This window comes from Pantoea sp. GM_Pan_3 (assembly GCF_026541045.1).
GTDB lineage: Bacteria > Pseudomonadota > Gammaproteobacteria > Enterobacterales > Enterobacteriaceae > Pantoea > Pantoea anthophila.
The window spans coordinates 55,538-282,528 of record NZ_JALNVA010000005.1 but is presented as its reverse complement, the minus strand read 5'-3'; the positions used below and the strand labels follow the sequence as shown (position 1 = coordinate 282,528).

General features: G+C 57.2%; 218 protein-coding genes, 8 tRNA genes, 1 other RNA gene, 3 pseudogenes and 1 other annotated feature (2 of these 231 running past the window's edge). Of the genes and pseudogenes, 118 read left to right on the top strand and 112 right to left on the bottom strand.

The annotated features are described in order from the left end of the window. The 10 genes from OXR04_RS16220 to OXR04_RS16175 all read left to right on the top strand — a co-directional run. Positions 1–631: the 3' portion of an N-acetylglucosamine repressor gene (locus OXR04_RS16220; RefSeq protein WP_267371965.1), read on the top strand. The gene continues 590 nt to the left of window position 1, outside the view; the window shows 631 of its 1,221 coding nt (coding positions 591–1,221); the start codon falls outside the window, past its left edge; it ends in the stop codon at positions 629–631. Between the two features lie 39 nt (positions 632–670). Continuing rightward, complete coding sequence (locus OXR04_RS16215) at positions 671–1,423, top strand: HAD-IIA family hydrolase (protein ID WP_009091467.1); 753 nt, start codon at positions 671–673, stop codon at positions 1,421–1,423. A 308-nt stretch (positions 1,424–1,731) separates the two neighbouring features. Further along, complete coding sequence (gene asnB, locus OXR04_RS16210; protein WP_046101416.1) at positions 1,732–3,399, top strand: asparagine synthase B; 1,668 nt, start codon at positions 1,732–1,734, stop codon at positions 3,397–3,399. A 218-nt stretch (positions 3,400–3,617) separates the two neighbouring features. Further along, positions 3,618–3,694, top strand: a tRNA-Met gene (locus tag OXR04_RS16205). A 9-nt stretch (positions 3,695–3,703) separates the two neighbouring features. Then, positions 3,704–3,788 (top strand) — tRNA-Leu (locus tag OXR04_RS16200). A gap of 22 nt (positions 3,789–3,810) precedes the next feature. Continuing rightward, a tRNA-Gln gene (locus tag OXR04_RS16195) sits at positions 3,811–3,885 on the top strand. A 34-nt stretch (positions 3,886–3,919) separates the two neighbouring features. Further along, a tRNA-Gln gene (locus OXR04_RS16190) sits at positions 3,920–3,994 on the top strand. Between the two features lie 22 nt (positions 3,995–4,016). Continuing rightward, positions 4,017–4,093: transfer RNA gene (locus OXR04_RS16185), tRNA-Met, on the top strand. 6 nt (positions 4,094–4,099) lie between these two features. Then, a tRNA-Gln gene (locus OXR04_RS16180) sits at positions 4,100–4,174 on the top strand. A gap of 29 nt (positions 4,175–4,203) precedes the next feature. After that, a tRNA-Gln gene (locus OXR04_RS16175) sits at positions 4,204–4,278 on the top strand. 97 nt (positions 4,279–4,375) lie between these two features. On the opposite strand, the gene ubiF is transcribed toward OXR04_RS16175, so the two are convergent. After that, positions 4,376–5,548, bottom strand: coding sequence for a 3-demethoxyubiquinol 3-hydroxylase (gene ubiF, locus OXR04_RS16170; RefSeq protein WP_267371969.1), 1,173 nt, complete (start codon positions 5,546–5,548; stop codon positions 4,376–4,378). Between the two features lie 172 nt (positions 5,549–5,720). Between ubiF and miaB the strand changes: the two genes are divergently transcribed. From miaB to OXR04_RS16125, 9 genes are all read left to right on the top strand, one after another. After that, on the top strand, positions 5,721–7,145 hold the full coding sequence (gene miaB, locus OXR04_RS16165) for a tRNA (N6-isopentenyl adenosine(37)-C2)-methylthiotransferase MiaB (protein ID WP_009091472.1): 1,425 nt from the start codon (positions 5,721–5,723) through the stop codon (positions 7,143–7,145). Between the two features lie 209 nt (positions 7,146–7,354). Further along, on the top strand, positions 7,355–8,416 hold the full coding sequence (locus tag OXR04_RS16160) for a PhoH family protein (RefSeq protein ID WP_009091474.1): 1,062 nt from the start codon (positions 7,355–7,357) through the stop codon (positions 8,414–8,416). Next, on the top strand, positions 8,413–8,886 hold the full coding sequence (ybeY, locus tag OXR04_RS16155; RefSeq protein WP_058956316.1) for an rRNA maturation RNase YbeY: 474 nt from the start codon (positions 8,413–8,415) through the stop codon (positions 8,884–8,886). The genes OXR04_RS16160 and ybeY overlap by 4 nt, the downstream gene beginning before the upstream one ends. An 82-nt stretch (positions 8,887–8,968) precedes the next feature. Next, the gene (gene corC, locus OXR04_RS16150) at positions 8,969–9,850 is read left to right on the top strand and encodes a CNNM family magnesium/cobalt transport protein CorC (RefSeq protein ID WP_009091478.1); all 882 of its coding nucleotides are present in this window, start codon (positions 8,969–8,971) and stop codon (positions 9,848–9,850) included. A 4-nt stretch (positions 9,851–9,854) separates the two neighbouring features. Beyond that, the gene (gene lnt, locus OXR04_RS16145; RefSeq protein WP_267371971.1) at positions 9,855–11,378 is read left to right on the top strand and encodes an apolipoprotein N-acyltransferase; all 1,524 of its coding nucleotides are present in this window, start codon (positions 9,855–9,857) and stop codon (positions 11,376–11,378) included. 603 nt (positions 11,379–11,981) lie between these two features. After that, positions 11,982–12,878 carry an amino acid ABC transporter substrate-binding protein gene (locus tag OXR04_RS16140; protein ID WP_009091482.1) on the top strand — a complete coding sequence of 299 codons (897 nt, stop codon included), beginning with the start codon at positions 11,982–11,984 and terminating at the stop codon, positions 12,876–12,878. A gap of 278 nt (positions 12,879–13,156) precedes the next feature. Then, positions 13,157–13,897, top strand: coding sequence for an amino acid ABC transporter permease (locus OXR04_RS16135; protein WP_009091484.1), 741 nt, complete (start codon positions 13,157–13,159; stop codon positions 13,895–13,897). Further along, positions 13,897–14,574 carry a glutamate/aspartate ABC transporter permease GltK gene (gene gltK, locus OXR04_RS16130; protein ID WP_009091486.1) on the top strand — a complete coding sequence of 226 codons (678 nt, stop codon included), beginning with the start codon at positions 13,897–13,899 and terminating at the stop codon, positions 14,572–14,574. The genes OXR04_RS16135 and gltK overlap by 1 nt, the downstream gene beginning before the upstream one ends. Further along, a complete protein-coding gene (locus OXR04_RS16125; RefSeq protein ID WP_009091487.1) occupies positions 14,575–15,300 on the top strand; it encodes an amino acid ABC transporter ATP-binding protein in 726 nt (241 codons plus the stop codon). Positions 15,301–15,357: 57 nt separating this feature from the next. Here OXR04_RS16125 and OXR04_RS16120 read toward each other — a convergent pair whose 3' ends face one another. Beyond that, positions 15,358–15,840: a zinc ribbon-containing protein gene (locus OXR04_RS16120; RefSeq protein ID WP_046101412.1), complete on the bottom strand. Its 483-nt coding sequence runs from the start codon at positions 15,838–15,840 to the stop codon at positions 15,358–15,360. A gap of 223 nt (positions 15,841–16,063) precedes the next feature. Here OXR04_RS16120 and leuS point away from each other — a divergent pair, with 223 nt between their 5' ends. From leuS to lipA, 13 genes are all read left to right on the top strand, one after another. Continuing rightward, positions 16,064–18,646: a leucine--tRNA ligase gene (gene leuS, locus OXR04_RS16115; RefSeq protein ID WP_150029405.1), complete on the top strand. Its 2,583-nt coding sequence runs from the start codon at positions 16,064–16,066 to the stop codon at positions 18,644–18,646. 14 nt (positions 18,647–18,660) lie between these two features. Then, positions 18,661–19,260, top strand: a complete 600-nt coding sequence (gene lptE, locus OXR04_RS16110) for an LPS assembly lipoprotein LptE (RefSeq protein ID WP_009091493.1) — start codon at positions 18,661–18,663, stop codon at positions 19,258–19,260. Beyond that, positions 19,257–20,288, top strand: a complete 1,032-nt coding sequence (gene holA / locus OXR04_RS16105; protein ID WP_267371973.1) for a DNA polymerase III subunit delta — start codon at positions 19,257–19,259, stop codon at positions 20,286–20,288. Before lptE ends, holA begins: the two co-directional genes overlap by 4 nt. Then, positions 20,281–20,925 (top strand): nicotinate-nucleotide adenylyltransferase, encoded by a 645-nt coding sequence (gene nadD, locus OXR04_RS16100; protein ID WP_267371974.1) that lies wholly within the window; start codon positions 20,281–20,283, stop codon positions 20,923–20,925. The genes holA and nadD overlap by 8 nt, the downstream gene beginning before the upstream one ends. A gap of 92 nt (positions 20,926–21,017) precedes the next feature. Then, a complete protein-coding gene (gene rsfS / locus OXR04_RS16095; RefSeq protein WP_009091499.1) occupies positions 21,018–21,335 on the top strand; it encodes a ribosome silencing factor in 318 nt (105 codons plus the stop codon). Positions 21,336–21,338: 3 nt separating this feature from the next. Beyond that, positions 21,339–21,809, top strand: a complete 471-nt coding sequence (gene rlmH / locus OXR04_RS16090; protein WP_009091501.1) for a 23S rRNA (pseudouridine(1915)-N(3))-methyltransferase RlmH — start codon at positions 21,339–21,341, stop codon at positions 21,807–21,809. A 34-nt stretch (positions 21,810–21,843) separates the two neighbouring features. Then, positions 21,844–23,748 (top strand): peptidoglycan DD-transpeptidase MrdA, encoded by a 1,905-nt coding sequence (gene mrdA, locus OXR04_RS16085; RefSeq protein ID WP_009091503.1) that lies wholly within the window; start codon positions 21,844–21,846, stop codon positions 23,746–23,748. A gap of 8 nt (positions 23,749–23,756) precedes the next feature. Then, positions 23,757–24,869, top strand: a complete 1,113-nt coding sequence (gene mrdB, locus OXR04_RS16080; protein ID WP_033736585.1) for a peptidoglycan glycosyltransferase MrdB — start codon at positions 23,757–23,759, stop codon at positions 24,867–24,869. A gap of 10 nt (positions 24,870–24,879) precedes the next feature. Then, entirely contained in the window at positions 24,880–25,968 is a 1,089-nt protein-coding gene (rlpA, locus tag OXR04_RS16075; RefSeq protein WP_046101408.1) for an endolytic peptidoglycan transglycosylase RlpA, read from the top strand. Positions 25,969–26,100: 132 nt separating this feature from the next. After that, positions 26,101–27,312: a D-alanyl-D-alanine carboxypeptidase DacA gene (gene dacA / locus OXR04_RS16070; RefSeq protein WP_009091510.1), complete on the top strand. Its 1,212-nt coding sequence runs from the start codon at positions 26,101–26,103 to the stop codon at positions 27,310–27,312. 100 nt (positions 27,313–27,412) lie between these two features. Next, positions 27,413–27,676 carry a DUF493 family protein YbeD gene (gene ybeD, locus OXR04_RS16065; RefSeq protein WP_009091513.1) on the top strand — a complete coding sequence of 88 codons (264 nt, stop codon included), beginning with the start codon at positions 27,413–27,415 and terminating at the stop codon, positions 27,674–27,676. A 77-nt stretch (positions 27,677–27,753) separates the two neighbouring features. Next, entirely contained in the window at positions 27,754–28,413 is a 660-nt protein-coding gene (gene lipB, locus OXR04_RS16060; RefSeq protein WP_058956321.1) for a lipoyl(octanoyl) transferase LipB, read from the top strand. 169 nt (positions 28,414–28,582) lie between these two features. Continuing rightward, positions 28,583–29,548: a lipoyl synthase gene (gene lipA, locus OXR04_RS16055; protein WP_009091517.1), complete on the top strand. Its 966-nt coding sequence runs from the start codon at positions 28,583–28,585 to the stop codon at positions 29,546–29,548. Between the two features lie 107 nt (positions 29,549–29,655). Here lipA and tatE read toward each other — a convergent pair whose 3' ends face one another. From tatE to cspE, 4 genes are all read right to left on the bottom strand, one after another. Beyond that, on the bottom strand, positions 29,656–29,859 hold the full coding sequence (gene tatE / locus OXR04_RS16050; RefSeq protein ID WP_009091518.1) for a twin-arginine translocase subunit TatE: 204 nt from the start codon (positions 29,857–29,859) through the stop codon (positions 29,656–29,658). A gap of 136 nt (positions 29,860–29,995) precedes the next feature. Next, positions 29,996–30,790, bottom strand: a complete 795-nt coding sequence (locus OXR04_RS16045) for a deaminated glutathione amidase (RefSeq protein ID WP_154928066.1) — start codon at positions 30,788–30,790, stop codon at positions 29,996–29,998. 307 nt (positions 30,791–31,097) lie between these two features. Then, positions 31,098–31,526, bottom strand: a complete 429-nt coding sequence (locus OXR04_RS16040; protein WP_009091522.1) for a GNAT family N-acetyltransferase — start codon at positions 31,524–31,526, stop codon at positions 31,098–31,100. A gap of 228 nt (positions 31,527–31,754) precedes the next feature. Beyond that, the gene (gene cspE, locus OXR04_RS16035) at positions 31,755–31,964 is read right to left on the bottom strand and encodes a transcription antiterminator/RNA stability regulator CspE (protein WP_006118399.1); all 210 of its coding nucleotides are present in this window, start codon (positions 31,962–31,964) and stop codon (positions 31,755–31,757) included. A 1,303-nt stretch (positions 31,965–33,267) separates the two neighbouring features. On the opposite strand from cspE, the gene OXR04_RS16030 reads away from it, so the two are divergent. Further along, positions 33,268–33,513 (top strand): hypothetical protein, encoded by a 246-nt coding sequence (locus OXR04_RS16030; RefSeq protein WP_009091526.1) that lies wholly within the window; start codon positions 33,268–33,270, stop codon positions 33,511–33,513. Between the two features lie 119 nt (positions 33,514–33,632). On the opposite strand, the gene gntT is transcribed toward OXR04_RS16030, so the two are convergent. After that, a complete protein-coding gene (gene gntT / locus OXR04_RS16025; RefSeq protein WP_009091528.1) occupies positions 33,633–34,949 on the bottom strand; it encodes a gluconate transporter in 1,317 nt (438 codons plus the stop codon). Between the two features lie 290 nt (positions 34,950–35,239). Between gntT and OXR04_RS16020 the strand changes: the two genes are divergently transcribed. Next, on the top strand, positions 35,240–36,388 hold the full coding sequence (locus OXR04_RS16020) for an iron-containing alcohol dehydrogenase (protein WP_267371983.1): 1,149 nt from the start codon (positions 35,240–35,242) through the stop codon (positions 36,386–36,388). Between the two features lie 54 nt (positions 36,389–36,442). On the opposite strand, the gene OXR04_RS16015 is transcribed toward OXR04_RS16020, so the two are convergent. The 4 genes from OXR04_RS16015 to OXR04_RS16000 form a co-directional block, all read right to left on the bottom strand. Then, positions 36,443–37,279: a Cof-type HAD-IIB family hydrolase gene (locus OXR04_RS16015; protein ID WP_267372091.1), complete on the bottom strand. Its 837-nt coding sequence runs from the start codon at positions 37,277–37,279 to the stop codon at positions 36,443–36,445. A gap of 102 nt (positions 37,280–37,381) precedes the next feature. Then, on the bottom strand, positions 37,382–37,873 hold the full coding sequence (locus OXR04_RS16010) for an RcnB family protein (protein ID WP_267371985.1): 492 nt from the start codon (positions 37,871–37,873) through the stop codon (positions 37,382–37,384). Positions 37,874–38,120: 247 nt separating this feature from the next. Continuing rightward, positions 38,121–39,218, bottom strand: coding sequence for an ABC transporter substrate-binding protein (locus OXR04_RS16005; protein WP_267372092.1), 1,098 nt, complete (start codon positions 39,216–39,218; stop codon positions 38,121–38,123). A 199-nt stretch (positions 39,219–39,417) separates the two neighbouring features. Next, on the bottom strand, positions 39,418–40,704 hold the full coding sequence (locus OXR04_RS16000) for an HAAAP family serine/threonine permease (RefSeq protein WP_267371986.1): 1,287 nt from the start codon (positions 40,702–40,704) through the stop codon (positions 39,418–39,420). A gap of 364 nt (positions 40,705–41,068) precedes the next feature. Between OXR04_RS16000 and OXR04_RS15995 the strand changes: the two genes are divergently transcribed. Both OXR04_RS15995 and OXR04_RS15990 read left to right on the top strand, forming a co-directional pair. After that, positions 41,069–41,659: a hypothetical protein gene (locus OXR04_RS15995; protein ID WP_267371987.1), complete on the top strand. Its 591-nt coding sequence runs from the start codon at positions 41,069–41,071 to the stop codon at positions 41,657–41,659. A gap of 149 nt (positions 41,660–41,808) precedes the next feature. After that, positions 41,809–43,002, top strand: a complete 1,194-nt coding sequence (locus OXR04_RS15990; RefSeq protein ID WP_046101401.1) for a zinc-dependent alcohol dehydrogenase — start codon at positions 41,809–41,811, stop codon at positions 43,000–43,002. A 69-nt stretch (positions 43,003–43,071) separates the two neighbouring features. On the opposite strand, the gene OXR04_RS15985 is transcribed toward OXR04_RS15990, so the two are convergent. Together OXR04_RS15985 and OXR04_RS15980 are read right to left on the bottom strand one after the other, a co-directional pair. After that, a complete protein-coding gene (locus OXR04_RS15985) occupies positions 43,072–43,278 on the bottom strand; it encodes a hypothetical protein (protein WP_072052702.1) in 207 nt (68 codons plus the stop codon). 139 nt (positions 43,279–43,417) lie between these two features. Next, positions 43,418–44,110 carry a YetF domain-containing protein gene (locus OXR04_RS15980; RefSeq protein ID WP_046101399.1) on the bottom strand — a complete coding sequence of 231 codons (693 nt, stop codon included), beginning with the start codon at positions 44,108–44,110 and terminating at the stop codon, positions 43,418–43,420. Positions 44,111–44,713: 603 nt separating this feature from the next. Between OXR04_RS15980 and OXR04_RS15975 the strand changes: the two genes are divergently transcribed. Next, positions 44,714–48,475 carry an NAD(P)-binding protein gene (locus OXR04_RS15975; RefSeq protein ID WP_267371989.1) on the top strand — a complete coding sequence of 1,254 codons (3,762 nt, stop codon included), beginning with the start codon at positions 44,714–44,716 and terminating at the stop codon, positions 48,473–48,475. A gap of 14 nt (positions 48,476–48,489) precedes the next feature. Here OXR04_RS15975 and OXR04_RS15970 read toward each other — a convergent pair whose 3' ends face one another. Beyond that, positions 48,490–48,819 carry a hypothetical protein gene (locus tag OXR04_RS15970; protein ID WP_009091543.1) on the bottom strand — a complete coding sequence of 110 codons (330 nt, stop codon included), beginning with the start codon at positions 48,817–48,819 and terminating at the stop codon, positions 48,490–48,492. A gap of 352 nt (positions 48,820–49,171) precedes the next feature. On the opposite strand from OXR04_RS15970, the gene OXR04_RS15965 reads away from it, so the two are divergent. Next, positions 49,172–50,398 (top strand): AI-2E family transporter, encoded by a 1,227-nt coding sequence (locus OXR04_RS15965; RefSeq protein ID WP_009091545.1) that lies wholly within the window; start codon positions 49,172–49,174, stop codon positions 50,396–50,398. A gap of 296 nt (positions 50,399–50,694) precedes the next feature. On the opposite strand, the gene OXR04_RS15960 is transcribed toward OXR04_RS15965, so the two are convergent. The 3 genes from OXR04_RS15960 to OXR04_RS15950 form a co-directional block, all read right to left on the bottom strand. Then, complete coding sequence (locus OXR04_RS15960) at positions 50,695–51,012, bottom strand: hypothetical protein (RefSeq protein ID WP_033736382.1); 318 nt, start codon at positions 51,010–51,012, stop codon at positions 50,695–50,697. A 138-nt stretch (positions 51,013–51,150) separates the two neighbouring features. Continuing rightward, positions 51,151–51,576, bottom strand: a complete 426-nt coding sequence (locus OXR04_RS15955; RefSeq protein ID WP_046101396.1) for a DUF4186 domain-containing protein — start codon at positions 51,574–51,576, stop codon at positions 51,151–51,153. A gap of 12 nt (positions 51,577–51,588) precedes the next feature. Beyond that, a complete protein-coding gene (locus OXR04_RS15950) occupies positions 51,589–51,861 on the bottom strand; it encodes a cupin domain-containing protein (RefSeq protein ID WP_009091548.1) in 273 nt (90 codons plus the stop codon). A 169-nt stretch (positions 51,862–52,030) separates the two neighbouring features. Here OXR04_RS15950 and OXR04_RS15945 point away from each other — a divergent pair, with 169 nt between their 5' ends. Next, on the top strand, positions 52,031–52,927 hold the full coding sequence (locus OXR04_RS15945; RefSeq protein ID WP_267371990.1) for a lipid kinase: 897 nt from the start codon (positions 52,031–52,033) through the stop codon (positions 52,925–52,927). 19 nt (positions 52,928–52,946) lie between these two features. Here the strand turns inward: OXR04_RS15945 and OXR04_RS15940 are convergent, their stop codons facing one another. From OXR04_RS15940 to OXR04_RS15905, 8 genes are all read right to left on the bottom strand, one after another. After that, entirely contained in the window at positions 52,947–53,180 is a 234-nt protein-coding gene (locus OXR04_RS15940; RefSeq protein WP_150029393.1) for a hypothetical protein, read from the bottom strand. Positions 53,181–53,355: 175 nt separating this feature from the next. Next, positions 53,356–53,805, bottom strand: a complete 450-nt coding sequence (locus tag OXR04_RS15935; RefSeq protein WP_009091550.1) for a YetF domain-containing protein — start codon at positions 53,803–53,805, stop codon at positions 53,356–53,358. A 12-nt stretch (positions 53,806–53,817) separates the two neighbouring features. Next, positions 53,818–54,333, bottom strand: a complete 516-nt coding sequence (locus OXR04_RS15930; RefSeq protein ID WP_111207362.1) for a hypothetical protein — start codon at positions 54,331–54,333, stop codon at positions 53,818–53,820. A gap of 59 nt (positions 54,334–54,392) precedes the next feature. Continuing rightward, positions 54,393–55,328 carry a cytochrome d ubiquinol oxidase subunit II gene (locus OXR04_RS15925; protein WP_267371993.1) on the bottom strand — a complete coding sequence of 312 codons (936 nt, stop codon included), beginning with the start codon at positions 55,326–55,328 and terminating at the stop codon, positions 54,393–54,395. 9 nt (positions 55,329–55,337) lie between these two features. Continuing rightward, on the bottom strand, positions 55,338–56,702 hold the full coding sequence (locus tag OXR04_RS15920; RefSeq protein WP_267371995.1) for a cytochrome ubiquinol oxidase subunit I: 1,365 nt from the start codon (positions 56,700–56,702) through the stop codon (positions 55,338–55,340). 360 nt (positions 56,703–57,062) lie between these two features. Next, positions 57,063–58,028, bottom strand: a complete 966-nt coding sequence (locus OXR04_RS15915; RefSeq protein ID WP_009091558.1) for a magnesium and cobalt transport protein CorA — start codon at positions 58,026–58,028, stop codon at positions 57,063–57,065. Between the two features lie 103 nt (positions 58,029–58,131). After that, positions 58,132–59,151 (bottom strand): DUF481 domain-containing protein, encoded by a 1,020-nt coding sequence (locus OXR04_RS15910; RefSeq protein ID WP_046101391.1) that lies wholly within the window; start codon positions 59,149–59,151, stop codon positions 58,132–58,134. Between the two features lie 104 nt (positions 59,152–59,255). Beyond that, the gene (locus tag OXR04_RS15905; RefSeq protein WP_009091561.1) at positions 59,256–59,852 is read right to left on the bottom strand and encodes a DUF1349 domain-containing protein; all 597 of its coding nucleotides are present in this window, start codon (positions 59,850–59,852) and stop codon (positions 59,256–59,258) included. Between the two features lie 195 nt (positions 59,853–60,047). On the opposite strand from OXR04_RS15905, the gene OXR04_RS15900 reads away from it, so the two are divergent. Beyond that, positions 60,048–60,284: a DUF2171 domain-containing protein gene (locus OXR04_RS15900; RefSeq protein WP_003854080.1), complete on the top strand. Its 237-nt coding sequence runs from the start codon at positions 60,048–60,050 to the stop codon at positions 60,282–60,284. A gap of 133 nt (positions 60,285–60,417) precedes the next feature. Here OXR04_RS15900 and ddpX read toward each other — a convergent pair whose 3' ends face one another. Further along, positions 60,418–61,005 carry a D-alanyl-D-alanine dipeptidase gene (ddpX, locus tag OXR04_RS15895; protein WP_140028201.1) on the bottom strand — a complete coding sequence of 196 codons (588 nt, stop codon included), beginning with the start codon at positions 61,003–61,005 and terminating at the stop codon, positions 60,418–60,420. 640 nt (positions 61,006–61,645) lie between these two features. On the opposite strand from ddpX, the gene OXR04_RS15890 reads away from it, so the two are divergent. After that, positions 61,646–61,879, top strand: coding sequence for a SymE family type I addiction module toxin (locus tag OXR04_RS15890; RefSeq protein ID WP_058956340.1), 234 nt, complete (start codon positions 61,646–61,648; stop codon positions 61,877–61,879). A gap of 52 nt (positions 61,880–61,931) precedes the next feature. Here the strand turns inward: OXR04_RS15890 and OXR04_RS15885 are convergent, their stop codons facing one another. After that, positions 61,932–62,180, bottom strand: coding sequence for a hypothetical protein (locus tag OXR04_RS15885; protein ID WP_140028199.1), 249 nt, complete (start codon positions 62,178–62,180; stop codon positions 61,932–61,934). A gap of 450 nt (positions 62,181–62,630) precedes the next feature. Here OXR04_RS15885 and OXR04_RS21570 point away from each other — a divergent pair. The 5 genes and pseudogenes from OXR04_RS21570 to OXR04_RS15860 all read left to right on the top strand — a co-directional run. Further along, positions 62,631–62,873: pseudogene (locus OXR04_RS21570) on the top strand (tyrosine-type recombinase/integrase); the annotation flags it as partial. A 253-nt stretch (positions 62,874–63,126) separates the two neighbouring features. Further along, positions 63,127–63,930: a DUF3289 family protein gene (locus OXR04_RS15875; RefSeq protein ID WP_140028198.1), complete on the top strand. Its 804-nt coding sequence runs from the start codon at positions 63,127–63,129 to the stop codon at positions 63,928–63,930. Next, entirely contained in the window at positions 63,923–64,375 is a 453-nt protein-coding gene (locus tag OXR04_RS15870; RefSeq protein ID WP_140028197.1) for a DUF943 family protein, read from the top strand. The genes OXR04_RS15875 and OXR04_RS15870 overlap by 8 nt, the downstream gene beginning before the upstream one ends. A gap of 85 nt (positions 64,376–64,460) precedes the next feature. Next, entirely contained in the window at positions 64,461–64,838 is a 378-nt protein-coding gene (locus OXR04_RS15865; RefSeq protein ID WP_258195930.1) for a glycoside hydrolase family 19 protein, read from the top strand. 257 nt (positions 64,839–65,095) lie between these two features. Further along, positions 65,096–65,356 (top strand): annotated as a pseudogene (locus OXR04_RS15860) (tyrosine-type recombinase/integrase); the annotation flags it as partial. Between the two features lie 15 nt (positions 65,357–65,371). Here OXR04_RS15860 and OXR04_RS15855 read toward each other — a convergent pair. Both OXR04_RS15855 and OXR04_RS15850 read right to left on the bottom strand, forming a co-directional pair. Beyond that, positions 65,372–65,448: transfer RNA gene (locus OXR04_RS15855), tRNA-Arg, on the bottom strand. A 94-nt stretch (positions 65,449–65,542) separates the two neighbouring features. Then, positions 65,543–66,046 (bottom strand): DUF1198 family protein, encoded by a 504-nt coding sequence (locus OXR04_RS15850; RefSeq protein ID WP_140028196.1) that lies wholly within the window; start codon positions 66,044–66,046, stop codon positions 65,543–65,545. Between the two features lie 173 nt (positions 66,047–66,219). On the opposite strand from OXR04_RS15850, the gene folD reads away from it, so the two are divergent. Together folD and ybcJ are read left to right on the top strand one after the other, a co-directional pair. After that, positions 66,220–67,086, top strand: coding sequence for a bifunctional methylenetetrahydrofolate dehydrogenase/methenyltetrahydrofolate cyclohydrolase FolD (gene folD, locus OXR04_RS15845; protein WP_009091578.1), 867 nt, complete (start codon positions 66,220–66,222; stop codon positions 67,084–67,086). Beyond that, positions 67,087–67,299: a ribosome-associated protein YbcJ gene (ybcJ, locus tag OXR04_RS15840; protein WP_046101383.1), complete on the top strand. Its 213-nt coding sequence runs from the start codon at positions 67,087–67,089 to the stop codon at positions 67,297–67,299. It abuts the gene before it with no gap. A gap of 185 nt (positions 67,300–67,484) precedes the next feature. Here the strand turns inward: ybcJ and cysS are convergent, their stop codons facing one another. Beyond that, the gene (gene cysS, locus OXR04_RS15835; RefSeq protein WP_046101382.1) at positions 67,485–68,870 is read right to left on the bottom strand and encodes a cysteine--tRNA ligase; all 1,386 of its coding nucleotides are present in this window, start codon (positions 68,868–68,870) and stop codon (positions 67,485–67,487) included. A 212-nt stretch (positions 68,871–69,082) separates the two neighbouring features. On the opposite strand from cysS, the gene ppiB reads away from it, so the two are divergent. The 4 genes from ppiB (at position 69,083) to purK (ending at position 71,991) form a co-directional block, all read left to right on the top strand. Then, complete coding sequence (gene ppiB, locus OXR04_RS15830) at positions 69,083–69,577, top strand: peptidylprolyl isomerase B (protein ID WP_009091583.1); 495 nt, start codon at positions 69,083–69,085, stop codon at positions 69,575–69,577. Then, positions 69,577–70,293, top strand: a complete 717-nt coding sequence (gene lpxH, locus OXR04_RS15825) for a UDP-2,3-diacylglucosamine diphosphatase (protein ID WP_267372001.1) — start codon at positions 69,577–69,579, stop codon at positions 70,291–70,293. Before ppiB ends, lpxH begins: the two co-directional genes overlap by 1 nt. Before the next feature lie 130 nt (positions 70,294–70,423). Continuing rightward, a complete protein-coding gene (gene purE, locus OXR04_RS15820; RefSeq protein WP_009091589.1) occupies positions 70,424–70,930 on the top strand; it encodes a 5-(carboxyamino)imidazole ribonucleotide mutase in 507 nt (168 codons plus the stop codon). Beyond that, positions 70,927–71,991, top strand: coding sequence for a 5-(carboxyamino)imidazole ribonucleotide synthase (gene purK, locus OXR04_RS15815; RefSeq protein ID WP_267372003.1), 1,065 nt, complete (start codon positions 70,927–70,929; stop codon positions 71,989–71,991). Before purE ends, purK begins: the two co-directional genes overlap by 4 nt. A gap of 78 nt (positions 71,992–72,069) precedes the next feature. Here purK and ybbP read toward each other — a convergent pair whose 3' ends face one another. After that, the gene (gene ybbP / locus OXR04_RS15810) at positions 72,070–74,487 is read right to left on the bottom strand and encodes a putative ABC transporter permease subunit YbbP (protein WP_267372005.1); all 2,418 of its coding nucleotides are present in this window, start codon (positions 74,485–74,487) and stop codon (positions 72,070–72,072) included. After that, positions 74,484–75,170: a putative ABC transporter ATP-binding protein YbbA gene (ybbA, locus tag OXR04_RS15805; protein WP_058956347.1), complete on the bottom strand. Its 687-nt coding sequence runs from the start codon at positions 75,168–75,170 to the stop codon at positions 74,484–74,486. Before ybbA ends, ybbP begins: the two co-directional genes overlap by 4 nt. Between ybbA and tesA the strand changes: the two genes are divergently transcribed. The 5 genes from tesA (at position 75,138) to OXR04_RS15780 (ending at position 78,923) form a co-directional block, all read left to right on the top strand. Continuing rightward, positions 75,138–75,764 (top strand): multifunctional acyl-CoA thioesterase I/protease I/lysophospholipase L1, encoded by a 627-nt coding sequence (tesA, locus tag OXR04_RS15800; protein ID WP_140028190.1) that lies wholly within the window; start codon positions 75,138–75,140, stop codon positions 75,762–75,764. The genes ybbA and tesA overlap by 33 nt on opposite strands. Positions 75,765–75,794: 30 nt before the next feature. Continuing rightward, positions 75,795–76,568 carry an SDR family oxidoreductase gene (locus OXR04_RS15795; protein ID WP_046101375.1) on the top strand — a complete coding sequence of 258 codons (774 nt, stop codon included), beginning with the start codon at positions 75,795–75,797 and terminating at the stop codon, positions 76,566–76,568. 79 nt (positions 76,569–76,647) lie between these two features. Continuing rightward, positions 76,648–77,505, top strand: coding sequence for a co-chaperone YbbN (locus OXR04_RS15790; RefSeq protein ID WP_267372007.1), 858 nt, complete (start codon positions 76,648–76,650; stop codon positions 77,503–77,505). A 57-nt stretch (positions 77,506–77,562) separates the two neighbouring features. After that, positions 77,563–78,477 carry an SPFH domain-containing protein gene (locus tag OXR04_RS15785; RefSeq protein WP_009091604.1) on the top strand — a complete coding sequence of 305 codons (915 nt, stop codon included), beginning with the start codon at positions 77,563–77,565 and terminating at the stop codon, positions 78,475–78,477. Beyond that, the gene (locus OXR04_RS15780) at positions 78,477–78,923 is read left to right on the top strand and encodes an NfeD family protein (protein WP_058956351.1); all 447 of its coding nucleotides are present in this window, start codon (positions 78,477–78,479) and stop codon (positions 78,921–78,923) included. Before OXR04_RS15785 ends, OXR04_RS15780 begins: the two co-directional genes overlap by 1 nt. Here OXR04_RS15780 and cueR read toward each other — a convergent pair. Further along, positions 78,911–79,315 (bottom strand): Cu(I)-responsive transcriptional regulator, encoded by a 405-nt coding sequence (gene cueR / locus OXR04_RS15775; protein WP_009091609.1) that lies wholly within the window; start codon positions 79,313–79,315, stop codon positions 78,911–78,913. The two genes, OXR04_RS15780 and cueR, sit on opposite strands and share 13 nt — an antisense overlap. A gap of 97 nt (positions 79,316–79,412) precedes the next feature. On the opposite strand from cueR, the gene copA reads away from it, so the two are divergent. From copA to ybaK, 3 genes are all read left to right on the top strand, one after another. Then, positions 79,413–81,926 carry a copper-exporting P-type ATPase CopA gene (copA, locus tag OXR04_RS15770; protein ID WP_267372008.1) on the top strand — a complete coding sequence of 838 codons (2,514 nt, stop codon included), beginning with the start codon at positions 79,413–79,415 and terminating at the stop codon, positions 81,924–81,926. Between the two features lie 71 nt (positions 81,927–81,997). Further along, positions 81,998–82,801 (top strand): TraB/GumN family protein, encoded by an 804-nt coding sequence (locus tag OXR04_RS15765; RefSeq protein ID WP_009091613.1) that lies wholly within the window; start codon positions 81,998–82,000, stop codon positions 82,799–82,801. Positions 82,802–82,976: 175 nt separating this feature from the next. Further along, complete coding sequence (gene ybaK, locus OXR04_RS15760; RefSeq protein WP_111207342.1) at positions 82,977–83,456, top strand: Cys-tRNA(Pro)/Cys-tRNA(Cys) deacylase YbaK; 480 nt, start codon at positions 82,977–82,979, stop codon at positions 83,454–83,456. Here ybaK and OXR04_RS15755 read toward each other — a convergent pair. Then, positions 83,453–84,322, bottom strand: coding sequence for a LysR family transcriptional regulator (locus tag OXR04_RS15755; protein WP_009091617.1), 870 nt, complete (start codon positions 84,320–84,322; stop codon positions 83,453–83,455). The two genes, ybaK and OXR04_RS15755, sit on opposite strands and share 4 nt — an antisense overlap. A gap of 89 nt (positions 84,323–84,411) precedes the next feature. Here OXR04_RS15755 and OXR04_RS15750 point away from each other — a divergent pair, with 89 nt between their 5' ends. After that, a complete protein-coding gene (locus tag OXR04_RS15750) occupies positions 84,412–84,843 on the top strand; it encodes a multidrug/biocide efflux PACE transporter (RefSeq protein WP_009091619.1) in 432 nt (143 codons plus the stop codon). Between the two features lie 34 nt (positions 84,844–84,877). On the opposite strand, the gene ushA is transcribed toward OXR04_RS15750, so the two are convergent. After that, on the bottom strand, positions 84,878–86,650 hold the full coding sequence (gene ushA, locus OXR04_RS15745) for a bifunctional UDP-sugar hydrolase/5'-nucleotidase UshA (protein ID WP_267372010.1): 1,773 nt from the start codon (positions 86,648–86,650) through the stop codon (positions 84,878–84,880). 505 nt (positions 86,651–87,155) lie between these two features. Here ushA and ybaL point away from each other — a divergent pair. Beyond that, complete coding sequence (ybaL, locus tag OXR04_RS15740) at positions 87,156–88,850, top strand: YbaL family putative K(+) efflux transporter (RefSeq protein ID WP_009091623.1); 1,695 nt, start codon at positions 87,156–87,158, stop codon at positions 88,848–88,850. 282 nt (positions 88,851–89,132) lie between these two features. Here the strand turns inward: ybaL and OXR04_RS15735 are convergent, their stop codons facing one another. The 4 genes from OXR04_RS15735 to OXR04_RS15720 form a co-directional block, all read right to left on the bottom strand. Continuing rightward, a complete protein-coding gene (locus tag OXR04_RS15735; protein ID WP_267372012.1) occupies positions 89,133–90,434 on the bottom strand; it encodes an inosine/guanosine kinase in 1,302 nt (433 codons plus the stop codon). Positions 90,435–90,491: 57 nt separating this feature from the next. Then, positions 90,492–91,451, bottom strand: coding sequence for a ferrochelatase (gene hemH, locus OXR04_RS15730; protein ID WP_267372014.1), 960 nt, complete (start codon positions 91,449–91,451; stop codon positions 90,492–90,494). A 113-nt stretch (positions 91,452–91,564) separates the two neighbouring features. Further along, complete coding sequence (gene adk, locus OXR04_RS15725; protein WP_009091630.1) at positions 91,565–92,209, bottom strand: adenylate kinase; 645 nt, start codon at positions 92,207–92,209, stop codon at positions 91,565–91,567. A gap of 113 nt (positions 92,210–92,322) precedes the next feature. Beyond that, positions 92,323–93,198 (bottom strand): DUF6024 family protein, encoded by an 876-nt coding sequence (locus OXR04_RS15720; RefSeq protein WP_267372016.1) that lies wholly within the window; start codon positions 93,196–93,198, stop codon positions 92,323–92,325. Between the two features lie 187 nt (positions 93,199–93,385). Here OXR04_RS15720 and OXR04_RS15715 point away from each other — a divergent pair, with 187 nt between their 5' ends. Continuing rightward, the gene (locus OXR04_RS15715; protein ID WP_267372018.1) at positions 93,386–94,255 is read left to right on the top strand and encodes a LysR substrate-binding domain-containing protein; all 870 of its coding nucleotides are present in this window, start codon (positions 93,386–93,388) and stop codon (positions 94,253–94,255) included. A 290-nt stretch (positions 94,256–94,545) separates the two neighbouring features. Here the strand turns inward: OXR04_RS15715 and htpG are convergent, their stop codons facing one another. From htpG to OXR04_RS15685, 6 genes are all read right to left on the bottom strand, one after another. After that, positions 94,546–96,420 (bottom strand): molecular chaperone HtpG, encoded by a 1,875-nt coding sequence (htpG, locus tag OXR04_RS15710; protein ID WP_033736390.1) that lies wholly within the window; start codon positions 96,418–96,420, stop codon positions 94,546–94,548. 97 nt (positions 96,421–96,517) lie between these two features. Then, entirely contained in the window at positions 96,518–97,123 is a 606-nt protein-coding gene (recR, locus tag OXR04_RS15705) for a recombination mediator RecR (RefSeq protein WP_046101370.1), read from the bottom strand. Continuing rightward, the gene (locus OXR04_RS15700; protein WP_009091641.1) at positions 97,123–97,455 is read right to left on the bottom strand and encodes a YbaB/EbfC family nucleoid-associated protein; all 333 of its coding nucleotides are present in this window, start codon (positions 97,453–97,455) and stop codon (positions 97,123–97,125) included. Before OXR04_RS15700 ends, recR begins: the two co-directional genes overlap by 1 nt. Positions 97,456–97,510: 55 nt before the next feature. Then, positions 97,511–99,613 carry a DNA polymerase III subunit gamma/tau gene (dnaX, locus tag OXR04_RS15695; RefSeq protein ID WP_267372023.1) on the bottom strand — a complete coding sequence of 701 codons (2,103 nt, stop codon included), beginning with the start codon at positions 99,611–99,613 and terminating at the stop codon, positions 97,511–97,513. Then, positions 98,108–98,169 (bottom strand) — a sequence feature (DnaX frameshifting element). It overlaps the preceding gene by 62 nt. A 157-nt stretch (positions 99,614–99,770) precedes the next feature. Further along, complete coding sequence (gene apt / locus OXR04_RS15690) at positions 99,771–100,322, bottom strand: adenine phosphoribosyltransferase (RefSeq protein ID WP_009091646.1); 552 nt, start codon at positions 100,320–100,322, stop codon at positions 99,771–99,773. Positions 100,323–100,466: 144 nt separating this feature from the next. Then, positions 100,467–100,856, bottom strand: a complete 390-nt coding sequence (locus tag OXR04_RS15685) for a DUF454 family protein (RefSeq protein ID WP_009091649.1) — start codon at positions 100,854–100,856, stop codon at positions 100,467–100,469. 57 nt (positions 100,857–100,913) lie between these two features. Between OXR04_RS15685 and OXR04_RS15680 the strand changes: the two genes are divergently transcribed. Genes OXR04_RS15680 through rsmS form a run of 3 tightly spaced genes read left to right on the top strand, consistent with a single transcriptional unit; the run spans position 100,914 to position 101,899 of the window. After that, positions 100,914–101,435 carry a primosomal replication protein gene (locus tag OXR04_RS15680; protein ID WP_058956358.1) on the top strand — a complete coding sequence of 174 codons (522 nt, stop codon included), beginning with the start codon at positions 100,914–100,916 and terminating at the stop codon, positions 101,433–101,435. 57 nt (positions 101,436–101,492) lie between these two features. Next, on the top strand, positions 101,493–101,738 hold the full coding sequence (locus OXR04_RS15675; protein ID WP_046101367.1) for a membrane protein: 246 nt from the start codon (positions 101,493–101,495) through the stop codon (positions 101,736–101,738). 8 nt (positions 101,739–101,746) lie between these two features. Beyond that, the gene (gene rsmS, locus OXR04_RS15670) at positions 101,747–101,899 is read left to right on the top strand and encodes a pleiotropic regulatory protein RsmS (protein ID WP_009091656.1); all 153 of its coding nucleotides are present in this window, start codon (positions 101,747–101,749) and stop codon (positions 101,897–101,899) included. On the opposite strand, the gene acrR is transcribed toward rsmS, so the two are convergent. Further along, a complete protein-coding gene (gene acrR, locus OXR04_RS15665; RefSeq protein WP_009091658.1) occupies positions 101,896–102,534 on the bottom strand; it encodes a multidrug efflux transporter transcriptional repressor AcrR in 639 nt (212 codons plus the stop codon). The genes rsmS and acrR overlap by 4 nt on opposite strands. Positions 102,535–102,676: 142 nt before the next feature. Here acrR and OXR04_RS15660 point away from each other — a divergent pair, with 142 nt between their 5' ends. The 4 genes from OXR04_RS15660 to ykgO all read left to right on the top strand — a co-directional run bounded on the left by OXR04_RS15660 (position 102,677) and on the right by ykgO (position 107,604). Next, complete coding sequence (locus OXR04_RS15660) at positions 102,677–103,870, top strand: efflux RND transporter periplasmic adaptor subunit (protein WP_009091659.1); 1,194 nt, start codon at positions 102,677–102,679, stop codon at positions 103,868–103,870. A 16-nt stretch (positions 103,871–103,886) separates the two neighbouring features. Further along, positions 103,887–107,042 (top strand): multidrug efflux RND transporter permease subunit AcrB, encoded by a 3,156-nt coding sequence (locus OXR04_RS15655; RefSeq protein ID WP_009091661.1) that lies wholly within the window; start codon positions 103,887–103,889, stop codon positions 107,040–107,042. 155 nt (positions 107,043–107,197) lie between these two features. Next, the gene (locus tag OXR04_RS15650; protein WP_009091662.1) at positions 107,198–107,452 is read left to right on the top strand and encodes a type B 50S ribosomal protein L31; all 255 of its coding nucleotides are present in this window, start codon (positions 107,198–107,200) and stop codon (positions 107,450–107,452) included. An 11-nt stretch (positions 107,453–107,463) separates the two neighbouring features. After that, a complete protein-coding gene (gene ykgO, locus OXR04_RS15645; protein WP_267372029.1) occupies positions 107,464–107,604 on the top strand; it encodes a type B 50S ribosomal protein L36 in 141 nt (46 codons plus the stop codon). 45 nt (positions 107,605–107,649) lie between these two features. Here ykgO and OXR04_RS15640 read toward each other — a convergent pair whose 3' ends face one another. From OXR04_RS15640 to OXR04_RS15630, 3 genes are read right to left on the bottom strand one after another with little or no spacing between them, the layout of a single operon-like run. Then, positions 107,650–108,528 carry a metal ABC transporter substrate-binding protein gene (locus OXR04_RS15640; RefSeq protein ID WP_009091665.1) on the bottom strand — a complete coding sequence of 293 codons (879 nt, stop codon included), beginning with the start codon at positions 108,526–108,528 and terminating at the stop codon, positions 107,650–107,652. 15 nt (positions 108,529–108,543) lie between these two features. After that, positions 108,544–109,383 (bottom strand): metal ABC transporter permease, encoded by an 840-nt coding sequence (locus OXR04_RS15635; protein WP_267372031.1) that lies wholly within the window; start codon positions 109,381–109,383, stop codon positions 108,544–108,546. After that, positions 109,380–110,048, bottom strand: coding sequence for an ABC transporter ATP-binding protein (locus OXR04_RS15630; protein ID WP_167431160.1), 669 nt, complete (start codon positions 110,046–110,048; stop codon positions 109,380–109,382). The genes OXR04_RS15635 and OXR04_RS15630 overlap by 4 nt, the downstream gene beginning before the upstream one ends. Before the next feature lie 339 nt (positions 110,049–110,387). Here OXR04_RS15630 and OXR04_RS15625 point away from each other — a divergent pair, with 339 nt between their 5' ends. The 3 genes from OXR04_RS15625 to OXR04_RS15615 all read left to right on the top strand — a co-directional run bounded on the left by OXR04_RS15625 (position 110,388) and on the right by OXR04_RS15615 (position 111,506). Beyond that, the gene (locus OXR04_RS15625; RefSeq protein ID WP_009091670.1) at positions 110,388–110,741 is read left to right on the top strand and encodes a hypothetical protein; all 354 of its coding nucleotides are present in this window, start codon (positions 110,388–110,390) and stop codon (positions 110,739–110,741) included. Between the two features lie 147 nt (positions 110,742–110,888). Continuing rightward, positions 110,889–111,266 (top strand): Hha toxicity modulator TomB, encoded by a 378-nt coding sequence (gene tomB / locus OXR04_RS15620; RefSeq protein WP_046101364.1) that lies wholly within the window; start codon positions 110,889–110,891, stop codon positions 111,264–111,266. A 24-nt stretch (positions 111,267–111,290) separates the two neighbouring features. Further along, complete coding sequence (locus tag OXR04_RS15615; RefSeq protein ID WP_003850458.1) at positions 111,291–111,506, top strand: HHA domain-containing protein; 216 nt, start codon at positions 111,291–111,293, stop codon at positions 111,504–111,506. Between the two features lie 137 nt (positions 111,507–111,643). Here the strand turns inward: OXR04_RS15615 and ffs are convergent. Then, positions 111,644–111,740, bottom strand: an RNA gene (ffs, locus tag OXR04_RS15610) — signal recognition particle sRNA small type. Positions 111,741–111,915: 175 nt separating this feature from the next. Between ffs and OXR04_RS15605 the strand changes: the two genes are divergently transcribed. Further along, positions 111,916–112,233, top strand: a complete 318-nt coding sequence (locus tag OXR04_RS15605) for an MGMT family protein (protein ID WP_111207332.1) — start codon at positions 111,916–111,918, stop codon at positions 112,231–112,233. Positions 112,234–112,266: 33 nt separating this feature from the next. On the opposite strand, the gene OXR04_RS15600 is transcribed toward OXR04_RS15605, so the two are convergent. After that, entirely contained in the window at positions 112,267–112,824 is a 558-nt protein-coding gene (locus OXR04_RS15600; RefSeq protein ID WP_058956361.1) for a YbaY family lipoprotein, read from the bottom strand. 190 nt (positions 112,825–113,014) lie between these two features. On the opposite strand from OXR04_RS15600, the gene tesB reads away from it, so the two are divergent. After that, complete coding sequence (tesB, locus tag OXR04_RS15595) at positions 113,015–113,878, top strand: acyl-CoA thioesterase II (protein ID WP_140923306.1); 864 nt, start codon at positions 113,015–113,017, stop codon at positions 113,876–113,878. Between the two features lie 49 nt (positions 113,879–113,927). Here the strand turns inward: tesB and amtB are convergent, their stop codons facing one another. The 5 genes from amtB to OXR04_RS15570 form a co-directional block, all read right to left on the bottom strand. After that, positions 113,928–115,214: an ammonium transporter AmtB gene (gene amtB, locus OXR04_RS15590; RefSeq protein ID WP_009091680.1), complete on the bottom strand. Its 1,287-nt coding sequence runs from the start codon at positions 115,212–115,214 to the stop codon at positions 113,928–113,930. A 34-nt stretch (positions 115,215–115,248) separates the two neighbouring features. After that, positions 115,249–115,587, bottom strand: coding sequence for a P-II family nitrogen regulator (gene glnK / locus OXR04_RS15585; protein ID WP_003850469.1), 339 nt, complete (start codon positions 115,585–115,587; stop codon positions 115,249–115,251). 259 nt (positions 115,588–115,846) lie between these two features. After that, positions 115,847–117,622, bottom strand: a complete 1,776-nt coding sequence (locus OXR04_RS15580; protein WP_267372038.1) for a SmdB family multidrug efflux ABC transporter permease/ATP-binding protein — start codon at positions 117,620–117,622, stop codon at positions 115,847–115,849. Then, positions 117,615–119,384, bottom strand: a complete 1,770-nt coding sequence (locus tag OXR04_RS15575; protein WP_267372039.1) for a SmdA family multidrug ABC transporter permease/ATP-binding protein — start codon at positions 119,382–119,384, stop codon at positions 117,615–117,617. Before OXR04_RS15575 ends, OXR04_RS15580 begins: the two co-directional genes overlap by 8 nt. 16 nt (positions 119,385–119,400) lie before the next feature. After that, the gene (locus OXR04_RS15570) at positions 119,401–119,871 is read right to left on the bottom strand and encodes an Lrp/AsnC family transcriptional regulator (protein ID WP_046101361.1); all 471 of its coding nucleotides are present in this window, start codon (positions 119,869–119,871) and stop codon (positions 119,401–119,403) included. 116 nt (positions 119,872–119,987) lie between these two features. Here OXR04_RS15570 and OXR04_RS15565 point away from each other — a divergent pair, with 116 nt between their 5' ends. Then, on the top strand, positions 119,988–121,022 hold the full coding sequence (locus tag OXR04_RS15565) for a PLP-dependent cysteine synthase family protein (protein ID WP_167428978.1): 1,035 nt from the start codon (positions 119,988–119,990) through the stop codon (positions 121,020–121,022). A gap of 34 nt (positions 121,023–121,056) precedes the next feature. On the opposite strand, the gene cof is transcribed toward OXR04_RS15565, so the two are convergent. Next, positions 121,057–121,878 carry an HMP-PP phosphatase gene (gene cof / locus OXR04_RS15560; RefSeq protein ID WP_058956364.1) on the bottom strand — a complete coding sequence of 274 codons (822 nt, stop codon included), beginning with the start codon at positions 121,876–121,878 and terminating at the stop codon, positions 121,057–121,059. Positions 121,879–121,971: 93 nt separating this feature from the next. Here cof and OXR04_RS15555 point away from each other — a divergent pair, with 93 nt between their 5' ends. Then, complete coding sequence (locus OXR04_RS15555) at positions 121,972–123,690, top strand: SgrR family transcriptional regulator (RefSeq protein WP_267372094.1); 1,719 nt, start codon at positions 121,972–121,974, stop codon at positions 123,688–123,690. Positions 123,691–123,731: 41 nt separating this feature from the next. Then, positions 123,732–124,427 (top strand): 7-cyano-7-deazaguanine synthase QueC, encoded by a 696-nt coding sequence (gene queC / locus OXR04_RS15550; RefSeq protein ID WP_267372041.1) that lies wholly within the window; start codon positions 123,732–123,734, stop codon positions 124,425–124,427. 47 nt (positions 124,428–124,474) lie between these two features. Here the strand turns inward: queC and OXR04_RS15545 are convergent, their stop codons facing one another. The 9 genes from OXR04_RS15545 to bolA all read right to left on the bottom strand — a co-directional run bounded on the left by OXR04_RS15545 (position 124,475) and on the right by bolA (position 134,887). Next, complete coding sequence (locus OXR04_RS15545; protein ID WP_009091695.1) at positions 124,475–124,873, bottom strand: YbgC/FadM family acyl-CoA thioesterase; 399 nt, start codon at positions 124,871–124,873, stop codon at positions 124,475–124,477. Positions 124,874–124,970: 97 nt separating this feature from the next. Then, positions 124,971–125,324, bottom strand: coding sequence for a helix-hairpin-helix domain-containing protein (locus OXR04_RS15540; protein ID WP_033736593.1), 354 nt, complete (start codon positions 125,322–125,324; stop codon positions 124,971–124,973). A 140-nt stretch (positions 125,325–125,464) separates the two neighbouring features. Next, positions 125,465–127,333 carry a peptidylprolyl isomerase gene (ppiD, locus tag OXR04_RS15535; RefSeq protein WP_140923311.1) on the bottom strand — a complete coding sequence of 623 codons (1,869 nt, stop codon included), beginning with the start codon at positions 127,331–127,333 and terminating at the stop codon, positions 125,465–125,467. A 247-nt stretch (positions 127,334–127,580) separates the two neighbouring features. Further along, on the bottom strand, positions 127,581–127,853 hold the full coding sequence (gene hupB / locus OXR04_RS15530; RefSeq protein ID WP_009091701.1) for a nucleoid-associated protein HU-beta: 273 nt from the start codon (positions 127,851–127,853) through the stop codon (positions 127,581–127,583). Between the two features lie 215 nt (positions 127,854–128,068). Next, entirely contained in the window at positions 128,069–130,423 is a 2,355-nt protein-coding gene (lon, locus tag OXR04_RS15525; RefSeq protein ID WP_046101355.1) for an endopeptidase La, read from the bottom strand. A gap of 186 nt (positions 130,424–130,609) precedes the next feature. Next, positions 130,610–131,881, bottom strand: a complete 1,272-nt coding sequence (gene clpX / locus OXR04_RS15520; protein WP_009091705.1) for an ATP-dependent protease ATP-binding subunit ClpX — start codon at positions 131,879–131,881, stop codon at positions 130,610–130,612. Positions 131,882–132,015: 134 nt separating this feature from the next. Next, complete coding sequence (gene clpP, locus OXR04_RS15515; protein WP_009091707.1) at positions 132,016–132,639, bottom strand: ATP-dependent Clp endopeptidase proteolytic subunit ClpP; 624 nt, start codon at positions 132,637–132,639, stop codon at positions 132,016–132,018. Between the two features lie 335 nt (positions 132,640–132,974). Next, the gene (tig, locus tag OXR04_RS15510; protein ID WP_009091709.1) at positions 132,975–134,279 is read right to left on the bottom strand and encodes a trigger factor; all 1,305 of its coding nucleotides are present in this window, start codon (positions 134,277–134,279) and stop codon (positions 132,975–132,977) included. Positions 134,280–134,572: 293 nt separating this feature from the next. After that, a complete protein-coding gene (gene bolA, locus OXR04_RS15505) occupies positions 134,573–134,887 on the bottom strand; it encodes a transcriptional regulator BolA (protein ID WP_008924895.1) in 315 nt (104 codons plus the stop codon). A 286-nt stretch (positions 134,888–135,173) separates the two neighbouring features. Between bolA and OXR04_RS15500 the strand changes: the two genes are divergently transcribed. From OXR04_RS15500 to OXR04_RS15465, 8 genes are all read left to right on the top strand, one after another. Beyond that, positions 135,174–135,752: a lipoprotein gene (locus tag OXR04_RS15500; protein ID WP_009091711.1), complete on the top strand. Its 579-nt coding sequence runs from the start codon at positions 135,174–135,176 to the stop codon at positions 135,750–135,752. A gap of 61 nt (positions 135,753–135,813) precedes the next feature. Continuing rightward, positions 135,814–137,304: a muropeptide MFS transporter AmpG gene (ampG, locus tag OXR04_RS15495; protein WP_267372044.1), complete on the top strand. Its 1,491-nt coding sequence runs from the start codon at positions 135,814–135,816 to the stop codon at positions 137,302–137,304. A gap of 444 nt (positions 137,305–137,748) precedes the next feature. After that, a complete protein-coding gene (gene cyoA, locus OXR04_RS15490) occupies positions 137,749–138,675 on the top strand; it encodes a cytochrome o ubiquinol oxidase subunit II (protein WP_046101354.1) in 927 nt (308 codons plus the stop codon). Between the two features lie 4 nt (positions 138,676–138,679). Next, on the top strand, positions 138,680–140,662 hold the full coding sequence (cyoB, locus tag OXR04_RS15485; protein WP_009091717.1) for a cytochrome o ubiquinol oxidase subunit I: 1,983 nt from the start codon (positions 138,680–138,682) through the stop codon (positions 140,660–140,662). Continuing rightward, positions 140,662–141,279: a cytochrome o ubiquinol oxidase subunit III gene (locus tag OXR04_RS15480; protein ID WP_009091720.1), complete on the top strand. Its 618-nt coding sequence runs from the start codon at positions 140,662–140,664 to the stop codon at positions 141,277–141,279. Before cyoB ends, OXR04_RS15480 begins: the two co-directional genes overlap by 1 nt. Then, complete coding sequence (locus OXR04_RS15475; protein ID WP_008924889.1) at positions 141,279–141,608, top strand: cytochrome o ubiquinol oxidase subunit IV; 330 nt, start codon at positions 141,279–141,281, stop codon at positions 141,606–141,608. The genes OXR04_RS15480 and OXR04_RS15475 overlap by 1 nt, the downstream gene beginning before the upstream one ends. Positions 141,609–141,621: 13 nt before the next feature. Next, on the top strand, positions 141,622–142,509 hold the full coding sequence (cyoE, locus tag OXR04_RS15470; RefSeq protein WP_009091722.1) for a heme o synthase: 888 nt from the start codon (positions 141,622–141,624) through the stop codon (positions 142,507–142,509). Positions 142,510–142,641: 132 nt separating this feature from the next. Continuing rightward, positions 142,642–144,006: an MFS transporter gene (locus tag OXR04_RS15465; protein WP_009091724.1), complete on the top strand. Its 1,365-nt coding sequence runs from the start codon at positions 142,642–142,644 to the stop codon at positions 144,004–144,006. Between the two features lie 357 nt (positions 144,007–144,363). On the opposite strand, the gene OXR04_RS15460 is transcribed toward OXR04_RS15465, so the two are convergent. Continuing rightward, on the bottom strand, positions 144,364–144,855 hold the full coding sequence (locus OXR04_RS15460; protein ID WP_009091726.1) for a YajQ family cyclic di-GMP-binding protein: 492 nt from the start codon (positions 144,853–144,855) through the stop codon (positions 144,364–144,366). Positions 144,856–144,990: 135 nt separating this feature from the next. On the opposite strand from OXR04_RS15460, the gene panE reads away from it, so the two are divergent. Continuing rightward, complete coding sequence (gene panE, locus OXR04_RS15455; protein ID WP_009091728.1) at positions 144,991–145,911, top strand: 2-dehydropantoate 2-reductase; 921 nt, start codon at positions 144,991–144,993, stop codon at positions 145,909–145,911. Continuing rightward, positions 145,865–146,461, top strand: coding sequence for a protein deglycase YajL (gene yajL, locus OXR04_RS15450; RefSeq protein ID WP_267372051.1), 597 nt, complete (start codon positions 145,865–145,867; stop codon positions 146,459–146,461). Before panE ends, yajL begins: the two co-directional genes overlap by 47 nt. A 51-nt stretch (positions 146,462–146,512) precedes the next feature. Here the strand turns inward: yajL and thiI are convergent, their stop codons facing one another. Further along, entirely contained in the window at positions 146,513–147,961 is a 1,449-nt protein-coding gene (gene thiI / locus OXR04_RS15445) for a tRNA uracil 4-sulfurtransferase ThiI (RefSeq protein WP_009091733.1), read from the bottom strand. Between the two features lie 232 nt (positions 147,962–148,193). On the opposite strand from thiI, the gene xseB reads away from it, so the two are divergent. From xseB to OXR04_RS15425, 4 genes are all read left to right on the top strand, one after another. Continuing rightward, on the top strand, positions 148,194–148,436 hold the full coding sequence (gene xseB / locus OXR04_RS15440) for an exodeoxyribonuclease VII small subunit (RefSeq protein ID WP_009091735.1): 243 nt from the start codon (positions 148,194–148,196) through the stop codon (positions 148,434–148,436). Further along, entirely contained in the window at positions 148,436–149,335 is a 900-nt protein-coding gene (ispA, locus tag OXR04_RS15435) for a (2E,6E)-farnesyl diphosphate synthase (protein ID WP_009091736.1), read from the top strand. Before xseB ends, ispA begins: the two co-directional genes overlap by 1 nt. A gap of 19 nt (positions 149,336–149,354) precedes the next feature. Continuing rightward, a complete protein-coding gene (dxs, locus tag OXR04_RS15430; RefSeq protein WP_046101353.1) occupies positions 149,355–151,220 on the top strand; it encodes a 1-deoxy-D-xylulose-5-phosphate synthase in 1,866 nt (621 codons plus the stop codon). 80 nt (positions 151,221–151,300) lie between these two features. Further along, positions 151,301–152,275, top strand: coding sequence for an aldo/keto reductase (locus tag OXR04_RS15425; protein ID WP_140028169.1), 975 nt, complete (start codon positions 151,301–151,303; stop codon positions 152,273–152,275). 51 nt (positions 152,276–152,326) lie between these two features. Here the strand turns inward: OXR04_RS15425 and pgpA are convergent, their stop codons facing one another. From pgpA to nrdR, 6 genes are all read right to left on the bottom strand, one after another. After that, positions 152,327–152,866, bottom strand: coding sequence for a phosphatidylglycerophosphatase A (gene pgpA / locus OXR04_RS15420; RefSeq protein ID WP_267372055.1), 540 nt, complete (start codon positions 152,864–152,866; stop codon positions 152,327–152,329). Continuing rightward, a complete protein-coding gene (gene thiL, locus OXR04_RS15415; protein WP_046101351.1) occupies positions 152,811–153,788 on the bottom strand; it encodes a thiamine-phosphate kinase in 978 nt (325 codons plus the stop codon). Before thiL ends, pgpA begins: the two co-directional genes overlap by 56 nt. 55 nt (positions 153,789–153,843) lie before the next feature. Then, positions 153,844–154,263, bottom strand: a complete 420-nt coding sequence (gene nusB / locus OXR04_RS15410; protein ID WP_009091744.1) for a transcription antitermination factor NusB — start codon at positions 154,261–154,263, stop codon at positions 153,844–153,846. Between the two features lie 19 nt (positions 154,264–154,282). Beyond that, positions 154,283–154,753 (bottom strand): 6,7-dimethyl-8-ribityllumazine synthase, encoded by a 471-nt coding sequence (gene ribE, locus OXR04_RS15405; protein WP_009091746.1) that lies wholly within the window; start codon positions 154,751–154,753, stop codon positions 154,283–154,285. A 90-nt stretch (positions 154,754–154,843) separates the two neighbouring features. After that, positions 154,844–155,944: a bifunctional diaminohydroxyphosphoribosylaminopyrimidine deaminase/5-amino-6-(5-phosphoribosylamino)uracil reductase RibD gene (gene ribD / locus OXR04_RS15400; protein WP_058956372.1), complete on the bottom strand. Its 1,101-nt coding sequence runs from the start codon at positions 155,942–155,944 to the stop codon at positions 154,844–154,846. Between the two features lie 3 nt (positions 155,945–155,947). Beyond that, positions 155,948–156,397: a transcriptional regulator NrdR gene (nrdR, locus tag OXR04_RS15395; RefSeq protein ID WP_009091750.1), complete on the bottom strand. Its 450-nt coding sequence runs from the start codon at positions 156,395–156,397 to the stop codon at positions 155,948–155,950. A 185-nt stretch (positions 156,398–156,582) separates the two neighbouring features. Here nrdR and lysM point away from each other — a divergent pair, with 185 nt between their 5' ends. Continuing rightward, on the top strand, positions 156,583–157,020 hold the full coding sequence (gene lysM / locus OXR04_RS15390) for a peptidoglycan-binding protein LysM (protein ID WP_009091752.1): 438 nt from the start codon (positions 156,583–156,585) through the stop codon (positions 157,018–157,020). A 16-nt stretch (positions 157,021–157,036) separates the two neighbouring features. Further along, on the top strand, positions 157,037–157,615 hold the full coding sequence (locus OXR04_RS15385; protein ID WP_267372058.1) for a DUF3251 domain-containing protein: 579 nt from the start codon (positions 157,037–157,039) through the stop codon (positions 157,613–157,615). A 60-nt stretch (positions 157,616–157,675) separates the two neighbouring features. Here OXR04_RS15385 and secF read toward each other — a convergent pair whose 3' ends face one another. From secF to tgt, 4 genes are read right to left on the bottom strand one after another with little or no spacing between them, the layout of a single operon-like run. Next, positions 157,676–158,644: a protein translocase subunit SecF gene (secF, locus tag OXR04_RS15380; protein ID WP_009091756.1), complete on the bottom strand. Its 969-nt coding sequence runs from the start codon at positions 158,642–158,644 to the stop codon at positions 157,676–157,678. A 10-nt stretch (positions 158,645–158,654) separates the two neighbouring features. Next, positions 158,655–160,502 (bottom strand): protein translocase subunit SecD, encoded by a 1,848-nt coding sequence (secD, locus tag OXR04_RS15375; RefSeq protein WP_009091758.1) that lies wholly within the window; start codon positions 160,500–160,502, stop codon positions 158,655–158,657. 25 nt (positions 160,503–160,527) lie between these two features. Then, positions 160,528–160,860, bottom strand: a complete 333-nt coding sequence (yajC, locus tag OXR04_RS15370; protein ID WP_009091760.1) for a preprotein translocase subunit YajC — start codon at positions 160,858–160,860, stop codon at positions 160,528–160,530. Further along, complete coding sequence (tgt, locus tag OXR04_RS15365) at positions 160,860–162,008, bottom strand: tRNA guanosine(34) transglycosylase Tgt (protein ID WP_267372060.1); 1,149 nt, start codon at positions 162,006–162,008, stop codon at positions 160,860–160,862. The genes yajC and tgt overlap by 1 nt, the downstream gene beginning before the upstream one ends. Positions 162,009–162,573: 565 nt before the next feature. On the opposite strand from tgt, the gene OXR04_RS15360 reads away from it, so the two are divergent. Then, entirely contained in the window at positions 162,574–163,659 is a 1,086-nt protein-coding gene (locus tag OXR04_RS15360; protein ID WP_140028165.1) for an acyltransferase, read from the top strand. A 301-nt stretch (positions 163,660–163,960) separates the two neighbouring features. Here the strand turns inward: OXR04_RS15360 and queA are convergent, their stop codons facing one another. Further along, positions 163,961–165,031 (bottom strand): tRNA preQ1(34) S-adenosylmethionine ribosyltransferase-isomerase QueA, encoded by a 1,071-nt coding sequence (gene queA / locus OXR04_RS15355; RefSeq protein ID WP_009091763.1) that lies wholly within the window; start codon positions 165,029–165,031, stop codon positions 163,961–163,963. 103 nt (positions 165,032–165,134) lie between these two features. Between queA and OXR04_RS15350 the strand changes: the two genes are divergently transcribed. The 3 genes from OXR04_RS15350 (at position 165,135) to OXR04_RS15340 (ending at position 167,993) form a co-directional block, all read left to right on the top strand. Beyond that, on the top strand, positions 165,135–165,716 hold the full coding sequence (locus OXR04_RS15350) for an ACP phosphodiesterase (protein ID WP_111208103.1): 582 nt from the start codon (positions 165,135–165,137) through the stop codon (positions 165,714–165,716). Between the two features lie 207 nt (positions 165,717–165,923). Further along, positions 165,924–166,736, top strand: a complete 813-nt coding sequence (locus OXR04_RS15345) for an inositol monophosphatase (protein WP_058956374.1) — start codon at positions 165,924–165,926, stop codon at positions 166,734–166,736. Further along, positions 166,737–167,993 (top strand): histidine-type phosphatase, encoded by a 1,257-nt coding sequence (locus OXR04_RS15340; protein WP_267372062.1) that lies wholly within the window; start codon positions 166,737–166,739, stop codon positions 167,991–167,993. A 393-nt stretch (positions 167,994–168,386) separates the two neighbouring features. Here the strand turns inward: OXR04_RS15340 and proY are convergent, their stop codons facing one another. The 6 genes from proY to phoB form a co-directional block, all read right to left on the bottom strand. Next, positions 168,387–169,739: a proline-specific permease ProY gene (gene proY, locus OXR04_RS15335; protein ID WP_009091770.1), complete on the bottom strand. Its 1,353-nt coding sequence runs from the start codon at positions 169,737–169,739 to the stop codon at positions 168,387–168,389. A 70-nt stretch (positions 169,740–169,809) separates the two neighbouring features. Continuing rightward, entirely contained in the window at positions 169,810–171,129 is a 1,320-nt protein-coding gene (brnQ, locus tag OXR04_RS15330; RefSeq protein WP_009091772.1) for a branched-chain amino acid transporter carrier protein BrnQ, read from the bottom strand. Between the two features lie 392 nt (positions 171,130–171,521). Beyond that, on the bottom strand, positions 171,522–172,628 hold the full coding sequence (locus tag OXR04_RS15325) for a cobalamin-independent methionine synthase II family protein (protein ID WP_267372065.1): 1,107 nt from the start codon (positions 172,626–172,628) through the stop codon (positions 171,522–171,524). Positions 172,629–172,792: 164 nt separating this feature from the next. Continuing rightward, positions 172,793–173,713 carry a PstS family phosphate ABC transporter substrate-binding protein gene (locus OXR04_RS15320; RefSeq protein WP_267372066.1) on the bottom strand — a complete coding sequence of 307 codons (921 nt, stop codon included), beginning with the start codon at positions 173,711–173,713 and terminating at the stop codon, positions 172,793–172,795. A gap of 19 nt (positions 173,714–173,732) precedes the next feature. Then, positions 173,733–175,046 carry a phosphate regulon sensor histidine kinase PhoR gene (gene phoR, locus OXR04_RS15315; protein ID WP_046101344.1) on the bottom strand — a complete coding sequence of 438 codons (1,314 nt, stop codon included), beginning with the start codon at positions 175,044–175,046 and terminating at the stop codon, positions 173,733–173,735. A gap of 14 nt (positions 175,047–175,060) precedes the next feature. Beyond that, positions 175,061–175,750, bottom strand: a complete 690-nt coding sequence (gene phoB / locus OXR04_RS15310; RefSeq protein WP_009091780.1) for a phosphate response regulator transcription factor PhoB — start codon at positions 175,748–175,750, stop codon at positions 175,061–175,063. Between the two features lie 197 nt (positions 175,751–175,947). Here phoB and sbcD point away from each other — a divergent pair, with 197 nt between their 5' ends. The 5 genes from sbcD (at position 175,948) to OXR04_RS15285 (ending at position 184,997) form a co-directional block, all read left to right on the top strand. Continuing rightward, positions 175,948–177,144, top strand: coding sequence for an exonuclease subunit SbcD (gene sbcD / locus OXR04_RS15305; protein WP_046101343.1), 1,197 nt, complete (start codon positions 175,948–175,950; stop codon positions 177,142–177,144). Then, complete coding sequence (locus tag OXR04_RS15300) at positions 177,141–180,815, top strand: SbcC/MukB-like Walker B domain-containing protein (protein ID WP_267372067.1); 3,675 nt, start codon at positions 177,141–177,143, stop codon at positions 180,813–180,815. Before sbcD ends, OXR04_RS15300 begins: the two co-directional genes overlap by 4 nt. A 322-nt stretch (positions 180,816–181,137) precedes the next feature. Further along, positions 181,138–182,673 (top strand): alpha/beta hydrolase family protein, encoded by a 1,536-nt coding sequence (locus OXR04_RS15295; protein ID WP_267372069.1) that lies wholly within the window; start codon positions 181,138–181,140, stop codon positions 182,671–182,673. Then, a complete protein-coding gene (locus tag OXR04_RS15290) occupies positions 182,670–183,776 on the top strand; it encodes a T6SS immunity protein Tli4 family protein (RefSeq protein ID WP_267372071.1) in 1,107 nt (368 codons plus the stop codon). The genes OXR04_RS15295 and OXR04_RS15290 overlap by 4 nt, the downstream gene beginning before the upstream one ends. A gap of 114 nt (positions 183,777–183,890) precedes the next feature. Then, the gene (locus tag OXR04_RS15285) at positions 183,891–184,997 is read left to right on the top strand and encodes a T6SS immunity protein Tli4 family protein (RefSeq protein ID WP_267372074.1); all 1,107 of its coding nucleotides are present in this window, start codon (positions 183,891–183,893) and stop codon (positions 184,995–184,997) included. Positions 184,998–185,022: 25 nt separating this feature from the next. Here OXR04_RS15285 and OXR04_RS15280 read toward each other — a convergent pair. Next, a pseudogene (locus tag OXR04_RS15280) lies at positions 185,023–185,644 on the bottom strand (GNA1162 family protein). A gap of 28 nt (positions 185,645–185,672) precedes the next feature. Beyond that, on the bottom strand, positions 185,673–186,011 hold the full coding sequence (locus OXR04_RS15275) for a DUF4810 domain-containing protein (protein WP_258195928.1): 339 nt from the start codon (positions 186,009–186,011) through the stop codon (positions 185,673–185,675). An 86-nt stretch (positions 186,012–186,097) separates the two neighbouring features. Between OXR04_RS15275 and OXR04_RS15270 the strand changes: the two genes are divergently transcribed. Continuing rightward, positions 186,098–186,469 (top strand): cell envelope integrity TolA C-terminal domain-containing protein, encoded by a 372-nt coding sequence (locus OXR04_RS15270; protein WP_267372075.1) that lies wholly within the window; start codon positions 186,098–186,100, stop codon positions 186,467–186,469. Here the strand turns inward: OXR04_RS15270 and OXR04_RS15265 are convergent. Further along, complete coding sequence (locus OXR04_RS15265; RefSeq protein ID WP_267372077.1) at positions 186,466–187,533, bottom strand: AraC family transcriptional regulator; 1,068 nt, start codon at positions 187,531–187,533, stop codon at positions 186,466–186,468. The genes OXR04_RS15270 and OXR04_RS15265 overlap by 4 nt on opposite strands. A gap of 183 nt (positions 187,534–187,716) precedes the next feature. Beyond that, positions 187,717–188,721: a phosphotransferase gene (locus tag OXR04_RS15260; RefSeq protein WP_009091791.1), complete on the bottom strand. Its 1,005-nt coding sequence runs from the start codon at positions 188,719–188,721 to the stop codon at positions 187,717–187,719. 250 nt (positions 188,722–188,971) lie between these two features. Between OXR04_RS15260 and eat the strand changes: the two genes are divergently transcribed. Next, a complete protein-coding gene (eat, locus tag OXR04_RS15255; protein WP_140923324.1) occupies positions 188,972–190,336 on the top strand; it encodes an ethanolamine permease in 1,365 nt (454 codons plus the stop codon). Between the two features lie 111 nt (positions 190,337–190,447). Here eat and mak read toward each other — a convergent pair whose 3' ends face one another. Next, a complete protein-coding gene (gene mak, locus OXR04_RS15250; RefSeq protein WP_267372079.1) occupies positions 190,448–191,359 on the bottom strand; it encodes a fructokinase in 912 nt (303 codons plus the stop codon). A 146-nt stretch (positions 191,360–191,505) separates the two neighbouring features. Here mak and rdgC point away from each other — a divergent pair, with 146 nt between their 5' ends. Further along, positions 191,506–192,417, top strand: a complete 912-nt coding sequence (rdgC, locus tag OXR04_RS15245) for a recombination-associated protein RdgC (protein ID WP_150013087.1) — start codon at positions 191,506–191,508, stop codon at positions 192,415–192,417. Positions 192,418–192,674: 257 nt separating this feature from the next. Next, positions 192,675–193,913: a hypothetical protein gene (locus OXR04_RS15240; protein WP_235334483.1), complete on the top strand. Its 1,239-nt coding sequence runs from the start codon at positions 192,675–192,677 to the stop codon at positions 193,911–193,913. Positions 193,914–193,940: 27 nt separating this feature from the next. On the opposite strand, the gene ppnP is transcribed toward OXR04_RS15240, so the two are convergent. The 7 genes from ppnP to aroL all read right to left on the bottom strand — a co-directional run bounded on the left by ppnP (position 193,941) and on the right by aroL (position 199,709). After that, the gene (gene ppnP / locus OXR04_RS15235) at positions 193,941–194,237 is read right to left on the bottom strand and encodes a pyrimidine/purine nucleoside phosphorylase (protein ID WP_013356948.1); all 297 of its coding nucleotides are present in this window, start codon (positions 194,235–194,237) and stop codon (positions 193,941–193,943) included. 94 nt (positions 194,238–194,331) lie between these two features. Next, positions 194,332–195,009 carry an AroM family protein gene (locus tag OXR04_RS15230; protein WP_267372081.1) on the bottom strand — a complete coding sequence of 226 codons (678 nt, stop codon included), beginning with the start codon at positions 195,007–195,009 and terminating at the stop codon, positions 194,332–194,334. 1 nt (position 195,010) lies between these two features. After that, positions 195,011–195,943 carry a DUF1177 domain-containing protein gene (locus OXR04_RS15225; RefSeq protein ID WP_009091804.1) on the bottom strand — a complete coding sequence of 311 codons (933 nt, stop codon included), beginning with the start codon at positions 195,941–195,943 and terminating at the stop codon, positions 195,011–195,013. Between the two features lie 11 nt (positions 195,944–195,954). Beyond that, complete coding sequence (locus OXR04_RS15220; RefSeq protein WP_058956379.1) at positions 195,955–197,514, bottom strand: OPT/YSL family transporter; 1,560 nt, start codon at positions 197,512–197,514, stop codon at positions 195,955–195,957. Between the two features lie 271 nt (positions 197,515–197,785). Beyond that, entirely contained in the window at positions 197,786–198,538 is a 753-nt protein-coding gene (locus OXR04_RS15215) for an IclR family transcriptional regulator (protein ID WP_009091808.1), read from the bottom strand. Positions 198,539–198,881: 343 nt separating this feature from the next. Further along, complete coding sequence (locus OXR04_RS15210) at positions 198,882–199,073, bottom strand: YaiA family protein (RefSeq protein ID WP_009091809.1); 192 nt, start codon at positions 199,071–199,073, stop codon at positions 198,882–198,884. A 111-nt stretch (positions 199,074–199,184) separates the two neighbouring features. Then, a complete protein-coding gene (aroL, locus tag OXR04_RS15205; RefSeq protein ID WP_046101332.1) occupies positions 199,185–199,709 on the bottom strand; it encodes a shikimate kinase AroL in 525 nt (174 codons plus the stop codon). A 315-nt stretch (positions 199,710–200,024) separates the two neighbouring features. On the opposite strand from aroL, the gene OXR04_RS15200 reads away from it, so the two are divergent. Continuing rightward, positions 200,025–200,735 (top strand): DUF2076 domain-containing protein, encoded by a 711-nt coding sequence (locus OXR04_RS15200; protein ID WP_009091814.1) that lies wholly within the window; start codon positions 200,025–200,027, stop codon positions 200,733–200,735. A 2-nt stretch (positions 200,736–200,737) separates the two neighbouring features. Here OXR04_RS15200 and OXR04_RS15195 read toward each other — a convergent pair whose 3' ends face one another. Continuing rightward, positions 200,738–201,187 (bottom strand): YaiI/YqxD family protein, encoded by a 450-nt coding sequence (locus tag OXR04_RS15195; RefSeq protein ID WP_009091816.1) that lies wholly within the window; start codon positions 201,185–201,187, stop codon positions 200,738–200,740. Positions 201,188–201,352: 165 nt separating this feature from the next. Here OXR04_RS15195 and proC point away from each other — a divergent pair, with 165 nt between their 5' ends. Further along, positions 201,353–202,165, top strand: a complete 813-nt coding sequence (gene proC / locus OXR04_RS15190) for a pyrroline-5-carboxylate reductase (protein ID WP_140923328.1) — start codon at positions 201,353–201,355, stop codon at positions 202,163–202,165. Positions 202,166–202,212: 47 nt separating this feature from the next. On the opposite strand, the gene OXR04_RS15185 is transcribed toward proC, so the two are convergent. The 3 genes from OXR04_RS15185 to OXR04_RS15175 form a co-directional block, all read right to left on the bottom strand. Continuing rightward, a complete protein-coding gene (locus OXR04_RS15185) occupies positions 202,213–203,739 on the bottom strand; it encodes an FAD-dependent oxidoreductase (RefSeq protein WP_267372085.1) in 1,527 nt (508 codons plus the stop codon). A 200-nt stretch (positions 203,740–203,939) separates the two neighbouring features. Beyond that, positions 203,940–204,242 carry a PsiF family protein gene (locus OXR04_RS15180; RefSeq protein WP_033736600.1) on the bottom strand — a complete coding sequence of 101 codons (303 nt, stop codon included), beginning with the start codon at positions 204,240–204,242 and terminating at the stop codon, positions 203,940–203,942. A 120-nt stretch (positions 204,243–204,362) separates the two neighbouring features. Then, positions 204,363–204,509 (bottom strand): hypothetical protein, encoded by a 147-nt coding sequence (locus OXR04_RS15175; protein WP_162836530.1) that lies wholly within the window; start codon positions 204,507–204,509, stop codon positions 204,363–204,365. Between the two features lie 254 nt (positions 204,510–204,763). Between OXR04_RS15175 and OXR04_RS15170 the strand changes: the two genes are divergently transcribed. Then, on the top strand, positions 204,764–207,901 hold the full coding sequence (locus OXR04_RS15170) for a beta-galactosidase (RefSeq protein WP_267372773.1): 3,138 nt from the start codon (positions 204,764–204,766) through the stop codon (positions 207,899–207,901). Here OXR04_RS15170 and OXR04_RS15165 read toward each other — a convergent pair. After that, a complete protein-coding gene (locus tag OXR04_RS15165) occupies positions 207,783–209,057 on the bottom strand; it encodes a multidrug efflux MFS transporter (RefSeq protein ID WP_071987815.1) in 1,275 nt (424 codons plus the stop codon). The genes OXR04_RS15170 and OXR04_RS15165 overlap by 119 nt on opposite strands. Before the next feature lie 388 nt (positions 209,058–209,445). Here OXR04_RS15165 and OXR04_RS15160 point away from each other — a divergent pair, with 388 nt between their 5' ends. Continuing rightward, a complete protein-coding gene (locus OXR04_RS15160) occupies positions 209,446–209,697 on the top strand; it encodes a biofilm development regulator YmgB/AriR family protein (protein WP_009091829.1) in 252 nt (83 codons plus the stop codon). Between the two features lie 9 nt (positions 209,698–209,706). Here the strand turns inward: OXR04_RS15160 and OXR04_RS15155 are convergent, their stop codons facing one another. The 3 genes from OXR04_RS15155 to OXR04_RS15145 form a co-directional block, all read right to left on the bottom strand. Beyond that, entirely contained in the window at positions 209,707–210,027 is a 321-nt protein-coding gene (locus tag OXR04_RS15155; protein ID WP_267372774.1) for a hypothetical protein, read from the bottom strand. Between the two features lie 152 nt (positions 210,028–210,179). After that, positions 210,180–210,476 carry an I78 family peptidase inhibitor gene (locus OXR04_RS15150; RefSeq protein WP_009091832.1) on the bottom strand — a complete coding sequence of 99 codons (297 nt, stop codon included), beginning with the start codon at positions 210,474–210,476 and terminating at the stop codon, positions 210,180–210,182. Positions 210,477–210,750: 274 nt separating this feature from the next. Continuing rightward, complete coding sequence (locus OXR04_RS15145) at positions 210,751–213,354, bottom strand: EAL domain-containing protein (protein ID WP_267372775.1); 2,604 nt, start codon at positions 213,352–213,354, stop codon at positions 210,751–210,753. A 208-nt stretch (positions 213,355–213,562) separates the two neighbouring features. Here OXR04_RS15145 and OXR04_RS15140 point away from each other — a divergent pair, with 208 nt between their 5' ends. From OXR04_RS15140 to OXR04_RS15130, 3 genes are all read left to right on the top strand, one after another. Further along, positions 213,563–214,213, top strand: a complete 651-nt coding sequence (locus OXR04_RS15140) for a type II CAAX endopeptidase family protein (RefSeq protein WP_009091835.1) — start codon at positions 213,563–213,565, stop codon at positions 214,211–214,213. A 160-nt stretch (positions 214,214–214,373) separates the two neighbouring features. Next, positions 214,374–214,544, top strand: coding sequence for a hypothetical protein (locus tag OXR04_RS15135; RefSeq protein WP_009091837.1), 171 nt, complete (start codon positions 214,374–214,376; stop codon positions 214,542–214,544). Between the two features lie 99 nt (positions 214,545–214,643). After that, positions 214,644–214,874 carry a hypothetical protein gene (locus tag OXR04_RS15130; RefSeq protein ID WP_046102016.1) on the top strand — a complete coding sequence of 77 codons (231 nt, stop codon included), beginning with the start codon at positions 214,644–214,646 and terminating at the stop codon, positions 214,872–214,874. A 116-nt stretch (positions 214,875–214,990) separates the two neighbouring features. Here OXR04_RS15130 and yniD read toward each other — a convergent pair whose 3' ends face one another. The 6 genes from yniD to OXR04_RS15100 form a co-directional block, all read right to left on the bottom strand. After that, positions 214,991–215,098 carry a small membrane protein YniD gene (yniD, locus tag OXR04_RS15125; RefSeq protein ID WP_258317018.1) on the bottom strand — a complete coding sequence of 36 codons (108 nt, stop codon included), beginning with the start codon at positions 215,096–215,098 and terminating at the stop codon, positions 214,991–214,993. A gap of 122 nt (positions 215,099–215,220) precedes the next feature. Then, positions 215,221–215,649 (bottom strand): OsmC family protein, encoded by a 429-nt coding sequence (locus OXR04_RS15120; RefSeq protein WP_009091842.1) that lies wholly within the window; start codon positions 215,647–215,649, stop codon positions 215,221–215,223. 58 nt (positions 215,650–215,707) lie between these two features. Next, a complete protein-coding gene (gene lldD, locus OXR04_RS15115; protein ID WP_009091844.1) occupies positions 215,708–216,895 on the bottom strand; it encodes an FMN-dependent L-lactate dehydrogenase LldD in 1,188 nt (395 codons plus the stop codon). After that, positions 216,895–217,668, bottom strand: a complete 774-nt coding sequence (gene lldR, locus OXR04_RS15110) for a transcriptional regulator LldR (protein WP_267372776.1) — start codon at positions 217,666–217,668, stop codon at positions 216,895–216,897. Before lldR ends, lldD begins: the two co-directional genes overlap by 1 nt. Further along, entirely contained in the window at positions 217,665–219,320 is a 1,656-nt protein-coding gene (gene lldP / locus OXR04_RS15105) for an L-lactate permease (RefSeq protein WP_267372777.1), read from the bottom strand. The genes lldR and lldP overlap by 4 nt, the downstream gene beginning before the upstream one ends. Positions 219,321–219,528: 208 nt before the next feature. Beyond that, positions 219,529–220,698 (bottom strand): cyanate transporter, encoded by a 1,170-nt coding sequence (locus OXR04_RS15100; RefSeq protein ID WP_267372778.1) that lies wholly within the window; start codon positions 220,696–220,698, stop codon positions 219,529–219,531. An 87-nt stretch (positions 220,699–220,785) separates the two neighbouring features. Here OXR04_RS15100 and OXR04_RS15095 point away from each other — a divergent pair, with 87 nt between their 5' ends. From OXR04_RS15095 to dbpA, 3 genes are all read left to right on the top strand, one after another. After that, on the top strand, positions 220,786–221,646 hold the full coding sequence (locus OXR04_RS15095) for a LysR family transcriptional regulator (protein ID WP_267372779.1): 861 nt from the start codon (positions 220,786–220,788) through the stop codon (positions 221,644–221,646). An 89-nt stretch (positions 221,647–221,735) separates the two neighbouring features. After that, complete coding sequence (locus tag OXR04_RS15090) at positions 221,736–223,124, top strand: amidohydrolase (RefSeq protein ID WP_267372780.1); 1,389 nt, start codon at positions 221,736–221,738, stop codon at positions 223,122–223,124. A 1,403-nt stretch (positions 223,125–224,527) separates the two neighbouring features. Further along, positions 224,528–225,910 carry an ATP-dependent RNA helicase DbpA gene (gene dbpA, locus OXR04_RS15085; protein WP_046101317.1) on the top strand — a complete coding sequence of 461 codons (1,383 nt, stop codon included), beginning with the start codon at positions 224,528–224,530 and terminating at the stop codon, positions 225,908–225,910. Between the two features lie 33 nt (positions 225,911–225,943). Here dbpA and OXR04_RS15080 read toward each other — a convergent pair whose 3' ends face one another. Next, positions 225,944–226,336 (bottom strand): NirD/YgiW/YdeI family stress tolerance protein, encoded by a 393-nt coding sequence (locus tag OXR04_RS15080; protein WP_009091859.1) that lies wholly within the window; start codon positions 226,334–226,336, stop codon positions 225,944–225,946. A gap of 167 nt (positions 226,337–226,503) precedes the next feature. On the opposite strand from OXR04_RS15080, the gene OXR04_RS15075 reads away from it, so the two are divergent. Further along, a protein-coding gene (locus OXR04_RS15075; RefSeq protein WP_111208035.1) for a chemotaxis protein crosses the window boundary here: on the top strand, positions 226,504–226,991 show its 5' portion. It continues 475 nt past the right edge of the window; 488 of the gene's 963 nt are visible here — the first part of the coding sequence; its start codon is at positions 226,504–226,506; its stop codon lies beyond the right edge, outside the window.

The window sequence follows — 226,991 nt, the reverse complement described above, 5'->3', positions numbered from 1 at the left end:
CAGTCTGGCGCTGGCCGAGCACTACTTCGGTGCAAGCCGCGACTGTGCTGACTCAATTCTGGTGCGGTTACACCGGGGGACCGGTGCAGGCATTATCGCCAACGGCCATATTTTTCTCGGCAGTAACGGTAACGTCGGCGAGATCGGCCACATTCAGGTCGATCCGTTAGGCGAACGCTGCCACTGCGGTAACTTTGGCTGCCTGGAAACCATTGCTGCCAATGGCGCCATTGAAAACCGTGTGCGTCACCTGCTGAATCAGGGCTACCCCAGTGTGCTGAAGCTGGAGGCATGCCTGATGCCCCACATCTGCAAAGCGGCGAATCAGGGTGATGCCCTGGCCTGTGAAGTGATCGAGCATGTGGGGCGCTATCTCGGCAAAGCGATTGCCATCGCCATCAACCTGTTTAATCCACAAAAAGTGGTGCTGGCAGGAGAGATTACCGAAGCAGAAAAAGTGCTGCTGCCCGCGATTGAGGGCTGCATCAATACCCAGGCATTAGAGGCCTTCCGTAAGCATCTGCCGGTTGTTCGTTCGACACTGGATCATCGTTCTGCGATTGGTGCCTTTGCGCTGGCTAAACGTGCCATGCTTAACGGCATTCTGCTGCAACACCTTCTGGAAGATTAAGCTCACCCGCTGCTGTGGCGGGCCACACCGGATCTGACTATGACCATAAAAAGCGTAATTTGTGATATCGATGGCGTGCTGATGCACGACAACACGGCCGTTCCCGGCGCACAGGAATTTCTGCAGCGCATTCTGGCCAAAGAGATGCCGCTGGTGGTGCTGACCAACTACCCTTCGCAGACTGAGCAGGATCTGGCTAACCGTTTTGCCTCAGCAGGCGTTGAGGTGCCCGATTCCGTCTTCTACACCTCGGCAATGGCCACCGCGGACTTCCTGCGCCGTCAGGAGGGCAAAAAGGCGTATGTGATTGGTGAGGGCGCGCTGATTCATGAACTCTACAAAGCGGGCTTTACCATTACCGATGTGAATCCCGACTTTGTGATTGTCGGAGAGACCCGCTCCTTTAACTGGGACATGATGCATAAAGCGGCCTTCTTTGTTGCCAACGGCGCTCGCTTTATTGCCACCAATCCCGATACCCATGCACGTGGGTTTATTCCCGCCTGTGGCGCACTCTGTGCGGGGATTGAGAAGATATCCGGCCGCAGCCCCTTTGTTGTGGGCAAACCAAGCCCTTACATCATGCGTGCCGCGCTGAACAAAATGCAGGCTCACTCCGAAGAGACGGTCATCGTCGGCGATAACCTGCGCACCGATATTCTGGCCGGTTTCCAGGCGGGTCTGGAGACGGTGCTGGTGCTCTCTGGCGTTTCCACCCTGAGCGATATCGACGCGATGCCGTTCCGCCCGGACTGGATCTACCCCTCTGTTGCCGATATTGACCTGTTCTGATTCAGTTTGCTTATGACGCATCGGGCTGAATTGTGATGCGTCTCCCCTTTTTCTCCGCTTTTACCCCCTGTTTGCCGCCTGATTTTTGCTCAAAAAATGCATTTCATTGCATATCCAACAACAAATAAGCTCTTAAATTATCGTTTATTCAATTTTATCGTCATGTGATCAATATTTTTATCAGTAAATCACGATTCCTCTTGCATTGACGGCACCAAATAGCGCATTTTCTTATCTATCACGCAGCGTCAGGCTGCCGGACAAACCTAAAAGATAACATCGCCGTAAGGTGAGCTCAGGAGTCAGTTATGTGTTCAATTTTTGGTGTGCTGGATCTGAAAAGCGATCCTGTTGAGCTGCGCAAAAAGGCGCTGGAATGTTCACGCTTAATGCGTCATCGCGGCCCGGACTGGTCAGGCGTCTACGCTGATGACCATGCCATCCTGGCGCATGAACGTCTCTCAATTGTTGACGTTAACAACGGCGCACAGCCGCTGTACAACGCCGACCACACCCATGTCCTGGCAGTCAACGGCGAAATTTATAACCATCAGGCGCTGCGCGCGGAACTCAGCGATCGCTATGCGTTTCAGACCGGTTCTGACTGTGAAGTGATTCTGGCGCTCTATCAGGAGAAAGGGGTCGACTTCCTTGATGACCTGGAAGGCATGTTCGCCTTTATCCTCTATGACAGCGTAAAAAACACCTGGCTGATTGGCCGTGACCATATCGGGATTATCCCGCTCTATATGGGTAACGATGAGCATGGCAACCTCTATGTCGCGTCAGAAATGAAAGCGCTGGTACCGGTCTGCCGTTCGATTAAAGAGTTTCCGCCGGGAAGCTACCTCTCCAGCACCGATGGCGAAATCCGTCGTTACTGGCAGCGTGACTGGATGGAGTACAAAAACGTTGAGCACAACACCACCGATGCGGCCGGCCTGAAGCATGCGCTGGAAGAGTCTGTGAAAAGTCACCTGATGTCAGATGTGCCTTATGGTGTGCTGCTGTCGGGCGGCCTGGACTCCTCCATCATTTCCGCCGTGACCAAACGTTTTGCGGCAAAGCGTGTTGAAGACCAGGATAAAAGTGATGCGTGGTGGCCACAGCTTCACTCCTTTGCTGTCGGGCTGGAAGGCTCACCCGATCTGAAAGCGGCGAAAGCCGTGGCGGAACATCTGGGCACCGTGCACCATGAGATTCATTTCACCGTGCAGGAAGGTCTGGATGCAATTCGCGATGTGATTTATCACATTGAAACCTATGACGTCACCACCATCCGTGCCTCCACGCCGATGTACTTAATGTCGCGTAAAATCAAGGCAATGGGCATCAAGATGGTGCTGTCAGGCGAAGGCGCAGATGAAGTGTTCGGCGGCTACCTTTACTTCCATAAAGCCCCCAACGCTAAAGAGTTCCACGAAGAAAACGTGCGTAAACTGCAGGCCCTGCATATGTTCGACTGTGCCCGCGCCAACAAAGCGATGTCCGCCTGGGGCGTTGAGGCCCGCGTGCCGTTCCTGGATAAAAAATTCCTGGATGTGGCGATGCGTATCAACCCGGAAGATAAAATGTGTGGCAGCAACGGCAAAATGGAGAAGCACATTCTGCGTGAATGTTTCTCCTCCTACCTGCCGGAAAGCGTGGCGTGGCGTCAGAAAGAGCAGTTCTCAGATGGCGTCGGTTACAGCTGGATTGACTCGCTGAAAGAGGTGGCTGCGAAGCAAATCAGCGACCAGCAGCTGGCAACCGCTCACTTCCGCTTCCCGCACAACACGCCGGGGTCGAAGGAAGCCTATCTCTACCGTGAGATCTTTGAAGAGCTGTTCCCGCTGGCCAGCGCCGCGGAGTGTGTGCCAGGTGGTCCATCAGTAGCCTGTTCGTCAGCCAAAGCGATCGAGTGGGACGAGGCGTTTAAAAACATGAATGATCCATCAGGTCGTGCCGTTGGTGTGCATCAGTCAGCCTATCAATAAGCCGACTGAGCACGGTCAGAATGGGCCCGCTGCGGCCCATTTTTTTGACGATTAGCGTTGTATTCACTGAAAAATTGCCGAATAAACCGCCATGCTGGTTATAAGCCACGCAAACAGCCATAACCAGGCAAAAATCGGTAAAAAAATTGTTGACGCTGTCAGGTCAACTCCGCATAATGCGCCCCGCAACGCCGATGAAGGTAACGCGAAAAAAAGATGGCTACGTAGCTCAGCTGGTTAGAGCACAGCACTCATAATGCTGGGGTCACAGGTTCGATTCCCGTCGTAGCCACCATCTTTTTTTGCGGGAGTGGCGAAATTGGTAGACGCACCAGATTTAGGTTCTGGCGCCGCAAGGTGTGCGAGTTCAAGTCTCGCCTCCCGCACCATTTCATTATTCGGCAGCGTGGATGGGATATCGCCAAGCGGTAAGGCACCGGTTTTTGATACCGGCATTCCCTGGTTCGAATCCAGGTATCCCAGCCAATTTTGATGATTCTCGATGCTGAGAACGGACGAATGGGATATCGCCAAGCGGTAAGGCACCGGTTTTTGATACCGGCATTCCCTGGTTCGAATCCAGGTATCCCAGCCATCATTAAAATGCAGTACAATTTGGCTACGTAGCTCAGCTGGTTAGAGCACAGCACTCATAATGCTGGGGTCACAGGTTCGATTCCCGTCGTAGCCACCATATAATTGGGGTGTCGCCAAGCGGTAAGGCACTGGTTTCTGATACCAGCATTCCGGGGTTCGAATCCCTGCACCCCAGCCATACAAAGACAATTTGAAAAACACCATTATTGGGGTGTCGCCAAGCGGTAAGGCACTGGTTTCTGATACCAGCATTCCGGGGTTCGAATCCCTGCACCCCAGCCAAATTGCACAACAGGCCCGCTTTTGCGGGCTTTGTTGTTTTTGTCCTCTGCCTTTCTGACGGCTGACCCACCCTGCGGTGAGCCAGACCGCCTCTCTGTTACAATCCCAGCGCGTAGCGCAGCACCTGCCGCTTCAGTACCCCGGAATGTTCGGCGGCGATCAGGCCAAGATTTCGTGCAAACCGCAGCGGAGCCAGCTGATTGCTGAAGGCGAAGTAAAAGAGATCCATCCCCCCCTGCATCAGCATGTTGTCGCGGCGGCGCTTGCGGTGATAACGCTGCAGCACCCGCTCAGAGGCCCACTCTTCCGCCGCATCGCGCGCGCTGACCAGCACATCAATCAACGCATCAATATCGCGATAGCCCAGATTGACGCCCTGCCCGGCCAGCGGATTGATGGTGTGCGCCGCATCGCCAACCAGCGCCAGCCCCGGCAGCACATACTGCGAAGCGTGACGGCGCACCAGCGGGAAACTGCCCGCCGCGTGGGCTTTAAAACGTCCCAGCCGCGCCGGGAAGTGACTGGCAATCTCTTTTTCCAGCTGGGCCATCGGCATCGCCTGAAGCTGACGGACTCTTGCCGGTGCGTCATACCAGACCAGCGAGGCCCGGTTGTCATACAGCGGCAAAAAGGCGCGTGGCCCCTGCGGAGTGAAGTGCTGCCAGGTGGCATCGCCTGCCGGATGTTCACAGGTCACGCTGATCAGTAAACAGGACTGCGCATAGCTCCAGCCATGAATCCCGATGCCGGCCATCTGCCGCACCTGCGAATTGGCCCCATCGGCGCCGATCACCAGCCGGGTATGCAGGGTCACGCCATCGCTCAGGTCGACGCGCCAGCCGCCGTTTTCCGGCTGCAGATTTTCCAGCGTGGCCGGGCAGTAGCAGGTCACATCCCGCGACTGCATCTCTTCCCACAACGCGCGCTGAAGAACGCTGTTCTCGACCATGAAGCCCAGCTCCGGCAATCCCAGCGAGGCGGCATCGAAACTCACCTGCGCCGTCTGCCACTCCCAGGTTTCCAGCCTGCGATAAGGGGCGCTTCGCATCGCTTCCACCCGCGGCCAGACGCTGAGCTGCTTCAGTAACGCCACCGAGGAGGAACCGATCGCTGAAATGCGCAGATCGGGATCGCTGTCGACATCAAAGGGGGCGGGTTCGGCGCGTTCAATGACCGCCACGCGGAAACGCTGCTGCGTCAGTCCGCAGGCCAGCGCAGCACCCACCATGCCTCCCCCGACAATCACCACATCAAACTGATTATCCTGCATTGCTTCTATCCTTCTCTTATTGCCGTCCGCCTGCGCAACACGGGTCTGAATACAGCAAAGTGTACCGGAAAACCGGATAGCTGACAGAAAAGCCCGCAGGCTGGTCACAACCGCATCAAAGCATTACAATACGCGCCCCGCACTTCACTGCACTGAATCAATGGCTAGCGCGATGACAAAAAAACTGCATATCAAAACCTGGGGATGTCAGATGAATGAGTATGATTCATCTAAGATGTCTGATCTGCTGAACAGTACGCACGGCTATACGCTGACCGAGGTCGCTGAAGAAGCGGATGTTCTGCTGCTTAACACCTGCTCTATCCGCGAAAAAGCGCAGGAGAAGGTTTTCCACCAGCTGGGGCGCTGGAGAAAGCTGAAAGAGCGTAACCCGGATGTGATCATTGGCGTGGGCGGCTGTGTGGCGTCACAGGAAGGAGATCATATTCGTCAGCGAGCGCCCTGCGTGGACATCGTATTTGGCCCGCAGACCCTGCACCGCCTGCCGGAGATGATCAACACCGTGCGCGGCAGTAAAAGCCCGGTGGTAGACATCAGCTTCCCGGAAATCGAAAAGTTTGACCGCCTGCCGGAACCCCGCGCAGAAGGTCCGACAGCCTTTGTCTCCATCATGGAAGGCTGCAACAAATATTGTACGTTCTGCGTGGTGCCTTACACCCGTGGTGAGGAAGTGAGCCGTCCGTGTGACGACATTCTGCTGGAGATTGCTCAGCTGGCGGCGCAGGGCGTGCGCGAAGTGAACCTGCTGGGTCAGAACGTCAACGCCTGGCGCGGTGCTTCCTTTGATGGCGATACCTGTACCTTCGCTGAGCTGCTGCGCCTGGTCGCCGCCATCGACGGTATTGACCGCATCCGCTTCACCACCAGCCACCCGATTGAGTTCACGGATGACATCATTGATGTCTACCGTGATACGCCGGAGCTGGTGAGCTTCCTCCATCTGCCGGTGCAGAGCGGCGCAGACCGCATTCTCACGCTGATGAAACGTGCTCACACGGCACTGGAATATAAAGCGATTATCCGCAAGCTGCGCGCGGCGCGTCCCGATATTGAGATCAGCTCTGACTTCATCATCGGTTTCCCGGGTGAAACCCAGCAGGATTTCGAGCAGACCATGAAGCTCATCGCCGACGTGAATTTCGATGTCAGCTTCAGCTTTGTCTACTCAGCCCGTCCCGGCACGCCCGCCGCTGACCTGCCGGATGATGTCAGCGAGGAGGAGAAGAAGCAGCGCCTGTGGATCCTGCAGGACCGCATCAACCAGCAGGCGCAGGCGATCAGTCGCCGCATGCTGGGCACCGTGCAGCGTATTCTGGTTGAAGGCATCTCCCGCAAGAACGTCATGGAAGTCTCTGGCCGCACCGAAAATAACCGCGTGGTCAACTTTGAAGGCTCACCTGAGATGATCGGCCGGTTTGTGGATGTTGAAATTGTCGATGTCTACACCAACTCCCTGCGCGGCAGGCTGGTGCGCACCGAAGATGAGATGGGCCTGCGCATGGCCCAGAGCCCGGCGTCTGTGATTGCCCGCACCCGCAAAGAGAATGACATCGGCGTGGGTCTCTTCCAGCCGTGATACCGGCTTTATTGTGCGGCAGCGCGCTTCGCGCTGCCGCCCGTTTCACATTGCGACACTTGCTTTCTGAAGCTGTTGCCCAAATATCTCTCCTTAAGCTTGCGCCCAGGCGTTACGGCATAAATAATTTCGTTATGGTGCATCCGGTTAAGTTCAACGGTGCGTCAGACACACCCCATAACTGGCCCTGAGTGACCCAAAGGATTCGTTTGAATATCGAAACTCGTGAAATCGCCCTTGAACCGGCTGATAACCGTCGTCTGATGAGCCTGTGCGGGCCGTTCGATGACAATGTGAAACAGCTTGAGCGCCGACTGGGTATTGAGATCAATCGTCGCGACAATGTCTTTAAGCTGGTTGGACGCCCTCTGTGCGTCAATGCCGCCGCCGATATCCTGAAAACGCTCTATGTGGATACGGCGCCTGTGCGCGGCGACATTCCGGATATCGAGCCGGACCAGATTCATCTCGCCATCAAAGAGAGCCGGGTGCTGGAACAAACCGCCGACAGCGTGCCGGAGTATGGTAAAGCGGTCAACATCAAGACCAAACGTGGCGTTATCAAACCGCGCACGCCGAACCAGGCGCAGTACATCGCAAATGTCCTCGACCACGATATCACCTTTGGTATCGGCCCGGCCGGTACCGGTAAAACCTATCTGGCCGTGGCCGCCGCGGTGGACGCGCTGGAGCGTCAGGAGATCCGTCGCATCATGCTGACCCGTCCGGCGGTAGAAGCGGGTGAAAAACTGGGCTTCCTGCCCGGCGATCTGAGCCAGAAAGTCGACCCCTATCTGCGTCCGCTCTACGATGCGCTGTTTGAAATGCTCGGTTTCGAGCGGGTTGAAAAGCTGATGGAGCGTAACGTCATTGAAGTGGCCCCGCTGGCCTACATGCGTGGTCGTACCCTGAACGATGCGTTTATCATTCTTGATGAGAGCCAGAACACCACCATCGAACAAATGAAGATGTTCCTGACGCGTATCGGCTTTAACTCCAAAGCGGTCATTACCGGCGACGTGACCCAGATTGACCTACCGCGCCACGTTAAGTCCGGCCTGCGTCACGCCATTGAGGTGCTCTCTGATGTGGAGGAGATTAGCTTCAACTTCTTCCATAGCGAGGATGTGGTTCGCCATCCTGTCGTGGCCCGCATTGTCACCGCCTATGAAGCCTGGGAGGCGGCCGATCAGACCCGTCGTGACCAGCAGGCTGAAGAGCGCAAACGTGAAGCGCTGGCGGCGCAGAGCGCAACCCAGGAGAGCAAATGAGCGAAGTGATTCTCGACCTGCAGGTCGCCTGTGAAAACAGCGCAGGGTTGCCGGATGAAAGCCAGTTTCATCGCTGGCTCTCGGCGGCGGTTGCCCCTTTTCAGCCCGACAGCGAAGTCACCGTCCGTCTGGTTGATGAAGCAGAAAGTCATGAGCTTAATCTGACCTATCGCGGTAAAGACAAGCCGACTAACGTGCTCTCCTTCCCGTTTGAAGCCCCGCCGGGTATTGAGCTGCCGCTGCTGGGCGATCTCATCATCTGCCGTCAGGTGGTTGAGCAGGAAGCGGCTGAACAGGGTAAAAGCGTGGAGGCGCACTGGGCCCACATGGTCGTGCACGGCACGCTGCATCTGCTGGGATATGACCATATTGATGACGACGAAGCCGATGAAATGGAAGGGCTGGAGACCGAGATAATGCTTGCTCTTGGGTATCCTGATCCGTACATTTCGGAGAAAGAAGACGCCTGAATCCCGCATTCAGGCTATCCGGCTGTCAGTGCATGTGGCTGACAGCCCCCATTCCTCACCAGAGAGATCTTTAAAAACCGCCATGAGCGACGACCATTCTCAAAACAGCGATGCACCCAGTAGTAAAAAGGGATTTTTCTCCCTGTTGATCAACCAGCTTTTTCACGGCGAACCCAAAAACCGTGATGAGCTACTGGAGCTGATCCGCGACTCGAACAACAAAGAGCTGATTGACCAGGACACCCGCGACATGCTCGAAGGGGTACTGGATATTGCGGAGCAGCGCGTGCGTGACATCATGATCCCGCGCTCGCAGATGATCACCCTGAAACGGAATCAGAGCCTTGAAGAGTGTCTGGATGTCATCATCGACTCCGCGCACTCCCGCTTCCCGGTGATCAGCGAAGATAAAGATCATGTGGAAGGTATCCTGATGGCGAAAGATTTACTGCCGTTTATGAGCAGCGAATCTGAACCTTTCAGCATTGAAAAAGTGCTGCGTCCTGCGGTGGTGGTGCCGGAAAGTAAGCGTGTGGATCGGATGCTGAAAGAGTTTCGCTCCCAGCGTTACCACATGGCGATCGTGATTGATGAGTTTGGCGGCGTCTCCGGCCTGGTGACCATTGAAGATATCCTGGAACTGATCGTCGGTGAGATTGAAGATGAGTATGACGACGAAGAAGATCGTGATATCCGTCAGCTCAACCGCCACACCTTCACGGTGCGAGCGCTGACCGCCATTGAAGATTTCAATGAGGTGTTTGGCACGCAGTTCAGTGATGATGAAGTCGACACCATCGGTGGCCTGGTGATGCAGGGCTTCGGTCATCTGCCTGCACGCGGTGAAAGCATCGAGATTGAAGGTTACCAGTTCAAGGTGGCGATGGCGGACAGCCGACGCATCATCCAGGTTCATGTGACTATTCCGGAAAACGCGCCACAACCTCAACTGGAAGACGAATAAGTCTATGGCTTTCGCCTCACTTTACCCGCGTCAGCGGGTTCGCCTGCTGCTGGCTTTAATTACGGGTGCGTCTGGCACCCTCGCCTTCTCCCCCTACGATTTCTGGCCCGCCGCACTGCTCTCACTGTGCGGTTTACAGCTGCTGACCCTTAATCGTTCCACTCCGCAGGCCAGCGCCATCGGCTTTGTCTGGGGGCTGGGCCTGTTTGGCAGCGGCGTCAACTGGGTTTACGTCAGCATCGCCACCTTTGGCGGTATGCCCGGCCCGGTAAACGTGTTTATTGTGGCGCTGCTCGCCGCCTATCTGGCGCTCTATCCGGCCCTGTTTGCCGGTGTGCTGAACCGCCTGTGGCCTCGCACTTCGCTGTGGCGACTGGCGCTGGCCGCCCCGGCGCTGTGGCAGATCACCGAGTTCCTGCGCGGCTGGGTGCTGACCGGCTTTCCGTGGCTGCAGTTTGGTTACAGCCAGATCGACGGACCGCTGAAGGGTCTGGCACCGCTGGCGGGCGTTGAAACCCTGACCTTCCTGCTGATGGTTATCGCCGGGCTGCTGGCTTATGCCCTGCAGCAGCGCAATGTCAGAAGTCTGATCGCCGCGCTGCTGCTGCTGGCGCTGCCATGGCCGTTGCGCTACCTCCAGTGGGTTGAGCCGATGCCCGAACGCACCGTCGAGGTGGCGCTGGTTCAGGGCAACATTCCGCAATCCATGAAGTGGGACCCGCAGCAGCTGCTCAACACGCTGCGCATTTACACCGGTCTCAGTCAGCCGCTGATGGGCAAAGCGCCGATCATTATCTGGCCGGAGTCAGCGATAACCGATCTGGAAAGCAACCAGCAGCCCTTCCTGCGTTCGCTGGATGATGAGCTGCGTCAGCGCGGCAGTTCGCTGGTCACCGGCATTGTTGACTCCCGGCTGGAGCAGAACCGCTATCACGACTACAACACGGTCATCGTGCTGGGCGGCAAAGCGCCGTACAACTACTTCAGTGGCAACCGCTACCAGAAAAATCATCTGGTGCCGTTTGGTGAATTTGTGCCGCTGGCCGATCTGCTGCGTCCGCTGGCTCCGTTCTTCGATTTACCGATGTCCGCGTTCAGCCGGGGCAACTATCTCCAGCCGCAGCTCAGCGTGGCGGGATATCACCTTACCACGGCGATCTGTTATGAGATCGTGCTGGGTGAACAGGTGCGGGCCAACTTCCATCCCGATACGAACTTCCTGCTGACCGTTTCTAATGATGCCTGGTTTGGTCACTCGATCGGCCCGTGGCAGCATTTCCAGATGGCGCGGATGCGGGCGCTGGAACTGGGTCGTCCGCTGTTGCGCAGCACTAACAATGGCGTCACGGCCGTGGTGGATGCGAAAGGTGACGTGGCGTCCATTCTGCCGCAGTTCACCCGCGATGTCCTGACCAGCAAAGTCACCCCGACCAAAGGGGAAACGCCCTACGCGAAGGCAGGCGTCTGGCCGGTGTGGTCTCTGACGCTGCTGGCTGCGGTGATTGCCCTGCTGCGTCGCCGTCGATAACCGCCTGGATGCCGCAAGGCCAGCTGTGAGATCCAGCCAGCGCAGGAAACACGGTCAGGCAAAAACCGCCCTCTCTGACACACCCGACCCGCGTCGTCCATGGCGCGGGTCGCTTTCCGCCTCTGCCCCTGTTCCCTGCGCTTTCATCTGACGCTTTACTGCCAGATTCATCCGGCTTCGGGTGTGTCAGCCTTCTGAGGCTTCGTTTTTTATTTTTTTATCCCCGATATAACTCACTCTTCTGACCGCATACTCTGCTGCCTTTCTCGCTCTGAACCGCTTTCTGGCACGATGATTGCTAAATATTTCAGTGTTTTTCACAAACAGGCTGATTGCAGGCGCTGACAGCGAGCCGGTTGCACCAAAACCATCCGCACCGCTGCACCGTTACCGCGCAGCGCGGGATATTTGCCTTTTTTTGGTGCGTATCACCTCGCAAAACAGAAACTTTTTTGTTTCATTGCGTTAACAATCCGCTATGTTAGTGACTCTTCTGCGCCCGTTTTCAGCGCAGAAAGAGCCCGGACGCAGCAAAAAACAGACACAACATCATAATCAGCGCAGGTTATAGCCTGTGCCTTTTTCATACGAAGGAGTTGGAACATGCAACTACGCAAAGTGGCATTATCTCTTCTGCTGATCAGCGCAGCGGCGGGAGCGGCCCAGGCGGAAGATCTCAGCGGCACCCTGAAAAAGATCAATGACAATGGCGTTATTGTGGTCGGGCATCGCGAATCATCAGTTCCCTTTTCTTATTATGACAACCAGCAAAAAGTGGTGGGCTATTCACAGGCCTATTCCAACGCCATCGTGGACGCCATCAAAGCAAAACTGAACAAGCCGGATCTGCAGGTCAAGATGATCCCTATCACCTCTCAGAACCGTATTCCGCTGTTGCAGAACGGCACCTACGATTATGAGTGTGGCTCGACCACCAATAACCTTGAGCGCCAGAAACAGGCAGCCTTCTCTGACACCATTTTTGTCATCGGCACCCGTCTGCTGGTGAAGAAAGGTGGCCCAATCAAAGATTTCGCTGACCTGAAAGGCAAAACCGTCGTTGTGACCTCCGGCACCACCTCTGAAGTGCTGCTGCATAAACTCAATGACGAGCAGAAAATGGATATGCGCATCATCAGCGCAAAAGATCACGGCGACTCTTTCCGCACCCTGGAAACCGGTCGTGCCGTAGCCTTTATGATGGATGACGCGCTGCTGGCTGGCGAACGCGCAAAAGCGAAAAAACCGGACAACTGGGAAATCTTAGGCACGCCGCAGTCCAAAGAGGCCTATGGCTGCATGCTGCGTAAAGATGATCCACAGTTCAAAGCCCTGGTGGATGAAACCATCGCTAAAGCCCAGACCTCCGGTCAGGCTGAAAAATGGTTCGACACCTGGTTTAAACAGCCGATTCCGCCTAAGAACCTGAACATGAACTTTGAACTGTCTGAAGACATGAAAGCTCTGTTCAAGACGCCGAACGATAAAGCACTGAATTAACAACAAAATACCCAATGGATTTCAGGTTGCATTACGGTGGCCAGAGTGAATCCCGATGCGCTTACGCAGGTAAGTGATTCGCGTGAATCAAAATAGCCAGCAACATTGCAGCCTGAAAGACGGCGGGTATAACAAGGGCGGCCCGGCTGCCCTCTCGATTGCTGAAACCGCGGCATGGACAGACAGACTGACACGGGTCGTTCCCCTGCGTCAGAAGATAAAACGCCGTTCATCAATCTTCAGGGTAGCTTCGCTACCCTTTTTTTCCGGAGCTCGTTATGGGTATCGATTGGAACTGGGGCATCTTTCTCGAACAGGCCCCGTTCGGTAACACGACCTACCTTGGCTGGCTGTGGTCCGGTTTTCAGGTGACGATTGCCGTCTCCTGCTGTGCCTGGATTATTGCCTTCTTCGTGGGTTCATTTTTCGGCATTCTGCGCACCGTGCCTAATCGCCTGCTGGCCACCATTGGCACCTGCTATGTCGAACTGTTTCGTAACATCCCGCTGATCGTCCAGTTCTTCTTCTGGTATCTGGTCGCGCCTGAACTGGTGGGCGAGAAGCTCGGCATGTGGTTTAAGTCGGAGTTGGATCCCAACATTCAGTTTTTCCTCTCCTCCATGATCTGTCTTGGCCTCTTTACCGCGGCCCGCGTCTGCGAGCAGGTCCGTGCTGCCATTCAGTCACTGCCGACCGGGCAGAAGAATGCAGGTCTGGCGATGGGATTAACCCTGCCGCAGACCTACCGCTATGTGCTCCTGCCGAATGCGTATCGCGTGATTGTCCCGCCGATGACGTCGGAAATGCTGAACCTGGTTAAGAACTCAGCTATCGCCTCCACCATTGGTCTGGTCGATATGGCCGCACAGGCGGGCAAACTGCTCGACTATTCGGCCCACGCCTATGAGTCCTTTACCGCCATTACGCTCGCCTACGTCGCGATTAACCTGGTGATTATGTTGTTGATGAGTCTGGTCGAGCGCAAGGTCCGGCTGCCAGGCAATGCGGGAGGCAAGTAATGTACGAGTTTGACTGGAGTTCCATTGCTCCCAGCCTGCCCTATCTGCTCAATGGCCTGGTGATTACGTTTAAAATCACCCTGACCGCCGTGGTCTTCGGCATTCTGTGGGGCACGCTGCTGGCGGTAATGCGTCTGTCGAGCTTTAAGCCGATCAGCTGGTTCGCCAAAATTTATGTCAATCTGTTCCGCTCCGTGCCGCTGGTGATGGTGCTGCTCTGGTTCTATCTGGTGGTACCGAGTTTTCTGCAACAGGTGCTGGGGCTATCGCCTAAAACCGATATCCGGCTGATTTCAGCCATGGTCGCTTTCTCGCTGTTTGAAGCGGCTTACTACTCTGAAATTATTCGTGCCGGCATCATCAGTATCTCACGCGGCCAGGGTAACGCCGCGCTGGCGCTCGGCATGACGCCGTGGCAGTCGATGAGACTGATCATCCTGCCGCAGGCGTTTCGCGCCATGGTTCCGCTGTTACTGACCCAGGGTATCGTGCTGTTCCAGGATACCTCACTGGTCTATGTCTTAAGCCTGGCGGACTTCTTCCGCACCGCGTCCACCATTGGTGAGCGCGACGGGACCCAGGTGGAGATGGTTCTGTTTGCCGGTCTGGTCTACTTCGTGATCAGCCTGAGTGCATCGCTGTTGGTCAGCTATCTGAAAAGAAAAAGGACGGTTTAAATGATTAGCCTGAAAAATGTTTCTAAGTGGTATGGTCACTTTCAGGTGCTGACCGACTGCTCAACCGAGGTCAAAACCGGTGAAGTGGTGGTGGTGTGCGGGCCGTCCGGCTCCGGTAAATCGACGCTGATCAAAACGGTTAACGGACTTGAGCCGATCCAGCAGGGTGTGATTGCGGTGAATGGCACCGAGGTGAACAACAAAAAAACCAACCTGGCGCAGCTTCGCAGTCAGGTTGGCATGGTATTTCAGCACTTCGAACTCTTCCCTCACCTGAGCATTATCAACAATCTGGTGCTGGCGCAGGTGAAAGTGCTGAAGCGCGACAAAGCGGCAGCGCGGGAGAAGGGGCTGAAACTGCTGAAGCGAGTGGGTCTGGCCGCGCATGCTGAGAAGTTTCCCGGTCAGCTTTCCGGGGGCCAGCAGCAGCGTGTGGCGATTGCGCGGGCACTCTGCATGGACCCCATCGCGATGCTGTTTGATGAGCCGACCTCCGCACTGGACCCGGAAATGATCAATGAGGTGCTGGATGTCATGGTCGAGCTGGCCCAGGAGGGGATGACAATGATGGTGGTAACCCATGAGATGGGCTTCGCCCGCAAGGTAGCCAATCGCGTCATCTTTATGGATGAAGGGAAAATTATCGAAGACACCAATAAAGATGACTTCTTTAATAATCCGCAGTCTGACCGCGCCAAAGATTTCCTCGCCAAAATCCTGCACTAATCCCGGCCATTATGCGGGTCACCACCGGTGGCCCGCCTCACGCATGCGATGACGCTATCAGGGTTCAAAAGGCTGACGCTGAAACTGATCGTGGCCGCACTCCGGACAACGTGACAGCGTTTCAGGCGTGTAGATTGCCCGGGTAAACTGGCACTTTTCACACACCAGATTCCCCAGCCCCACCACTTCCCCGCTCTGATAGACCCCATGATGATGCAGATCCTGGAAGACCTCGCGCCACTCCAGCTGACTCTTATCGGTAATATCTGCCAGCTCTTTCCAGACGCTCTCACGGATGATGCGCATAAAGAGCGAGTCTGCGACCGGTTCTTCGACGTCGCTATAGCTGCGCGCAAACTCTTCCAGATCGCGTCGGACCGCGCGCAGTACCTGATCAATCTCCTCTTCCGTCATATCGTTGCGCGCCAGCAGCTGGCTTCGCCGTCCGTCAATCAGCGCATCCGGGTTACGATCGCCCTGACGCAGACGGTCGGTCAGGACGGCCAACGACTCGCGATATTCCTGAGCCACTTTATTCATTTTATTCTCCTTTTATGCAGACTCTCGCTGAATTAAGTTTAGTCGCAATGTTGCTTTTGCCGTGTCGTCTGTACAGGGAATTACAAAAGGGTGAAGGTTCTGACGCTTTCGGCAGAAATCGCGCCAGCAAAAGTGGGAAGTGTTGTTGATATGCGGCCTTATGGGTATGCTATGCGGATCTTAAAGCCAGAAAAATGTTATTCACAAAGGACCACAGGCAGCCATGCAAGAGCAATACCGCCCGGAAGAGATTGAATCCCGTGTGCAGCAACACTGGGATGAAAACGAAACGTTTAAAGTGACTGAGCAGGAAGGTAAAGAGAAATATTACTGCCTTTCAATGTTGCCCTATCCTTCTGGGCGCCTGCACATGGGCCACGTTCGTAACTACACCATCGGCGACGTAATCGCGCGTTATCAGCGTATGCTCGGCAAAAACGTACTCCAGCCGATTGGCTGGGATGCTTTTGGCCTGCCTGCAGAAGGCGCGGCGGTGAAGAATAACACCGCGCCGGCCCCGTGGACCTACGACAACATCGCCTACATGAAGAACCAGCTTAAACTGCTGGGCTTTGGCTATGACTGGAGCCGTGAACTGGCGACCTGCCAGCCTGAGTATTACCGCTGGGAACAGTGGTTCTTCACCAAACTCTATGAAAAAGGCCTGGTCTATAAAAAAACCTCGGCGGTGAACTGGTGCCCGAACGATCAGACCGTACTGGCTAACGAGCAGGTGATCGACGGTTGCTGCTGGCGCTGCGACACCAGAGTTGAGCGCAAAGAGATCCCGCAGTGGTTCATTAAAATTACCGATTATGCGGAAGAGCTGCTGAACGACCTGGATACGCTGGACGAGTGGCCTGAGCAGGTCAAAACCATGCAGCGTAACTGGATTGGTCGCTCAGAAGGCGTTGAAATCACCTTCGACGTGGCTGACAGCGAAGAGAAAGTCACTGTCTACACCACCCGCCCGGATACCTTTATCGGCGCCACCTATGTGGCCGTGGCCGCAGGCCATCCGCTGGCGACTCAGGCGTCGGTGAACAATCCGGCGCTGGCCGACTTTATCGCTGAATGCCGCAACACCAAAGTGGCTGAAGCCGATATGGCGACCATGGAGAAGAAAGGCATGGCGACCGGCCTCTCGGTTGTCCACCCGCTGACCGGCGAACACCTGCCGGTCTGGGTCGCTAACTTCGTCCTGATGGAATATGGCACGGGTGCCGTGATGGCGGTTCCGGCGCACGACCAGCGCGACTGGGAGTTTGCCACCAAATATGACCTGCCCATTAAGCCGGTTGTCCTTAACCTGGATGGCAGCATTCCTGACGTCAGCGCGGCGGCGATGACCGACAAAGGCGCCCTGTTCAACTCTGGCGAATTTAACAGCCTGGATCATGCGGCCGGTTTTAACGCCATCGCAGATACCCTGGCGGCCAAAGGCGTGGGCGTGCGTAAAGTGAACTACCGTCTGCGCGACTGGGGCGTTTCCCGTCAGCGCTACTGGGGTGCGCCTATCCCGATGGTCACGCTGGAAGATGGCACCGTAATGCCTGCACCAGAAGATCAGCTGCCGGTGATCCTGCCGGAAGATGTGGTGATGGATGGCATTACCAGCCCGATCAAAGCGGATCCGGAGTGGGCAAAAACTACGGTAAATGGCCAGCCTGCGCTGCGCGAAACCGATACCTTTGACACCTTCATGGAGTCCTCCTGGTACTACGCACGTTACACCTGTGCCGACTACAAAGAGGGTATGCTGGACCCGGCTGCAGCGAACTACTGGCTGCCGGTCGATCAGTATGTCGGCGGTATCGAGCACGCTATTATGCACCTGATGTATTTCCGCTTCTTCCACAAGCTGCTGCGTGATGCGGGCCTGGTGAACTCCAGCGAGCCGGCCAAACGCCTGCTGTGCCAGGGTATGGTGCTGGCTGACGCCTTCTACTACCTCGGCGACAACGGCGAACGCAACTGGGTTTCACCGGTTGACGTTGAAGTTGAGCGTGACGAGAAAGGCCGCATCGTGAAGGCCGTGGATAAGCAGGGTCGCGAGGTGATCTACGCGGGCATGAGCAAAATGTCGAAGTCGAAAAACAACGGCATCGACCCACAGCTGATGGTTGAGCGTTACGGCGCGGATACCGTGCGTCTGTTTATGATGTTTGCCTCACCGGCGGATATGACGCTGGAGTGGCAGGAGTCAGGCGTTGAAGGCGCAAACCGCTTCCTGAAGCGTGTCTGGAAACTGGTCTACGAGCACACCCAGCTGGGTGCGACCGTGGCACTGGATGTGGAGAGCCTGAACGATGAGCAGAAATCGCTGCGTCGCGACCTGCACAAAACCATCGCCAAAGTAGCCGATGATATCGGCCGTCGTCAGACCTTCAACACCGCTATCGCGGCGATTATGGAGCTGATGAATAAACTGGCCCGCGCGCCGCAGGAAAGCGAGCAGGATCGCGCCCTGATGCAGGAAGCGCTGCTGGCGGTCGTTCGTCTGCTCTATCCGTTTACCCCGCACGCCAGCTACGTTCTGTGGCAGACGCTGGGTGGCGAAGGCTCCATTGATGAAGCGACCTGGCCGGTTGCGGATGAAGCCGCTATGGTTGAAGATTCACTGCTGGTTGTGGTGCAGGTCAACGGCAAAGTGCGTGGCAAAATCACCGTCGCCGCCGATGCAACACAGGAACAGGTTCAGGCACGCGCTGCCCAGGAGCATCTGGTGGCGAAATACCTGGACGGTGTGACTATCCGTAAAGTCATTTATGTACCGGGCAAACTGCTTAACCTGGTCGTAGGTTAAGTTCAGGAGGAACTGTGCGACATCCGATTATCAGGCTGTTTGTCATGCTGGCGGTGGTCATCACCGCCGGCTGTGGTTTTCATCCGCGTGGCACCACACAGGTGCCCAGCGAACTGAAAACCCTGATTGTTTCAACCGGCGATCCTTATGGACCCCTTGCGCGTACTGTGCGTCAGCAGCTGCGTATCAACGATGTCACTATTGTTGAAGACACTAAACAGAACCGCACCGATATTCCGACGCTGCGTCTGGGTCCTGAGGTGTCGGGACGTAACACCGCCTCGGTCTTTATCAGCGGCACCTCTGCGGAGTATCAGCTGGTCATGACGCTAACGGCGCAGGTCCTGTTGCCGGGCAAAGGCATCTATCCTATCAGCACCACGGTCTATCGTTCATTCTTCGATAACCCGAACGCGGCGCTGGCAAAAGATGCCGAGCAGGATCTGATTACGCAGGAGATGCGTCAGCGTGCGGCCGAACAGCTGATACGTAAGCTGCTGACCGTGCATGCCGCACAGATCAACAACAAAGAGACCTTACCGGCGTCCGTGATTCCGGTACCGGGCCAGGTTTCAAAGGAAGCGCCCACTTCCTCTGCCACCAGTCTGCAATGATCAGGATTTATCCTGAGCAACTCAGCGCGCAGCTCCGTGAGGGGCTGCGCGCCTGTTATTTATTAACCGGAAACGAACCGCTGCTGTTGCAGGAGAGTGCCGACGCCATTCGCGCCGCCGCAACCGCGCAGGGATTCCAGGAACATTTCAGTTTTACGCTGGATGCGCAGACCGACTGGGAAAGCCTGTTTGTCAGCTGCCAGTCACTGAGTCTGTTTGCCCAGCGTCAGACCCTCACGCTGCAATTCCCCGACAATGGCCCTAACGCCGCAATGGCTGAGCAGCTGGTTAAGCTGTCACAGCTGCTGTACGCCGATATCCTGCTGGTCTGCCGGATGGCAAAACTGACCCGCGCGCAGGAAAACAGCGCCTGGTTTAAAGCGCTGTCCGCCTCTGCGGTCATGGTGCCCTGCCAGACGCCAGAGCAGGCGCAACTGCCCCGCTGGGTGGTAAATCGGGCCAGAGCGCTGAAGCTGTCTGTGGATGACGCCGCCGTGCAGCTGCTCTGTTACTGCTACGAAGGCAATCTGCTGGCGCTTGCTCAGGCGCTGGAGCGGCTCTCACTGCAGTGGCCTGACGGCAAACTGACGCTGCCGCGGGTGGAAGAGGCGGTCAGCGATGCAGCGCACTTCACCCCTTTCCACTGGGTGGATGCGTTACTGGCAGGCAAAAGCCGCCGCGCCCTGCATATCCTCCATCAGCTGGAGAAAGAGGAGAGCGAGGTGGTGATTCTGCTGCGTACGCTGCAGCGCGATATGCTGACGCTGCTGCATCTGCAACGTCATCAGGCACAGCAGCCGTTGCGCACGCTGATGGATCAGCAGCGGATCTGGCAGAATCGCCGCGCGCTGTTCACCGAGGCGCTGCAGCGACTCGACGCTGCCCGTCTGCAACGCGCGATCCATCTGCTGAGTCAGATTGAGGTGACGCTGAAGCAGGATTATGGACAGCCGGTGTGGCCTCAGTTGCAGACCCTGACGCTGCTGCTCAGCAGCCGGGCTTTTCCGACGAGTTTTGCGCATGTCTGAGTTGCAGGCGCTGTTTGGCGGCACGTTCGATCCGATTCATTTCGGCCATCTGCGCCCGGTCGAAGCGCTCGCGCAGCAGACTGGTCTGCAGCGCGTGACGCTGCTGCCCAATAATGTCCCTCCCCATCGTCCGCAGCCGGAAGCCAGTGCGGCCCAGCGGGTCGACATGCTGCGCTGTGCCATCGCCGGTTTGCCGCTGTTTGATATTGATACCCGTGAGCTGGCGCGCGATACGCCCTCCTGGACCGTGACAACCCTGGAGGCCTGGCGCGCCGAACGCGGTGCCGCCCAGCCGCTGGGATTTATCATTGGTCAGGACTCCTTACTGAGCTTAGCCAGCTGGCATCGCTGGCAGGATCTGCTGTCACTCTGTCATCTGCTGGTGTGCCAGCGGCCGGGCTACGCCACGCGCTTTGAGGCGCCGGAGATGCAGCAGTGGCTCAATGAACACCTCGCCGGCGAAATCCGGCAGCTGCATCAGCAGCCTGCGGGCCATATCTGGCTGGCAGACACGCCGCTGTATAACATTTCGGCAACCGAAATCCGCCGCCGCCGCCATCAGAACCTGCCCTGCGACGACCTGTTGCCCCCGGCGGTGATCGACTATATCGACCGCGAAGGCTTATATCGCGACTGATCCGGGCATGCTATACTGCGCCGCTTAATTTTCTGGCTGCACTTTCCGGGCTCGCAGCCGGCCCGTTACCATCAGATTCAGAGGGGAACCTTTTGCAAGGTAAAGCACTCCAAGAGTTCGTTATTGATAAGATTGATGATCTCAAAGGCCAGGACATCGTGACCATCGACGTTCAGGGCAAATCCAGCATCACCGATTTCATGATCATCTGCACCGGCACCTCTACACGTCATGTGACCTCGATCGCAGAACACGTTGAGCAGGAGTCCCGTTTAGCTGGCCTGATGCCGTTGGGCATCGAAGGTAAAAGCGCGGCGGACTGGATCGTGGTTGATCTCGGTGATGTCATCGTGCACGTGATGCAGGAAGAGAGTCGCCAGCTGTATGAGCTGGAAAAACTCTGGGGCTAATCGGTGAAACTGCAACTTGTTGCCGTCGGCACGAAAATGCCCGACTGGGTGCAGACCGGTTTCATGGAGTATCTGCGCCGCTTCCCGAAAGATATGCCACTTGAGCTGACCGAAGTCACCGCGGGGAAACGCGGCAAAAATGCTGATATCAAACGCATTCTTGAAAAAGAGGGTGAAGCGATGTTAGCGGCGGTCGGCAAAGGAAATCGCATCGTCACGCTGGATATTCCCGGTCATCCGTGGGAAACCCCGCAGCTGGCGCAGCAGCTTGAACGCTGGAAACTGGATGGCCGCGATGTCAGCCTGCTGATTGGCGGGCCTGAAGGCCTGGCCCCCGCCTGCAAAGCGGCGGCAGAGCAGAGCTGGTCCCTGTCAGCATTGACGTTGCCCCATCCGCTGGTGCGCGTGCTGGTTGCGGAAAGTCTGTATCGAGCCTGGAGCATTACGGCAAATCATCCTTATCATCGTGAATGACCGATCAGCCCACACCAGACATGACAAGTAGCGGATGAAATTACAAAGCAACGCCTTTCGCGATTACAGCGCCGAACAGAAACTCTTTGTCCGTCGGGCGTTTTTCGCCTTCGTCGGTATTTTGCTGCTCTCTTCAATCCTGGTGGTGAACCTTTACCATCTGCAGATCCTTCGCTTTGATGATTACAGTACCCGCTCCAACCAGAACCGCATAAAACTGGTGCCTGTCGCGCCCAGCCGCGGCATTATCTACGATCGTACCGGCACGCCGCTGGCGCTGAACCGCACCATCTATCAGGCTGAACTGGTGCCGGAAAAAGTCGATAACCTGCAACAGACGCTGGAGAATCTGCGCCCGATCCTGGAGCTGACGGATGAAGATCTGGAAAACTTCCAGAAAGAGCGTAAACGCTCGCGTCGTTTTACCTCCATTCCGGTGAAAACAGCGCTGAATGAGGTGCAGGTCGCCCGTTTTGCGGTCAATCAGTACCGCTTCCCCGGCGTGGAAGTGAAAGGCTATCAGCGCCGCTACTACCCATACGGTTCCACGCTGACGCATGTGGTCGGCTACGTATCCAAAATCAACGATCGTGATGTGGCCCGCCTCGATAAAGAGGGGATCTGGCCAAATTACGCCGCGACCCACGATATCGGCAAGCTGGGCATCGAAGCCTATTATGAAGATCTCCTGCATGGCAAAACCGGCTTTGAGGAGGTTGAGGTCAATAACCGTGGCCGGGTCATTCGCCAGCTGCATGAGGAGTCGCCTCAGGCGGGCCGCGATATCTATCTGACGATCGATCTCAAGCTGCAGCAATATATTGAAACCCTGCTGGCGGGCAGTCGTGCAGCGGTGGTCGTCAGCGATCCGCGCACCGGCGAAATCCTCGCCATGGTTTCCACCCCCAGCTACGACGCCAACTTATTTGTCGACGGGATTTCCAGTAAGGATTACCGCGGCCTGCTGGAAGATGAAAACCGCCCGCTCTATAACCGCGCGATTCAGGCTGCCTACCCTCCCGCCTCTACGGTCAAACCCTATGTCGCCGTCTCCGCCATGAGTGCCGGGGTGATTAACCGCAACACCAGTGTTTTCGATCCCGGCTGGTGGCAGCTTCCCGGTTCCGAAAAGCGTTTCCGCGACTGGAAGAAATGGGGCCATGGTCGTCTCAACGTCACCAAAGCGCTGGAAGAGTCTGCCGATACCTTCTTCTATCAGGTCGCCTATGACATGGGCATCGATCGCCTCTCTGAGTGGATGAACAAGTTTGGCTACGGCAGCCGGACCGGCATCGACCTGCCGCAGGAGAGCGCCGGCAATATGCCGACCCGAGACTGGAAGATGAGACGCTTCAAAAAGCCGTGGTATCAGGGTGACACCATCCCGGTGGGTATCGGCCAGGGCTACTGGACGGCCACGCCGCTGCAGATGAACAAAGCGATGATGATTCTGATTAACGATGGCATCATCCGTGTGCCGCATATCCTGCGCGCCACCCGTGAAGGCCGGACGCTGGTGCCCTATCGCCAGCCGCCTGCCGCGCCGATTGGCGATATCCATTCCGGCTACTGGGAAATCGCCAAAGATGGCATGTATGGCGTGGCAAACCGCCCTAACGGCACCGCGCACAAGAGCTTTGCGGATGCGCCCTACAAAATCGCCGCCAAGTCCGGTACGGCACAGGTCTTTGGCCTGAAAGAAAATGAAACCTATAACGCCCACAGAATTGCTGAACGATTACGCGACCATAAGTTAATGACCGCGTTTGCTCCCTATGACAAACCTCGGGTTGCCGTGACCATTATTCTGGAAAACGGTGGCGCCGGTCCGGCTGTCGGCACCGTCATGCGCCAGATTCTGGATCACATCATGTTAGGTGATAACAATACAGTCCTGCCGGACGCCGCCCCGGTGCCGCCCGGTTATGAAGGTGAATAAACATGTCGATGCAAGATAGTCCGCAGAAACGATCAATCTGGATGCGCATCCACATCGATCCGCTGTTTATGCTGATCATCCTCGGCCTGCTGACCTACAGCGCCGTGGTGATCTGGAGTGCCAGTGGTCAGGACCCGGGCATGATGGAGCGTAAACTGGGTCAGATCGCGATGGGCCTGGTGATCATGATTGTGCTGGCGCAGGTGCCACCACGTGTCTATGAAGGCTGGGCACCTTACCTCTATATTGTCTGCGTCATCCTGCTGGTGGCGGTAGATGCCTTCGGTCAGATCAGTAAAGGCGCACAGCGCTGGCTCGATCTCGGCTTTGTCCGTTTTCAGCCCTCGGAGATTGCCAAGATCGCGGTGCCGCTGATGGTCGCGCGCTTTATTAACCGTGACGTCTGCCCGCCGACGCTGAAAAATACCGGTATTGCGCTGGTGCTGATCTTCGTGCCTACCCTGCTGGTGGCCGCGCAGCCCGACCTCGGTACCTCCATCCTGATTGCCGCCTCGGGTTTGTTTGTGCTGTTCCTGTCAGGGATGAGCTGGAAACTGATTGGCGTGGCGGTGCTGCTGGTGGCCGCCTTTATCCCGATCCTGTGGTTTTTCCTGATGCACGACTATCAGCGCGATCGCGTCATGATGCTGCTCGACCCGGAAACGGATCCGCTGGGTGCTGGCTATCACATCATTCAGTCGAAAATCGCCATTGGCTCGGGGGGACTGCGCGGCAAAGGCTGGCTGCAGGGCACCCAGTCTCAGCTGGAGTTTTTGCCGGAACGTCACACCGACTTTATTTTTGCGGTTCTGGCCGAAGAGTTAGGCCTGGTGGGCGTGCTGCTGCTGCTGACCCTGTATCTGCTGCTGATCATGCGCGGACTGGTGGTGGCCGCGCGGGCGCAGACCACCTTTGGCCGGGTCATGGCGGGCGGTTTAATGCTGATTTTATTCGTTTATGTTTTCGTTAACATTGGCATGGTTAGTGGTATCTTACCGGTGGTTGGCGTACCGCTGCCGCTGGTCAGTTATGGCGGCTCCGCGCTAATCGTGCTTATGGCGGGATTTGGCATCGTGATGTCGATCCACACTCACCGAAAAATGTTATCTAAAAGTGTCTAAGAGGCTGCAGATGCGTAAGGAATGGCTTGGCGTTGCACTGGCATCACTGGTTCTGGCGGCCTGTACCACGCCGGAACCCCAAAATACGGCGCCGCCGCAACCGGCATACAATGGACCAGTGGTAGAGATTCCGGGCGTTGAGCCACGTTATGAGCCGGTTAATCCGGGCACCAGCCAGGATTACAGCGTCAACGGCAAAAATTATCGCATCGTTAAAGATCCCTCCAACTTCAGTGAAGTCGGTCTGGCCACCTGGTACGGTGAAGAAGCGCAGGGCAACCGCACCGCCATCGGTGAAACCTACGATCCCGATGCGCTGACAGCGGCCCACCCTACCCTGCCGCTGCCGAGCTATGTGCGCGTCACCAATATCGCCAACGGTCGTCAGATTGTGGTGCGGGTGAACGATCGCGGTCCTTATACGCCGGGTCGTATTATCGATCTCTCCCGCGCCGCCGGTGACCGCCTGAATATCTCGAACAATTCGCGGGTGCGGGTCGACTTTATCAAGGTCGCGCCTGACGGCTCACTCTCCGGTCCTGGCACCATCGGCACCGTCGTAGCGAAACAGAGTTACGCCCTGCCCGCCCGTCCGGACCTGAGTGGTGGCGCAGTCATGAATGGCGGCAGCGCAGCGGCTGCTCAGCCGCCAGCGCAGAATGTGGACGCTATCAGTAACAGCACGCTGCAGAGCAGTGACAGCATGGGTGCACCGGTGCAGAGCAGCGGCTTTCTTGGCGCGCCCCAGCCTTTAGCGAGCGGCGTGCTGGAAGGCAGTGAACCGCCCGCTGCCGCCGTTGCCGCACCGGCAGCGGTTGCTGCTCCCGCCGCCGCCAGCGCCGCGCCTGCGGCCAGCCGTGGAACCGCAGCGGGCTATGTCGTGCAGGTCGGCGCGCTGAACGATCCGGCGCGTGCACAGCAGATGATGAAAAGCCTGAGCCAGCGTTATGGTGTGCCCGGGAAAGTTGAAGACGCAGGCAACAATGTTTATCGCGTGCAGCTTGGCGGGTACGCTACCCGCGCCGAAGCCGCCGCGCTGCAACAGCGCCTGAGCAGTGAAGGCCAGACCGCTTCATTTATTACTAATACGCGTCGCTGATCCGTTTGTCAGACCGCTGCACGTTACGTCTGCTAACAACCCAATCATTTCACCCCATGCCAGCGCCCCTGGCATTGGGTATGATAAGTGACTTTTTTAAACCTCAAACTCACGGATGTTGTAGTCCTACACATGAACACGCTGAAATCCTCTCGTTTGCTGAAACGCCTGACAGTGGGATCACTGATCGCTTTCTCCCTCAGCCATGCTGCTATCGCTGATGACGTCAATCTCAAGACCATGATTCCGGGCGTACCGGACATTGATGCCGAAGCGTATGTCCTTATCGACTACAACTCGGGCAAAGTGCTGGCGGAGAAAAATGCCGATGCACGCCGCGATCCTGCCAGCCTGACTAAGATGATGACCAGCTACGTCATCGGTCAGGCCGTGAAAGCCGGTAAAATTCATCAGGACGATATGGTCACCATCGGTCAGGATGCCTGGGCCACCGGTAACCCGGTGTTTAAAGGCTCCTCGCTGATGTTCCTGAAGCCAGGCGACCGCGTACCGGTTTCTCAGCTGACCCGTGGGATTGTGCTGCAGTCCGGTAACGACGCCTGTGTAGCGATGGCTGACTATGTTGCCGGCAGCCAGGACGCGTTCGTTAATCTGATGAACAACTACGTCAAAGCGCTTGGCCTGCAGAATACCCACTTCGGCACGGTGCATGGTCTGGACGCTGAAGGTCAGTACAGCTCCGCGCGCGACATGGCGCTGATCGGTCAGGCGCTGATCCGCGATGTGCCGGAAGAGTACGCCATCTATAAAGAGAAAGAGTTCACCTTCAACAATATCCGTCAGATGAACCGTAACGGTCTGCTGTGGGATACCAACCTGAATGTGGATGGGATCAAAACCGGTCACACCAATTCGGCAGGTTTTAACCTGGTGGCATCAGCGACAGAAGGCCAGATGCGCCTGATTTCTGCCGTCATGGGCGGGCACACCTTTAAAGGCCGTGAAACGGAGAGCAAGAAACTGCTGACCTGGGGCTTCCGTTTCTTTGAAACCGTCGCGCCGCTGAAAGCAGGTAAAGAGTTCGCCTCTGAGCCGGTCTGGTTCGGCGATAATGACCGCGTGCAGCTGGGTGTGGAAAAAGATGCCTACCTGACCATTCCACGTGGCCGCATGAAAGATCTGAAGGCAAGCTATGTGCTGAACAACACAGAACTGCATGCCCCGCTGAAGAAAAACCAGGTCGTCGGCAGCATCAACTTCCAGCTGGATGGCAAAACCATCGAACAGCGTCCACTGGTGGTACTGAATGAAATTTCCGAAGGCGGTTTCTTTGGCCGTATCGTTGATTACATCAAGCTGATGTTCCATCACTGGTTCGGTTAAGCGTGACGGGTGATTGAAAAATCACCCCTCCGCCCCCATTACACGATATTATGATGCTCCCGCTCAGGCGGGAGCCTGTTTTTTATGCACCGGAGTTAATATGAAAACCAAACTGAATGAGCTGCTCGAATTTCCTACCCCGTTTACCTACAAAGTAATGGGTCTGGCGCAACCGGAGCTGGTTGATCAAGTGGTTGAAGTGGTGCAACGTCATGCGCCCGGCGACTACAGTCCTGAAGTTAAGCCGAGCAGCAAAGGCAACTATCACTCGGTTAACATCACCATCAACGCGACCCACATCGAACAGGTCGAGCGCCTGTACGAAGAGCTGGGCAAGATCGAAATTGTGCGGATGGTGCTGTAATTTACGGGTCGGCAAGGCGCCTGTGCCTGACGGTTTGCCGACATTATCCAGCGATTCTTCTTTAGCGGATTCTCGTTTTGTCAGTTGAAACCCTTCTCGTCCGTCAGTCCGGTCTGCGCGACTGGCAATCTGTCTCCGATGCCATGCACCACTACACCGACCAGCGCGATGAACAGAGTCGCGACGAAATCTGGCTGGTTGAACATCCGCCGGTCTTTACCCAGGGCCAGGCAGGAAAAGCGGAACATCTGCTGATGCCGGGAGAGATTCCGGTGGTGCAGAGCGACCGCGGTGGCCAGGTGACCTATCACGGTCCGGGACAGCAGGTGATGTATGTCCTGATCGATGTCAAACGCCGTAAGCTTGGCGTCCGCCAGCTGGTTACGATTCTGGAAGAGACGGTGATTGCCACCCTGGCGGAATCTGGCGTCAGCGCCCGCGCGCGTGCCGATGCCCCTGGCGTCTACGTGGGTGATGAAAAGATCTGCTCACTGGGATTACGCATCCGCAAAGGCTGCTCGTTTCATGGTCTGGCGCTGAATGTGGCGATGGATCTCTCCCCCTTTCTGCGGATTAACCCCTGCGGCTACGCCGGCATGAGCATGACTCAGTTAAGTCATTTCCGGCCGGGCGTTACGACAGAACAGGTTCGTTCACCGCTCGTCAGCGCGTTTGCGCGGCTGGCCGGTTACGACCATGTTGAGTGGACCACGGATGATCTGCCGGTTCAGCCTTAGCGCTGAATGCGAATTTACAAATATGTAACTTTTCCGCGCTGACGGTGGCTGCTTCCCGGGCGCTGAGATGATATAATTTTTGCACTTTTTTCAAATAAAGTTGAAAGCATCCTTCCCGGTTTGAATGGGAACGCTTTCAAATCGCAATCCGACCGGAACCTGCTGATTTATGAGTAAACCAATTCAGATGGAACGCGGCGTCAAATATCGTGACGCAGACAAAATGGCGCTGATCCCGGTGAAAACCGTGGCTGTTGAACGGCAGGAGATGTTGCGTAAGCCGGAATGGATGAAAATCAAGCTGCCAGCTGACTCCAGTCGTATTCAGGGCATCAAAGCGGCGATGCGTAAAAACGGCCTGCACTCGGTCTGTGAAGAGGCCTCCTGCCCTAACCTCGCCGAATGCTTTAACCATGGCACCGCCACCTTTATGATCCTGGGCGCAATCTGTACCCGCCGCTGTCCGTTCTGCGATGTGGCCCATGGGCGTCCTAACGCGCCTGATGCCGGTGAGCCCGCGAAGCTGGCGCAGACCATCGCCGACATGGGACTGCGTTACGTCGTGATCACCTCGGTTGACCGTGACGATTTGCGTGACGGTGGCGCTCAGCATTTTGCCGACTGCATCAGCGCGATTCGCGAAAAAAATCCGACGATCAAAATTGAGACGCTGGTGCCGGACTTCCGCGGCCGTATGGATCGCGCGCTGGAGATCCTCACCGCGACGCCACCGGATGTGTTCAACCACAACCTTGAAAACGTACCGCGCGTCTATCGTCAGGTTCGTCCAGGCGCTAACTACGAGTGGTCGCTGAAGCTGCTGGAGCGTTTCAAAGAAGCGCACCCGGATGTCCCGACCAAATCAGGTCTGATGGTGGGTCTGGGCGAAACGAATGCCGAAATCATTGAAGTGATGCGCGATCTGCGTCGCCATGGCGTCACCATGCTGACGCTGGGTCAGTATCTGCAGCCGAGCCGTCACCATCTGCCGGTTCAGCGTTACGTCAGCCCGGCCGAATTTGATGAGATGAAAGAAGAAGCGATGGCGATGGGCTTCACGCATGCGGCATGTGGTCCGTTTGTCCGCTCTTCCTATCATGCCGATATGCAGGCGAAAGGGATGGAAGTGAAGTAATTCCCGCTTTGCTGCTGCGTAAAAACAAAAAACCAGACTGCTGACAGTCTGGTTTTTTTATGTGTGCCTGAAATAAAAAGTAACAGTTATTTGCTGCAAATAACCGATTAATCTTTATGAACGACGCGTTCTGCAGGCACGTCTTCAGCCGTATTTCGGGTTGCACTGGTATCTTCATCTTTCATGGCTTTCTTGAAGCCCTTGATTGCGGAGCCCAGATCGCCACCCAGCGAGCGCAACTTGTTGGTACCAAAAAGCAGTACGATAAGCGCACCGATAATCAGCAGCTTGGCAATACTGATACCTTCCATATTTAACCTTTCAACTTTATCGAATAACGGTGACTGTTATTTACGCGCAGATTGCCTGTCACCACAAGCAGAATCTGTAACAGAGTAAGATCTGACACCCCTGCCGTCAGCGTATCCGCCTCAGGCTCTGTTTGTTTCACTCTCCGTCGAGTTCAGGCCGGGCAAAACGCCGGTTCTCCAGCACCGGCAGCACCTGACGGGCATAGGCAAGACGTTCGGGATCGAGGTCGGCAAACAGCAGTGCGGGCGCTTCCGCCGCGTTTGCTACTGCGACCCCCATCGGGTCCACCACCAGACTGTTGCCGATATTGCGCGGACCACATTCGCCCGCCGCCACCATATAGCAGGTGTTCTCCAGCGCACGGGCGCGGGTCAGCAGTTCCCAGTGCATCTCTTTTAGCGGGCCTTTCACCCAGGCGGCAGGCAGCACCAGGACATCGGCACCGTCCAGCGCCAGCCGCCGCGCCATCTCCGGAAACCGCACGTCATAGCAGGTCATTAAGCCCACCTTCATACCGGCCACCTCAATCAGCGGAGGAATGACCCGGCCGGGATTGACCCGCTGCGACTCCTGCATTGTGAAAGCATCATAGAGATGCAGTTTTTCATAGACGGCGATGATCTCACCCTGTCGGAAGGCAACCAGCACGTTAAGCGCTTTCTGCGCGCCGTCGGGAACATGCAGACAGAGGATCGTCGTCAGGGCACGCTCTTTGCTGGCTGCCAGCAGCTGGCTCAGGAAAGGGCCATCCAGCGGCTGCGCCGCTTTCAGCACGATATCGGGATCGGTAATATCCCGCGCCAGCACGCCTTCCGGCAGGACCAGCAGATCGGCTCCCCCTTCCGCCGCCCGCTGCATCAGATCCAGACAGACAGCGGCGTTTTCCTGCCATTCACGACCAACGGCAAACTGCCCCAGAGCCACTCTCATCATTGTTCTTCTCCTGCTGTCGCCATCAACAGCCTTCCGGCGACCCTGTCAGAGGGATTCGCTCAGGCTGCCCCTGTTCACTACCCTCATTGATCAACGCCGCGGCACTCTGCTCTGCGGTCGGGCTGAGGGAGCATCGTAACCTGAACACACCGGAAAAGTCTGCCGGAGAGAGCCTGTCAGCTCAGGCGGGCTCCTGAAGGACGTGCGCAGGGCAACCGTTTCTGCTGCCTGTCTGGCGCGGAGAGAGCAGAAAGCACTGACCACCGGCCGCTCTCCTGCGGGAGGCTCACCCGCCAGCTGAAAATTAACTCGCCAGGGATTTAATATGATAACGGGGTGATTCGGCAAAGCCTTCACGGCCGTAGAAGAGATTCGCTTTCAGGCGCGACTGGTGGCAATGCACCTCCATGCGATCGCAGCCACGACGCGCGGCCAGCGCCTCAGCATGCTGAAGCAGCTGCTGCCCCATCCCTTTGCTGCGCTCGCCTTCGGCAATGCAGAAGTAGCTGATGCGGGCAAAGTCACCGGCCAGCGCCAGCTGTGGAATGAAATGCAGGGAAAGGAATCCCAGCACCTGGTTATCCTGTTCCGCCACTAAGAGTGCCTCACTGGGATCGCTGCATAACTGCGCCAGGCGCTGCTCAATAAAACCTTCGGTGCCGCCGTAGCCTAATTCGCTGAGCAACGCACTCAGCGCAAAACTGTCTTTTAACTCTGCCTGCCGTATATTCATCCTGCCTCCTCACCCACCGGGATCTGTCACTCTGTTATAACGCGTTGCCCGCAAAAAAGCGGCACTTCAGCTTGTTATAAATATGTTACGAGGATTTATTGTGAAGCGTCGCGCAGTTTGTGCGGCAGACGAGCCAGCAGCGCAGGATAGACAGGAGAAGGTGACGCGCAGATGACAGGCATAAAAAAACCCGCCATCAGGCGGGTTTTTAGAATTCTGACTGTTAACTTACAGGCTGATAACGTTAGCAGCAGATGGGCCTTTAGCACCGTCGGTGATTTCAAACTCAACGCGCTGACCTTCAGCCAGAGTTTTGAAGCCGTTGCTCTGGATTGCAGAGAAGTGTACGAATACATCTTTGCTGCCATCTTCAGGAGTAATGAAACCGAATCCTTTAGATTCATTAAACCACTTAACGTTACCTTTGATCTTAGACATCTATATTACCTTTACATGAAAAATGGACACTAAACTGTGTCGGCATCTAGTACAGCAATTGCGGAGGGATTTGTCCAGCACGATTTGATGAAAAAGTGATAAATATCGACTTTCTGTGCATCCATCACACTTTCCTGCTTTCCGACTTGCGAAATCGGTTTCAGCAGCTAGCGAACGCCTTTCCTCTTCTTCGCGCTAACACGCTGGAAAGTCATGCCTTTTTTGAATTTCAACTTAACAGGCGCTGTGGCTGAAAAAGAAAAATCTTATTGAGACGCGTTCCTGTTCTTTCTGACGATATGGCGCGTAAAAACGCCCATTTTTTTCTCTGCCGGGTCAGCCAGGCGTCTGACGCTGGTGCAATTTTCAGGCGGCTGAAAGCTATAACAGGATAAAAAATCACTTATTGCAAATAAATTGCGATTAGTTCACCGCCAGTTCGCCTTTCTTTCCGACAAAATTGAGCCTGCCGTGCCGTTTATCCGCGCCAGGACAGGCCATCTGCGGGCGTTTTAGCCAATAGATGACAATCTTTGATCATGATCAATGAAGTGGTTTTTACAGGCCGGATTCGCATTTGGCAGCAAACATTCATGCTCATAAGACACTACTTTTCTCATCGCAGTCCGGAATAATATTGCATAGCAATAGATTAAGTCTGCTTAACCGGTCAGGGAACGCGATCAGCACAGTGTCAGTCCAAAGGAGGTCATACGCAGGATGGTGATGAAAATACGCTGTAGTCAGTGTGGAAGCGCCCGGTTCGTTTTTGCTGATTACAAAGAGGGCCAGCGCACCTTTCATGGTGCCTGTTGCGCATGCTGTCGAAAACAGCTGGGCTCGCGGGATCTACTGCCGAATACGCCAATGGACCCGATTACACAGTGTCTGTTGGCCAGCCAGAAAACGTTTCGGGCACCTGATTAGGTGCCCGCTGTCGCAGAATCTTTAACAGAAATCAGAAAATCAGTTTGAACACCCCTGTCAGGGTCAGTAAGCCCACGATAAAAATGATCGCGATAATCCACAGAATAATTTTCATTTCCTTTTCCCTCGCTGGTTAAACAGGTTTCCTGTAAGCAGTATAGTCAGAAAACCAGGCTCTGCCGCTTCACTAAGTCGTTAACCGGTTACAGGTTCATCAACTTTTGCTTTTATTTGCATTCTGAGAGTGCGATCGCAACCCCGTCTTTTACCCGCCCTCTTTCTTCGTTTTACAGACGACTCCTGGCTAAAATTCAGGCGGCAAGGCAGATCTCAATCTCAATAGTGAGGAGATTGACATGAGTTGTGAGGAGATCGTATGAGCACGATTAATACCAGTATGGGCCGCTACAGCCTTAAGGCTAAAAACAGCGGTAACCACATTAAAGGTTCTTTCGCCATCAACGATGAGGGTGGCACTCAGCTCACGATGCAGGAGTTTGAAGAGCACTACCTTGATGATGTGGTGAATAATGTCATCTATCCCGTCACTGGCGGCAACCGCGAAATTGCGCGTGCGCTTCGGGAACAGATGGTGAAAGCCGGTTTTGAAGCGCCTCATTAAGCGGGCAGCGTTAACTGTTATCACCCATGGGCCGCATAGCGCGGCCCTCTTTATGAGCACCATCCTCTTCAGAGAGCCAGCAGAGGGCCGCTGGCAGGCGGTGTGCCAGCGGCAGGGGATCAGATTACCCAGGAGAGCAGCAGACAGCCCACCAGGCCGCACACGGAGATAATGGTTTCCAGCGCCGACCAGGAGCGAATGGTCTCACCTATCGTCAGGTTGAAATACTCCTTGAACAGCCAGAAGCCAGGGTCGTTAACGTGAGAGAAGATGACGCTGCCGGACCCTACGGCGATCACCATCAGTTCCGGGCTGGCACCACTGGTGACAATCAGCGGGGCCACAATGCCACCTGCGGTAATCGCCGCCACCGTTGCCGAACCCAGCGCGATACGCAGCACCGCCGCAATAGACCAGGCCATAAAGATGGGTGACAGCTGAGTCGAGTGCATCATGCTGGCGATATATTTATCCACGCCGCTGTCGACCAGTACCTGCTTAAAGGCCCCGCCGCCACCGATGATCAGCAACATCATAGCGATGATTTTGATCGAGTCGGTCAGGGTATCCATTACCTGTTCCATTGAGCGGCCGCGGTTGAGGCCAAACGTGAAGATGGCAATCAGTACGGCAATCAGGGTGGCCATGACCGGGTCGCCAAAGAACTCAGCATACGGCAGCAGCACATGCCCTTTTGGCAACAGCATCTCTGCCACCGCACGCAGGGCCATCAGCACCACCGGCACCAGGGCCGTCCAGACGCTGACCCCAAAGCTGGGCATTTCTGCTTCGGTGAACGTTTTCGGGTTATAGAGTCCCTGCGGAATCGGTTTGTCGATGCCCTTCAGGAAGCGGGCGTAAACCGGGCCCGCCAGAATCACCGTAGGAATACCCAGCAGGGTGCCAAACAGCAGCGTTTTGCCCATGTCAGCATTGAACAGCGTGGCGATGGCGGTCGGGCCGGGATGCGGTGGCAGAAAGCCATGCGTAACGGACAGTGCAGCCGCCATCGGCACGCCGACATAGAGCAGCGGCACGCGCGCCGACGCCGCCACGCTGAACACCAACGGCAGCATCAGTACAAAGCCAACTTCATAGAACAGTGCAAATCCGACGATAAAACCGGTCAGCACCAGCGCCCACTGAATGTGCTTTGTGCCAAATTTTTCGATCAACGTGGTCGCGATACGCTGCGCACCGCCGCAGTCGGCCAGCAGCTTACCCAGCATGGCACCAAAGCCCATGATCAGCGCCAGGCTGCCGAGCGTGCCGCCGACCCCCGCTTTAATAGACGTAATTACTTTATTGACCGGCATGCCCTGCATCACGCCGACAGCCAGCGCCACCAGGATCAGCGCGATAAATCCATTAAGCTTAAAGCGAATCATCAGCAGCAGCAGTAACGCGACGCCGATCGCCACATAGAGTAATGGCATAGGTTTTCTCCACCTTGCGCACTGAATGGAATCCAGTGTCGGTTGTTATCATGGTCCCCTGAGGGCTGCAAAACAGTGCGCCTGTAAGAATTTTATACATCCGGACAAACGCTGTTACCGATAACATGTTAAGGGTAACATCTGCAGTAAAGCACCACCCCGCCGGGGTGAATTTCTGTTTTGCGAAGATGATCAACTTTTTACCGGGACGTTATCAGAAAGTTTGCCAGTGCCGGCGGCGCGCTTTTCGTTACACTCAGATTTTAGTGAAATGTAAAAAGGATGCGCTGGTGAGTGTGAACCTGAGTGAGCTGTACAGTAATCAACGAACCCTCTTTGGCCGCGGCAGCCTCGATAAACTGGTGCCGCTGCTGGCCGCCCGGTCACAGCCTACCCTGCTGTTTTGCGGGCAATCCTTTCTGCAGGGCGCGGCGTATGAACGGATTAAAGCTGACCTGAACGCGCAGATTATCGGCTATGAAATTGTCAGCCATGAAGCCTCTCCTGCTGAGATTGATGGCTGGGTGGCACGCTGGCGGGGTCATGTGGATCGGGTGGTGGCCATCGGCGGGGGCAGCGTGCTGGATGCGGCTAAAGCGTTCAGCGCGATGATGCAACATCCGTTGCCGACGGCCCGCTATCTGGAAAAGGTGGGCGACAGCACGGTTCAGCCAGTCACGTTACCGCTGATTGCTATTCCGACGACGGCCGGGACCGGCAGTGAAGTGACGCAGAATGCGGTGGTGACCGACCAGCGCGATATTCAGATCAAAGCCTCACTGCGCCACCCGGTTTTTGTCCCGGAAGTGGCTATTCTCGATCCCGATCTGCTGAAGGGGGCACCTGACCACGTGCTGGCGACCTGCGGGATCGATGCCTTTACCCACCTGTTTGAAGCCTACCTCTCCGCGAAAGGTAATCTTTTCACTCAACAGCTGGCCGTGACCGGCCTGCGTCAGTTTATCCAGGCCTGGCCGGCGCTGAACAGTGAAGAGAGTGCGGGCGATGCGGCAAGAGAGTCGATGATGATGGCATCGTGGCTGGGGGGAGTTGCGCTGAGCAGCGCCGGTCTGGGGGTCATCCACGGTATTGCAGGCGAACTGGGCGCGATAAAACCGTTTCACCACGGCGAAGTGTGCGGGCGGCTGTTGTTCCCCTTCCTGGATCGGCTGGCCGACAGCGATCATCCGCTGCAGCAGACACTGATGTCAGCGTTACATGGGCAGCTTTTCAGTGAAGCCACCGACTCACCCGCGCAGTTCCTCAAAACGTGGCTGCAGCAGCAGGCGATTCTGCCGTTCTGGCAGGGGGGGCCCACGCTGACGGGCGAAGAGGTGAAGTGGATACTGGCGCGCGCCAACAGCAAAAATTCGCTGGTGAATTACAGCCGCGAACAGATGGAGACGATGATCGCCCAGGCCTGGCGCATCACGGCGTGAAGCGAGGCGGGCCAGATGACCCGCCTCTGCCCTTCCGAAAACCGCGTCTGCCCGTTACGCGGGCAGATTTGCGAATGGCCCCTCACCGGCCAGCATCTGCTCAATCACCTGCAACACGCCCTCTTCGTTATTAGCAGGAGCAGCATAGCGTGCTGCCTGCTTCACCCGCTGTGGCGCGTTGGCCATGGCGAAACTGAAACCAGACTGCTTAAGCATCTCCAGATCGTTGCCGCCATCACCAAACGCCAGTACCTGGTCGTGTGTGATGCCCCAGCGCGTGGCGAGCAGATCCAGGCCGTGCGCTTTATGATTGCCCGGCACAATCAGGTCAACGGAGCCGTGTCCGCTTGAGGTTGCGGCCACACGACCATGATGCAGCCGCTCGATATCCGCCATCAGCGGCTCGATAGCGTCGTCAGAGAGATTCAGTGCGAACTTGAACAACCGATCATGCTGCACCTCATCCAGATGCTGAATCGGCTTCAGGCGATGACAGTAGTGACGCATCTTTTTCAGCCAGCTCTCTTCCATGCCATCAAAGTAGTACGCACTTTCGCGTCCACACAGCAGATAACGCAGGCCGGGATAGTTGCCGTTTTGCAGGGTGTTGATGACCGCTTCGACATCGCGGCGGTCAAAGGCGCCGCAGAACAGCTCCTCATCACGGTTGATAATCCATGCGCCGTTTTCCGCCACAAAGGCGATATCGCTGGCGACCTCCGGAAAAAAGGATTTGAGCTGGTAGTACTGATTACCGCTGGCCACGACAAATTTGATGTCGCGGGCGGTGAGTTGCTGGTAGCAGGCGAGAAACCGGGATCGATTGTACTGCTTGTTGTCGTCCAGAAAAGTGCCATCCATATCAACCGCAACCATCTTAACCGTCGTCATCATGACTCCTTACACAGGGAGAATGTCAGTGTGGAGTCTCAGGATAGACGCTGGCGGCGCAAAACGGAAAGAAAGCGGGATGGCCGCCGCCATCCCGTAGGATCAATTCAGTGCGTTGTTCAGCAGCAGTGAGGTAATAATGCCGGTTGCCGCCGCAATCAGCACATAGTTGCCGTTGATGTCTGCCCAGTGCTCCCCTTGCGGAGGTTCAGGCAGTCCGCGCGCATCCCAGTCGTCAACGCGGTAACGGTCGTCACAATAGGCTCGCGGGATCGCATGGCCACGGCGAAACTCATGTCCCTGCCAGGCGAATGCGTCGCGCGGCTCATATCGCCCTCTGTCGTGACGGAAGCGCTCGTCATCATGACGCGCATGTTCAATCTCATGGCGTTCCCGCTCCTCATGACGATGGCGGTCGTCGCGGTCACGATCCGGATGCGGGCCGGGCCCCCACGCATCCGGGCCAGGGCCATCATTCTGATGCGGCACCGGCGGGCGGTGCGGATCGCCGCGATCGTCTGCCCGCGTGGTCTGAGAAAAGAGCGTGCTGCATGTCAAAAGTGAAGCGATAAGCGTTAATGTTGTTTTTTTCATGGTACTGCCTCCGAAAATAACGGCTGTCAGGCACCGTTGATCGGCATCATGGCAATAATCCTGTATGGCAACATCTGTATAATTCTTAAAAACCGCCAATTTACAGACCATTACGCGTAATTATCACTTTCTTAACACTGGAGACCGCCCTGCCCGCTGGCTGACCGGCGCATCGGACAAAACGCCGATCGCCGCTGCCAGCGAAAACGTGTGTCAGGGTACGGAACCGTACCCTGACAGGGGCCGGTTATGGCGTACTGAGGATCACGGGCGCGTCAGGTAATCCCGTAAAGTGCGTCACGATGTGGTGGTAATCCGCCGTGGGGTCGAGGTCACGGAACTGTTGCGGATAGAGATCTTTCGCCAGAATTTCCATCCCGATAATGTTGTAGGGATGATTGTAGAAGTGATGGTAAACGCCATAGACGCGCTGCTCTCTGACCGGGGCGATCTGCGCCAGCCCCGTGCGGCTCAGTAAGCGCTTAAAGGTCGCGGTTACCTCGGCCTGATTCGCGCCGTAACCAAACGGCAGCACATTGCTGTTCGGCCGCTTTGAGCCGGTCATGATGTAGACATCCGGCTTCATGGCGATGATCTTCTCCAGCGAAACAAAGCCGGAACTGCCGGGCAGCAGTGCAGAGCCAATATTTTTGCCGCCTACCGCCTCCACCAGCGCGCCCCAGCCGTTGTGTCCGTGGGTAAAGCAGCAGTTGTCGCTGTTACCGGCAATCGGCTCGACAAAAACCGTCGGCTTGTGCGGAACAAGGGCGATCTTCTCCTGAAGCGCCTGCCAGCGCTGCTGATAAAAATCGGCGTAGTCTTTTGCTTCAGCTTCACGGTTCAGCACCGTGCCGAGCACGCTCACGCTCTTCAGGGTATTCTCTTTCGGATGCAGCTCATCATCGAGGAACAGTACCGGGATGTGCAGATTTTTCAGGGTGGCCAGCACGCCTGATTGTGTCAGCGCGGGTTTAGCACGCAGCTGCGCAATCATCAGATCGGGCTGTTTCGCCAGCACGCTCTCCAGGTTGACCTGGCCCTGATCGTTAAAGCCCATATCCACAATTGAGGTCGCCTGAGGCCAGCGCTGCTTCAGCAGATCCCAGGTCTGCGTGTCCTGCTTTTTCGGCAGATTGTTCCAGGCCACGACCCGCTGAAACGGATTCTGTCGATCCAGCAGTGCCAGCGTCATGACGTCGCGGCCATCCTGCAGAATCACATGCTGAGGCTCTTTCTGCAGCGTAATTTTCTGTCCATCCATATCGGTCACGGTGACCGGATAAGTGGTGGCCGCGCAGGCGGTCGACAGCAAAAGTGTGGTGGCAGCAGCCATCCCGATCTTCATGTTCATCCTGTCCTTTAAAGGAATAATAATTATTCGCGTTAACTCTACCATGTCACTCTGTAACAACTGTAACCATTGCTAACCAGATACTTCAGTCAGGCAGGAGACAGGGGATGAACCGGATTCGGAAGCGCGGGAGGCGTGTATGACAGGGGGAACGGCAGGTGCCTCCCGGAGGAGGCACCTGCCGTGGGCAGGATTACTTCACCAGCGAATAGAAAATAGCGGAGATGGCAATCACTCCGATCAGCACCACAAACAGGTTGCTGATTTTTCCGCTGTACTGACGCATTGCCGGGACTTTCTGAATGGCGTACATCGGCATCAGGAACAGGATCATGGCAATGACCGGCCCGCCCAGCGTCTCAATCATGCCGAGAATATTCGGGTCCAGCGTTGCCACCAGCCAGGTTGTCAGCAGCATAAAGAGTGACGTCAGGCGATTCAGTCTGGCCGGCGCGATCGCTTTACCGCGACTGCGCAGCGCTTTATTGACCATGCCGTTGAACCCTTCGCGCGCGCCCAGGTAGTGACCCAGGAACGATTTGGTGATCGCCACCACCGCGATCAGCGGGCCCAGCCAGGCAATCATCGGCACCTGAAAGTGGTTCGCCAGATAGGAGAGAATCGTGATGTTCTGCGCCTTGGCCGCATGCAGATCCTCAGGCGACAGGCTCAGCACGCAACTGAAGACAAAGAACATCACTGTCACCACCATCATCAGGTGTGAGCAGGCCAGAATGCGCGAGCACTTTTTCTCAGCGGCGTCGCCATACTCTTCGCGCTTCGCCAGCGCAAAGGAGGAGATAATGGGAGAGTGGTTAAAGGAGAAGACCATCACCGGGATCGCCAGCCACAGCGTCATCCACAGGCTACTGCCTGCAGGCTGAAAGGTCAGCGTGGAGAGCGCCGCGCCGTGCCAGTGCGGGATCAGATAGCAGGCCATCAGCATCAGCACCGCGACAAAGGGATAGACCAGCACGCTCATCGCTTTGACAATCATCTTCTCGCCAAAGCGCACAATGGTCATCAGCCCGACAATCAGCAGCAGCGACAGCAGCGCGCGCGGCGGCGGCACCAGCCCCAGCTGATTCACCATCAGACTCTCGACCGTATTGGTAATCGCAACGCTGTACATCAGCAGAATCGGGTAGATGGCGAAGAAATAGAGCAGCGTAATCAGCTTGCCCGCCCCGACACCGAAATGCTCCTCAACAACCTCGGTGATATCACCGGCCGGATTTTTGCCGGAGAGGACAAAGCGGGTCAGCGCACGGTGCGCATAAAAGGTCAGCGGAAACGCCAGTATCGCCATAATGATCAGCGGGATGAGGCCGCCGACGCCCGCATTAATCGGCAGAAACAGGACGCCCGCGCCAATCGCAGTGCCGTATAAACCCAGCATCCACATGGTGTCGGTTTTACGCCATCCCGTATCGACGTCACTTTCAAGCGCGCCCAGCGTGCCAGTTTGCGTGGTTTTCATCAGATATTCCGTGTTAAAAGCGCCAGTACCCTGGACCGCTGAAAGAGGTGTCGTCCCCTGCTTTCCGGCCCGGTCGCAGCGGAACCTGCGCGCGTGATGCTGCCAACGCACATGCACAGGTAATCGTTTGCGTGCGCCACTTTTTACACTACCTGACGATAAAAGTTCAAGCCGCACCGATAAACGCGCACAGATTGCTGAAATAACCGTCAGGTTGTGCAGAGTGACTGCGGGGCAGATCATGCCATCTTTAAGGCCGCTTTACCGCACTAAAAAAGGTGATCCCTGTAACGGTTAAGCACAACGGGCTACGCTTTAACTCTGACGGGTCGCGAAGGTGGCGACGCAAACACGGGAGAAGAGAATGAAAATTGCCTGTCTGGGCTGGGGATCGTTAATCTGGAAAACCGGCGCGCTGCCGGTCGCCAGTGAGTGGCATCATGATGGTCCCGCCGTACCGGTGGAATTTGTGCGCATCAGTGATGGCGGTGAGCTCTCCACGGCGATCTGCCTGAATGCCAGTCCGGTGCCGGTGTGCTGGGCCTGGCTGAATACCGCTTCACTGGAGCGGGCCTGCCAGGCGCTGCGGCTTCGTGAGGCCATTCCGGACAACCGCGTCGATGGCGTCGGGATGATCACGGTGACAGATAACGCCACAGGCCCGCTGGCGGCGTGGGCGCAGGCCAGAGGGATTGAAGGTCTCATCTGGACTGATTTGCCCGCCCGCATGGCCGGTGTCGAAGGCCAGATACCGACGCTGAGTCAGGCGCGGCACTATCTGCAGCAGCTGAGCGGTGAAACGCGGGAACACGCTTTCCGCTACATTGAACAGGTGCCGGCGCAAATCGACACGGCTTATCGTCGCGCCTTTGCCGATCTGATGCGGTGGCAGCCCGATGCGCCTCTTGTCACGGTTGCTGACACCCGGACACCCCCTCCCTGCCAGCCCGGCTGAGACGGGGCTTTCTCCTGCACCGCTCTGCTTACTCTTCTGAGGGTGACTACACTTCACGCAGGTTGAGGCTCAGATATCGCAACACTTCCCCGCGAGTGGTCACGGCTCACGGTCTGACCGCCCTTCCCTTATCAGCAGGAGATGAACAGATGAAAGCATTAACCTACCACGGCCCGCATAAAGTCAGCGTGGATAACGTCCCCGATCCCGGCCTGGAAGCCGCAGATGACATCATTCTGCGTGTGACCGCCACGGCCATTTGTGGTTCAGACCTCCACCTCTATCGCGGCAAAATTCCCGGCACCGGCCATGGTGATATCTTTGGCCATGAGTTTATGGGCGAAGTGGTTGAGACAGGCAGTGCGGTCACGGCCGTCGCCAAAGGCGATCGGGTGGTCATCCCGTTCGTTATCGCCTGTGGCGACTGCTTTTTCTGCCTGCTTAATCAGTATGCCGCCTGTGAGAACACCAACAGCGGCCGGGGTGCCATCCTGAACCGCAAAAATATTACTCCGCCGGCCGCGCTGTTTGGCTTCAGCAAACTTTACGGTGGTGTGCCCGGCGGACAGGCTGAGTATGTCCGGGTGCCTAAAGCCAACACCGGCCCGTTTAAAGTGCCGCCGGTGCTGTCGGATGAGAAAGTGCTGTTCCTCTCCGATATCCTGCCGACCGCCTGGCAGGCGGTGAAAAATGCCGAGGTCAGACCCGGTTCCAGCCTGGCTATTTTCGGTGCCGGGCCGGTGGGGCTGCTCAGCGCCGCCTGCGCCCGCCAGCAGGGGGCCGAACAGATCTACATGATCGACCACAACAGCTACCGCTTAAACTTTGCCCGTGAACGCTATGGCGTTATCCCGATTAACTTCGATGAAATTGATGACCCGGCAGGCTGGATCATCGAACAGAGCGCCGGCAATCGCGGGGTGGATGCGGTGATTGATGCCGTGGGCTTTGAGGCGAAAGGCAGCCTGACGGAAACCGTACTCAGCAACCTCAAACTGGAGGGCAGTAGCGGTAAAGCGTTGCGCCAGTGTATTGCGGCGGTGCGGCGTGGCGGTATCGTCAGCGTGCCGGGCGTTTACGCCGGTTTTATTCACGGCTTCCTGTTTGGTGACGCCTTCGACAAAGGGCTGACTTTTAAGATGGGGCAGACCCACGTTCACGCCTATCTGCCTGACCTGCTTAAGCTGATTGAACAGGGCCACCTGACACCGGAAGAGATTGTGACCCATCATCTGCCGCTGGAGGATGCGGCCCGCGGCTACGATATTTTCAACAAACGGGAAGAGGAGTGCCGCAAGGTGATTCTGGTGCCTGGCCTGTCACCCACGCAGGCCACCCTGTAACCTGCGGCTCTGACGCGTTCAGATTCGGCTCTCTGGTGCCCCGGCAGCGTGCTCTGCCGGGGCGTTATCTTAAAACGGCCTGCGTTGCAGAGTGCTCCGCCCCTCCCGTCCCTCCAGCAGATGTTCATCCGGACTATCCGCCGTATCCACCTGGCTCCCCTGTTCCAGCAGTCGCGCGCTGCGTGAATGGGGATGACTTTCGCTAATCACCTGTTGTGAAAACGCGCCAAACGATAACAGTAAAAAGAGTAACCCACTGGCCAGCCTCACTTTCATACGCACACCTCTTTGATAACGGTGACGCTATGCTGCCCGAAGCGTTTTCATTTTCTGTCAGTATCAGGCAAAGTTATGTGGCAACCGGGAACAAGCTGCAACGCGTTTAGCTGCGGTTCAGCTTTCCAGGCTGAGGCCATCAGTGCAACCGGCGCACGGTCAGCGCCACAGACCAGCGCTGCCGCTGGCAGCGCGGACAGACTGCCTGCTGCTCTGCCTCAATGGTCCGGGTCTGGCCGCAATGGGTGCAGGCATAAAGCCCGCTCGTCGGGACCGTGCTGTAATCCTGCCGGTGCGCGGGAGGCAGCACGCTTAACCCGGCGCGCATCGCATCGTCGTCATAGAAATAGAGGCTGAGCTGGCCATCGACCTCCACCAGCGCCAGGCGGATCTGCCCCAGATGTTCCACGCCGCTCTGCCGCAACTCCATATAGAACTCATCTTCGGAAATATTCAGCCGATCCAGACTTTCCAGCACATACAGCCCGTCTTTAATCAGGGTAATCACATCCCCCTGAATCAGCCGTGAAAAGCGCGGACTGAGCGCCGTCAGCCAGGTGGTCAGACGGTAGAGCGACAGCAGAACCACAAACACCATAATGACCGGCAGCACCGGCACATCATCATAAAACGTCACGTCACCCGAGGCGGAACCCAGCGTCAGGATCACCACCAGTTCAAACAGAGACAGCTGACGCACGCCGCGCCGCCCGGAGACTTTGAGAAAGGTAAATACCACCAGATAAGCGATCAGGACACGCGCCACCACCTCAAACAAAAAGGTGGCGGGCTGATCGTTGAGCAAAAAACGGTGCCAGTCGAATGAGAACATAGTCTGCTAAACATCCTGTTTTAAAGGGGGCGTCTCTTCGCCGCCGCCGATTGATTGGCCCGCAGATCCAGGCCAGCGATACGTCAAGCTTGTCGCCTGTTCGCCAAAAGGCAAGCGAAGCTGTAAGCCTGAAGCGGGCGAGTCTGACCGTTCTGCAGGCTGCGGAAAAGGTTAACAAAGCTGAAAAAGGGACAGTCTCGCCTCACGCTGCGCTTATTTTGCTGGCGACTGAAACGGAAGCAAAAATTTCCTGTTTCTGGCTGGCTGCTTTTTGCCGCTGCGTTTTTTCTTTTTACTTCAATAATTTGCCAAGAACATTACCCAGCCTATACTTTCCAGTAAGGCTTCCACCTCATCACTTAACATTCAGAGAAGCCACTCTTTTTCCTGCCGATAGCGCTGTCTGTGAAACCTGCTATCTCACTCGTCCATTTTGCAACAGGTGCTGATGCCTGCCATTCAGCGTCTGTGGCTTATGGCAGGGATCGCCCGTTCGTTGAGAGTGGCCCGACCGGCCAGTCTGCTTTGCATACCCATAACGCCCTGACCCGTTTCACGACGGCGCGTCAGCGGGAAGCGTGTTGCTTTTTTTCGGGAGATGCCATGACGCCTTTTTCCAGTTTCTGGCAGGCAGGTTATGAAGGGGCCGATCATATCAATCCTGCCGGTCTTGCGCTGTCGATGAACGATCTGAATCAGCATCAGAGCCGTGCAGCGTCGGATTATGCCGCCCTGGCCCCCTTTTCCCTTGGCACGGTGCGTGAAAGCGTGGGCTGGCGGCTGTGTGAACGCGATGGACGCTATGACTTCTCGACCGTCGCAGCGCGGATGGTGGCCGCACGTGAGCAGGGTATTCAGCTCAGCTGGACACTCTGTCACTACGGCTGGCCCGCTGACGTCACGCTGTTCAGTGACGACTTTGTCAGCCGGTTTGCCGCCTTCTGCGGCGCCCTGGCCCGCTTTCTCGCCCCCTGGTATTCGTCTGCGCCGGTCTATTCACCGATGAATGAGATCTCTTTCCTCAGCTGGGGCATCTCCGTCGGGGTTTTCCCCTGTGAGGCGATCCCTGAACCCGATCGGGCGGATGCCGCCAAGCGTCAGCTGGTGCGGGCTACGCTGGCGGCCTGTGATGCGATCTGGCAGGCGGATCCGCGCGCCCGCCTGCTGCACTGCGATCCGCTGATCCATATCGTGCCCGATCCCGCCGATCCCGACAGCGACGGGCTGGCACGCGCCCTGTGTGACACCCAGTACCAGGCGTGGGACATGCTGAGCGGCAGACGTGATCCGGAGCTGGGCGGCGCGCCCCGCTATCTCGATCTGGTGGGCGTCAACTATTACCACGACAACCAGTGGGAGCAGGGTTCGAACCAGCGACTCTGGTGGCATCTGGGCGACAGCCGCCGCCTGCCGCTGCATGAGATGCTGCAGCAGGTCTGGCAGCGTTATCAGCGGCCGCTGCTGCTGGCAGAAACCAGCCATGTCGGCAGCGGACGCGGCGCCTGGATCGGCGAGATCGCCGCCCAGGTGGCGCAGGCGCAGCTGGCAGGCGTGGAGATGCTCGGCATCTGCCTCTATCCGATTCTCGATCGTCCCCTCTGGGAGGAGACCACCTTCTGGACCCGCAGCGGGTTATGGGATCTGGACCTGTCAGGGTCCGATCCTTACGCCCGCCAGTTACAGCAGCCTTATGCCGACGCCCTGCGCCAGGCGCAACGCTTTTTGCAGCACATCGTCCCTTCCTCATCCCCCTGTCAGGAGTCTGTCATGAACAAACCCGCTCTTATCGTTTTCAGTCATTTACGCTGGGGCTTTGTTTTCCAGCGCCCGCAGCAGCTTCTGACCCGTCTGGCACAGCACTATCGCGTGCTGTTCGTCGAGGAGCCGGTCTGGCAGGCGGGACCACCTGGCCTGCATCAGAGTTCGCCCGCAGCAAATATCACCGTGATCCAGCCGCATACCCACCACGACGCACCCGGTTTTCACGACAGCCAGATTGCCCCACTGCTGCTGCTGCTCGCCCCGCTGCTGGAGGAGGATGAGGAGCCGCTGATCTGGTTCTATACCCCCATGGCCCTGCCGCTGCTCACCCCTTTCAAACCCCGGCTGGTGATCTACGACTGCATGGATGAGCTCTCCGCCTTCCACAACGCCCCGCGCCAGCTGCAACAGCGCGAATCGGCGCTGATGACCCGCGCCGATCTGGTGTTCACCGGCGGCTCCAGCCTCTATGAAGCAAAGCGCGATAAACATCATCAGGTTTACTGCTTCCCCAGCAGCGTGGATGCCGTCCACTTTGAGCAGGCACGCGATCGCAGTAACCATCATCCGCTTCAGGATGCGATCCCGGCAAAGCGGCTTGGCTATTACGGCGTACTGGATGAGCGTATCGATCTGCCGCTGATTGCCGCGCTGGCGGACAGCCATCCGGAGTGGCACATCATCATGGTCGGGCCGGTGGTGAAAATCGATCCCGCCAGCCTGCCGCAGCGCGACAATATTCACTGGCTCGGTCAGCAGCCTTATCAGGCGCTGCCGCAGTTCCTGGCGGGCTGGGATGTCTGCCTGATGCCTTTTGCCATTAACGCCTCGACGCGCTTCATCTCGCCCACCAAAGTGCTGGAGTATATGGCGGCACAGCTGCCGATTGTCAGTACCGCCATCGTGGACGTGGCGCGGCATTACGCTGAAGAAGTGGCGGTGGCAGAGACCCCTGCCGCCTTTATTGCCGCCTGTGAAGAGGCGATGACCCTCAGTGCGGCTGAGCGACTGGCGCTGGCGGGCCGCATGCAGGTAAGAGTGGACGCGACCTCCTGGGATCGCACGGCAGAACAGATACAGGCCCTGATCCAGCAGGCTCTGACGCATCCGCAGCCTGCCGGTGAACCGGTCACGCCAGCCAGTGCCCAGGCGAACGTGACGCCGTTAACCCCGGCGATGCTGGAGAGCGAAGCGGTGCCCTGCCTGATTGTCGGTGCCGGGCCAACCGGACTGAGCGCCGGTTATCACTATGGTGAAGGCGCGGTGGTGCTGGAGAAAAATGCCACGCCGGGCGGCTGGTGCCGCTCCATCGACGATCGGGGTTTTACCTTCGACTATGCCGGTCACATTATGTTTTCGCAGGACCCCTATGTCCTGCAGCTCTACGAGATGCTGCTCGGCGACAATCTGCACTGGCAGGCGCGTGAGGCCTGGGTCTGGAATGACGGCATCTATACCCGCTATCCCTTCCAGTCGGCGCTGCACGGTCTGCCGGTTGAGGTCGTAAAAGAGTGCGTACTGGGCGCCATTGAGGCGCGCTATGGCGAAACGGCCGCGCCCGCGGTGCCGCTGGATCGGGCGCGGGCGCGACGGGACTGCTGTGCCGATGGCGCGATAGCGGATGAGGGCAGCCTGGCCGGTGAAGTGGAAGGCGAAGAGGATTTTCAGCACTTTATCCTGCGCACCTGGGGGAAAGGGATCGCACGCCACTTTGCTCTGCCCTATAACCAGAAACTGTGGAAAGTGCCGCTGACTGAGATGGAGACCTCGTGGCTGGGCGGACGCGTGCCGCTGCCCGACCTGGCGCAGATTATCGATGGCGCACTGCAGCCGCTGGCAAAACCGGTGGGGCCTAACGCCCGCTTCGGCTATCCGCTGCGCGGTGGCTTCCAGGCGCTGATGTCCGGCTTTCTGCCGCACCTGAAGTGCAAACTGGAAACGGATGCCACCCTGAGCCGGATTTATCCGCAGGCGCATGTCGCGCTGCTGGCGGATGGACGCCACTACCGCTATGAGCAGTTGATCAGCACCATGCCGCTGCCGGAACTGATTAAACTGATGGGCGATGAGGCGCCGGAGAATGTGCAGCGGGCGGCACAGCAGCTGCAGTTTGTCTCGGTGCGCTGCGTGAACCTGGGCATTGGCCGGGCTGACCTGACCGAAAAACACTGGATTTACTATCCGGGCGACACGCTGTTTCACCGCATCTTTGTGCAGGGCAATGCCAGCCCGCACTGCAATCCCCCCGGCGGGTTCGGCTTAACCTGTGAAATCACCTACAACGCCGCCCATCCGCTGCCGCTGACGGGCGATGCGCTGATTGAACGCTGCCGTCAGGATTGCATCCGGGTCGGGATGATCAGCGAGAGCGATCCGCTGCTCTGCGCCTCAGAGGTCGATATGCCCTACGCCTACGTCATCTACGACCATGCGCGCAGTGCGAACGTGGCGCTGATCCGGCAGTGGCTGCTGACGCAGGATATCCATCTGTCAGGCCGCTACAGTGAGTGGGAATATTACAATTCCGACCACGCTTTCCTCGCCGGTAAGCGCGCCGCCGAAAATGTCCGGCTGCAGCATGTCAGCGAGCGGACACGCGGCTGACCCGACGCAGCCAGCTACGCAAGAGGCTGGCTGCACTTCGCGGCTTTCAGCGACTGCAACTGGCTGACGCGCCGCGCCACCTTCTGGCTGGCATTGTATTTTGCAATGCCATTACCCAGACCAAAATCGCCGACGAAGCCCAGCACGGTCAGGGCGTCAAACCGACCGGTCTGCTCAATATCGCTCTGTACGCCGTGCGCTTTCACCAGCTCCTGATCCAGCGCGCCACAACTGAGCATCGCCGTCTCTTCCGGCGTCACCGCCGTGGCCTGCGGATAGTGCTTGGTGGCACAGCCTGTCAGCGACAGCGCCAGCAGCGCCGCCAGAATTATCCTGTTATGCATTTTTCATCGCCCGATGTTCACCTCATTAACCGGGTTATCGGCAGATTCCGCCGCGATCATGAGTGACTGACCTACCAATAATGGTTGAAACCGCTACGCTAAGGTAGGATCCCGCGCGTGATGGTCAGTTGCCGTGCGTGACTGTCCGGGCGCGACGCCGTGAACGCACATCCGCCGTTCCCCGCTTCTGCCATGAATTTCAACGCGTTAGCCTGCATGAAGCTGCCACCGGCAGCGTTTAAAGAGTAAAGCCTGATCGATATTCAGTGATGAGCGGTCAGTGCAAGCGAAGCCAGACACGGAAAATTCGTGCTTCGGGTTTATCAGAGTATGTTCCAGATGAGGTTTTTCCATGCGTTTTAAAGGATTGAACATCGGATTTTTCATTTTGATTCTGGCGATCGCCACGTTCGCCTTTTTTGAGGTGCTTTCGCCCTATTTCTCGCCGATTTTATGGGCGGCAATTCTGGCGGTCATTTTCCATCCGCTGAAAAGTTATCTGCGGGGCCGGCTGGGGGAACGCAATGGCCTGGCCGCACTGCTCACCCTGCTCTGCATCTGTCTGATTGTGTTTACGCCGCTGGCCATTATCGCCTCATCGCTGGTGGTCGAAACCAATGCGGTCTATCACAAGCTGCAGACCAACTCGGCGCAGTTCCCGGCGGTTTTCGCCGACCTGCTGCAGCATCTGCCGCGCTGGGCAAAACACTATCTGGCTGAAAATAATCTCGATACCGCCGGAGAGATTCAGCAGAAGCTCTCCTCGTTTGCCCTCAAGGGCGGCCAGTACCTGGCAGGCAGCGCATTCATCATCGGCAGGGGCACCTTCAGCTTTACCGTCGGTTTTGGCGTGATGCTCTATCTGCTGTTCTTCCTGCTGAAAGATGGCTCCTATCTGGTGCATCTGATCCTGGAAGCGCTGCCGCTTTCGACCTACGTCAAGCATCACCTGCTGGTGAAGTTTGCCGCGGTGGCGCGTGCGACGGTCAAAGGCACGGTTGTGGTCGGCATCGTGCAGGGTATTCTCGGCGGGCTGGCCTTCTGGTTCACCGGCATTGACGGCAGCCTGCTGTGGGGGGCGCTGATGGCGTTCCTCTCTCTGATCCCGGCCGTCGGCTCCGCCATTATCTGGGTGCCTGCAGCGGTCTTCTTCTTTGCCACCGGTGCCGTGTGGAAAGGCCTCTTCCTGGTCGGTTTCTTCGTGGTGATTGTGGGGCTGGTGGATAACATCCTGCGTCCGCTGCTGGTCGGTAAAGACACCAAAATGCCTGACTACCTGATCCTGATCGCCACGCTGGGCGGGATGGAGATTTATGGCATCAACGGTTTTGTCATCGGTCCGGTGATTGCGGCGCTGTTCATCGCCTGCTGGAACCTGCTCTCCGGTCGCGATAATCGCGAGAACATCGAAGTCATCGATGAAGAGGTGATCGAAGAGGGCAAGAAACAGTCTGAGACCGCCGCCGAGGCCGCGGCAGAAGCCGCCGCCGTTGCGGCCGAAGCAGCGGCTGACGCAGAGATGAAAGTCTCAGCCTTAGCGGCAGCGGAGAAAGAAAAAGCCGCCGCCAGCAAAGCCTGATTTTCTCTGGAAATAAAAAAACCCACCTTTCGGTGGGTTTTCAGAGGCTACAAAATTTAAGACCCGGTTAATATGGCAGCAATGAAAATGCGCAACGCGTCGGGAACAGGGTCAGAAGAGGAAAGCGTCCCGCGCCAGGGACGGTGCGGGCCGAGCGGCCATGGATGGTATAAGCGACTTTCCGATCTGCCCCTGCTCCCGGGGCAGGCTCAATATCAAAGCAATCTGCCCTGGCATTGCAGCCATAAAAAAACCCACCTTTCGGTGGGTTCTTTTTTATCTGAAATGGCAGCGAATCAGTTGGTCGCTTTGTTTTTCAGATCTTCAGCGCCCTGCTTGGTTTTATCCCAGCCTTTCTCGGCACCTTCTTTCGTTTTGTGCCAGCCCTTCTGGGTGCCTTCGCTGATTTTGCTGCCGGTGGTGTGGCTCTTGCCTTCCGCCGCGTGCTCAGATTTCAGCTTCAGCTCTTCGCCCTGATTCTGCGCATGATGCAGTTTTTCTTTAGCGGTATCCGCGCCTTTGTGCGCTTCCGCAACGGTGTTATCGGTAGTGGTAGCAGCAAATACCGGCGAGGCCAGCAAAATAGCAGACAGTGCAATAATTGATTTCTTCATAATTCCCTCTGTATTCATTGTTGCCGTGTAGGTTTTAATCCTGGCATAGCGATTCCAGGAAAGATTTAAGAATAAACCAGGAATGAAAAAGGGCCAGTTTTCACCAGAAAATTCCCTCCGGGGCAGCCTGATCGTCCGTTACCAGAGCGCGAGCTGCGGATCGTCATCCGGCTTCGTCGTCTTTCTGACCACCCGCGCGGGCGGCGCGGGACGCTGCATCTGATCGCTGATCCACTGCAACAGCACTGACACCACATAGGCCTGCTGCTCTGCGCTCAGGGGCTGCTGCTGAGCAATATTGTGCCATTTGCTCAGACAGCCGCGACAGCAGGTCGCGGTGGCGTGCTGGGCGATAAACACCGGATGACCGCGCATCGGCGTCTGTTTGCCATCACGCGCGGGCCGGGCGGGCGCCAGCCGCTGTGCAACAAACTCTGCGGCATGCTCACGCAACACCGGCTCGCCTTTACTCAGCGCATAATCATACTCCGCGCGCCCCAGTCGAAAGCGCTGGCGGAATGGCGAGCGCGCCAGGCGGGCAAAGAGATCGTCAGAAACCGTCATACTGCCCGCCCGTCACTCATATTTCCGGCCCGCCAGATAGCGGACGCCCTGCGGCCCGAACGCCTCACGATGCAGCTCATTCGGCTGCAGGTGAAACGTCTCTCCCGGATGGTAAGTGGTCTCGCCCTGTTCTGTACTGATGGTGATATCACCACTGAGGATCAGGGCCAGGGCTTCGAAGGGATGGACATGATTGTCGAGCTCGGTGGCGGGCGCACGTTCCACCAGCAGTGGTTCGTCAAACCCCTCTCCGGCTAATCGTTTTCTGAATTCATCTTCTGTCATCGTCACTCCTCGATATGGAACCGCCCCTGGTAGTGTAGACGATTTTTATCGCCATTTATGGCACGCCGGTGGTTACGTAAAGTAGCGCAAGCAGGGTTGTTCACCGCGCATACCGATGCTGTACTTTCCGCCTCGTGCCAGCCATTTTGACATCAGGATGACGGAAAATATGTCTCACCCTCTGAAAACCGCCCTGCTGCTGATCAATCCGCGTTCGCGTAAAGGCCGTGCGGCGGCCAGCAGGGCCAGGACGCTGCTGACTCAGGCGGGTATCACCCTGCTGCAACCGGCTGAGGAGGAGAGCCGCAGCTACCGCGAACTCATCGCGGCTTATGCCCATCGCATTGATGCGGTGATCGTTGGCGGGGGCGACGGCACGCTTAACGCCGCCGCGCCGGGCGTGATGCAGACCGGCCTGCCGCTGGGGATCCTGCCGCTGGGCACCGCCAACGACTTTGCCCGGACGCTCGGCATCCCCGCCACGCTGGAGCAGGCGGTGCAGATTATCACTGACGGGCAGCTGCGCGCAGTCGATCTGGGGGAGGTGAATCAGCATCTGTTCCTCAACGTCTCCAGCATCGGCTTTTCCGCCGAGCTGGCGCGCAATCTCACCGCAGAATCGAAAAAACGCTGGGGGGTCGGCGGTTATGCTCTGGCGGCGTTGCGGCTGCTGCGTCAGAGCCGTCCGTTCAGCGCCACCCTGATCCATGAGGAGCAGCGCATGCCCATCCGGACCGTTCAGGTTTCCGTGGGCAACGGCCGTTTTTATGGCGGAGGGATGACGGTCGAAGCGCGCGCCGCACCGGACGACGGGCTGCTGGACGTTTACAGCCTGGAGGTCCGGCACAGCTGGCAGCTGATTGCGCTGCTGCCCTTTCTGCGACGGGGTACGCAGGGTCGCTGGCGCAACGTGCGCACCTTCAGCACGACGGCGCTCACCATCGAAACGCGCCGCCCCCACTACATCAATGCAGACGGCGAGATTATCGGACAGACGCCCGCCCATTTCCGCCTGATCGCAGGGGCCATACAGGTTTATGCCCCTGCCGGTCCGACAGCGGAATAGCGGATATCACATCGCGGGGTTAATGCTGAGTGCCGTTCTTTTCGGCGTCGTTGATCTGCGTGGTGAGGCTGCTGACCAGCTCTTTCGCCATCTCGATGGTCAGGCCGAAAAACAGCGACTCCTGCGCCGATCGCGCGCGCGGGACCTGAGGATCGAGGTAGCTGAACTGCAGCACCAGCGCGGCGTGCCCGCTTAACGGGCCGATGTGCCAGCCGGTGACCGGATAGAACGTAAAACGGTTAAAATCATTCACTATATACCTGACTTGTTAAGCATAACGCTGATTGAGTGTCAGGCCAGCTCAGAAAATAAAACACGGTTCGGTTACTCAGCCTGGCGCAGATCGGCTGAATAGCAAGCGAAGCGAGATTCACCCTGCCCGCCAGGCGTGGCATCTGCAGCCCGGCGAACCCTGCCGCCAGAGGCGGTCAGCTGTCTGCGCGGGGGATAACCGAAATATGTCCGTTGACCTCCAGCACGGCATACTTAATCTGATCAAACCGTTCCAGTCCCGGTCCGGAACGCGCCGCCTCCAGCACATCGTCAGGATCAATCCCGGTCATCTTCATGCGTTCGGTCAGCAGGTTGCCGTTTTCCACCAGAATCACCGGACCGCCATCGATCGCCTGCTCAACCACCGGAAAGCGGCTTTTCAGTTTTCCCAGTACGATGTCGATCGTCACCAGCGTGATAATCGTCAGCGCCGCGCCCGTCACCGAGAAATCATCGCCCAGCAGCGCCTGCTGCGTGGCTTCGCTGATAATCAGCAGCAGAATCAGATCGAAAGAGGTCATCTGCAACAGCGTGCGTCTGCCCGCAATTTTGAACACCACCATCAGAACCAGGTAGATCGCTGCAGCGCGTAAAACCGTTTCCATAAAGTGCCTCTGTCAGGGATAGATCCATTGGGTAAATCGGGCCGGCGCGTGATCATCGCCCTGAATCGTGACGTGGATCAGGCCCGCATCGCGTGGCTGCAGGCCGAGCCAGATTGCGTGATCCGCCCCGGTGTCACCGCTGGAAAAGGTCAGCCGCAGATCGCTGCCGATCGTCACGGCTTCCAGCGGCTGCGGCTGCAGCGTCTGGATCTGCAGATTATTCAGCGCGCCGCCGCCAATCGTGATCGTGAAGCGATCGCCGGCGGGTGCGTTGTAGCCAATCCGCATATCCATATTGCTTTCGGTCCGGCCGAACCGTTCATATTCAACCTGAAGTGTGCCGTCTGGCGACCGGCTATGACCCTCGCTCAGCACCCCTTTAGAAAAGAGGCCGCACGCCCCCAGAATCACCAGCAGAATTAACAGATACTCCCCTGCCCGCTGAATCAGCCATTCACGCCGTACCCAGCGAAGATCTTCTTTTATCGGGTAGTCCCGACTCACAATGCGATCTCTCTTCACTCTCATTCCCTCTGGTAAGCGTACCCGCCTCTGCAGCACGCTGCCTGAAGCATAGCGGACGGGCATTATTTCGCGCGGCGCTCAACCCAGAACGACCAGCTGTGGTAGAGCAGCGTGAGCGGCATCGCAATCACCGCTCCCACCAGCACAAAACCCTGCGTGACCGGTGAAGCGGCGCTGTCGCTGAGCGTAAACTGGTAGGGCACCAGCCATGGATAGAGGCCACACAATACGCCGCTAAAGAGTGCGCTAATCAGCATCAGCGTCAGAATGAGTTGCAGTAGCGGCCTGGCGCGCCACAAGGCCACCGGCAGGGCGATCCAGAGCAATACTATCGCGCCTGCCGCGATCCTGCCCGGCGGTCGCTGCCAGCTCTGCCGCCAGAGATCGGCATTGAGATAGAGGTCGGCCAGAAAAATAACCAGCGCCAGCAGCCACCACAGCCAGCTCAGTGCCGCCGCCAGCGGCTGTACCCGATCACCAATGCGCCAGCCAATCCAGCAGCAGGCCAGCAGCGAATTGATCGCCATCAGGCCTGCGCCGCTGAGCAGCGGCACCAGACTCAGCCCATCCGGCAGGCCGGTCTGCGGCTGAGCGCTGATGATCATGCCGGCGCACCAGCCCTGAATAAAGGTCGCCAGCGCGGAGCTGCCCGCCATGAGGCGATCCAGCCAGCGACGCAGGCGGGGAGAACTCTGAGCGCGATACTCCAGTGCCATCGCCCGCACCAGCAGCGCCAGCAGCATGGCAAACAGCGGGACACTCAGCTGACTGAACAGCAGCGCATAGACCGGCGGAAACAGCGCCAGCAGCCCACCCGCCGCCAGCACCAGCCAGGTCTCATTCGCATCCCACACCGACAGAATGCTGTGCGTCATCAGTTCACGCTGTTCATCATCGTGAAACCAGCAGAAAAGCATCCCCACGCCCAGATCCGTGCCATCCAGTAGCAGGTAGAGCAGCAGAGAGAGACAGATAATCAGCGCAGAGAGATCGGCCATGGCACTCTCCTAATGGGGCGTTTTCAGCGCAATCACCACCGGTTCGCCCGATGGCATCTCACCTTTAACCCGGCGCAGCAGATAGCGTAAGCCGAGGGCGAAGGTCAGCGCATAGATCAGCAGCACCGCCACGAAGATGCCCAGCGTGCTGCTGAGTGACAGCGGCGAGACGCTTTGTGCGGTGCGTAACAGGCCATAGACCGTCCACGGCTGACGCCCGACTTCGGTCACGACCCAGCCTGACAGCAGGGCAATAAAGCCCGCCGGTGAGAGCCATGTCAGCCAGCGCAGAAAGCGCCCCGACGTGGTCAGCCCTCCCCGCAAGCGCTGCAGATTCGCCGCCAGCGTGGTCACCAGGATAATCACCCCCAGCCCCACCATCAGGCGAAAAGCGAAAAAGACCGGGAGCACCGGGGGGATGTCATCCGCGGGAAACTCGCTCAGGCTTTTAATGTGGCCGGAGAGGTTGTGGCGCAGATAGAGCGATCCGAGTGCGGGCAGAGTGACCTCCAGAACGTTGCGCTGCGCCTGCTGGTCCGGCAGCGCAAACAGCCGCAAAGGCTCCCCCTCACCGTGGGCTGGCTGGTGCCAGCTGCCTTCCATCGCAGCCAGTTTAGCAGGCTGGTAGTCACGGGTGTTTTCACCGTGCAGATCGCCGAGAACGATCTGCAGTGGCACCGCAAACAGCAGCAACGTCAGCGCGCTGTTGAGCATCAGACGTGAAGCCGCCTCCCCGCTGAAATAGCGGAGTCGCCACGCCGCCACGCCCGCGATCATCACCGCCACGGCAATCAGCGACCCGACCACCATATGGCTGAAGCGCCACACAAAGGAGGGAGCCTGCAAAAGCGACCGCCAGCTGTCCGCCAGAAAAACCCCGTTCGGAGCGCGCGTAAAGCCGACCGGCGTCTGCATCCATGAGTTAGCGGCCAGAATCCAGAAGGCGCTGAGCAGCGCGCCGAACGCCACCAGACAGGTCACAGCAAAATGCACGCCGGGCCGGATTTTGTTGAAGCCGAACAGCATCACTCCGGTCAGGGCCGATTCGAGAAAAAACGCGACCAGCACCTCATAGAACATTAACGGCCCAATCACGCCGCCGGCCTGCTGTGAAAAGCGCGCCCAGTGCGTGCCGAACTGAAACTCCATGACGACGCCGGAGGCGGCACCTATCGCCACCGTCAGGGAAAAGAGCGTCAGCCAGAAGTGCAGCGCATCCCGTGCAGCCTGCTGCTTTCCCCACAGCCAGCGCGCCTCAAACCACACCAGAAAGGGGGCCAGTCCCAGCGTCAGCGCCGCCAGCGTAATATGCATGCCCATGGTCAGCGCAAACTGCGTCCGGGCAATTGCCAGCACCCAGTCGCTGTCATTCATGGCAGTATCGTCCCGAATCCTCAGATCCGCCGGAGTGCGTGACGGATGAGGAGAGACACGCCGCCGCAAGCCGTTCTTTCATCTGACTCTCTCCTGATCTTATTGCCTCTCATCAGCGTCAGGCTTATTTCGCCAGACGGTAAGTCGCCTCTCGTTTTGTCAGTTTATCGTAGTGAAGAAATAAAAGTTCAGCCAGCATCGACCGGGAAAGAATAAAAGCACGTGCAGAACCACATTAATTGCCATCCGGTGAACAGCGATAAAAAAAGATATTATCGCCCTATCGGATGCGCTGCGCTTAAATAACGAAAATAAGCATTAAGCGAGGCGGAGAATTAATTCGTCCGCCTCTGGATTGCCCTACAGCCAGCCGGAGCGACGCAGCCTGGCCCACAATCCGCCGCAGGCCAGCAGCGTCAGCCCGACTGCCAGCGGATAGCCATAATGCGACTTCAGCTCCGGCATATGTTCGAAGTTCATGCCATACATGCTGAACACCACGGTCGGGATCACCAGGATGGCGCCCCACCCCGCCAGCTTTTTCACCACCTCATTCTGCTGCACCGTCACCAGCGCCAGATTGACCTGCATGGCACTGGTGAGCATCTCGCGCATATCCTCCGCATCGGTCACCACATGGCGGGCGTGATCCTGCACGTCCCGGATATAGGCGCGCAGCGGGCGTGGGATCAGATCCTCATGCAGGTGAATAAGCTGGTTGCAGATCTCCTCCAGCGGCAGTGCCGCATTGCGCAGCTTCAGCAGCTGCCGCCGCACGGTATAGACCGCCTGTACCGATCGGCGGTCAAATTCGCTGGTGAAGAGATCGTTCTCCATCTGCCCGACGCGTTCGTTCAGCGAGGTGGAGAGTTCGGCATAACGGTCGACAATAAAATCGAGCAGGCAGTAGAGCGGATAACCCGGCCCCAGTTTCAGCAGCGCCGGATTTTCAGCCGCCCGCTCGCGCACCGGACTGTAGCTCTCCGAGGCACCGTGACGGATGCTGATCAGGAAATTTTTTCCGACAAAGAAATGGGTTTCGCCCAGTTCACAGCTGTCATCTTTCGCACGCACCGTTTTCACCACGATAAACAGCGACTCGCCATAATGTTCGATCTTGGGCCGCTGATGCGCATTCAGCGCATCTTCAACGGCCAGTTCGTGAAGTCCGAACTCTTCCTTGATCTTCGCCATAAACGCCGCGTCTGGCTGCCACAGGCCGAGCCAGATAAACGCCTCCGGCTCTTTAATCACGTCGCTGATATCCTCAACGTCTATCTCTTCGCCCGCGCATCCCGGACGATACACCCTGCTGCTTACGATCATCTTCTGTGTTCCCGTTGTGACAATAGAAGCAGCTTAGCCAATCCCGCGCCCGTAACCGGATAAAAACCGTAAGGATTTGCTGCAACAGTGTGTCGTCAGCGGGTTACCACTTCAGGCCTAATCCGGTGGAGAAGATCCCTTCGTTCAGGGTATCAGGAATGCCGCTGACCAGATTACGATGGTAGCCAACATGCAGGGTCGACCAGGAGGTCAGGCTGTAGCGCAGGCCAACTTCCGCATCCAGCATGAATACGCCGTCGTCATCCAGCGAATGACCGACATCACCGTTGCTGTAGAGCGTGACCGATTTGCCCAGCAGATAGCGCTGATAGTTCCAGCGCAGCGAGCCGCCAAAGTGGCGCTCCTCCCGGTCATCGCTGTAACCATACTCAAAGGCGCCACCCAGCAGGGAGAGTGAGAAGCTGCTGAGTTCGGTGTCCCACAGCTGATAGCCGGGACCGGTGCCAATCAGTGCCTGGCGCGACAGATTCTCCACCCAGTCGCGCTTATAGGTGGCGCGGGCCTGCCAGAAGAACTGCTCCCGGAACAGATAGTCAACGGCGTAGCGCAGGCTGTAGTTGTCGGTGTTGACGCTCTCATTTTCCTGCTCGCGATTGTAGGTTGCGCCAATATCATGCCGCCATTTTCCCTGGTTCAGCTTGGTGTTGAGCGCAAAACTGTAGTCGTCCGTTTTGGTAGAGGCCTTTTTGACCTTCATACCGGCGTCGATGTTGCCGGTCCAGGCGAGCTGATCGCTGCGGACTTTGGCTTTCATAAACTCATCAATGCGCCTGACGGAGACCTGCTGCTCCTGCTCGTCGCGCTCCACCCAGACGTAGCCGGGATCCGAGGAGGAGAGCCGCACCTGATAATGTTCACCGGTTTTTTTGTTTTCAACATTCACCGGATTGTCGCTGGCGAGGGTGCTGACCGCATTCCAGTCCAGCGTGACCGTGCCGGCGTAATGTGTCTCTATCGCCAGCTTGCCATCGCTCAGGTAACGGATGGTGCCGGTTAGCCGGTCGCCATTATTCAGCCAGACGGTATCCGCGGCGGCCTGCTGAGCCCATCCGGCGCAGCAGCTGATAACCAGCAGTGTGGTAAACGAGGTGGCACAGCGCATAGCTTTCCCTGAAAAGGCGTCGTCCTGCATGGACGACGCGTCACCGCAAATTCTGACCTGACAATTAAGCCGATTCCGCGACGATATGCAATGTGCCGCCCCGGTTATGACAGGTCGTGCAACTCTTTACTGAGGGGAGGCCCCAGCCTGAAGTCGGAAAAACGGATCGCCAGTCCCTGCCGCTCCGGCGAGCAGCCCATCACACCGACAAAACGCCGCGCCTGACCGGGCCAGGGACAGAGCCGCAACAGTGGCCAGGTCAGGCCGTCGGTGGAGTACTGGATTCGCAATGCCGCCTTTTCCAGCGTCGCGCGCATCCAGAACTGACGCGCATCACCGGGGAAAACACCGGTAGACCAGTCAGAAAACTCGCGCGTGACCACGCTGCCGATGGCAGGCTGGTCATCATTAAACTCAATGCCTGCTTTAACCCAGTGCGTTTCACTGTCCTGAATAAACAGACCGGCCTGATCGTAGAGCTGGCTGAAGTCCGCCCTCACCTGCACCTGAACGGTAAAATCATTTTCCACCCAGAAGCCAAATGCATGGCCGCTGTGCCGTTCGAAGCCGTACCAGGTGCGCTGCCAGAAATCGCTGTTTAACGCGGTTTCAAACTGCAATGTTTCACCATCCAGACTGTGTACCGGCGGCTGATTAATCCAGACGCCGCCTTCGGCCGTTATTGAACTGACTGCTCTCATGGTCACTCCTTTCAGTAAGGTAAAACGCCTGCAGGCTGGCCTGCAGCGAGGTCATCGGTCTGATCATCATCGCCATCAGGGCCAGTCAGCTTAACTATTTCATTTTGTTAATCGCCTGGCTAAAACGGCATTTAACAGCCAGGCTTGTTTTGTCTGACGGCAACTGAACTCATTAAATATAAGGATTAAGCCACCATGGTAGATAAATCAGAAATTTTAGATCACGCCCAGGTTGTTGATGTTAACGGTGAACATGTCGGTATCGTCGATCATTTCGAAGGTGACGACAAAATTAAGCTGGCGAAAAGCGATCCGGAAGCGGGCGGCAAACACCACATTATTCCTTTCAGCTGGGTGAAAGAGGTTGACGATAATAAAGTCATCCTTTCTAAAGCCAAAGCTGACGTTGAAAGCGAGTGGCAGTCTGCATAATATCGTCGCCGTGGCACTCGCCACGGCGTATTTATTTCACGTACCTGTTTCTGCGCCCTGCCCCGCCCGTTCTCTCTGTCCCTTTAAATTTTTTACTGCATAAACTTTTGGCCACTAATAAAAAGTGCGTCTTTTACGAAGACAGGCTGATATTTTCCATTCGCGTTGTTGCGTAGCAGCCGAATAGCCCTTCGATGAGTGGATAGCGCCCGGCATCGGGCAGTTCAAAATGCCACCATTCAGTTGCAATGCCGGTAAAGCCGCCTCCCAGCATAATGGCATTGAGCAGCAGCCGGTTGCGCTGCGCCTGCACGGCTACCGCAGGATGATAAGGATGGGAGTGCTCGCTCATCTCATCAAAGCCGGTGCCCATATCCATTATCTCGCCACGCTCGTCGATCAGCGTCACATCCACCGCCGTGCCCCGGCTGTGATTAGAGCCGAGTGCCAGGGGAACAACATAGTCCGGATTCGGGCACGCCTGCCAGAGGATCGCCTGCGCTTCAGGAGGACGGTATGCGTCGAGAATGAGCAGCGTATAGCCCGCGACCTCTGCAATATCGATACTTTTCGCCAGCGCTTTTGCCGCATCAACGTGCAGCAGACAGCGCGCATCGCGGTAGATTGGCTGCCCGGTGAGGTTGTCGGCAGTGGCATATTTGAGATCGATGGCCAACCGGGGAAAGGCGTCAGCGATGTCTGTCAGATGGTTATTTTCCATGGTGGTGAGTTCCCTGTTTATGCGCTAAGTCAGGCTGGCCATGAACGGTGATGTTGAGGGGTATCATGGCACTGCGGCAGGGGGAAGGAAAGTGTGTGATGAGGCGTGCTGTGGCAGCGTGATTACTCAGTGTGGTGGCCGGCAGGTAAGAGGCTTCGCAGTAGCTTCAGGATTCACCCACTCAATAGTGTCGACTCCGGTGTATGATGGGGATGCATACTGCCGCATTGATGTTCATCATGTCACAAAGGGTGTCGCGCAATGAAAATAGGGATATTTATGGCAATCCTGTTCGCTTCCTGGGTTCTTATACCCGAAGGATTCATCAGATCACTGATTGCAGGTCACATTAATGGTGATGGTGAAAATGCTATGGATAGCTTCGATTTCACAGTGATTCTACTAAAGGCCGTTTTTTCTGTGCTGCTTGCCTTCACTGGCATCTGGTTATATCACAAAGCTAAACGACGCAGTCTGTAAAAAGCGCATCATCGGCAGCCATCAGAAATCCCGCTGAGCCTCAGGCGTAACCATAAAAAATAACAGAACGGGAAGCGCGAAAAGAGAGATTTTTGCGCGGCTGAAGCGGGCGGCAACCCGCAGCAGCCGCTGACCATAAGCAACTAAGAAGGAGTTGATCATGGCTGACACGCATCATAAGTCAGAGACACGCACATCCACAACCGCCGCCAGCGAATCGCGGGCGCATTATTACAGGGTGGGATACCGACCCAATAAAGGTCAGCCGAACCCGCTGCCACAGCTCACCATCAAGGGACGCTGGCTGGAAGCGCTGGGCTTTACCACCGGGCAAAAGATCGAGGTAATCACCGGGCCGGGACGGTTAATCATCCAGCTGGCGACTGAAGGGTAACTGGCTGACACATAATGTAAAATCCCGGCAACAAGGCCATGATTTACGTACATCACTCAGGATTTGAAGGCGAGGACGGTTTCTCTTTCGACATGAGACATTGTCCTACGCCAATAATCACCCCACATCCAATTGATATTTCAGCTGCTCTGACTAAGTCATTTCGATAAAAATCAAAATCACCTGATAAAAAATAGGATGCCAGAGATATAAATATTCGACCACCTACAAGAATAATGAAAAGGCCCACTACCCATGAAGAAATCAATAATAATAAGAGTTTAATTTTCTTATTTTGCATCACTCTTTTCTCCAGTTGCTGCTGAACTTTTTCAGCCAGGTTCTGTTCGGAACTTTCAGGATATTCAGAACCAGCAGATTCAGCTACTGCTCCTTTAATTTAGGTATAGGAAGTCTGGTAAGCCTGCCCGCTGATGTCCCCAGCCGTTGGCTTTTTACCCGGATTCGCCTTCCGCCTCTGCCGTCTTCATCTGCCCCGGCGTGACATCCTTCATCTGTTCGTTCGCGGCCTTCGTCGCGGCTATCTGCCCCTCTGTCCGTAGGATATCCGCCGCCCGGTTACTGATTTTATCTATCAGCTGCGTCTCACGCAGCCGGTTCTACTCACGCTCCTTGTCAAATAGCGGCGACAGCGTCTGGTTCGCGTGCTCTGCGGCTCAGCTCGCCCCCATTCACCCGCCACCTTCTTCACCGAGCTGTCGCTGCTCATAACCGCCTCATCCAGTTGCGAGTGAAAGACTTCCGCTTTCATGCCCTAAGACACACCTAAGCGAACTGCTTAATCCAGTCTGGCGTTCCGCTGTCCGCGCTGCAGGAAATAGGCGGATGGGAAAGCATCGAAATAGTGCGTCGATATGCTCATCTGGCACCTAACCATCTGACTTAACATGCGCGCAAAGTTGACTCACTTTTGGAGGAAAACAACACAAATATGACACAAGGAGAAAATCAGGTAGGGTGGAATATGGCGTAAGCCACTGAAATCGATGCAGGATTATAACTTTCGAGCCAGTTATCTGTTGCATATGTGATTTTTTCATTTAAATTTGTGATCTGCCTCCAAATATGACTCTTTAGAAAATGACTACTCTCACGGCTAAAGTTAATCACTGCATGATCGTGTGGGCGTCGATGACTCTGAACAATGTTGAGAAGATTCTTAACCTACTTTACAAACAGAAAATGTATAATACTCAAACATTTGAATAAAAGGGATTGATTTTTAAATGAAAGGAATCGACAAAAAACTGATCATCTTCACTACAAAAAAAAGATTCAATGACAGAAATGCCGATGACATGCAAAGTGGCGATATGGATGTTGATTTACTAAAAAAGCATTATCATCTCGGGCAAGTATCAACTTTCATCGATTGGGCTACTTTTGGTCCCTCCTATCAGCATCCTGCTACTCACTCTATACAGCCGGTTAATAGAGAAAAAGCTATTGCGATATTATATGATGAGCTACGATCTCAGTCCTATGCTTTTTCTTTCCGAGGACCATACCAAGGCTTGATTATAAATCTTTTCAATCACATGGAACGTAGTAATGGAAATGATTTTCAACATCCTTTTATGAACAATGCCTACAGAAATCTCATATTGAGTGACAACTCTATCGATAGCACATTATCCATAATTAAAAGCACTATCGAGCAATTTGATTTTAATAAGTCACAATTGACGAAAGAGCATTTTTCAAATGTGTTGTCTAAAAGTCGCCTACCTAAATACACAAGATGGAAAGATTTCGTCAATGGAATGGGCATTACTGTTCACGATATAAACAGCACAGAAATCTCTATAGAAAGCCTGACCTTTCAGGGCAATAAATATAGTGCGACTGTCAAATACAGAGCACAAGATCATTTTGGCTTAGATAAAGAAGATATCTTAAAAGTTAAATTTAACTCTATTGCTTTCTTTAGAATATGGTTCGTTCTACAGAGAGCAAAGCATTTTTCTCAGAAGCCATTTTTCACAAATTTCGAGGCTACTATAACATTGACAGGAGAAAACAATGTTTAAATACAAAAGGATTAGCGTAGTTGTGATTTTTTTAATAACAGCATACTGCGTATGGATTGCTACAAAGCCAGCCAAAATAGTCAGAGTTAATAATGGTGCAGTTTTTGTCGAACATCTACCAATGACTACTGAAGGAAAACTAAAATGGTGGTTGAAAAATAAAGATTCACTTCAGAAAAAATATCATATTATCAGCACTCCCGATAATTACACAGTTATCGTCATGAATTTCGGCGGTTATGAACAATTACCAAAAGGAACCAGAGATGGTTCAATTGATGACTATACCTGCTTTGATGATAGTAATGGCGAGAATAAGAAATGTGTTTATAACAGCATAGCAATTATTGTTAGAGGAAGCCTTAATAGTAAAAGCTATATTAATATAGATGAGCATACATACACCTTAACGCCAGATGGTAAATTAAAAGCTGAAGAGAAATAATAAAGATAAAACAGGCATAATTTTCCTCTTTTTCAGCTTTTATCGTCACAGGATTAAACTTAGTTTTCATCAACCTTTTCATGCGTTGAAACAGACAGTTTCCCTGCACTCATTGAAAGAGCCAGATACAAGAACAGGCCGCAATGTCGGCAACAATTTTCCGGGAGACGGACCTGAATATATTGGCCGTAGGATGCTGCATCTTACGGGCAGAGAAAATTATGACCGCTACGGCAAAATTCTACATAAGGATTTGGTCAATCATCCAGATTCCGTTGCCGTTTATCCGGACATTGCAGTCAGAACAGCGTGCGGGTTCTGGGTCTCACGGTTCGTTAATCCACGTGCGGATAAAGACGATTTGAAAGCCGTTACACTGCTTGTTAATGGTGGCCTGAATGGCTTTACTCAAAGGCATCTGGCGTTGGATCGTATTAAAAAGGAAATGGGGATTGCTCAATGAAAAACATTAAAGCTGCTGTCATTCTATCGGGATAACGGTGACAGAATCTCTATTGATAAAAAAGTTACCCCGCTGGCAAAGATTAAGAATCCGCAAGGCGGCACCCGAAAATTAGACGCTCTTGAAATTTGGGGATATATCTATAAAGGTAAATACCGTATGCGCTTTATGTATTATTCGGACGTGGATTGTACGCTGATGGGTGAAGAAATACTGGAGTATGCGAACCTGTAAGATTCACATCACCCCAGAATATCGGTCTGAAAGCGGCAGGGATTGAAGACTTCCATTTGCATGACCTGAGGCACACCTGGGCGAACTGATTAATCCAGTCTGGCGTTCCGCTGTGAGCGCTGCAGGAAATGGGAGGCTGGGAAAGCATCGAAATGGTACAGCGATACGCTTACCTTGCACCTAACCACTTAACGGAGCATGCACAGCAAATTGATGCGATTTTTGGCAGTCGTGTCCCACATCTGTCCCATGTGGAAAATCAGGTAGTCGGAGGAAAAGGATAAGTCATTGAATTTATTTGGCACGCCCTACAGGATTCGAACCTGTGACCTACGGCTTAGAAGGCCGGTGCTCTATCCAGCTGAGCTAAGGGCGCATGGAGATGGCACGGATTATACGTCGGGAAGCGGGTACGTCAACGTTTTTGCCGCTTCCCGGCTGCGAAGTGCTGCTGTAATGACCAATTGGCGTCAGTGACGCTTGCGCCATTCGCTGAGCGACACGAGTTTACTGCTGCCGGTGAATTCTCCTTCCAGCTCAATCCCTTGTGAGGTGAAACGCGCATTGTATTGCTCACGAAGTACGTGCAGCTCCTGGCTATCTGGCTCCAGCTGTCGCAGAAAGCCCAGCGCGAGCAGCAGCTGCTGGCGGCTGATAAGCGGTGGAAAACCGGCATGCCTGAGAATCGCATGCCAGCGCTGGCTGTTCTCTTCGCTGCCGTCAACAATCAATACCTGCCAGATCAGCAGCACCGCTGCGCCATTATGCAGATGCGTTTCATTGTCGCTGCTGAGATAGTCGGTAAACTCTTTCGCCGCCTCTTTGCCCATCATAGCGATCATTGATTCCACCTGTACCGGAGGCAGACGCAGCCGTTTGCTGAGCCGCTGGGCGGCGTGGCGTGAGCCAGCGGTGAGCAGCTGAAATCCAGCGACAAATACCACCGCCAGCGTAGCAAGCATTATCCAAATCATGACTTCGTCCCCGGGTTGTCCTGCCGATATCATACGCATGCAGGCTGGCTCTCGTCGCGACGAAAAAGCCGGAAGGCGCATACACGGCTGAAACTGTGACTGACAGCAGCCCGCGCTTCTGACAAAATAGCCCCCTTCCCCGATTCAACACAACACAGTGGATTTCCTCTCTGATGGCAGCAAAAATTATTGACGGTAAAACGATTGCGCAGCAGGTGCGCGTTGAGGTTGCGGAAAAAGTGAAGCAGCGCCTGGCGGCCGGAAAACGCGCCCCGGGCCTGGCTGTCGTGCTGGTGGGTGAAAACCCAGCCTCACAAATCTATGTGGCCAGCAAACGCCGTGCCTGTGAAGAGGTCGGATTCCACTCGCGCTCTTACGATCTGCCCGCCACCACCCGCGAAGATGAGCTGCTGGCGCTGATCGATACGCTCAATCAGGATGACGACATCGATGGCATCCTGGTTCAGTTGCCGCTGCCAGCGGGCATCGATAACGTGAAGGTGCTGGAGCGCATCACGCCTGATAAAGATGTCGATGGATTCCACCCTTACAACGTGGGTCGCCTGTGTCAGCGTGCGCCCACACTGCGTCCCTGCACACCGCGCGGTATCATCACGCTGCTGGAGCGCTACAACATCGACACCTACGGCCTGAATGCCGTGGTGGTCGGCGCGTCCAACATCGTCGGTCGTCCGATGAGCATGGAACTGCTGCTGGCGGGCTGCACCACAACCGTCACCCACCGTTTTACTAAAGATCTGCGTCACCACATTGAACACGCCGATCTGCTGGTGGTCGCGGTGGGCAAACCCAACTTTATTCCGGGTGACTGGATTAAACCCGGCGCGATTGTCATCGACGTGGGAATTAACCGTCTTGAGAGCGGCAAAGTAGTGGGCGACGTAGATTTTGAGAGCGCATCAGCACGCGCCTCCTACATCACACCAGTGCCGGGCGGTGTGGGGCCGATGACCGTCGCAACACTGATTCAAAACACGCTGCAGGCGTGTGAAGAGTTTCACGATAAAGAGGTAGATTAAATGGCAACGTTTTCACTGGGAAAATTCCCGCATGTCGATCTGTGTGACCTGCTGAAGCTGGAAGGCTGGGTTCAGAGCGGCGCACAGGCAAAAGTCGTGATTGCCGACGGTGAAGTCAGGGTCGATGGGGCGGTGGAAACCCGTAAGCGCTGCAAAATCGTGGCCGGTCAGACCGTTGAGTTCGCGGGTTACCGCATTACTGTGGTCGCGTAACCTTCAGGCGTCCCTGCGGGGACGCTGTTACAGCATCGTCTCTCCCCTTCCCGCTGTTCCTGTGCAATATGATTCACTGCCGTATGCGGCGCAATCAGCCTCAGGTTACGGACTGAACGGAAGCCGCGGATCTCTATCTGCTCAATCGTCATAATAAAAAAGGGCGATTGCTCGCCCTCTCCGGTTTATTTTCGACGCCAGCTGGAGCCCTGAGGCCCATCCTCGACAATCACGCCCAGCGCGTTCAGTTTGTCGCGGGCGATATCTGCTTCCGCCCAGGCTTTGGCCGCGCGCGCATCGGCACGGGCTTTCACCCAATGCTCAATCTCGGCAACCTCTTCGTCATTTACCTGCGCGCCGCTCTGCAGGAACAGCTCCGGGTCCTGCTGCAGAATGCCCAGCACTTTAGCCAGCTCACGCAGCTTCGACGCCAGCCCATGCGCTGAAGCGCCCTCTTCGCTTTTCAGGCGGTTCACCTCACGCGCCATATCAAACAGCACCGAGTAGGCTTCCGGGGTATTGAAGTCATCATCCATTGCGCTGCGGAAACGCGCTTCAAACGCTTCACCGCCGCTGGCTGGCACGCTGCTGTCGGTGTGGCGCAGCGCCGTATAGAGACGCTCCAGCGCCGCACGCGCCTGATTGAGGTTATCTTCGCCGTAGTTGAGCTGGCTGCGATAGTGACCGGACATCAGGAAGTAACGCACCGTCTCCGCGTCATAGTGCTGCAGCACATCACGTACGGTGAAGAAGTTGCCGAGTGACTTAGACATTTTCTCACGGTCAACCATCACCATGCCGGAGTGCATCCAGTAGTTAACGTACGGACCGTCATGGGCACAGCCCGACTGGGCGATTTCATTTTCATGGTGCGGGAACATCAAATCGGAGCCGCCGCCGTGAATATCGAAATGGCTGCCCAGCTGTTTGCAGTTCATGGCCGAGCACTCGATGTGCCAGCCAGGACGACCGTTGCCCCACGGTGATGACCAGGCCGGTTCATCCGCTTTAGACATCTTCCACAGCACGAAATCCATCGGGTTACGCTTCACGTCAGCGACTTCAACCCGTGCGCCTGCCTGCAGCTGTTCCAGATCCTGGCGCGACAGTGCGCCGTAGTCAGGATCGCTCAGCACATCAAACATCACGTCGCCGTTATCCGCCACATAGGCGTGACCACGGGCGATCAGCGTCTCCACCAGCGCAATGATTTCCGGGATGTGGCGGGTCGCACGCGGCTCCTGATCCGGCGGCAGAATCCCCAGCGCGGCGAAGTCATTGTGCATCTCGCCAATCATGCGGTTGGTCAGGGTTTCGATGCTCTCGCCGTTTTCATTGGCGCGTTTGATGATTTTGTCATCAATATCCGTAATGTTGCGCACATAATTAAGCTGATAACCCAGATAGCGCAGATAGCGCGCCACCACGTCAAACGCCACGAACGTCCGCCCATGACCAATGTGACAGAGGTCATACACCGTGATGCCGCAAACATACATGCCGATTTTCCCGGCATGAATGGGTTTGAATTCCTCTTTCTGTCGACTCAGGGTGTTATAAATCTTAAGCATTGAACGGTTCCGTTTTCGCGTGTGGTTGACACTTTTAAGTATCCAGACATTGTGCCGTATTTTTATCGCTCGCGCGACGCAAAGCAAGCCAACTGCGCCGTGCTGCTGACGCGTCATTGGAAATTATGATATAAGAACGGTCGACAAAAAGGGGGACGCCATCCGACAGAGCGACCCCGGCTACTGATCACAACCTTTACAGGACGACAAAAATGGTAACTTTCCAGACGAACCATGGCGATATCGTAATCAAAACCTTCGATGATAAAGCGCCAGCAACCGTACAGAACTTCCTGGATTACTGCCGTGAAGGTTTTTACGACAACACCATTTTTCACCGCGTAATCAACGGCTTTATGATTCAGGGCGGCGGCTTTGAGCCGGGCATGAAACAGAAAGCGACCAAAGACGAAATCAAAAACGAAGCGAACAACGGCCTGAAAAACACCAAAGGTACGCTGGCTATGGCTCGCACCTCTGCGCCGCACTCAGCGACTGCACAGTTTTTCATCAACGTGGCTGACAACGACTTCCTGAACTTCCGTGATGAAAGCGTTCAGGGCTGGGGCTACTGCGTATTCGCTGAAGTGGTTGAAGGCATGGATGTGGTCGAGAAGATCAAAGCGGTCTCTACCGGTCGCAGCGGCATGCATCAGGATGTACCGAAAGATGACGTCGTTATCCAGAAAGTGACCGTCAGCGAGTAATGTCGCGCACGCTGTTTATCGCAGATCTCCATCTGTGTCAGGAAGAACCGGCGATTACCGCCGGTTTTCTGCATTTTTTACAGCGCGAAGCGCCCCACTGCGACGCGCTCTATATTCTCGGCGATCTGTTTGAGGCCTGGATTGGCGACGACGATCCCGATCCTCTGCATCAGCAGGTGGCCAGCGCCCTGCGCGCCCTGCCGGTTCCGGTTTACTTTATTCACGGCAATCGCGACTTTCTGGTGGGCCGACGTTTCGCGCGTGCCAGCGGGATGACACTGCTGCCCGAAGAACAGGTGCTGACGCTGTATGGCCATCGACTGCTGATCATGCATGGCGATACGCTCTGTACCGATGACGCCGGTTATCTGCGCTTTCGCGCCAAAGTGCACAATCCGTGGATTCAGCGGCTGTTTCTGGCCCTGCCGTTGTGGGTCCGCAAACGCATTGCTGCCCGGATGCGCGCCGACAGTAAACAGGCTAATCAGCACAAATCACAGAGCATCATGGATGTGAATCAGGATGCGGTGGTCGCGACGATGCAGCGCCATCAGGTGCCGCTGCTGATCCATGGGCACACCCATCGTCCGGCGATTCATACGCTGACCCTGCAGAGTGAGGCGGCGCAACGCGCGGTACTCGGCGCCTGGCACAGCCGCGGCTCCATGATCCAGCTTGACGCTGCTGGCATTCAGCTTATCGATTTCGACTTTTAACCGGCGGGTAAATCCCCGACATCAGCCCGACGCAACCGTTTTCCTTGCGCCCTTCTCATGCTATTCTCTGTGCCCTTCAAAACCTGTCCGCCCGGCCAGGTCTGTTTGTTCATTCACAGGAGTTGACCGCATGTCATCCAACGCCCCGGCCCGCATCGCCATTGTCATGGGTTCCAGAAGTGACTGGGCCACCATGCAGTTCGCCGCTGAGATCCTTACCAGCCTGGACGTCCCATTTCATGTCGAAGTGGTCTCTGCGCACCGCACCCCGGATAAACTGTTCAGCTTCGCCGAATCGGCAGCCGAAAACGGTTTTCAGGTGATCATTGCCGGCGCAGGTGGCGCGGCACATCTGCCGGGTATGCTGGCGGCGAAAACCCTGGTGCCGGTACTGGGTGTACCGGTGCAGAGCGCGGCACTGAGCGGCGTGGATAGCCTCTACTCGATTGTTCAGATGCCGCGCGGTATTCCGGTCGGTACGCTGGCAATTGGCAAAGCGGGCGCAGCCAATGCCGCCCTGCTGGCAGCGCAGATTCTGGCCCTGCATGACGGCGCACTGGCGTCACGTCTCGATCACTGGCGGCAGAGCCAGACTGATGAGGTGCTGAACCATCCCGATCCGCGGGTGGATGCATGAAGCCGGTCTGCGTTCTGGGCAACGGCCAGTTAGGCCGTATGCTGCGTCAGGCCGGTGAACCGCTGGGCATTGCGGTCTATCCGGTGGGTCTGGACGCCGATCCTGCCGCGCTTCCTATCGCCGACAGCGTGATCACCGCCGAAATCGAGCGCTGGCCGGAAACGGCGCTGACGCGGGAACTGGCCCGTCATCCCGCCTTTGTGAATCGCGATATTTTTCCACGTCTGGCCGACCGCCTGACGCAGAAACAGCTGCTGGATGAGCTGGGGCTCGCCACCGCGCCGTGGCAGTTGCTGGCGGATAAAAGCGAATGGCCGGCGGTGTTTAACTCGCTGGGCGAACTGGCCATTGTAAAACGCCGCACCGGGGGTTACGACGGGCGCGGTCAGTGGCGTCTGCACGCCGGTGAGACGCACACCCTGCCGGAGGAGTGCTACGGTGATTGCATCGTTGAGCAGGGCATTAACTTTTCCGGTGAAGTCTCCCTGGTAGGCGCACGCGGCCACGATGGCAACGTTGTGTTCTATCCGCTGACGCATAACCTGCATCAGGACGGCATACTGCGCACCAGCGTAGCGCTGCCGCAGGCAGATCAGGCGCAGCAACAGCAGGCCGAGGCGATGCTGAGTGCGATCATGCAGGCGCTGAATTACGTGGGCGTGATGGCGATGGAGTGTTTTGTTACGCCTGCCGGACTGCTGATCAACGAGCTGGCCCCGCGTGTGCATAACAGCGGCCACTGGACGCAGAACGGCGCGTCAGTCAGCCAGTTTGAGCTGCATCTGCGTGCCATTCTTGGCCTGCCCCTGCCGCAGCCGGTGGTGTTTGCCCCGTCGGTGATGGTCAATCTGATCGGCACTGCGGTGAACCTCAGCTGGCTGCAGCAGCCGCTGGTGCATCTGCACTGGTATGACAAAGAGGTACGTCCGGGCCGTAAGGTGGGCCATCTCAATCTGACCGACAGCGATGCAGAACGGCTTAAGGCCGCGCTGGATGCGCTGGTACCGCAGTTACCGGCAGAGTACGCCAGCGGCATCGCCTGGGCCGTTGAAAAACTGTAGTTCCCCGTTACCCGCTCGCGGGTGCGGTCCGGATGAAGCTTAAAGGGCGGCCTGGTGCCGCCTTTAAGCCATTATCCCTTACGCCGCATCAAACTTCCTGAACAGCGCCTTTCCTTTCAGTAACCGGATCCCCAGCCAGCCGCCGCACAGCGATAACAGCAGGGCACCGCACAACGGCAACGCCAGCCACAGTGTCCAGTCCGGCTGCCAGGGGAAGTCGAAAATCTTACGCTGCAATCCCCACAGCGCCGCCTCCGCGCCTATGGCCGCCGCCACACCTGAAACCACCCCCAGCAGTGCAAACTCACACCACAGCGTGGTGCGCAGCAGTCGCCTGCCGGCTCCCAGCGTGCGATAGACCACCAGCTCCTGACGCCGCTGGCGCATACCGACCTGAATCTGCGCCAGCAACAGCAGGATGCCGCAGGCGGTGACCAGCACCACCATAATCTCCAGCGCCTGACTGACCTGCGTCAGCACCTGACCGACCTGCCGCATAATGGTGCCAATATCCAGCAGGCTTAGCGTCGGAAAGGCCCGGTTAAGCGCGGCCAGCAGGGCGGGATCGGACGCCATGCGGAAGCTGGTGAGCCAGGTCTGAGGCTGGCTGTCGAGCGCCCCAGGTGGAAAGATAAAGAAGAAGTTTGGCTTCAGGCTCTCCCAGTCCACTTTGCGCAGACTGCTGATGCGGGCGCTGAAGGTCTGCGTATCGCCTTCAAATGTCAGGGTATCACCCAGCTTCAGGCCCAGCCTGTCCGCCAGTTCCACTTCCATCGATACTTCACCCGCGCCAGGCGGCCAGCTGCCGGACACCAGCGGATTGTGATCCGGGCGCTCCGCCAGGGCCGTCAGGTTAAGTTCACGGTTGAGAGCGTTATCCCGTTCGGGGTCGGCAGGTTTGCCATTGAGTCCGGTGAGCCGCACCCGTGCAATCGGATAAAAGGTTTCAGGCCTGATCTGGTGCGACTGCAGGAAATCGCGCACCTGCGGCACCTGATCGGCCGTCATATTCAGCAGGAAGAAGTTCGGGCTGTCCGCCGGTAGCTGCTGCTGCCAGCGATCCAGCAGATCGCCGCGCATCACCAGCAGCAGCGCCAGCAGCATAAACGAGAACGAAAAAGCCGCGAGCTGGCTCAGCGTCATGCCGGGCTGGCGCAACAACCGGTTGATAGCCAGCCGTAACGCCAGATTGCGCACCACCAGCCGGCGCAGCAGCAGCAGGGTTCCCCAGCCGAGCAGGGCCAGCAGTGCCGCCAGCACCACCACGCCTGCCAGCAGCGCCCAGAGCATTTTACTGCCGCCGACCAGCAGAGCGAGCAGCGCAACGACCACGCCGCCCATCAGCGGAATATAGATTTTCAGCGGCCAGAGGCTGGCGACCGCATCACGCCGCAGAACGCGGAGTGGCTGCGTCGCCAGCAGCAGCCGGTAGGGGCGCAGGCCGACCAGCAGCGAAATCACAAACAGCGATCCCACAGCCCAGAGCCACGGCCAGAGGCTGGCGGCGGGTAAGCTGGCGGGCAGGACCGGTTTCAGCATCGCCATCAGCATCGCTTCCACGCCCTGCCCCACCAGGCCACCGGCTATCGCCGCCAGCAGCAGCACTGCCAGCCACTGACCGATAATCAGGCGCTGCAATGCGCCCTGCGTAGCGCCCAGGGTTTTCAGCACCGCCACCAGATCGTAGCGGCTGCGACAGTAGTGACTCATGGCGACCGCCACGGCGGCTATCGCCAGCATCAGCGTCAGCAGCGCCGAGAGCAGCAGAAACTGCTGCGCCCGCTGCATGGATCGCCCCAGCGCATCTTCAGAATTGTCGACGCTGATCCAGCGCTGGTCCGTTTTCAGCTGCGGTTCAATCCAGCGGTCATAGCGGGCCAGCGCTTCAGGATTACCCAGAAACTTATAGCGCCAGGTCAGGCGACTGCCGGGCTGAATTGCACCGGTTTTTGCGGCATCCGCCAGATTAATCAGCAGACGCGGCGCCATTTCAAAGGGGTTGAAGCCACCATCCGGCTCCTGGATCAGCTCCCCGGTTATCCGCAGCCGGGTGTCCCCTACGTCCAGCATATCGCCCACTTTCAGATTCAGCAGCGCCATCAGACGCGGCGCGGCCAGGGCGGTGCCCGCCTGCGGTTTCAGCCCTGGCGGGGCTGTCTGCAGCGTGCCAGCCATCGGATAGCGCTCGTCTACCGCTTTCACGGCGGCGAGCTGAGGCGACTCACCGGCAAAGGTCATCGTCATAAAGGTCAGCTGACGGCTGACCGTCAGACCGCTCTGCTGCGCTTTCTCCAGCCAGGCTTCCGGTGCCGCATCTGTGCTGCGCAGCGTGCGGTCACCCGCCATAAAATCACGGCTCTGCTGATTCAGCCCTTTTTCCATCCGATCGCTGATCGATCCCAGTGCCAGCACGCAGGCTACCGCCAGCGTCAGGGCCAGCCAGACAATCAGCAGCGAGGGCGACCGCCACTCGCGCCAGAACCAGCGCCAGATCATTGCTCCTCCCACAATTTACCGTCACGCAGCCGGAGACGACGGTCGCAGCGCGCCGCCAGTTGCTCATCATGTGTCACCAGAATCAGGGTGGTGGCAAAGTCACGGTTAAGGGAAAAAAGCAGATCGGCGATGCGATCGCCGGTTTTGCGGTCAAGATTGCCGGTCGGCTCATCGGCAAACAGCAGACCCGGCCGCCCACTGAAGGCGCGTGCCAGCGCGACCCGCTGCTGTTCGCCGCCGGAAAGCTGAGCCGGCAGATGGTGCAGACGTTCCCCCAGCCCCAGCAGCGTCAGAAGTTCACGCGCCTGTTCACGGCTCTGACGGTCACTGTCGCCACGCAGCAGCGAGGGCAGCTGCACGTTCTCCAGCGCGTTGAGGGTTGGCACCAGCATAAACGACTGAAAAACAAAGCCGACCTGCCGGGCGCGCAGGGCCGCTCGCTGCTCTTCGTTCATCTGGTGCAGCTCCTGCCCCAGCAGATGGACTTCGCCGCTGCTGCCATCATCCAGCCCGGCCAGAATGCCCAGCAGCGTTGACTTACCGGAACCTGACTCGCCTATCAGCGCAATGGTCTCGGCTGGTTTGACAACCAGCTCAACTCCGGTAAGGATGGTCAACTGATGCTCTCCCTGACCGACGGACTTAGTAAGATGATGAACTTCAACAATGTTTTCCGCTGGCATTATCCCTTCCTGTTATTGGTTCTTCTGCTGGTGTCGCGGTTTGCGGCTGCCGATACGCTGATGGTGCTGGGCGACAGCCTGAGTGCGGGCTATCGCATGTCCGCCACGGCCGCCTGGCCCAGCCTGCTTAACAAGCAGTGGCAGCAGCAGCCTGAAGTCATCAACGCCAGTATCAGCGGTGATACCTCCGCTCAGGGGCTGGCGCGTCTGCCCGCACTATTAAAACAGCATCAGCCGCAATGGGTGTTAATCGAATTGGGCGGTAACGATGGCCTGCGTGGTTTCCCGCCCGCGACCATTACGCAGACGCTGAGTAAGGTGATCGAAGATGTCAAAGCCGCCAATGCGAAACCGCTGCTGATGCAGATTCGCCTGCCGGCCAACTATGGTCGCCGCTACACCGAGGCGTTCAGCGGCATCTATCCGGGATTAGCGCAGCAACACAATATTCCGCTGGTGCCCTTCTTCATGGAGCAGGTCTATCTGAAACCTGAATGGATGCAGCAGGACGGCATCCACCCCAATCCCGATGCCCAGCCTTTTATCGCCCGGTTCATGGCGAAAGAGCTGGCCCCTTTAGTTAAGCAGCCGTAGCGCGACCGGATAGGCAAAAAGGGTAAAGAAATGCAAAAAACCATCCTGATTACAGGTTGTTCCAGTGGCATCGGCCTGGTCGCCGCACAGGATCTGCTGGCGCGCGGCTATCGGGTGATCGCCGCCTGTCGCAAAGCAGATGATGTCGCGCGCATGAGTTCGCTGGGCTTTACCGGACTTCAGCTGGATCTTGACGATCCGCAGAGCGTGGATCAGGCCGCAGACACGGTCATTGCACTCTGCGACAACCGTCTGTACGCGCTATTTAACAACGCTGGCTTTGGCCTCTATGGCCCGCTTCGGACGCTGACCCGCCAGCAGCTGGAACAGCAGTTTTCCAGTAACTTTTTCGGTGTCCATCAGCTGACGCTGCGGCTGTTACCCGCGCTGCAGGCCAGCGGCGACGGACGCATTGTTAACACCAGTTCGGTGCTGGGACTGATCTCGACCCCCGGCCGCGGGGCGTATGCCGCCAGTAAATATGCACTGGAAGCCTGGAGCGATGCGCTGCGGCTGGAAGTACGCAGCAGCGGCATCCGGGTCAGCCTGATTGAGCCCGGCCCGATCCAGACCCGCTTTACCGACAACGTGACGCAGGGCGAACAGCACAATCCGGTGCGCAATCCCGGCATCGCGGCCCGCTTTACCCTGCCACCGGAAGCCATTCTGCCGAAACTTCGTCACGCACTCGAGAGTCAGCATCCCCGTTTACGCTATCCGGTGACCCTGGTCGCACACGTGATGAGCCTGCTGAAACGGTTGCTGCCAGGCTGGATGCTGGATCGCATTTTGCGCAGCCACTAATCAGCCGCAGGCATTAGCGCTTGAAGCCGGGCCCGTTGGCCCCATATTCTTAGAACACTTTTTGCAAAGAGACTTCTCCATGTCACCACATGCTTCGATCATCGACATCAACGAATCTAACCTGCAGCAGACCCTTGAGCAGTCGATGCAGCTGCCGGTGCTGTTCTACTTCTGGTCTGAGCGCAGCCAGCACTGTCAGGAACTGACGCCGCTGCTGGAGCGGCTGGCGCAGGAGTATGCGGGTCAGTTTATTCTCGCCCGACTGGATTGCGACAGAGAGCAGCGCGTGGCGGCGCAGTTTGGTCTGCGCTCTATCCCGACCGTCTACCTGTTCCAGGATGGTCAGCCGGTCGACGGCTTCCAGGGCCCGCAGCCGGAAGAGGCTATCCGCGCCCTGCTGGAAAAAGTCCTGCCGCGCGAAGAAGAGCTGAAAGCCCAGCAGGCGATGGCGCTGATGCAGGAAGGGAAACCGCTGGAAGCGCTGCCGCTGCTGAAAGAGGCGTGGCAGTTAAGCAAACAGTCCAGCGAAATCGGCTTCCTGCTGGCGGACGTACTGATTACGCTGAACCGCAGCGATGAAGCGGAAGCGGTGCTGAAAGTGGTGCCGTTGCAGGATCAGGATACCCGTTATCAGAGCCTGATGGCGCAGATCGATCTGCTGAAACAGGCGGCGGACACGCCGGAGATCCAGCAGCTGCAATCCCAGCTGGAAGCGGAGCCGGCTAACGCCGGGCTGGCTGCTAAACTTGCGTTACAGCTGCATCAGGTGGGCCGGAATGAAGAGGCGCTGGAACTGCTGTTCAGCTTCCTGAAATCCGATCTGAATGCAGCGGATGGCCAGGCGCGTAAAATGCTGCAGGAGATTCTGGCTGCGCTGGGCACCGGCGATACACTTGCCGCGCGCTACCGTCGTCAGCTCTACTCCCTGCTTTACTGACCGGCAGACCCCGGGCCGAAGCGACTCGGCCCGTTATTCTGACAATGCGGAGGTTGTATGATAACAGTAATTCCTGCCCTGATTGTGCTGGCACTGGTGGCTGTCTGGGCGACAGTCAAGGTCGTGCCACAAGGTTTTCAATGGACGGTTGAACGTTTTGGCCGTTATACCCGCACCCTGCAACCCGGACTGAGCCTGGTGGTGCCGTTCATGGATCGTGTCGGTCGCAGGATCAACATGATGGAACAGGTGCTGGATATCCCCTCCCAGGAGATCATCTCCAAAGACAATGCTAACGTCACCATTGATGCGGTCTGCTTTATTCAGGTCGTTGATCCGGCGCGCGCCGCCTATGAGGTCAGCAATCTTGAGCAGGCGATTCTGAACCTCACCATGACTAACATGCGCACCGTGCTGGGCAGCATGGAGCTGGATGAAATGCTCTCTCAGCGCGACAGCATTAACACCCGCCTGCTGCACATTGTGGATGAAGCGACCAATCCGTGGGGCGTCAAGATTACCCGTATAGAGATCCGCGATGTCCGTCCACCGCAGGAGCTGGTTGGCGCGATGAATGCGCAGATGAAAGCGGAGCGCACCAAACGCGCTGATATCCTGACCGCCGAAGGGGTGCGTCAGGCGGCCATCCTGCGAGCTGAAGGGGATAAGCAGTCGCAAATCCTCAAAGCCGAAGGGGAACGGACCTCGGCCTTCCTGCAGGCTGAAGCGCGTGAACGTCAGGCAGAAGCGGAAGCCAACGCCACGAAAATGGTCTCTGAAGCGATCGCCGCGGGCGATATTCAGGCGATCAACTATTTCGTCGCGCAGAAATATACCGATGCACTGCAGAAAATCGGCGAAGGGAATAACAGCAAAGTGGTGATGATGCCGCTGGATGCCAGCAGCCTGCTCGGTTCGATTGCGGGCATCGGCGAACTGCTGAAAGAAACCCGCACTGAGTCGAAACGCTGATGCTGGTCGATATCATTGCGCACCCGCACTGGTTCTGGCTGACGCTGGGAGGATTACTGCTGGCGGCGGAGATGCTGGGCACCAGCGGTTATCTGCTCTGGATCGGGCTGGCGGCGGTGCTGGTCGGTGTCTTTGAATGGTTTGTTCCGCTCAGCTGGACGGCACAGGGGGCAACGTTTGCTGTGCTGACGCTGGTCTGCGTCTTCTTATGGTATCGCTGGATGCGGCACCGCGAAGCGCATCAGGCTCCGAATGCGCTGAATCAGCGGGGGCGTCAGATGATCGGATCGACGCTGACGCTGGATACCGCCTTGCAGAATCGTACCGGACACGTGCGCATCGGAGACAGCAGCTGGCGGGTGGAGGCCGATCGGGATCTGCCAGCGGGCACCCCGGTGATCGTGGTCGGCATTGAAGGCATTACGCTGCGTATTCAGCCACGCTGAGCGCAGCACCCGGCCAGATTGTTGATAATCGGGCATTCGGCGCTCTCGTCGCCCGGACAGGCGTCTGCCAGTGCCAGCAGACGAGCCCGCATCGCGTGCAGCTCTTCAATGTGCGCGGCTATTTCTTCGGCTTTCTGCAGGGTTCGGGCTTTAACATCGGCACTGTGGCGCGAGGGATTATTAAACAGCGCTACCAGCTCACGGCACTCATCCAGCGTGAAACCCACCTGCCGCGCCTGACGTAACAGGTTCAGCTCATCAAGGTGGTGTCCGCTGTAGCTGCGGTAACCATTTTCACTGCGCACTGGCGGCGTGACCACCCCCTTCTCTTCATAAAAACGGATCGCCTTGCTGGTCAGCCCGGTCTTTTTCGCCACATCGCTGATGTTCATTTTCGTCCCCTTGACCTTCCCCTTGATGGAAGGTTTATGCTTAAGCATGAATCGAAACTGGCTTAACGGTCAAATATGTTCACCTGAGGAGCTGATTATGTCACATACCCTTTCCCTGGCCCTGGACGGCTTGTCCTGTGGACACTGCGTCAAACGCGTGAAAGAGGCACTGGAACAGCGCGACGACGTCGACCACGCAGAGGTCACGCTGCAGGAAGCCCAGGTTTCCGGTCATGCGGAGGCCGCTGCGCTGATCGCCACCGTGGAGCAGGCAGGCTATCACGCGACGCTGAAACCGGCGGACACCTTCCCAAAGTCTGAACCGTTGACAGCATCGGAGCCGCCGCCGGAGGCGCTGACAACGGATAATGCCTCGCATCCGGCAGAAAAAACCGCTCCCACTCATGTGCTGCTGATCGACGGGATGAGCTGCGCCAGCTGTGTCAGCCGGGTAGAAAAAGCACTGCAGCAGGTTGCCGGCGTCACTCAGGCGCGGGTTAACCTCGGTGAACGCAGCGCGCTGGTGCTGGGTGATGCTGATCCGCAGTCGCTGGTGGCCGCTGTCGATGCCGCAGGCTATGGCGCGCAGGTGGTTGATGATGAACAGGAGCGGCGCGAAAAGCAGCAGCAGAGCGCCCGCAGCGCGATGCGCCGCTTTAGCTGGCAGGCGACTGTCGCGCTGGCCTTTGGCGTGCCCCTGATGATCTGGGGCATGGTGGGCGACAACATGATGCTCACCGACAGCAACCACCGCCTCTGGCTGACGCTGGGCTGCCTGACCCTGCTGATCATGGTGCTTACCGGCAGCCATTTTTACCGCAGTGCCTGGCGCAGTCTGCGCAACGGCAGTGCCACCATGGATACGCTGGTGGCACTCGGCACCAGTGCGGCCTGGATCTACTCCTTCAGTGTGGTGCTCTGGCCAGGCTTTTTCCCGCCGCAGGCCCGCCATCTCTATTTTGAAGCCAGCGTCATGATTCTGGGCCTGATCAACCTGGGCCATGCCCTGGAGCAGCGCGCACGTCAGCGCTCGTCAGAAGCGCTGGAACGCCTGCTCGATCTGACCCCGGCTCAGGCGCGCCAGGTCGGCGAACAGGGTGACCAGCTGATACCGGTCAGCGCGGTGCAGCCCGGCATGCGGCTGCGTCTGGTCACGGGCGACCGGGTGCCGGTCGATGGCGACATCGCCAGCGGTGAAGGCTGGTTTGATGAGGCGATGCTGACCGGCGAAGCGGTGCCACAAAGTAAAAGCCCGGGTGCGGCGATTTTTGCCGGTACCCTGGTGCAGGATGGATCGGTGGAATTCGTCGCGAAAGCCACCGGCGAGCAGACGACCCTGTCGCGCATTATCCGGCTGGTGCGGCAGGCACAGAGCAGCAAACCCGACGTGGGCCGGCTGGCCGATCGCATCTCTGCCATCTTTGTGCCGGTGGTGGTGGTGATTGCGCTTCTCAGTGCTGCCGTGTGGTATCTGTTCGGGCCACAGCCGCAGATTGCCTACACGCTGGTGATTGCGACGACAGTGCTGATTATCGCCTGCCCCTGCGCACTGGGACTGGCGACGCCAATGTCGATCATTGCCGGTGTGGGTCGCGCCGCCGAGCTGGGCGTGCTGGTTCGTGACGCCGATGCGCTGCAACGCGCCAGCCAGATCGACACCCTGGTATTTGATAAAACCGGCACTCTGACCGCGGGTACGCCGCAGGTCAGCGATGTTCAGGCCTGGGGCAAAGCCAGCCGGGAATCGGTGATCGCAGCGGCCGCCGCGCTGGAGTTTACCTCCGGGCATCCGCTGGCCAAAGCGATTGTGGCTGAAGCGAAACTGACACAGCCTCCTGCCGTTGCGCAATTTCGTACAATACGCGGCAAAGGTGTCAGCGGCATACTGGATGGCAGAACGCTGCTGCTGGGTAATGCGGCACTGATGCAGGAGAACGGCGTCGATTGCCGGATAGCGGAAGCAGAGATTGTGCGCCTGACGCAGCAGGGCGCCACCCCTGTGTTGCTGGCTGAACAGGGTGAGCTGGTCGGATTAATCGCGCTGCGCGACAGGCTGCGACCGGAAAGCCGGGCCGCCCTCCAGCGCCTGCATCAGCAGGGTTATCGTCTGATGATGCTGACCGGGGACCACGAGACGACCGCGCGCGCCATTGCTGCCGAAGCGGGCATTGACGAGGTTATTGCAGGCGTTCTGCCGGAAGGCAAAGCGGCAGCGATTACCCAGTTACAGCAGCAGGGGCATCGCGTGGCGATGGTCGGAGACGGTATCAATGACGCGCCCGCGCTGGCGCAGGCCGACGTGGGTATTGCCATGGGCGGCGGCAGTGATGTGGCTGTCGAAACCGCAGGGATTACCATGATGCGCGCTGACCTTAACAGCGTGGCGGATGCGCTAGCCCTCTCATCGGCGACACTGCGCAATATCCGGCAGAACCTCTTCGGAGCCTTTGTTTATAACAGCATTGGTATTCCGGTGGCGGCAGGCGTGCTCTATCCGCTGACCGGCACGCTGCTCAGTCCGATTGTGGCCGGTGCGGCGATGGCGCTCTCCTCGATTACGGTGGTCAGCAATGCCAATCGCCTGCTGCGTTACCGGCCACCGCGCCCGTGATCGTTGTTCCGGCGCTGTTTTTCCCTCGCTGAAGTCGCTAGCATGGGGTTTTACATCGCAAAGGACCGGGAATGACAGGCAACCTCTGGCGCTCACTGCGCGGCTTTATCGGCCAGCTTTTCCCCGCCAGTTACCGCTGGCCGGCAATGGATGTCCGGCTTGGCGACCGTCAGCTGCATCTGGTTGGCAGCATCCACATGGGGACCCGCGACATGCAGCCGCTGCCCGCCCGCCTGTTGCGTCAGCTGCAGCAGGCTGATGCGCTGATCGTGGAAGCGGATATTACCCAGGGCGGCTCACCCTTTGATCACGCTGGCGATCGCCCTGCCCTCGCCTCCCGGCTCGATGACCAGGCGATGCAGAGGCTCAGCGCACTCTGTCAGGAGATGAGCCTGACGCTGAGCCAGTTTGATCACCTGCCTGCGTGGCAGGTGGCGCTGATGTTACAGGCACAGCAGGCGCAGAGGCTGGGATTACGGCCAGATTACGGCATTGATTATCAGCTGTTGCAGGCCGCAAAAGGTCTGAACAAACCGGTGATTGAGCTGGAAGGTGCCGATGCGCAGATCGCCCTGCTGACCGCGCTGCCCGATGACGGTATGGCCCTGTTACAGGATACGCTACTGCACTGGCACACCAATGCCCGGCTGCTGCAGATGATGGTGAGCTGGTGGCTCGATACGCCACCCCGTCAGCCAGATATCACCCTGCCCTCCACCTTCAGCCAGACGCTGAACGATACCCTGATCGGTCAGCGTAATGCGCAGTGGTGTAAAAGCCTGCAGAGTCTGGCGGCGGGCAACTATGTGGTGGCGGTGGGGGCGCTGCACCTCTATGGCGAAGATAACCTGCCTGAGATGCTGAAGAGGCCCTGAAAAAAAAGAGAGCCGATAAGATTATCGGCTCGTCAAAGAGGAATTTGTTTATGATTTTGGTTATCGCTCAGCAACCGAATTGCTGGCGCGCGGCCAATTTTCACTCAAAGAACAAAATTCCGCCACCTTTTTCCATCATTAAGCGTAATAAGATTTTTCTGACTAAGGAACCCGTATGACGCCCGCCGTAAAATTGCTGGAAAAACAGAAGGTCAGTTTTACCCTGCATCCCTATGAGCATGACAGCAACGAAACACACTTTGGTGACGAAGCGGTGCGCAAGCTCAATCTGGATGCGCGCCAGGTCTATAAAACACTGCTGGTCGCCCTTAACGGCGAGGCGAAGCAGCTGGCGGTGGCGATTACGCCGGTTTCGACGCAGCTGGATCTGAAGAAGGTGGCAAAGGCGCTGGGCGCAAAAAAAGCGGATATGGCCGACCCGCAGCTGGCACAGCGGGTCACCGGCTATCTGGTGGGGGGGATCAGCCCGCTGGGACAGAAAAAACGGCTGCCTACCGTCATCGATCACTCCGCCAGCGCGTTCAGCGCCATGTTTATCTCCGGCGGCAAACGGGGGCTGGATATCGAACTGGCACCCGGCGATCTTTCACGACTGCTGGATGCGCCGTTTGCGGATATTGCCCGCCACGATTAAACCCGTGGCTGAGCGCAGAGCTGGTCGATCATCCAGCGCCCCGCCGGACCGGGTGGCGTGCGGCGTGACCAGACCACCTCAACAGCGATATGCTGCGGCCAGCCCGGCAGCGACAGCTCTTTCAACACACCATGCCCGAATTGTTTCACCAGCCAGCGCGGCAGAATCGTCCAGCCAAATCCCTGTTCCGCCATCTCCAGCAGTAACAGATAGGTGGGCGCAGACCAGATACGCCCCATCGGTTTCGGCTGGTGCGCTTCAACCCAGGTGTTAAGCCGCAGATGCCGGACCGGCTCCAGCTGGCTTTCGCTGAGGATCTCCGCCTGTGCCAGCGGGTGATCGCGATGTAAAAAGATGGCCATCTGTGCTTCAACCTGCAGTCGCGCCACCGCGATATCCACCGGCAGATTGGGTTGCGCCCGCACGACGCCCAGATGAACCCGCCCGGCCTGCAGCAGGTCCAGCACATCCTCATCTTCCGCAATCATGCACTCCAGTTCCAGCTCCGGGTAGCGGGCATCAAGCTGTTTCAGCAGCTGTTCATGATGATCGGTTTGCCAGAAATCGGACATGGCAAAACTGAGCCGGGGCTCAACCCCCTGCGACAGGCGTATCGCCAGCGCATCCAGCCGTTCACTGGCGGCCAGAATCTGCTGAACCTGAGGCAGCACGCGGTGCCCCTGTTCCGTCAGGATGGGCTGACGACCGGCACGGTCAAACAGCGCAAAGCCGAGATCGTCTTCTAAACTGGCCACCGCTGCACTGATGGTGGACTGGCTTTTGCCCAGCGCGCGCGCAGCCGCAGAAAAGGAGCCGCTCGCCACCGTCTGCATAAAAGCCTCAAGGGATTCCGGGGAGTATCGCATTCGTTCCATCGCTTTTTCCGATAGGTGTTCATTTTATCTTAGCATTCTGCGATGGGAAAATGCGCCGCATGATTGAAGGAGAAAACACAATGCGTACCCGCTCACTTAAAGAACGTATTCTTCATGCCGTCTGTTTTGAGACGCTGGCGATTCTGACCGTTTCGCCGCTGGCGGCCTGGGTGATGAATAAACCGCTGTTTCAGATGGGATCGCTGGCGATTATGCTTTCAACCGCGGCGATGCTGTGGAACATGATCTACAACGCCGGGTTTGATCGGATCTATGCGCCGGGCGAGAAACGCGGGCCTGTCGTGCGTGCCGTTCATGCGCTGGGATTTGAAGGTGGCTTTATCCTGATCGGTCTGCCGATTGCCGCCCTGATGCTGGATATTACCCTGTGGCAGGCGTTTCTGGTGGAAGTGGCCTTTTTCCTCTTCTTCCTGCCGTTTACCCTCGCTTATAACTGGGGCTGGGATCAGCTGCGCGCCCGCTGGATCAGGCGTCGCCACTGCCGGGCATGAGAAAATCGGGAGGCGCAGACGCCTCCCGGTGCGTTCAATGCGTGCGGGCTGTTTCGTTCCCCCACGGCCAGATCCACGCCAGAATCATTTTCGGGTAGTTACGCTTACGCGCTTTTTCGGCCGCTTCATCCCGCGCCCGGATCTGCTCATCGGTCAGATGCACGATCTGGCCTTTGGGCTGATAGTCACTGGCTTTAAGCGGCGAATGGGCGTGAATCCACTCACGCAGTACCTGCGCATCCACCGCTCCGCTGTTGCGATAGCCCGCGTGGTTATCCAGACGCGGATAACCGTCGCCGCCTGCCGCATTAAAGCTGTTGGTCGCCATACGATAGTGCTGCGTCTCCTGCAGCGGCTTGCCGTTGATCATGACGTCGCTGACCTGCTTTCCATCCGCGGTCAGGCTGATCCCGGCAAACTGGGCGTAGCCCCCCGTGTCCGGCTGAATATTGGCAACCACATCCAGATATTTTTTAATCTCCGCGCCGGTCAGGCTGACAGAGACCACCTGATTGCCAAACGGCTGAACCTGCAGCAGATCGCGCCAGCTGAGCTTGCCCGATTTCAGCGAGGTGCGAATGCCACCGCCGCTCATCACGGCAAAATCCGCCTGCGTGTGCGCCATCTGGGCGCGCAGAATCAGCTGGCCGAGGTTGGTCTGCTCAAAGCGAACCTGCTCTTTTTCACCGCTGAAGTCGCCGTCGGCGCTGCCGACATTGACGGTTAACTTCGCCTCCGCCCGCTTCTGGAACGGCATCAGCAGTTTCATCATCGCACTGTTTTTAGGGATCTCCTCCTGCCAGGTGAGCCAGGTTTCGCTGCCATCGGCATTTTTCACCCGGTGTTTAAGATTCACCGGCACCAGCTGATACGCCTCCAGCGTCACCTGACCGTTGCGGAAGGTAAAATCGCCGCGTCCGACATATCTGCCCCACTTGTCGGCCTGCATAATCCAGATGCCATTTTGCTTATCAGGCTGACATGGCTGGCCAGGCTGATAATTTTTCACGCTGACGTTCTCTTTTTCCATACAGACGGCGTCATGCGAATGCCCGCCGACAATCAGATTGATTGTCCCGGCGGGCAGGCTGCGCGCCAGGGTGACATCGTCAATGCCGTTGCTGCCATGGTTGCCATCGTCATAGTGACCAAGATGGGTCAGCGCGATAATCACATCCGGCTTCTCTGTGGCGCGCAGTTCGGCCACCGCCTTCACGGCTTCAGCAATCGGATCGCGGAAGTCGGTATCTTTCAGTCCTTCAGGGTTAGCCAGCTTCGCCGTGTCAGGCGTGATCAGCCCGACAACCGCGATTTTCAGTCCGAGACGGTTAAAGACCGCCCAGGGTTTAAACATCCGCTGACCGGTGCTTTTCTGATAGACGTTGGCAGCCAGCAGCGGGAAGCGCGCCCACTTCTCCTGCTTACGCAGCACCGCAATCGGCTTATCAAACTCATGATTGCCCAGCGCCATGGCGTCATAACCAATCAGGTTCATCGCCCGAAAATCAGGTTCTGCATCCAGCTCGTCAGACTCCGGCACCCCGGTGTTCACATCCCCGGCGGAGAGGATCAGTGCGCCGCCGCCTCTGGCCTGCACGTCATAGCGCATCGTGTCCATCAGCGTTTTCTGTGCCGCCAGACCATATTCGCCCTGTTCATTGAACCAGAAATGGCCATGCTCATCGTTTGTGTGCAGCACGCTGAAGCGATAGCTGCGGTCGGCCTGGGCGGCCTGTGAAAACAGCGGAAACAGCGCCACCAGCAGCGCGACGCCCGCCCCTGTCCATTTTGAAAACACCACTGACATTCTCCTTAATTTTCCCCTGGCCCGAATTCCCGGCCGCATTGCCCCACTGTGTCGCACATTCTCCCGGCGAACTCAAGGCCAATGCGCATCACGCCAGCTGCACCGGTTCGCGCAATGCCGCCAGCAGAACCGGGGGCAGGCACCGTATCGCAGGCTCCCTGTCTGCCAGCGTCACCTTAACCGGCCGTTCGCTCTATTGTTAACTGATTGTTTACTCCTGCAAAAAGAGGGGCTGGCGGGCTTTAGCCGCTCTGAGAGGCTATTTACCGGCTATTTGCGTCAGACTCCCGGTATTTACTCATGATAATTTTTATTTATCCTGCTCTGTCTGAACCGCAAACTCAGCCAGTATTGCCGATAATGAGCAGAAATGGCCTTCCGATTGTGTAATTGGCTTTTTTTCCGGTTTTTTTACGCTATTCCCGCAAATTGCTCAGCGGAAGGTGTGATTTTACATTAAACTCGTTTGTTACAAGCGGATACATTTGCATACAAGGAGACAGGCATGCATCACACCACCCCGTTGATCACTACCATTGTCGGAGCGCTGGTTCTGGCATTTCTCCTTGGGATGCTGGCGAATCGCCTGCGTATCTCCCCGCTGGTCGGTTACCTGATGGCCGGCGTGCTGGCCGGCCCCTTTACCCCTGGTTTCGTTGCCGATACCAATCTGGCCCCTGAACTGGCTGAACTCGGCGTTATCCTGCTGATGTTCGGTGTCGGCCTGCACTTCTCAATGAAAGATCTCATGTCGGTAAAGTCGATCGCCATTCCCGGCGCCATCGCGCAGATCGCCGTCGCGACCTTACTGGGAATGGGATTGTCCTGGACGCTGGGCTGGTCATGGATGACCGGCCTGGTCTTTGGCCTCTGCCTCTCTACCGCCAGTACCGTGGTGTTGCTGCGCGCGTTAGAGGAGCGACAGCTGATCGATAGCCAGCGCGGGCAGATTGCGATTGGCTGGCTGATTGTTGAAGATCTGGTGATGGTGTTGACGCTGGTGCTGCTGCCTGCGATTGCCGGCATGATGGAACAGGGCAACGCCAGCGCCGGCCTGCTGGCCTGGGATCTGCTGTGGACCATCGGCAAAGTGGCGGCCTTTATGGTGCTGATGATGGTCGTGGGACGCCGGGCTGTGCCCTGGATCCTCGCCCGCAGCGCGGCGACCGGTTCACGTGAACTCTTTACCCTGGCCGTGTTAGCCCTGGCGCTGGGTATCGCGTTTGGCGCGGTTGAATTTTTCGATGTCTCGTTTGCGCTGGGTGCGTTTTTCGCCGGTATGGTGCTCAACGAGTCCGAACTGAGCCACCGCGCGGCACGCGATACCCTGCCGCTGCGCGATGCCTTTGCGGTGCTGTTCTTCGTCTCGGTGGGGATGCTGTTTGACCCTTCCATTCTGGTAACGCAGCCGCTGGCCGTGCTGGGTGCGCTGGTGATTATTGTGGTCGGCAAGTCAGTCGCCGCCTGGCTGCTGGTGTCACTACTCGGCCATTCGCGTCGCACGGCGCTGACCATTTCGGTCAGTCTGGCGCAGATCGGTGAGTTCGCCTTTATCCTGGCGGGTCTGGGTATCTCACTCGGCCTGCTCAGCGATGAGGGGCGCAACCTGGTGCTGGCCGCCGCTATTCTGTCGATTATGCTCAACCCGATTCTGTTTACCCTGCTGGAGCGTTTTCTGGCGAAAACCGAAACCATGGAAGAGCAGACGCTGGAAGAGGCCATCGAAGAAGAGAAGCAGATTCCCGTCGATTTCTGCAATCACGCGGTGATTGTTGGTTATGGCCGGGTGGGCAGCCTGATTGGTCAGAAGCTGCTGGAGGCGAATGTGCCACTGGTGGTGGTTGAAAACTCCCGTCCGCGGGTCGAAGCGCTGCGCGAGCAGGGTATCAAAGCGGTGCTGGGCAACGCGGCCCGCGCTGAAACCATGGAACTGGCACGACTGGACTGCGCCCGCTGGCTGTTACTCACGATCCCGAATGGCTATGAGGCGGGTGAAGTGGTCACCGCCGCGCGTGAAAAACACCAGAACATTGAGATTATCGCCCGCGCCCACTACGACGATGAAGTGGAATACATCATGGAACGCGGTGCATCCCGCGTCGTGATGGGTGAGCGTGAGATCGCCAGCAGCATGCTGCAGATCCTGCAGGATGAGATGACGCAGGGCGAGGATTTACAGCCCTGCGATGTAGTACGCTGAAGCCTGTTTAACAAGTCCCGGCAAATTACTGACATATCCCATTCAGGGTGAATTTTACAGCAACGAATAAACTCAACGCGCAGGGAACATGGTCAGAGGAGGAAAGCGTCCCGCACCAGGGATGGTGCGGGCCGAGCGGCCAGGGATGGCTTAAGCGACTTTCCGATCTGACCATGTTCCCTAAGCAGGCCCGATCTCACCGCTAAACGAGCCAGACGCTGACAGTCATTTAAGGCCCTGCTGTTCAGAAGGGCCTTTTTTTATATCCTGTCGCGACCCGCTTTACCGATCCCAGTAGGACTCTTCCAGGCTGTCCTCGCGTTCCGGCAGTCCGCGGGTTAAACGCGGCGAATGCTGGTTCAGCACCTGATAGCTGACACGGTTGGCGTACTTACACACCTGCGCCAGCGACGAGTAGGTCAGATAAGGACGCGCATGTTTACTGGAGTTGGGCACGTTCAGACTGTGATAGGTGTTGGCGGTAATATCATGCAGTAACGCCGCCAGCGCCCCATCCCCCGCGCCGTTGGTGTTCATGATCTTCTCCGGGCCGCCCATATAAGGCGCGATATGCGAGAAGATACGCAGCGGCTGCTGGCAATCCTGCTGGCGCATCACCCGGCTGAACTCATACTGATTGAACTCCGCAATCGCGCCAGGCAGCAGCGGATGGTTGGTTTTGCGTTTGAACTCTTCCTCGGTGTACCCCGCCATATAGAGCCCGATTGGGCCAGCGGTACAGAGCACCAGATCCACCCACTCCAGCGCCATATCCGCGGCGAGCAGCGGATCGGACTCCCCGGTCAGTGCCAGCGCTTCCTCTTCATTCATCGCCACGATGCTGACATGGTCACGCAGGAAGTCACGCCAGAACTGAGGGTTGTCGCCAATCACATGTTTGGTGCCCAGCGTCAGCACCACCGGCACATGATGGCGTTTGGCATACTCAATCGCGCGCAGCGTCGCCTGCGGCATCGGCTCACCCTCGGCACAGCGCACCAGATAGGAGGTGAGAACCAGCGCCGAGGCCCCGGCAATTACGTCTTCCGGCACACTATCCGGATGAAGCTGATTCATCTGACCGGGGCTGATAGCAAAGGTGCGCTCGCCATGCTCGCCAATCAGCGTGAAGCAGCGACCGATCGCGCCATCCACTCCCTGAAGGAAGTTGAGATCTACCCGGCTTGAGGTGTTGCAGAGATAGCGATAGGCGTAGCCGCCAATCTGGATGTTGTTACACATCACGCCCAGCAGGACCGAGCGATCATCGGCCAGCACCGAGAAGTTATGCAGCGTATTACCGATGGTGCCACCGGCAAACTGATGGGTGATGAGCCCGTCACGCATCAGCTCGCTGTACAGCGCTTCCGCGACATCATTGTCGATGACCAGTGAATGCCCGGCACTCAGGCCGTATCGTGACAGAAAAGCGTCATCGACTTTTGCTTCGATATCCACCAGCGTCTGGTCGATACCCACCACCCAGCTGCCCGCATCAACGTCGGTCTGAGTCGGCTGTAACAGGGGATCGCGTGCGCTGACGGGAAAGTAGTGTTTAGATTTGCGTTTGCCGGGAAATTTCATCGGAAGTGCCGTATGGAAAAACAGGCGGAGAATGATATCACACTCTCCGCCTCTGCTTTAACGACGTGCGTTGACCAGTTGCACCATCATGTCGATGTGCGCGTCATCCGCGTTCAGTGCGGGAATGTACTCAAACTTTTCGCCGCCGGCATGCATGAAGATTTCGCAGTTTTCACCACTGATCTCCTCCAGCGTCTCCAGGCAGTCTGACGAGAAGCCCGGGCTCATCACCTGAACATGTTTAATCCCCTTCGCAGGCAGGCTTTCCATCGTTTTGTCGGTGTAGGGCATCAGCCAGGGCTCACGACCAAAACGCGACTGGAAGGTCATCATGTACTGATCCTCACGCAGGCCGAGCGCTTTCACCAGGGCCGCTGTGGTATCCGCGCAGCGCTGCGGATAGTCATCACCTTCGTTGGCAAAGCGCTGCGGAATGCCGTGGAAGGATAACACCAGCAGATCGGGCTGGCCGTGCCGCGCAAAGGATTGCTCGACAGAGGCTTTCAGCGCGGCGATATAGGCCGGATGCTCGGCGTAGTCGCGGATAAACTGCACCTCAGGCAATGAGCGATACGCTCTGAAGACGCTGGTCAGGCCATCCCACACCGCCGCCACGGTGGAGCAGGAGAACTGCGGATAGAGCGGCAGCACAATCAGGCGGGTCACGCCCTGCGCCATCAGCTTATCCACGGCGCTTTTCAGGCTGGGATTGCCGTAGCTCATACCCAGTTCAACCGGCATATCGATGCGGGCCGCCAGGGCGTCGCGCTGACGCTGGCTATAGACCAGCAACGGCGATCCCCCTTCCATCCAGACCGAAGCGTAAAGCTTCGATACGCGCGGTGAGCGAAACGGCAGAATGACGGCATTGAGAACCGGCCACCAGAGCCAGCGCGGCGCATCGACCACGCGAGGATCGCTTAAAAACTGTTTCAGATAACGTTTAACAGCAGGTGTGGTAGGGGCGTCTGGCGTACCTAAATTAACCAGTAACACGCCGGGCTTATCTTGCCTCATTGGAGTTCCTTGATAACAACGGGGATGCGTGAAAACAGGGAAATTGTAGCGGAATTAGTGGGAGGTAAAAGCAATTACTGCAAAAGGGGCCGGTAATCCCGGCCCCGGTGAGCTTAGCCCAGAATCTTAGCCAGCTCAGCACTCACTTCGGACACCTTACGGGTGCCGTCAATTTTGTGATAGGCGGTGTTGCCCGCTTCCGCTTCTTTGCTGTAGTAAGCAATCAGCGGCGCGGTCATCTCATGGTATTCCACCAGACGCTTACGCACGGTCTCTTCCTGATCGTCTTTGCGCGTGGTGAGCTCTTCACCGGTCACATCATCTTTGCCTTCCACTTTCGGTGGATTGAAGGTGACGTGATAGACGCGGCCTGACGGCGCATGCACGCGACGACCCACGATACGTTCGACGATCAGTTCGTCCGGTACAGCGAACTCCAGCACGTGATCAACGGTGATCCCGGCTTCTTTCATTGCATCCGCCTGAGGAATGGTGCGCGGGAAACCGTCCAGCAGGAAACCGTTTTTGCAATCTTCCTGGGTGATACGCTCTTTAACCAGCGCAATCACCAGCTCATCGGTCACCAGTTTGCCAGCATCCATGATGGCTTTCGCCTGGTTGCCCAACTCGCTGCCTGCTTTCACTGCTGCACGCAACATGTCGCCAGTGGAGATTTGCGGAATGCCGTACTTCTCCATGATGAATTGGGCCTGAGTCCCCTTACCTGCGCCCGGAGCTCCGAGCAGAATAATACGCATTGCGTAAATCCCCTTGCGAATCGCATTGATCTATCTTGAAGGCGAAGAACATACCATTATGACCCGCTCATCACAAGGAAGGGCGCGGATCGCTCAGGGCTACTTTACTGGCTTTATGGCGCGAAACCAGACCCGGCTGGTCTGCCTGACGCTTTTTCAGATTTCATGCCGGTGCCGAGCAAATACTGCAGCCGGCGGCTCAGATAATGGGTCATATTCACGCTTTTTTTACCGCTGCCGCGCACGTTGGCATTCAGCTGCAGCCGCGCCTGCTGCGGCCACTTCACCACGTCATCGGCGTCCGACAGCCTGGCGAACAGCGGTGCCGGGAGCGTAAAGCTGGCAAAGGGCAGACCGGGCTGATGGCTGGAGTTGAGCGACAGCGGCCCTGAAAGTGAAAGCGCATCGACGGTGGCGGCATTGTAAGGCCGCCACTGCGGATCGTTGAGGCGATGCAGCGCCTCGTCGATGGCGGGCAGCGCCAGCCCCTGTTCAAACAGACGCAGTTCACTGCGTACCAGGGTGCTGAAGTCGTGCGTTCTTAGCGCCACCAGCACCAGATCGCCGCAGATCTCCGCATGCCTATCCAGTCGGGTCACAAACAGACGGGCTTCGTCGATCAGTTTGTGATGCAGCACGCTGGCGAAGCTCTCGCTCGCTTCCGTCACGCCGTGGCGCTGGCACTCCCGCAGCGGGCGCACCCGGCCATCCGGTAAATCGACGTGCGGCACCAGCGTGATGTTACCGGCGATCAGGGGGATCGCGGGCAGAACGCTGAGTTCGGTAACCGGATAGTGTGAGGCGTAGCGGGTCTGATTGCGCGTCTGCTCCTGGCGCAGAAACAGCTGAGAGAGCAGCACCTGAGCCACATGCAGTGAGGGGGTAAAGAAGAGGTCAAACTGCTCAAGTTTATAATAACGTGACAGCGCCAGGCGCAACCGATGACGCGCCTCTTCAGACGTTTCAGAGGATAAAGGGCCGTTTGCCATGGCAGTCTCGCTTGAATAATAGTGTGGCGTGAACGCAGGTGAAGCCAGGCGGAATAGCTGTGGAAAATCACAGATAAAAGGATGAGTCAACCCGCCAGAATTTGTCCTGTAGAGTAGGCCAATGCGGCTGGACTTTAAAATGATATAAATTGACAATCCCTGTTAGATTTTTGCACAGGGGATAAGGATGAACGGACTGCCGCCACTGAGAGCGCTTCACTATTTCCACCAGGCAGCCCTGCACAGCAGCTTCAGCGTGGCGGCTGAACATCTGCACGTCACGCACAGTGCTATCAGCCATCAGATTCGCCAGCTGGAGAGCTGGATGGGCAAACCGCTGTTTGTCCGCACCAATGGCCGCGTAAAGCTGACGGCACATGGCGACCGGCTGCTGCTGAGCTGTCAGCAGGCATTCAGTGAATTACGCAGCAGCTGTGAAAATATCCGCACCGGTCTGCTTCAGCAGATTCGCATCTCCTGTGCCCCCAGTTTTTTATCGCAATGGCTGATCCCCCGCATCTCCAGCTTCTATCAGCGCTATCCGGAGATTGAGGTTCACTTTCAGCCGCTGGCTCAGGTTCCTCAACTGCGCAGCGAGCATGTGGATGTGCTGATCCTCAGCCATAGTGAATCACCTGAACCCGATATTGACGCGATGCTGGTGAGCGAGGATGAGAGCGGACCGCTCTGCGCCCCGCATTTCGCTTCACAGTTGCGGGTGGGCGAAGATTTATCGGCAATGCCGTTGCTGCATGCGGATACCAGTCTCCACGCCTGGTCAGAATGGGCCTCAAAGGCAGGGGTCAGTGGCCGCTTCAGCAGCGGTAAGCACTTTGAGACGCTGACGCTGGCTATTCAGGCGGCACGCAGTGGTCTGGGCGTGCTGATGGCGCCACGTCTGCTGGTTCGGCGGGAGCTGGAGGAGGGATCGCTGATCGCCCCACTCGGCTTTGTCCCGACCGATCGGGCAACATGGATGATGACGAAGCAGAGTCGCCGTGACGACAGCGAGATCACCCTGTTTCGGGACTGGCTGCGGGATGCCGCACAGCCATAAAAAAAGCCGGTGATGATCACCGGCTTGATGTTGTTGACTCTGCTCTGAACTGCCCTGCTCTACTCTGCTCGGCTCTGCTGTCAGATCGAGTTAGCACAGGGAACACGGTCAGATCGGAAAGACGCAAAAGCCGTCATCCCTGACACGCTCGACCCGCGCCATCCCTGGCGCGGGACGCTTTCCTCTTCTGACCGTGTCCCCTGCGCAGCGGGTGCAGGCGTTGCGGTCAGAATCATCCTGCTTTGGCTTTATCAGCCGACTGAGACCGGTGAAAATACCGGTCTGAGGGTTTAAGCCGTCAGCAGCTGATTCATGCGACGGATAAACTGGTTTGGATCGTCAAGGGTGCCGCGCTCAGCCAGCAGTGCCTGATCCAGCAGCAGCTCAACCCACTCACCGAAGCGTGCTTCATCCTGAGTATCGGCAACACGTTTCACCAGCGGGTGATCCGGGTTGATTTCGAACAGGTACTTCACTTCCGGTACCTCTTGTCCGGCCGCGGCAAACAGCTTCGCCATCTGCGTGGTCATCTCGTTGGCGTCGGTCGTGACAATGGCGGGTGTGTCGGTCAGACGGTGAGTCAGACGTACTTCTTTCACGCGCTCACCCAGCAGATTTTTCACCCGCTCAACAAATGGCTCCAGCGCTTTTTCCGCCTCTTTCTGCTCTTCGGTCTCTTCATCGGCCAGCTTGCTCAGCGACTCGTCCGCTTTGCTCACTGACTGGAAGGTTTTCCCGTCAAACTCGGTGAGGTAGCTCATCATCCATTCGTCGATGCGATCGGAGAGCAGCAGCACCTCAATGCCTTTTTTGCGGAACAGCTCCAGATGCGGGCTGCTCTTGGCAGCGGCATAGCTGTCAGCAGTGATGTAGTAAATCTTCTCCTGACCTTCCACCATGCGGCTGACGTAATCTTCCAGCGAAACGGTCTGTGCCGCGCCGTCGCTCTGGGTGGTCGCGAAACGCAGCAGCTTCGCGATCGCTTCCTGATTCGCGTGATCTTCTGCCGGGCCCTCTTTCAGCACCAGACCGAACTCTTTCCAGAAGGTCTGATACTTCTCACTGTCATCTTTCGCCAGTTTTTCCAGCATCTGCAGGGTACGTTTGGTCAGCGCACCGCGCAGGCTCTGCGTGACGCGGCTGTCCTGCAGGATCTCACGGGAGACGTTCAGTGGCAGATCGCTGGAGTCAATCAGGCCGCGTACAAAGCGCAGGTAGTTCGGCATAAACTGCTCAGCGTCATCCATGATAAAGACGCGCTGTACATAGAGTTTCAGGCCATGCTTCTGATCGCGGTTCCACATATCGAACGGCGCACGCGCCGGAATGTAGAGCAGGCTGGTATATTCCTGCTTACCTTCCACCCGATTGTGGCTCCACGCGACCGGATCGCTGAAGTCGTGGGCGATGTGCTTGTAGAACTCGTTGTACTCTTCATCGCTGATGTCAGATTTGTTGCGGGTCCACAGCGCCTGGGCTTTGTTGATCTTCTCCCAGTGCGTCGTGTCGCTCTCTTCATCTTTGCTTTCGATCTCAACCGGCAGCGCGATGTGATCGGAGTACTTGCTGATGATGTTGCGAACGCGCCAGACATCCAGGAACTCATCTTCGCCTTCGCGCAGATGCAGGGTGATCTCGGTCCCGCGGTCGGCTTTCTCAATCTCCGCCAGGGTATATTCACCCTCGCCTGCTGACTCCCAGAAAACCCCTTCATCGGCTGAGGCGCCCGCGGCACGGGTACGCACGGTCACTTTATCCGCCACGATAAAGGCGGAGTAGAAGCCCACGCCAAACTGACCGATCAGCTGGCTGTCTTTCGCCTGGTCAGAACCCAGGGATTCGAGGAAAGATTTGGTGCCTGATTTGGCGATAGTCCCGAGGTTCTCAATCACCTCATCACGACGCATACCGATACCGTTGTCGCTCAGCGTCAGGGTACGGTTGTCCTTATCAACAGAGAGACGAACGTGCAGCTCGCCATCACCTTCATACAGGCTGGAATCTGACAGGGCGCGGAAGCGCAGTTTGTCTGCCGCATCCGAGGCGTTGGAGATCAGCTCACGCAGGAAAATCTCTTTGTTTGAATAGAGAGAATGGATCATCAGGTGCAGAAGTTGTTTTACTTCCGACTGAAAGCCACGGGTCTCTTGTCCTTTCATGGTCATTGCTACCTCAACAAAACAGGTTGAACAAACGTTGAGGTTGATGTGGGGATGACGGGGGGATTTTCAAGCCGGTGTCTGTCACAACACCGGCAAGTGATTAAAATTTAAACTTCTGGCGACCCGCCAGTGAATGGGAGAGCGTGGTGCCATCGACCATCTCCAGCTCACCGCCCACCGGCACGCCGTGCGCGATTCGGCTGGCGCTGACGCCATACTGGCCACAGAGCTCCGCGATATAGTTCGCGGTCGCCTCACCTTCCACCGTCGGGTTGGTGGCGAGGATCACTTCCTGCAGGGTTTCACTCTCCAGACGCTGCTCCAGACGATCCAGACCGATGTCGGCCGGACCGATCCCGTCGAGCGGCGAGAGATGGCCCATCAGGACAAAGTAGCGACCGCCAAACTGGCCGGTCTGCTCAATGGCGTGGATATCCGCCGGGCTTTCCACCACGCAAATCTGACCGTTCTGCTGACGCCGTGGGTTGGCGCAGATCGTGCAGATTTCCTGCTCGGTGAAGGTGCGGCAATCGGCACAGTGACCAATTTCCGACATCGCCCGGGTCAGCGCCTGTGCCAGCCGCATGCCCCCGCTGCGATCGCGCTGCAGCAGCTGAAACGCCATGCGCTGAGCCGACTTCGGCCCCACGCCGGGCAGACAGCGCAGCGACTCCATCAATGATTCAAGCAGTGGGCTGGTTTGCATCAGAATGGCATCTTAAAGCCTGGCGGCAGCTGCATGCCTGAAGAGACAGAAGCCATCTTCTCTTTCTGGGTTTCGTCAATGCGACGTGCGGCATCGTTGAACGCTGCGGCAACCAGATCTTCCAGCATGTCTTTATCATCTTCCAGCAGGCTGGGATCGATTTCCACGCGACGGCAGTTGTGCGCGCCGTTAATGGTGACTTTTACCAGGCCAGCACCGGACTCACCAGTCACTTCAAGCGCGGCGATCTCTTCCTGAACTTTGGCCATTTTGTCCTGCATCTGCTGGGCCTGTTTCATCAGGTTGCCCAATCCGCCTTTACCACCAAACATAGTTTTCTCTCTCAGCTAAGGCTACAACGCTATCGTGACGATAGCAGCAGCGTGTTCAAACAGGTCGGATACTCTCCTCATCCAGATCGGCATCGAAAAATCGCTGTAGCGTCTGGATGTGGGTATCACAGGTGATCGACTGACGCGCCTGCGCCAGTTTCTCTTCGTAAATGGCCTGACGCCACTCCAGTGGCGTCAACACCGATGAATTATCGTCTTCAACCACCGAGAGTTCAACTCTCTGCCCGGCGTGCTGACTCAGCGCCTCGCTTAACACCTGCTGCGCCGACGCTGAATTAAGATGCCGCTGGCTGCTGCGCAGATGCAGGCAGACGCCGCTTTCGGTCACCTCTTTCCACGCGTTTAAGGCCAGCTGCTGAACCAGCTTCGGCAGCGGCAGGAGAGCGATTTCTGCGGCCCAGGGATCGCGCTGCTGCGCCTCTTCCGCCAGACGCGCCGCCAGCTCAGGGGTTTTCTCATGCTCCAGCGCAGAACGCAAGGCCTTTGGCGTCGCCACCGGCTCCGCCACTTCCTCCGTCTGATTCACCGCCTTCCAGCGGTACGCTTCCTCTTTTACCGGCGTGGAAGGCTCGCGATCGCGGATCCGCTGCTGACTGCGCTCGGTAACGGAAGCCAGCCGCTCCAGCGCGGAGTTGGCCGGCCGCGCACCTGGCGCCGCCGGCTCACTCTTTTTTGGTTTGTTCGCTCCCTGACGCAGCAACTGAGTGCGCGCCTGCAGGAGCTGGCTGGTGGAACTCGACAGCGCGCTGTCTGGTGCGGCATCGGGCGGTGACGAACGCGGTGGCTCCGCGTCGGGGGCCGCCATCTGTGGCTGCGCCGCAACCGGCTGCGGCGTTGCTGCTGGCTGTGGCTGTGGCTGTGCCGTCTGCGGCTGTGGCTGTGGCTGTGGCTGCGCCGTCTGCGGCGGTGTCGCAGCGGCCGGTGACGGCGTGGCCGGTTGTCGGGCGGCTGGTGCCGCTGATGTCGATCCCGCAGCCGAGCTTTGTGCCGGGGCCACTGGCGACATCTGCTCGGTTAATGCGGGACGCGCAATGGGTTCCGCCACGGCGGCTTTCGGATGAAACGCCAGTGCACGCAGCAGCGTCATCTCCACCCCCATGCGGCGGTCGGGCGCAATCGGCAGATCCTTGCGCCCCATCAGCAGGGTCTGATAGTAGAGCTGCAGATCGGCGGGCGGCACCACCCGGGCCAGTTCCCGCAAACGAAGCGCGCTGCTCTCGTCATCATCGTTGAGTGAGGCGGGCAGCAGTTGCACCATCGCAATCTGATGCAGCAGGCGCAGCATTTCTACCAGCAGCGCCTCCCACTCGACGCCGCGAGACGCCGCCTGACTCAGCAGGTTCATCACCTGCTGACCGTCACCCTCGACCAGCGCCTCCAGCAGCCCCAGCGGCTGCTCATCATCCAGCGTGCCAAGCATGACGCTGACCGTGCTGCTGGTCACCGCCCCCTGCCCCATGGCAATGGCCTGGTCAGTGAGGCTCAGCGCATCGCGCATACTGCCATCGGCAGCCCGTGCCAGGAGTTGCAGCGCACGGGTTTCACTCTCAATCTGTTCCTGCTTCAGGACATGCTCAAGCTGCTGACGGATTTGATCGACATCCAGCGCCTTGAGGTGAAACTGCAGACAGCGCGAGAGGATGGTCACCGGCAGTTTCTGCGGATCGGTCGTGGCCAGTAAAAACTTAACGTGTGAAGGCGGCTCTTCCAGCGTCTTTAACAGCGCATTGAAGCTGTGACGCGACAGCATGTGCACTTCATCGATCAGATAGACTTTGAAGCGGCCACGTGCCGGGGCGTACTGCACGTTGTCGAGCAGATCGCGGGTGTCTTCAACTTTGGTGCGTGATGCGGCGTCAATCTCGATCAGATCGACAAACCGGCCCTGCTCGATTTCCCGACAGTTGTCACACTGACCACAGGGGGTCGCGGTGATACCGGTTTCGCAGTTAAGGCCTTTGGCCAGCAGACGCGCAATGGTGGTTTTCCCGACGCCGCGGGTGCCGGAGAAGAGATAAGCATGATGGATGCGTCCCAGAGACAATCCATTCGCCAGCGCGGTCAGAACATGTTCCTGACCGACAACATCAGCAAAAGCCTGGGGACGCCATTTTCGCGCAAGTACCTGATAGCTCATGTGGATTCGACGAAGTTGGATGGAAAGATGAGCGCAGACGCTCTGCAACCCCTGTATAAGATTGCAGTAGTCTATCAGCTACGCTTTTGCCTGGCACTCGTTATCTTGACGCCAGGGGCGTGACGGCCTCGCGCGGGAGCAAGGCCGGAAGAGTGGCTTAGTGGCCGGGGAATTTAACCAGGCTGTAGCTCTCAACGCCCAGGGCAGTCAGACGCGATTCACCGGTCAGGTCGAACAGATTGATGATGAACGCCGCGTCTTTCACTTCACCGCCTGCACGACGAATCAGTTTCACTGTCGCTTCGATCGTGCCGCCGGTCGCCAGCAGGTCATCGACCACCAGCACCACATCGCCAGGCTGAATCGCATCTTTGTGCAGTTCCAGCTGATCGGTGCCGTACTCCAGCTCATAGGCTTCGCTGTAGGTTTCACGAGGCAGTTTGCCCGGCTTACGCACCGGCACAAAACCGACGCCGAGGCCCAGCGCCACCGGTGCGCCAAACAGGAAACCGCGCGCTTCCGTGCCGACCACTTTGGTGATGCCTTTATTACGGTAACGCTCAACCAGCAGCGCAATCGACGCGGCATAGGCTTTGGGATCTTCCAGCAGGCTGGTGACATCGCGGAACAGGATGCCTGGCTTAGGATAATCGGGGATGCTTTTGATGCTGTTTTTAATGAATTCAAGCTGCTGCGCAGTGTCGGTCATGATGATACGCCTGGTAAAAAATTCTGTTTCGCGCAGCTTCAAAAGCGCTAATACCTGGTAAAAGGCTCAGCGGAAGTTAATTCACAAAGGGAAGCCACGCACGAAGACGCCCAAATCTAAGCAAATGACCGGCTAATTGCAACTTTATCCGGGTGGCGGCGGTGCGTCCGCTGTTTCTGCCACCACCGGAATCCGCCACATAAACAGCAGCAGTGCGGCCAGCATGATCAGCAGCATGACGCGAACCCAGACCTGGTGCACCAGAAACAGGGAGAGGCTAAAGGTCGCCACGATCAGACAGATGGCACGCACTTTGGCACCCGGCGGCATGGCGCGATGCTGCTGCCAGTGGCGCAGATAGCGGCCAAAAGGCGATTTCCACAGCAGCCAGTGATGAAAGCGCGGCGATGAGCGGGCGAAACACCAGGCTGCCAGCAGCATGAATGGCGTGGTAGGTAATAAAGGTAATACAATGCCCAGCGTTCCCAGCACAATGGCCAGCCAGCCGAGGGTTAATAACAGAATGCGTTGCATAAATGCCGCCCAGCTCTTTCTTCATCTGCTTACGTTAGCACAGTTGAGCGTGCCGCGATGAGGGCGATCGCTATTCAGCAGCGATTGCAGCAGCTTATTCTCACCCTGCGTGAGACCCTGGCACGTCACCCGGACGGCGTCTGCCGCCTGCCACGTTTTGACAACCAGCTGTTCCACACCAAAGGCACCCGGCTGGCGGATTATCTGCAGGAAGTGGAGCTGAATTTCGCCCGTCTGTGCGACAGCAGCCAGGATCTGTCTCGCAGCCGCTGGCTGGCGGAACGCCTGGTCGATCAGATTGCGGCTCTGCAACGTGAGGTGGGTACCCAGCAGTTGCGTCTGCGACGTGAACAGCCGGTGAAGGGACCCGCCCCGACAAAATATCAGGAGTACCGTGAATTTGAGCGGCGTCTGCTGGCGATGATCGATCAGCGTGAGCAGCGTCTGGCCCTGGCGGAAACCCTGATGATTCAGCAGCAGCTGAAGCAGGAGCTGGAAACGTTAGAGGGTCGGCTGGCTCGCTGCCGTCAGGCGATTCGCTCGGTGGAGTGGGCGGCCTCACTGCGCGGCAGCGATTAAAGCGCGGCGCGACAAAAGCGCTTCTATACTGGGTGTGATTCTGCGCGGAGAAGAACAATGGGCTTATTCACCTGGCTGTTATGTGGGCTGCTGCTGGGGTTGCTGAAACGTCTGCTGCTGCCGGGACGCCCTGGCGGGCTGGTGGCCACCCTGACACTGTCGATGATCGGCGCCCTGATTGGCGGCTATATTGCGACGTACTTTGAACTGGGTTCACTGGCCACGGTGCACATCGGCGCGCTGGGGATGGCCATTGCAGGTGCGCTGCTGATGTTGCTGGTCGTGGCCCGATTACGTATATAGGAGAAGCGATGTCACTGGAAAATGCTCCTGACGACGTCAAACTGGCCGTCGATCTGATTCAGCTGCTGGAAGAGCATCAACTGCCGGTGGAGACGGTGCTCTCAGCGCTGGCCATGGTGCAGCGCGACTTCGAGAACAAACGCGACCGTCAGCCCGATTAATGGCGGGCGGTCAGCGTCGGGCTGAGGCACAGCATATCAATGAAGGCATTTACCAGCGTCGGCGCGTCGGCGGCTAAATCAAAGCTCTCTGGCGCGAACAGCCAGCTTTCCATCATGCCGTTGACATACCCACGCAGAATAATGGCGGCCTGCCGCGTGCTGAGCGTGCCCGGAAGCTGTTCCGCTTCAATACACTGACGCAGGACATCTTCGATTTTGTCGTAGCACTCCAGCAACAGGCTCTGCTGCATACTCTTCATCGCCGACATTTCGCCAACAAATTCGCATTTGTGGAAAATGATCTCCATCAAGGCGCGGCGCTGAGGATCCTTTGCTGTCGCTTCAAAGATATAGACCAGCATTGCACGCAACACAGAGAGTGGATCACCAGGGTATTTTGTCTGATACTCAAGTTCCACATCATCCAGACCGGCATCACAACGAAGCCATATTTCATGTAAGAGATCGGCTTTATTTTTGAAGTGCCAGTAGATTGCCCCGCGCGTCACACTGGCAGCGGTTGCAATATCGGCCAGAGACGTGGCTGAGACGCCCTGCTGCGAAAACAGAACAAGGGCGGCATCAAGAATTTGATGCCGCGTTTCAAGTGCTTGCGCTTTGGTTTTTCGTGCCATAGGGGGCTTTTTTTACAAACGGGTAAGTTTACATACATTTGTGAATGTATGTACCATAGCACGACCTGCGACTTGACACAGCAATGGGTTTTTCAGTTTGTGATCCATTGACCAATTGATATCGGACACTAGAGGTTTATTTATGAATAAAATCAGAGGATTATCGCCTCTGGCGGCCGTCCTGATGCTATCAGGCAGCTTTTTGTTAACAGGATGTGACAACAATAAATCCGAACAAGCCGCCCAGCAACCGCCAGAAGTGGGTGTCGTGACCCTGAAAACTGAACCCCTGAAAATTTCGACTGAACTTCCAGGCCGTACCTCAGCCTATCGCGTGGCTGAAGTACGTCCGCAGGTTTCCGGTATCATTCTCAAGCGTAACTTTATTGAAGGCAGTGATATCAAAGCCGGTCAGTCTCTCTATCAGATCGACCCGGCCACCTATCAGGCTGCTTATGACAGCGCGAAAGGCGATTTAACCCAGGCGCAGGCCAATGCCCGCATCGCTCAGCTGACCGTTAAGCGTTACAAGCCACTGCTCGGCACGAAATATATCAGTCAGCAGGATTACGACACGGCGGTTGCCACGGCTGCGCAGAATGACGCAGCGGTCCAGGTGGCAAAAGCCAACGTGGAAACGGCCCGCATTAATCTGGCCTACACCAAAGTCACCTCCCCTATCAGTGGCCGCATCGGCAAATCGTCAGTCACCGAGGGTGCGCTGGTTCAAAGCGCCCAGACCACCGCGCTGGCGACCGTGCAACAGCTTGACCCGATGTATGTCGATGTGACCCAGTCGAGCGAAGATTTCATGCGCTTACGTTCAGAGCTGGAGTCAGGTCAGCTGAAGCAGACCGATGGCAAAGCCAGCGTGACCCTGCTGATGCAGAACGGCAACACTTTTGCGCAGAAGGGAACACTGGAGTTCTCTGACGTCACCGTCGATGAGACCACCGGCTCCATCACCCTGCGTGCCATTGTCCCGAACCCGGACCATACCCTGTTACCGGGCATGTTTGTGCGCGCGCGTCTGGAGGAAGGGACCAATCCGAATGCGTTGCTGGTTCCGCAACAGGCGGTCACCCGCACGCCAACAGGCCAGGCGACGGTCATGGTGGTCGGCGCAGACAACAAAGTTGAATCGCGTCAGGTCACAACCTCACAGGCGATTGGCGACAAATGGTTAGTCACCGACGGCGTTAAAGCGGGTGAACGTGTGATCAGCACAGGTCTGCAGCGAGCCAAGCCGGGCGCACAGGTTACCCCACAAGAAGTCTCAGACGATGCGAAAGCGGCACCCGATTCTAAGCCGCAGTCTGACAAGTCATCGTCATAACAGGAGCCGTTGATTCATGGCTAAGTTCTTTATCGATCGCCCCATCTTTGCGTGGGTGCTCGCCATCATCATCATGCTGGCCGGTGCGCTGTCGATTCTCAAACTCCCGATTGAGCAATATCCCAATGTTGCGCCGCCGGCGATTGAGATTCAGGCCTCATACCCTGGTGCGGATGCGAAAACGCTGCAGGATACGGTGACCCAGGTCATTGAGCAGAATATGAACGGTATCGATGGACTGATGTATATGTCCTCGAGCAGTGACTCATCCGGTACCCTGACCCTGACCATCTCCTTTGAGTCAGGCACGGATGCAGACATCGCGCAGGTTCAGGTGCAGAACAAACTGCAGCTGGCGATGCCACTGCTGCCGCAGGAAGTTCAGCAACAGGGGATTCAGGTTAAAAAATCCTCCAGCAGCTTCCTGATGGTTGCCGGCTTCATCAGTGACGATGACAATATGACTCAGAATGATATTTCTGATTATATTTCCTCGACCATTAAAGATCCGCTGAGCCGTACCAAAGGTGTCGGTGATACCCAGGTGTTTGGTGCGCAGTATGCGATGCGTATCTGGATGGACCCGCACAAGCTCAATAACTACAACCTGACGCCGGTTGACGTGATCAGCGCGCTGAACACGCAGAACGCCCAGGTTGCCGCCGGTCAGTTAGGCGGGACACCGCCGGTGCCGGGACAGCAGCTTAACGCCTCTATCATTGCGCAGACCCGCCTGACCTCGACCGATGAGTTCGGCAAAATCCTGCTGAAAGTGAATGAGGATGGTTCACAGGTTCGCCTGCGTGACGTGGCAAAAATCGAACTCGGTGCAGAAAACTACGAGATCATTGCCCGTTATAACGGCCGGCCCGCGTCCGGTATCGGTATCAAACTGGCAACCGGCGCAAACGCCCTGGATACCGCGAATGCGGTGAAAGCGGAACTGGCGAAGATGCAGTCCACCTTCCCGGCCGGAATGAAAGTGGTTTATCCGTATGACACCACCCCATTCGTTAAGATCTCTATTTTCGAAGTGGTGAAAACGCTGGCTGAAGCCATCGTGCTGGTGTTCCTGGTCATGTACCTGTTCCTGCAGAACTTCCGCGCGACGCTGATTCCGACTATCGCCGTGCCGGTGGTGTTGCTCGGCACCTTCGCCATCATCAGCATTTTTGGCTACTCGATAAACACCCTGACGCTGTTCGGAATGGTGCTGGCTATCGGCCTGCTGGTGGATGACGCCATCGTGGTGGTGGAGAACGTTGAGCGCGTGATGCAGGAAGAGGGCTTGCCGCCAAAAGAGGCGACCAGGCGTTCTATGGAGCAGATTCAGGGGGCGCTGGTCGGTATCGCGCTGGTGCTGGCCGCGGTATTTATCCCGATGGCGTTCTTTGGTGGTTCGACCGGTGTGATTTACCGTCAGTTCTCGATCACCATTGTGTCAGCCATGGCGCTGTCGGTGCTGGTTGCCCTGATTCTGACCCCGGCACTCTGCGCCACCATACTGAAGCCGGTGAAAAAAGACGGTCACGGTAAAACGACCGGCTTCTTCGGCTGGTTTAACCGGATGTTCGACAAAAGTACCAATCACTACGTCGACAGCGTTGGCCACATCATTCGCAGCACCGGCCGTTATATGGTGATCTACCTGGTCATCGTGGTCGGCATGGCGTATCTGTTCATGCGTCTGCCCTCTTCATTCTTACCGGAAGAGGACCAGGGGTTACTGCTGGCTCAGGCGCAGCTGCCTGCGGGCGCTACGCAGGAACGTACCCAGAAAGTGCTGGATCAGGTCACCGACTACTTCCTGACGCAGGAGAAAGACACGGTTAAATCGGTGTTTACCGTTAACGGCTTCGGCTTTGCCGGTCGCGGACAGAACACCGGTATTGCTTTCGTCAGCCTCAAGCCGTGGGATGAGCGAACCGGCAGCGACATGAAGGTACCGGCGATTGCCGGGCGTGCGATGAAGGCGCTGGGTGCCATCAAAGATGCGATGGTCATCCCCTTCAACCTGCCAGCCATTATCGAACTGGGTAACGCCACCGGCTTCGACTTTGAGCTGATTGACCAGGCCAACCTGGGCCACGAGAAACTGACCGAAGCGCGTAATCAGCTGTTCGGCATGATTGCCCAGCATCCTGACACCCTGGTGGGTGTGCGTCCTAACGGTCTGGAAGATACGCCGCAGTACAAGCTGATCATCGATCAGGAGAAAGCACAGGCGCTGGGCGTATCGTTAAGCGATATCAACACCACGCTGGCGGCCTCCTGGGGCGGCTCCTACGTCAATGACTTCATCGACCGTGGTCGCGTGAAGAAAGTTTACGTCATGGGTAAAGCGGACTCCCGTATGCTGCCGGACGATATCGGCAAATGGTATGTGCGCAACAGCAACGGAACGATGGTGCCTTTCTCCGCCTTCTCGACGGCGAAGTGGCAGTATGGTTCACCGCGTCTTGAGCGTTACAACGGTCTGCCTGCGATGGAAATCCTGGGTCAGGCTGCGCCAGGTAAGAGCTCCGGTGCCGCCATGGATCTGATGGAGCAGTTGGCGGAGAAACTGCCTGCGGGTATCGGCTATGACTGGACGGGCATGTCTTACCAGGAACGTCTGTCGGGCAACCAGGCGCCTGCGCTCTATGCCATCTCGCTGATTGTGGTCTTCCTGTGTCTCGCCGCCCTGTATGAGAGCTGGTCGATTCCGTTCGCGGTTATGCTGGTGGTTCCGCTGGGGGTTATCGGTGCGCTGATCTTCACCACCCTGCGTGGCCTCAGTAACGACGTCTACTTTGTGGTGGGGTTACTGACAACCATTGGCCTCTCGGCGAAGAACGCCATCCTTATCGTCGAATTTGCTAAAGATTTGATGGATAAAGAGGGCAAAGGCCTGGTGGAATCGTCGCTGGAAGCCTGTCGTATGCGTCTGCGTCCGATCCTGATGACGTCACTGGCGTTTATTCTCGGGGTACTGCCGCTGGCGATCAGTACCGGTGCCGGTTCCGGTTCGCAGAACGCCGTGGGTACCGGCGTTATCGGCGGCATGGTTACCGCGACCGCGCTGGCAATCTTCTTTGTTCCGGTGTTCTTCGTGGTGGTTCGCCGCCGCTTCAGTAAGCACAAAGAGGAACCGCGCAGCGCTGAGCCGGTTGAGCATAACCAGACTCACTAAGCAGTAACACCTCTGAGGCCGCGCAAGCGGCCTTTTTTTTACCCTTCAGTTTCGCCCTCCTCTCCCCCTCGCCTTTCTGCCATCAGCAGACGTTGCATTCCGTTCCGCGGCGGCGCATAATATTGTTATATTATAACATTACATAGGTGTGCATTATGAAAGCAAATATCCATCCTCACTATCGCCCGGTGGTCTTCCATGACACCTCAGCTGACGTTTACTACAAGATCGGCTCAACCATTAAAACCGACCGCACCGTAGAGTTTGAAGGTGAAACGCTGCCCTACGTCACGCTGGATGTGTCGTCGGCTTCACACGTTTTCTACACCGGTAAACAGAAAGATTTCGCTAAAGAGGGCAGCACCGCGCGCTTTAACCAGCGCTTTGGGCGCTTCCTGGGTCGTAAATAGAGGAGAGGGTCATGCAGGTATTAAGCTCGCTGCGTTCCGCAAAAAATCGCCATCGGGATTGCAGGGGGGTCCGTCGCAAGGGACGTATTTACGTCATCTGCAAAACAAATCCGCGCTTTAAAGCCGTACAGGGAAGAAAGAAGAAACGCTAGTGTGTGTCGTGATGACTGGCCGGGCTTGCCCGGCCTTTTTTATGCTTACTGCATGCTCTTCAGCATGGCGTTCACGTTGTGCTTAAAGGCAGCCTGATAGGTCGGTGCCGGACCAGAAGCCGGGGACAACGCTTCCGGATAGAGCTCACCGCCCGGCTCCGCTCCCGTAGCGCTGGCGATCTGTTTAACCAGACGCGGATCGGTCTGGTTCTCAATAAAATAGCGGGTAATGTGCTGCTGTTTCAGCTGAGTGATCAGATCACCGACGTTACTGGCACTCGCTTCCGCTTCGGTAGAGAACCCGACGGGCGCCAGGAACGTCACGCCATAGCGCTGGCCAAAGTAGCCAAAGGCATCATGGCTGGTCAGCACCTTCCGCTTCTCCACAGGAATTTTATCAAACGCCGTCTTTGCCCAGCTATCCAGCGCCTGTAACTGCTGAATGTAATTCTGTCCGCGCTGACGGATCGCCGCAGCATCCTCGGGGTCGGCTTTGACCAGCGCATTCATCACGTTGGTCGCATAGATCACGCCGTTCTGCATGCTGTTCCAGGCGTGCGGATCGGTGATGGTTTTGCCCTCCTCTTCCATGCTGCGTGTGGTGACACCCGCAGAGGCGACTACCGGCTGACCGTGATAACCGGAAGCGCTGACCAGGCGGTCCATCCACCCTTCCAGTCCCAGCCCGCTGACAAAGACCAGATCCGCTTTTGCCAGCGCCTGGCTGTCCTGCGGCGTCGGTTCAAATGTATGGGGATCGCCATCCGGCCCTACCAGACTTTTTACCTTCACATGATCGCCTCCCACCTGGCTGACGATGTCTGCCAGCACGGTAAAGCTGGCGACAACGTCTACGGTTTTTGCCATCGCCAGCGGCGTGGCGAACAGCGCAGCGAGCGCCAGACTAACCGGTAATTTTTTCATAGATACCCCTAAAGATTAATGGCGGCGTAAAATTCCGCCGCACGGTCCTGTCAGAATCGAGAGAAAGAAGAGCATGGCGGCGCTCAGCACCACGGCGGGGCCGGCCGGCAGCGAGAAGTGCCAGGAGAGCATCAGGCCCGCCAGCGCAGAGAGGGTTGCCATGAAGATGGCGATGGCCAGCATCGCCGCAAGATGACGGCTCCAGAAACGGGCGCTGGCAGCGGGTAACATCATTAAACCCACCGACATCAGCGTGCCCAGCACCTGAAAGCCCGCGACCAGGTTCAGCACCACCAGCATTAAAAACAGGCCATGCACCAGCGGCGCGCTCCATTTTCCCTGCGCCCGCAGAAAGTCACCGTCGAAGGCATCGATGACCAGCGGGCGATAAATCACCGCCAGCATGATCAGCGTAAAGGCCGCGATGCTCCCGACCAGCAACAGCGCCGCGTTGTCGACCGCCAGCAGCGAGCCAAACAGAACGTGCAGCAGATCCACGCTTGAGCCGCGCAGTGAAACCAGCGTGACGCCCAGCGCCAGTGATCCAAGATAGAATCCGGCAAAACTGGCATCCTCTTTCAATGGCGTGTAGCGACTGACTGCGCCAGAGAGCAGCGCGACCGCCAGCCCGGCAATCAGGCCGCCGATACCCATGGCCACCAGTGAGAGGCCGGAGATCAGATAGCCAATGGCCGCACCCGGCAGCACCGCATGGGATAAGGCGTCACCAATCAGGCTCATACGACGCAGCGAGAGGAACACACCGAGTGGCGTGGCACTGACGGCGAGCGCCAGGCAGGCCACCAGCGCTCGCCGCATAAAGCCAAATTCGATAAAAGGCTGAATCAGGGTCACGAGGCTCGACTCCGTGCCAGGACATCGGACCGGAAGGTATCGCTGAGATGATGTTCATCCATCGACAGGACGTTACTGAAGTAACGCGCCACCAGCGGGCGGTCATGCAGCACTACCAGCAGAGTGGTGCCTGCCTGCTGCTGCTGCTCCAGAATCGACATCAGCAGGGTAACCGTCTGGCTGTCTATGCCGTTAAAGGGTTCATCCAGCAGCCAGAGCGCGCTGCGCTGTAGCATCAGCCGGGCAAACAGGACGCGCTGAAGCTGCCCGCCCGAGAGGGTGGCCGGTTGCGCGTCCGCATAATCGCTCATCTGAACCGCCTCCAGCGCCTGCCCGATTTCCCGCCGCAGTGACCGGTTAATGCCGCCAAACCAGCCGCAGCGTGGCCAGCAACCCATGGAAACCAGTTCGAAGACCGTCAGCGGAAAGCGGGTCTCAAGTTCGGTGCGCTGTGGCAGCCAGCCGATATCCCGGCGTGCCACCTGCAGTTCGCAGCGTCCGCTTACCGGCGGCAGTAAGCCCGCAATGGTTTTCAGCAGGGTCGATTTCCCGCTGCCGTTTGCGCCGACCAGCGCAGTCATGGAGCCTGCTGCGAGCTGACCCGTGATCGCCGGGGTGACCCCCTCTCCCTGGTAGCCTGCACGCAGTGCGTTAAATCGGATCATGCACTGATCCCCCAATATATCGCGACAGCCAGCAGCGCGATGATCAGCAGGGCGACGCTCAGCCGTCCGCCCAGCGACATAAGTAATCCACTCTGACGCATCAGTTTACCAATATGTTATAACATAACAATAAGGATACCGGATGCAGCCTGCGGTTCAAGAGCGGAATGTGTTTCAAAAGGTATCGGGAGTCCGGCGGCCCCGGGGGCGTTTAAGCCACACCCGCCGCACCGCTTTGCTGGCAAAACTCAGAAAATGACAGTTTTGTGCTTTACTGGCTTGCAAACCTGTTGCGTAAAACCAATGATAGGTTTATTAACGGTTAGGAGTAGACAAGATATGCTGTCACGGATTGAATGTGATATTGCGATGGGTGAAACAGACTGCGCAAAAATAGCTGAAGTTGTTCAGCGGAATATTCTCAAAATATCAGATTTGCTGACAGGGGATTTACGCTGGTACGCTCAGAATGCGCAGTTAGTACCAGACAGTTTAAAAATAGTTTCCGTTGAATACCTGGATCTGAATAGTTTTAAATTACTTTACGATTTTCAGTGGAATTTATTTAGTCCCTGTCAGGATCTGAATGAAACGGTGACCCAAACGGAGCGGGTAAATTTTTACATTAAGCCCGGTGCGCTTGAGTTTGATGTGATAGACAACCAGCAACCCTCTCCGGGTGATGAATTGTAATATTTAGTAATTGAGATGAGCAGAACTAATGGTTTTACACTATCTTTAACGTATCCCGTTTAATAACCACCTGAAAGATCGCTTCCTGGCCGCTTTATCCGAACTCGCCGCCCTGCGGCAACTGTGCAAGCTATGGAGGGGAAAAAGATGGACGAATACTCACCAAAACGGCATGATATTGCCCAGCTGAAATACCTGTGTGAGAGCCTGTTTGACGACAGCATGGCAACATTGACTGACAGCCATCATGGCTGGGTAAATGATCCCACTTCTGAAAGCAATCTGCACCTGAACGATCTGATTGAACATATCGCGTCGTTCACCATGAATTACAAAATTAAACACGTTGAAGATGAAGCGCTGATTTCGCAAATCGATGAATATCTTGATGATACTTTTATGTTATTCAGTAACTACGGTATCAATAATCCTGATCTTCAGCGGTGGCAACGTTCAGCAAAACGCTTATTTAATCTGTTCACTGAAGAGTGCGCTTTTCTCCAGCAACCGAGCCATTCATTATAGTACAGACGTGAGAACGCTTTATTTATGAACAAAACACTGACAAAAACTGATTATTTGATGCGACTGCGTCGCTGTCGCTCCCTGGATACCCTGGAGCGGGTGATCGAAAAGAATAAGTATGAATTACCGGAAGATGAATTAGCGGTATTCTATTCGGCAGCTGACCATCGTCTGGCCGAGCTGACGATGAATAAGCTTTACGATAAAGTACCGGGTTCGGTCTGGAAGTTTGTCCGCTAATCTGCTCACCTGCATCTGACGGCATTGTCCCCACATTTAGTACCGGATATTCCTGCCTGCCGGCAAAGGATCGGCCCAGGCGGGTTTTGCCTGTCTGTCATACTGGGGAAGAAGTTCAGGGGGGAAAGTGGTGGGGGCCCTGCCAGCTACATCCCGGCACACGCATCACCTGCTACGGCTGCTTCCTTCCGGATCTGACCGAGTTCACAAGCTAGCATTGCGGGAGAACCAACAGGGCCCCCATTGACAAGCCCTCTTTACGAGAGCGGGGGCATTATCTGGGAAGGGGCTGGCAATTGCAAGCGTCGTCGGGACAACCGTTGTTTTCTTGAACAACCGCCGCGTTGATGCTTTCACCATCGCCTCTGCATGATAAAGTTAACCCTCTTTTTCCTGACGAAATAAGCACATGAATCAGCCTGACACTTTCCAGCAACGCATCTGGCAAATTGTTGCCGCGATTCCATCCGGGTGCGTCACGACCTATGGCGATGTGGCACGACTGGCCGGTTCGCCGCGTGCGGCACGTCAGGTCGGCGGTGTGCTGAGCCGGTTACCCGAGGGAACCACCCTCCCCTGGCATCGTGTCGTCAATCGTCACGGCATGATTTCGCTTCAGGGCGACCAGCTGATACGACAGCGGGATGCACTGGAAGCTGAAGGGATTGTGGTGAGTGATGCCGGTGAGCTGGATCTTGAAACGTATCGCTGGCGATTTGATGGCTGAAAAACGAGGCGGCTCTGCCGCCCCGTTTGCACATTACAGACGGGTAGGTGCAGGCACCGCCGCAGAAGGCGTGACCTGAGTCGGTGATGTCGAAGGCACGGTGGTCGCTGCGCCTGGCTGGGTTGGCATCGCCATTGAAGGCACCGGTACCAGCAGCAGTTCGGCTTTGGTGCCGCCCTGATTGATGACCGGTTTTACGCTGTCAGTGACAAAGGCCAGCTTGCCGTCGATAGCGATGGCGGCGCTTAACAGAATGCGTGCATTTGGCTGGATGTCAGCCGGGTTAAACGGCAGCACAAACTGGAACGGCGCCTGTTTGCCTTCCGTCCGCACCACGCGTTGTGACAGCACTTTTGACGGGGCGTCGGCAACAGACGCATCCGACAGCGTCACGGTTAATACCGCATCCGGCGGCAGCGCGATGCGCTGGCGAATAAAGACGGAACCGCTGACGTTAGGCTGCGCAATCGCCGCCGTCTGTCCGGCTACCGCAGAACCCAACGTTGGTGTTGGCACAGGTTTACTCTTGTCGGCACAGCCCGCAACAGCAACCGCCATAACTACCCCACTGAACACATGCCACAGTTTCATTGATGTCGTCTCCATTTGATCAAAATGATTGTCGGCAGCGAATCCTGCTTACAGCGTTTCACTCGCCGTATGTCCTTAATGTTGGCACAAAAATGAAATTTTGCCTGGCACAGGCAAAGCGGAAAGTCTGATTGACGTCAACTGGTCCGATCTTTCACACTGAGCAGGTCACTATATTGAGGAACGCGCCATGAGTCAGGCACTGCAAAATCTGCTGAATTTATTAAATCTGGAAAAACTGGAAGAAGGTTTATATCGCGGCCAGAGTGAAGATCTTGGCCTGCGCCAGGTGTTTGGCGGTCAGGTGGTGGGTCAGGCGCTCTATGCCGCAAAGCAAACCGTCGCGACCGATCGGACGATTCACTCCTTTCACAGCTACTTTCTGCGGCCCGGCGACAGCCAGAAAGCGATTATCTACGACGTCGAAACCCTGCGTGACGGCAAAAGTTTCAGCGCCCGCCGGGTCAGTGCCATACAGAATGGTCAGCCCATTTTTTATATGACCGCCTCATTCCAGTCACCGGAAAGTGGCTTTGAGCATCAGAATGCGATGCCCCAGGTGGCAGGACCGGAAAATCTGGTCACGGAACAGGCGATGGCGCAGAAGATGGCGCACATGCTGCCGGAAAAACTGCGGGAGATATTTATCGCGGAACGTCCGCTTGAGATCCGCCCGGTGCAGATTCACAATCCGCTGCGCGGGCATGTGGACAAGCCTGAGCGCCAGGTCTGGATCCGGGCCAACGGTCCGCTGCCTGACGATCTGCGCATCCATCAGTATCTGCTCGGCTATGCGTCGGATCTCAATTTCCTGCCGGTTGCGCTGCAGCCACACGGCAAAGGCTTTTTAGAGGCGGATATGCAGGTCGCCACGATCGATCACTCGATGTGGTTCCATCGTCCGTTCGACTTTAGCGAGTGGCTGCTCTACAGCGTGGTAAGCACTTCAGCGTCAGGTGCCAGGGGGTTCGTACGGGGTGAGTTCTACAATCAGCAGGGGGTGCTGGTCGCCTCTACGGTGCAGGAAGGGGTGATGCGCCAGCGAAGCGAATAAAAAAAGGGGCGATAGCTCGCCCCTTTTTCACTGTTTATACTCTCACGCATTACTGGTTGTAAGCGTTCTCGCCGTGGCTGTTAACATCCAGACCTTCGCGTTCGTGCTCTTCCGGTACGCGCAGACCGACAATCAGATCGGCCAGTTTGAAGCCGATGAAGGCCACCACGCCAGACCAGACGATTGTGACGCCGACGCTGAAGAGCTGAACCCAGACCTGATGGCCCATGGTCACACCCTGCGCATAACCGACGCCGCCCAGTGAAGAGGAGGCAAACACGCCCGTCAGGATACAGCCAACAATGCCGCAGACGCCGTGCACACCAAACACATCGCAGGGGTCGTCCACACGCAGCCATTTCTTCAGAGAGGTCACACCCCACAGACCCGCCAGTCCGCCAACCAGTCCGATAATCAGTGCACCGCCGACGCCAACATAACCACAGGCTGGGGTAATCGCGACCAGTCCGGCGATAAAGCCTGAACAGGCGCCCAGCAGAGAAGGCTTACCGCGCACCGCCCATTCGCCAAAGGTCCATGAGAGTACGGCACCCGCCGTTGCCACAACAGTGTTCAGGAACGCCAGTGCGGCAATTTCGTTTGCTGCTGAGGCAGAACCGGCGTTGAAGCCGAACCAGCCTACATAGAGGATCGCGGTGCCGGTGAAGACCATCGGCAGATTATGAGGTTTGAAAGCTTCTTTACCAAAGCCGGCACGTTTGCCAACCAGATACGCGCCCACCAGACCCGCTACCGCGGCGTTGATATGCACGACGGTACCGCCGGCGAAGTCCAGCGCGCCATCCTGCGCCAGGAAACCGCCCGCCCATACCATATGCGCGATAGGCAGGTAAGCCAGCGTCAGCCAGACACCGACGAAGATCAGTACGGCTGAGAAACGGATACGCTCTGCAATGGCACCCACAATCAGGCCCACGGTGATACAGGCAAATGAGGCCTGGAACGCAACGTGGATGTACTGATAGAAGCTGCCCATTACCGCGGTCAGCTGGATATTCTTCAGCATGGCCCAGCCAAATCCGCCAAAGAAGGCGTTACCTTCGCTGAACGCCAGTGAATAGCCGTAGACCATCCACAGCACGCACACCAGCGAGAAAGTGACGGCCACCTGCGTCAGCATCGACAGCACGTTCTTACCGCGAATCAGACCGCCGTAAAACAGCGCAATCCCTGGAATTGACATAAACAGCACCAGCGCGGTGCAAATCATCATAAATGCGTTGTCAGCCTTGTCCGCAACGGCAGGCGCAGCCATCGCGAGCGATGGTAACAGTGCCAGGCTGGTCAGGCCCAGCTTAGTCAGAACTTTATTCATTTTTATTCCATCCCATCACAATACTGAGTCGTAATTACAGAGCGGCTTCGTCGGTCTCGCCGGTACGAATACGAATGACGCGCTGCAGTTCAGCCACGAAAATTTTACCGTCGCCAATTTTTCCGGTGTAAGCCGCTTTACTGATGACATCCACAACTTCGTCCAGCTGATCGTCGGCAATAGCGATATCAATTTTGACTTTCGGCAGGAAGTTCACGCTGTACTCTGCGCCCCGATAGAGCTCGGCGTGCCCCTTCTGGCGGCCAAACCCTTTCACTTCGGAGACGGTCAGTCCCTGAATGCCGATAGAGGACAAAGCTTCACGCACATCCTCCAGCTTGAATGGCTTAATTACGACGGTAACCAGCTTCATTGGATCCCCTCCAGCGAGTAAATAGGTAACGTTTACGGACACACAGGGAGATAAGCAAAGGCTGTGCCAGTTAGTAAAAGCGGTGATAATCAGTGGGTCAGGCGGGATGGAGCAAGGAGAGGCTCTCCAGTGGCTCTGAAAAGGGGGGAAAAGGAGAAAGCCGGTCAGCGCATCGGGATGCACTACTTTGGTGCTTCAGGCGTCAAAGGAGTGCATTTATACAGATTAGTCCGATAAAGCTGCGCAAAAAAGGTGCAGGTCAGGCTTCCGCGGTGGCAGGCACGCCCGACGCGAGATCATCCCCGGCCTGCTGAAGCTGATACATCTGCCAGTAGCGGCCCTGCATCGCCAGCAGTTGCTGGTGCGTGCCCTGCTCGACCACCCGGCCGCGATGGAGGACCAGGATTTTGTCGGCGTCGATAATGGTGGAGAGACGGTGAGCAATTACCACCAGCGTGCTGTGCTGACGCAGTCTGGCCAGCGTCTGCTGAATCGCCTGTTCCGTGCCGGAGTCAATATTGGCCGTTGCTTCGTCCAGAATCAGTATCTGCGGCAGATCGACCAGCACCCGCGCCAGCGCCAGCAGCTGCTTCTGCCCGACCGACAGGTTATTCCCCTGCTCACCCAGCCGGGTGTGAATCCCCTCCGGCAGAGCCTGCGCCAGGGGCGCGAGCCGGACCTGTTCCAGCACCGTCCAGACCGCCTCTTCGCTGATATCACGGCCCAGCCGGACATTGGCCAGCAGCGTATCCGCCAGCACCACCGGGTCCTGCTGCACCATGGCGATCCCGTGTCGCAGCACGCTATGACTCAGATCCCCAATAGGCCGGTCATCAATGCGGATCTCACCGCGCGTCACCGGGTAGTAGCCCATTAGCAGGTTTGCCAGCGTGCTTTTGCCGCTGCCGGTATGTCCGACCAGCGCCACAAATTCGCGCGGCGCCACCTCAAGATTGATGTCACTGAGCACATCGCGGTTTTCACGGTAGGCGAAGCTCAGATTATTCAGCGAAATGCGGCCGGAAGCCAGCGGCTGCTGGCTGTCGCCATACTGCTGCTGCGCGGCATCCATGAGTTCAAAGATGCGCTCACCGGAGACCACCGCCTGCTGCAACATCGACTGCTGTGTGGTCAGCTCAATCAGCGGCTCATTCAGGCGTCCCAGATAGGTGATAAAGGCATAGAGTACACCGACTTCAAAAACGCCGGGCGCGGAGAAGCTGAACAGAACCAGCAGGCCGCATAGCACCATCGCGGAAAAGAGGCTCAGCAACGGGCGCAGCAGAAAGCCATCGAGACGCAGCGTTTCCATCCGCGCCAGGTAGTGAGAGCGACTGGCCTCACCCATCCGCTCGCCGAAGCGGGCCTGCTGACGAAACTGCTGGATCACGCTCATGCCGCTGATCACTTCGTTAAAGCCGTTGTTGATATCGGCCAGATAACCGCGAACCCGGCGGGCAATCGGCGTGCTGAAGCGCTGATAGATCACCATCACCATCAGCACCAGCGGGAAGATCATCATCGCCACCAGCGCCATGCGCCAGTCAAGGCTGAACATCGCCACCATCATGGCCCCGACCAGCGCGGCACTGCGCAGCACGGTTGAGACCACCGTGACGTAGAGATCGCGGATGACTTCGGTGTCGTTGGTCACGCGTGAAATAATCTGACCGACCGGCTGGGTATCGAAGGCGCTCAGCGGCTGACAGAGCGCGGCATTCATCACATCGCTGCGTAACCGCTGCACCACGCCGATCGCCGCCCGGTTAAATAACAGCGCCTGCCAGTAGTGGAGCGCGGCGGCCAGTAGCTGAAGCAGAATGAAACTGACCAGCAGGCCGGCGACCAGCCCCCAGGGCATCTGATGTTTCGCCACCAGATTGTCGATAAAGTAGCTGACCAGCACCGGTCCGGTCACCTCAGCAGCGGCCGCGATCCAGAGCAGGCCGACGGCCAGCGACAGGGATTTACGCCAGGGCTTACCGTAGCTCAGCAGGCGCTTCAGGGTAGGCCACAAGCGGGCAGACTTAGCCATGCGGCACTCCTTTCTCATTTTCATCATCATCCAGTGCGGCTTCCAGCTGCTGATAACGGAACATATCCCGATACCAGCCGGGCGTTCCGCTCAGCGTATCGTGGTCACCGCGCTGGGCGACGCTGCCCTGCTGCATCACCAGAATTTCACTGGCTTCCGTCAGCGCCGATAAGCGGTGCGCGCTGATAATCAGCGTGCGTCCCTCTCCCCAGATACGCAGGTTATGCAGAATTTCATGTTCGGTACGGCCATCCACCGCAGAAAGCGCGTCATCCAGAATCAGGATTTCGGCATTCAGCAGCAGAGCCCGGGCAATGGAAAGGCGCTGCTTCTGTCCTCCGGAGAGCATCACACCCCGCTCCCCGACTTCCGTTTCATAACCCTGAGGCAGACGCAGGATATCGTCATGCACGCAGGCGAGCCTGGCGGCCTGTTCGATCTCCTGCCGGGTCGCGCCCGGTTTCCCCAGCGCAATGTTATTAGCCACGCTGTCAGAGAAGAGGAACGGCGTCTGGCTGACCACCGCCAGACGGCTGCGCCAGCTGTCGAGCCGCAGCTGCGGCAGCGGGATCTGGTGGTAGCGGATATCCCCCTGCTGAATGTCAAAGTGGCGCTGAATCAGGCTGAGCAGCGTGCTTTTGCCGCTGCCGGTCGGGCCGCACAGTCCCAGCATCTGACCGGGTTTCAGCTGAAAGCGGACATCGCTTAACACCGGCGCCGTGCTGGCCGGATAGTGAAAGGCACGAATCGCCACCTGAAGCGTTCCGGGGTCAGGCGGCAGCGTTTTATCACCATCTTCCACCGCCGGTGCTTCCGCCAGCAGCGCGCCGATGCGGCTCCACGCGGCGCTGCCGCGTTCGACAATATTAAACATCCAGGCCAGCGCCAGCATGGGCCAGATCATCAGGCCGAGATACATCACGAAGCTGGTGAGCTGACCCAGCGTCATCTGATCATGCCACACCAGCCAGCTGCCGCCGCCAATCGCCAGCAGGTTTGAAAAGCCGATGGCGATATAGATAGTGGGATCGAAACGGGCATCAACCCGCGCTACGCGCAGGTTTTTCTCACCGGTGTCGCGGGCGATAGCGGAAAACTGCTGTGACTGATGCTGCTCAAGCCCAAAGGCTTTGATCATGCGGATGCTGGTCAGGCTCTCCTGCGTCTGATCGTTAAGGCTGGAAAAGGCTGCCTGAGCCAGCTTAAAGCGATCGTGCAGTTGATTACCGTAACGATGGATGACGATCGCCATCACCGGCATCGGCACCAGCGAGAGCAGCGTCAGCTGCCAGCTGATCTGGGTACTCATCACCAGCAGCACGCCACAGCCCATAACCAGCGAGTCCACCAGCGTCAGCACCCCTTCCCCGGCAGCAAACACCACCCGATCCACGTCGTTGGTGGCGCGCGCAATCAGGTCACCCGTGCGATGGCGCAGATAAAATGCCGGTTGCTGACGACTCAGCTGACGATAAAAATCTTCGCGCAGCTCGACCGCCAGCTGGTAGGAGGCGCCAAACAGCAGCACGCGCCAGACATAGCGCAGCAGATAGACCACGACCGCCGTTGCCAGCATGATCCCAATCCACATCATGATGCGACCGGTACTCATGGTGTCGCCTGTCACGCCGTCAACAATGATCCCCACCACATGCGGCGGCAGCAACTGCAGAACAGCAATAACAATCAGCAGGATGACCGCGCCCAGATAGCGTCGCCACTCCCGCAAAAAATACCAACTTAACTGACTGAATAATCGCACAGCGCTGTTCTCAATCTCAGGCCCCCAGAGGGGCAACGGGTAAAGCCGTGGTGTATTTAATCTCTTCCATGGCGAAGCTGGAGGTCACATCGATCAGGCCGGGCACGCCGTTGACTAATCGCTTATAGAAAGCATCATAGCTTTTCATGTCGGCCACCTGAATGCGCAGCAGGTAGTCATACTCGCCTGCCATGCGGTAAAAGGCCATCACCTCCGGCATGCTATTGACCACCGAGACAAAGGTCTGATACCAGTCACGGCTATGCTGCTGGGTTTTAACAAACATAAACGCCGTCAGCGACAGGCCGATTTTGTCACCGTCCAGTAACGCCACCCGCGCGCGAATAATGCCATCATCTTCCAGTTTTTTTAGTCGCTTCCAGCAGGGCGTGGTCGTGAGGTTGACGGCATCTGCCAGCGCCTGCAGCGACAGCGTGCAGTCCTGCTGCAGCAGTGCAAGCAGCTTAAGGTCAGTTTTGTCTAACATTCGCGTCTCCGGGAGAATCATTTTCTCCATTAACGCGATTTTAGCGGTAATTTTGCAATCTCTTTTTCCTGCACGTGCCATAAAATAGCCGGACTGTTTATAACCGGATGACTGAGATGCAGACCTGCTGGATTCGCCACGCTATCAACGAAATTAACGCCGATTTTCAGCGATCGGCCGAGACGCATCTGATCCGTTTCGATCTGGCGGATTTTCCCGGCATCTGGTTCTACCTGAAAGATGAGAGTACCCATCCCAGCGGCAGCCTGAAGCATCGCCTGGCGCGCTCCCTGTTTCTTTATGGCCTCTCTAACGGCTGGATTAAACAGGATACGCCGATTATTGAAGCCTCGTCAGGCAGCACGGCTGTTTCTGAGGCCTACTTCGCACGGCTGCTGGGACTGCCCTTCATTGCGGTGATGCCAGCCAGTACGGCAAAACGGAAAATTGAGCAGATCGCCTTTTATGGCGGGCGGTGTCATTTTGTCGAGGATCCCTGCCAGCTCTACGCGGAATCTGAGCGGCTGGCGCGTGAACTGAACGGCCACTTTATGGATCAGTTTACCTATGCTGAGCGTGCAACCGACTGGCGCGGCAATAACAACATCGCGGAGAGCATTTTCCGTCAGATGCAGCATGAACCCTACCCGATCCCTCATACGGTGATTATGAGTGCGGGCACCGGCGGCACCTCCGCCACGCTGGGGCGCTATATCCGCTATCAGGGACTCGAAACGAAACTGCTGGTGGTCGATCCCCAGCACTCGGTGTTTTTCGATTACTGGCAGCAGCGTGATGCCACCCTGACCAGCACCCGTGGCAGCCTGATCGAGGGGATTGGCCGTCCGCGGGTCGAGCCATCATTTATGCCCGATGTGATCGATGAAATGATCAAAGTGCCGGACGGCGCAACGCTGGCCGCGATGCTGAAACTGGAAAAGATTCTGGGACGCAAGCCGGGTGCCTCTACCGGCACCAACTTCTGGGGCATGATGCAGGTGGCGAAACGCTTACGGGCGGCAAAGCAGTCGGGCGCGCTGGTCACGCTGTTATGTGACAGTGGCGAACGCTATCCCGACAGCTACTATCAGCCGGAATGGGTGGCAAAACATATCGGTGACATCACGCCGTGGCAGCGCGAGCTGGCGTAAAAAACCGGACTTCCTGTCCGGTTCACGGCAATCCTCAGCATTCGGGGGAATACGCGAGGTGGGGTGTCGCCAGCCAGTGATTTAAATAATGGGACACCGCCTGTGTCCCGCAATGCCCTAACACCGGCAGATGCGGAAGCGCCCTCTTTAACTGCGCCATCGCATTGCCCATGATGAAACCCTGCCCGGCCTGAGCCAGCATCTCGCGATCGTTCATCGCATCCCCAAACGCCATACACTCCGCCATGGTCAGGGAGAGGTGGTCACACAGCAGCGCCAGCGCGCTGCCCTTGTTGCAGTTTGCGGGCAACACTTCCAGACAATCCTCCGCAGAGAAACAGATGTTGACCTGATCGCCCAGCACGGCATCCAGCTGCGTTTTAAGCTGACACAGGTGCTGATGCCGATCGATGAAGCAGATTTTTGTTACCTGATGCGCGGGCAGCGTTTTAAGGTCGCACAGCTGATAGCCAAATCCGCTCATCTGATGCGCCACCAGCAGTTCAGGCTGCGGCCGGTCGGTAAACCAGCCCTGGTCGTTAAAGATGTGCATCGTGGCAGTCGTCTCCCAGTGACGATGGATCACCTCTTCGGCGACGGCAGAAGGCAGATCGCATCCAAAGAGCCGCGTACCCTGCCGGTCATGTATGCGGGTGCCATTCCCCGTGATAAGCCAGGCGGGCAGAATCATTTTTTCCCGCAGAATCTGCATCTCCAGCAGGTGGCGGCCCGTCGCCAGCGCGAGATGAAGACCCCGTGAATGTAACGCCTGCAGGCTCTCCAGTGTCTGCTGTCCCAGCTGGTGATCCGGCAACAGCAATGTGCCATCCATATCGAACGCGGCTAAACGCATCATGACTATCCTCCTGCTGAAAAGATGAGTCCCACTATTGCCTGTTAATTACGGAACTAATAGTGAATACTTTTAAAAAATTGTTCCGGGTTTATGATGCGCGAACTTCACCGTATTCATCAGTTTCAGCGCCTGTGGCAGCAGAGTCAGGGGGCGCCTCAGCAGACCTGCGTGGCGGAGATGGCCCGTCACTGCATCTGCAGCGAGCGTCATCTGCGCACGCTGCTGTCACACTGGCAGCAGGCGGGCTGGCTCAGCTGGCGGGGTGAAGCGGGCCGGGGTAAGCAGGGCCAGGTCACTTTTCTGCGCACGCCTGAAGCGTTACGCCAGCAGCTGCTGCAACGGCAGCTCGATAGCGGCGCGGCGGCAGACGCCTTGCAGCTGCTGGATCTGCCGCCGGAGCGGCTGATGACTCTGCTGCGCCCGATGATGGGGGGACAGTGGCAGAACGATACGCCGGTGCTGCGCATCCCCTACTATCGCCCGATGGAGAGCACAGCGCCGCATCAGATTACCGGCCGGGCTGAACAGCATCTGGTGCGTCAGATCTACTCCGGCCTGACCCGCTTTGAGCACGATGCACCGGTCGGCGATCTGGCTCATCACTGGCAGCACGATGAGACGGGGTGTCACTGGCTATTCTGGTTACGGCCTCAGCTGAGGTGGCACAACGACGAGCCGGTTCAGGCGGAGCAACTGGTGTCGCAGTTTCGTCAGCTGTTGCAGGAATCGCGCGTCGCACTGCTGCTGGCCGACGTGGAGAACGTGGAGGCGCCGCATCCGCTGGCCGTGCGTTTTGTGCTGCGGCAACCTGATTTCTGGCTACCGCACCGGCTGGCGCATCTGCTGTGCCTGCTGCCCCATCCCGATCATCCCGCCATCGGCAGCGGTCCGTGGAAACTCCGTCACTTCAGCCCTGAACTGGTCAGGATTGAGAGTCATGCGCAGTGGCATCTGCAGCGTCCGCTGTTGCAGGCGGTGGAGTACTGGATTACGCCACGGCTGTTCGACCCCCGTCTGGGCAGCAGCTGTCGTCATCCGGTGCAGATCGCCATCGGCGATGCCGCCGAGCTTAAGACGCTGCAACCGGTCAGCAACAGCATCAGTCTCGGTTTCTGCTATCTGCTCTGCCGCCCGCGTGACGGATTTACTGCCGAACAGGCGCGCAGCGTTTTCCATCTGATCCAGCAAAGCGGCATCGTCAGCCGACTGCCTCTAGATGAAGGCTTAATTACGCCCAGCAACGAGTTGTTGCCTGGCTGGCCGGTGCCGCCGATCGAGGCGGTGCCTGGCCCCCTGCCCGCCACGCTGACACTCCACTACCAGTTGCCGGTTGAGCTGCATCAGATGGCGCAGGCGTTATGTGAATTACTCAGGCAGCATGGCTGTCATCTCCGGGTGATTTTTCATCCGGTCAAAAGCTGGCAAACCGTTCATCAGCTTGATGAGGCCGATCTGGTGATGGGCGATCGGCTGATTGGCGATACCCCGGTGTTTACACTGGCGAACTGGCTGGCACTGGATCCGCTGTGGCGGCCTCTGTCAGCAACCCTGCAGGGCAAAGTGGTACAGAGACAACTGCTGGCTATCCAGCAGATTGCTGACGGTCAGGCCCGCTCCCGCGCGCTGCATCAGCTTTATCATCAGCTGATGACGGATGGCATTCTGCTGCCGCTGTTCAACTATCGCTACCAAATCTACGCGCCGCCCGGCGTCGAAGGGATTGAACTCAACACGCTGGGCTGGTTCGATTTCAGCCGCGCATGGATTCCGCCGCCGATTGATCCGCCGTGCAGCTGTTCAGCGGCGGAATGAGGCATTACCATAAGCGCAAAATTACTTATCAGGGAAATGCCATGAAACGCGCTGTTGTTGTTTTCAGCGGTGGACAAGATTCCACAACCTGCCTGGTTCAGGCTTTAGCACTTTATGATGAGGTACACTGCGTCACCTTCGATTACGGACAACGCCATCGGGAAGAGATTGAGGTGGCCCGGGAACTGGCTATCAGGCTGGGTGCGCGCGCACATAAAGTGCTGGATGTCACCATGCTGAACGAACTCGCTGTCAGCAGCCTGACGCGCGATAGCATTCCGGTACCCGCCTACAATCCTGACGCCACCGGATTACCGAGTACTTTTGTGCCGGGTCGCAATATTCTCTTTCTGACGCTGGCCTCGGTTTATGCCTATCAGGTAGAGGCCGAAGCGGTGATCACGGGCGTCTGCGAAACCGATTTTTCCGGCTATCCTGATTGCCGCGATGAGTTTGTCAAAGCCATGAACCAGGCGGTCACACTTGGCATGGCGCGCGCTCTCCGCTTTGAGACGCCGCTGATGTGGCTCAATAAGGCGGAAACCTGGGCGCTGGCGGACTACTGGCAGCAACTGCCGCTGATTCGCGAAGAGACGCTGACCTGCTATAACGGCGTGAAAGGTGACGGCTGCGGTGAGTGTGCAGCCTGTCATTTACGGGCCAACGGCTTGCAGGGTTATCTCAGCGATCGTGCGGGCGTGATGGCCGCAATGAAAGCAAAGAGCGGCCTTAACTGAAGCCGACAGCAATGGCGGCAGCGATCGGATTTGCCGCCTTTTTTCTCTCATGCCATCAGACGCATCAGTCGCTCCCGCAACGCCCCTTCCAGGGTGACCGCCTTCTGGGTGCGCAAATCGATGCAGACAAAGGTTAGCGCAGCATCGGCAACCACTGTCTCCTGGCCTGCCAGCAGCACCCGCTGCGCGATGACGCCACTCCTGCCATTTAACTGCGTAATCTCACTGTCGATGGTGAGTACGTCGCCCAGTACGGCCGGGCGACGGTAGTTGATGTTGATATTGACCACCACAAACGCCAGTTTCTGCTCCTGCAACCAGTGGAATGCTTCAGCCTCTTCCAGCCATTGCCAGCGCGCCTCCTCAAGAAATTCAAGATAACGCGCATTGTTGACGTGCTGATAGACATCCAGATGGTAGCCGCGCACTTTTATCGTGGTCTGCATGGTCATGCTCTCCTGCTTCGGTTGAACTGGTTGGACCTGTTCACTTTAGCAGAGCCGCCGGTTCAGCGCGGGTTATGCATCACAGATGCGTACTGCCTCACAATTTCAGCCGGCCTGCATTACGTTCTATCAGCGCATTCCCGATCCCCGGCACTTCGCTGAGCTGCTGGATCGCGCTGAACGGTCCGTACTGCTCGCGATAGCTGACAATGGCCTGGGCCTTTTTCAGACCCACGCCGTTCATCACGGCAGAGAGCTGTTCCGCCGTCGCATCGTTGATGCTGACCTGACCCGGCTGAGCAACGTCGCTGATCGCTTTTTCCGGCGCAGGCAATGCGTTCTGGCTGATGGACGTGCTGGCAGGATCGGGGGCCGCAGCGACGCTGCTGTGGCAGAACGCGCCGCCCAGCGCGAGTGAGAGATAGAGGGCAACGACTTCATGTTTAGCCATGCTGTGTTTCTCCTTGTGTGTAAACAGCAGCGACAGCGTGTCACGACGGTGCACAAGGCACAAAAGCGGGATTTCAGAAATGGAAAAGGCCGCGAATGCGGCCTTGGGTTATTACAGTGGTTTCGCGGTTTCTGCGAGGCTTACTGCATTTGTGCGGCTGCGCCGTACTTGATTTTTGCCTCTTTGCGCAGATTTTGCAGTAACGCTTCAAAGGTCAGTTGGGCATTGTTCTGCGTGACACCTTTGACCATTTCATCAATCTGCGCCTGTGGCATGGTGCCGGTTTTCACCTTATCCACTGCCACCAGCACCACGTTGCCCTGCATATCTTCGCTCACGCCCCATGACGGTTTGTTATCCGCAGGCTGAGGCAGATTAAAGGCAGCCTGTGCCACCGGATCCTGCACGTTGCGATCGACCGTTTTACTGGCGCTCAGCGTCAGGCCTGCTGCGGTCAGCGCATCCTGCTTACCGGCTTTAAGCGCATCCAGCAGTTTGTCCGCCTGGGCTTTCGCCTGCTGCGTCGCTTTATCATGCTTCAGCGTGTCGGTGATCTGCGCCTTAACCTGATCCAGCGGTTTTACCGCTTCCGGTTTGTGATCGCTGATACGCAGCACAAAGGCGCGGTCGCCATCCACGCTGATGATATCGGAGTTATTACCCGGCGCACCATTCTGTCCCACCAGGCCACCGTTGAAGATAGCCTGCTTCACCGGATCAAAATTAAGCGCGTCTGGCAGTGAATCCTGACTGAACCAGCCGGTCTCCTGCGCCTTCAGACCGGAAGCCTGCTCGGCCCCCGCCAGTGACTCATTATCGTTGCTCGCCGCTTCGCTGACTTTCTGCTGCAGTTTGTAGAAGGCATCAACGCCCTTCTCCTGCTTCACTTTCGCGGCAATCGCGCTGTGAACGTCAGCCAGCGGCTTAACCTGCTCTGCCTGGATATCGTCAAGACGCACGACCAGGAAGCCCACTGACGATTTGATCACGCCCGACATCTGGCCTTTCTCTGTCAGGCCCGCATTTTTCAGCTCATCCGGTGTGGTAGACGGTTCCAGCCAGCCCATGTCGCCGCCCTTACGCGCGGAGATAGGGTCAATGGATTTGGCTTTTGCCACGTCCGCGAAAGAGGCGCCCGCTTTCAGCTGAGCCAGAACGGCATTAGCATCCGCTTCCGTTTTCGTCTGGATTACGCTGTAGCGGGTACGCTGTGGCTGCGTGTAGTCCGCTTTATGCTGATCGTACCAGGCCTGAATATCCGCCTCGCTGGCATCCTGCTGCATGCTGGCGGCATCCATCAGGATGTAGCTGACGCGGAACTGCTCTGGTGCCATAAAGCTGCTTTTATGCTGCTGATAATACTGGCTGATTTCGTCATCGGTGACGGTCTGTTTCGCCGCCAGCGCGTTCACATCCAGCGTCGCCTGACGGATATCACGCTGCTGTGACACCAGGTCCACCAGCCGGCTCGCTTCGCCTTTCAGCGTGAAGTCAGTATTGGCGACGGCATTGATCAGCTGTTGATTGGAGAGCTGTTTACGCAGCGCTTCAGCATACTGGTCAGCACTGAACCCCATGCTGCCGATCAGATTGAGGTATTTCGCATTATCGAATTTACCGTTGGTCTGAAAAGCCTGCTGGTTGAAGATAGCCTGTTTGACCTGATCGTCGCTGATGCTGAGGTGGAGATCTTTGATATAGCTGTCAAGCAGCGCCCGGTCGATTAACTGAGACAGCGCCTGCTGACGCATCTGCTGCATGTAACCGTCGTTGCTGGCCAGCTGCGAGAACTGGTCACCCAGCATCTGCTGCTGACGACTGCGTTCGCTGTTGAACGCCTGCTCCAGCTGCGCGCGGCTAATCTCCTGACCGTTTACTTTGGCCGCATAGTCGTTATTGCCGCCAATCAGATAGTTGCCAACGCCCGTCAGCACAAAGGAGAGGATAATCAGCCCCAAAATAATCTTGAGCACGACATGGTTCGACGCCGCGCGTAAATTGTCCATCATGGTATGGCAACACTCCGCTGTAGTGTGAATGTAAAGCCCGGTCGCCCTTCGCCTCTGGCTGGCGACTCACGCAACTGCTGGCTTAGCTGGCAGTCTCAATCCGGTCCAGGTCCATCTAACGGCCCGATTTTCACCGATTAAAACAAAAAAGGCACATCTCATTGATGTGCCCGTATGTTACATGAGAACGCGTTCATCGTCCTCTCATCCACTGAAGAAAATGCGTCAATGAATCTGTTCGTTATTCTTAATTGACTGCGTCTTTCAAGGCTTTACCGGCACGGAAACCTGGCACTTTACCGGCCGGGATCGTGATCTCTTTACCGGTTTGCGGGTTGCGGCCAGTACGCGCAGCACGGTCACGTACAGAGAAAGTACCGAAACCGACCAGAGCCACTTCATCACCGTCTTTCAGCGCATCAGAAACAGAGCCCATAAATGCATCTAAAACACGTCCCGCTGCCGCTTTAGAAATGTCAGCATCAGCAGCAATTTTGTCGATCAATTGTGACTTATTCACTCTCTTCATCCCCTCTTTTATTATTTCACATCGTACCCCGGCTTCCCGCCGGGTACGAACGCGCAGCAAGTTATATCAAGCCTGTGGAGCCGAAACAACGGAATTTCTCTGAGAACGTCATGCCGGCAGCCACCTAAATTAGCGGCACAAAAAAAAGCTGGCAAGCGTCAATTGCCTTGCCAGCTTCGCTTTTTAACGGTTTATGCCGCTAATCACTATTTTGCTGTTGCGACCTGCATACCGTATGGCGCATTTTCCAGTGCCAGATTCAGCACCTCTTCAATGCGTTTCACCGGATGAATCGCCAGATCGGCAATCACGTTCTGAGGAATATCTTCCAGATCACGCTTGTTGTCGTCCGGGATCAGTACGGTTTTGATGCCACCACGGTGTGCGGCCAGCAGTTTCTCTTTCAGGCCGCCAATCGGCAGCACCTGACCACGCAGGGTGATCTCACCGGTCATCGCCACATCGGCGCGCACCGGGTTACCGGTCAGACAGGAGACCAGCGCGGTACACATTGCGATGCCGGCGCTTGGGCCATCTTTTGGCGTCGCGCCTTCGGGAACGTGAACGTGAATATCACGTTTTTCGTAGAAGTCACCATTGATGCCCAGCTTCTCGGCACGGGCACGCACCACGGTCAGCGCAGCCTGAATCGACTCCTGCATCACTTCACCCAGCGACCCCGTATAAGTCAGCTTGCCTTTACCCGGCACACAGGCGGTTTCGATGGTCAGCAGATCGCCGCCCACTTCGGTCCACGCCAGTCCGGTCACCTGACCGACACGGTTTTCGCTGTCAGCACGGCCATAGTCGAAGCGCTGAACGCCCAGGAAATCCTTGAGGTTCTCGCCATCGATGGTGATGTGCTTTTTCGTCTTGTCCATCAGCAGTGACTTCACCGCTTTACGGCACAATTTCGACAGCTCACGCTCAAGACTACGCACTCCGGCTTCGCGGGTGTAGTAGCGAATGATGCCGATGATGGCGCTGTCTTCAACCGTAATCTCACTGGCTTTCAGGGCGTTACGCTCAATCTGCTTCGGCAGCAGATGCTGCTTAGCGATGTTCAGTTTTTCATCTTCGGTGTAACCCGACAGACGAATCACTTCCATACGGTCAAGCAGCGGAGCCGGAATGTTCATGGAGTTTGACGTGGCCACGAACATCACATCTGAGAGGTCATAGTCGACTTCCAGATAGTGATCGTTGAACGCAATGTTCTGTTCCGGATCGAGGACTTCCAGCAGCGCCGACGCCGGATCGCCACGCATGTCCGAGGACATCTTGTCGATTTCATCCAGCAGGAACAGCGGGTTTTTCACCCCGACTTTTGCCATTTTCTGAATGAGTTTACCCGGCATTGAGCCGATGTAAGTCCGACGGTGACCACGGATTTCCGCTTCGTCACGCACGCCACCCAGTGCCATACGCACATATTTACGTCCGGTCGCTTTGGCGATCGACTGACCGAGGGACGTTTTACCTACCCCTGGCGGTCCGACCAGGCAGAGAATCGGCCCTTTGATTTTGCTGACGCGACTCTGAACCGCAAGATACTCGAGAATACGATCCTTCACGCGCTCCAGGCCGTAGTGATCGGTATCCAGTGTCTCCTGCGCTTTACGCAGATCTTTCTTCACTTTGCTGCGTGCGTTCCACGGAACCTGCACCATCCAGTCGATGTAGCCACGCACCACGGTCGCTTCCGCCGACATCGGAGACATCATTTTCAGCTTCTGCAGCTCAGCTTCGGCTTTCTCACGCGCCTCTTCCGGCATTTTTGCCGCGTCGATTTTGCGTTTTAACGCTTCATATTCGTCCGGCGCGTCATCCATCTCGCCCAGCTCTTTCTGAATTGCCTTCATCTGCTCATTCAGATAGTACTCGCGCTGGCTCTTCTCCATCTGCTTCTTAACACGGTTGCGAATACGCTTCTCAACCTGCAGCAGATCGATTTCAGATTCCATCATCGCCATCAGATATTCCAGACGTTCGTTAACGTCGGACATCTCCAGCACAGACTGTTTGTCTGCCAGTTTCAGTGGCATATGTGCAGCAACGGTGTCGGCAAGGCGCGCCGCATCGTCAATATTGTTCAGTGAGGTCAGGACCTCAGGTGGGATCTTTTTATTCAGTTTGATGTAGCCTTCAAACTGGTTGATCGCCGTGCGCACCAGCACTTCCTGCTCGCGCTCTTCAATTTCCGGCGAAACCAGGTATTCAGCTTGTGCCACAAAATGGTCACCGTTATCGGCCAGCGTCGTGATATGGGCGCGCTGTAAACCTTCGACCAGAACTTTGACGGTGCCATCCGGCAGTTTCAGCATTTGCAACACTGATGCCACGGTCCCTACTGAAAAGAGATCGTTAATGCCAGGTTCATCCGTTGAAGCCTCTTTCTGTGCGACCAGCATGATTTTTTTATCATGATCCATTGCGGCTTCAAGGCACCGAATTGATTTTTCCCGGCCAACAAACAACGGAATTACCATGTGCGGATAAACCACCACGTCGCGCAGCGGCAACACGGGGATTTCAATGCGTTCAGAACGCTCAGGATTCATAGAGCTCTCTCTTTGTTTAATGTCCGCCAGGTGATGGGAACCGCATCAGGCAGGTATGCAGTTAAACCCACAGGTATCTGAGTATATGGGGATGATTGTCTGACATTCAACGTCACAGAGGCGAGAAAAGCAAAAGGGGAAACATTTTCCCCTTTTTTAAGATAACAATGTGGACGATCTGTTTAATTATTCGCCAGATGCCTGCGCTTCGTGCTTACCGTAAATCAGCATCGGTTCAGACTGACCGTCAATAACTGACTCATCAATCACTACTTTTTCGACGTCATCCATAGAAGGCAGGTCATACATCGTTTCCAGTAACGCACCTTCAACGATCGAACGCAGACCACGTGCACCGGTTTTACGTGACATCGCTTTTTTCGCAATAGCGGTTAACGCCTCGTCACGGAACTCCAGCTCAACGCCTTCCAGGTTGAACAGCGCCTGGTACTGTTTGGTCAGGGCGTTCTTCGGCTCACGCAGAATCTGAATCAGGGCTTCTTCACTCAGCTCGCTCAGGGTCGCCACAACAGGCAGACGGCCGATGAACTCAGGGATCAGACCAAATTTGATTAAATCTTCAGGTTCACACTGTGAGAGCAGTTCGCCTTCGCTGGCTTTCTGCGATTTCCCTTTCACGGTTGCGCCGAAGCCGATACCGGATCCGGTTTCAACACGCTGCGAGATCACTTTGTCCAGACCGGCGAATGCGCCGCCACAGATAAAGAGAATTTTAGAGGTATCAACCTGCAAAAATTCCTGCTGAGGATGCTTACGTCCGCCCTGCGGTGGAACCGCGGCTACAGTACCTTCAATCAGCTTCAGCAGCGCCTGCTGAACACCTTCGCCTGACACGTCACGGGTAATCGACGGGTTGTCAGACTTACGTGAAATTTTATCGATTTCATCGATGTAGACGATGCCGCGCTGCGCTTTCTGCACGTCATAGTCACACTTCTGCAGCAGCTTCTGGATGATGTTTTCGACATCTTCACCCACGTAACCCGCTTCAGTCAGCGTGGTTGCATCAGCCATGGTGAATGGCACATCCAGCAGGCGCGCCAGCGTCTCAGCCAGCAGCGTTTTACCGCTCCCGGTCGGACCAATCAGCAGAATGTTACTTTTGCCCAGCTCAATACCGTTGCTGGTATCGCCATTGCGCAGACGTTTGTAGTGGTTGTAAACCGCAACCGCCAGCACTTTCTTCGCTCTCTCCTGACCGATGACATAATCATCAAGGTGATGGCGAATTTCATGTGGGGTTGGCAACGCACTGCGTTCACGATGCGGGGCAACTTCTTTGATCTCTTCGCGAATGATGTCGTTGCACAGGTCAACACACTCATCGCAGATATACACTGACGGCCCGGCAATCAGCTTTCGCACTTCATGCTGGCTTTTGCCGCAAAAAGAGCAGTACAGCAACTTTCCTGAACCGTCTTTGCGCTTATCTGTCATCAGTTAACCTCTTCTTGTTCTCAGGCCGTACCTGCGTACGGCGCAGGCCGTGCAGTGACGGCCGAAATTCATTCAACCCGTAATAGTACCGTTGTCCTGTTAACTATAGACCAGGGACAAGGGTAAGTCGGGTCTTATTGGCGATGCGTCAGAATTGAATCGACTAAGCCATACTCTACCGCTTCACTGGCAGAGAGGAAACGGTCACGCTCGGTGTCGCGCTCAATTTCTTCCAGCGATTTACCGGTGTGCTCAGCCATCAGCTCATTCATACGCTGTTTCACCTTCAGGATCTCGCGCGCATGGATTTCGATGTCTGACGCCTGGCCCTGATAGCCGCCCAGCGGCTGGTGGATCATGACGCGTGAGTTTGGCAGGCAGAAACGTTTACCTTTGGTCCCCGCGGTCAGCAGGAAAGCGCCCATGGAACAGGCCTGGCCCATACAGATGGTGCTGACGTCCGGCTTGATGAACTTCATGGTGTCGTAAATCGACATGCCAGCCGTGATCACGCCGCCCGGTGAGTTAATGTAGAGATAGATATCTTTTTCCGGGTTTTCCGCTTCCAGAAACAGCATCTGCGCGACGATCAGATTCGCCATATGGTCTTCGACCTGGCCGGTCAGGAAGATCACACGCTCTTTCAGCAGACGGGAGTAAATGTCGTAAGAACGCTCACCACGCGAAGTCTGTTCAACAACCATTGGCACCAGCGCATTGTGCGGTGCAGTATATTCACGATCGCCACTGTATGACATTACCGTCTCCTGGATAAATTTCATTGGCAACATTCTGTACCGATTCTACGAAAGACGCGCGGGAAACTCCACGCCACGTCTCTTTCCGACACCTTCAGGACGGTTAATCAGCCAGCCTCACTCTTCTTCCTGCATACTCCCTATATCTGGGGATAGTGCACGCCTGTTTCAAGCATAACAATCTTTTCCCTGTTCGCTAACCCGGAAAAAGCGATGCGTGAATAATTTGCTGGTTAATTAAGCAAATAGAGGGGAAGAATCGCGTGCTGCGCGTCAAAACAAAAAAGCCCACGACTTTTCAGTCGCGGGCTTAGCACATACCGTTAAAGGTCTGATCAGGCCTGAGCGGTCTGGTTCATCAGATCCTGGAAGTTGGTCTCTTTCTCGGTCACTTTCGCTTTCGCCAGGACCGCTTCAACCGCCTGCTCTTCCAGCGCAACGTTGCGCATGTTGTTCATCAGCTCGTTATTCTTGCTGTAGAACTCGATCACTTCCTGCGGATCTTCATACGCAGAAGCCATCTCTTCGATCATGGTGTTAACGCGTGCTTCATCCGCTTTCAGCTCATGGGTACGAATCACTTCGCCCAGCAGCAGGCCGACAACAACACGGCGTTTCGCCTGCTCTTCGAACAGTTCGCGAGGCAGTTCCAGCGCCTGCTGCTCGTTGCCACCAAAACGCTGTGCAGCCTGACGACGCAGAACGTCGATTTCGCTATCAACCAGCGCAGCAGGAACGTCGATTTCGTTAGCCGCAACCAGACCGTCGATCGCCTGTGATTTGATGCGGTTACGGATAGCGCCTTTCAGCTCACGATCCATGTTCTTACGGACTTCAGTGCGCAGACCGGCAACAGAACCATCTTCAACGCCGAAACGTTTGATGAACTCTTCAGTCAGTTCTGGCAGCTCGCGCGTTTCAACTTTCTTCAGCACGATCTCGAACTTCGCGTCTTTCCCTTTCAGGGTTTCTGCATGGTAGTCGTCCGGGAATTTCACGTCAATGGTGAACGTCTCGCCCGCTTTATGACCCACGATGCCTTCTTCAAAGCCTGGGATCATGCGGCCCTGGCCCATGGCCAGAACGAAATCAGAGGCTTTGCCGCCTTCGAACTCTTCGCCGTCAACGGAACCGTTGAAGTCGAGGGTCGCGCGATCTTCTGCACCGGCCGCTGCGTCGCTTTCAATCCAGTTAGCTTGCTGCTTGCGCAGGGTATCCAGCATGGTGTCAACGTCAGCATCGGTAACTTCAACCAGAGGTTTTTCGACTTCGATGTTTTCCAGACCTTTCAGCTCAACTTCCGGATACACTTCGAACTCAACCGCGTAGGTGAAATCCTGACCTTCTTTGTACTCGCCTGGCACGTAGTTAGGTGCGCCAGCCGGGTTGATTTTTTCTTTGATGATGGCGTCAACGAAGTTGCGCGTCATCAACTCGCCCAGCACGTCCTGGCGGACAGAAGCGCCGTAACGCTGTGCGACGATGTTCATCGGCACTTTGCCTTTACGGAAACCATCGATGCGAACTTTCCTGGCAACGTCAACCAGTTCTTTTTTTACTGCGCTTTCGATGCTGTCAGCAGCGACAGTAATCGTAATGCGACGGCCCAGGCCCTGAGTGGTTTCTACAGAAACTTGCATCTTGTTACCTCAAAAAATCACGTGCTCGGTCAACTTCAGACACCACACATCGTGAAATGCGCCGTATCCAACAACCGGGACGGCTTCCGTGAAGAGAACCTGATCCCTGTTACCAGAAGCGTCCCGAAGACATTCCGGAAAAATAGACGCAGCATTATAGCGGCATCGCTGGAATGAGTCGAGGATGGTAACTCACCACTTTTCAGCAGCTTTGCTGCTTTTTTGAGCCAGGGATCGCGTTTTTCGCTAAATAAACGAAAAAACGGCCCGCAGGCCGTTTCAGAGAAGGGAGATCAGGCGAGGGTTCCGGCCCCACGACAGTTCGGCGAAGCCAGCACGGTATCCTGCAATCCTTCCCACTCTTTCAGTGTGTAGGTGTGCAGGGCTAAGGCATGGACGCTGCCGGCGAGTTCTGCCGCCAGTTCGCCATAAATCAGACGGTGACGCGCCAGAAAGCGCTGGCCTGCAAAGCAGTCGCTGACAATGACCACTTTGAAGTGACTTTCGGAACCGGCAGGCACATTATGCCGGTAACTTTCGTCATGCACTTCCAGATGAGCTGGCTGAAATGCCACACGCAGCTTTTCTTCTATTTGTTCGCGGATCATGGCTATTACTCCTCAATGGCGAGCGCGGTGCCCCATCTCATTCAATCTTAGTCGCTTTTACTGCGCTTACCCGTCAGCCGACACGAAATATTCGCTCAGGCGTCGGCCAGCTTCCGGCGCGCATCATAACGCAGCTGAAACGAACAGCAAACAGACACGCCAGTGACCCTGCGCAAAACATCTTCAGAGACAATTTCCCCTGGCGCAGGGCTTTTTTCACTGCCGGGCAATGCTATGATGAACGCCATTTTTGCAAACCAACCCCCTGACACCAACGAGAAAAAGTATGTTGAAAAAACTGTTATTCCCCCTGTTGGCTGCTTTCATTTTAGCCGGCTGTGCAACCAGCAATAATACCCTCACCATTCAGCCTAAGATTGAGCTGCCACAGCGCGATCCAGGCCTGATGGCGGTCACCGTCAGCATCAACGGAGCCGATCAGCGTCAGGATCAGGCGCTGGCAAAAGTGAACCGTGACGGTCAGCTGGTGACCCTGACACCATCGCGCGACCTGCGTTTCCTGCTGCAGGAAGTGCTGGAGAAACAGATGACGGCACGTGGCTATATGGTGGGACCGAATGGCGCGGTCGATCTGCAGATCGTGGTGAATAACCTCTATGCTGACGTTACCCAGGGCAACGTGCGCTACAGCATTACCACCAAAGCGGACATCTCTATCATCGCTACCGCCAAAAACGGCAGCAAACAGGTTAAAAACTACCGCCAGACTTACAGCGTAGAAGGCGCGTTCAGCGCAACCAACCAGAAGATTACTAACGCGGTCAACGCCACCATGAGCGATGTCATCGCAGACATGGCACAGGACACCAGCGTCAACGACTTCATCAAACAGAACGCGCGTTAATTTCGCCTCTCCTCTGCCCGGCATGATGCCGGGCATCGTGTTTGTTACCGGCAGGATCCGCATGAACCACTATCTTCGCCTCTTCAGCCAGAAAAATGCCGCCGTACTGCTGCTGCTCGGTTTCGCCTCCGGCCTGCCGCTGGCCCTGACATCCGGCACGTTGCAGGCGTGGATGACGGTGGACAATGTCGATCTGAAAACCATCGGTTTCTTTTCGCTGGTCGGCCAGGCCTATGTCTTTAAGTTTCTCTGGTCGCCGATGATGGACCGCTACACGCCGCCGTTTCTGGGCCGGCGTCGCGGCTGGTTGCTGCTCAGCCAGCTGGCGCTGGTCGGGGGCATTGCGGCGATGGGGTTTCTGCAACCCACCCGGGATCTGACCCTGATGGCGGCTCTGGCGGTGCTGATTGCCTTCTGCTCCGCCTCACAGGACATTGTCTTTGACGCCTGGAAAACCGATATTCTGCCGCCTGAAGAGCGCGGCAGCGGCGCGGCGATAACCGTGCTGGGTTACCGGCTGGCGATGCTGATTTCAGGCGGGCTGGCGCTGTGGCTGGCTGACCGTTATCTCGGCTGGCAGGCGACCTACTGGCTGATGGCGCTGATGATGGTGCTAGGCATTATCGCCACGCTGATGGCGAGCGAGCCGCACACCCATATTTCCACGCCCCACTCTCTGCGTCAGGCTGTCGTCGACCCGCTGAAAGATTTCTTTCAGCGCAATAACGCCTGGCTGCTGATTACCCTGATTATTCTCTACAAGCTGGGTGATGCCTTTGCCGCCTCCCTGACCACCACCTTTCTGATTCGCGGCGTCGGCTTTAATGCTGGCGATGTCGGTCTGGTTAACAAGACGCTGGGCCTGCTGGCGACCATCATTGGTGCGCTCTATGGGGGTGTCGTCATGCAGCGCCTGAGTCTGTTCCGGGCACTGATGATTTTCGGCCTGCTGCAGGCTGCCTCAAACTTCGGTTACTGGCTGCTGGCGGTGACGGATAAACAGCTGTGGAGCATGGCCAGCGCGGTCTTTGTGGAAAACCTCTGTGGCGGCATGGGCACCGCCGCCTTTGTGGCGCTGTTGATGACTCTCTGCAACAAATCGTTCTCCGCGACCCAGTTTGCCCTGCTGTCAGCGCTTTCTGCGGTGGGCCGGGTTTACGTCGGTCCGGCTGCGGGCTGGCTGGTTGAACTCTGGGGCTGGCCAGCCTTTTATGCCTTCACCGTCGTGGCGGGCGTGCCGGGTCTGTTGCTGCTGGCATTTTGCCGTCAGACGCTAAATCAGGTCGAGCAGAGTGGCAAATTCCTGACACGAAGCTACTATCCTCTTGGCTATCGCTGGACGAATCGTCTGTTTGCAGCAGGCTGTGGCGTGCTGGGACTCTGGCTGGTGGCGCTGGCGCTGGATGCGCTGGGGCTCACTGTGCTGGCTGCCCTGCTGTCACCCCTGTTTGGTACTGGCATGGTACTCGCGTTGCTGGCTGTATTGTCGGGCCTGCTGCTCGACTACCGAGCACTGAAACGAGCGCCTGCCCTGCCCGCGTCAGATGCTTAAGTGAAATCGATGGGTTAACGGCTGCGGCTTATTTTTTTGTCAACGGACTAGGCCGCCGTCATTTATCATCGCCTGTTATTTTTTGAAAATAAGAATATGGCCTGAGGAGGGGGAGCGGAAATACTAAAAACCGGTGAGCAATTACTTTAGTTAAATTTCATCACATAAATGATGCAGACTTGTTAAATATTTGGGCGTTAAAAGTAAGGGTTATTCCTTTCCCTGATTTTTTTGCGGTTACTTCCATTGGTTTTTGTTATATTGGTGCCAACTGCTTGTCTGCGTTAACTATTTGTCACCTGACGCAACATCTGTGACACCCTTAGCAAAAGGTGTCAACACGCATCTGACACATCCTTAAGCTGGTTTACACTGCATAAACCTTCCCGTAAAATGCGCGCACACTTAAACGACAATAGAGCCCTTTGTCATTGAGGTCGTTAAATGAGACTCAGTAAATACAATAAAAGTTTGGGGATTTTGTCATTAATTGCAGGCACTTTATTAATGAGTGGCTGCGATAGTGCATTGTTAAATCCCAAAGGACAGATTGCACTGGAGCAACGTTCGCTGATACTGACTGCCTTTGGCCTGATGTTGATCGTCGTTATCCCCGCAGTCCTGATGGCCGTGGTGTTTGCCTGGAAATATCGGGCATCCAACACGAATGCGAAGTACAGCCCTAACTGGTCACACTCTAACAAAGTGGAAGCCGTGGTCTGGACCATTCCGATCCTGATCATTCTCTTCCTCAGCGTGCTGACCTGGAAATCGACCCATGCACTGGAGCCCAGCAAACCGCTGCAATCTGATGTAAAACCGGTTGAGATCGATGTGGTTGCACTGGACTGGAAATGGCTGTTCATTTACCCGGAACAGGGTATTGCAACCGTGAACCAGATTGCCTTCCCGGCAAACACACCAGTGAACTTCAAAATCACGTCTAACTCCGTCATGAACTCTTTCTTCATTCCAACGCTCGGCAGCCAGATTTATGCGATGGCCGGTATGCAGACCAAACTGCATCTGATTGCGAATGAGCCAGGGACTTTCGACGGTATCTCTGCGAACTTCAGTGGTCGCGGTTTCTCTGGCATGAAGTTCAAAGCCATTGCAACCAAAGACGATGCGGAATTCCAGCAGTGGGTAGCAAAAGTTAAAGCAGCACCTAACACGCTGACCACCATGGAAGATTTCGAGAAAGTTGCTGTACCAAGCGAAAACCACCCGGTGGAATATTTCTCTTCAGCGAATCCTGAACTGTTCAAGCAAGTTATCGCTAAGTTCATGACCAGCCACGGGAAGATGGACATGCCTGAACATGAAGGTATGGACATGAGTCACGCCGCTTCCGCGGGAGCCGAGGAATAATACGATGTTCGGAAAATTAACACTGGATGCAGTGCCGTACCATGAGCCGATTATCATGGTCACGGTCGCCGGTATCATTTTAGGTGGTCTGGCACTGATTGCCGCCATCACCTATTTTGGTAAATGGCAATATCTGTGGTCTGAATGGCTAACGTCTGTCGACCATAAAAAACTGGGTATCATGTACGTCATCATGGCATTCGTCATGCTGCTGCGTGGTTTTGCTGATGCCATCATGATGCGTACCCAGCAGGTAATGGCGTCGGCCGGTGAAGCGGGCATTCTGCCACCGCATCACTACGACCAGATCTTTACGGCGCACGGCGTCATTATGATCTTCTTCGTGGCGATGCCTTTCGTGGTTGGCCTGATGAACATCGCCGTTCCGCTGCAGATTGGTGCACGTGACGTTGCGTTCCCGTTCCTGAACAACCTGAGCTTCTGGTTTACCGCGGTCGGTGTGATCCTGGTTAACCTGTCGCTGGGAGTGGGCGAGTTCGCGCAGACCGGCTGGCTGGCTTATCCGCCACTGTCCGGCGCGGAGTACAGTCCCGGCGTCGGGGTCGACTACTGGATCTGGAGTCTTCAGCTCTCCGGTATCGGTACGACCTTAACCGGTATTAACTTCTTCGTGACCATCCTGAAGATGCGTGCACCGGGCATGAGCCTGTTCAAAATGCCTGTCTTTACCTGGACTGCGCTGTGCACCAACGTCCTGATCATCGCTGCGTTCCCGGTTCTGACCGTGACCCTGGCGCTGTTGACCCTTGATCGTTATCTCGGCTTCCATTTCTTCACCAATGAAATGGGCGGGAACATGATGATGTACGTCAACCTGATCTGGGTCTGGGGTCATCCGGAAGTGTATATTCTGGTTCTGCCGGTCTTTGGTGTGTTCGCAGAAATTACCGCGACCTTCTCCAAAAAACGTCTGTTTGGCTACACCTCACTGGTGTGGGCGACCATCGCGATCACCGTGCTGTCGTTCATCGTCTGGCTCCACCACTTCTTCACCATGGGTGCGGGTGCGAACGTTAACGCCTTCTTCGGTATTATGACGATGATCATCGCGATTCCGACCGGGGTTAAAATCTTTAACTGGCTGTTCACCATGTACCAGGGTCGCATCCAGATGCACTCTGCGATGCTGTGGACCGTTGGCTTCCTGGTAACCTTCTCTGTAGGGGGTATGACCGGCGTACTGCTGGCCGTTCCGGGTGCTGACTTCATTCTGCACAACAGCCTGTTCCTGATTGCACACTTCCATAACGTTATCATCGGTGGTGTTGTCTTCGGTTGTATGGCGGGCGTGACCTACTGGTTCCCGAAAGCCTTTGGCTTTACCCTGAACGAAACCTGGGGCAAACGCGCCTTCTGGTTCTGGATCATCGGCTTCTTCGTTGCCTTTATGCCGCTGTACGCGCTGGGCTTCATGGGTATGACCCGTCGTCTGAGCCAGGATATCGATCCACAGTTCCACCCTCTGCTGGTGGTCGCTGCGGTCGGTGCAGGTCTGATTGCAATGGGTATCCTGTGTCAGCTGACCATGTTCTACGTTTCGGTCCGTGACCGCGACCAGAACCGTGATCTGACCGGTGACCCGTGGGGCGGCCGTACGCTGGAGTGGGCAACCTCTTCACCACCACCGTTCTATAACTTTGCTGTGATCCCGCATGTGCATGAGCGTGACGCTTTCTGGGAAATGAAAGAGAAAGGCGAAGCGTACAAGCAGCCGGAGTCGTATGAAGAGATTCATATGCCGAAAAACAGCGGTGCTGCACTGGTTATCTGTGCGTTCGCGACGGTAATGGGTTTCGCGCTGATCTGGCATATCTGGTGGCTGGCAGGTCTTTCATTCCTCGGCATGATCGTTACCTGGATCGTGAAGAGCTTCGACGAAGACGTGGATTACTACGTTCCGGTTGCTGAAGTTCAGAAGATTGAAAACCAGCACTTTGACGAAATCAGCAAAGCAGGTCTGAAATAATGTCAACTGAAACTCTGATTAAACATCACCACGACGCCCATGCGGAGCATGGGCATCACGATGCAGGAGCCAATAAAGTCTTTGGCTTCTGGATCTACCTGATGAGTGACTGCATTATCTTCGCAACCCTGTTTGCGACCTATGCCGTCATGGTCAACAACACTGCCGGTGGCCCGGCAGGTAAAGATATCTTTGAGCTGCCGTTTGTTCTGGTAGAAACCGCCCTGCTGCTGCTGAGCTCCATCACGTACGGCATGGCTGTTATCTCCATGAACAAGGAGCAAAAAGGTGCCGTTATCGGCTGGCTGGCGCTGACCTTCCTGTTTGGTCTGGGCTTCATCGGCATGGAAATCTATGAATTCCATCACCTGATTGCGGAAGGCTTTGGTCCGGATCGCAGTGGCTTCCTGTCTGGCTTCTTTACGCTGGTCGGTACCCACGGTCTGCACGTGACCTCGGGTCTGATCTGGATGCTGGTGCTGATGTTCCAGATTTCCAAACGTGGCCTGAACGCGACTAACCGCACCCGTATCATGTGTCTGAGCCTGTTCTGGCACTTCCTGGACGTGGTCTGGATTTGCGTCTTCACCGTTGTTTACCTGATGGGAGCCATGTAATGAGTCATTCTGTTAACGAACATGGCGCTTCACACGGTAGCGTGAAGTCCTACATGATCGGCTTCATCCTCTCTATCATCCTGACGGCAATCCCGTTCTGGATGGTCATGGATGGCAGTGCATCTCACGGTACTATCCTCGGTGTTGTTCTGGTCTGTGCGGTTATCCAGGTGCTGGTTCACCTGGTTTACTTCCTGCACTTAGACAGCAAATCTGAGGGTGGCTGGAACATGGTAGCCATTGTTTTCTCGGCCATCATCATCCTGATTGTCGTAGTAGGCTCACTGTGGATCATGTGGAACCTCAACTACAACATGATGCCTCACTAAAGAGTCACGCGTAATGTTTAAGCAATACCTGCAAGTTACAAAACCAGGAATTATTTTCGGGAATTTAATTTCTGTGATCGGCGGATTCCTGCTGGCCTCTAAAGGCAACACGGATTACGCCCTGTTTCTCATCACCCTGGTGGGTGTGTCACTGGTGGTTGCATCGGGTTGTGTTTTCAACAACGTGATCGACCGCGACATCGACATCAAGATGGAGAGAACCAGGAATCGGGTGCTGGTAAAAGGCCTTATCTCCGCGAAAGTAAGCCTGGTTTATGCCACTGTGCTGGGTATTGCTGGCTTTGCGTTGCTCTACTTCGGTGCAAATCCGCTGGCCATGTGGCTGGCGGTGATGGGCTTCGTGGTTTACGTGGGCATCTACAGTCTCTACATGAAGCGTCATTCCGTTTACGGTACGCTGATTGGCAGTCTGTCGGGTGCTGCACCGCCGGTTATCGGCTACTGTGCGGTATCCAATGAGTTTGATGCCGGTGCCTTAATCCTGCTGGCGATCTTCAGCCTGTGGCAGATGCCGCATTCGTACGCGATTGCCATCTTCCGCTTTAAAGATTACCAGGCGGCGAACATCCCGGTACTGCCGGTGGTGAAAGGGATCTCCGTAGCAAAAAATCATATTACGCTCTATATCCTGGCGTTTATGATTGCCACGCTGATGCTGACGCTGGGTGGCTATGCCGGCTACAAATATCTGGTGGTGGCCGCTGCGGTCAGCGTCTGGTGGCTGGGTATGGCGTTATCCGGTTATAAAACCGCTGACGATCGTGTCTGGGCGCGTAAACTGTTTGTCTTCTCTATCGTGACGATCACCGCGCTGAGCGTGATGATGTCGGTAGATTCGATGGCTCCGGCCTCGAAGGACCTGCTGACTTACGTTTGGTAACGGACACCGTAAGAGCATGAAAAGGGCGCGATTTTCGCGCCCTTTCTTTTTGTTACGACTGCTTAAAAACTATTGTTTTACCCGCCCTGCCCCGCCCCCTAGAATAAATGCAGCACATTAACAGAGGTTGGAATGAACGATAATAAAATGACTCCGGTGGAGCTGCGCGCCACATGGGGCCTCGGTACGGTCTTTTCCCTGCGCATGCTGGGAATGTTTATGGTCCTGCCGGTACTGACCACTTATGGCATGGCATTACAGGGCGCGAGTGAAACGCTGATCGGCCTGGCGATTGGTATCTATGGCCTGGCCCAGGCGATTTTTCAGATTCCTTTTGGTCTGCTTTCCGATCGCATCGGGCGAAAGCCGTTGATCGTGGGCGGACTGCTGCTGTTTGTTCTGGGTAGCGTTATTGCTGCCTGCACGGACTCTATCTGGGGCATTATTCTGGGCCGTGCGCTGCAGGGCTCCGGCGCAATTGCCGCTGCCGTGATGGCGCTGCTCTCCGATTTGACGCGAGAGCAGAACCGCACCAAAGCGATGGCCTTTATCGGCATCAGTTTTGGTGTCACCTTCGCGATTGCGATGGTCGTCGGTCCGGTCGTTACGCACGCGTTAGGGCTGCAGGCGCTGTTCTGGATGATTGCGATCCTGGCCTCGCTGGGTATCGTCATCACGCTGCTGGTGGTGCCATCCACCCCGCATCATGTGCTGAACCGTGAATCAGGCATGGTCAAAGGCAGCTTTCGCAAGGTGCTGGCAAATCCACGCCTAGTGAAGCTGAATATCGGTATTTTCTGTCTGCATATCCTGCTGATGTCGAGCTTTGTCGCCTTGCCGGGGCAGTTTGAGCAGGCGGGTTTCCCGGCCCCGGAACACTGGAAAGTCTATCTCTCGACCATGCTGATTGCCTTTGCGGGCGTGGTGCCGTTCATCATTTATGCCGAAGTGAAGCGTCGCATGAAGCGCGTCTTTGTGGGCTGCGTCGGGATGATCGTTATTGCCGAGATCGTGCTGTGGGGTGCGGAAGGCCATTTCTGGACGCTGGTCGTTGGGGTTCAGCTCTTCTTCTTCGCTTTCAATCTGATGGAAGCCATTCTCCCTTCGCTGATCAGTAAAGAGTCACCTGCCGGTTACAAAGGAACGGCGATGGGCATTTACTCCACCAGCCAGTTCCTTGGCGTGGCCGTTGGCGGCAGCATGGGCGGCTGGGTGTTTGGTCATTTCGATGCACAGACCGTGTTCATGGTCGGCGCAATGGTGGCTGCGGCCTGGCTGTTTGTCAGTATGACGATGCAGGAACCCCCTTATGTGAGCAGCCTGCGAATTGTGCTGAGTGACGCGGCACTGGCTTTGCCGAATCTGGAGCAGCGCCTGAAAGCGCAGAAAGGGGTGAACTCCGTGTTTATCGTGCCGGAAGAGAAAAGCGCGTATATCAAAATTGATAGCAAGGTCACCAGTCGGCCAGAGCTGGAAGCGCTGCTGGGGAGTTGCTGATTTCCAAACTGTTCTAGCGACACCACCTGCCCGTTTAGCTGTAAGACCGAGCTGGCTCAGGGAAAACGGTCAGATCGGAAAGTCGCAAAAGCCGCCATCCATGGCATGCTCGGCCCGCGCCGTCCTGGCGCGGGACGCTTTCCTCTTCTGCCCCTGATCCCTGCGCCCCTTAAGCTTCTACTTGTTCAAAGAGATGCAAGCCAGCGCACGATGCCACTAACGTCACAAACCACGCCTTCATTCAGACGGCTCACAAATTTGGATCGATGCAGCGCTGCTCCTGCCAGATAACAAAAAACCCGGCCTGAGCCGGGTTTTTCATAACTGCCTTCAGGCCAAAAAAACAGCCTGCCCCGCTTAATCGCGGAAGTTTTTAAACTGGAACGGCTGTCCCAGATTGCTGCCGCGCACAATCGCCATTGCGCTCTGCAGATCATCGCGCGCTTTGCCGGTCACTCGTAACGCTTCACCCTGAATCTGGGTCTGTACTTTCAGCTTGCTGTCTTTGATCAGCTTCACCAGCTTCTTCGCTACGTCGCTCTCAATGCCCTTCTTCAGTTTGGCATCGACCGCCCAGCTTTTACCGCTGTGCTCAATCTCTTCCGGCACCTCTAAGGCACCGCCTTCAATCCCGCGCTTCAGTAACTTCTCACGCAAAATATCGACCAGCTGTTTAACCTGGAAATCAGACTCGCTGGTGATTTTAATGGTTTCATTCTTTTCGTTGAGCTCAAACTCGGCGCTCACGTTGCGGAAATCGAAGCGGGTAGACACCTCACGGTTGGCATTCTCCACCGCATTGCGAATTTCCTGCAGATCGACTTCTGAAACGATATCGAAAGATGGCATCTCTTCTTCTCCTGACGCTAAAGTGACATGCATAATACGCGTCTTACGGTGCTAAATAAAATCAGGCTGTGCACGACGCTATACTCATGGTGTGACAGTAAATAATAAATGGATAGCCCGCCAGCGGGAGGCAGTATGAAAATTACCGTGTTAGGGTGCGGTGCTCTGGGTCAGGTCTGGCTGACAGCGCTCGCCCGTCAGGGACACGAGGTGCAGGGATGGTTGCGGGTGCCGCAGCCCTATTGCTCGGCCAATGTCGTCGACCCGGAAGGCAACATAGCCAACCGCACCTTCATCGCTAACGATCCGCTGTTTCTGGCGGAAAGCCAGCTGCTGCTGGTTACGCTAAAAGCGCCACAGGTGTCACCCGCCGTGAAAAATCTGGAAAGCGTTCTGCCGGAAAACTGCCCGGTGCTGCTGCTGCATAACGGCATGGGCACGCTGGAGGAGCTTAAAGGGTTAACTCAGCCGCTACTGCGCGGCGTCACGACGCACGCCGCGATGCGTGATGGCACCGTCATCAAACACATCGCCAGCGGCATCACCCACATCGGCCCCGGTAACCGCAAAAGCGCTGCTTACAGCGATCTGGCTGACATCCTGCACCATGCCCTGCCCGATGTCGCCTGGCATGACAACATCCGTGCGGCCTGCTGGCGCAAGCTGGCGGTGAACTGCGTGATCAACCCGCTCAGCGTGGAATATGAGTGCCAGAACGGCGCGCTGCGTGCGTATCCGGAACAGATTGCGCAGTTATGCGAAGAGATCAGCTGGGTCATGGAGCGCGAAGGCCAGAACGTAGCCAGCGAAAGCCTGCAGGATATTATCTTCGACGTGATTGAAAGCACGGCGGCGAACACCTCTTCCATGCTGCAGGATATCCGCGCCCAGCGGCTCACCGAAATCGACTACATCAGCGGCTTTTTACTGCGCCGCGCCCGGACGCATGGCCTGGTGCTGTCGGAGAACACCCGTCTGTATGACATTGTAAAACGCAAGGAGTCCCATTATGACCGCGAACGCATCGGTGCTGGTTTGCCTGGCACATGGCAGTGAAGAGACCGAAGCCGTCACCACCATCGACCTGCTGGTTCGTGCCGGGCTGAACGTCGTCACCGCCAGCGTCGAAAGCAATGGCAGCCGGGAGATCGTCTGCTCACGCGGTGTCCGCCTGCTGGCTGACGCCCCGCTGGTCGAGGTCGCCGACAACGATTTCGCCGCCATCGTCCTGCCCGGTGGCCTGAAAGGCGCGGAGACCTTCCGTGACAGCCCGCTGCTGGTCGAAACGGTGCGTCAGTTTCATCTCAGCGATAAAATCGTTGCGGCGATTTGCGCGGCGGCAGGTACGGTGCTGGTTCCCCACGATCTGTTCCCTGTCGGAAACATGACCGGCTTTCCCGGCTTAAAAGAGACCATTCCGGCGGAGAAATGGATGGAGCGCCGCGTCGTCTGGGACCCGCGGGTAAAACTGCTCACCAGCCAGGCACCCGGCACGGCCATGGATTTTGCGCTGAAGCTGATCGATCTGCTGGTGGGAAAAGAAATGGCGCGCGACGTTGCCGCCCAGCTGGTGCTGGCACCCGGCATTTATGACTATCAGGCGTGATCAGGTTCATCAGTCAGACCCCGACAGGGTCTGACTGACCGTAAGCCAGCACTACGGGCGGTAAACTTTCACGTTCTTGAAGCCCTGCTCATGCAGATAGAGGGCCTGCAGACGGCTCATCACGCCGCGATCGCAGTAAAGCAACCAGGTGCGGTTCTGATCGAGATCGCCAAACTGCGTGCTGAGTTTGTAAAACGGCAGTGATTTCACCTCCGTGGCCTTAAGCTCAAGCGGATTCTCTTCCTGCTCGTCGATGGCGCGGATATCCAGCACCACGTCGTTTTCACTCAGCAGCGCGACGGTTTCAACTTCCACCACCTCCTCTTCTGTCTGCTCAGCGATGGTGCGGATATCGACATTGGTCGCCTCTTCCACCACGCGATCCAGAATCGTGAAGTCGAAATTCTGCTCTTCTGCCTCGATCTTCGCTTTCACCGCCTTCACTGTCGGGCTTTTGGAAATCACCCCACAATATTCCGGCATGGTGCTGGCAAAATCTTCGGTGCCGATCTCCCGGGCGACTTTGATGATGTGCTCTTTGTCGTGAGAGATCAGCGGACGCAGAATCAGCGTATCGGAGGCGTTATCAATCAGACGCAGGTTGGTCAGCGTCTGGCTCGATACCTGCCCGACTGCTTCACCGGTGACCAGCGCCTGTACGCCGTAACGCTCAGCCACGCGGGAAGCGGCACGCACCATCATGCGCTTCAGCACCACGCCCATCTGACCGTCATCCACTTTTTCCAGGATCTCGCCGACGACCGGCTCAAAATTGATCGCCACAAAGCGCACCCGGTGCGAACGGCCAAAGCGGTTCCAGAGATAGTGCGCGACCTGACGGACGCCAATCTCATGGGCGGCGCCGCCAAGATTAAAGAAGCAGTAGTGTACGCGGCTGCCGCGGCGCAGCAGCATGTAGCTGGAGACGCCGGAGTCAAAGCCACCGGAAATCAGCGACAGCACATCTTCCTGTGTGCCGATTGGGAAACCGCCCAGCCCCTCATAGCGTGCAGTCACCAGCGTCAGCTGATTCTCGTCCACTTCGAGATTAACCGTTACCTCCGGGTTTTTAAGCTGCACACGGGCGCTTTCGATGTGCTGGTTCAGCCCGCCGCCCACATAGCGCTCCACATCCTGCGAACTGAAGCTATGCTTACCACGACGTTTAACCCGAACGCAGAAGCTCTTTCCTTCGAGGCTGTCGCGATACTGCGCTAAGGTCTGTTCGAAGATGTGATGAATATCGGTGTACTCGCGATCTTCAACCGCTAAAACGTGATGAATCCCCGGAATGCGCGTCAGCTCATCGGGAATAATGTCCCGCAGCGCGTCGTTTTTTGAGCGCACTTCAATGTGATCCCAGTAACGCACAACGGCGATGTCGTCGCTGACGGTTTTCAGGACGTTACGGATATTGCTGGCAAGAATCTTGATAAAGCGCAAACGCACCGACTGACTCTTGATGGTGATTTCAGGAAATAACTTGATGATAAACTTCATGGCGACACAGCTTCGTTGGGCAAATAAGTGCTAAAAGAGGCAGCACTTAGCTGGTAAAATCACAAAATTGCGGGCTGCAAGGCGCAACCGCATCCGAGGCGCGGGAGTATATCACCTTTGTCAGGTGACTGCTTCTTCATCAGCTGCCGCATTGATTATTTTGCTAATCATAGGGTCTCAGCTACCATGACCGATTGCGAGATAATGTCCCAACCGTGAGTCGACACGAAATATGCCGAAAAAAGCCGAACAGCCAGCCAGCTTTGAAACGTCATTGCAGCAGCTGGAGCAGATTGTCAGCCGTCTGGAAAGTGGTGAACTGCCGCTGGAAGAAGCCCTGAACGAGTTTGAGCGCGGCGTGCAGCTGGCGCGGACAGGCCAGCAGACGCTGCAGCAGGCTGAACAGCGTGTCCGTATTCTGCTGAACGATGATAAAAACGCCGACCTCACTGCTTTCACGCCGGAAAATGACTAATGGATTTTGTCCGATTACTCGACGCGTATCAGCAGCAGGTCAACGCCGCGCTGACGCGTTTTATAGCGCCACTTCCTTTTCAGAGTTCTCCTCTGGTTAATGCCATGCATTATGGGGCATTATTGGGCGGTAAACGCCTGCGCCCTTTTCTGGTCTACGCGACCGGTGAGATGCTCCGCGCCGACCCGGCGAGTCTGGATGCGCCCGCCGCCGCGGTTGAATGCATTCATGCGTACTCTCTGATTCATGACGATCTCCCTGCGATGGATGACGATGCACTGCGTCGCGGGCAGCCGACCTGTCACATTAAATATGGCGAAGATACGGCGATACTGGCAGGCGATGCCCTGCAGACGCTGGCCTTCTCAATTCTGACTGACGAGGCGATGCCGGGTGTCAGCGCGGAGTACCGGCTGCGGATGATCTCTGAACTGGCAAACGCCAGCGGCGTGGCCGGCATGTGCGGCGGTCAGGCGCTTGATCTGGCCGCAGAGGGTAAATCGGTGGATCTCGATCAGCTGGAGCAGATCCATCGCCACAAAACGGGCGCGCTGATCCGCTCAGCCGTCCGCTTAGGTGCTTTTACCGCAGGCGATGCGGGCCGTGAAGCCCTGCCGCTGCTCGACCGCTATGCTGAGGCTATCGGTCTCGCGTTTCAGGTGCAGGACGATATCCTGGACGTGGTGGGTGACACCGCCGTTATCGGAAAACGTCAGGGTGCCGATCAGCAACTGGGCAAAAGCACCTATCCTTCACTGTTAGGCTTAGAAAATGCCCGTGCCAAAGCGCGGGATTTGTATCAGGAAGCCCTTGATGCTCTGGAATTGCTCGCCGCGCACTCCTATAACACCACAGCACTGCAGGCGCTGGCGAGCTTCATAATTGAACGCGACAAATAACTTCCATAATGAGTCTCTGATGAGTTTTGATATTGCTAAATACCCGACACTGGCGCTGGCAAACACGGTTCAGGAGCTGCGTGCCCTGCCGAAAGAGAAGCTGCCTGCACTGTGTGATGAACTGCGTCAGTATCTGTTAGACAGCGTGAGCCGCTCCAGCGGCCATTTTGCATCGGGTCTGGGCGTTGTCGAACTGACTGTCGCGCTGCATTATGTCTACAACACTCCTTTTGATCATCTGGTGTGGGATGTGGGTCATCAGGCTTATCCGCATAAAATTCTGACCGGTCGCCGCGATCGCATCGGCACCATCCGTCAGAAAAACGGCGTGCATCCGTTCCCGTGGCGCGGCGAAAGTGAATATGACGTGCTGAGCGTCGGTCACTCGTCGACCTCCATCAGTGCCGGTCTGGGCATGGCCGCGGCGGCAGAACGCGAAGGTCAGGGTCGTCGCACCGCCTGTATTATCGGCGATGGGGCTATCACCGCAGGCATGGCGTTTGAAGCGATGAACCATGCCGGTGATATCAAACCGGACATGCTGGTGATCCTCAACGACAATGAGATGTCGATCTCCGAAAACGTCGGCGCGCTGAATAACCGTCTGGCGCAGATCCTGTCAGGTAAAACCTACGCGCGACTGCGTGAAGGCAGTAAGCGCGTACTGACTAACCTGCCCCCGATTAAAGAGCTGGTTAAGCGCACGGAAGAGCACCTCAAAGGCATGGTGGTGCCGGGAACGCTGTTTGAAGAGTTAGGCTTCAACTACATCGGTCCGGTTGATGGCCACGATGTCCTGACGCTGGTCAATACGCTGAGTAACATGCGCAACCTGAAAGGGCCGCAGTTCCTGCATATCATGACGAAGAAAGGGAAAGGCTACGCCCCGGCAGAGGAAGATCCGATTGCCTGGCACGCCGTCCCTAAATTCGATCCGGCCATTGGCGAACTGCCGAAAAGTGCCGAAGGTCTGCCGAGCTACTCTAAAATCTTCGGCAACTGGCTGTGCGAAATGGCCGCCGACGATCCGAAGCTGATGGCGATTACCCCGGCGATGCGTGAAGGCTCCGGCATGGTGGCCTTCTCACGTGAGTTCCCGCAGCAATATTTTGATGTGGCGATCGCCGAGCAGCACGCGGTGACCTTCGCCGCCGGTATGGCGATTGGCGGTTATAAGCCGATTGTGGCCATCTATTCCACCTTCCTGCAGCGCGCCTACGATCAGCTGATCCATGACGTCGCTATCCAGAAACTGCCGGTCCTGTTTGCTATCGATCGCGGTGGTATTGTTGGCGCGGACGGTCAGACTCACCAGGGCGCATTTGATCTCGCCTATCTGCGCTGTGTGCCGGAGATGGTGATCATGACCCCCAGCGACGAAAATGAGTGCCGTCAGATGCTCTACACCGGCTATCACTATCAGGACGGGCCGAGCGCCGTGCGTTATCCGCGCGGCACCGGCGTTGGCACCCCACTGGCACCGCTACAGAGCCTGCCGCTGGGCAAAGGCGTGGTGAAACGTCAGGGTGAAGAACTGGCGATTCTGAACTTTGGTACGCTGCTGCCGGAAGCGGCCGCTGCGGCGGAAGCGCTGAATGCGACCCTGGTCGATATGCGTTTTGTGAAGCCGCTGGATGAGGCGCTGATTGCCGAACTGGCCGCCACCCACACGTCACTGATTACGCTGGAAGAAGGCGCAATCAAGGGCGGTGCAGGCAGCGGCGTCAATGAGTTCGTCATGGCAAAACGCCTGGCTGTGCCGGTTCTCAATATCGGCCTGCCCGATGAATTTATCCCGCAGGGCACTCAGGAAGAAGTGCGCCATGACTACCTGCTGGACGCCGAAGGTATCCAGCAGCAGATCACCCGCTGGCTGGCGCAGTAACCTCTCCTCTCTGCGCTCCCTCCGGGGAGCGCAACGCCCTGCTATGCTGAAACCTTTGCACTTTCGCAGGAGCCTCCACCATGAAACTGATTCAACTGGGAACCACCGACCTTCAGGTTTCGCGCCTCTGTCTGGGCTGCATGACCTATGGCGAGCCGACGCGCGGCAACCACGCCTGGACGCTGCCTGAAGCGAGCAGCCGTCCGCTAATCCAGCAGGCGCTGAACGCAGGGATCAACTTCTTCGACACGGCCAACAGCTATTCAGACGGCAGCAGTGAAGAGATCCTGGGACGGGCGCTGAAAGATTTTGCGCGCCGTGAAGAGATTGTGGTCGCCACCAAAGTCTATTTCCCCCTGAGCAACCTCTCACAGGGTCTGTCGCGCAAAAATATCCTGCAATCCATTGATGACAGCCTGCAGCGCCTCGGCATGGAGTATGTCGATCTGCTGCAGATTCACCGCTGGGATTACGAGACGCCGCTGGAAGAGACGCTGGAAGCGCTGCATGATGTCGTACAGTCGGGCAAAGCGCGCTACATCGGGGCCTCATCCATGCACGCCAGCCAGTTTGCACAGGCGTTGCAGATGCAGGCGCAACAGGGCTGGCATCGCTTTGTCAGCATGCAGGATCAGTACAACCTGATTCAGCGTGAAGAGGAGCGTGAAATGCATCCGCTCTGTCAGAAAGAGCAGATCGCCGTGCTGCCCTGGAGCCCGCTGGCGCGCGGTAAGCTGACCCGCCCCTGGGGTGAAAACACCGCTCGCTCCACCTCTGATCAGGTCATGGCGAAGCTCTATGCCACCACCGAAGAGAATGATGCCGCCATTGCGCAGCGTCTGGCGCAGGTGGCAGAGAGTAAAGGCGTGACGCGGGCACAGGTCGCCCTGGCCTGGCTGCTGAGTAAACCAGCCGTCACGGCGCCAATCATTGGCGCGTCGCGTGCTGAGCAGTTTGCGGATCTGGTGAAAGCGGTGGATGTCACACTGAGTGACGAAGAGATTACCCTGCTGGAAGAGGTCTATCAGCCGCATCAGGCGGTGGGATTCGAGTAACGCCGTCAGATGACGCCCTTGCCGGGCGTCATCTTATCGCGGGTGAGCGGATCAGCCCGCCAGCCAGACCCCGATGCCATACAGCATGGCAGCCGAAATGACCCCGGCAATGATGTCATCGACCATAATGCCCATGCCACCGTGCACGTTGCGGTCAAACCAGCGAATCGGCCAGGGTTTCCACATATCCAGAATACGGAACAGCACAAATCCCCCGAGCACCCACTGCCAGCTGTTGACCGGAATCGCCATCAGCGTAATCCACATGCCGATAAACTCATCCCAGACAATACTGCCATGATCGTGAACGCCCATATCTTTGGCGGTGCGATGGCAGAGATAAACGCCGACGCAGATGCCGACCAGCACGACCAGCGAATAGAGGTCCTGCGGCAGAAACGTCATCAGCCACCAGAACGGGATCGCCGCCAGCGATCCCATGGTGCCAGGCACCACCGGGCTTAACCCGCTGCCAAAACCGGTCGCCAGCAGATGCCAGGGATTGCTCATCCGCAGGCGGCCTTTGGCCACATCGTTATTTCGTATCAAAGTGATCAAATCCTTTATGGCGGAAGGTAGCGGGCTTGCCATTATCCAGCAGCGTTAAGCCTTCCGACTCCGGTGCTATCTGACCGATGCAGGTGTAGGGCACGCCCAGATGACCCAGCGCCACATCCAGCGCGCCGCGATTCACCTCCGGCACGGTGAAGCAGAGCTCATAATCCTCTCCCCCACTCAGCGCCCAGCGCAGAACCTGCTCAGGGTCGAAATGGTCACGCAGCGCGCCAGAAAGCGGCAGAGCATCAAGATTAAGCCGTGCGCCACAGCCGCTGGCTTTCAGCACGTGACCGAGATCGGAAATCAGGCCGTCAGAGAGGTCTACCGCAGAGGAGGCCAGCGCACGCAGGGCCTGTCCCTGCAGAATGCGCGGCATGGGGCGCAGATGGCGTTTGATCAGCGCCTCATGTACCGCCGGATCGCTGATGCGGCAGTGATGCTGCAGCAGCGCCAGGCCCGCCGCACTGTCACCCAGCGTGCCGGTCACGTAGATCCAGTCACCCGGCTTCGCGCCGGAGCGTTTCAGGGCCCGGCCCTGCGGCACCAGACCGTGAATCGCCAGCGTCAGGCTCAGCGGGCCGCGCGTGGTGTCACCGCCCACCAGCTGCATATCGTAATACTCCAGCAGCTCAAACAGGCTCTCACTGAACGCCGACAGCCAGCTCTCATCGACCTGCGGCAGCGTCAGGGCCAGCGTCAGCCACGCGGGATCGGCGCCCATAGCGGCGAGGTCGCTGAGATTAACAGCCAGGGCTTTGTAGCCGAGATCGGCGGGATGGATATCCCGTAAGAAGTGCACACCGGCAACCAGGGTATCGGTGCTGATCGCCAGCGTCTGTTTTTCCGGCACGCTCAGTAACGCACAATCGTCACCGATGCCGAGTTCGACATCACGGCGGCTGCGTGTTCTGCGGTTGAAGTAGCGTGCGATGAGTTCAAATTCACCACAAGACATAATTACGTTCCGCTTAACCCTCTATGAAAAAAGGCCGGCAAGCCGGCCTTTTTGTTTATTTGCGATGGGGTCGAATCTGTGGACCGGCTTTATCCAGCACGCCGTTAACAAATTTATGACTGTCTTCAGCGCCGAAGACTTTCGCCAGCTCAATCCCTTCGTTGATGGCCACTTTATAGGGCACATCATCACGTTTGCTCAGCTCATACAGCGAGATGCGCAGGATCGCTTTTTCTACCTGGCCCAGCTCTTCAAGCTGACGCGACAGGTAGGGCTTCATCAGTCCATCCAGATACGCACTGTTGGTCGCCACACCGGACAGCAGTTCGCGGAAATAGGTAATGTCGACGTCTTTGACGTCCTGTTCCGCCAGAAACTGGTATTCCACATCGGCAATGTCGTTATTCGACAACTGCCAGGAGTAAAGCGCCTGAACAGCGCACTCACGGGCGCGACGACGAGCAGCAGGTTTCACAAAATTCCCCTTACAAAAATCAGGCTTTAATGGCTTTCAATACGTTGATCATTTCGAGCGCGGTCAGTGCGGCTTCCGCACCTTTGTTACCGGCTTTGGTACCGGCACGTTCAATGGCCTGCTCGATGCTTTCGGTTGTCAGCACGCCAAACGCGACAGGAATGTCGCTGTTAATGGCGACGCTGGCGATACCGGAGCTGGCTTCACCCGCCACATATTCGAAGTGGGCAGTGCCACCACGAATCACGGTGCCGAGGGCGATAATCGCATCATATTTGCCGGCGTTAGCCAGCGCGCGAGCTGCCAGAGGCAGTTCGTAGGCACCGGGAACCCAGACTACGGTGATATTGTCATCTTTGACCTGGCCGATACGTTTCAGGGCATCAATTGCACCCTCCAGCAGGCTGTCATTAATGAAGTTGTTAAAACGCGCGATAACGATGGCAACACTGGCCTCAGGCGTTGCAACAGCAGCTTCGATAACTTTCATACTTATCCTTTCAGGGGTTTATTTAGCCCCGCGCAGGGGGGCGGATTCTATCATACTCTTCGGCGGCGTGCTCTCGCTTTTCCGCCCGTGTTATTGCGGCGTCAGGGTCAGGCGTAAATCGTCTCCGACCTGACGGACATCGCTGAAACGAAAGGCAGGCGCGTCAGCCAGTTGACTGAGTCCGGGCAAGTGACACAGGCCGCGGCCTTCATCACCTAACAGCTTAGGTGCCACGTAGACGATCAGCTCATCGGCCAGTCCCGCCTGCAGCAGCGCACCCGCCAGTGTGGCACCCGCTTCAACCCAGACGCTGTTGATCTGGCGCTGGCCCAGCAGCATCATCATCGCCACCAGATCCAGCTGATGCTCGCGCTGCGGAACAGCAATTTGCGTCACGCCTGCGGGCCAGCTCTGCTGATCCGGCTGATGGCGCATCAGCCAGGTTTCTCCCGGCTGCGTAATCAGGCGATGCCCGGACGTAACGCGATTCTGGCTGTCGATAATCACCCGCACCGGCTGACGCAGCTGCTGCTCATCCAGCAGCGCCTGGGTGTCCGCACTGAGTTCGGACCAGCGCACCGTCAGGGAGGGATCGTCCGCCAGCACGGTTGCGCTGCTGCTCAGGATAGCCGCACTTTGCGCCCGCAGACGCTGCACATCACGACGTGCAGCCGCAGAGGTAATCCACTGACTTTCGCCGCTGGCCATGGCGGTCCGGCCATCCAGCGACGCGCCCAGTTTAAGCTGAATCCAGGGAAACCCGGTGCGCATCCGCTTGAGAAAGCCGCGATTCAGCGCCTCCGCTTCCGGCATCATCAGACCGTGGCTGACCTCAATGCCCGCCTGCTGCAGGCGGTGCAGCCCGCGACCGGCGACCTGCGGATTCGGGTCCTGCATCGCGGCCACGACCCGCTTCACACCGGCGGCGATCAGAGCATCACAGCAGGGAGGCGTACGGCCATGATGACTGCACGGCTCCAGCGTCACATAGGCGGTAGCACCGCGCGCTTTTTCGCCTGCCATACGCAGCGCGTGGACTTCCGCATGGGGTTCTCCGGCGCGCTGGTGCCACCCCTCCCCCACGACCTCACCATCGCGTACGATAACGCAGCCGACGTTGGGGTTGGGCATGGTGGTAAAACGGCCGCGTCGCGCCAGCTCCAGCGCGCGCGCCATATAGCGTTCATCCATACTTTAATCCTGTAAACGGGCGATCTCTTCGCCAAAATCCCGGATATCTTCAAAGCTGCGGTAAACAGAGGCGAAGCGGATGTAGGCCACCTTATCGAGTTTTTTCAGCTCATCCATCACCAGGTTGCCAATCAGCTTACTGGGGATCTCCCGTTCACCCGTGGCACGCAGCTGGGTTTTGATATGGTTCACGGCGCTTTCCACCGCGTCGGCGCTGACCGGACGCTTTTCCAGCGCCTTCATCATCCCGCTGGCCATTTTGTCTTCATTGAAGGGTTCGCGCACGTCATTGCTTTTCACCACGCGAGGCATCACCAGTTCTGCCACCTCAAAGGTGGTAAAGCGCTCATGGCACATCAGACACTGGCGGCGGCGGCGCACCGAAGAGCCTTCACTAACCAGACGAGAATCAATCACTTTGGTGTCCACAGCGGAGCAGAATGGGCAATGCATGACGTTTCCTGACGCGAGAGTGATGGGTCAGACAGTGTAGCGCGAACTGCGAATCAACAAAATCTCTTCGTGCCTTTCAGAGGATTCACCTCTCAGGATAAACGATGCTAAATTTCGTCTGCAGCAAAAGGGACTACGCTTTAAGGGCTGCAATTGAAATTTTCCACTAACACACTGGAGGTTGTATGGGTCTGTTTAACTTTGTGAAAGAAGCGGGTGAAAAATTGTGGGATGCCGTGCATGGCGGTGATGACCAGAATAAAAAGCTGCAGGAGCACATCAACAAACTCGGATTACCCGACAGCGACAAGGTTGATGTCAAAGTGAATGGCGATACCGTCACGGTGACCGGCGATGGCCTCTCTCAGGAGCTGAAAGAGAAGATTCTGATCGCAGCGGGCAACGTCGCGGGCATCACCAAAGTGGAAGACAAGGTTACCGTCACCGACAGCGCAGCGGAGTCCGAACTCTACACGGTGAAAAAAGGCGATACGCTGAGCGCCATCTCGAAACAGGTCTACGGCAACGCCAATGAGTACAATAAGATTTTCGAAGCGAACAAACCGATGCTGTCGCACCCTGATAAGATCTACCCGGGTCAGGTGTTACGCATCCCGAAATAACGGACAAGGATAACTTATGAACAGGATGGTTTGGGTTCCGGTGGCGCTCTCTCTGATGACGCTGAGCGGGTGCAGCAGCACCGCCAGCACACCGCAGGTCAGAGAGCTGCATCAGGAAGTGAATCAGCTTAATCAGCAGATGCAGCACCTGACCTCGCAAGCCAGTGCGCTGGAGATTCAGGGACAGCTGAACAGCCAGTCTCAGCAGGGAGCATGGCTGCTGCCACAGGCCAATACGCCCGTGGCGTTGCAGACCCGGCTCGGTACGCTGCGACTGACGCTGTCGCCCGTCACGGCTGAAGCGAGCGGCTCGCGGGCAACCCTCACGGTGCGTTCGATGGATGAACAGCCGTTGCCTGCGCTGAACGCCACGGTGATCTGGGGCGAGCTCGATCCCGCCAGCGGCAAACCGCTCGGCAATGACACCCTGAGTCAGACCATCACCGTGCCTGCCTCCCTGCTGCCGCAGCATTCGGTCACCGTTCCGCTGCGCCTCAGCGGTCTGACACCGGAGCAGATCGGCTATGTTCGCGTGCATAACGTGACCGGCAACGTGCCGACCCAGACCCCACCTGCTGCACCGGCATTACCCTGACGGCCGGCGCAAAAAAAACGGGCAGCCCCAGGGCTGCCCGTTTTCATTTCTGTCTTGCGATTACGGCAGGATAGAAGGCTGATCTGCGCCCTCTTTCTCAACCTTCTGCACCAGCATATGTTCACGCTTCATGCCCAGCTTCAGCGCCAGCGCCGAAGAGACATAAATGGATGAAATCGTACCGATCGTCACACCAATCAGCATGGTCAGTGAGAAGCCTTTCAGCAGCGCACCACCAAAGATGAAGAGGATGAGGATCATCGCCAGTGTGGTCAGCGAGGTAATCAGCGTACGGCTTAAGGTCTGGGTCAGAGACACGTTGGTAATATCGTAAGCGCTGCCGCGACGGATCTTGCGGAAGTTTTCACGAATACGGTCAGAGACCACGATTTTATCGTTAAGCGAGTAGCCAATTACTGACATCAGTGAGGCAACAATCGTCAGGTCGATTTCAATACGGAACAGCGCCAGCAGACCGCAGGTGATGATGACGTCATGCGCCAGCGCCAGCACGGTGCCCAGTGCCAGACGCCACTCAAAGCGGAAACCGATATAGATCAGAATCGCAATCAGTGCAGACAACAGCGCCATCGCCCCCGCCTGCGCCAGGTCGCTGCCCACGCTCGGGCCTACGAACTCAATGCGCTTAACGGTCGCGTTCTGCTGGGTGGTCTGGTTAATCACCGACACCACTTTATTGCCTATTTCGGTGCCTGCCGGGCCGGTAACCGGTGCCATACGCACCATGACGTCACGGCTGCTGCCAAAGTTCTGCACCAGCGGCTCGTCAAAGCCCGCTTTCACCAGATCGCTGCGCAGCGTGTCGAGGTCGGCAGGTTTTTCCAGCGCAATCTCAATCACAGTACCGCCGGTGAAATCGAGGCCCCAGTTAAAACCGCGCACGCCCACGATCGCAATCGCAGCGACGATCAGCAGTCCCGAAATGATGAAGGCCAGCGTATCCCAGCGCATAAAGTCGACGACTTTACGCCCGTGGTTCAACTGCTCAATGTTATATTCCTGTGCCACAACGCACTCCTCAGATAGACAGCTTGTTGATGCGTTTGCCACCGTAAACCAGGTTAACAATGGCACGGGTACCGATAATCGCGGTGAACATTGAGGTCGCGATACCGATAGCGGTGGTAATCGCAAAGCCTTTGATCGAACCGGTGCCGACCGCGTAAAGAATGATCACTTTGATCAGGGTGGTCACGTTCGCATCGACAATACTGGAGAAAGCGCCTTTGTAGCCCTCATGGATTGCCTGCTGAACCGAGCGCCCGTTGCGCAGCTCTTCTTTAATACGTTCGTTAATCAGTACGTTGGCATCAACTGCCACCGCCAGGGTTAACACGATACCGGCAATACCCGGCATGGTCAGGGTCGCGCCCGGCAGCAGGGACATGATGCCGACAATCAGCACCAAGTTTACCAGCAGTGCACTGGTCGCAATCAGACCAAACTTCTTGTAGAACACCACCATGAACAGGATCGACGCGAGCAGACCCCAGAGGCAGGCTTCCAGACCCTGAGTAATGTTTTGCTGACCCATGGTCGGTCCGATTGTGCGCTCTTCCACGATCTGGATTGGCGCAATCAACGCACCGGCACGCAGCAGCAGCGACAGCTGACGCGCTTCGTTCGGATTGTTGATACCGGTAATGCGGAAGCTGTTCCCCAGGCGAGACTGGATATTGGCGACGTTAATCACCTCTTCCTGTTTCACCAGAATGGAACGGCCATTGGCATCTTTCTTACCGCTGTCTTTGTACTCCACAAACAGGGTCGCCATCGGTTTGCCGATGTTGTCCTTGGTGAAGTTCGACATGATGTTTCCGCCTGCGCCATCCAGTGAAATGTTCACCTGTGGCTGGTTGTACTCATCCATGCTGGAGGTCGAGTCGGTGATGTGGTCACCGGTCAGAATCACCCGCTTGTAGAGTACGACCGGCTGGCCGTCACGCATCTTTTTGACTTCGGAGTCACCCGGCACCCGGCCACTGGCGGCTGCGCTCGGATCCACGGTGGTGTTCACCAGACGGAATTCCAGGGTTGCGGTCGCACCCAGAATCTCTTTGGCGCGCGCCGTGTCCTGAATCCCTGGCAGTTCCACCACGATGCGATCGGAACCCTGACGCTGAACCAGCGGTTCCGCCACGCCCAGCTGGTTCACACGGTTACGCAGAATCGTGATGTTCTGCTGAACCGCATATTCACGCGCTTCGCTGAGACGGGCATCGCTCATGGTGGCACGCAGCGCATCGCTGCCGCTGCTGTTGATCACCAGATCCTGATGACGGGAAGAGAGCCAGGAAATCGCCGCATCGCGGCTGGCGGCGTCACGGAAACGAATTTCCACGCCGTAGTTCGCGATTTTATTGACGTTGGTATAGGGGATATTTTTGGCGCGCAGGTCGCTACGCAGCGTATCAGCATTCTGCTCCTGCAGTTTGCTGAGTGCGGTGTCCATGTCCACTTCCATCAGGAAGTGCACGCCGCCACGCAGGTCGAGACCGAGTTTCATCGGTTCTGCTGACAGCATGGTCAGCCAGCGGGGCGTGGCAGGCGCGAGGTTCAGCGCCACGACGTAGTCTTCACCCAGCGCTTTCATGATCGCTTCACGGGCGCGTAACTGCACATCCGTATTGGCGAAGCGCGCGGTAATCGCACCATTTTCCAGCGCAACAGATTTGCTCTGGATATTGTCCTGTTTTAATGCGGACTGAATCTGATCCAGCGTCTGCTCACTGGCGGCGCTTCCGCGCGCACCAGTGATTTGAACGGCCGGATCCTCACCATAGAGGTTGGGAAGCGCATAGAGCAGGCCGACGATAATCACGACGACCAGCATCACATACTTCCACAAAGGATAACGGTTTAACACGGCAGTTCCCTTAGGGAAGAAAGAATTACAGCGCCTTAATGGTGCCTTTAGGCAGCACGGCGGCAACGAAATCACGTTTAATGACCACTTCGTTGGTGTCATTCAGCGCGATAGCGACGTAGCCCGTGTCAGAGACTTTTGTGACGCGACCGACCAGGCCACCGCTGGTCAACACTTCATCGCCCTTTGAGATGGAATCCATCAGCTTCTTGTGCTCTTTCGCACGTTTCTGCTGCGGACGCAGGATCATGAAATAGAAAATCAGACCAAACACCACCAGCATGATCACCAGAGAATACGGACTTCCCTGAGACGGTGCGCCTGCTGCGGCCACGGCGTCAGAAATGAATAAGCTCATTAAATTTCCCTCATTGATGAATTGTCAGACGTTAAAGGCGGAACTTCTTTACCCGTCCGTTGGTAAAACTCAGTTACAAAGCGCTCTAATTTACCCTCTTCGATAGCCTGGCGTAAACCAGCCATCAGACGCTGGTAGTAGCGCAAATTGTGGATAGTATTCAGACGCGCGCCCAGTATTTCGTTACAACGGTCGAGATGATACAAGTAGGCCCGGCTATAATTGCGACAGGTGTAACAGTCACACTCCGCATCCAGTGGCGCAGTGTCATCTTTGTAGCGGGCGTTGCGGATCTTCACCACGCCCTCGGTCACAAACAGATGACCATTGCGCGCATTACGGGTTGGCATCACGCAGTCGAACATATCGACGCCGCGACGGACGCCCTCAACCAGATCTTCAGGTTTGCCAACGCCCATCAGATAACGGGGTTTATCCTGCGGAAGCTGCGGACAGACGTGCTCAAGAATACGGTGCATGTCCTGCTTAGGTTCACCCACCGCCAGGCCGCCCACAGCGTACCCATCAAAGCCAATCTCTACCAGACCTTTAACCGAGACATCTCGTAAATCTTCGTAAACCGAGCCCTGGATAATGCCAAACAGTGCATTTTTGTTGCCGAGGCTGTCAAAACGGTCACGGCTGCGTCGTGCCCAGCGCAGCGACATCTCCATTGAGCGTTTGGCGTAGTCCCAGTCCGCCGGATAAGGCGTACACTCATCGAAAATCATCACGATGTCGGAACCGAGGTCATACTGAATCTCCATCGATTTTTCCGGATCGAGGAAGATCGGATCGCCGTTGATCGGGTTACGGAAATGCACGCCCGCTTCGGTGATTTTACGGATGTCGCCCAGGCTGAAGACCTGGAAGCCACCGGAATCGGTCAGAATCGGCCCTTTCCACTGCATAAAGTCATGCAGATCGCCGTGCAGTTTCATGATCTCCTGACCCGGACGGAGCCAGAGATGGAAGGTATTCCCCAGAATGATCTGCGCGCCGGTATCCTGTACCTCTTCCGGCGTCATGCCTTTGACGGTGCCATAGGTGCCAACGGGCATAAACGCCGGGGTTTCCACCACGCCGCGATCAAAAATCAGACGGCCACGGCGTGCGCGCCCGTCTGTGGTATCAAGTTCAAATTTCACAAAGCCTCCATCGGAGAAACAGTCCGATGATTAATTAAAAGTGGCGCATCATATCAACCGCGCAACCCGCTACACAAGCCAGCCAGTCACTTAGCGTCCTTTATTCTCTGCAGATTTACGCAGGATTATGTCAATTTTTTGCACAATTCTGGTACAGCCCTATAAGGTCGGTTTGCCATTCTCTTGCACCCCTACCGCCTGAATTATGTTTTCTCCAGTTATAGATGGCACATAAGCAGGGGTATCGTAGTCCCGCTCCGCCAGATCCGGACTGAACAGGTAACGAAGATAAACTGCATTTAAAGAGCGAGTCCTTCATAACTGTTTCTTGACAATATCCTAACAGTTCCTAGTATCTCTTCTAAACTTTACTTAAAAATCACTTATAAATGATACTTCAGCAGACTTTTCGCCTCGTCATATGCATCAGCGGGTTCATATCCGCTATCGCAATCATCACGACAAACGACATTCACTCGTCTGAAGGTCTCTTCATTTTTGTAGTCGTTGCCTGGCTATTGTGGGAATACAGCTGGAATCACGAAAGTGCGGAGAAGGTAAGACAATGAAGAGACTTGCTGGTCTTGATGGGCTACGCGGTATTCTCGCGCTGGGGGTTGCTTTATCACATTCCTATAGTCATTTTACAGGATGGCGCACCGGCTATGATATCTTCCACAATCCGGACTATGCGGTAGATATTTTCTTTATTCTGTCCGGGATAGTTCTTTATCACTCCTACAAAAGCAAATTGGTTAACGGAAAAATGACCGGGTTTCAATTCTTCGTCATCCGTATTTTCAGACTTTATCCGTTGCATATCATTGCAGTTATTCTGGTTCCGATAGCTCTGTTTTTTTCAACCGGCTCTTTTTTTCCGGAGTGGATGGGTAGCATTACGCCATGGAATCTTATGGGCGATGTAACTCTGACTAACGCCATTGGCATCGGGTTTATACCTAAAACCAACGTTCCCAGTTGGTCTATTTCGGTCGAGCTCTTCGCGGGTACCCTGATTCTGTTGCTGGCGTTCATTCACAAATCCATGTCCTGGATTACGGCTATGCTTGGTCTGGCACTCAGTCTATATTTCAGGATTGACGTCAAGGGCGCATCATATGCAGCGTTCCCCTTTATGAGCGATGGCGTCATCCGCTGCATTTTCTGCGTTTCCCTGGGTATCTGCTCTTATCAGGTCACAATGAGATTTTGTGACTGGATAAAGCGCAATGAGCGTATCGTTGCTGCATTCATTTTCACTGTATTTATGCTGGCCCTGATAATCCTTTTTGGCATGAATATCACGCTGCTCTCTTATCTGATTATTACTCCAGTCGTATCTATAGCGATTGCCGCAATGCCACATATCGAATCAGACTGCCGGAAATTTCTGGAATCTGATAAAATTGTATTCCTTGGGCATATATCCTTTTCGCTCTATTTAATACATACCCCGGTTGTATATTCTCTGTTATGGCTCAAAGGAAATTCATTTGACGCTAATATTATTTATGCCACCCTTGCGGTATTTATTGCCACTGGCCTTTCTGTGCTATCACTGAAATATATCGAGCTTCCCTGCTATGAATATGGCAAGCGAGTTGTAAAGACAGCCTTTATGCCGTCAATTAAAAAGCAAAGTTCCTTGTGACGCGGGCTGGATATGGTGAGCAGCGGGCGCAGTTTGTGATCAACTGATTTCACTGTTAACCGCTGATAAATAGTGCATCACCTGTAATCAGGTTTACCTTAAGTTTCAGGCATCCCGTAGCAGCTATTAGGCTGTATGGCGGGATGGCCTGAGAAAAGACATCTTTACAAGATTATCCAGCATGAAACCTGGCCTCTTAAAACAGCGGTACATCATGCCGGTCATGTAAATGTTGGTACTTCTCACTATTTCAGATAGCCTTCTGTCACGCAGAGCGCGATTCCGGCTATCGGTTGATAAATCAGTCGCCCACTTTTTCCAGCGGCGCCTGCGGATTTTTGCTGATAAACATCGCGTCGCCATAACTGAAGAAACGATATTGCTCAGCCACGGCTGCGCGGTACGCGGCCATGGTGTGCTGATACCCGGCGAAGGCCGAGACCAGCATAATCAGGGTCGATTCAGGCAGATGGAAGTTGGTGATGAGCGCGTCGATCACCTGATACTCATAGCCCGGATAGATAAAAATCTGGGTATCGTCGAAGAATGGCGCGATCAGGGCATCCTGGCTCGCTTTGGCTGCGCTCTCCAGCGACCGGACGGAGGTGGTGCCCACCGCAACCACCTTATTGCCGCGCGCCTTGCAGGCCAGCACCGCATCAACCACCTCCTGCGGTACTTCGGCATATTCCGCGTGCATGTGATGCTCTTCGATGGTTTCGACACGCACCGGCTGGAAGGTTCCCGCCCCGACATGCAGCGTCACAAACGCCATCTCAATGCCCTTCTCTTTCAGCGCCTGCAACAGCGGCTCATCAAAATGCAGACCGGCTGTGGGTGCCGCGACGGCCCCCGGACGGGCGCTGTAGACGGTCTGATAAAGCTCGCGGTCGGCCTCTTCGTCCGGCCGATCGATATAGGGCGGCAGAGGCATATGGCCCACGCTGTTCAGGATATCGAGCACCGCGCGCTCATCATCAAATTCAATCTCAAACAGCGCATCGTGGCGGGCCACCATGGTCGCTTTCACGCTCTCATCTTCGCCCAGCAGCAGCGCTGCACCCGGCTTCGGCGCTTTTGAGGCGCGCACATGTGCCAGCACACGCTTGTCGTCGAGCATCCGCTCGACCAGCATCTCGATTTTGCCGCCGCTGGCTTTGCGGCCAAAGACGCGCGCCGGGATCACACGGGTATTGTTGAACACCAGCAGATCGCCTGGATTCAGCTTATCCAGCACGTCGGTAAAGACCCCGTGCGTCAGTGCGCCGCTGGGACCGTCGAGCGACAGCAGACGGCAGCCGCTGCGCTGCGCCTGGGGATAGTGAGCAATCAGGGATTCGGGCAATTCAAAAGCAAAATCGGCGACACGCATTGAAGTGTTCTTTCTCAGGCAAAAACAGGCGGCACAGTTTAGCGGAAAATCGACCAATTCTGAACAGCTGGCTGCGCAAAGGCAGTTCAGCCTATAATGCGGCATGAACTTTCTTGCTCATCTCCATCTGGCTCAGCTGGCCGACAGCTCCCTGCTCGGCAATCTAATGGCTGACTTTGTGCGGGGTAACCCGCACCAGCACTGGTCTGCGCCTGTCGCAGACGGCATCCTCATGCACCGGCGTCTTGACGTCATGACCGACACGCTGCCGGAAGTGCGCAGCGCCCGTCAGCTGTTCCGTGCTGAAACCTATCGCGTGGCCCCGATTACGCTGGACGTCATCTGGGACCATTTTCTGGCCCGTCACTGGCAGCAGTTCATGCCCGGCCAGACGCTGGCGCAGTTTTCTGCCGCCGCCGAGCGCGAAATCGTGCCGCACCTCGCGGAGACGCCGGTCGATTTTCAGGAACTTAACGCGGTGATGTGGCGCGAGCGCTGGTTTGAGCATTATGCCCAGCCTGCGCGGCTGGAGCGGGTTCTCCACGGCATGGCCAGCCGCCGTCCGCGTCTGGCGGCACTGCGCGACTCCTATCAGGATTTCACCGAACACTACGATCAGCTGGAAGCGCTGTTTTTTGTTTTTTATCCGCGTTTAATGGCGCTGGCGACCAGCCGCACCCTGTAAAACCCGATCCTCTGCTGCCGCGCCGGGCGGGCGCAGGCGCCTGCCCGCTGAAAAAGCCCGTCGTCCGCCCCTGCGCCATCTTGCCATTGCCCGCTAACTGCGGCTTAATGAAGCCTTTCTTAACAATAGTTACGTTAACAGCACAGCCAGACCGCCTGTTCAGGCGCGCCTTCCGTTCGTTATGGCACAAAATCATAAGAGGAAAAGATGTCATCCGCTTCGCAATCTGAAATTGACGCGCGTTACCGTTACGCCTGCGACATCGCCCGTGCGGCGGGCAGCCGGGCCCTGTCATGGTATCAGCAGCGTCAGACACTGGTGGTGGAACACAAAAGGGATTTACAGGATGTGGTGAGCGAGGCTGACCGCAACGTGGAAGCGCTGCTTAAAACATTAATCGCTGAACGTTTTCCTGACGATGCCGTCTATGGCGAAGAGAGCGGTGGCGAGGTTCAGGGCGCCCCTTTTGTCTGGGTCATCGATCCCATCGACGGCACCGCCTGTTTCGTCAACGGCCTGCCTAACTGGTGCGTGTCGCTGGCGGTGGTCTGCGAGGACGAACCGGTGATCGGCGTGATCTGCGACCCCAATCATCAGGAGCTGTTTCATGCCCGCAAAAACCACGGGGCGTGGCTTAACGAAAGCCGCCTGCAGGTCCATGCGGCAGAGCGGCTTAACGAGGGACTGCTGGGTATCAGCAACTCCAGCCGCACCGGCGGCGAAAGCGTCTCGCGCCTCATCACCGGCCTGATTGAGCAGGGTGGCATGTTTATTCGGGTGGGGTCCGGCGCGCTGACCAGCGCCTGGGCTGCTGCTGGACGCCTGATAGGCTATTACGAAGCGCACATGCATCCCTGGGATAGTCTGCCGGGCATTGTCCTGATGCGCGAAGCGGGCGGCGTCACCAACGACTACCTGCGTAACGATGGGCTGAAAAACGGTAATCCGGTTCTGCTGGCCAATGCGGCCCTCTATCCACAGATTAAAGCGCTGACGGGTAATCCCGCTCTGGATGAGTAGATGATCCGGTTACGGCTGCGTCGGTGCGCGCTTATTCTCGCCGCTCTCTGTCTGCTGAGCACGACGTCACAGGCGGCTGAGTATCAGCTGGAGAAGGTGGTCGAGCTGAGCCGCCACGGCGTGCGGCCACCGACGCCGGGAAACCGCAAAGAGATTGAGGCGGCCAGTGAGCAATCCTGGACGGTGTGGACCACCGCCGATGGGGAGCTGACCGGACATGGCTACAGCGCGGTCGTGAATAAGGGGCGCTGGCAGGGCGATCACTATCGCCAGCTCGGCCTGCTGGCGGCGGGCTGCCCCGATGCGGCGCAGGTCTACGTGCGGGCCAGTCCGTTGCAGCGCACCCGCGCCACCGCGGCGGCACTGACTGACGGCGCCTTTCCCGGCTGCGGCGTGCCGGTGCATCACGTCGCGGGCGATGTCGATCCCCTGTTTCAGAGCGACAAACTGCCGCTCACCCGCATCGATCCCGCCCGGGCGCTGGCGGCTAAGCAGCAGAAGGCAGGCGATCTGGCACAGCGGCAAAAGCAGCTGCAACCGGCAATTCAGCAGCTCAGAGCGGCGGTCTGCCCGCCTGCGTCCCGCTGCATGTTCTTCGATCGCCCCTGGCAGTTCAGACAGACCCGCAACGGCGGCAGTTACGTTGAGGGGCTGAGCGCGATGGCCAGCATGGTGGAGACGCTGCGCCTGGGCTACAGCGAAAATCTGCCGTCTAATCAGCTCGCCTGGGGACACATCACCTCGGCGGCGCAGATCACCTCGCTGCTGCCACTGCTGACCGCAAACTACGACCTCAGTAACGATATCCTTTATCTGGCCCAGCGGCGTGGCTCGATCCTGCTCAGCACAATGCTGCAGGCGATTGGCTCCGACACGTCGCCGACCCGCTGGTTAATTCTGGTGGCGCACGACACCAATATTGCCATGGTGCGCACGCTGATGGGCTTTGACTGGGCGTTGCCAGGTTATTCACGCGGGAATATTCCGCCGGGCGGCAGTCTGGTGCTGGAGCGCTGGCGCGACACGCTGAGTGGGGAACGTTTTTTACAGATCTACTTTCAGGCGCAAAGCCTGGATGATCTCCGCCGGCTGCAACCGGTTGATGAAAAACACCCGTTATTACATCAGGCGTGGCATCAGCCTGGCTGCAGGGATACCAGTGTGGGCCTGCTCTGCCCTTATCAATCCACGCTGACACAACTGCAGAAAAACATCGACAACAGCGCTACGCTGCCGGTTTCCGTTATATTGCCCTGAGTCTGTGGCTAATCATATTCAGGCCGCAATAAAAACGCGGTCTGAATAATGTTAATCCCTGTTAATTAGCGCTATTCCGCCCTTTTCTTAATTAAATCCGGCTGGCTTTCAGCGCCCCGCGTTTTGTTTTACGATAGCCCCGTCAATCATCCCTTTATACATTTTTTCCTGTAATATTTAGATTCTTTCGGCGACTGGTTTCGCCGTTTTTTATTTCCTTTTACCCTCCCCTTCTCTGGCCATTCAGGCCTGTCTGACGCCGTCTGCCGGGTAATGACTTTTATTCTGCGCTGACAGCGCGTCCTTTGAGAAATTAAGGCGGGAGGAAAAGAGAATGAAGGCGGGAGATTGCCGGTTCTGCTCCCCCGTGAATCGGGAGAGCAGAACGGAAGATTAGCGTGGCTTGCGCACCAGCTTATAGCCCAGCAGCAGCAGCACAATCCACACCATACCTACGTAGAGTGAAATGCGGGTATCGGGGAAATAACCAATCAGGCCGATAATAAAGCAGAGGAAGGCGACGCCGACGCCAGCGGTCCAGCTGCCGCCCGGCAAGGCGAACAGCAGCTTACCGGCCGCCTCTTTGCCAATTTTGCGGCGGAACGCGATCTGCGACAGCAGGATCATGATCCAGACCCACACCGTAGCAAAGGTCGCCAGCGAGGCGATCACCAGGAAGACTTTCTCTGGCATCAGGTAGTTGAGATAGACCGCGATCAGCATGGCGAACATCATCACCACGACCGTCACCCACGGAATGCCGCGTGCGGAAACCTTCATGAAGACCTTCGGCGCATGGCCCTGCTGAGCCATGCCGTGCAGCATACGGCCCACGCCAAAGACATCGCTGTTAATCGCGGAAAGTGACGCGGTCAGCACCACGAAGTTGAGAATCGAGGCGGCCGCGGCGATCCCCAGATGCTGGAAGGTCAGCACAAACGGGCTGCCCGACGTCCCCACCTGGTTCCACGGGTAGATCGACATAATCACAAACAGCGTGCCGACGTAAAAGACCAGAATGCGCCATGGCACCGAGTTGATCGCGCGCGGAATCGACTTCTCCGGCTCTTTCGCTTCCCCGGCGGTGATGCCGATGATTTCGATGCCACCGTAGGCGAACATCACCATCTGCAGCGACAGCAGCATGCCGACCACGCCGTGAGCGAAGAAGCCGCCGTTGGTCCAGAGGTTATGGATACCGGTTGGCTGCCCGCCGTTGCCGATCCCCCAGATAATCATGCCGAAACCGGCCAGAATCATCACGATAATGGTGGCGACCTTGAAGAAGGAGAACCAGAACTCCACCTCGCCAAACACCCTGACGCTCATCAGGTTAACCGCCCCGATGATCAGCACCACGCTCAGCACCCAGATCCAGTGCGGCACCTCCGGGAACCAGACGCCCATATAGATGCCAAACGCCGTCACATCGGCAATTGCCACAATCAGGATTTCAAAACAGTAGGTCCAGCCGGTGATGTATCCGGCCATCGGCCCCAGATAGTCCTGGGCGTAACGGGAGAAGGAGCTGGCCTGAGGATTATTGACCGACATCTCACCCAGCGCGCGCATGATGATGTAAGCCACTGCCCCGCCGATGATATACGCGAGCAGCACGCTCGGCCCGGCCATTTTAATCGCGTCAGCGGAACCGTAAAAGAGCCCGGTGCCAATCGCCGATCCCAGCGCCATAAAGCGGATGTGGCGCGTGCTCAGTCCGCGTTTGAGCTTATTGGTTTCTTGCATAACAACCTGTACCTGTGAAATGAAAAAACCACGGGCAAGCCCGTGGTTAAAGAAAAAACCGTGCTGACTGTTACGAGTGAGCCGTTACCTGTTCAGGCCCTTTCACCCGATCAACCACAGCGGCAATCAACAGCATCACCAGCGACGGCGGCAGCCAGGCGAGACCCTGGTCAGCCAGCGGCAGATGCTGGCTGAAAGCCGGCAGCAAATCTTTAAACCCGGTCGTTTTAATCGCATCGACAATACCAAACAGCAGGCTTACCAGCATTGCAGGCGCGATAATCCGGCTGCTCTTGTTCCACCAGTTGAGGGTGAAACTCAGCACTACCAGCACGATACAGGGCGGATAGATCGCCGTCAGTACCGGGATGGAGATCTGAATCAGGTGGCTCAGGCCGAGATTCGACACCACCATAGAGAACAGACCCAGAATAAACACCAGCGTTTTATACGATAACGGCAGGTATTGCGCAAAAAATTCCGCACAGGCACAGGTCAGGCCCACCGCGGTCACCATGCAGGCGACGAAGATCAGAGCGGCCAGGAAGAAGCTGCCCATGTTGCCAAAGGTGTGCTGAACATAGGCGTGCAGAATCGCTGCACCGTTAGCGTTTTGATCCACCAGCGCGCCGCTGCCCGCCCCCAGTTTAAACAGGCAGAGGTAGACCAGCGTCAGGCCCAGACCGGCAATCAGTCCTGCCAGTACGGTATAGCGGGTCAGCAGTGCAGCATTGTCCACGCCACGCGAACGGGCGGCGTTAACAATCACGATGCCAAACACCAGCGCGCCCAGGGTATCCATGGTCAGGTAACCGTTGACGAAACCGCTGGAGAAGGCCGCACGCTGATAATCAGCCGTAGCCGTGATCGTCCCGCCTGCCGGCCACAACAGCGCGGCGACGCCCAGTATGGTCAGCGCAACGATTTTCAGGGGTGCCAGGAAGTGCCCTACCGTGTCGAGCAGCTTGCCAGGATAGAGCGACACGCCAATCACCAGCACAAAGTAGATCAGGCTGTAGATAAACAGCGGCAGCGCGCCTTCACCGGTCAGGGGGGCGATGCCCATCTCAAACGAGACCGTCGCCGTTCGCGGGGTGGCAAACAGAGGCCCGACCGCCAGATAGCAGACGGTGGCCAGCACGATGCCCGCCACCTTGCCGATCGGGCTGCTGAGCGCATCCACGCCGCCGCCGACACGGGCCAGCGCGATCACGGTCATCACGGGCAGACCCACAGCGGTAAGCAGAAATCCGATAGCGGCAGTCCAGACGTGTTCGCCAGACTGAATACCCACCATAGGAGGGAAAATGATGTTGCCCGCGCCAACAAACAGGGCGAATGTCATAAAGCCCAGCGCGAGAATGTCCTTCGAAGTTAAACGATGTGTCATACGGCCTGTCACTGATGTTGCGGTGGAAGTTGGGTTTGTGTTGTCCCCCTCGCTGCATATAAGCCGCGACCTGACTGAGTGTCTCAGCGCATTATGCTCGTCGCAGGGAAAAGTGCAGGTGATTTGAGCTGCTTTTATTCTGTTCACAGAGGGATGGATCGACAACGGCGCTAAGTAAAACGTTTATAGCGGAGAAAGGCAATACGGGATCGGAAAACCAGAAGCTTATCCCGCCATTTTTTCAAATGACAGAGGATAGCGTTGATTTTTGGCACAGGCACACAAGATGATGTGCCTGAAAAACAGACAGACGGGGGGAAATATCCGCATAAACGCACCGGCAGATACACAAAAAGCGCGTTTTACGCGCCTGTCTGCACAACGTTACAGCCTTACCAGACCTGTTTCGCGATATCGACAACCAGTCGAATCTTCTGCCACTGCTCGGCTTCGCTGAGGCTGTTGCCCTCTTCGGTCGACGCAAAGCCGCACTGCGGACTGAGGCAGATCTGCTCCAGACTCACAAACTGCGCCGCCTCTTCCAGCCGGGATTTCACCTGCGCCGGATCTTCCAGCTCTCCCACTTTCGTGGTGATCAGCCCCAGCACCACCTGCTGATGACCGGGCTTGATAAAGCGCAGAGGCTCGAAGCCGCCGGAACGGGCATTGTCATACTCCAGGAAGAAAGCATCTACGTTGACGCTGCCGAACAGGATCTCAGCGACCGGTCCGTAACCGCCCTCTGAGATCCAGGTTGAGCGGAAATTACCGCGACAGACATGCAGACCCACGGTCAGATCGGCCGGTTTATCCTCCAGCGCTTTGTTCAGCACCCGGGCATAGGTCTGCGCCAGCTGCGCCGGATCGTCACCACGCGCCCGGATATCCCGCTTCTGATCTTCCGAGCAGAGGTAAGCCCAGACGGTGTCATCCAGCTGCAGATAGCGACAGCCCGCCGCGTAAAACGCCTGAATCGCCTGTTTGTAGGTCTGCGCCAGATCGTCGAAATAGTCCGCCAGATCGGGATAGACCTCCGCGTCGATCACTTTGCGACCGCCACGGAAGTGCAGCACGCTGGGGCTGGGAATGGTCATCTTCGGCACCGCATCACCGGCAATGCTCTGCAGGAAGCGGAAATGGTCCAGCATCGGGTGATCGGCCGGAAAGCCGAGCTTACTTACCACTTTCACACCGTGCGCTTTGGTCTGCACGCCATTGAACTGAATGCCCTGCTCCGCTTCATAGCTCTCGACGCCGTCCAGGCCGTAGAAAAAATCGAAGTGCCACCAGCCGCGACGAAACTCACCGTCAGTCACCACTTTCAGGCCGTTCTCACGCTGCTTAGCCACTACATCGCGGATGGCCGCATCTTCCACCTGACGCAGCGCTGCCGCATCAATCTCGCCGGCCGCAAACTGTTCGCGCGCCTGTTTAATCGCAGCGGGACGGAGGAAGCTGCCAACGGTATCGGCACGGAACGGGGCGGTTTTTCTTTGCATGATCACTCCTGTCTCTCCTGCCAATCATTGCGGCAGGAAATAATTGCATTCTGATATAAATAGCCATCTGGATGGCTATATGTCTGAATGCAGAGTGACATGAGTCGCCTCAGTCTGCAACTGAAGAAAATTCAGCGATGATGAAAAAAATTCAACTTAGAGGATTACTGCAGGGCTGCACGCGCCTGCGCCATCTGCGCGTCAGAGAGTGGCAGGTAGCCCGCCTCACTGACCCGACGCTGTCCCTGCGCGGAAAGCACCTGCTGCAGAAACGCGGCCACCAGCGGCGGCAGCGGCTTTCCGGGTGCTTTATTGACATAGAGATAGAGCGGACGCGCCCAGGGATAGCGGCCACTGCGGATAGCCTCCGCATCCGGGGCAATCGCCTGCCCCTGATCGTTCTTCACCGCCAGCATTTTGACGCCGCTGAGATGAAAGCCAAAACTGGCGTAGCCAATACTGCGCGGGTTCCCGGCTACCGCCTGCACCACCGCAGCCGAGCCGGGAAACTCCGCCACGTCGCGGCGAAAATCGCCCTTGCAGAGCGCCTGCTGCTTGAAGAAACCCCAGGTGCCGGAGGCGGAGTTGCGGCCATAGCGCTGAATCGGCCGTTTACGCCACTCAGCGCCGGTTAAGCCAAAATCGCCCCAGAACTGCGGCACGCTGTGTGCACCGCACAGGCGGGTCACTGAAAAAAGGGCATCAAGCTGCGAGGGCGCAATCTGTTGCAGCGGATTGCGCTGGTTGACCACGACGACCAGCGCATCCATGGCCACCGGCACCGCCAGCGGCGGGTAGCCGTAGCGCGCTTCAAACGCCTGGCGTTCATCCGCCTGCATCGGGCGGCTCATCGGGCCGAGTTGCGCCGCCCCCGCCGCCAGCGCGGTCGGGGCCGTAGAGGAGCCGGAGGCCTGCACCTGCACGTTAACGCCCGGAGCCTGGCGGCTGAAATCCTCGCTCCAGAGAGTCATCAGATAGCCCAGCGTATCAGACCCGACACTGCTGAGATTGCCGGCGAGCGTGCCGGGCTGAGCCAGCGCCAGACCCGGCAGCAGCGTAATAAGGAAGAGAAGAAGCAGGCGCATGGCAGAGTTCCGGCAGCGGTTAATGAACGGCATTCTCCTGCATCACGCTGCTGACAATCAACCTTGCCGGCAGCGTAAAGGTAAAGCAGGTCTCCTTATGCGGCACGCTGGTGATATCGAGCCGCGCGTTGTGGTGGCTCAGGGCATGTTTCACAATCGCCAGCCCCAGCCCGCTGCCACCGGTGGCGCGTGAGCGCGCCTTGTCGACCCGGTAGAAGCGCTCGGTCAGCCGCGGGATGTGTTCCGGCGCGATCCCCGGCCCATTGTCACAGACCCGGAAAATCGCGCCCTGTCTGCCGCGCAGCCAGCTGATATCGATCCGCGTGCCCTCTGGCGTGTGGTTCACCGCGTTGTAAACCAGATTGGAGATGGCGCTGCGCAGCTGTTCATCGTTGCCGAACACTTTCAGATGGGGATCGGTGTGGAAATGGATGTCGTGGCGGCCGCCGCTCAGCGTCGCGGCTTCATGCTGCAGCAGTTTCAGCATCACCGGCACATCGACCTTCTCTTTCAGGTCGATCGCCGGGGCCGCTTCGATGCGCGACAGCGTCAGCAGCTGCTTAACCAGACTGTCCATGCGGCGCGTCTGCTCCGACATGGTGTGCAGCGCTTTGCTGCGCGAAGGTTCGCTCATCACCGAGTCGTTCATCATCTCCAGATAGCCCTGCAGCACCGTGAGCGGGGTGCGCAGCTCATGACTGACATTGGCAAAGAAGTTGCGGCGCGCCCCTTCCAGCTGATGCATCTGCGTCACATCGCGCGCCACCAGCAGCCACTGCCCTTCACTGTAGGGCATGACGCGAAATTCCATGTGCAGTTTATTGTTCAGCACCAGCGTCAACGGTTTATCAAAATCGCGCTGGCGAAGATAGCGGGAGAATTCGGGGTAACGCAGCAGGTTGAGGATATTCTGGCCATTATCTTCCGGCCAGCGCAGGCCAAGGTGCTGCTGCGCCAGTCCGTTGCACCAGAAAATGGTGCCCTCTTCGGTGGTGAGGATGACCGCATCCGGCAGCGATTCGGCACCGCTGCGGAAACGCTTGATCAGATTGCCCAGTTCGCGCCGCCGCCGCCGGTTGCGCAGCTGCATCTGGTAAAGCCCATAGAAGAGCGGCTCCCAGCTGGCACGCCCGGCAGGGGGCGTCATGGTGCGGTCGAGCCACAGCCAGTGTGACAGCCGCATCAGATTATGAAAATGCCACAGCAGCACCAGCAGCACGCTCAGCAGCAGCCACCAGGCCAGCCCGCCAAACAGCAGGCCCGGCAGCAGCGCGGGCAGACAGGCCAGCAGCAGTTCTGTCAGTAATCTCTTCCAGGAGAGGCGTTCCAGCACGGTAAAGGCTCCGTTCAGTAGCGGGCAGAGAAACGATACCCTGTTCCGCGAACGGTTTGTACCATGCGATCGTGGCCGGAGATCTCCAGCGCTTTACGTAAACGGCGGATGTGGACATCAACGGTGCGATCTTCCACATACACATTGGTGCCCCAGACGTGGTTCAGCAGCTGTTCGCGGCTGTAAACGCGCTCCGGGTGCGTCATAAAGAAGTGCAGCAGCTTATATTCGGTCGGGCCCATCTCCAGTGGCGTGGTTTCGGACATCACGCGATGCGACGAGGGGTCCAGACTCAGCCCCTGCATCTCGATCACCTCTTCCACCGCCATTGGTGAAATACGGCGCATCACCGCTTTAATGCGCGCCATCAGCTCTTTGGGGGAAAAAGGCTTGGTAATGTAGTCATCCGCGCCCACTTCCAGCCCGCGCACCCGATCTTCCTCTTCGCCACGGGCGGTCAGCATCATGACCGGAATGTCGCGCGTCATCGCCTCACGCTTCAGGTGTTTGATAAACTGAATGCCGCTGCCGCCCGGTAACATCCAGTCCAGCAGAATCAGATCGGGCCAGGGTTCGATCAGCCTGGCCACGGCGCTGTCATAATCTTCCGCCTCGATTGGCTGATAGTCGTTCTGCTCCAGAACAAAACACAACATTTCACGGATGGGGGCTTCATCCTCCACAACCAAAATGCGCTTAGCCATTATTTCTCCTGCTGATTATGACGGCTGTCACTGAGATTCGCGGCGCCATTATGCGTCAGATTTGTGACACTTTTATGAAAAACATAACCTGCCTGTAACCACATAGGTAATCAATTATGACAGTGCAGCGACTCTTTTTTGCTTTGGCCGCAGAGCCAGTATAATCGCCGGGCGAATCACAACGGCAGGGACTCATCATGCGCATTATTCACACTGCGGACTGGCATCTGGGGCAGTTCTTCTACAACAAAAGCCGGGCGGCCGAACATCAGGCGTTTCTCGACTGGCTGTTGATCCAGATTGAACAGCATCAGGTGGATGCGCTGATAATTGCGGGCGATCTGTTTGATACCGGCACGCCGCCCAGCTACGCGCGCGAAATGTTCAACCGTTTTGTGGTGGCGCTGCAGCCCAGCGGCTGTCAGCTGATTGTGCTGGCGGGCAACCACGACTCCGTGGCGACGCTGAATGAGTCGCGCGAGCTGCTCGCCTGTCTCAATACCCGGGTGATCGCCACCCCGCAGGACGATGATGTGCTGCTGCTCAACACCCGTCAGGGTGAACCGGGGGCGCTGCTCTGTGCGATTCCCTACCTGCGCCCGCGCGACATCCTGCGCAGCCGGGCGGGTCAGTCGGGACGCGACAAGCAGACCTCGCTGCTGGAGGCGATCGCTCACCACTATCAGCAGCGTTTCGCCGCAGCACAGGCACTGGGCCATGCGCTGCCGGTGATCGCCACCGGCCATCTCACCACCGTCGGCGTCAGCCAGAGCGATTCGGTGCGTGACATCTATATCGGCACGCTGGACGCCTTCCCGGCCAGCGCCTTCCCCGCCGCCGACTACATTGCGCTGGGCCATATTCATCGCGCGCAGCGCGTCGCCGGCAGCGAGCATATCCGCTACAGCGGCTCACCGATCCCGCTGAGTTTTGATGAGCTGAGCAGTGAAAAAAGCGTCTTCCTGCTGGAGCTGACGGCCAGCGGCCTGCAGGCGGTCACCCCGCTGGTGGTGCCGCAGACTCAGCCGATGCAGGCGCTGAAAGGATCGCTGGCGCAGATTGCTGAACAGTTAAACGCCTTCAGCGGGCAGCAGCCGGAGAAACCGATCTGGCTCGATATCGAAGTCACGACCCAGGAGTACCTCAGCGATCTGCAACGGCAGGTGGAAACGCTGACCGCCACGCTGCCCGTCGAGGTGCTGCTGTTGCGCCGCAGCCGTGAACAGCGGCAGCAGAGCCTGGCGCGGCTTGACAATGAAACCCTGAGCGAGCTGAAGGTGGAAGAGGTCTTCGCCCGCCGGCTGGCGCTGGATGAGGGCTTAGAGGCGGAGCAGATCGATCAGATGACCACCCTGTTTCGTCAGACGCTGGCCGCCATGGAAGAGACCCAATGAAGATCCTTACGCTACGTTTTAAAAATCTGAATGCCCTGCGCGGTGAATGGTTTATCGATTTCCGCGCCGAACCTTTTGCCAGCAACGGCCTGTTCGCCATTACCGGTGCCACCGGTGCCGGGAAAACCACCCTGCTGGACGCTATCTGCCTGGCGCTCTACCACCAGACGCCGCGCCTGGGCGCGATCTCTCAGAGCCAGAACCCGCTGATGACCCGCGACTGCGCGGAGTGTCTGGCTGAGGTGGAGTTTGAGATTAAGGGTGAAGCCTGGCGCGCCTTCTGGAGTCAGAACCGCGCGCGCGGTGCCGCCGACGGCAAGCTGCAGGCCCCGCGCGTTGAGCTGGCACGCTGCGCCGACAACACCATCGTGGCCGATAAGGTGGGTGACAAGCTGAAGCTGACGGAAACCCTCTCCGGGCTCGATTTTGAACGCTTTACCCGCTCGATGATGCTCTCTCAGGGCCAGTTCGCCGCGTTTCTCAATGCCAGAGCCAGTGAACGCGCCGAACTTCTCGAAGAGCTGACCGGCACCGAAATCTACGGCCTGATCTCAGCCGCCATTTATGAGCGCCACAAAGAGGCGAAAACCCAGCTGGACCTGCTGCGCAGCCAGGCAGGCGCGATGACCCTGCTGGAGAGTGAGGCGCGCGAGGCGCTGCAACGGCAGCTGACCGGGCTGACCCAGGCGGAACAGCAGCTCAGCAGCCACTATCAGCAGGCGCAACAGCAACAGCAGTGGCAGCAACAGGCACAGCAGCTGCAGCGGGAGAGTGAGCAGGCGGAGGCGGCGGTGCAGCAGGCCAGCGCGGCCTTACAGGCCGCTGAGCCCGATCGCCAGCGGCTGGTACGCAGCGAACCGGCTGAAAAACTGCGGGGCGCGCTGCAGCAGCGCGACACCCTGCGTACCGAACAGCAGCAGGTCTCGCATCGCTGTCAGCAGCTGACGGATCAGCAGCAGCAGGCGCAGAGCCAGCATCAGCAGCATCAGCAGCGCTATGCGGCCACCCAGCTTGCCCGCCAGCAGGCACAGCAGGAACAGCAGCAGCAGGAGACCCTGCTGACGGAACAGGTGTTGCCGCTGGATCAGCGCATCAGCGCCCTGCAGCAGCACAATGAGGAGCAGCAGCAGGAAAACGCCCGTCAGCAACAGCATCTTGATCAGACTCAGGCAACCCTGGCGGAGCAGACCCGTCAGGTGACCCGCCTGAAGCAGGCGATGGCTGAACAGCATCAGTTACGTGAGCAGTTGACCGATCTGGCGCACTGGGGGGCTTCGCTGCCGCTGTGGCAGGAGAATTTTGCCCTGCTGGCACAGCGTGAAGCGACGCTGGCGGGACTGACGCAACAGCGCAATCAGCAGCAGCAGCAGATCGCCACGCAGCAGGCGGAACAGCAGCAGCAGGCCCGACAGGCACTGCCGCGCCAGCAGGCGGAGCAGCAGGCCCGCGAGTCGCTATCGCAGGCGGAGCAAGCACTAACTTCGCTTCAGGAGCAGCATCCGCCTGCCGCACTGCGTCAGGCATTAAGCCAGTTGCAGAGCAGCCGTCCGGCGCGTCAGCAACTGCTGCTGCTCTCAACGCAGTGGCAGCCGCTGCACCAGCAGCTGGATCAGCGCCAGCAAAGGCTACACGCGCTGGAAAAAGCGCATCAGCAGAGTGAAGCGGAATTGCAGACGCTGCGTGAGACGTGGAAACGCGAAAAACAGCAGCTGGATGATGTGGAAAAAATCTGCGCGCTGGAGCAGCAGATTGTCGATCTCAGCGACTACCGCGCCCGGCTCACCGCCGATCAGCCCTGCCCGCTGTGCGGCTCCTGCACCCATCCCGCCGTCGGGGCCTACAGCACACTGGAAGTCAGTGCTAATCAGCAGCGCCGGGCTGCGCTGCAACAACAAACCGAGGCACTGCGCGAAGCGGGCACGGCAAAAAACGAACAGCTGAAGCAGTCTGCGGTACAGCAGCAGACGCTGCGCGAGGAAATCGCCGGGATGCAGCAACAGCTTGAGCAGCTTGAGCAGCAATGGCAGGTTCTGAGCGGTGAGCTGGCACTTACTTTCCCGCTTGCAGATCGCGAGGCCTTAGCCACGTGGCAGCAGCAGCAAAGCGACCGTGAAAGTCAGCTTGAGCAGCAGCGACAGGCTCAGGAAGCCGCAAGCCAGGCCCTTCAGGCTGCGAAAGATCACCATCTTCAGCAGCTACAGGCCTGGCAGCAGCAGCAGCAGGCCGAACAGCTGGCGCAGCAGTCGCTGACCAGCCTGCTACAGGCGCTGGATGTGCTGCAACAGCACCAGCAGCAGGAACAGCAGGCCTGGGAGCAGTTGCAGAGCCGTCTGGAGCAGCAGTTCAGCGCACACCATCTTGCCCTGCCCGCTGCCGCCGATCGCGCTGCGTGGCTGGCGGAACAACAGCGGCGCTGGCAGCGCTGGCAGGAGAGTGAGCAGTTGCTCGCTAACCTGCAGCCACAGCTGTTGAAAGGAGAAACCCAGCTCACTGCCCTGCAGCAGCAGGCTGAACAGGAACAGCAGCAGCTCACGACTCGTCAGCAGCAGCAGCAGCAGAGCCAGGCGCAGCTCAGCGAAATGCGTCAACATCGTCTGGCGCTGTTTGGCGATCGCGAGGTCACCCTCGCCCGTCAGCAGCTGCAGGCCCGCGTTCAGCACGCCGATGAACAGCTGGCACAGCAGCTCACCGCGCTGCAACAGGCGCAGGCCGAGGTCAGTCGCCTGCAGGGTGAGCTGGCGGGGCTGGAAAATCAGCGTCAGACCCTCAGCAGCAAACTGGCAGAGGCGGAAAGCACACTGCAGCAGGCACTGGCGCGCGCCGGATTTGCCGATGAAGCCAGCCTGCGCGCGGCGCTGCTGGATGAGCAGAGTGCGCTGCAACTGCGCCAGCAGCTGCAGCAGCTCGATCAGCAGTACCAGCAGCAGCAGGCGCGACGGGCGGATCTGCGTCAGCGGCTCAGCACCCATCAGCAGGCAAAGCCCGACGCGATGCCGGAATCTGCCGAGGCGCTGGCGCAGCAGCTGGAGCAGTTGCGGCTGGCGCTGCGCGACAACGCCAGCCAGCAGGGTCAGATTCAGCAGCAGCTGCACAGCGACGCCAGCCTGCGTGCCCGGCAGCAGAGTCTGATGACACAGATAGAACAGGATGGGGTGGCGCTGGCACAGTGGAGCCTGCTCAACGACCTGATCGGCTCCGCCAGCGGCGATAAATTCCGGCGTTTCGCCCAGGGGCTGACGCTGGATCATCTGGTCGCGCTCGCTAACCGTCAGCTTGACCGGCTGCATGGACGCTATCTGCTGCAGCGGCGGGCGCAGGATCAGCTGGAGCTGGATGTGGTTGACACCTGGCAGGCTGATGCCGCACGCGATACCCGCACCCTGTCGGGCGGGGAGAGCTTCCTGGTCAGTCTGGCGCTGGCCCTGGCGTTATCCGATCTGGTGAGCCACAAAACGCGCATCGAATCGCTGTTTCTGGATGAAGGATTCGGCACGCTGGATGCCCAGACGCTCGACACCGCGCTGGATGCCCTGGATGCGCTCAACGCCAGCGGCAAAACCATCGGGGTGATCAGCCACGTTGAGGCGATGAAGGAGCGTATCCCGGTGCAGATTAAAGTGCGCAAGATGAACGGGCTGGGATACAGCCAGCTGGAGCTGCCCCAGGGATAACGGGCACTTTGCAGTAAAATGCCTGCCTTGCTCATCGATCAACTGGCATGAGCATCACAGGGAATTCTGGAGTCCTTTCAGGCAATAAATTACGTAACCTGAGCAGGACTCAAAATTCGCATTGCGTCAGGCGATAGAGATGATTCGATGTTAAGGCAGACTTGCAGATTAATCCTGCTCTACAGAGAGAACCTGTCCCATACCCTATCACTCAGTCACTTCAAAGAGTTTTAATTAAAGCTATCCCCCTTCCCGATCAATTCAGGGCCAGATAATTATGTAGATAATCCAGTTCTCGACGCAGAGAGCAGGAAGCTTACGCATGGAAGATAGTAAAAAAGAAAACCGTTCTTATCATCGCCCAGTCTGGAATGACAACGGGCAGTGTCATTTCGAACTCACCTATCACCCGAAAGAAGAAAATCATGTGGCGGTTTGTCTGATGCCACCAACTAAAGTCATTCCGGTGATCTTCATTCCGGGAGTGATGGGGTCAAACCTCAAAAATAAAAATAGCGAAGTTTGGCAATTCAGCGCCTCATCTCTAAAAAAGTGGCTATTGGCCAGCGCAGAAAAAAGAAAGTTTTTGCTGGATCCGAAAACCTCGATGGTTGATGACAGCGGAAAAATCTTTAACGACGGAGCGGATGGAAAAAAATTTCCTTCCCGACGGAAGCGCGGATGGGGAAGCGCGTTTTACTTTAGCTATGGCGAGGCGCTTGACCGGCTGCAGTACCTGCTAAGTGACGACGATATTCTGCTGGACAACTATTTCAGGGAGGAGAAGTTACAGACTGCACGACAGCGCTTCGTTGGCGTCAGGATAGGCGAAGAACCGGAGGACCAGACACTGACCGAAGAGGAAGCCACACACGGTCACCGGTTTTTATTTCCACTGCACGTATTCGGTTATAACTGGCTGCAGTCAAACGCGGATTCAGCCAGGGAGCTGGGCAAATATATCAGCGATGTGCTGAGGGAATATTACGGCCGCCTGGCTGTGAACAAAGTTATTCTGGTGACCCACTCAATGGGAGGACTTGTCGCGCGGCACTACTCAGAAAATATGAACGGTCAGGAGAATATTCTGGGAATAGTTCATGGCGTAATGCCCGATCTGGGTTCGCCTGCCGCCTACCGTCGCATGAAAATCGGCGAACGCGGTCTTATCGGAATGATCATCGGGGACAGCGCAGAAAAGCTCATGCCGGTGCTGGCACAATCCCCCGGGCCTTTACAGTTGCTGCCGGGTACAGCGTATGGTCCGGGTTGGCTGAAAATCGAAGAAGATGGTGCACGACTGTCTCTACCGCTGGGCGATCCATATGATGAGATTTACCTAAATAAAAGGGACTGGTGGCGGCTGTGCGAGCAGGATTTACTGCTGGATGATGCGGACCAAGAGTGGGTGTCGTACTTAAAGCGAGTTAAAGTGGATGTTAGAAAATTCATCGAGGAATTAAGTAACAAATATCACCCACAAACCTGGCTGTTTTACGGCGCGAGTGCGGACAATCCGTCTGATGCGTCCCTGACGTGGAAAGAGCGGATACCACTTCGCGTGAGGGAGGCGCAGAGAGTCCGGATTGATGCTGGCGATCCTTTTGAGCTGTCCCCGTTAAGAACTCACGAGCTGATTTCTTCCGGCACGCCTGGCGATGGCACCGTACCAGTGACCGCAATCCGAACCACATCCCCTCACATTCATGGCGCGCTGGCAACCGATGTTGACCATGAAGGTGCCTATGCAACTGCGCCCGTGGATCGCTCGCGGTCGGTTTACAGCGACCTGTCGGACGCCCTGGTGTTCACGGTCCGCGCTGTGGTGAAAATTGTACAGCAGGTGCCTGCACCATGAAAAAACCGCCTCTACAGCTGCTCTTCCCGCTGACAATCGTGCTCCTGGCGGCAGGATTCTATATTCACAACTACGTGACGTTTGTGCATACGCCATCAGCGTTGACGGACAAGGAAAAACGTATGGTCGATACCCTGTTTGCCACCACCAGAACCCAGTGTGTGGGCCGCTATATATTTGAGGCTCCTGCCTCTTTTGAAAATACCCTAACGGATCGCGCTCAGATTAATGACGTCAGCATCAGCAGCAGGCGGCTCTACCCGCCGGCGTTTGCACAGCGTATCCGGCTGCGGGAGCAGGAACTGAAAAGTAGCCTCACCGTTGATCCAGCAGATATGCCTTTTCTCAAGCAGGCGTACCGCCTTAATGAGAATGCGGTGATTTTTGACCGTAATAAAAATGAGAGTGCAGCTGGGTTTGGTCGTGTTTTAGAAGGACACCTGTACGCTGACGGGGTGGCATTTATTCTTACTCAGGAGATTCTCGATTTATCTGACCCAAAGTATCAAAAAGATAAGGAAGACTTTATCAAGGCTGGCGTCAGTGTGGGTTCTCTTAACACTAAACCCCAGAAGCTGGCCGAGCTGCAGGATTTGATGTCCCGCCTGAGCGGGCGAAAAGATGATGAAATCCCGACTCAGCCGGGCACCTGCATTTCACAGGGGTTTATCCGCGACGGTAAGGGGAAGCCCCAGGAAGATATCACCTTCATTTACCGCCATAACCCGATCTTTTCTTTCGTCGTCTGGAGCAACAATGCCTTAAAAGAGAGTACTGACATGATGGAGCGAAGCGGTGAAATCCAGTCTTATCTTTCAGCAATTAACGCCAGAACGCTGCGCAAGGGTAAAGCACAGATTGCTGGCTTTGAGGCCAGTGAATGGCTTGCCACTGCGCCTTCAGAGGATTCTCCGGATAATCCGACAGCACAGTTATTGTTTACCGCCGCAGCCAATGAGAAAACAGCGGACTTCAGGCACCCCAATCTTGACCTGACACTCAGCAACCACGCCCTGCCTCCGCCGGCTTACAGCGAAGCAGAGCTGGTGGAGATATGGGACCGCATCACCCGCTCCTTCCGCATCAGAAATAATGCGTTCTGAGCCAGAGATGAGAAGCGACCGATGCGTTTCTGACGCGAGTTTACAGCGATTAGCGGGATGCCCTGATTTCAGGGTCTGCTCGCCCATACCCATTGTCCGGCAGGTGCCTGCACCATGAAAACCCCCCCTCTGCAGCTGCTCTTCCCGCTGACAATCGTGCTGCTGGCGGCAGGATTCTATATTCACAACTACGTAACGTTTGTGCATACGCCATCAGCGTTAACGGACAGGGAAAAACTTAGGGTCGATACCCTGTTTGCCACCACCAGAACCCAGTGTGTGGGCCGCTATATATTTGAGGCTCCTGCCTCTTTTGAAAATACCCTCACGGATCGCGCTCAGATTAATGACGTCAGCATCAGCAGCAGGCGGCTCTACCCGCCGGCGTTTGCACAGCGTATCCGGCTGCGGGAGCAGGAACTGAAAAAAGGGCACACGGTAAGAGAAGTCGATCAGCCTTTTCTTAAGCAGGTTTACTCGCTGGGTGAGAATGCAGTGATATTTGACCGCAACAGAAATGAGAGCGTACCGGGGTTTGGTCGCATACTTGAGGGTCATCTGTATGTCGATGGAGTGGCATTTACCCTCGTTCAAGAAATCAATGATTTGTCAGATCCGAAGTATAAGGAAAATAAGGAAAGTTTAATCAGGGCTGGTGTAAACATAGATTCTCTTAACACTAAACCCCAGAAGCTGGCCGAGCTGCAGGATTTGATGTCCCGCCTGAGCGGGCGAAAAGATGATGAAATCCCGACTCAGCCGGGCACCTGTATTTCACAGGGCTTTATCCGCGACGGTAAGGGAAAGCCACAGGAAGATATCACCTTCACTTATCCCCATAATCAGGTCTTTTCTTTCGTCGTCTGGAGCAACAATGCCTTAAAAGAGAGCACTGACATGATGGAGCGAAGCGGTGAAATCCAGTCTTATCTTTCAGCAATTAACGCCAGAACGCTGCGCAAGGGTAAAGCACAGATTGCTGGCTTTGAGGCCAGTGAATGGCTTGCCACTGCGCCTTCAGAGGATTCTCCGGATAATCCGACAGCACAGTTATTGTTTACCGCCGCAGCCAATGAGAAAACAGCGGACTTCAGGCACCCCAATCTTGACCTGACACTCAGCAACCACGCCCTGCCACCCCCGGCTTACAGCGAGGCAGAGCTGGTGGAGATATGGGACCGCATCACCCGCTCCTTCCGCGTCAGAAATAATGCGTTCTGATTAACAGGTGCCCGACTCAGTCTGATCAGCTAACGCTGACGGCCTTGTAACGTGGGCCGGTAAGTAACCCGCCCTGCTTGTGATACGCCAGCGGGCGATTAGTGGTCAGTCCGGCCACTGTATGCGCTCTATCCGTCACGCTGTCAGAGATCTGTTTGTTCGCCGCATTGACCAGAATGCCGACCAGTCCATTTTTGGCATTGTTGCTTTGTTGATTGTCGGTGGCCTTGGCGGCCCCCTGCCAGATCTCTTTGCCGCTGCGCAGATCCACCAGGCGGGCTTTGGCCGTCACGGTGGTCACGCTGTCAATGGCGCGATAGCTGCTGCCATATTCGCCGATCGCGATATAGAGTGCGATATCGGCATGAAAAATCGCATGCCGACGGAGCGCGCTGACTGCCTGGGCGTCAGTAGCGCTGGTCAGGCCATTCTGCTGAAAGGTCTCTTCAGCCACGGCCGCCGCAAAGGCATAGTAACCGGCTTTGGCCAGCGGACGCGGACCAGTGAGGTTAAGCTGTGCGCGGCGTTGATATCCGGCGAGGTGTTATTCGCAGGCTACACCAGAATTGAGGCAGCCTTGCTGGCACGAAACACGGTGTAGTCATACGTTTTTTTGGCTGCCCGCAGCCGGTCAGCAACAGCACCATGAGGGTCCTACCGAGAGCAACCAGTTCTTCACCCTACCACCCCTTGTTTTTTACTCATCAGAAAATCCATGTAAGGTGCCGATTCGGGGAACAACTGTTTCTTGATGGCGAACTGACTGAAGGCCTTGTTGGTATCGCCAGTTTTGGCGTAGAGCAGGCCGAGCTGAGCATGCAGACCTGGAACCTGCGGGGCCTGAATAGCATGGGAGGATTCGGTGGCACAGCCGCTCATCAGCGACGCCGTCAACCGGGAGAGTGCCGCAAAGGCCTGTTTTCTGCCTTTCTCATCCAAAACGTGAAAGAGAGATCGTCCGCATCGGGGCGGTAAATTCTGGTTCTGCTGACAGTCGGAGGAATGCCATAGCATTCAGCAGGCCGGTCTGTAGACTGTCGGCAGCAGACCGGAAGATCTTTAAGGGGAGATGGGCCAGTTAAATGAATTTGATTAATGTAATGAGGCGTATATTGCCGGGTGTGATTGTTGCCATCTCGCTCAGCGCCTGCCAGCAACCTGTAATAAAGCAACGGGATAGCGTGGCAAACCTCTGTCAGCCGGAGAAAGATCCTGACAGCAAATCCTGTCACTGGACGCATCAAATGCAGCCAGTGCTGAACCGGGACTTCCGGGATGCAGCCCGTTATGCGGGCCAGCAATGTCTGGTACGGATGGAATGGCAACGGAGTGGACGTTATGCGGTGACCCAGACCCAGGGTGATGAAGCGCTCTGCCTGCGCGCATGGCAGCTGGTGGCGCAGACCCGCGGCCTTCCGCCACCGCCGGAGCCCGGACAACCCGCGTGGTTCGGCTTTGCGCCGCGCGGTTAGCTGGCCAGCCCCTCCTGACGCCACTGACGCGGACTGATACCGAACCAGCGACGGAACGCGCGCGAAAAAGCACTGACTTCCGAGTAGCCCAGCAGCAGCGCCATTTCTGAAATCGGCAGCTGCTTCTGTTGCAGGTAGTGTGTCGCCATTTCGCAGCGCACCTGATCCACCAGCGCGGTGAAGCTGCTGCCCTCTTCGCGCAGCCGCCGCTGCAGTGACCAGCTCGACAGCCCCAGCTTATCCGCCACCTCTTCCAGCACCGGCTCCCCCTGCATCAGCGACAGATTGACCTGCGAACGCGCCTGCTCAATCATGCTCTGCTGCGACGTGCCGCGATTAAGCCGCCGGATCGCATCCTGCATCACCGTCAGCAGGATCGGATCGCTCTCCGGCATGGCGCGCAGCAGATCCCGCTTCGGGATCACCAGTGAATTGAAGGCCTGATCGAACCAGACCGGCGCATCAAAGACTTTGCAGTGATCGTGCCACTGGCCGGGGCGCGGATGTTCAAAGTGCACTTCGCGCGGCGCCCAGTGTTTGCCCGCCACGTGGCGGATCAGATTCATAAACATGCCCAGCGTCAGCTCCGCATCCTGACGGCGCGACAGAATCGCCCCGTGGCGCACCTGATAGTCGAGCCGCCAGCACTCCCCCTTATCCACCAGACGTGTCAGGGTGTCGTGCTGATGCCAGGGAAACGCGTTGACCACATTGTGCAGCGCCTGTTCCAGCGTGGTGGAACAGAGACCGATGTAGCCAATCAGGCCTAATGACTGCGGTTTAAACTGCCTGCCGTAGTGCAAACCGAAGTTATCAGAACCGGAGTGTCGGGCCGCCTCTTCCAGTACCCGACAGTAGTTAACCAGCCCGAGGCTCAGCGTCGGGCTGGCAAGGCGCTCCGGATCGATGCCGCTGATACCGAAGATGCGGTCCGCGTCGCCGCCCTGAGTATGAATAAAGTCGCTCAGGCCAGTCGCTGCCGCAGCCAGTACGCCGTGATTGCCAGCTTCTGCGGCTGCCGAGCAGGCAGCAAACGCATCGGGCTTGATCAGTGTCGGATTCATGGTCGCCTCTGTGAGTAGAAAGGTGGATCACCCCTGTTACTGACAGCAATTTCCATACCAGTTTCCCGAAGCCAGCCGCAGGCGGCACGGGCGCAACCGCATCCCACATCCCGGCCGCCTCTTCCGCTGCGCCACCCGGCTGTCGGGCACTGTGGCGGCGCAGCGACGCCCGTCGCTGGTGCATCAGACCCCCACCGGCAGTCGCTCCCCCTCCAGATAACGGCGGCAGAGACGCACTGAATGGCTCGCCCACTCGGGTCCCAGACTGCGCGCCATTTCCGTTTCGGCATGCGAACCGACCCACGCGGTGAGCTGAATACGACGCTGAACCAGCAGCGCAGGCAGCATAGCCATCTCCGCATCGCTGATGTGCGCCACCTGCTCATAACCGCGGATCCAGTGATCGATCCACTCCGGGGCGCGCGGATGGTGCTCAACAAAACTGATCGCCGCCGCCAGATCGTGCAGATACCAGCCCAGCCCGCAGTCATCAAAGTCGATCACCCGCGTTTCCCCTTTGTGCAGCAGCAGGTTGGTCAGGCGAAGATCGGCGTGGATCAGGCCGTAACGATCCGATCCCTTCCCGAACTGCGCCATCGCCGCGCCCACCTGCGCAATCGCCTGTTCGACCACGCCGTGATCGGCAGGGTTGAGGTTTGGCGCATCCTGCCAGCGTCCCCAGTGACTCTCCGCGCTGGTCATGGTGTGGTGGTCCCAGATAATGCGCTGAAAGCCCGCTGGCTTTTGCCACTGCTTACTCTGCTGGTGCAGCCGGGCCGTGATCTGCCCCAGCTGCTGAAAGGCGCGGGGATCGACGTCGGTGGTCGGCATCTCGCCCTCGATCCAGTGAAACAGCACCACATAACGCTCGCTGCCATCCGGCAGCCGCAGCGTCAGCACCTGCTCGCCCTCTTTATCCGGCACCGCTTCCGGCACCATGATGCCGGTTTCACGCAGCGCATCGAGCCACTGCAGTTCACTGACGATATCCGCTTTCTGATGGTAATCGCCACGATGCAGCCGCAGCGCATAACGCTGCCCGGCCGCCCTGAGCAGAAACGTGGCGTTCTCCGATCGGCACAGCAGGCTGAGCTGACCCTGCAGCGGATCGGGATAACAGGCCAGCGCCTGCTGCGCCATCAGGGTGAGTTGGGAATCAGTCAGGTTGTCATATTGTTTCGCGCTCATCAGTCCGGCTCCTGGTCACTTGCGTCATTTCAGCATGCGTGGCCAGCGTGTGTGCTGCTTGACTTCAGAGGAGACAAAGTTGACCGCAGCGTACAACTGGCCCGGTTGTTGCGTGTGAGTTGACTCTGGAGAACAGAAGTCACTGCGCTGGCGTCAAGTCGTGGCGCGCAAGGCAGCGGCATCATCCTTCTACTGTAGCGTAATGGCGGTGTAACGCCGCATAAGACCAACAACGACGGGGATGGCAGTTATGACAAACAGACTCAAGCCCACGCTGGGCACCCTGCATCTGTGGGGGATTGCGGTTGGCCTGGTGATCTCAGGCGAATATTTTGGCTGGAGTTATGGCTGGGCGGTGGCGGGCACGCTGGGATTCCTGGTCACCACCGCACTGATCGCCACGCTTTACACCTGTTTTATCTTCAGCTTCACCGAACTGACCACCGCGATCCCCCATGCGGGCGGGCCGTTTGCCTACAGTCGCCGCGCCTTTGGCGAAACCGGCGGGCTGATTGCCGGTCTGGCGACGCTGATTGAGTTTGTCTTTGCGCCACCGGCGATTGCCATGGCGATTGGGGCCTATCTTAACGTGCAGTATCCCGACCTTAACCCGAAAACCGCCGCCGTCGGCGCCTACCTGCTGTTTATGACGCTGAATATCCTCGGCGTAAAACTGGCCGCGATGTTCGAACTGGTGGTGACGGTGCTGGCGGTGATCGAACTGCTGGTGTTTATGGGCGTGGTCTCTCCCGGTTTCAGCCTGGCGAACTTCGCCGCACACGGCTGGGCGGGCAGCGACAGCTTCGGACTGCCCGCCTTCTCCGGCATTTTCGCCGCGATTCCTTTTGCCATCTGGTTTTTCCTCGCGATTGAAGGCGCGGCAATGGCGGCGGAAGAGGCAAAAGATCCCACGCGAACCATTCCCCGCGCCTACATCAGCGGCATTCTGACGCTGGTGGTGCTGGCGATTGGCGTGATGCTGATGGCGGGCGGTGCGGGCGACTGGCGCAAACTGGCTGACATTAACGATCCGCTGCCGCAGGCGATGAAAATGATCGTCGGGGAGCACTCAAACTGGATGCACATGCTGGTCTGGATCGGCCTGTTTGGCCTGATTGCCAGCTTTCACGGCATTATTCTCGGCTACTCACGGCAGTTCTTTGCGCTGGCCCGCGCGGGTTATCTGCCTCCTGCCCTGGCAAAACTGTCGCGTTTTCAGACCCCGCATCGCGCCATCATTACCGGCGGCGTGCTGGGCATTGCGGCCATCTACAGCGATGGCGTGATCAATCTGCAGGGGATGACACTGACGGCGGCGATGATCACCATGGCGGTGTTTGGTGCCATCGTGATGTACATCATGAGCATGCTCAGCCTCTTCCGGCTGCGCCGCAGCGCGCCGGAGATGGCACGCAGTTTCCGTGCGCCGGGCTATCCGATTGTGCCGGGCATCGCCCTGCTGCTGTCGGTCATCTGTCTGCTGGCCATGCTGTGGTTCAACCCGGTGATTGGCGCGCTGTTTGTCGCCATTATGGTGGTGGGCTATCTCTATTTCCTTGCGACCAAAGCGCAGCGCGGACGCGCCCCGCAGGACAGTATGCTGGTGGGCGAGTAAACCGGCATAACAACGCTGACGGATCAACGGCTCAGCGCCTGGTACTTCAGGGGCTGAGCCGCCGCGGTCCGGCAAGCGCATGACAGGGTCAGCTCTCAACGGCATGCCGCATCAGCTCTGCAGCGGCCAAAGCCACGCCGCACCGCGCACGCCGCTGGAGTCGCCATGCTGCGCTTTCAGCACCGGCGTTTCACACTCGCCGCCAAACACCCACTTCTTCATCAGCAGCGGCACGGTCTGATAGAGGCGATCCACGTTGCTCATCCCGCCGCCCAGCACGATCACATCGGGATCGATCAGATTCACCACCTGTGCCAGCGATTTTGCCAGCCGCAGCTCATAACGGCTCATCGCCAGTTCGGCGATCGGATCCTGCTGCGCCAGCAGCGAGACGATTTCCGCCCCTTTGCGATGCACGCCGCTCAGCCGCTGATAGTCGATACCAAAGCCGGTGCCAGAGACAAACGTCTCAATGCAGCCCTGCTGGCCGCAGTAACAGGGCACTTCCTGGCGGTAGCGCAGCTCATCCTCATCCATCCAGGGCAGTGGATTGTGCCCCCACTCACCGGCATTGCCGTTGCCGCCAATGCGCGATTCACCGTTGATCGCCACGCCCGCTCCCGAGCCGGTGCCGATGATCACCGCAAACACCAGCGACTGTCCGGCTCCCGCCCCATCAACCGCTTCCGATACCGCCAGGCAGTTAGCATCGTTGGCGATGCGCACTTCCCGATTCAGCGCCTGAGCCAGATCTTTATCCAGCGGCTGACCGTTGAGCCAGGTGGAGTTGGCATTTTTCACCCGCTTACTGAAGGGCGAAAGCGAGCCAGGGATCCCAAGGCCGACCGTACCGGTCTCGCCGGTTTTCTGCTCTGCCAGTGTGACCAGATCGACAATCGCCTGCACCGTTGCCTGATAGTCATCACGCGGGGTATTCACCCGATGGCGGAACAGCTCCTGTCCCTTATCCGACAATGCAATCACTTCTGTCTTGGTGCCACCCAGATCTATGCCTATGCGCACGGTTACGTCCTCGTTATTCATTCAGGTGAGAGATACAGTAGAAGGCGGCTGCCTTAAAGGCAATGAAACCACTCCGATGTTTCGCTATCATGCGCGCTGACTCTCGCAGACTTGTGCGCCCGATCGCGCCCCGGTAAGGAATCCCGATGTTGTGGTTTAAAAATATGATGGTTTATCGTCTGAATCGTGACATTCCGTTGTCCGCAGATGAGATGGAAAAACAGCTCGACGCCTTCACGTTTTCACCGTGTGGCAGTCAGGATATGAGCAAGACCGGCTGGGTCCCGCCGATGGGTAACCGCAGCGACGCGCTGACCCATGAGAACAAAGGCCAGATTGTGATTTGTGCCCGCAAAGAGGAGAAAATCCTGCCGTCGCCGGTCGTGAAACAGGCGCTGGAAGCGAAAATCGACAAGCTGGAATCTGAGCAGAGCCGCAAGCTCAAAAAGACGGAGAAAGACTCCCTGAAAGATGAAGTGCTGCACAGCCTGCTGCCGCGCGCCTTCAGCCGTTTCAGCCAGACTTATCTGTGGATCGACACAGTCAACAATCTGATTATGGTTGACTGTGCCAGCGCGAAAAAAGCGGAAGATACCCTGGCGCTGCTGCGCAAAAGCCTGGGTTCACTGCCAGTGGTGCCGCTGACGCTGGAAAACCCGATTGAGCTGACCCTGACCGAATGGGTACGTTCGGGCGACCTGCCTGCCGGTTTTGCGCTGATGGATGAAGCGGAGCTGAAAGCGCTGCTGGAAGATGGCGGCGTGATCCGCTGTAAGAAACAGGATCTGGTGTGTGATGAGATTGCCAACCATATCGAAGCGGGAAAGCTGGTGACCAAACTGGCACTCGACTGGCAGGAACGCATTCAGTTCGTGCTGGCGGATGACGGTTCGGTGAAACGTCTGAAGTTCAGCGACACGCTGCGTGACCAGAACGACGATATCGACCGCGAAGATTTTGCCCAGCGCTTTGATGCGGACTTTATTCTGATGACCAGCGAACTGGCGGCACTGACCAGCAATCTGGTGGAAGCGTTAGGCGGCGAAGCCCAGCGTTAATCAATAACAGGGCGGCGCTGTTCCGCCCTGAAGTTTTGGCCCACTTTGCCGATAACCGGTTCTTTGGCAAAGGACTTCCACCCATGACCCGCTTATTACGGTACCTGTTTTTATTCTGCACTCTGTCGCTTCTTTCAATCTCTGCACGCAGCCAACCCGCCTCGGATGATCCGCCCAGCGTCAGCCGTTTCGATGCCGTACGTATCAATGATCGCCTGAATGTGATGATAGCTATTCCCGGTAAAAACGGAGGCGCAATGCAGATCTGGCAGGCTTTTGATTGCAAAAAACCTTATTCCGAAGCGCTTTACCGCCACATGGTCGATGCAGAAGGCCACCCACAAGGCCGTTTTTATGGCAATGAGTATGACCGCTACAGCGCACCTCAGCCTGGCCCCAATCAGGATCCGGCTGTTCTGAAAAAAATCTGCGCATTGCCAGAACAATCAGTGACCTGGGAAAAAATCGACTCGACTGATAAATATGGCGCTACGACGCTGATTGACGTTGCCAGCCTGAAACGTGAGGGAGATAAATTGCGGGTCCGGGTCGGCACCGATTACGCAGCCAGCGATTTCGATCCGCCCTTTGATGCGCCCTACAGCCTGAAGGTTGAAAATTACCGTTTTAACTGCGCAACTGGTGTCAGTACACCTTTGTCCATGTTTGATATTGATGACAAAGGTTACGTGACCGATTCGCTGGATGGGGGCCAACTGGCGCGCCGTAAAGCTGATTTTGCTCTGACACCACTGCTACAAAAAACCTTTGCTCAACTCTGTACGCTGCCAGATATGAAGAAATTTCATGCGCTGGGGCGCTTCAAATCCGCATCGCATAAATCTTCCGGTGCGACGGCACAGCATATGCTGCCCGACCTGAACGGCAATCCGGCCTCGGTGCTGGCCGCCGTCCCGCTTGATCCTGCCCTACAGCAGCAGCTGAAAGCTCTGGTTCGTCCCTGGGCCACGCCGCGTTTTCGCCAGCTCAGCTGGGTTGAAAATGGCCGAAAAAGTCACGTCAGCGTACAGATGGTGGCGGATGAGTCAGGCTTTATTCGCAAGCTGGAGGATTACGGTCTCTGGAAAGTGCAGCGTCTGACGATTGCCAATGATATTCAGCTCGCCTTTGCCATGTCGATTTCCTATTCCCCTTCGCGCTTAAAACAGCTTAGCTCGACGCTGCGTTATCCGCTTATCGCCGGACAGCACTATCAGAACGACGTGGTGAGTGAGGGTAGCGTGGACAAAGATGAGGAAAGTCATCAGCGGGAAACCTGTGCTGTCTCCAGCGGTGGTGACGCGCGGGAGATTAACCCGGCATTTAGCGGACGTTATCTGAAGGTGGCCTGTACCATCGCGACAGACAAACAGCCTGTCACCGTCATAGAGAGTGCCTGGCTTGAAGACCTGCGGGTTTTAGCACCACTAAGGGCAAAAACAGGTGATAAACCGATGGACACTATCACCCTGAGTGATGTGAAGATTATTCGCTAGAAAAAAGGGCCGCTTAGCGGCCTTTTTTTAATCTTTATCTTTCAGGTAACGGCAGAGATAGGAACTTGGCTCGCCAACCTGCAGATGAAATTCGCTGTGACCCGGCACGTTAAATACCGAACCCGCTTCAAACCATTTCCACTCGGTCTCACCTGGCAGCAGCACCTTAAGCGAGCCGCTGACCACGGTCATCTCTTCCGGCTGACCGGTACCAAATGTGTATTCACCTTCAGCCATCACGCCTACGCTGGCACGGCCGGTGCTCGCACTGTCAAAACCGATAGATTTAACTTTTCCGTCAAAATACTCACTTACGTTGAGCATAATAGTCTCCAGAGCACATGTTGTGTGTCTGGCAGTGTAGAAGGGAACCCGCTGATCTGTCACGCGAAATCACAGGCGTTTGTGATCGCCTTCGTCAGGGAAGCAGCGCGGCCGCCAGCCGGGCCACCAGCTCGTTAGAGAGGAGAACCGGCACGCCCAGCTGCTGCTGTAACGCAGCCCGATGCTGCTGGTGATACCCCATACAGTCCATCACCACCAGCGCCGCCCCCTGCGCTTGCAGCGAGCGCGCCGCACTGGTGAAGGTCGCCTGATCGCCCTCATAGGGGCTGGCAACCGCATAACAGGGGGGGATGGGCAGATGCTGCCACTTACCCGCCTGCTCGACAATCTGCTCCGTAACCGGCACCACGATCCCGATCTGCTGCTGCTGCACTATGGCGCCGATCAGCGGCGGGATAATACGGTCCGGCTCCAGCAGAAGCGCCTGTCGGGTGCGAAGCTGGCTGAATTCACCGGTGCAGAGCAGCAGGATGGTCTGATAGCCTGCAAGTTCCAGCGCACTGATTTTGCGCTGCAATCCCTGCTCCACCTTTGACGCCGCCAGCCGCACCTGTTCGCCGCTTTGCAGCCGTGACACCAGCACCGCATCGCCTGCATCCGGCGCAAACTGCGCCTGGATCTCGGTGCAGCTCAGCCCATCCAGCAGTCCGGCGTGATCGGTCTGCGCATCCGGCAGATGCTGACGCAGCAGCGGCAGAATGTCGCTGCGCGGCGACTGACCGATGGTCAGCGTCACCAGGGAGGCCGTCATCTTAGTGGTTCCGGTGACGCAGATGCGCCAGGCTGCCATAGAGCGCGATCAGTCGCGCATATTCGTCGGCGTCGTAGAAGTGACAGGTTTCACGACCAAACTCCTTGGCGACCTCAATGGCAAACTTCGCGGCGGCCGCAATGTCCACTTCATGGCTGGCCCCGGTTCCGCAGCCCGGCACCACCGACTCTGCCGTGATCGCCACGCCCACAACCGGGACATCGGTGGCGGTGGAAGGCTGCAGAATACTGTTGAGGTGATAAATCCCGTTACCGTACGGCGTAATATCCTGAGTCGTGATCGGGAAGGTCACCGCCGGACGACCGCTGGTCATCTCCATGATGCGCAGCAGATCCTCCGACACCCGCAGGATGTAGCCCTCTTTTACCGTCGGCGACAGGGCAAAACCTTTGTGGTTGATGATGCGATTGCCTTTGGTGGTGTCGATCGACAGAATCGCATCCACTCCCGCCACCACCTCATTGTCATTCATCGTGACATCATCAATCGGTGAATCCATAAAATCGACCGGCAGATGCGGCCGTGTGGGCGCATCGGGACAGATATGGGTGGTGATGATCACATCCCCGGTCAGCCTGTCGCCTTTACCCTGCATCTGCGCCAGCTTCAGCGCACAGGCGATCGCCGCGACGGCGCCATCGGCATCGGAGACCATCCCGATCCGGCCAGGGCGGGCACCGATGCCGCCAAGCCGGCCAATAATGCCCAGCGTTGGCGCACGGCCTCCCGCGGCTTTGCCCTGCACGCCCGGGATATCGATGCGCACAAAGTCGGTCCGGCCTTTGGGACCCGTCACCCGGTTGAAACGGGCCGTGATCTCCGGCCAGGGCGCAAACAGATCCACCACCTGCTGCCCGTCGATGTGGGCGCTGTCCAGTAATTCAAAAACCGTCAGGGTCTGCTGCAAACTCATCGTTAATCCTTTTATTTCTTGCTGCTGCTGGCAAACAGCGAATGGAAGAAGCTGTAGAGGGCATCACCAGCAATAAACCCTGCCGCCATGACTTCCATAGGCGACCGGCCCCGCTCGCCCCAGACGCGAATAATGACGATGCGCAGGGCAATCCCGACCATCACAGCCCAGCCCGCCATCGCGTTGTTGATTAACAGACCGGTGGCCAGCAGCACGCCCAGCTGCCGTTTCGGTCCGCCGATCAGCTGAATCATCGCGCCAGGAATTGCCCACAGCAGCAGGTTTCCGGCGATACCCGGCTCCGCGCCCGCCTGAATCGTTTTGGCATAGACCCGCGCCACCGGCGGCAGCAGGTTATCGGTAAAGAACAGGGTGTGGGCGTACCAGACCAGCGGAATCGACACCACAAAGGCGATCATGGCGGCGATCAGCTGAATGCGCCGTCCCCACAGCTCCTGTTGCAGGTCGGCACCGTTGCCGCGCAGGATAAAGCCCGCCTTCAGGTCATATCCCATATCGGCGAACGCCGGCCCGGTGGCGGCGGTAAAGCCGCACAGCAGACAGAGTGCCAGCGGCGGAAAGCCGAGCAGAATGCCGATAATCAGCGTAATCAGCGCCACGGCAAAGGCCGGGAACCAGCCGGAGTGCATCGCGGCAATCCCGACAATCAGTTCATGGGCAAAGGCCGCAAAGGCGGCGTAGAGGACAAACAGCAGCAGCATCGCGATGCCCATCTCACTCCACAGGCCGCCCGCCAGCGCCAGCAGCGCCGAAATCACGATGTAGCCCACGCTGCCGAAGCCCAGCGCCCGCTGCACCTCATTGCCGTTGCGGCTCACCCCCTGCGCATCATTTTTGCGACTGCGGATCACCATCATGACCTGAATCAGCGCCACCAGGCCGGCGCCGACCATCACGCCATGCGGAATGTAGAGTGCATTGATATCAATACCGGCCACCGGCTGCGCGTAGGCCCGCAGCAGAAAACCGATGCCGAGCATCGACAGCGCCCAGATATTGCCGATAAACGCGGTGCCAAAGGCGGACATCGGGATCTTCAGCATCGCGCCGACAACGCCACCGACAATACCCGCCACCAGCAGCCAGGCCTGACGTCCTCCTTTATCCCCTGCTTTGATCGCTTCAGCCGCCGCCACGCCCGGAGGCCAGGCATTGCTGGCCGGAAAGACGCGGGTATCAAACAGACGATAGAGCAGCCAGGCATCAAGCAGCATTGCGGCACTGACGCCACAGAAGAGTGGCAGCACCAGCTGCGGCTCTCCCAGCGCCCAGGGCACCGCAATCGGCATCAGCAGGCTGTTGGCTGCCCCGAAGGTGGCTGACGAGATAGCGGTCTGCGCCAGATTCTGGATTTCAATCGAACGATAGCGGCGGAAAGCCTGCAGCGGAATACGCGCCAGCAGCATGGCAAACAGCGCACCAATAATCGACGTGTTAGGCGTTACGCCAAGGGTGGTGATCAGCTGGATACCAATAATGGCACCCGCGATAGAAAGCAAAATTAAAACCAGTGCCACGCCAGCGTGCCTGATCGGATTTACCCGTTCCATATGTCCCCGCCAGTCCTTGTCCAGAAGAAATAGAAGAATGTCTGCCCGCCTGCTGACGGGTTGACGCCGCTTGTCTTTTTTACGGTTCTGATGCGCGCAGGCGCTGCCCTCCTGCCAGGAACGTCACCCGTGCACAAACACGCGAGAGGGACGCACACAGGCAGCCAGTCTGCTGCGTAAAGCATGGCGATCAGATTGAAAGAAAAAGGCCCGAAGGCCCTGGTTTTCCCTGGTGTGGCGAAAGTATTACGCCGATAAAATCGTGGTGACGTTACGCGCCAAACTTTTCGGCCATCTCTGTGGCCGTTGCGCGTAATGCGTCAAGGAGCGCGGGCGGGTATCCCGGTTCCGACTCCTGCGACAGAAACGACAGGCAGAGCGCGACCGTTTCGCCATGATGTTTGTTGTGCACGATGACTGACAGTGAACTGATGCCAGGCAGAGACTCATTCCGGGCCAGTGACCAGCCCTGCTGCCGGATTTCCGCCAGACTGGCAAGAAGCGCCTCCGGGCTTTGCGGCGAGTTTGCCGGGCCAGCCTGCCAGTGGTCACGAAAGCGCGCCAGCACCTCGTCATCGCTTAACTGCGCCAGCAGTACCCTGCCGGTTGAGGTGGCGTCAGCCGGCATCCGGCTGCCGGGTGGGGTGACCATCTGGGTAAAGTGACGGCCATGAAACATGCGCATCACTAATATTTCCCGGCCATCCAGCTTTGACACGTAGCCCATGCAGCCCGTTTTTGCGGCCAGCCTGACCATCGCGGCTGAGACGCTGTCCACCAGCGGTGCGGACAGATAATGTCCGGCGGCGGCTAACAATACGCGGCCAATATGATAACCGCGCGTGTCGGCATCGCGCTCCAGCAGCCCCTGACTTTCCATCGTGGCGAGCAGACGCGATACCGTGCTTTTGGGCAGGCCCAGCGCCTCAACCACCTCACTGAAGGAGAGACCGACATGCCCCTGCGTCACGCCCTTTTGCTGAAATAACCGGAGTACGGCGGCGGCATTTTCGAGTGTGGTCATGTCACGGGTTCCACTATATGGAACAAAGTTCCTCTGCTGTTCCGACGAAAATAAAACGTGACGCTGAATCGGTCAAGCGACAATTTTGACACCGGCAGGATCGGCAGCAGAGAAAATACGGCGATAAAATTGATTAGCGGGGCTTTATAGGGCGACGCCGGGAGTGCGCAGAACAGACGCCCGGACAAAAAGCCAGTCGCAGTAAATCTGCGTAAATTTTGCGTGTTAATTGACCGGATGCGGTCGGGGAAAGAGAAAACTTTATCGCGCAGGGGCGACAGAAGAAGATGTTGCCGGCTATCACAGGATGAAACAGGCTGGCGTCCCTGCCAGCAGCAACGAATTACTCTTTTTCGACGTCTTCGTAGCGCGCTTTGGCATCATGCGCTTCTTCTTCCGTTTCGTGCTCGCTGATTAAGGAATTTGGTTTAGGGTGATCGGCACGTAACTCATAGGACGTGACTTTTTTACCCTCAGGACCCTTTTCTACAGGCACAACTTTCGCTTCACGTGGATACGGTGGTCTGGTCGGCATACTGTGTCCCTCTTCTCTCAATAACATTCCACAGGACAGGCCGCTGCCTGTCATGAGGTAAGTATAGACAACACCCACTGAAGCGGGATCAAAGCGGGAAAAATCTGAGGGTTAGCTGGCGCGCGCCAGGGAGAGGGAGAGCAGGATCTCCTCGACCACACGCTCGGGGGACTGCATGGCATTCACCTGATGATGGGCGGCGGCCTGATAGAGATGCGCGCGTTCGCGCAGGACATCGCTCATCTCATCGGCAATCGGACGGCCGGTTAAGGTCGGACGCTGGGCCGCCTCTGGTTCGCTTTGCAGCCGCTCTGCCAGCACCTCCGGAGAGGCGCTAAGCCAGATCACCTGTCCCTGCTCCCGCATAAAGCGGCAGTTCTCCTCGGCCAGAATCATGCCACCGCCGGTGGCTATCACGGTGCGCGGCGCCGTCACGGCCCGCAGTGATTCGGTTTCACGGGCGCGGAACCCCTCCCACCCTTCTGCCGCCACAATCTCGGCCACGCTGCGCTGCGTGCTGAGTTGCAGATGGTGATCGGTGTCGGTGAAGGCGTAGCCCAGCGCCTGCGACAACGCCACGCCGACTGTGGTTTTGCCGCAACCGCGAGCGCCAATCAAAAAGATGGGTAGTGACATCAGGGCCGTTCCTCCGCCTGACCGCGCGATGCGGCTGCATGGTTAGCTGATTAATGCGACGCATCATAACTGGAAATTATTATGGCCTCCACCTGTCAGGCAGGTTTTACGCACTTTACTGCCCTGAATGGCGATAAGTCTTATCTTTTCAAGGGGAAATGCATGCACGATTTGTGCATCAGGGTCTCCGCTGCCCGGCAGAAATGGCGAAAAAGCGGGGCAAAACGGGTCTGGCAATATTTGCTTACCGCCACAGATTTACTTTTCTCTCAGCCGCCCACATATACTGATCACCATCGCCACAGGAGAGTCATCATGCAACGCGAAGAACAACAACTGATCGAAGGGCTGTTCACCCGCCTGAAACAGGCCGAAAGCCAGACCGCGGCACGTGATGCCGCTGCCGAACAACTGATTAACCAGCACCTGCAGGCGCAGCCTGGCGCACCTTACTATATGGCGCAGGCGATCCTGATTCAGGAAGCGGCGCTGAAAAAACTCAATGAGCGGGTATCGGCGCTGGAAAGTCAGCTGGCACAACAACAGCAACAGCAGCCCGCACAGAGCAGTGGCGGGTTTCTGTCAGGACTGTTTGGTGGCGGTTCACGTCAGCAGCAGCCTGCTCAGCAACAGCAGCAACCGTCACCCTGGAACAGTGCGCCTCAGCAACCGGCTCAGCCGCAATATGCGCCAGCCCCGGCGTCACGCGGCACCGGCTTCCTCGGCGGCGCACTGCAGACGGCAGTGGGTGTCGCCGGTGGTGTGGTGATGGCCGATATGCTGACCAGCATGTTCCACCACTCACAGCCGGAAGAGATTGTGAACATCATCAATGAGCCACCACTGCCTGAGGTGAACGATAATCTCAACACCTTTAACGGCGGCGATGACAACCTCAACACCTTCAACGAGGGTAATGACAACGCCTTCCTGGATCAGAACAGCGGCTGGGATAACAATTTTGCCGACAACGGCGACCTCAACGATTTTGGCGGCGACGACTACGACGACGACAGCTTCGTTTAACGTCAGCGTTTCTGCTGTCTGAGCCAGCTATCCAGTTCATTTGCAAACTGCTGGCGGTCACGCGGACTCATTGCCGCGGGGCCGCCGGTCTGCACACCGCTTGACCGCAGGGTATCCATAAAGTCGCGCATCGTCAGCCGTTCCCGTATTGTCGCCGGTGAGTAGCGCTCGCCACGCGGATTCAGCGCCGCCGCCCCCTTCTCAATCACCTCGGCCGCCAGCGGAATATCGGCGGTAATCACCAGATCTCCTGGCTCAACACGTTTAACAATTTCATTGTCCGCGACATCAAACCCGGCAGGCACCTGCAGGGTGCGCAGATAGGGCGAAGGCGGCACACGCAGAAACTGGTTTGCCACAAAGGTGACCGTGGTGGCGGTGCGATCGGCCGCGCGGTACAGCACCTCTTTGATCACATTCGGACAGGCATCGGCATCGACCCAGATAGACATCATCACTCCTTACAGTCAGAGAAGTCTGCAATCTTGCCGGGTTCCCTTTAAATGGCAAATTTAATTTTCGGCACGCTTTCCAGGCTGCACGCGGCTGACTTGTTATTCGGGCTGACTGAAGTAAGCTAGCCGGAAGAAAACGCATAATGTCCTAAGGAGATGGCGATGCTGGCTAAGAAAATCGGGTTTATCGGCGGGGGAAATATGGCGAAAGCCATTATCGGCGGACTGGTCAACAGTGGCAAAATCGCCCCGTCTGATATTTTCGTTTATGACCGCAAAGCAGACACCAACCAGGCGCTGGCAGAGCAGTATGGCATCAACGCCGCAGAGAGTGCTGACGCGCTGGCGCGCGAGGTGGACATTCTGTTTGGCGCGGTCAAACCCAATGTCATCCTGAAAGTGTTAAAAGAGCTGGCAGGCAGCCTGAAGAAAGAGGCGCTGGTGGTGTCGATCGCGGCGGGTGTGACGCTTGATTCACTCTCTTCGGTGCTGGGTTATGACCGCAAAATTGTCCGGGCGATGCCTAATACCCCCTCGCTGGTGAGTGAAGGCATGACCTCGGTCACGCCTAATGCGCTGGTGGAGTCCGCAGAAACCGACGAAGTGGTCGCGATTTTTGAGAGCTTCGGCAAGGCGGCGGTGGTGGATGAGTATCTGATTCACTCGGTCGTGGGCGTCAGCGGGTCCGCCCCGGCCTACGTCTTCATGTTTATCGAAGCGATGGCGGATGCGGCTGTCGCTGGCGGCATGCCGCGCGCGCAGGCCTATCAGTTTGCCGCGCAGACGGTGAAAGGGGCGGCGCAGATGGTGCTGACTACCGGCAAACATCCGGCGGAGCTCAAAGATATGGTCTGCTCTCCCGGCGGCACCACCATTGAAGCGGTGAAGGTGCTGGAAGAGAAAGGGATGCGTTCGGCGGTGATTGAAGCGATGCAGCAGTGCATGGCGAAGTCAGAGAAACTGAGCCGCAGCTAGCAAGCCACGATGAGCAGGGCGGCCCGTCGGCCCGCCCTGCATTCGGCCTACTCCATCGCTACCTTGCAGTACGCCACGGCGTCGGCAAACGTCATGGGTTGCTGCATCCGCTCCACCAGCTCAGCGGTCAGCGTATACATCCCGCACGAACAGATCGCCGCCAGTTCACCCTGCTGTCCATAACACGCGATAAACTTTTTCTCCTCCAGCGAGCCGAGCAGCTGGAAATTATCCCACTCTCTGGCGTGGCCCAGATACTCATAACGGGTGCCATACTGGGTCGTCCAGAAAAAGGGCACACGTTCAAAGGCGACGTGCTGGTCCAGCATATTTCTGGCGACGGTCTGTCCCTGCTGATGCGCAACACGATAGTGCTCGATGCGCAGCGGCCCCTGCGCCGACGGATACGTCGCGATGTCACCCGCAACCCAGATGTTCTCAGCGACCTTCAGCTCTGCATCGGCCTGCAGGCTGCCATCTTCTGCCAGCGGCAGATCGTGGATAAAGTCGGTGGCCGGTTTCACGCCGGTGGCAAACAGGACGACGGTAGCGGGCAACTGCCGCCCCCCTTTAAGCTGCACACTGCTCACCTGCTGATCGCCCTGCAGGGATTCAATTTCGCCCTGCTCCCATTTCACGCCATTTTTCTGATGCAGCTGATAGAAATAGCGGCCAATCTGGTCGCCAAACTGTTTCGCAAAGGGCAGCGTCTGGCGGGCAATCACCGTCACGTCAATGTCACGGTTACGCAGCGCCGACGCCAGTTCGGTGCCGATAAAGCTGTTGCCGATAATCACAATTTTATGCCTGGCATCTACCGCCTGAAGCAGCTGGTCGGTCTGGGCTTTGCTGCGCAGCAGATGCACCCCCTCCAGATCGCTGCCGGGTATATCGGGACGTACAGGTGCCGCGCCACTGGCGATCAGGAGTTTGTCGAAGGCGAGGCTTTCACCATCTTCAAAGATCAGCCGTTGCTGCTGAGCGTCAAGGCGGCTCACACTGGCCTGAATGCGCTCGACGTGATCCATCACATCCGCTTTCAGCAGCTGCGGTACCTCGCTGATATCCATCTTGCCTGATGGCACAAATTTGGTCAGTGCAGTGCGGTCGTAGGGTGCGTCCGCTTCCCGCTCCACCAGCACCAGACGCCCTTTATAGCCCTCATGCCGTAACCGCCACAGCGCAGCACTTCCCGCCGCGCCGCCACCCAGCACCACGAAAACCGGTGCGTCTGCACCGCTGCCAATGGGCGCGGCGGGCGACATCGCCTCAGGATTGACCAGCACACGCCCCTCTTCAATCCGCAGCGGATACTGTTTGAGATCGGCCAGCGCCAGCGGTTCACACATTTTGCCGTCGGCCAGATTAAATGCGGCTTTGTGCCACGGGCAGACCAGCCGGTCGCCACAGATCGCGCCCTGCTCCAGCGGCGCGCCAGCATGCGGGCATTTCGCCTGGTAAGCACGAACGCTCTCCCCCTCGCGGATCAGTAACACTTCCACCTCACCCAGCGTTTTTTTAACCGGCTGACGCTGCGGCAGGTCTTTCAGATCGACGGTAAATTGATAGTTCACAACGTGGCTCCTTTGACTGTTCCGGTTGGGCGCCGCGCCGTCAGACCCTGCGCAGCGCAAATCCCCACAAACAGTAAGTGTGGCAAAGGAAATTAAAAGCCTGACGCGGAATGTTTGTCAGAAGCGTAACGGGCTGTTACAGCAGGGAATTTAAACGCAGGCCGGAAGGGAAACGGCCACCTGCGTGGCCGGGAGAAACATCAGCTTTTTTTCAGGCACTGGCTCATAAAGGTTTTACGTGCATCACCCGCCAGCTTTTTATCGCCAGCTTCGCCATTGCAGCTTTTCATTTTCATCTGCTGCGGAGACATCTGTGACAGCTTGCTCTCTTTTTTCAGGCATTCACTCATAAAGGATTTGCGCGCATCTCCCTTGAGATCCTGTGATTTGGCATGCTGGTTACAGATCGTCATTTTCTCCTGCTGCGGGGTCTTCTCCGCCGCATTTGCCAGCCCGCTGACCAGCAGGCCCGCCATCATCATTGCCAAAAAACCGACTTTCATCGTGTTATCTCCCATGTGGATGTGTTCTTTCTTATTCTGGCAGTGAATAAGCAAAGCGGGAAATGTTTCCGGTCAGCGTGATGGAAAGATCCCATTCCAGAGTGGGACTGTACTGCACGTTTAGCGCGGATCAACAAATCCATGGCCTGGCCCGCCACCCGGCCCGCCCCAGCCCCCTCCACCGCCGCCGCCAGGAGGCGGGAAAAGACATCCGCTCAGGATAAAACCTAATGCCACAACAGCCGCCAGCTTAACGATTCGTTTCATATCAACCTCAGGGTGTAAAAATCGGGCTGAGTGTATGAAGCCATCAGCGGGGCTGACAAGTGAGATTTCTCTGCATCCTGCCGCTATTCATCTTTGCTGACCAGACTTAACATTTTACAGTCAGTAATCTGCTCTCTTCTCAACATCCCGACCGATTTGCAGACGAAACTATTTGTGCAAAACGGGAGGACGAACGCTTTACAGCCTGGCATTTTTTGCGCATTGTGAGCGCATTACATTTACAGGATACCGACATGACTCTCTCTCAGGCTGCTCTCAGCGACATCCTCTCCCGGCGCGACTGGGAAAACCCGGTAGTGACCTCGCTGCATCGGCTGGATGCCCACCCGCCCTTTGCCAGCTGGCGCGATGAAGCCGCTGCGCGTGATGACGCCCCTTCCGCCTCACTGCGCAGTCTCAACGGTGAGTGGGGATTCAGTTACTTTGCGCAGCCTGAAGCGATTCCCGCCAGCTGGTTACTGCAGGATCTGCCGGATGCCGGTACGCTTCCGGTACCGGCCAACTGGCAGATGCATGGCTATGACGCGCCCATTTATACCAACGTGCAGTATCCGATCCCGGTCGATCCGCCACGGGTACCGGCAGCAAACCCGACCGGATGTTACTCGCTCACATTCAGCATTGAAGCCGCCTGGCTGGAGACGGGACAGACGCGCATTATTTTTGACGGCGTTAACTCTGCCTTTCACCTCTGGTGCAACGGTCACTGGATTGGCTACTCCCAGGACAGTCGGCTGCCCGCCGAATTTGACCTGAGCGAGGTGCTGCGTCCCGGTAACAACCGGCTGGCCGTGATGGTGCTGCGCTGGAGCGATGGCAGCTATCTGGAAGATCAGGACATGTGGCGCATGAGCGGTATTTTTCGCGACGTCACCCTGTTGCATAAACCCCGGGTTCATCTGGCTGACGTTCAGCTGGAAACCCGACTCAGCCCGGAATTTTGCCGTGCGGATCTGCGCGCGCAGGTGCGTGTCGCGCTGCCTTCCGCCGTTACCTCACGCTATCAGCTGCGTCTGACGCTGTGGCAGGGCGAGCAGCAGATTGCACAGTGTCAGCAGCCGCTGGGCAGCGCCATCATCGATGAACGCGGCCACTATCCCGAACGCGCCCTGCTCAGCCTGCCGGTTGAGCGGCCTGACCTGTGGAGCGCGGAGACGCCTCATCTCTACCGCGCCACGCTGGCCCTGCTGGATGAGCAGCAGCAGTTAATCGAGGTGGAAGCCTGGGATGTCGGTTTCCGCCAGGTCACTATCGACAATGGCCTGCTGTGCCTGAACGGCAAACCGCTGCTGATCCGCGGCACTAACCGTCACGAGCACCACCCTGAACGGGGTCAGGTGGTGGATGAGGCGATGATGCGCCGCGACATCATGCTGATGAAGCAGCACAATTTTAATGCGGTGCGCTGCTCGCACTACCCCAATCATCCGCTCTGGTACCGGCTGTGCGATCGGTACGGGCTTTACGTGGTGGATGAGGCCAACATTGAGACCCACGGCATGCAGCCCATGAACCGGCTCTCTGACGATCCGCGCTGGTTTGCCGCCTACAGCGAGCGGGTCACGCGCATGGTGCAGCGTGACCGTAACCACTGCTGCATTATTATCTGGTCGCTGGGCAACGAGTCCGGCCATGGCGCAACGCACGACGCGCTTTACCGCTGGGTGAAAAGCAGCGATCCGACCCGTCCGGTTCAGTATGAAGGCGGCGGTGCGGATACCGCCGCGACCGATATCATCTGCCCGATGTACGCCAGGGTGGATCAGGATCAGCCCTTCCCGGCGGTGCCGAAATGGTCACTGAAAAAGTGGATTGGACTGCCGGGCGAAACGCGCCCGCTGATCCTCTGTGAATATGCTCATGCGATGGGCAACAGCTTTGGCGGCTTTGCGAAATACTGGCAGGCTTTCCGTCAGTTTCCGCGCCTGCAGGGCGGCTTCGTCTGGGACTGGGTGGATCAGAGCCTGACCCGCTATGACGATCAGGGAGAGCCCTGGCAGGCCTATGGCGGCGACTTTGGCGATACACCCAACGATCGTCAGTTCTGTATGAACGGGCTGGTGTTTGCCGACCGTACACCTCATCCGGCGCTCTATGAAGCGCAGCGCGCCCAGCAGTTCTGGCAGTTCACGGTCGATCCCGACGATCCGCTGAGCTTTACGGTCAGCAGCGACTATCTGTTCCGCCACAGTGATAATGAAGTGTTACGCTGGCGCATAGAGCAGGCCGGCCAGGTCGTGGCGCAGGGTGATATCCCGCTCGATATCCCCGCGCAGGGCCAGCAGCGGATCACCCTGCCCTCCCCGCCTCCGTTGCAGGGCGAATGCTGGCTGAATGTTGCCGTGCATCAGGTGCAGCCGACCCGCTGGAGCGAAGCTGGCTGGCGTGTCGCCTGGGATCAGTGGGCGCTCCCCTCCGCGCTGGCACTGCCTTCCCTGCCGGAAACCGGTGAGGCACCGCAGCTGCACGATAACGGCCGTGAGATTGTCGTCACCCACCGGCAGCAGCGCTGGCAATTTTCCCGTCACAGCGGCGAACTGGAACAGTGGTGGGTGGATGACGAGCCGACGCTGCTGACGCCGCTTCAGGCGTGCTTTATCCGCGCGCCGCTCGATAATGACATCGGCACCAGCGAAGCGGAACGGATCGATCCCAACGCCTGGTCGGAGCGCTGGAAAGCGGCGGGCTATGACCAGATGCAAAGCCAGCGGATAGCGATTGCGGCCGATACGCTGACCCAGGCGGTGCAGATTGAGACGCTGCACAGCTGGCACGCCGGGGGGCAGCTCGCCTTTATCAGCCGGATACGTTTTCTGATCAATGCACAGGGGGAGCTGACGCTGCAGCTTTCCGTTGAGCAGTCCCGCGGTTTGCCACCGCCAGCGCGCATCGGGCTACGCTGCGCGCTGGCGACGATCCCGCAGCAGGTGAACTGGCTCGGCCTCGGCCCGCACGAAAACTACCCTGACCGCCAGCTGGCCGCACAGTTTTCCCGCTGGCAGTTACCGCTGGATCAGCTCTTTACGCCCTATGTTTTCCCGGGTGAGAACGGCCTGCGCGGCGGCACCCGTGAGCTTGATACCGGCAGCTGGCAGGTCAGCGGAGATTTCGCTTTCTCGCTGAGTCGCTTTAGCCTGGAGCAGCTGCGGGAGACGTCACACCGCCACCTCCTGCGCCCGGAAGCGGGCTGCTGGCTGCATCTGGATGCGTACCACATGGGCGTGGGCGGCGATGACTCCTGGAGTCCCAGCGTCAGTCCTGAGTTTCTGCTGACTCAGCAGCGCTGGCAGACGGAACTGACGATTTGCCAGCCGACGCGGGCAGCACGGTCTTCGGACGACGGTAAACGCGCTTCAGAAACAGCACATTAATCAGCACCACCACTGCGGTGGCAAAAAAGACCCAGCGGAAACCTGCCATCGCCGACACCGCCCCGCCCAGCAGCGGACCGGCAACGTTGCCGAGATACATAAACGACTGGTTGTAGCCGAAGATCCGCCCCGTAATGTTGTCGCGTGAATGGCGCACCAGCAGGGTCTGCACCGCAGGCATCATCGCACCATCGGCGAAGCCCAGCAAAAAGCGCAGCACGCCCAGCTGCGTTGCGCTGGTCACAAAGGACATGGCGATAAACAGCAGCAGCGAGATCGCCATCGTCGCCAGCAGAATACGCTGTGTGCCGATGCGATCGCCGAGTCGCCCCAGCCGGGGTGCGGCCAGCAGAGCAGACACGCCGGGCAGCGCGGCGATCACCCCGCTGAGAAACGCGATGTTCTCCGCATGGGGCGCCAGCTCCCGCACAAACAGCGTCAGGATGGGGTTAACCGACCCGTTACACATCTGAATCACCAGGGTGGTAAAGAACAGGCAGAGCACCAGTCTGGGGTTATCCAGCGAGCGGAACACCTCGCGTCCGCTGAGCTTCTCCTTTTTACTCACCGGGGTGTAGCCCGTCTCTTTAATCAGGAAGAGTGTGACCAGAAAACTGACCAGCAGCAGAGCCGCGGTGACCATGAAGACCATGCGCAGCCCCACCCCGTCAGCCAGCAGCCCGCCCAGCATCGGTCCCAGAATCACCCCGCCAATCTGGCCGGTGGAGACACAGCTCAGCGCCCAGCCGCTGCGTTCACGCGGCACCTGAGCGGCCACCAGCGCCATGGCGTTGGGGATATAGCCGGAGGTCAGCCCCATCAGGGCGCGCAGCAGCAGCAACTGCCAGGCTTCGGTGACGAAAGCCTGCAGCAGGATCACGATCCCCATGCCAGCAGCGGCGCGCAGCAGCATCAGTTTCCGCCCTTTGCGATCGGCCAGGCTGCCCCACAGCGGCGCAACCGCCGCTGAAATCACAAAGGTGATGCTGAACGTCAGTCCCGACCAGAGGCTCAGTGAGGTGCCGCCGGTGACGCCCAGTTGCTCAAGGTAGAGTGGCAGGAACGGAATAATCTGGCTGATCGCCAGTCCGGTAAAAAAACAGCCAAACCAGACCGAGATCAGGTTTATCTTCCAGGGTTCAATGATGCGTGGCATGGGCAGAGGAAGTGAAGAGAAAGAGGGCTGAGTTTAACCCAGGCCCGCTGCGCGTGACCGCCAGAACATGGCAAAAACGGCAAGCATCTTGATTCTGCGCAATTTACGTCGCCGGACCGGTCGCGGATCTGTCGCCTGCGGATCTCCATCCTCCCCTCAGCAGGATGGAAAAATATGTCATTGTGTTACTGACAACCGTTTGCTTCGCTTCTATGTTTAAAAAACCGCCAGCCACGGCGGTATGGCGATCGTTCCGATCGGTGTGACGCCCTCCGCAAACAACGGTGCAGACCGTCCGGCTATGCTGAGGCGAACCCGCATATTGAGTAGATAAACGCCCCTGCACCCGGGTGTAAGGGAGAGGTCTGGGGTTTAGCGGAGGTGGGAAATGAGAGTGCAACCGAACAGCGCCAGCCGCGCTATCACCGACTATTTCAATGGCCCGAACTGGCGGACGCCGCCCGAGTCCGATCTGCTGGCGGTGATTATGCGCGAGATGATGGAAGCGGGTCAGCCCGCCACCAATAAAGCGATAATTGCCCGGGTAATTGAGAAACTGGAAGTCGAAGGGGACGAAACGCAGCTGCAACGTTATCGTACCCTGCTGGCTCAGTTAATCGACGCGCCACCCCGGGCCTGAAGCGCTGGCTTATTTCACCCAGCGCAGCTTATCCGCTTCGCTGATGCTGGCCCGCCCGCTGCTGCGCTGAAACAGGCAGAGCTCCCGTCCACGCTTATTGTTCATCTGTCGCTGAGGATAGCGCCCCTCCAGCAACAGAGCGCTGTATCCTGTGCTGTCGTCATACTCAATCGGCTCGCCCAGCACCCTGACTTTGCTCAGGTGACTGGCGTTAATGCAGGCCTGGGTCATCACCTGACGGCTCTGTTGCCAGGCTTCGGCACTGGAGGCCTGCGCCGCTGCACTGCTGAGTAAGTCTACAGAGAGTAGCGCGCCTTTCATCCGTTTCATGTTCGCTCCTGTTACCGCCCGCAGGCGCTAAAAAAATTCCCGCCGGGGCGGGAATAAACAAGACGAGCATTGTCAATCGCGTGACGAGAAGCGCATCGAAATGCAGCGCCATTCTCGCCCGCCGTTATGACAAGGCTGTGACACCCAGGCCGTCAGCCGCAATAAACAGAGCTGATGTTGCCGTTTTTATCCGCCAGGAAGTTAAGCCGGTTGAGGTTAAAGTCCATGGTGACGGCAGAGTTATAAGGGATAGGACGCACCAGCTGATCGAAATGCTGTCCCTGCAGCGCGGTTAACGGTTTGCCGACATAGTGCTGAAACTGTGAGGCACCACAGCGATCATTCTCAGGATCCGGCTTCACGCTGGCCGTGTCAGAGTGGGAGGCGGATTGACAGGCGGTTAAGGCAAACAGACCCGCTACCAGCAGCCCTTTTCCATAAAATTTCACGTTTGATCTCCTGTTGGACGTGTAAAACCCTGTCCCCAAGAGTAGCAAAGCGTGCCGGCCAGGCTGAACTCTAAAAAAGTAAAGTTGTTACAGCCGCCGAAAACTGTAAGCGGTGGCGATCACAATTTAGGATTAATCGCACGCACTGCTTAAAAAAGAAACGCCCGGTGGCTACAATTAACTAAGATTATTCTTAGCTCCGGGAGTCCATAATGGAACTGATTATTTTTGTTGTCTGCGCCATGCTGATGACCGCCGTGGCGGTCAAAGTCCGTTAAGCGGACCCAGCCTGATTCTGCGCCGTTCTTTCCAGAAGCGTACTGAACGCAGCCAGCGGCATCGGACGACCGAGGAAGTAGCCTTGTCCCTCTTCGCACGAGAGCTGTTTTAACTGGTTCAGCTGCGCTTCTGTCTCAATCCCCTCTGCCGTAATGGTCAGCGCAAACGCGCGTGCCAGCGCAATAATGCCCGCTACCACTGACTGCGCCTGCTCCGACTCCGGAAAATCTTTCATCCATGAGCGATCGATCTTGAGGCCGTTAAAGGGGTAGGTTTTCAGGTAACCCAGCGCGGCATAACCGGTGCCGAAATCATCCACGGTTAACCTGACGCCCAGCGCCCGTAAGCCCTGCATCATCTCCAGCGCACGCTGCGGATGTTCAAAGGTGACATTCTCTGTGATCTCCAGCTCCAGACGCGTTGCCGGCAGGCCGCTTCGGGCCAGCGCATCCGCCACCCGCTGCACCAGGTCGCTGGTGCGAAACTCCATCGGCGAGATATTCACCGAGACGTAGCGGTCGCCTCCCCACCCCAGCGCATCTTCACAGGCGCGCATCAGCACCCAGTCACTGATGGTGGCAATCAGTCCGCTCTCTTCCGCCAGCGGAATAAAGTGATCGGGTGTCATCCACTGATCCGGCGCAACCTGCCAGCGAAGCAACGCCTCGGCTCCCGCCAGCTGGCCGCTCAGCAGCTGATAGCGGGGCTGATAGTGCAGGCGAAATTCATTGTTCCTCAGCGCTTTCTCAATGCGGCGTGCCATTTCACGCTTATCCTCGCGCTGGCTGGCCATCTCGCTGGCATACCAGACCCACTGATTGCGCCCCGCTTCACGCGCTTCGGTGAGCGCGATATCGGCCATACGCAGCAGCGTTTCCGGGTGACTGGCATCCTGCGGGACGCAGGCAATGCCCATGCTGACCGTCAGATAGTGGACATGCTGGCCGGTGCTGATCGGCTGCTGAACCTCATGCACCAGCTGAGCACAGCGCTGATCGACCCGCTCGCGGTTCGTTTCACGCAGGACCAGCACAAACTCATCCCCGCCCAGTCGTGCCACCAGCTCCTGAGGCCCCGTGGCGCGCTTCAGACGCTGCGCGATCTGGCTCAGCGCCTCATCGCCCGTCGCATGGCCCCAGGTTTCGTTGATCGGCCTGAACTGATCGAGGTCGAGCGTAATCAGCGTCAGCGGCACGATCCCTTCCGGCTGCTCAAGATGCTGTGTCAGAAACTCCTGCAGCTGTACGCGGTTCGACAGGCCGGTTAAGACGTCATGACGCGACAGGAACTGAATACGCGCCTCCGCTTCCATACTCTGCGTGATGTCTGAAACCGTGCCGCGGAATCCGATACGCCGCGTGTCATGCCAGATCGTTTTCGCCACCAGCTGACCAATACGGCGGTTGCCCTGCGCCGACATAAACTGGCAGCGCAACGGCATCTGCTGTCCCTCCTCCTCCTGGCGCAGCAGCCAGGCGACCAGCGAATGGCTGGGATGGGTCAGCAGCTGATCGATGTGTCGCCCCAGCCAGTGTGACATGTCGTGGCCGGTGACATTTTCAAAGCGCGCGGACAGGTAGATCAGGCGGCCCTTCTCATCCGTCTCCCAGATCCAGTCTGACGCCGCCTCAGCGAGATCGCGAAACCGCGCTTCGCTGCTGGCCAGCTCCTGCTGGCTGATCGCCAGCATGGCGAAGCGCCGGTCTGAAAGGATCGCATTCGAAAGCGCATGGCGGCTGACGCGGCGGGTGATCAGACCAATGATGATCGCCATCAGCGTCAGCAGGGGCAGCAGAAACAGGATCAGGCCCATTCCCGGCATCTTTGGTGTCCAGCGCAGGACAATCGGTTCGCCGTGCGGCAACGGCTGCACCATGCGCGGCTCGCGTAGCGCATCCTCTTCACTGTCGGGCAGACGCAGCTCACGCACATCCAGCGAGGCGCCCAGCGCCTGAAGCTTGGCGGGGGTGAACAGATTCACAAACACCATCACGGATGGCGGCCCCGCCTTTGACGGCGTGTTATCCACTCTTCCGCTGCTGATAGGGGCGGCCACCACGATGGCGGGCAGATGATTGATCTCTGCATCCTGCGTCATGGCCCTGTTGTTCAGCTGACGCGCGGCCGCAATCAGGCCGGGCGTCTGCTGACCCAGCCACGCCTCCAGCGGCGTGTCCGTCAGCTGACCATCAATCACCGTGTAGGTGGTGTGACCTTTGCCATCCACCACGAACACGCCTTCATAGTGATACTCTTCATAAAGACCCGGACCAAAGTTCTCTTCGTCATACGCCCAGGCTTTGTTCACGCTGACGTGAAGATTACGCCATGCTTCTCCCCAGAAGGCATAATCCCGGATATCAGTGGCCATCGCCTCCTGGCGACTCTTCCATGCCTGCTGCACCAGCAGCAGATCGTGCTCAGCCGATGTGCTGTTCTGCCGCTGGGCGATGGTCAGCACCATCACCATTGAGAGCAGCAGCACGCCAAACAGCAGCAGCGAAAGCGTACGCAGACTGCGGCGCGTAAAGCGCACAGTGCGGTCTTCAGCAGCCTGTCTGAATGGCGGTGAGGGCGGTGCCGGGGGGTTAAAATTCATTGAAAGTGCTCACTACACAACCAGGTTTTAGTCACGGGCCAGCCCTGTAATACGGGGGGCTGACCAGATAGTTTCCTCAGTTATCGGCCCGCCTGCTCCGGTGTTTAGTCTGCGGCAAAAATAAGCATGCAATATTGTCTCAAGGGCTGACTCGACAGCGATCAGGCGCATTGCTACTATGCGCTAACCTTCGCTGGCAGAGTCGCCTATGAACACCAATTCCGACAGAGTGACCCTGACGCTGTTCTACGTCGGCAGCTTTGTGGTTTATTACCTGGTTACCATGCTGATCACGCTGTTTCCCAACTACAGCGTGCTGCGCAATGACGGACTGCTGGTGCCGGTGCTCTGCCTGTTTGAATTTGCGGTCATCTACCCGCTGTATCGCTTTTACTGCCAGCGCCGCGCCGATCTGCCGCTGGGTGAACTCGGCATGCTGCAAACCCTGCTCTTTACCGGCGCGCTGTTTGTCCTGATGGCGGCCCAGATGCAGTTTATGCAGCCGGAAGGCTGGCTGGTGATGCAGGCTCAGCAGGGACGCAATTCGCTGCTGATTCTGCTGCTCACCGCCGTGCTGCTGGCCCCGGTGTTTGAAGAGGTGCTGTTCCGCGGATTCCTGTTGCAGGGCTTTCTGCTGTGGGCGCCGCGCAGCCGCTTCGCCTGTATGCTGCTGACCTCACTGCTGTTTGCGGTGATGCACACGCAGTATGTTCACTGGCAGACCCTGATCGCCCTGACGCTCTTTTCGCTGCTGCTCTGCTACGCCCGGCTGCGGAGTAACAGTCTTGCCCTGCCTATCTTTCTGCACACCCTGAACAACCTGATTGCGCTGCTGCCCGCCTGGTATTTCGCGGGCTGACGCCTCATCGCCTCATCGCTGACGCACCGTTTTCCGGCCGTGTCGCGGGCCACCGCTCACACTGACAATGCTGCCCCGGCACGTTTGTCTATACTGGTGGATAAAAAGGGAAAAAAAACGTCACAGTCCGGACCAGCAGACCGTGTAAAGGAGAAGAGCGATGTTGATAGGATTTGTGTTGTTAGTGAGCGCGTGTGGATATGATGCCTGTGAGGCGTTACCCGTCTCGGAGCGTATCTATCCGACCAAAGCCGACTGTGAAACGATGGCGCACCGTATTCACAAAGTCAGACCGAACGTGGTCCTGCTTTGCGGTGAGGTTCATCGCTGATTCAGGGCCAGTCGCAATAAAGCCGCGCTGCAACATTGCAAGCTGGCGATTTAGCGTACAAAATATAAGCTGTTGTTCACCATTATCGTTGTGAATCCCATGAAAACATCACGTCCCCGTCGTCCTGCCGGACGCTGGGTTTACTATCTTTTGTATGATGGCATTCTGTGGCCCTGCCCTGTCCGCTGGGAGTGGGAGAGCAGTTATGGCGGCTGGCTGCCGTTTTACTACACGCCTACCTTTGAGTTTGTGGTGGGCGATCCGCGTAAGGCTCATCGCATTGCGCGCAGCGACGTGCGCGTCAGACGGCGCGAAGATGCCTTTGTCTGAGCGAAATCTACCGCCACGGCAGCCATGAGGCTGTCAGCAGGAAGTAAATCGCCTCCAGCACGATAATCACCATCAATAAGATGCCCAGCGTGTGGCGACCTGTTCCCTTCATCGGTTCAGGCCCAAATCATCGCAGCCCAGCGTATCAGCAGCAGTGCACCACAGATGCATAACAGCACCAGCACCATCTTCCACTGTTTTCTGGCCGCCCGGACTCTCACCATCGCGGTTTCCTCTCTGTCAGAAAGCAAAGATGCGCCTGAAGGCGCATCTGTTTCGGTCAACAGCAGGACCGGTTGTGCATAGCGTCGCGCCAGGGTCGCCAGAGGGCGACCCGTTGCCGGCATCAGTTATTCAGCGTGTAATCCAGTGTGATTTCCGCATTCAGTAACTGAGAAACCGGGCAGCCCGCCTTGGCATTGTTGATGATTTCATCAAACGCTGACTCATCAATGCCTGGCAGAGAGACGGTGCTGGTCAGCGCCACTTTGGTGATGGCAAAGCCGTCGCCTTTCTTGTCCAGCGACACATCGGCCGTGGTATCAATGCTTTCCGGCTTGTGACCCGCATTGCCCAGCATCAGCGACAGGGCCATGGAGAAACAGGCCGCGTGCGCTGCACCAATCAGCTCTTCCGGGTTGGTGCCTTTGCCGCCTTCAAAACGGGTGTTAAAGCCATAGGGCTGCTGGCTCAGTACGCCGCTCTCAGTGCTGACGGTGCCTTTGCCTTTGATATCGCCTTCCCAATGCGCCGAACCTTTCTTATGAATGGTCATCTCATTCCTCCTGTGGGTAAAGAAGCTAAGTATAGACAATGCATTCATTTTCGCAGGCTTAACTCACCGCGCGCGGACGGGGTGAGGCGCTCTGCGGTTCCAGCAGCGCCCCGGCCTGCACCAGCGAATCGCGCGTGATATCCGCGATGGACTTCGCGCCGGTCAGGGTCATGGCAACGCGCATCTCCTTCTCAATCAGGTTCAGCAGGTTTTCCACGCCGCGCTGACCGTGGGTCGCCAGCGCATAGATAAAGGCGCGTCCCAGCAGCACGCTGTCTGCGCCCAGCGCAATCATGCGCACCACATCCAGCCCGTTGCGGATACCGCTGTCTGCCAGAATGGCGAGGTCCCCTTTGACGGCATCGGCAATCGCCGGTAACGCCCGCGCAGACGACAGCACACCATCCAGCTGACGGCCGCCGTGGTTAGACACCACAATCCCGTCGGCCCCGAAGCGCACCGCATCGCGCGCATCTTCCGGGTCCAGAATCCCTTTGATCACCATGGGCCCGTCCCAGAACTCACGGATCCACTCCAGATCGCGCCACGAGATAGAGGGATCGAAGTTGTTCGCCAGCCAGCCGATATAATCTTCCAGTCCGGTCGGCTTGCCGAGATAGGCAGAGATATTGCCCAGATCGTGTGGACGTCCCTGCAGGCCGACATCCAGCGCCCACTGCGGATGCGTGACCGCCTGCCAGTAGCGCCGCAGCGCGGCGTGTTTACCGCTCATGCCGGAGTGCGCATCGCGATAGCGGGCACCCGGCGTCGGCATATCGACGGTAAAGACCAGAGTCGAGCAGCCCGCGGCTTTGGCGCGCTCCAGGGCGTTGCGCATAAAGCCGCGGTCGCGCAACACATAGAGCTGGAACCACATCGGGCGGTTAATCGCCGGTGCCACCTCTTCAATCGGGCAGACCGAAACCGTGGAGAGGGTAAACGGAATCCCTTTCAGGGCAGCCGCACGCGCCGCCTGCACCTCTCCCCGACGGGCATACATGCCACACAGTCCTACCGGCGCCAGCGCAACCGGCATCGACAGGGTTTCCTTAAACAGGGTCGTTTCCAGGCTCAGTTCTGACATGTTCTTCAGAATACGCTGGCGCAGCGCCACGTCCGACAAATCCTCCACATTGCGACGCAGGGTATGTTCGGCATAGGCCCCGCCGTCAAGATAGTGGAACAGGAACGGCGGCAGGATACGTTGCGCGGCGGCGCGATAGTCACTGGCAGCTGAGATAATCATCAGTCAGATTCCTTAGGGTTGCGTGTGTCGTTGTCCGGTAAGCGGGTGATGCGCGCCTGACGCGCTTCATCTTCATGCAGGCTTTTCATGGTGGTGTGAACAAACCCCAGGTGCTGCATCGCCGCCTGCCGGGCGGCGTCGGCGTCGCCCGCGAGAATGGCGTCGAGCAGCGCCTGATGCTGTTCCGTGAGGCGGGCAAAAATCGCAGGCTGGGTATACATCCGCTGACGGCTCTGCATGACCGAGGATTGCAGCAGTTCAAAAAAGCCCCGCATGGTCTGCAGCAGCACCAGGTTGTGCGACGCCTCGGCAATCGCCAGATGGAAGCGCACATCGGCCTGGGCGGCGAGATCGGGATCGTCACTCTCCTTCAGCTTCAGCGTGGCATCAAAGGCGTATTGCAGCCGCTCTCTGTCGGCGTCGGTGGCGCGCAGTGCCGCATGCCAGGCGGTGCTGGCCTCAATAGCGTGACGCGCCTCCAGAATGTCATAGCGGTAGTCGGGATCGTCATGCAGCAGCTGGCGAATCGGCTCCACGATGCGCTGTTCCGACCAGGGGGCCAGCTGCTGCCGGAGCCAGGTTCCGCCGCCGCGCCGGCTGATCAGCATGCCGCTGCTGATCAGCTGCTGAATCGCCTCACGCAGCGAGGAGCGTGAAACGCCGAGTTCAGCCGACAGCTGTCGCTCGGCAGGCAGGCGCATGCCTGGCTCAAGTTGATGTTCGGTGATGTACGCCCGCAGGCGCGTCACCAGCGGGTCTGCCGGGTTTGTCATGGGATCATCCAGGGGAAAACGTAGGCCTGAAGCGTGGTAATGAGACCGACCATACAGGTGAAAATCAAGCTGTGTTTCACGGTAAAGCGGAACAGGTCGGACTCTCTGCCCACCAGCCCGACCGCCGCACAGGCGATGGCGATCGACTGCGGTGAGATCATCTTGCCGGTCACGCCGCCGGTGGTGTTGGCCGCCACCAGCAGGACATCGGAGACGCCAATCTGCTGCGCGGTGGTGGCCTGCAGGGCGGCGAAGAGCGCATTGGATGAGGTGTCAGAGCCGGTCAGGAAGACGCCCAGCCAGCCCAGAAACGGCGAGAAGAAGGTAAACGCGTGACCGGTGTGCGCGAGGGCCAGCGCCAGCGTGGCGGAGAGGCCGGAGTAGTTGGAGATAAAGGCAAAGGCAAGCACCATCCCGATAGAGTAGATGGGCAGCGCCAGCTCCTTCAGCGTGGCGGCAAAGGTCTGCAATCCGGCCCTGGGCTTCATGCGCAGGAAGATCATCGCCGCAATCGCCGCGATCAGAATCGCGGTGCCGGTGGCGGAGATCAGATCGAGTTTATAGAGAGCCGGATAAGGGGTGGCGCTGCTGACCACCGGCGGCACCCGCGCCACCAGCCCATTCAGCAGCGGAACCGGTATGTTCAGCACCCACTCATAGAGCACGCCGCCCTGGGTGAACAGCGCCTTGAACGGCGGAATACTCCAGAGCGTTACGGTGGCGGTGAGAAACAGGAACGGCATCCAGGCGCGAACGATCTGGCCCAGCCGATAGGTCTGCGGCGGCGTCAGGGCGTCATCCTGCTTCGTCCCGGCATCAGCAAAGCGGAAGATGCGTACCGGCTTCCAGACCCGCAGGAACAGCGTCAGAGAGATCAGCGAGGCGAGCGACGAGATAATGTCAGGCAGCTCCGGCCCCAGAAAGTTGGAGCTGAGAAACTGGGCGACAGCAAAGGAACCGCCCGCCACCATGACTGCCGGCCAGGTCTCTTTTACCCCACGCCAGCCATCCATGATCGCCATAATCCAGAACAGCACAATCAGGGTCAGCAGCGGCAATTGACGTCCGGCCATCTGGCCGATGGCGAAGCTATCCAGCCCGGTGACCTGACCCGCCACGATAATCGGAATTCCCATCGCGCCAAAGGCGACCGGCGCGGTATTCACGATCAGGCAGAGCCCGGCGGCATAGAGCGGGTTGAAGCCCAGCCCCACCAGCAGCGCGGCGGTAATCGCGACGGGTGCACCAAAGCCCGCCGCCCCTTCCAGAAAGGCGCCGAACGAGAAGCCGACAATCAGCATCTGCAGGCGCTGATCGGGCGTAATCGACAGGATAGAGGCGCGGATAATATCGAACTGGCCGGTTTTAACCGAAATTTTGTAGACGAAAACGGCGGCGACAATGATCCAGGCTATCGGCCACAGGCCGTAGAGAAAACCATACACCACGGCGGCCAGCGCCTGTGCCACCGGCATCCGATAGAGGAACAGCGCCACCAGCAGCGCCAGCACCACAGTCAGGGTGGCCGCCAGATAGCCCTTCATCTTGAGTTTAATCAGTGCAAAGAAGAAAAACAGAATCGGTATCAGTGCGACCAGGCTCGAAAGCCAGATGTTGCCCAGCGGATCGTAGTTTTGTTGCCAGATCTGCATGCCGTTATCTCCAGAGGAAAGATGAGATGGAACACAGTCGCTGTGCTGCATTCCTCAGCCCGCCGGATTGGTCAGACCACATCCGGCTTTCGCGGGCCTTATGGCTGGAGATAGTTAATGCATTGTTAACCTGTGGCAACAAAAGTTGCGCGATTTTTCTGGTTGTGTGAACCAGGGAAAAATATTGCGCCGATTGGTCTGACCAAAATCAGGAATTTTCTTCGGGAAAGGCGTGCGGATAACTGCGCGGATGGAAACGCAGATTCAATGCAATCAGCAGCAGCGTAACCGCCGCCTGCAGAACCCACACGCTGGTGAAGTGGCCGGTAAGCGTGTGCAACTGCCCGGCGATAAACGGCATACTGCCCGCGATAATGAAGCCGATGCCCTGCATAAAGGCGACCAGCCGCGCCCCCGCCTGCGGCTGCGCCAGATGATCCAGGGCCAGAACCAGCGCCAGCGGAAACGCCCCGCCCAGTCCTGCGCCCGCGATCCCCGCCCAGAGCCAGGGAGCCAGCTGCGGGGCAAACAGGAAGCCAAGCATGCCGCTGAGCTGCATCGCCAGCGTCAGCAGCAGCAGCGGACGGCGATCGCGCCCCCGCGCCAGCAGAGGCAGCAGCAGCGCCCCAATCACCTGACAGCCGATCATCACGCCGAGCAGTGAGCCGCCCGCCTGCGCAGGCCAGCCGAGCTGGTGATAGAAATCGGGCAGCCAGGCGACACAGATGGCGTAACCGCCGTTCACCAGGCCGAAACTCAGCGCCAGGGTCCAGGCGCGCGGTTTACGCCAGAGGGAAGGCAGCGCTGCCCTCTCCTGGCGGGCGACCGGTCTGCTGGCGATAAACAGCCAGAGCAGCATAGCCAGCACCACCGGCAGCGCCCAGCTGCTCAGCGCGCTCTGCCAGCCAAGCTGCCCGGTCAGCCACGGCGAGATTGCCGCACCGATGCCGCCGCCGCCCATCAGCGCCGCGGCCCACAGACCGGTGACCCCGGCACTGCGCTGGCCAAAGCGCTGACGGATCACTCCCGGCATCGCCATCTGCACGATGCCGATGCCCGCACCGCCCGGCAGGGTCGTCAGCACCAGTCCTCGCCCCTCCGTCACAAACAGCCGGCTCGCCAGGGCCAGCAGCAACAGCAGCAGCCCGCCCAACAGCAGTTTGCGCACGGAAAAGCGCTGCATCAGTGGCGCACTGACGAGGGCAATCGCGCCCATCATCATCATCGGCAGCGCTGGCAGCAGCGACGCCGCCAGCGGTGCCAAACCAATGCTCTGGCGTAACTGGCCGAGCAGCGGGCTGACGGAGGTCATCAGCGGCCGCATATTCAGCCCGGCCAGTACCAGTGCCGCCAGCAGCAGAACGTTATCTCTCTTCATCGGCAATCCAAACGTTTAAAAGTTGTCAGCCTGACAGCAGCCGATACTATTGGGAAATGAAATATTACTCTGCCAGGTAGTGAAAAAATGAATCGTCAGCCGATGTTTACCCCGCAGCAGTTGCTCAGTTTTGTGGCCGTGTGCGAAACCACCAGCTTCACCCGCGCGGCCGACCGGGTGCACCTGTCGCAGTCCACCGTCAGCCAGCAGGTGCGGCGCCTTGAGGAGATGGTGGGAAAAGCGCTGCTGGTTCGCTCCTCGCATCAGGTGCAGATCACCGAAGAGGGCGAAAAACTTTTGGGCTATGCGCGACGGATAATTGCGCTGTACGGGGAAGCCCACGATGTCCTGAGCGATCAGTGGCGCGACGGCGTGCTGCGGCTGGGGGTGCCGGAAGATTTTGCCGCCCCCACTGCCGGTCTGCTGGCGCACTTCAGTCGCGCCCATCCTCAGCTGCGGCTGGATGTGATGAGCGGCATGCAGGTGGAGCTGAGGCGCGCCTGGCAGCGTGAAGAGCTGGATATCATGCTGATTAAGCAGACCTATGGCGATCGTCCGCTGGCATCGCGGCCGGAACCGCTGCTGTGGCTCGACAGCGCGGAGTGGCCCTGCTTCGAACAGACGCCGGTGCCGCTGGTGCTGTTTCCTCAGCAGGGGCTTTATCGCGATGAGGTGTGTCAGACGCTCGATGCGCTGGGCCGAAGCTGGCGCATCAGTTACAGCAGCGCCAGTCTGGTGGCGCTGGCCGCCGCCAGTGCGCAGGGGCTGGGGCTGACGTTGCTGCCCGCCAGCTGTCGCCTGCCCGGACATCGGGTGCTGGGCCGTGAGCAGGGGCTGCCGGTAATTGATACTTTTGAACTGGCGCTGTTCTGCCGTCATCCACAGGATCCGTTGCAGCGCGCGCTGGCGGAATCACTGGCGGCGTTCGGTCAGCTGCGCTGGCAGTGAAATATCGAATAGTCATCAGTGAGAAATAGCGCAGCAGGGTTAGCCCGCCTTTGTCAGATTAACGGTCTGTTCACCTGACTGGAGTCTTTATGCCTGTTTCCTTTTCATCGAGCCGCCGTGACTTTCTCGGACAGGGTGTCCGCTGGACCGCCGCAGGCGGCCTGCTCGCTGCGGGTCTCGGCCCGGCCAGTGCCGCGACGACCTCCGCTCCCTCCGTCTCTCACCCTGACATCCCCGCCCTGCTGCCTCAGCAGGATCATTATCTGCTGCGCAATGTGCGGCTGGAGGAGGGGTTTATTCGTGAGGAGGATGAGATCGTCGCCACCCGCACCGGCCGTTACGATATCAGCGTGCGCGACGGCAGCATTGATCGACTGACGCCCGCTGGTCAGGGCGACACGACTCTGCCGTCATGGGATGCGCAGGATGCGCTGCTGCTGCCCGCCACCCGGGATATGCACATCCACCTTGATAAGACCTTTTACGGCGGCCCGTGGCAGGCGCCCCGTCCCCGTCAGGGCAAAACCATCATGGATATGATTGCCCGCGAGCAGGTGCTGATTCCGCAACTGCTGCCGCACTCACAGGCGCGCGCCGAAGCGTTAATCGCCCTGCTGAACGCCAAAGGCACCACCCGCGCCCGCAGCCACTGCAATATCGATCCGGTCAGTGGCCTGCAGAGTCTGGAACATCTGCAGGCGGCGCTGGCGCGGCACCCCGCCTTTCACTGCGAGATCGTGGCGTTTCCACAGCACGGCCTGCTGCACTCGCAGGTGGATGGCCTGATGCGCGAGGCGATGCAGCACGGCGTCGCAAAGGTGGGCGGGCTGGACCCCACCAGCGTGGATGGCGCGATGGAGAAGTCACTGGATACGATGTTCCGGATTGCACTCGATTATCAGCGCGGCGTTGACATCCATCTGCACGAAACCTCCCCGGCTGGCGTAGCCGCGATCCAGTACATGATCGATACCGTCGCCAGGAACCCGGCGCTGAAAGGCAATGTGACGCTGAGCCACGGTTTTGCGCTGGCGACGCTGGAGGGAAGCGCCCTGAACAAAATGATTGAAGGGCTGGCAGAGCAGCAGTTCAGCGTGGCCTCAACGCTTCCCCTCGGCAAACTGACTATGCCGATTCCGCAGCTGCAGGCGGCGGGCGTAAAAGTCATGACCGGCACCGACAGCGTTATCGATCACTGGTCACCCTTTGGCACCGGCAGCATGCTGGAAAAAGCGAATCTCTATGCCCAGCTCTATCGCGGCTCGGATGAGTTTTCGCTGTCGCGGGCGCTGGGGATTGCCACAGACGATCGGCTCCCGCTTTCGGCTCAGGGTGAGAGACAATGGCCGCAACCGGGCGATGATGCAAGCATGATGCTGGTAGCCGCCAGCTGCTCCGCCGAAGCCGTGGCACGGATTTCACCGGTAGTCGCGACCTTCTCGCGCGGTAAACCCGTGTTTGCGCTGTCATCGGCCTGAAATCGCAGGGCGGATGGTGGGCGTTTAGCCTGCTTAATCATAGCGGAGAGATCGAGCCTGCTCAGGGAAGCGACTGCTGGACATAAAGCGAAGGGAGCATACGCCTGTAGCAAAGCATAGCGGGCCAGGGATGGCCCGCGCTGAGCCTGCCAGGGATGGCGGTTTTGCGTCTTTGCGGAGGGCGTATGCTCCCTGAAGCCTGCTCTGAGTGGAAGCTGAGTGGTATCGTGAAATGGATCGAGCCTGCTCAGGGAAGCCAGTCAGATCGGAAAGGCGCTTAAGCCAATCCCTGGCCGCTCGGCCCGCGCGATTACGCACCTCATCCATGAGGTGCGCCCGTAAACGGGCCAACGCGTTGCGTTGTTCAAAAACGCTCCCGGCGTTTTTGTCCCTGGCGCGGGACGCTTTCCTCTTCTGACTGGCTTCCCTGCGCTTTAAGGTTATTTATCGCTGATAGATTTCCGGTGCCCACGGTTTATCAGCAGCGACAGTCCTGAAACGGGAAGCGACTGCCGGACATAAAGCGAAGGGAGCATACGCCTGTAGCAAAGCATAGCGGGCCAGGGATGGCCCGCGCTGAGCCTGCCAGGGATGGCGGTTTTGCGTCTTTGCGGAGGGCGCATGCTCCCTGAAGCCTGTTCTGCGGCTGACACCTACCTGCGCAGGATTAACCAGCGGCAGCTTCACTGCCCAAAACTCTTCCCTGATACGCCCCAGAAACGACAGAGCCTCCACAGGGGAGGCTCTGCATTTACCTGAGCGGAGTGCGTGTTACGCGCTTTTGGCCCATTGTTGATTCGACATTAATTCCATTGCCAGCGCGTATAAGCGACGATCTTCCTGATCACAGGGCTCATCTTCCGCATAACACCCGATCATCGAAGCGATCTTATCCGCTGATAAGCTCTCTCCATGAACGTGAAGTGTCAGTACGGCGCGGCCTACTATTTTAAGCACATTTTCATGTGGTCCCTGGATGCTATTACTCAATGCAAATACCCTCTACCGGTCGTTGTACCAGGAATATGGCGCGCTAAATATAAAGCAATTAGCTCAGGATTTTTATCGGCACCAGGAGTGATATTTTTTAATGATTAATTCTATTACTGGAGTCGTGACAAAGGATTTATCTGATTAACAATGAAATAAATTTTTAAAAACGGCAGCTTATAAACCTATGACTGGCCTCATGAAATACCCTTTTTTGATTAGTCGCCTTCGGCACCGGCCAATTAATTAAAAAAAACCACCATTTTCAGGCAAACTTCAGTCTATTCCTAAGCGATACGGCAGAGATAGATTCACCCTGCTAACCATCGAGGTTCCCGTTGCCGTCTGGCGTGCTTTCTGCCAGACTTGCCCCGCAATCATGCCCTACACTTTCAGCCTCAGAGGCCGCGCCCGTGACCGCTTTTTCTACCCTCAATTCGCTTCCCGACAGCCAGCTCGATAACCTGCGCGAGATGGGCTACACCAGCATGACGCCGGTCCAGGCCGCCACGCTGCCCGCCATTCTGCAGGGACGCGACGTGCGCGCGCAGGCAAAAACCGGCAGCGGTAAAACGGCTGCGTTTGGTATCGGCTTACTGCACCATATCGACAGCACCCGCTTTCAGACTCAGGCCCTGATCCTCTGTCCGACCCGTGAACTGGCGGATCAGGTAGGCAACGTGCTGCGCCAGCTGGCACGCTTTACCCGTAACATCAAAGTCCTCACCCTGTGTGGCGGACAGCCGATGAGCGCACAGCGCGACTCCCTGGTGCATCCGCCGCATATCGTGGTCGGCACGCCAGGCCGAATCCTCGATCATATCCATCGTGAAAACCTCAAGCTCGACCAGCTCAACACGCTGGTGCTTGATGAAGCAGATCGGATGCTGGAGATGGGCTTCCTGAATGATATGGAAACGATCATTGAAGCCACCCCCGCGTCACGCCAGACCCTGCTCTTCTCCGCGACCTGGCCTGACGGCATCACGGCTATCAGCACCCGCTTCCAGCGCGATGCGCTCAGCGTGGTGACGGAAGATGTCAGCGAACTGCCCGCTATTGACCAGCAGTTCTTTGAAGCGAGCCACAATGAAAAACTGGGCTTACTGATTGCCCTGCTCAGCGATCATCAGCCCGCTTCCTGTGTGGTCTTCTGTAACACCAAACGTGAATGCGACGATGTTGCCGCGGCGCTCAACGCACGCGACATCAGCGCCCTGCCGCTGCATGGTGATCTCGAACAGCGCGACCGCGAACGCGTCCTGATCCGCTTCGCTAACGGCAGCGGCCGCGTCCTGGTTGCCACCGACGTCGCCGCACGCGGACTCGACATCAAATCACTGGCGATGGTCGTCAACTATCAGCTCGCCTGGGACCCTGAAGTCCACCTGCATCGCATCGGGCGCACGGCACGCGCCGGTGAGCATGGCGTTGCAGTCAGCCTGGTGGCACCCGATGAGATGGCTCGCGCCCACGCGCTGGAAGATTTCCTGCAGCAGAAACTGCCGTGGATCGCGGCCAGCACGCTGAAAAAAGGCAGCAGCAAACCGCTGCCTGCGGCCATGATGACGCTCTGCATTGATGGCGGTCGTAAAGCCAAGATTCGTCCGGGCGACATTCTGGGGGCACTGACCGGTGAGGCGGGGTATCGCGCGGAGCAGATTGGGAAGATTGTGCTGACGCCGACCCATGCCTACGTGGCCATTGAAGCCAGTCAGGCAAAAGGCGCGCTGGTGAAGCTCAAGCAGGGCAAAATCAAAGGCAAAACCTGCCGGGCGATTCTGCTGAAGGATTGAAAAAACGGGCGAGGATAACCTCGCCCGTTTTTATTACGGCTCTTCGATTTGGGTCACGTGCAGCGTGGTCTTATCCCCTTTACCCTGCACCTTGCCGCTGACCCGCACTTTGTCTTCCGCAGTGTAGGTCTTACCATCAAAGGTTTTCTTCGGCGCGATAATCGGTAACGTTCCGGTGTTGTCGCGGAACTGATAACGTTCACCCTGCTCTTTCTTCACGATGTAGCCTTCCAGCGTCACGTAACCGCCCTGACGAAAGTCGCGGATCTGATCGATATGCGTCTGACCGGTATCTTCAGAGCCTTTATAGCCCGCATCCTGCTTGTGCTGTGGCGGTGGCGTTTCGCCCGCTTTGTATCCACCCTCTTCCGCTGCAACGCCCGCGCTCACCATCACCAGCAATGACGCTAAAATCACTTTTTTCATTTCACACTCCTTTATTGGAAAGGTGTCCATGTTGAACCTTCAGGGTTAAGCCTGGCACATTAATTGGCGATCGTTTTATTTCACCCTTCTCTTCTCACCTTTTTCCGTTTGCTGCCGATAACCTTTACACACCCTATTTCACCAGCTGCGTTAACGCAGAGGCAACCATGGATAATTTTCAAAAAGAGATTGATGAAAGAGCGAACCTCGCGTTATCGAACAAGTTTGAGCTGCTGCTTTTTCGCTTAGGTTCCGATCAGCTGAAAGGCAAGTCCGAGCTGTTTGGCATTAACGTCTTCAAGCTGCGTGAAATTGTGCCGATGCCGGCCATCACCAAAGCCGCTGGCATGCGATCGCCGCTGCTGGGGATGGCGAGTATTCGGGGTCAGTTCATTCCGGTCATCGACCTGCCTGCCGTGGCCGGTTGTGTGCCGGAAACCGGCCTTAACCTGCTGCTGGTGACCGAGTATGCCCGCAACACTCAGGCGTTTGCCGTTGAGTCCGTTGAAAACATCGTGCGTCTCGACTGGAGCCAGGTTCACACCGCGGAAGCGGGAATCGGCGGTCGCAACATCACCAGTATCGCCTGTCTGGACAGTGACAAGCAGAGCAATGAGCTGGCGATGGTGCTGGACGTTGAGCAAATCCTGTATGA

Excerpts from the sequence above, each read along its gene's own strand:
- OXR04_RS16215 (WP_009091467.1), top strand. The coding sequence starts at position 671 with ATGACCATAAAAAGCGTAATTTGTGATATCGATGGCGTGCTGATGCAC.
- asnB (WP_046101416.1), top strand. The coding sequence starts at position 1,732 with ATGTGTTCAATTTTTGGTGTGCTGGATCTGAAAAGCGATCCTGTTGAG.
- ubiF (WP_267371969.1), bottom strand. The coding sequence starts at position 5,548 with ATGCAGGATAATCAGTTTGATGTGGTGATTGTCGGGGGAGGCATGGTG.
- miaB (WP_009091472.1), top strand. The coding sequence starts at position 5,721 with ATGACAAAAAAACTGCATATCAAAACCTGGGGATGTCAGATGAATGAG.
- ybeY (WP_058956316.1), top strand. The coding sequence starts at position 8,413 with ATGAGCGAAGTGATTCTCGACCTGCAGGTCGCCTGTGAAAACAGCGCA.
- corC (WP_009091478.1), top strand. The coding sequence starts at position 8,969 with ATGAGCGACGACCATTCTCAAAACAGCGATGCACCCAGTAGTAAAAAG.
- lnt (WP_267371971.1), top strand. The coding sequence starts at position 9,855 with ATGGCTTTCGCCTCACTTTACCCGCGTCAGCGGGTTCGCCTGCTGCTG.
- OXR04_RS16140 (WP_009091482.1), top strand. The coding sequence starts at position 11,982 with ATGCAACTACGCAAAGTGGCATTATCTCTTCTGCTGATCAGCGCAGCG.
- OXR04_RS16135 (WP_009091484.1), top strand. The coding sequence starts at position 13,157 with ATGGGTATCGATTGGAACTGGGGCATCTTTCTCGAACAGGCCCCGTTC.
- gltK (WP_009091486.1), top strand. The coding sequence starts at position 13,897 with ATGTACGAGTTTGACTGGAGTTCCATTGCTCCCAGCCTGCCCTATCTG.
- OXR04_RS16125 (WP_009091487.1), top strand. The coding sequence starts at position 14,575 with ATGATTAGCCTGAAAAATGTTTCTAAGTGGTATGGTCACTTTCAGGTG.
- OXR04_RS16120 (WP_046101412.1), bottom strand. The coding sequence starts at position 15,840 with ATGAATAAAGTGGCTCAGGAATATCGCGAGTCGTTGGCCGTCCTGACC.
- leuS (WP_150029405.1), top strand. The coding sequence starts at position 16,064 with ATGCAAGAGCAATACCGCCCGGAAGAGATTGAATCCCGTGTGCAGCAA.
- holA (WP_267371973.1), top strand. The coding sequence starts at position 19,257 with ATGATCAGGATTTATCCTGAGCAACTCAGCGCGCAGCTCCGTGAGGGG.
- nadD (WP_267371974.1), top strand. The coding sequence starts at position 20,281 with ATGTCTGAGTTGCAGGCGCTGTTTGGCGGCACGTTCGATCCGATTCAT.
- mrdA (WP_009091503.1), top strand. The coding sequence starts at position 21,844 with ATGAAATTACAAAGCAACGCCTTTCGCGATTACAGCGCCGAACAGAAA.
- mrdB (WP_033736585.1), top strand. The coding sequence starts at position 23,757 with ATGCAAGATAGTCCGCAGAAACGATCAATCTGGATGCGCATCCACATC.
- rlpA (WP_046101408.1), top strand. The coding sequence starts at position 24,880 with ATGCGTAAGGAATGGCTTGGCGTTGCACTGGCATCACTGGTTCTGGCG.
- dacA (WP_009091510.1), top strand. The coding sequence starts at position 26,101 with ATGAACACGCTGAAATCCTCTCGTTTGCTGAAACGCCTGACAGTGGGA.
- ybeD (WP_009091513.1), top strand. The coding sequence starts at position 27,413 with ATGAAAACCAAACTGAATGAGCTGCTCGAATTTCCTACCCCGTTTACC.
- lipA (WP_009091517.1), top strand. The coding sequence starts at position 28,583 with ATGAGTAAACCAATTCAGATGGAACGCGGCGTCAAATATCGTGACGCA.
- tatE (WP_009091518.1), bottom strand. The coding sequence starts at position 29,859 with ATGGAAGGTATCAGTATTGCCAAGCTGCTGATTATCGGTGCGCTTATC.
- OXR04_RS16045 (WP_154928066.1), bottom strand. The coding sequence starts at position 30,790 with ATGAGAGTGGCTCTGGGGCAGTTTGCCGTTGGTCGTGAATGGCAGGAA.
- OXR04_RS16040 (WP_009091522.1), bottom strand. The coding sequence starts at position 31,526 with ATGAATATACGGCAGGCAGAGTTAAAAGACAGTTTTGCGCTGAGTGCG.
- cspE (WP_006118399.1), bottom strand. The coding sequence starts at position 31,964 with ATGTCTAAGATCAAAGGTAACGTTAAGTGGTTTAATGAATCTAAAGGA.
- OXR04_RS16030 (WP_009091526.1), top strand. The coding sequence starts at position 33,268 with ATGAGCACGATTAATACCAGTATGGGCCGCTACAGCCTTAAGGCTAAA.
- gntT (WP_009091528.1), bottom strand. The coding sequence starts at position 34,949 with ATGCCATTACTCTATGTGGCGATCGGCGTCGCGTTACTGCTGCTGCTG.
- OXR04_RS16015 (WP_267372091.1), bottom strand. The coding sequence starts at position 37,279 with ATGACGACGGTTAAGATGGTTGCGGTTGATATGGATGGCACTTTTCTG.
- OXR04_RS16010 (WP_267371985.1), bottom strand. The coding sequence starts at position 37,873 with ATGAAAAAAACAACATTAACGCTTATCGCTTCACTTTTGACATGCAGC.
- OXR04_RS16005 (WP_267372092.1), bottom strand. The coding sequence starts at position 39,218 with ATGAAGATCGGGATGGCTGCTGCCACCACACTTTTGCTGTCGACCGCC.
- OXR04_RS16000 (WP_267371986.1), bottom strand. The coding sequence starts at position 40,704 with ATGAAAACCACGCAAACTGGCACGCTGGGCGCGCTTGAAAGTGACGTC.
- OXR04_RS15995 (WP_267371987.1), top strand. The coding sequence starts at position 41,069 with ATGAAAATTGCCTGTCTGGGCTGGGGATCGTTAATCTGGAAAACCGGC.
- OXR04_RS15990 (WP_046101401.1), top strand. The coding sequence starts at position 41,809 with ATGAAAGCATTAACCTACCACGGCCCGCATAAAGTCAGCGTGGATAAC.
- OXR04_RS15985 (WP_072052702.1), bottom strand. The coding sequence starts at position 43,278 with ATGAAAGTGAGGCTGGCCAGTGGGTTACTCTTTTTACTGTTATCGTTT.
- OXR04_RS15980 (WP_046101399.1), bottom strand. The coding sequence starts at position 44,110 with ATGTTCTCATTCGACTGGCACCGTTTTTTGCTCAACGATCAGCCCGCC.
- OXR04_RS15975 (WP_267371989.1), top strand. The coding sequence starts at position 44,714 with ATGACGCCTTTTTCCAGTTTCTGGCAGGCAGGTTATGAAGGGGCCGAT.
- OXR04_RS15970 (WP_009091543.1), bottom strand. The coding sequence starts at position 48,819 with ATGCATAACAGGATAATTCTGGCGGCGCTGCTGGCGCTGTCGCTGACA.
- OXR04_RS15965 (WP_009091545.1), top strand. The coding sequence starts at position 49,172 with ATGCGTTTTAAAGGATTGAACATCGGATTTTTCATTTTGATTCTGGCG.
- OXR04_RS15960 (WP_033736382.1), bottom strand. The coding sequence starts at position 51,012 with ATGAAGAAATCAATTATTGCACTGTCTGCTATTTTGCTGGCCTCGCCG.
- OXR04_RS15955 (WP_046101396.1), bottom strand. The coding sequence starts at position 51,576 with ATGACGGTTTCTGACGATCTCTTTGCCCGCCTGGCGCGCTCGCCATTC.
- OXR04_RS15950 (WP_009091548.1), bottom strand. The coding sequence starts at position 51,861 with ATGACAGAAGATGAATTCAGAAAACGATTAGCCGGAGAGGGGTTTGAC.
- OXR04_RS15945 (WP_267371990.1), top strand. The coding sequence starts at position 52,031 with ATGTCTCACCCTCTGAAAACCGCCCTGCTGCTGATCAATCCGCGTTCG.
- OXR04_RS15935 (WP_009091550.1), bottom strand. The coding sequence starts at position 53,805 with ATGGAAACGGTTTTACGCGCTGCAGCGATCTACCTGGTTCTGATGGTG.
- OXR04_RS15930 (WP_111207362.1), bottom strand. The coding sequence starts at position 54,333 with ATGAGAGTGAAGAGAGATCGCATTGTGAGTCGGGACTACCCGATAAAA.
- OXR04_RS15925 (WP_267371993.1), bottom strand. The coding sequence starts at position 55,328 with ATGGCCGATCTCTCTGCGCTGATTATCTGTCTCTCTCTGCTGCTCTAC.
- OXR04_RS15920 (WP_267371995.1), bottom strand. The coding sequence starts at position 56,702 with ATGAATGACAGCGACTGGGTGCTGGCAATTGCCCGGACGCAGTTTGCG.
- OXR04_RS15915 (WP_009091558.1), bottom strand. The coding sequence starts at position 58,028 with ATGATCGTAAGCAGCAGGGTGTATCGTCCGGGATGCGCGGGCGAAGAG.
- OXR04_RS15910 (WP_046101391.1), bottom strand. The coding sequence starts at position 59,151 with ATGCGCTGTGCCACCTCGTTTACCACACTGCTGGTTATCAGCTGCTGC.
- OXR04_RS15905 (WP_009091561.1), bottom strand. The coding sequence starts at position 59,852 with ATGAGAGCAGTCAGTTCAATAACGGCCGAAGGCGGCGTCTGGATTAAT.
- OXR04_RS15900 (WP_003854080.1), top strand. The coding sequence starts at position 60,048 with ATGGTAGATAAATCAGAAATTTTAGATCACGCCCAGGTTGTTGATGTT.
- ddpX (WP_140028201.1), bottom strand. The coding sequence starts at position 61,005 with ATGGAAAATAACCATCTGACAGACATCGCTGACGCCTTTCCCCGGTTG.
- OXR04_RS15890 (WP_058956340.1), top strand. The coding sequence starts at position 61,646 with ATGGCTGACACGCATCATAAGTCAGAGACACGCACATCCACAACCGCC.
- OXR04_RS15885 (WP_140028199.1), bottom strand. The coding sequence starts at position 62,180 with ATGCAAAATAAGAAAATTAAACTCTTATTATTATTGATTTCTTCATGG.
- OXR04_RS15875 (WP_140028198.1), top strand. The coding sequence starts at position 63,127 with ATGAAAGGAATCGACAAAAAACTGATCATCTTCACTACAAAAAAAAGA.
- OXR04_RS15870 (WP_140028197.1), top strand. The coding sequence starts at position 63,923 with ATGTTTAAATACAAAAGGATTAGCGTAGTTGTGATTTTTTTAATAACA.
- OXR04_RS15850 (WP_140028196.1), bottom strand. The coding sequence starts at position 66,046 with ATGATTTGGATAATGCTTGCTACGCTGGCGGTGGTATTTGTCGCTGGA.
- folD (WP_009091578.1), top strand. The coding sequence starts at position 66,220 with ATGGCAGCAAAAATTATTGACGGTAAAACGATTGCGCAGCAGGTGCGC.
- ybcJ (WP_046101383.1), top strand. The coding sequence starts at position 67,087 with ATGGCAACGTTTTCACTGGGAAAATTCCCGCATGTCGATCTGTGTGAC.
- cysS (WP_046101382.1), bottom strand. The coding sequence starts at position 68,870 with ATGCTTAAGATTTATAACACCCTGAGTCGACAGAAAGAGGAATTCAAA.
- ppiB (WP_009091583.1), top strand. The coding sequence starts at position 69,083 with ATGGTAACTTTCCAGACGAACCATGGCGATATCGTAATCAAAACCTTC.
- lpxH (WP_267372001.1), top strand. The coding sequence starts at position 69,577 with ATGTCGCGCACGCTGTTTATCGCAGATCTCCATCTGTGTCAGGAAGAA.
- purE (WP_009091589.1), top strand. The coding sequence starts at position 70,424 with ATGTCATCCAACGCCCCGGCCCGCATCGCCATTGTCATGGGTTCCAGA.
- purK (WP_267372003.1), top strand. The coding sequence starts at position 70,927 with ATGAAGCCGGTCTGCGTTCTGGGCAACGGCCAGTTAGGCCGTATGCTG.
- ybbP (WP_267372005.1), bottom strand. The coding sequence starts at position 74,487 with ATGATCTGGCGCTGGTTCTGGCGCGAGTGGCGGTCGCCCTCGCTGCTG.
- tesA (WP_140028190.1), top strand. The coding sequence starts at position 75,138 with ATGATGAACTTCAACAATGTTTTCCGCTGGCATTATCCCTTCCTGTTA.
- ybbA (WP_058956347.1), bottom strand. The coding sequence starts at position 75,170 with ATGCCAGCGGAAAACATTGTTGAAGTTCATCATCTTACTAAGTCCGTC.
- OXR04_RS15795 (WP_046101375.1), top strand. The coding sequence starts at position 75,795 with ATGCAAAAAACCATCCTGATTACAGGTTGTTCCAGTGGCATCGGCCTG.
- OXR04_RS15790 (WP_267372007.1), top strand. The coding sequence starts at position 76,648 with ATGTCACCACATGCTTCGATCATCGACATCAACGAATCTAACCTGCAG.
- OXR04_RS15785 (WP_009091604.1), top strand. The coding sequence starts at position 77,563 with ATGATAACAGTAATTCCTGCCCTGATTGTGCTGGCACTGGTGGCTGTC.
- OXR04_RS15780 (WP_058956351.1), top strand. The coding sequence starts at position 78,477 with ATGCTGGTCGATATCATTGCGCACCCGCACTGGTTCTGGCTGACGCTG.
- cueR (WP_009091609.1), bottom strand. The coding sequence starts at position 79,315 with ATGAACATCAGCGATGTGGCGAAAAAGACCGGGCTGACCAGCAAGGCG.
- copA (WP_267372008.1), top strand. The coding sequence starts at position 79,413 with ATGTCACATACCCTTTCCCTGGCCCTGGACGGCTTGTCCTGTGGACAC.
- OXR04_RS15765 (WP_009091613.1), top strand. The coding sequence starts at position 81,998 with ATGACAGGCAACCTCTGGCGCTCACTGCGCGGCTTTATCGGCCAGCTT.
- ybaK (WP_111207342.1), top strand. The coding sequence starts at position 82,977 with ATGACGCCCGCCGTAAAATTGCTGGAAAAACAGAAGGTCAGTTTTACC.
- OXR04_RS15755 (WP_009091617.1), bottom strand. The coding sequence starts at position 84,322 with ATGCGATACTCCCCGGAATCCCTTGAGGCTTTTATGCAGACGGTGGCG.
- OXR04_RS15750 (WP_009091619.1), top strand. The coding sequence starts at position 84,412 with ATGCGTACCCGCTCACTTAAAGAACGTATTCTTCATGCCGTCTGTTTT.
- ushA (WP_267372010.1), bottom strand. The coding sequence starts at position 86,650 with ATGTCAGTGGTGTTTTCAAAATGGACAGGGGCGGGCGTCGCGCTGCTG.
- ybaL (WP_009091623.1), top strand. The coding sequence starts at position 87,156 with ATGCATCACACCACCCCGTTGATCACTACCATTGTCGGAGCGCTGGTT.
- OXR04_RS15735 (WP_267372012.1), bottom strand. The coding sequence starts at position 90,434 with ATGAAATTTCCCGGCAAACGCAAATCTAAACACTACTTTCCCGTCAGC.
- hemH (WP_267372014.1), bottom strand. The coding sequence starts at position 91,451 with ATGAGGCAAGATAAGCCCGGCGTGTTACTGGTTAATTTAGGTACGCCA.
- adk (WP_009091630.1), bottom strand. The coding sequence starts at position 92,209 with ATGCGTATTATTCTGCTCGGAGCTCCGGGCGCAGGTAAGGGGACTCAG.
- OXR04_RS15720 (WP_267372016.1), bottom strand. The coding sequence starts at position 93,198 with ATGGCAAACGGCCCTTTATCCTCTGAAACGTCTGAAGAGGCGCGTCAT.
- OXR04_RS15715 (WP_267372018.1), top strand. The coding sequence starts at position 93,386 with ATGAACGGACTGCCGCCACTGAGAGCGCTTCACTATTTCCACCAGGCA.
- htpG (WP_033736390.1), bottom strand. The coding sequence starts at position 96,420 with ATGACCATGAAAGGACAAGAGACCCGTGGCTTTCAGTCGGAAGTAAAA.
- recR (WP_046101370.1), bottom strand. The coding sequence starts at position 97,123 with ATGCAAACCAGCCCACTGCTTGAATCATTGATGGAGTCGCTGCGCTGT.
- OXR04_RS15700 (WP_009091641.1), bottom strand. The coding sequence starts at position 97,455 with ATGTTTGGTGGTAAAGGCGGATTGGGCAACCTGATGAAACAGGCCCAG.
- dnaX (WP_267372023.1), bottom strand. The coding sequence starts at position 99,613 with ATGAGCTATCAGGTACTTGCGCGAAAATGGCGTCCCCAGGCTTTTGCT.
- apt (WP_009091646.1), bottom strand. The coding sequence starts at position 100,322 with ATGACCGACACTGCGCAGCAGCTTGAATTCATTAAAAACAGCATCAAA.
- OXR04_RS15685 (WP_009091649.1), bottom strand. The coding sequence starts at position 100,856 with ATGCAACGCATTCTGTTATTAACCCTCGGCTGGCTGGCCATTGTGCTG.
- OXR04_RS15680 (WP_058956358.1), top strand. The coding sequence starts at position 100,914 with ATGAGGGCGATCGCTATTCAGCAGCGATTGCAGCAGCTTATTCTCACC.
- OXR04_RS15675 (WP_046101367.1), top strand. The coding sequence starts at position 101,493 with ATGGGCTTATTCACCTGGCTGTTATGTGGGCTGCTGCTGGGGTTGCTG.
- rsmS (WP_009091656.1), top strand. The coding sequence starts at position 101,747 with ATGTCACTGGAAAATGCTCCTGACGACGTCAAACTGGCCGTCGATCTG.
- acrR (WP_009091658.1), bottom strand. The coding sequence starts at position 102,534 with ATGGCACGAAAAACCAAAGCGCAAGCACTTGAAACGCGGCATCAAATT.
- OXR04_RS15660 (WP_009091659.1), top strand. The coding sequence starts at position 102,677 with ATGAATAAAATCAGAGGATTATCGCCTCTGGCGGCCGTCCTGATGCTA.
- OXR04_RS15655 (WP_009091661.1), top strand. The coding sequence starts at position 103,887 with ATGGCTAAGTTCTTTATCGATCGCCCCATCTTTGCGTGGGTGCTCGCC.
- OXR04_RS15650 (WP_009091662.1), top strand. The coding sequence starts at position 107,198 with ATGAAAGCAAATATCCATCCTCACTATCGCCCGGTGGTCTTCCATGAC.
- ykgO (WP_267372029.1), top strand. The coding sequence starts at position 107,464 with ATGCAGGTATTAAGCTCGCTGCGTTCCGCAAAAAATCGCCATCGGGAT.
- OXR04_RS15640 (WP_009091665.1), bottom strand. The coding sequence starts at position 108,528 with ATGAAAAAATTACCGGTTAGTCTGGCGCTCGCTGCGCTGTTCGCCACG.
- OXR04_RS15630 (WP_167431160.1), bottom strand. The coding sequence starts at position 110,048 with ATGATCCGATTTAACGCACTGCGTGCAGGCTACCAGGGAGAGGGGGTC.
- OXR04_RS15625 (WP_009091670.1), top strand. The coding sequence starts at position 110,388 with ATGCTGTCACGGATTGAATGTGATATTGCGATGGGTGAAACAGACTGC.
- tomB (WP_046101364.1), top strand. The coding sequence starts at position 110,889 with ATGGACGAATACTCACCAAAACGGCATGATATTGCCCAGCTGAAATAC.
- OXR04_RS15615 (WP_003850458.1), top strand. The coding sequence starts at position 111,291 with ATGAACAAAACACTGACAAAAACTGATTATTTGATGCGACTGCGTCGC.
- OXR04_RS15605 (WP_111207332.1), top strand. The coding sequence starts at position 111,916 with ATGAATCAGCCTGACACTTTCCAGCAACGCATCTGGCAAATTGTTGCC.
- OXR04_RS15600 (WP_058956361.1), bottom strand. The coding sequence starts at position 112,824 with ATGAAACTGTGGCATGTGTTCAGTGGGGTAGTTATGGCGGTTGCTGTT.
- tesB (WP_140923306.1), top strand. The coding sequence starts at position 113,015 with ATGAGTCAGGCACTGCAAAATCTGCTGAATTTATTAAATCTGGAAAAA.
- amtB (WP_009091680.1), bottom strand. The coding sequence starts at position 115,214 with ATGAATAAAGTTCTGACTAAGCTGGGCCTGACCAGCCTGGCACTGTTA.
- glnK (WP_003850469.1), bottom strand. The coding sequence starts at position 115,587 with ATGAAGCTGGTTACCGTCGTAATTAAGCCATTCAAGCTGGAGGATGTG.
- OXR04_RS15580 (WP_267372038.1), bottom strand. The coding sequence starts at position 117,622 with ATGGCTAAGTCTGCCCGCTTGTGGCCTACCCTGAAGCGCCTGCTGAGC.
- OXR04_RS15570 (WP_046101361.1), bottom strand. The coding sequence starts at position 119,871 with ATGTTAGACAAAACTGACCTTAAGCTGCTTGCACTGCTGCAGCAGGAC.
- OXR04_RS15565 (WP_167428978.1), top strand. The coding sequence starts at position 119,988 with ATGCAGACCTGCTGGATTCGCCACGCTATCAACGAAATTAACGCCGAT.
- cof (WP_058956364.1), bottom strand. The coding sequence starts at position 121,878 with ATGATGCGTTTAGCCGCGTTCGATATGGATGGCACATTGCTGTTGCCG.
- OXR04_RS15555 (WP_267372094.1), top strand. The coding sequence starts at position 121,972 with ATGCGCGAACTTCACCGTATTCATCAGTTTCAGCGCCTGTGGCAGCAG.
- queC (WP_267372041.1), top strand. The coding sequence starts at position 123,732 with ATGAAACGCGCTGTTGTTGTTTTCAGCGGTGGACAAGATTCCACAACC.
- OXR04_RS15545 (WP_009091695.1), bottom strand. The coding sequence starts at position 124,873 with ATGCAGACCACGATAAAAGTGCGCGGCTACCATCTGGATGTCTATCAG.
- OXR04_RS15540 (WP_033736593.1), bottom strand. The coding sequence starts at position 125,324 with ATGGCTAAACATGAAGTCGTTGCCCTCTATCTCTCACTCGCGCTGGGC.
- ppiD (WP_140923311.1), bottom strand. The coding sequence starts at position 127,333 with ATGATGGACAATTTACGCGCGGCGTCGAACCATGTCGTGCTCAAGATT.
- lon (WP_046101355.1), bottom strand. The coding sequence starts at position 130,423 with ATGAATCCTGAGCGTTCTGAACGCATTGAAATCCCCGTGTTGCCGCTG.
- clpX (WP_009091705.1), bottom strand. The coding sequence starts at position 131,881 with ATGACAGATAAGCGCAAAGACGGTTCAGGAAAGTTGCTGTACTGCTCT.
- clpP (WP_009091707.1), bottom strand. The coding sequence starts at position 132,639 with ATGTCATACAGTGGCGATCGTGAATATACTGCACCGCACAATGCGCTG.
- tig (WP_009091709.1), bottom strand. The coding sequence starts at position 134,279 with ATGCAAGTTTCTGTAGAAACCACTCAGGGCCTGGGCCGTCGCATTACG.
- bolA (WP_008924895.1), bottom strand. The coding sequence starts at position 134,887 with ATGATCCGCGAACAAATAGAAGAAAAGCTGCGTGTGGCATTTCAGCCA.
- OXR04_RS15500 (WP_009091711.1), top strand. The coding sequence starts at position 135,174 with ATGTTGAAAAAACTGTTATTCCCCCTGTTGGCTGCTTTCATTTTAGCC.
- ampG (WP_267372044.1), top strand. The coding sequence starts at position 135,814 with ATGAACCACTATCTTCGCCTCTTCAGCCAGAAAAATGCCGCCGTACTG.
- cyoA (WP_046101354.1), top strand. The coding sequence starts at position 137,749 with ATGAGACTCAGTAAATACAATAAAAGTTTGGGGATTTTGTCATTAATT.
- cyoB (WP_009091717.1), top strand. The coding sequence starts at position 138,680 with ATGTTCGGAAAATTAACACTGGATGCAGTGCCGTACCATGAGCCGATT.
- OXR04_RS15480 (WP_009091720.1), top strand. The coding sequence starts at position 140,662 with ATGTCAACTGAAACTCTGATTAAACATCACCACGACGCCCATGCGGAG.
- OXR04_RS15475 (WP_008924889.1), top strand. The coding sequence starts at position 141,279 with ATGAGTCATTCTGTTAACGAACATGGCGCTTCACACGGTAGCGTGAAG.
- cyoE (WP_009091722.1), top strand. The coding sequence starts at position 141,622 with ATGTTTAAGCAATACCTGCAAGTTACAAAACCAGGAATTATTTTCGGG.
- OXR04_RS15465 (WP_009091724.1), top strand. The coding sequence starts at position 142,642 with ATGAACGATAATAAAATGACTCCGGTGGAGCTGCGCGCCACATGGGGC.
- OXR04_RS15460 (WP_009091726.1), bottom strand. The coding sequence starts at position 144,855 with ATGCCATCTTTCGATATCGTTTCAGAAGTCGATCTGCAGGAAATTCGC.
- panE (WP_009091728.1), top strand. The coding sequence starts at position 144,991 with ATGAAAATTACCGTGTTAGGGTGCGGTGCTCTGGGTCAGGTCTGGCTG.
- yajL (WP_267372051.1), top strand. The coding sequence starts at position 145,865 with ATGACCGCGAACGCATCGGTGCTGGTTTGCCTGGCACATGGCAGTGAA.
- thiI (WP_009091733.1), bottom strand. The coding sequence starts at position 147,961 with ATGAAGTTTATCATCAAGTTATTTCCTGAAATCACCATCAAGAGTCAG.
- xseB (WP_009091735.1), top strand. The coding sequence starts at position 148,194 with ATGCCGAAAAAAGCCGAACAGCCAGCCAGCTTTGAAACGTCATTGCAG.
- ispA (WP_009091736.1), top strand. The coding sequence starts at position 148,436 with ATGGATTTTGTCCGATTACTCGACGCGTATCAGCAGCAGGTCAACGCC.
- dxs (WP_046101353.1), top strand. The coding sequence starts at position 149,355 with ATGAGTTTTGATATTGCTAAATACCCGACACTGGCGCTGGCAAACACG.
- OXR04_RS15425 (WP_140028169.1), top strand. The coding sequence starts at position 151,301 with ATGAAACTGATTCAACTGGGAACCACCGACCTTCAGGTTTCGCGCCTC.
- pgpA (WP_267372055.1), bottom strand. The coding sequence starts at position 152,866 with ATGGCAAGCCCGCTACCTTCCGCCATAAAGGATTTGATCACTTTGATA.
- thiL (WP_046101351.1), bottom strand. The coding sequence starts at position 153,788 with ATGTCTTGTGGTGAATTTGAACTCATCGCACGCTACTTCAACCGCAGA.
- ribE (WP_009091746.1), bottom strand. The coding sequence starts at position 154,753 with ATGAAAGTTATCGAAGCTGCTGTTGCAACGCCTGAGGCCAGTGTTGCC.
- ribD (WP_058956372.1), bottom strand. The coding sequence starts at position 155,944 with ATGGATGAACGCTATATGGCGCGCGCGCTGGAGCTGGCGCGACGCGGC.
- nrdR (WP_009091750.1), bottom strand. The coding sequence starts at position 156,397 with ATGCATTGCCCATTCTGCTCCGCTGTGGACACCAAAGTGATTGATTCT.
- lysM (WP_009091752.1), top strand. The coding sequence starts at position 156,583 with ATGGGTCTGTTTAACTTTGTGAAAGAAGCGGGTGAAAAATTGTGGGAT.
- OXR04_RS15385 (WP_267372058.1), top strand. The coding sequence starts at position 157,037 with ATGAACAGGATGGTTTGGGTTCCGGTGGCGCTCTCTCTGATGACGCTG.
- yajC (WP_009091760.1), bottom strand. The coding sequence starts at position 160,860 with ATGAGCTTATTCATTTCTGACGCCGTGGCCGCAGCAGGCGCACCGTCT.
- OXR04_RS15360 (WP_140028165.1), top strand. The coding sequence starts at position 162,574 with ATGAAGAGACTTGCTGGTCTTGATGGGCTACGCGGTATTCTCGCGCTG.
- queA (WP_009091763.1), bottom strand. The coding sequence starts at position 165,031 with ATGCGTGTCGCCGATTTTGCTTTTGAATTGCCCGAATCCCTGATTGCT.
- OXR04_RS15350 (WP_111208103.1), top strand. The coding sequence starts at position 165,135 with ATGAACTTTCTTGCTCATCTCCATCTGGCTCAGCTGGCCGACAGCTCC.
- OXR04_RS15345 (WP_058956374.1), top strand. The coding sequence starts at position 165,924 with ATGTCATCCGCTTCGCAATCTGAAATTGACGCGCGTTACCGTTACGCC.
- OXR04_RS15340 (WP_267372062.1), top strand. The coding sequence starts at position 166,737 with ATGATCCGGTTACGGCTGCGTCGGTGCGCGCTTATTCTCGCCGCTCTC.
- proY (WP_009091770.1), bottom strand. The coding sequence starts at position 169,739 with ATGCAAGAAACCAATAAGCTCAAACGCGGACTGAGCACGCGCCACATC.
- brnQ (WP_009091772.1), bottom strand. The coding sequence starts at position 171,129 with ATGACACATCGTTTAACTTCGAAGGACATTCTCGCGCTGGGCTTTATG.
- OXR04_RS15325 (WP_267372065.1), bottom strand. The coding sequence starts at position 172,628 with ATGCAAAGAAAAACCGCCCCGTTCCGTGCCGATACCGTTGGCAGCTTC.
- OXR04_RS15320 (WP_267372066.1), bottom strand. The coding sequence starts at position 173,713 with ATGCGCCTGCTTCTTCTCTTCCTTATTACGCTGCTGCCGGGTCTGGCG.
- phoB (WP_009091780.1), bottom strand. The coding sequence starts at position 175,750 with ATGGCTAAGCGCATTTTGGTTGTGGAGGATGAAGCCCCCATCCGTGAA.
- sbcD (WP_046101343.1), top strand. The coding sequence starts at position 175,948 with ATGCGCATTATTCACACTGCGGACTGGCATCTGGGGCAGTTCTTCTAC.
- OXR04_RS15300 (WP_267372067.1), top strand. The coding sequence starts at position 177,141 with ATGAAGATCCTTACGCTACGTTTTAAAAATCTGAATGCCCTGCGCGGT.
- OXR04_RS15295 (WP_267372069.1), top strand. The coding sequence starts at position 181,138 with ATGGAAGATAGTAAAAAAGAAAACCGTTCTTATCATCGCCCAGTCTGG.
- OXR04_RS15290 (WP_267372071.1), top strand. The coding sequence starts at position 182,670 with ATGAAAAAACCGCCTCTACAGCTGCTCTTCCCGCTGACAATCGTGCTC.
- OXR04_RS15285 (WP_267372074.1), top strand. The coding sequence starts at position 183,891 with ATGAAAACCCCCCCTCTGCAGCTGCTCTTCCCGCTGACAATCGTGCTG.
- OXR04_RS15275 (WP_258195928.1), bottom strand. The coding sequence starts at position 186,011 with ATGCTATGGCATTCCTCCGACTGTCAGCAGAACCAGAATTTACCGCCC.
- OXR04_RS15270 (WP_267372075.1), top strand. The coding sequence starts at position 186,098 with ATGAGGCGTATATTGCCGGGTGTGATTGTTGCCATCTCGCTCAGCGCC.
- OXR04_RS15265 (WP_267372077.1), bottom strand. The coding sequence starts at position 187,533 with ATGAATCCGACACTGATCAAGCCCGATGCGTTTGCTGCCTGCTCGGCA.
- OXR04_RS15260 (WP_009091791.1), bottom strand. The coding sequence starts at position 188,721 with ATGAGCGCGAAACAATATGACAACCTGACTGATTCCCAACTCACCCTG.
- eat (WP_140923324.1), top strand. The coding sequence starts at position 188,972 with ATGACAAACAGACTCAAGCCCACGCTGGGCACCCTGCATCTGTGGGGG.
- rdgC (WP_150013087.1), top strand. The coding sequence starts at position 191,506 with ATGTTGTGGTTTAAAAATATGATGGTTTATCGTCTGAATCGTGACATT.
- OXR04_RS15240 (WP_235334483.1), top strand. The coding sequence starts at position 192,675 with ATGCAGATCTGGCAGGCTTTTGATTGCAAAAAACCTTATTCCGAAGCG.
- ppnP (WP_013356948.1), bottom strand. The coding sequence starts at position 194,237 with ATGCTCAACGTAAGTGAGTATTTTGACGGAAAAGTTAAATCTATCGGT.
- OXR04_RS15230 (WP_267372081.1), bottom strand. The coding sequence starts at position 195,009 with ATGACGGCCTCCCTGGTGACGCTGACCATCGGTCAGTCGCCGCGCAGC.
- OXR04_RS15225 (WP_009091804.1), bottom strand. The coding sequence starts at position 195,943 with ATGAGTTTGCAGCAGACCCTGACGGTTTTTGAATTACTGGACAGCGCC.
- OXR04_RS15220 (WP_058956379.1), bottom strand. The coding sequence starts at position 197,514 with ATGGAACGGGTAAATCCGATCAGGCACGCTGGCGTGGCACTGGTTTTA.
- OXR04_RS15215 (WP_009091808.1), bottom strand. The coding sequence starts at position 198,538 with ATGACCACACTCGAAAATGCCGCCGCCGTACTCCGGTTATTTCAGCAA.
- OXR04_RS15210 (WP_009091809.1), bottom strand. The coding sequence starts at position 199,073 with ATGCCGACCAGACCACCGTATCCACGTGAAGCGAAAGTTGTGCCTGTA.
- aroL (WP_046101332.1), bottom strand. The coding sequence starts at position 199,709 with ATGTCACTACCCATCTTTTTGATTGGCGCTCGCGGTTGCGGCAAAACC.
- OXR04_RS15200 (WP_009091814.1), top strand. The coding sequence starts at position 200,025 with ATGCAACGCGAAGAACAACAACTGATCGAAGGGCTGTTCACCCGCCTG.
- OXR04_RS15195 (WP_009091816.1), bottom strand. The coding sequence starts at position 201,187 with ATGTCTATCTGGGTCGATGCCGATGCCTGTCCGAATGTGATCAAAGAG.
- proC (WP_140923328.1), top strand. The coding sequence starts at position 201,353 with ATGCTGGCTAAGAAAATCGGGTTTATCGGCGGGGGAAATATGGCGAAA.
- OXR04_RS15180 (WP_033736600.1), bottom strand. The coding sequence starts at position 204,242 with ATGAAAGTCGGTTTTTTGGCAATGATGATGGCGGGCCTGCTGGTCAGC.
- OXR04_RS15175 (WP_162836530.1), bottom strand. The coding sequence starts at position 204,509 with ATGAAACGAATCGTTAAGCTGGCGGCTGTTGTGGCATTAGGTTTTATC.
- OXR04_RS15170 (WP_267372773.1), top strand. The coding sequence starts at position 204,764 with ATGACTCTCTCTCAGGCTGCTCTCAGCGACATCCTCTCCCGGCGCGAC.
- OXR04_RS15165 (WP_071987815.1), bottom strand. The coding sequence starts at position 209,057 with ATGCCACGCATCATTGAACCCTGGAAGATAAACCTGATCTCGGTCTGG.
- OXR04_RS15160 (WP_009091829.1), top strand. The coding sequence starts at position 209,446 with ATGAGAGTGCAACCGAACAGCGCCAGCCGCGCTATCACCGACTATTTC.
- OXR04_RS15155 (WP_267372774.1), bottom strand. The coding sequence starts at position 210,027 with ATGAAACGGATGAAAGGCGCGCTACTCTCTGTAGACTTACTCAGCAGT.
- OXR04_RS15145 (WP_267372775.1), bottom strand. The coding sequence starts at position 213,354 with ATGAATTTTAACCCCCCGGCACCGCCCTCACCGCCATTCAGACAGGCT.
- OXR04_RS15140 (WP_009091835.1), top strand. The coding sequence starts at position 213,563 with ATGAACACCAATTCCGACAGAGTGACCCTGACGCTGTTCTACGTCGGC.
- OXR04_RS15135 (WP_009091837.1), top strand. The coding sequence starts at position 214,374 with ATGTTGATAGGATTTGTGTTGTTAGTGAGCGCGTGTGGATATGATGCC.
- OXR04_RS15130 (WP_046102016.1), top strand. The coding sequence starts at position 214,644 with ATGAAAACATCACGTCCCCGTCGTCCTGCCGGACGCTGGGTTTACTAT.
- yniD (WP_258317018.1), bottom strand. The coding sequence starts at position 215,098 with ATGGTGAGAGTCCGGGCGGCCAGAAAACAGTGGAAGATGGTGCTGGTG.
- OXR04_RS15120 (WP_009091842.1), bottom strand. The coding sequence starts at position 215,649 with ATGACCATTCATAAGAAAGGTTCGGCGCATTGGGAAGGCGATATCAAA.
- lldD (WP_009091844.1), bottom strand. The coding sequence starts at position 216,895 with ATGATTATCTCAGCTGCCAGTGACTATCGCGCCGCCGCGCAACGTATC.
- lldR (WP_267372776.1), bottom strand. The coding sequence starts at position 217,668 with ATGACAAACCCGGCAGACCCGCTGGTGACGCGCCTGCGGGCGTACATC.
- lldP (WP_267372777.1), bottom strand. The coding sequence starts at position 219,320 with ATGCAGATCTGGCAACAAAACTACGATCCGCTGGGCAACATCTGGCTT.
- OXR04_RS15100 (WP_267372778.1), bottom strand. The coding sequence starts at position 220,698 with ATGAAGAGAGATAACGTTCTGCTGCTGGCGGCACTGGTACTGGCCGGG.
- OXR04_RS15095 (WP_267372779.1), top strand. The coding sequence starts at position 220,786 with ATGAATCGTCAGCCGATGTTTACCCCGCAGCAGTTGCTCAGTTTTGTG.
- OXR04_RS15090 (WP_267372780.1), top strand. The coding sequence starts at position 221,736 with ATGCCTGTTTCCTTTTCATCGAGCCGCCGTGACTTTCTCGGACAGGGT.
- OXR04_RS15080 (WP_009091859.1), bottom strand. The coding sequence starts at position 226,336 with ATGAAAAAAGTGATTTTAGCGTCATTGCTGGTGATGGTGAGCGCGGGC.